This is a genomic window from Microbacterium sp. NPDC089695 (assembly GCF_044749085.1).
Taxonomy (GTDB): Bacteria; Actinomycetota; Actinomycetes; order Actinomycetales; family Microbacteriaceae; genus Microbacterium.
Genome location: NZ_JBIVHG010000001.1, coordinates 888,834 through 1,116,287 on the forward strand (window position 1 = coordinate 888,834; position 227,454 = coordinate 1,116,287).

At 69.8% G+C, this 227,454-nt stretch carries 209 protein-coding genes and 3 tRNA genes (2 of these 212 running past the window's edge); 112 read left to right on the forward strand and 100 right to left on the reverse strand.

Going from position 1 to position 227,454, the window contains the following annotated elements; genetic code table 11:
• The 3 genes in view from yidD to rpmH are tightly spaced (at most 6 nt apart) and all read right to left on the reverse strand, a layout consistent with a single transcriptional unit that may run on beyond the window.
• On the reverse strand, positions 1-210 hold the 5' portion of the coding sequence (yidD, locus tag ACIPYT_RS04440; protein ID WP_401071017.1) for a membrane protein insertion efficiency factor YidD. The gene continues 141 nt to the left of window position 1, outside the view; 210 of the gene's 351 nt are visible here — the first part of the coding sequence; it begins with the start codon at positions 208-210; its stop codon lies off the left edge, out of view.
• The gene (gene rnpA, locus ACIPYT_RS04445; protein WP_401071019.1) at positions 207-551 is read right to left on the reverse strand and encodes a ribonuclease P protein component; all 345 of its coding nucleotides are present in this window, start codon (positions 549-551) and stop codon (positions 207-209) included. Before rnpA ends, yidD begins: the two co-directional genes overlap by 4 nt.
• Before the next feature lie 6 nt (positions 552-557).
• Positions 558-695: a 50S ribosomal protein L34 gene (gene rpmH / locus ACIPYT_RS04450; protein WP_022879826.1), complete on the reverse strand. Its 138-nt coding sequence runs from the start codon at positions 693-695 to the stop codon at positions 558-560.
• A gap of 317 nt (positions 696-1,012) precedes the next feature.
• On the opposite strand from rpmH, the gene dnaA reads away from it, so the two are divergent.
• From dnaA to ACIPYT_RS04510, 12 genes are all read left to right on the forward strand, one after another.
• On the forward strand, positions 1,013-2,407 hold the full coding sequence (dnaA, locus tag ACIPYT_RS04455) for a chromosomal replication initiator protein DnaA (RefSeq protein ID WP_401071021.1): 1,395 nt from the start codon (positions 1,013-1,015) through the stop codon (positions 2,405-2,407).
• Positions 2,408-2,902: 495 nt separating this feature from the next.
• Positions 2,903-4,045: a DNA polymerase III subunit beta gene (gene dnaN / locus ACIPYT_RS04460; RefSeq protein ID WP_401071023.1), complete on the forward strand. Its 1,143-nt coding sequence runs from the start codon at positions 2,903-2,905 to the stop codon at positions 4,043-4,045.
• A 66-nt stretch (positions 4,046-4,111) separates the two neighbouring features.
• Entirely contained in the window at positions 4,112-5,308 is a 1,197-nt protein-coding gene (gene recF, locus ACIPYT_RS04465) for a DNA replication/repair protein RecF (protein WP_401071025.1), read from the forward strand.
• On the forward strand, positions 5,301-5,810 hold the full coding sequence (locus ACIPYT_RS04470; protein ID WP_401074738.1) for a DUF721 domain-containing protein: 510 nt from the start codon (positions 5,301-5,303) through the stop codon (positions 5,808-5,810). Before recF ends, ACIPYT_RS04470 begins: the two co-directional genes overlap by 8 nt.
• Before the next feature lie 118 nt (positions 5,811-5,928).
• On the forward strand, positions 5,929-7,998 hold the full coding sequence (gene gyrB, locus ACIPYT_RS04475) for a DNA topoisomerase (ATP-hydrolyzing) subunit B (protein WP_401071027.1): 2,070 nt from the start codon (positions 5,929-5,931) through the stop codon (positions 7,996-7,998).
• A 140-nt stretch (positions 7,999-8,138) separates the two neighbouring features.
• Positions 8,139-10,706, forward strand: coding sequence for a DNA gyrase subunit A (gene gyrA, locus ACIPYT_RS04480; protein WP_401071029.1), 2,568 nt, complete (start codon positions 8,139-8,141; stop codon positions 10,704-10,706).
• A complete protein-coding gene (locus ACIPYT_RS04485; protein WP_401071031.1) occupies positions 10,703-11,107 on the forward strand; it encodes a DUF3566 domain-containing protein in 405 nt (134 codons plus the stop codon). The genes gyrA and ACIPYT_RS04485 overlap by 4 nt, the downstream gene beginning before the upstream one ends.
• Before the next feature lie 127 nt (positions 11,108-11,234).
• Positions 11,235-12,503, forward strand: a complete 1,269-nt coding sequence (locus tag ACIPYT_RS04490) for a sensor histidine kinase (protein WP_401071033.1) — start codon at positions 11,235-11,237, stop codon at positions 12,501-12,503.
• Entirely contained in the window at positions 12,491-13,180 is a 690-nt protein-coding gene (locus ACIPYT_RS04495; protein ID WP_401071035.1) for a LuxR C-terminal-related transcriptional regulator, read from the forward strand. The genes ACIPYT_RS04490 and ACIPYT_RS04495 overlap by 13 nt, the downstream gene beginning before the upstream one ends.
• On the forward strand, positions 13,177-14,124 hold the full coding sequence (locus tag ACIPYT_RS04500; protein WP_401071037.1) for a DUF4097 family beta strand repeat-containing protein: 948 nt from the start codon (positions 13,177-13,179) through the stop codon (positions 14,122-14,124). Before ACIPYT_RS04495 ends, ACIPYT_RS04500 begins: the two co-directional genes overlap by 4 nt.
• A gap of 84 nt (positions 14,125-14,208) precedes the next feature.
• Positions 14,209-14,282, forward strand: a tRNA-Ile gene (locus ACIPYT_RS04505).
• A gap of 26 nt (positions 14,283-14,308) precedes the next feature.
• Positions 14,309-14,381: transfer RNA gene (locus tag ACIPYT_RS04510), tRNA-Ala, on the forward strand.
• Positions 14,382-14,445: 64 nt separating this feature from the next.
• Here ACIPYT_RS04510 and ACIPYT_RS04515 read toward each other — a convergent pair.
• Together ACIPYT_RS04515 and ACIPYT_RS04520 are read right to left on the reverse strand one after the other, a co-directional pair.
• The gene (locus ACIPYT_RS04515) at positions 14,446-14,934 is read right to left on the reverse strand and encodes a DUF3253 domain-containing protein (RefSeq protein WP_401071039.1); all 489 of its coding nucleotides are present in this window, start codon (positions 14,932-14,934) and stop codon (positions 14,446-14,448) included.
• A 51-nt stretch (positions 14,935-14,985) separates the two neighbouring features.
• Complete coding sequence (locus tag ACIPYT_RS04520) at positions 14,986-15,810, reverse strand: helix-turn-helix transcriptional regulator (RefSeq protein ID WP_401071041.1); 825 nt, start codon at positions 15,808-15,810, stop codon at positions 14,986-14,988.
• Between the two features lie 76 nt (positions 15,811-15,886).
• On the opposite strand from ACIPYT_RS04520, the gene ilvD reads away from it, so the two are divergent.
• Positions 15,887-17,791, forward strand: a complete 1,905-nt coding sequence (gene ilvD, locus ACIPYT_RS04525; RefSeq protein WP_401071043.1) for a dihydroxy-acid dehydratase — start codon at positions 15,887-15,889, stop codon at positions 17,789-17,791.
• 90 nt (positions 17,792-17,881) lie between these two features.
• On the opposite strand, the gene ACIPYT_RS04530 is transcribed toward ilvD, so the two are convergent.
• From ACIPYT_RS04530 to ACIPYT_RS04540, 3 genes are read right to left on the reverse strand one after another with little or no spacing between them, the layout of a single operon-like run.
• A complete protein-coding gene (locus ACIPYT_RS04530; protein ID WP_401071045.1) occupies positions 17,882-18,637 on the reverse strand; it encodes an SDR family oxidoreductase in 756 nt (251 codons plus the stop codon).
• Positions 18,634-19,665, reverse strand: a complete 1,032-nt coding sequence (locus tag ACIPYT_RS04535; RefSeq protein ID WP_401071047.1) for a zinc-binding dehydrogenase — start codon at positions 19,663-19,665, stop codon at positions 18,634-18,636. Before ACIPYT_RS04535 ends, ACIPYT_RS04530 begins: the two co-directional genes overlap by 4 nt.
• Positions 19,666-19,702: 37 nt before the next feature.
• Positions 19,703-21,241, reverse strand: coding sequence for an alpha-N-arabinofuranosidase (locus ACIPYT_RS04540; RefSeq protein ID WP_401071049.1), 1,539 nt, complete (start codon positions 21,239-21,241; stop codon positions 19,703-19,705).
• 173 nt (positions 21,242-21,414) lie between these two features.
• On the opposite strand from ACIPYT_RS04540, the gene ACIPYT_RS04545 reads away from it, so the two are divergent.
• From ACIPYT_RS04545 to ACIPYT_RS04620, 16 genes are all read left to right on the forward strand, one after another.
• Positions 21,415-23,073, forward strand: a complete 1,659-nt coding sequence (locus ACIPYT_RS04545) for an ABC transporter substrate-binding protein (protein ID WP_401071051.1) — start codon at positions 21,415-21,417, stop codon at positions 23,071-23,073.
• 65 nt (positions 23,074-23,138) lie between these two features.
• Positions 23,139-24,194, forward strand: coding sequence for an ABC transporter ATP-binding protein (locus ACIPYT_RS04550; protein WP_401071053.1), 1,056 nt, complete (start codon positions 23,139-23,141; stop codon positions 24,192-24,194).
• On the forward strand, positions 24,191-25,171 hold the full coding sequence (locus ACIPYT_RS04555; protein ID WP_401071055.1) for an ABC transporter permease: 981 nt from the start codon (positions 24,191-24,193) through the stop codon (positions 25,169-25,171). The genes ACIPYT_RS04550 and ACIPYT_RS04555 overlap by 4 nt, the downstream gene beginning before the upstream one ends.
• 2 nt (positions 25,172-25,173) lie before the next feature.
• Positions 25,174-26,175 (forward strand): ABC transporter permease, encoded by a 1,002-nt coding sequence (locus ACIPYT_RS04560; RefSeq protein ID WP_401071057.1) that lies wholly within the window; start codon positions 25,174-25,176, stop codon positions 26,173-26,175.
• Positions 26,172-27,233 carry an ABC transporter ATP-binding protein gene (locus ACIPYT_RS04565; RefSeq protein ID WP_401071059.1) on the forward strand — a complete coding sequence of 354 codons (1,062 nt, stop codon included), beginning with the start codon at positions 26,172-26,174 and terminating at the stop codon, positions 27,231-27,233. Before ACIPYT_RS04560 ends, ACIPYT_RS04565 begins: the two co-directional genes overlap by 4 nt.
• Positions 27,230-29,503 (forward strand): glycosyl hydrolase family 95 catalytic domain-containing protein, encoded by a 2,274-nt coding sequence (locus ACIPYT_RS04570; protein ID WP_401071061.1) that lies wholly within the window; start codon positions 27,230-27,232, stop codon positions 29,501-29,503. Before ACIPYT_RS04565 ends, ACIPYT_RS04570 begins: the two co-directional genes overlap by 4 nt.
• Positions 29,500-30,549: a serine hydrolase domain-containing protein gene (locus ACIPYT_RS04575; protein ID WP_401071064.1), complete on the forward strand. Its 1,050-nt coding sequence runs from the start codon at positions 29,500-29,502 to the stop codon at positions 30,547-30,549. Before ACIPYT_RS04570 ends, ACIPYT_RS04575 begins: the two co-directional genes overlap by 4 nt.
• Positions 30,546-31,721 carry a CaiB/BaiF CoA transferase family protein gene (locus tag ACIPYT_RS04580; RefSeq protein WP_401071066.1) on the forward strand — a complete coding sequence of 392 codons (1,176 nt, stop codon included), beginning with the start codon at positions 30,546-30,548 and terminating at the stop codon, positions 31,719-31,721. Before ACIPYT_RS04575 ends, ACIPYT_RS04580 begins: the two co-directional genes overlap by 4 nt.
• On the forward strand, positions 31,718-32,851 hold the full coding sequence (locus ACIPYT_RS04585) for an extracellular solute-binding protein (RefSeq protein ID WP_401071068.1): 1,134 nt from the start codon (positions 31,718-31,720) through the stop codon (positions 32,849-32,851). Before ACIPYT_RS04580 ends, ACIPYT_RS04585 begins: the two co-directional genes overlap by 4 nt.
• Complete coding sequence (locus ACIPYT_RS04590) at positions 32,851-33,303, forward strand: MaoC family dehydratase (RefSeq protein ID WP_401071070.1); 453 nt, start codon at positions 32,851-32,853, stop codon at positions 33,301-33,303. Before ACIPYT_RS04585 ends, ACIPYT_RS04590 begins: the two co-directional genes overlap by 1 nt.
• Positions 33,304-33,335: 32 nt before the next feature.
• The gene (locus ACIPYT_RS04595; RefSeq protein ID WP_401071076.1) at positions 33,336-34,364 is read left to right on the forward strand and encodes a LacI family DNA-binding transcriptional regulator; all 1,029 of its coding nucleotides are present in this window, start codon (positions 33,336-33,338) and stop codon (positions 34,362-34,364) included.
• On the forward strand, positions 34,361-35,245 hold the full coding sequence (locus tag ACIPYT_RS04600) for a cyclase family protein (protein WP_401071078.1): 885 nt from the start codon (positions 34,361-34,363) through the stop codon (positions 35,243-35,245). Before ACIPYT_RS04595 ends, ACIPYT_RS04600 begins: the two co-directional genes overlap by 4 nt.
• Positions 35,246-36,352: a Gfo/Idh/MocA family protein gene (locus ACIPYT_RS04605; protein ID WP_401071080.1), complete on the forward strand. Its 1,107-nt coding sequence runs from the start codon at positions 35,246-35,248 to the stop codon at positions 36,350-36,352.
• A 139-nt stretch (positions 36,353-36,491) separates the two neighbouring features.
• Positions 36,492-37,415, forward strand: coding sequence for an ATP-binding cassette domain-containing protein (locus ACIPYT_RS04610; protein WP_401071082.1), 924 nt, complete (start codon positions 36,492-36,494; stop codon positions 37,413-37,415).
• The gene (locus tag ACIPYT_RS04615) at positions 37,412-38,293 is read left to right on the forward strand and encodes an ABC transporter permease (RefSeq protein WP_401071084.1); all 882 of its coding nucleotides are present in this window, start codon (positions 37,412-37,414) and stop codon (positions 38,291-38,293) included. The genes ACIPYT_RS04610 and ACIPYT_RS04615 overlap by 4 nt, the downstream gene beginning before the upstream one ends.
• Positions 38,294-38,367: 74 nt before the next feature.
• Complete coding sequence (locus tag ACIPYT_RS04620) at positions 38,368-38,649, forward strand: hypothetical protein (RefSeq protein ID WP_401071086.1); 282 nt, start codon at positions 38,368-38,370, stop codon at positions 38,647-38,649.
• Positions 38,650-38,664: 15 nt separating this feature from the next.
• Here the strand turns inward: ACIPYT_RS04620 and ACIPYT_RS04625 are convergent, their stop codons facing one another.
• Positions 38,665-39,576, reverse strand: coding sequence for a LysR family transcriptional regulator (locus ACIPYT_RS04625; protein WP_401071088.1), 912 nt, complete (start codon positions 39,574-39,576; stop codon positions 38,665-38,667).
• A gap of 121 nt (positions 39,577-39,697) precedes the next feature.
• Between ACIPYT_RS04625 and ACIPYT_RS04630 the strand changes: the two genes are divergently transcribed.
• The gene (locus tag ACIPYT_RS04630; RefSeq protein ID WP_401071090.1) at positions 39,698-40,423 is read left to right on the forward strand and encodes a gamma-glutamyl-gamma-aminobutyrate hydrolase family protein; all 726 of its coding nucleotides are present in this window, start codon (positions 39,698-39,700) and stop codon (positions 40,421-40,423) included.
• Here ACIPYT_RS04630 and ACIPYT_RS04635 read toward each other — a convergent pair.
• Positions 40,393-40,959 (reverse strand): helix-turn-helix domain-containing protein, encoded by a 567-nt coding sequence (locus ACIPYT_RS04635; RefSeq protein ID WP_401071092.1) that lies wholly within the window; start codon positions 40,957-40,959, stop codon positions 40,393-40,395. The two genes, ACIPYT_RS04630 and ACIPYT_RS04635, sit on opposite strands and share 31 nt — an antisense overlap.
• A 208-nt stretch (positions 40,960-41,167) precedes the next feature.
• On the opposite strand from ACIPYT_RS04635, the gene ACIPYT_RS04640 reads away from it, so the two are divergent.
• Positions 41,168-42,070 (forward strand): hypothetical protein, encoded by a 903-nt coding sequence (locus ACIPYT_RS04640; RefSeq protein ID WP_401071094.1) that lies wholly within the window; start codon positions 41,168-41,170, stop codon positions 42,068-42,070.
• 26 nt (positions 42,071-42,096) lie between these two features.
• Here the strand turns inward: ACIPYT_RS04640 and ACIPYT_RS04645 are convergent, their stop codons facing one another.
• Positions 42,097-43,104, reverse strand: a complete 1,008-nt coding sequence (locus ACIPYT_RS04645) for a LacI family DNA-binding transcriptional regulator (RefSeq protein WP_401071096.1) — start codon at positions 43,102-43,104, stop codon at positions 42,097-42,099.
• Between the two features lie 194 nt (positions 43,105-43,298).
• Between ACIPYT_RS04645 and ACIPYT_RS04650 the strand changes: the two genes are divergently transcribed.
• Complete coding sequence (locus tag ACIPYT_RS04650; protein WP_401071098.1) at positions 43,299-49,319, forward strand: GH92 family glycosyl hydrolase; 6,021 nt, start codon at positions 43,299-43,301, stop codon at positions 49,317-49,319.
• 154 nt (positions 49,320-49,473) lie between these two features.
• Here the strand turns inward: ACIPYT_RS04650 and ACIPYT_RS04655 are convergent, their stop codons facing one another.
• Together ACIPYT_RS04655 and ACIPYT_RS04660 are read right to left on the reverse strand one after the other, a co-directional pair.
• Entirely contained in the window at positions 49,474-50,454 is a 981-nt protein-coding gene (locus tag ACIPYT_RS04655) for a lytic polysaccharide monooxygenase (protein WP_401071099.1), read from the reverse strand.
• Positions 50,455-50,536: 82 nt separating this feature from the next.
• Positions 50,537-50,983: an iron chaperone gene (locus ACIPYT_RS04660; protein ID WP_401071101.1), complete on the reverse strand. Its 447-nt coding sequence runs from the start codon at positions 50,981-50,983 to the stop codon at positions 50,537-50,539.
• A gap of 163 nt (positions 50,984-51,146) precedes the next feature.
• Here ACIPYT_RS04660 and ACIPYT_RS04665 point away from each other — a divergent pair, with 163 nt between their 5' ends.
• Positions 51,147-51,569, forward strand: a complete 423-nt coding sequence (locus ACIPYT_RS04665) for an NUDIX hydrolase (protein ID WP_401071103.1) — start codon at positions 51,147-51,149, stop codon at positions 51,567-51,569.
• A 16-nt stretch (positions 51,570-51,585) separates the two neighbouring features.
• Here ACIPYT_RS04665 and ACIPYT_RS04670 read toward each other — a convergent pair whose 3' ends face one another.
• Positions 51,586-52,047 (reverse strand): aminoacyl-tRNA deacylase, encoded by a 462-nt coding sequence (locus ACIPYT_RS04670; protein WP_401074742.1) that lies wholly within the window; start codon positions 52,045-52,047, stop codon positions 51,586-51,588.
• 50 nt (positions 52,048-52,097) lie between these two features.
• Positions 52,098-52,619, reverse strand: a complete 522-nt coding sequence (locus ACIPYT_RS04675) for a DNA helicase (protein ID WP_401071104.1) — start codon at positions 52,617-52,619, stop codon at positions 52,098-52,100.
• Between the two features lie 146 nt (positions 52,620-52,765).
• On the opposite strand from ACIPYT_RS04675, the gene ACIPYT_RS04680 reads away from it, so the two are divergent.
• Together ACIPYT_RS04680 and ACIPYT_RS04685 are read left to right on the forward strand one after the other, a co-directional pair.
• Complete coding sequence (locus ACIPYT_RS04680) at positions 52,766-53,323, forward strand: peptidylprolyl isomerase (RefSeq protein ID WP_401071106.1); 558 nt, start codon at positions 52,766-52,768, stop codon at positions 53,321-53,323.
• Between the two features lie 21 nt (positions 53,324-53,344).
• Positions 53,345-54,241, forward strand: coding sequence for a rhomboid family intramembrane serine protease (locus ACIPYT_RS04685; protein ID WP_401071108.1), 897 nt, complete (start codon positions 53,345-53,347; stop codon positions 54,239-54,241).
• A gap of 181 nt (positions 54,242-54,422) precedes the next feature.
• Here ACIPYT_RS04685 and ACIPYT_RS04690 read toward each other — a convergent pair whose 3' ends face one another.
• Positions 54,423-54,662, reverse strand: a complete 240-nt coding sequence (locus ACIPYT_RS04690) for a cell division protein CrgA (protein WP_401071110.1) — start codon at positions 54,660-54,662, stop codon at positions 54,423-54,425.
• An 84-nt stretch (positions 54,663-54,746) separates the two neighbouring features.
• On the opposite strand from ACIPYT_RS04690, the gene ACIPYT_RS04695 reads away from it, so the two are divergent.
• The 3 genes from ACIPYT_RS04695 to ACIPYT_RS04705 are packed head-to-tail and all read left to right on the forward strand — an operon-like array spanning position 54,747 to position 56,345.
• A complete protein-coding gene (locus tag ACIPYT_RS04695) occupies positions 54,747-55,538 on the forward strand; it encodes a class E sortase (protein ID WP_401071112.1) in 792 nt (263 codons plus the stop codon).
• A 19-nt stretch (positions 55,539-55,557) separates the two neighbouring features.
• Positions 55,558-55,713: a hypothetical protein gene (locus ACIPYT_RS04700; protein WP_401071114.1), complete on the forward strand. Its 156-nt coding sequence runs from the start codon at positions 55,558-55,560 to the stop codon at positions 55,711-55,713.
• Positions 55,710-56,345 carry an anthranilate synthase component II gene (locus ACIPYT_RS04705; protein WP_401071116.1) on the forward strand — a complete coding sequence of 212 codons (636 nt, stop codon included), beginning with the start codon at positions 55,710-55,712 and terminating at the stop codon, positions 56,343-56,345. The genes ACIPYT_RS04700 and ACIPYT_RS04705 overlap by 4 nt, the downstream gene beginning before the upstream one ends.
• A gap of 19 nt (positions 56,346-56,364) precedes the next feature.
• Here ACIPYT_RS04705 and pknB read toward each other — a convergent pair whose 3' ends face one another.
• The 7 genes from pknB to ACIPYT_RS04740 all read right to left on the reverse strand — a co-directional run bounded on the left by pknB (position 56,365) and on the right by ACIPYT_RS04740 (position 65,296).
• Positions 56,365-58,059 (reverse strand): Stk1 family PASTA domain-containing Ser/Thr kinase, encoded by a 1,695-nt coding sequence (pknB, locus tag ACIPYT_RS04710; RefSeq protein ID WP_401071118.1) that lies wholly within the window; start codon positions 58,057-58,059, stop codon positions 56,365-56,367.
• Between the two features lie 59 nt (positions 58,060-58,118).
• Complete coding sequence (locus tag ACIPYT_RS04715; RefSeq protein WP_401071120.1) at positions 58,119-59,843, reverse strand: protein kinase; 1,725 nt, start codon at positions 59,841-59,843, stop codon at positions 58,119-58,121.
• A complete protein-coding gene (locus ACIPYT_RS04720; RefSeq protein ID WP_401071122.1) occupies positions 59,840-61,294 on the reverse strand; it encodes a peptidoglycan D,D-transpeptidase FtsI family protein in 1,455 nt (484 codons plus the stop codon). Before ACIPYT_RS04720 ends, ACIPYT_RS04715 begins: the two co-directional genes overlap by 4 nt.
• A gap of 73 nt (positions 61,295-61,367) precedes the next feature.
• The gene (locus tag ACIPYT_RS04725) at positions 61,368-62,753 is read right to left on the reverse strand and encodes an FtsW/RodA/SpoVE family cell cycle protein (RefSeq protein WP_401071124.1); all 1,386 of its coding nucleotides are present in this window, start codon (positions 62,751-62,753) and stop codon (positions 61,368-61,370) included.
• Positions 62,750-64,045, reverse strand: a complete 1,296-nt coding sequence (locus ACIPYT_RS04730; RefSeq protein ID WP_401071126.1) for a PP2C family protein-serine/threonine phosphatase — start codon at positions 64,043-64,045, stop codon at positions 62,750-62,752. The genes ACIPYT_RS04725 and ACIPYT_RS04730 overlap by 4 nt, the downstream gene beginning before the upstream one ends.
• A gap of 7 nt (positions 64,046-64,052) precedes the next feature.
• On the reverse strand, positions 64,053-64,574 hold the full coding sequence (locus ACIPYT_RS04735) for an FHA domain-containing protein (RefSeq protein WP_401071128.1): 522 nt from the start codon (positions 64,572-64,574) through the stop codon (positions 64,053-64,055).
• On the reverse strand, positions 64,574-65,296 hold the full coding sequence (locus tag ACIPYT_RS04740; RefSeq protein ID WP_401071130.1) for an FhaA domain-containing protein: 723 nt from the start codon (positions 65,294-65,296) through the stop codon (positions 64,574-64,576). Before ACIPYT_RS04740 ends, ACIPYT_RS04735 begins: the two co-directional genes overlap by 1 nt.
• 260 nt (positions 65,297-65,556) lie before the next feature.
• Between ACIPYT_RS04740 and ACIPYT_RS04745 the strand changes: the two genes are divergently transcribed.
• Positions 65,557-65,639, forward strand: a tRNA-Leu gene (locus tag ACIPYT_RS04745).
• 214 nt (positions 65,640-65,853) lie between these two features.
• Here ACIPYT_RS04745 and ACIPYT_RS04750 read toward each other — a convergent pair.
• Positions 65,854-66,093 carry a hypothetical protein gene (locus ACIPYT_RS04750; protein ID WP_401071132.1) on the reverse strand — a complete coding sequence of 80 codons (240 nt, stop codon included), beginning with the start codon at positions 66,091-66,093 and terminating at the stop codon, positions 65,854-65,856.
• 225 nt (positions 66,094-66,318) lie between these two features.
• Here ACIPYT_RS04750 and ACIPYT_RS04755 point away from each other — a divergent pair, with 225 nt between their 5' ends.
• The 4 genes from ACIPYT_RS04755 to ACIPYT_RS04770 all read left to right on the forward strand — a co-directional run bounded on the left by ACIPYT_RS04755 (position 66,319) and on the right by ACIPYT_RS04770 (position 69,346).
• The gene (locus tag ACIPYT_RS04755) at positions 66,319-66,654 is read left to right on the forward strand and encodes a hypothetical protein (RefSeq protein ID WP_401071134.1); all 336 of its coding nucleotides are present in this window, start codon (positions 66,319-66,321) and stop codon (positions 66,652-66,654) included.
• A gap of 81 nt (positions 66,655-66,735) precedes the next feature.
• A complete protein-coding gene (locus ACIPYT_RS04760; protein WP_401071136.1) occupies positions 66,736-67,035 on the forward strand; it encodes a hypothetical protein in 300 nt (99 codons plus the stop codon).
• A gap of 384 nt (positions 67,036-67,419) precedes the next feature.
• The gene (locus ACIPYT_RS04765; protein WP_401071138.1) at positions 67,420-68,568 is read left to right on the forward strand and encodes a GNAT family N-acetyltransferase; all 1,149 of its coding nucleotides are present in this window, start codon (positions 67,420-67,422) and stop codon (positions 68,566-68,568) included.
• 151 nt (positions 68,569-68,719) lie between these two features.
• A complete protein-coding gene (locus ACIPYT_RS04770) occupies positions 68,720-69,346 on the forward strand; it encodes a hypothetical protein (RefSeq protein ID WP_401071140.1) in 627 nt (208 codons plus the stop codon).
• Here ACIPYT_RS04770 and ACIPYT_RS04775 read toward each other — a convergent pair.
• From ACIPYT_RS04775 to ACIPYT_RS04785, 3 genes are all read right to left on the reverse strand, one after another.
• On the reverse strand, positions 69,319-69,831 hold the full coding sequence (locus tag ACIPYT_RS04775) for a hypothetical protein (RefSeq protein WP_401071142.1): 513 nt from the start codon (positions 69,829-69,831) through the stop codon (positions 69,319-69,321). The genes ACIPYT_RS04770 and ACIPYT_RS04775 overlap by 28 nt on opposite strands.
• The gene (locus ACIPYT_RS04780; protein ID WP_401071144.1) at positions 69,828-70,424 is read right to left on the reverse strand and encodes an RNA polymerase sigma factor; all 597 of its coding nucleotides are present in this window, start codon (positions 70,422-70,424) and stop codon (positions 69,828-69,830) included. Before ACIPYT_RS04780 ends, ACIPYT_RS04775 begins: the two co-directional genes overlap by 4 nt.
• A 111-nt stretch (positions 70,425-70,535) precedes the next feature.
• The gene (locus ACIPYT_RS04785) at positions 70,536-70,880 is read right to left on the reverse strand and encodes a helix-turn-helix domain-containing protein (RefSeq protein WP_401071146.1); all 345 of its coding nucleotides are present in this window, start codon (positions 70,878-70,880) and stop codon (positions 70,536-70,538) included.
• 314 nt (positions 70,881-71,194) lie between these two features.
• On the opposite strand from ACIPYT_RS04785, the gene ACIPYT_RS04790 reads away from it, so the two are divergent.
• Positions 71,195-71,992 (forward strand): siderophore-interacting protein, encoded by a 798-nt coding sequence (locus ACIPYT_RS04790; RefSeq protein WP_401071148.1) that lies wholly within the window; start codon positions 71,195-71,197, stop codon positions 71,990-71,992.
• Positions 71,993-72,071: 79 nt separating this feature from the next.
• On the opposite strand, the gene ACIPYT_RS04795 is transcribed toward ACIPYT_RS04790, so the two are convergent.
• Both ACIPYT_RS04795 and ACIPYT_RS04800 read right to left on the reverse strand, forming a co-directional pair.
• Positions 72,072-72,908 carry an aldo/keto reductase gene (locus tag ACIPYT_RS04795; protein ID WP_401071150.1) on the reverse strand — a complete coding sequence of 279 codons (837 nt, stop codon included), beginning with the start codon at positions 72,906-72,908 and terminating at the stop codon, positions 72,072-72,074.
• A gap of 48 nt (positions 72,909-72,956) precedes the next feature.
• On the reverse strand, positions 72,957-73,748 hold the full coding sequence (locus ACIPYT_RS04800; protein ID WP_401071152.1) for a hypothetical protein: 792 nt from the start codon (positions 73,746-73,748) through the stop codon (positions 72,957-72,959).
• Between the two features lie 661 nt (positions 73,749-74,409).
• Here ACIPYT_RS04800 and ACIPYT_RS04805 point away from each other — a divergent pair.
• The 7 genes from ACIPYT_RS04805 (at position 74,410) to wecB (ending at position 82,439) form a co-directional block, all read left to right on the forward strand.
• Positions 74,410-76,980 carry a LuxR C-terminal-related transcriptional regulator gene (locus tag ACIPYT_RS04805; RefSeq protein WP_401071154.1) on the forward strand — a complete coding sequence of 857 codons (2,571 nt, stop codon included), beginning with the start codon at positions 74,410-74,412 and terminating at the stop codon, positions 76,978-76,980.
• Between the two features lie 275 nt (positions 76,981-77,255).
• Positions 77,256-78,380 carry an Ig-like domain-containing protein gene (locus ACIPYT_RS04810; protein ID WP_401071155.1) on the forward strand — a complete coding sequence of 375 codons (1,125 nt, stop codon included), beginning with the start codon at positions 77,256-77,258 and terminating at the stop codon, positions 78,378-78,380.
• A gap of 28 nt (positions 78,381-78,408) precedes the next feature.
• The gene (locus ACIPYT_RS04815; protein ID WP_401071157.1) at positions 78,409-78,579 is read left to right on the forward strand and encodes a hypothetical protein; all 171 of its coding nucleotides are present in this window, start codon (positions 78,409-78,411) and stop codon (positions 78,577-78,579) included.
• A 97-nt stretch (positions 78,580-78,676) separates the two neighbouring features.
• Positions 78,677-79,279, forward strand: coding sequence for a hypothetical protein (locus ACIPYT_RS04820; protein WP_401071159.1), 603 nt, complete (start codon positions 78,677-78,679; stop codon positions 79,277-79,279).
• Positions 79,276-80,625 carry a glycosyltransferase family 2 protein gene (locus ACIPYT_RS04825; RefSeq protein WP_401071161.1) on the forward strand — a complete coding sequence of 450 codons (1,350 nt, stop codon included), beginning with the start codon at positions 79,276-79,278 and terminating at the stop codon, positions 80,623-80,625. The genes ACIPYT_RS04820 and ACIPYT_RS04825 overlap by 4 nt, the downstream gene beginning before the upstream one ends.
• A gap of 1 nt (position 80,626) precedes the next feature.
• Positions 80,627-81,241 (forward strand): hypothetical protein, encoded by a 615-nt coding sequence (locus ACIPYT_RS04830; RefSeq protein WP_401071163.1) that lies wholly within the window; start codon positions 80,627-80,629, stop codon positions 81,239-81,241.
• Positions 81,242-81,296: 55 nt separating this feature from the next.
• Positions 81,297-82,439 (forward strand): non-hydrolyzing UDP-N-acetylglucosamine 2-epimerase, encoded by a 1,143-nt coding sequence (gene wecB / locus ACIPYT_RS04835; protein WP_401071165.1) that lies wholly within the window; start codon positions 81,297-81,299, stop codon positions 82,437-82,439.
• A 206-nt stretch (positions 82,440-82,645) separates the two neighbouring features.
• Here the strand turns inward: wecB and ACIPYT_RS04840 are convergent, their stop codons facing one another.
• The 3 genes from ACIPYT_RS04840 to ACIPYT_RS04850 all read right to left on the reverse strand — a co-directional run bounded on the left by ACIPYT_RS04840 (position 82,646) and on the right by ACIPYT_RS04850 (position 85,710).
• Positions 82,646-83,533: a dihydrodipicolinate synthase family protein gene (locus ACIPYT_RS04840; RefSeq protein WP_401074745.1), complete on the reverse strand. Its 888-nt coding sequence runs from the start codon at positions 83,531-83,533 to the stop codon at positions 82,646-82,648.
• Between the two features lie 6 nt (positions 83,534-83,539).
• Positions 83,540-84,529, reverse strand: coding sequence for an aldo/keto reductase (locus ACIPYT_RS04845; protein WP_401071166.1), 990 nt, complete (start codon positions 84,527-84,529; stop codon positions 83,540-83,542).
• A 71-nt stretch (positions 84,530-84,600) separates the two neighbouring features.
• Positions 84,601-85,710, reverse strand: a complete 1,110-nt coding sequence (locus tag ACIPYT_RS04850; protein ID WP_401071168.1) for an ROK family protein — start codon at positions 85,708-85,710, stop codon at positions 84,601-84,603.
• Positions 85,711-85,807: 97 nt separating this feature from the next.
• On the opposite strand from ACIPYT_RS04850, the gene ACIPYT_RS04855 reads away from it, so the two are divergent.
• The 6 genes from ACIPYT_RS04855 to arr all read left to right on the forward strand — a co-directional run bounded on the left by ACIPYT_RS04855 (position 85,808) and on the right by arr (position 91,908).
• On the forward strand, positions 85,808-87,976 hold the full coding sequence (locus tag ACIPYT_RS04855; RefSeq protein ID WP_401071170.1) for an alpha-galactosidase: 2,169 nt from the start codon (positions 85,808-85,810) through the stop codon (positions 87,974-87,976).
• 54 nt (positions 87,977-88,030) lie between these two features.
• On the forward strand, positions 88,031-89,314 hold the full coding sequence (locus tag ACIPYT_RS04860; RefSeq protein WP_401071172.1) for an ABC transporter substrate-binding protein: 1,284 nt from the start codon (positions 88,031-88,033) through the stop codon (positions 89,312-89,314).
• Position 89,315: 1 nt separating this feature from the next.
• Positions 89,316-90,254 (forward strand): carbohydrate ABC transporter permease, encoded by a 939-nt coding sequence (locus ACIPYT_RS04865; protein ID WP_401071173.1) that lies wholly within the window; start codon positions 89,316-89,318, stop codon positions 90,252-90,254.
• Complete coding sequence (locus ACIPYT_RS04870; protein WP_401071175.1) at positions 90,254-91,171, forward strand: carbohydrate ABC transporter permease; 918 nt, start codon at positions 90,254-90,256, stop codon at positions 91,169-91,171. The genes ACIPYT_RS04865 and ACIPYT_RS04870 overlap by 1 nt, the downstream gene beginning before the upstream one ends.
• A 92-nt stretch (positions 91,172-91,263) precedes the next feature.
• On the forward strand, positions 91,264-91,458 hold the full coding sequence (locus ACIPYT_RS04875) for a hypothetical protein (RefSeq protein WP_401071177.1): 195 nt from the start codon (positions 91,264-91,266) through the stop codon (positions 91,456-91,458).
• 39 nt (positions 91,459-91,497) lie between these two features.
• Positions 91,498-91,908, forward strand: a complete 411-nt coding sequence (gene arr / locus ACIPYT_RS04880; RefSeq protein WP_401071179.1) for an NAD(+)--rifampin ADP-ribosyltransferase — start codon at positions 91,498-91,500, stop codon at positions 91,906-91,908.
• A 116-nt stretch (positions 91,909-92,024) separates the two neighbouring features.
• Here the strand turns inward: arr and ACIPYT_RS04885 are convergent, their stop codons facing one another.
• The 6 genes from ACIPYT_RS04885 to ACIPYT_RS04910 all read right to left on the reverse strand — a co-directional run bounded on the left by ACIPYT_RS04885 (position 92,025) and on the right by ACIPYT_RS04910 (position 99,113).
• On the reverse strand, positions 92,025-92,780 hold the full coding sequence (locus tag ACIPYT_RS04885; RefSeq protein ID WP_401071180.1) for a Pr6Pr family membrane protein: 756 nt from the start codon (positions 92,778-92,780) through the stop codon (positions 92,025-92,027).
• Positions 92,781-92,855: 75 nt separating this feature from the next.
• On the reverse strand, positions 92,856-93,824 hold the full coding sequence (locus ACIPYT_RS04890; protein ID WP_401071182.1) for a sugar kinase: 969 nt from the start codon (positions 93,822-93,824) through the stop codon (positions 92,856-92,858).
• A 27-nt stretch (positions 93,825-93,851) separates the two neighbouring features.
• The gene (gene manD / locus ACIPYT_RS04895; protein ID WP_401071184.1) at positions 93,852-95,078 is read right to left on the reverse strand and encodes a D-mannonate dehydratase ManD; all 1,227 of its coding nucleotides are present in this window, start codon (positions 95,076-95,078) and stop codon (positions 93,852-93,854) included.
• Between the two features lie 88 nt (positions 95,079-95,166).
• The gene (locus ACIPYT_RS04900; protein WP_401071186.1) at positions 95,167-96,561 is read right to left on the reverse strand and encodes an MFS transporter; all 1,395 of its coding nucleotides are present in this window, start codon (positions 96,559-96,561) and stop codon (positions 95,167-95,169) included.
• 57 nt (positions 96,562-96,618) lie between these two features.
• Entirely contained in the window at positions 96,619-97,623 is a 1,005-nt protein-coding gene (locus ACIPYT_RS04905; protein WP_401071188.1) for an L-idonate 5-dehydrogenase, read from the reverse strand.
• Positions 97,620-99,113, reverse strand: a complete 1,494-nt coding sequence (locus tag ACIPYT_RS04910) for a mannitol dehydrogenase family protein (RefSeq protein WP_401071190.1) — start codon at positions 99,111-99,113, stop codon at positions 97,620-97,622. Before ACIPYT_RS04910 ends, ACIPYT_RS04905 begins: the two co-directional genes overlap by 4 nt.
• 90 nt (positions 99,114-99,203) lie before the next feature.
• On the opposite strand from ACIPYT_RS04910, the gene ACIPYT_RS04915 reads away from it, so the two are divergent.
• Positions 99,204-100,169 (forward strand): LacI family DNA-binding transcriptional regulator, encoded by a 966-nt coding sequence (locus tag ACIPYT_RS04915; RefSeq protein WP_401071191.1) that lies wholly within the window; start codon positions 99,204-99,206, stop codon positions 100,167-100,169.
• Between the two features lie 27 nt (positions 100,170-100,196).
• On the opposite strand, the gene ACIPYT_RS04920 is transcribed toward ACIPYT_RS04915, so the two are convergent.
• Positions 100,197-100,910 (reverse strand): aspartate/glutamate racemase family protein, encoded by a 714-nt coding sequence (locus tag ACIPYT_RS04920; RefSeq protein WP_401071193.1) that lies wholly within the window; start codon positions 100,908-100,910, stop codon positions 100,197-100,199.
• Positions 100,903-101,352, reverse strand: a complete 450-nt coding sequence (locus tag ACIPYT_RS04925) for a MarR family winged helix-turn-helix transcriptional regulator (RefSeq protein ID WP_401071195.1) — start codon at positions 101,350-101,352, stop codon at positions 100,903-100,905. The genes ACIPYT_RS04920 and ACIPYT_RS04925 overlap by 8 nt, the downstream gene beginning before the upstream one ends.
• Before the next feature lie 124 nt (positions 101,353-101,476).
• Here ACIPYT_RS04925 and ACIPYT_RS04930 point away from each other — a divergent pair, with 124 nt between their 5' ends.
• On the forward strand, positions 101,477-102,664 hold the full coding sequence (locus tag ACIPYT_RS04930) for an MFS transporter (RefSeq protein ID WP_401071197.1): 1,188 nt from the start codon (positions 101,477-101,479) through the stop codon (positions 102,662-102,664).
• Positions 102,665-102,667: 3 nt separating this feature from the next.
• Here ACIPYT_RS04930 and ACIPYT_RS04935 read toward each other — a convergent pair whose 3' ends face one another.
• Positions 102,668-103,486: a shikimate 5-dehydrogenase gene (locus ACIPYT_RS04935; protein WP_401071199.1), complete on the reverse strand. Its 819-nt coding sequence runs from the start codon at positions 103,484-103,486 to the stop codon at positions 102,668-102,670.
• 534 nt (positions 103,487-104,020) lie between these two features.
• Between ACIPYT_RS04935 and ACIPYT_RS04940 the strand changes: the two genes are divergently transcribed.
• Positions 104,021-104,227: a cold-shock protein gene (locus ACIPYT_RS04940; RefSeq protein WP_050723454.1), complete on the forward strand. Its 207-nt coding sequence runs from the start codon at positions 104,021-104,023 to the stop codon at positions 104,225-104,227.
• Between the two features lie 117 nt (positions 104,228-104,344).
• Here the strand turns inward: ACIPYT_RS04940 and ACIPYT_RS04945 are convergent, their stop codons facing one another.
• Genes ACIPYT_RS04945 through ACIPYT_RS04955 form a run of 3 tightly spaced genes read right to left on the reverse strand, consistent with a single transcriptional unit; the run spans position 104,345 to position 107,025 of the window.
• Entirely contained in the window at positions 104,345-105,010 is a 666-nt protein-coding gene (locus ACIPYT_RS04945) for an HAD hydrolase-like protein (RefSeq protein ID WP_401071201.1), read from the reverse strand.
• Positions 105,011-105,059: 49 nt separating this feature from the next.
• Entirely contained in the window at positions 105,060-105,755 is a 696-nt protein-coding gene (nucS, locus tag ACIPYT_RS04950) for an endonuclease NucS (protein ID WP_401071203.1), read from the reverse strand.
• A 34-nt stretch (positions 105,756-105,789) separates the two neighbouring features.
• The gene (locus tag ACIPYT_RS04955) at positions 105,790-107,025 is read right to left on the reverse strand and encodes an MFS transporter (protein ID WP_401071205.1); all 1,236 of its coding nucleotides are present in this window, start codon (positions 107,023-107,025) and stop codon (positions 105,790-105,792) included.
• A 59-nt stretch (positions 107,026-107,084) separates the two neighbouring features.
• Between ACIPYT_RS04955 and ACIPYT_RS04960 the strand changes: the two genes are divergently transcribed.
• On the forward strand, positions 107,085-108,146 hold the full coding sequence (locus ACIPYT_RS04960) for a LacI family DNA-binding transcriptional regulator (protein ID WP_401071207.1): 1,062 nt from the start codon (positions 107,085-107,087) through the stop codon (positions 108,144-108,146).
• Between the two features lie 33 nt (positions 108,147-108,179).
• On the opposite strand, the gene ACIPYT_RS04965 is transcribed toward ACIPYT_RS04960, so the two are convergent.
• A complete protein-coding gene (locus ACIPYT_RS04965; RefSeq protein WP_401071209.1) occupies positions 108,180-108,722 on the reverse strand; it encodes a dihydrofolate reductase family protein in 543 nt (180 codons plus the stop codon).
• A gap of 101 nt (positions 108,723-108,823) precedes the next feature.
• Here ACIPYT_RS04965 and ACIPYT_RS04970 point away from each other — a divergent pair, with 101 nt between their 5' ends.
• Entirely contained in the window at positions 108,824-109,459 is a 636-nt protein-coding gene (locus tag ACIPYT_RS04970; protein ID WP_401071211.1) for a TetR/AcrR family transcriptional regulator, read from the forward strand.
• Here ACIPYT_RS04970 and ACIPYT_RS04975 read toward each other — a convergent pair.
• Both ACIPYT_RS04975 and ACIPYT_RS04980 read right to left on the reverse strand, forming a co-directional pair.
• Positions 109,456-110,955 carry a hypothetical protein gene (locus tag ACIPYT_RS04975; RefSeq protein ID WP_401071213.1) on the reverse strand — a complete coding sequence of 500 codons (1,500 nt, stop codon included), beginning with the start codon at positions 110,953-110,955 and terminating at the stop codon, positions 109,456-109,458. The two genes, ACIPYT_RS04970 and ACIPYT_RS04975, sit on opposite strands and share 4 nt — an antisense overlap.
• A 27-nt stretch (positions 110,956-110,982) precedes the next feature.
• Positions 110,983-111,312, reverse strand: coding sequence for an L-rhamnose mutarotase (locus ACIPYT_RS04980; protein ID WP_401071215.1), 330 nt, complete (start codon positions 111,310-111,312; stop codon positions 110,983-110,985).
• A gap of 154 nt (positions 111,313-111,466) precedes the next feature.
• Between ACIPYT_RS04980 and ACIPYT_RS04985 the strand changes: the two genes are divergently transcribed.
• From ACIPYT_RS04985 to ACIPYT_RS05015, 7 genes are all read left to right on the forward strand, one after another.
• Entirely contained in the window at positions 111,467-114,409 is a 2,943-nt protein-coding gene (locus tag ACIPYT_RS04985) for a Na+/H+ antiporter subunit A (protein WP_401071217.1), read from the forward strand.
• Complete coding sequence (locus ACIPYT_RS04990) at positions 114,409-115,056, forward strand: NADH-quinone oxidoreductase subunit K (protein ID WP_401071219.1); 648 nt, start codon at positions 114,409-114,411, stop codon at positions 115,054-115,056. The genes ACIPYT_RS04985 and ACIPYT_RS04990 overlap by 1 nt, the downstream gene beginning before the upstream one ends.
• Entirely contained in the window at positions 115,053-116,606 is a 1,554-nt protein-coding gene (locus tag ACIPYT_RS04995) for a Na+/H+ antiporter subunit D (RefSeq protein ID WP_401071221.1), read from the forward strand. Before ACIPYT_RS04990 ends, ACIPYT_RS04995 begins: the two co-directional genes overlap by 4 nt.
• Positions 116,603-117,181: a Na+/H+ antiporter subunit E gene (locus ACIPYT_RS05000; protein WP_401071223.1), complete on the forward strand. Its 579-nt coding sequence runs from the start codon at positions 116,603-116,605 to the stop codon at positions 117,179-117,181. The genes ACIPYT_RS04995 and ACIPYT_RS05000 overlap by 4 nt, the downstream gene beginning before the upstream one ends.
• Positions 117,178-117,447, forward strand: coding sequence for a monovalent cation/H+ antiporter complex subunit F (locus ACIPYT_RS05005; RefSeq protein WP_401071225.1), 270 nt, complete (start codon positions 117,178-117,180; stop codon positions 117,445-117,447). The genes ACIPYT_RS05000 and ACIPYT_RS05005 overlap by 4 nt, the downstream gene beginning before the upstream one ends.
• Complete coding sequence (mnhG, locus tag ACIPYT_RS05010; RefSeq protein ID WP_401071227.1) at positions 117,444-117,833, forward strand: monovalent cation/H(+) antiporter subunit G; 390 nt, start codon at positions 117,444-117,446, stop codon at positions 117,831-117,833. The genes ACIPYT_RS05005 and mnhG overlap by 4 nt, the downstream gene beginning before the upstream one ends.
• A 307-nt stretch (positions 117,834-118,140) precedes the next feature.
• Positions 118,141-119,079, forward strand: coding sequence for a type IV toxin-antitoxin system AbiEi family antitoxin domain-containing protein (locus tag ACIPYT_RS05015; RefSeq protein WP_401071229.1), 939 nt, complete (start codon positions 118,141-118,143; stop codon positions 119,077-119,079).
• A 9-nt stretch (positions 119,080-119,088) separates the two neighbouring features.
• On the opposite strand, the gene ACIPYT_RS05020 is transcribed toward ACIPYT_RS05015, so the two are convergent.
• The gene (locus tag ACIPYT_RS05020; protein ID WP_401071231.1) at positions 119,089-119,856 is read right to left on the reverse strand and encodes an alpha/beta fold hydrolase; all 768 of its coding nucleotides are present in this window, start codon (positions 119,854-119,856) and stop codon (positions 119,089-119,091) included.
• A 71-nt stretch (positions 119,857-119,927) separates the two neighbouring features.
• Between ACIPYT_RS05020 and ACIPYT_RS05025 the strand changes: the two genes are divergently transcribed.
• Positions 119,928-121,262 (forward strand): MFS transporter, encoded by a 1,335-nt coding sequence (locus ACIPYT_RS05025; protein WP_401071233.1) that lies wholly within the window; start codon positions 119,928-119,930, stop codon positions 121,260-121,262.
• A 12-nt stretch (positions 121,263-121,274) separates the two neighbouring features.
• Here the strand turns inward: ACIPYT_RS05025 and ACIPYT_RS05030 are convergent, their stop codons facing one another.
• The 6 genes from ACIPYT_RS05030 to ACIPYT_RS05055 all read right to left on the reverse strand — a co-directional run bounded on the left by ACIPYT_RS05030 (position 121,275) and on the right by ACIPYT_RS05055 (position 132,533).
• Entirely contained in the window at positions 121,275-123,110 is a 1,836-nt protein-coding gene (locus ACIPYT_RS05030) for a YhgE/Pip family protein (RefSeq protein ID WP_401071235.1), read from the reverse strand.
• On the reverse strand, positions 123,107-123,826 hold the full coding sequence (locus tag ACIPYT_RS05035) for a hypothetical protein (protein ID WP_401071237.1): 720 nt from the start codon (positions 123,824-123,826) through the stop codon (positions 123,107-123,109). The genes ACIPYT_RS05030 and ACIPYT_RS05035 overlap by 4 nt, the downstream gene beginning before the upstream one ends.
• Entirely contained in the window at positions 123,823-124,443 is a 621-nt protein-coding gene (locus tag ACIPYT_RS05040; protein ID WP_401071239.1) for a TetR/AcrR family transcriptional regulator, read from the reverse strand. The genes ACIPYT_RS05035 and ACIPYT_RS05040 overlap by 4 nt, the downstream gene beginning before the upstream one ends.
• Before the next feature lie 250 nt (positions 124,444-124,693).
• Entirely contained in the window at positions 124,694-130,483 is a 5,790-nt protein-coding gene (locus ACIPYT_RS05045; RefSeq protein ID WP_401071241.1) for an Ig-like domain-containing protein, read from the reverse strand.
• A gap of 178 nt (positions 130,484-130,661) precedes the next feature.
• Positions 130,662-132,107, reverse strand: coding sequence for an argininosuccinate synthase (argG, locus tag ACIPYT_RS05050; RefSeq protein WP_401071243.1), 1,446 nt, complete (start codon positions 132,105-132,107; stop codon positions 130,662-130,664).
• 51 nt (positions 132,108-132,158) lie between these two features.
• The gene (locus ACIPYT_RS05055; protein ID WP_401071245.1) at positions 132,159-132,533 is read right to left on the reverse strand and encodes a winged helix-turn-helix transcriptional regulator; all 375 of its coding nucleotides are present in this window, start codon (positions 132,531-132,533) and stop codon (positions 132,159-132,161) included.
• 100 nt (positions 132,534-132,633) lie between these two features.
• Here ACIPYT_RS05055 and ACIPYT_RS05060 point away from each other — a divergent pair, with 100 nt between their 5' ends.
• Together ACIPYT_RS05060 and ACIPYT_RS05065 are read left to right on the forward strand one after the other, a co-directional pair.
• Positions 132,634-134,004 carry an MFS transporter gene (locus ACIPYT_RS05060; protein ID WP_401071247.1) on the forward strand — a complete coding sequence of 457 codons (1,371 nt, stop codon included), beginning with the start codon at positions 132,634-132,636 and terminating at the stop codon, positions 134,002-134,004.
• Positions 134,005-134,027: 23 nt separating this feature from the next.
• Positions 134,028-134,813: an NAD(P)H-dependent oxidoreductase gene (locus tag ACIPYT_RS05065; protein ID WP_401071249.1), complete on the forward strand. Its 786-nt coding sequence runs from the start codon at positions 134,028-134,030 to the stop codon at positions 134,811-134,813.
• A gap of 8 nt (positions 134,814-134,821) precedes the next feature.
• On the opposite strand, the gene ACIPYT_RS05070 is transcribed toward ACIPYT_RS05065, so the two are convergent.
• A complete protein-coding gene (locus ACIPYT_RS05070) occupies positions 134,822-135,238 on the reverse strand; it encodes a PIN domain-containing protein (protein WP_401071251.1) in 417 nt (138 codons plus the stop codon).
• A complete protein-coding gene (locus ACIPYT_RS05075) occupies positions 135,222-135,452 on the reverse strand; it encodes an AbrB/MazE/SpoVT family DNA-binding domain-containing protein (protein WP_401071253.1) in 231 nt (76 codons plus the stop codon). The genes ACIPYT_RS05070 and ACIPYT_RS05075 overlap by 17 nt, the downstream gene beginning before the upstream one ends.
• 164 nt (positions 135,453-135,616) lie before the next feature.
• Between ACIPYT_RS05075 and ACIPYT_RS05080 the strand changes: the two genes are divergently transcribed.
• From ACIPYT_RS05080 to ACIPYT_RS05090, 3 genes are all read left to right on the forward strand, one after another.
• The gene (locus ACIPYT_RS05080; protein ID WP_401071255.1) at positions 135,617-136,324 is read left to right on the forward strand and encodes a ZIP family metal transporter; all 708 of its coding nucleotides are present in this window, start codon (positions 135,617-135,619) and stop codon (positions 136,322-136,324) included.
• A 144-nt stretch (positions 136,325-136,468) separates the two neighbouring features.
• Complete coding sequence (locus tag ACIPYT_RS05085) at positions 136,469-137,437, forward strand: alpha/beta hydrolase (RefSeq protein WP_401071257.1); 969 nt, start codon at positions 136,469-136,471, stop codon at positions 137,435-137,437.
• A gap of 69 nt (positions 137,438-137,506) precedes the next feature.
• Positions 137,507-138,502: a helix-turn-helix domain-containing protein gene (locus ACIPYT_RS05090; RefSeq protein ID WP_401071259.1), complete on the forward strand. Its 996-nt coding sequence runs from the start codon at positions 137,507-137,509 to the stop codon at positions 138,500-138,502.
• Between the two features lie 27 nt (positions 138,503-138,529).
• Here ACIPYT_RS05090 and ACIPYT_RS05095 read toward each other — a convergent pair whose 3' ends face one another.
• The 10 genes from ACIPYT_RS05095 to ACIPYT_RS05140 form a co-directional block, all read right to left on the reverse strand.
• On the reverse strand, positions 138,530-139,645 hold the full coding sequence (locus ACIPYT_RS05095; RefSeq protein WP_401071261.1) for a hypothetical protein: 1,116 nt from the start codon (positions 139,643-139,645) through the stop codon (positions 138,530-138,532).
• Positions 139,639-140,409, reverse strand: coding sequence for a hypothetical protein (locus ACIPYT_RS05100; RefSeq protein WP_401071263.1), 771 nt, complete (start codon positions 140,407-140,409; stop codon positions 139,639-139,641). The genes ACIPYT_RS05095 and ACIPYT_RS05100 overlap by 7 nt, the downstream gene beginning before the upstream one ends.
• Positions 140,406-141,416: a VWA domain-containing protein gene (locus ACIPYT_RS05105; RefSeq protein WP_401071265.1), complete on the reverse strand. Its 1,011-nt coding sequence runs from the start codon at positions 141,414-141,416 to the stop codon at positions 140,406-140,408. The genes ACIPYT_RS05100 and ACIPYT_RS05105 overlap by 4 nt, the downstream gene beginning before the upstream one ends.
• Positions 141,413-142,399, reverse strand: a complete 987-nt coding sequence (locus ACIPYT_RS05110; RefSeq protein ID WP_401071267.1) for a VWA domain-containing protein — start codon at positions 142,397-142,399, stop codon at positions 141,413-141,415. The genes ACIPYT_RS05105 and ACIPYT_RS05110 overlap by 4 nt, the downstream gene beginning before the upstream one ends.
• Complete coding sequence (locus ACIPYT_RS05115; protein WP_401071269.1) at positions 142,390-142,881, reverse strand: hypothetical protein; 492 nt, start codon at positions 142,879-142,881, stop codon at positions 142,390-142,392. The genes ACIPYT_RS05110 and ACIPYT_RS05115 overlap by 10 nt, the downstream gene beginning before the upstream one ends.
• Complete coding sequence (locus ACIPYT_RS05120) at positions 142,868-143,755, reverse strand: DUF58 domain-containing protein (RefSeq protein WP_401071271.1); 888 nt, start codon at positions 143,753-143,755, stop codon at positions 142,868-142,870. The genes ACIPYT_RS05115 and ACIPYT_RS05120 overlap by 14 nt, the downstream gene beginning before the upstream one ends.
• A gap of 14 nt (positions 143,756-143,769) precedes the next feature.
• On the reverse strand, positions 143,770-144,924 hold the full coding sequence (locus ACIPYT_RS05125) for an AAA family ATPase (protein WP_401071273.1): 1,155 nt from the start codon (positions 144,922-144,924) through the stop codon (positions 143,770-143,772).
• A gap of 153 nt (positions 144,925-145,077) precedes the next feature.
• Positions 145,078-145,341, reverse strand: coding sequence for a type II toxin-antitoxin system RelE/ParE family toxin (locus tag ACIPYT_RS05130; RefSeq protein ID WP_401071275.1), 264 nt, complete (start codon positions 145,339-145,341; stop codon positions 145,078-145,080).
• Positions 145,338-145,598 (reverse strand): type II toxin-antitoxin system Phd/YefM family antitoxin, encoded by a 261-nt coding sequence (locus tag ACIPYT_RS05135; protein WP_401071277.1) that lies wholly within the window; start codon positions 145,596-145,598, stop codon positions 145,338-145,340. Before ACIPYT_RS05135 ends, ACIPYT_RS05130 begins: the two co-directional genes overlap by 4 nt.
• A 41-nt stretch (positions 145,599-145,639) precedes the next feature.
• Positions 145,640-146,347: a Pr6Pr family membrane protein gene (locus tag ACIPYT_RS05140; RefSeq protein ID WP_401071279.1), complete on the reverse strand. Its 708-nt coding sequence runs from the start codon at positions 146,345-146,347 to the stop codon at positions 145,640-145,642.
• A 114-nt stretch (positions 146,348-146,461) separates the two neighbouring features.
• Between ACIPYT_RS05140 and ACIPYT_RS05145 the strand changes: the two genes are divergently transcribed.
• The 12 genes from ACIPYT_RS05145 to ACIPYT_RS05200 all read left to right on the forward strand — a co-directional run bounded on the left by ACIPYT_RS05145 (position 146,462) and on the right by ACIPYT_RS05200 (position 161,991).
• The gene (locus tag ACIPYT_RS05145; protein ID WP_401071281.1) at positions 146,462-148,621 is read left to right on the forward strand and encodes an adenylate/guanylate cyclase domain-containing protein; all 2,160 of its coding nucleotides are present in this window, start codon (positions 146,462-146,464) and stop codon (positions 148,619-148,621) included.
• Position 148,622: 1 nt separating this feature from the next.
• The gene (locus ACIPYT_RS05150) at positions 148,623-150,062 is read left to right on the forward strand and encodes a mechanosensitive ion channel domain-containing protein (RefSeq protein WP_401071283.1); all 1,440 of its coding nucleotides are present in this window, start codon (positions 148,623-148,625) and stop codon (positions 150,060-150,062) included.
• 128 nt (positions 150,063-150,190) lie between these two features.
• Positions 150,191-152,437, forward strand: coding sequence for a CshA/CshB family fibrillar adhesin-related protein (locus ACIPYT_RS05155; RefSeq protein WP_401071285.1), 2,247 nt, complete (start codon positions 150,191-150,193; stop codon positions 152,435-152,437).
• A gap of 135 nt (positions 152,438-152,572) precedes the next feature.
• Complete coding sequence (locus ACIPYT_RS05160; RefSeq protein ID WP_401071287.1) at positions 152,573-153,859, forward strand: adenylosuccinate synthase; 1,287 nt, start codon at positions 152,573-152,575, stop codon at positions 153,857-153,859.
• Positions 153,860-153,866: 7 nt separating this feature from the next.
• The gene (locus ACIPYT_RS05165; RefSeq protein WP_401071289.1) at positions 153,867-154,976 is read left to right on the forward strand and encodes a lactonase family protein; all 1,110 of its coding nucleotides are present in this window, start codon (positions 153,867-153,869) and stop codon (positions 154,974-154,976) included.
• A 213-nt stretch (positions 154,977-155,189) separates the two neighbouring features.
• Complete coding sequence (locus ACIPYT_RS05170) at positions 155,190-156,551, forward strand: MFS transporter (protein WP_401071291.1); 1,362 nt, start codon at positions 155,190-155,192, stop codon at positions 156,549-156,551.
• Positions 156,552-156,777: 226 nt separating this feature from the next.
• A complete protein-coding gene (locus ACIPYT_RS05175) occupies positions 156,778-158,208 on the forward strand; it encodes a dihydrolipoyl dehydrogenase family protein (RefSeq protein ID WP_401071293.1) in 1,431 nt (476 codons plus the stop codon).
• 147 nt (positions 158,209-158,355) lie between these two features.
• Positions 158,356-158,658 (forward strand): DUF427 domain-containing protein, encoded by a 303-nt coding sequence (locus tag ACIPYT_RS05180; RefSeq protein ID WP_401071295.1) that lies wholly within the window; start codon positions 158,356-158,358, stop codon positions 158,656-158,658.
• A 64-nt stretch (positions 158,659-158,722) separates the two neighbouring features.
• Positions 158,723-159,610, forward strand: a complete 888-nt coding sequence (locus ACIPYT_RS05185) for an ABC transporter ATP-binding protein (RefSeq protein ID WP_401071297.1) — start codon at positions 158,723-158,725, stop codon at positions 159,608-159,610.
• The gene (locus ACIPYT_RS05190; RefSeq protein ID WP_401071299.1) at positions 159,607-160,287 is read left to right on the forward strand and encodes an ABC transporter permease; all 681 of its coding nucleotides are present in this window, start codon (positions 159,607-159,609) and stop codon (positions 160,285-160,287) included. The genes ACIPYT_RS05185 and ACIPYT_RS05190 overlap by 4 nt, the downstream gene beginning before the upstream one ends.
• Positions 160,284-161,018, forward strand: a complete 735-nt coding sequence (locus ACIPYT_RS05195) for an ABC transporter permease (protein ID WP_401071300.1) — start codon at positions 160,284-160,286, stop codon at positions 161,016-161,018. The genes ACIPYT_RS05190 and ACIPYT_RS05195 overlap by 4 nt, the downstream gene beginning before the upstream one ends.
• 49 nt (positions 161,019-161,067) lie before the next feature.
• On the forward strand, positions 161,068-161,991 hold the full coding sequence (locus ACIPYT_RS05200; RefSeq protein WP_401071302.1) for an ABC transporter substrate-binding protein: 924 nt from the start codon (positions 161,068-161,070) through the stop codon (positions 161,989-161,991).
• A gap of 62 nt (positions 161,992-162,053) precedes the next feature.
• Here ACIPYT_RS05200 and ACIPYT_RS05205 read toward each other — a convergent pair whose 3' ends face one another.
• On the reverse strand, positions 162,054-163,247 hold the full coding sequence (locus ACIPYT_RS05205; protein ID WP_401071303.1) for an AI-2E family transporter: 1,194 nt from the start codon (positions 163,245-163,247) through the stop codon (positions 162,054-162,056).
• A gap of 69 nt (positions 163,248-163,316) precedes the next feature.
• Between ACIPYT_RS05205 and ACIPYT_RS05210 the strand changes: the two genes are divergently transcribed.
• From ACIPYT_RS05210 to ACIPYT_RS05220, 3 genes are all read left to right on the forward strand, one after another.
• On the forward strand, positions 163,317-163,616 hold the full coding sequence (locus ACIPYT_RS05210) for a chorismate mutase (RefSeq protein WP_401071305.1): 300 nt from the start codon (positions 163,317-163,319) through the stop codon (positions 163,614-163,616).
• A gap of 110 nt (positions 163,617-163,726) precedes the next feature.
• Positions 163,727-164,923, forward strand: coding sequence for an ROK family protein (locus ACIPYT_RS05215; RefSeq protein WP_401071307.1), 1,197 nt, complete (start codon positions 163,727-163,729; stop codon positions 164,921-164,923).
• Between the two features lie 82 nt (positions 164,924-165,005).
• Positions 165,006-166,415: an SIR2 family protein gene (locus ACIPYT_RS05220; RefSeq protein ID WP_401071309.1), complete on the forward strand. Its 1,410-nt coding sequence runs from the start codon at positions 165,006-165,008 to the stop codon at positions 166,413-166,415.
• Positions 166,416-166,622: 207 nt separating this feature from the next.
• Here ACIPYT_RS05220 and ACIPYT_RS05225 read toward each other — a convergent pair whose 3' ends face one another.
• From ACIPYT_RS05225 to ACIPYT_RS05235, 3 genes are read right to left on the reverse strand one after another with little or no spacing between them, the layout of a single operon-like run.
• On the reverse strand, positions 166,623-167,543 hold the full coding sequence (locus ACIPYT_RS05225) for a carbohydrate ABC transporter permease (protein ID WP_401071310.1): 921 nt from the start codon (positions 167,541-167,543) through the stop codon (positions 166,623-166,625).
• 2 nt (positions 167,544-167,545) lie between these two features.
• Positions 167,546-168,523 carry a carbohydrate ABC transporter permease gene (locus ACIPYT_RS05230; protein ID WP_401071312.1) on the reverse strand — a complete coding sequence of 326 codons (978 nt, stop codon included), beginning with the start codon at positions 168,521-168,523 and terminating at the stop codon, positions 167,546-167,548.
• A gap of 48 nt (positions 168,524-168,571) precedes the next feature.
• Positions 168,572-169,822, reverse strand: a complete 1,251-nt coding sequence (locus ACIPYT_RS05235) for an extracellular solute-binding protein (protein ID WP_401071315.1) — start codon at positions 169,820-169,822, stop codon at positions 168,572-168,574.
• 246 nt (positions 169,823-170,068) lie between these two features.
• Here ACIPYT_RS05235 and ACIPYT_RS05240 point away from each other — a divergent pair, with 246 nt between their 5' ends.
• From ACIPYT_RS05240 to ACIPYT_RS05260, 5 genes are read left to right on the forward strand one after another with little or no spacing between them, the layout of a single operon-like run.
• The gene (locus ACIPYT_RS05240; protein WP_401071317.1) at positions 170,069-170,965 is read left to right on the forward strand and encodes an SIS domain-containing protein; all 897 of its coding nucleotides are present in this window, start codon (positions 170,069-170,071) and stop codon (positions 170,963-170,965) included.
• A gap of 24 nt (positions 170,966-170,989) precedes the next feature.
• Positions 170,990-171,949 carry an ROK family protein gene (locus tag ACIPYT_RS05245; RefSeq protein WP_401071319.1) on the forward strand — a complete coding sequence of 320 codons (960 nt, stop codon included), beginning with the start codon at positions 170,990-170,992 and terminating at the stop codon, positions 171,947-171,949.
• A complete protein-coding gene (locus ACIPYT_RS05250; RefSeq protein ID WP_401071321.1) occupies positions 171,946-172,878 on the forward strand; it encodes a 1-phosphofructokinase family hexose kinase in 933 nt (310 codons plus the stop codon). The genes ACIPYT_RS05245 and ACIPYT_RS05250 overlap by 4 nt, the downstream gene beginning before the upstream one ends.
• Entirely contained in the window at positions 172,875-173,726 is an 852-nt protein-coding gene (locus ACIPYT_RS05255) for a ketose-bisphosphate aldolase (RefSeq protein WP_401071323.1), read from the forward strand. The genes ACIPYT_RS05250 and ACIPYT_RS05255 overlap by 4 nt, the downstream gene beginning before the upstream one ends.
• Before the next feature lie 4 nt (positions 173,727-173,730).
• Entirely contained in the window at positions 173,731-174,510 is a 780-nt protein-coding gene (locus tag ACIPYT_RS05260; protein WP_401071325.1) for a DeoR/GlpR family DNA-binding transcription regulator, read from the forward strand.
• A gap of 227 nt (positions 174,511-174,737) precedes the next feature.
• Here ACIPYT_RS05260 and ACIPYT_RS05265 read toward each other — a convergent pair whose 3' ends face one another.
• From ACIPYT_RS05265 to ACIPYT_RS05280, 4 genes are all read right to left on the reverse strand, one after another.
• A complete protein-coding gene (locus ACIPYT_RS05265; protein ID WP_401071327.1) occupies positions 174,738-177,233 on the reverse strand; it encodes a CHAT domain-containing protein in 2,496 nt (831 codons plus the stop codon).
• 86 nt (positions 177,234-177,319) lie between these two features.
• Positions 177,320-178,885, reverse strand: a complete 1,566-nt coding sequence (locus ACIPYT_RS05270; RefSeq protein WP_401071329.1) for a S8 family peptidase — start codon at positions 178,883-178,885, stop codon at positions 177,320-177,322.
• A gap of 121 nt (positions 178,886-179,006) precedes the next feature.
• Positions 179,007-179,468 carry a hypothetical protein gene (locus tag ACIPYT_RS05275; protein WP_401071331.1) on the reverse strand — a complete coding sequence of 154 codons (462 nt, stop codon included), beginning with the start codon at positions 179,466-179,468 and terminating at the stop codon, positions 179,007-179,009.
• Positions 179,465-180,085 (reverse strand): RNA polymerase sigma factor, encoded by a 621-nt coding sequence (locus ACIPYT_RS05280; protein WP_401071333.1) that lies wholly within the window; start codon positions 180,083-180,085, stop codon positions 179,465-179,467. The genes ACIPYT_RS05275 and ACIPYT_RS05280 overlap by 4 nt, the downstream gene beginning before the upstream one ends.
• Before the next feature lie 92 nt (positions 180,086-180,177).
• On the opposite strand from ACIPYT_RS05280, the gene ACIPYT_RS05285 reads away from it, so the two are divergent.
• Positions 180,178-180,396: an SCO4848 family membrane protein gene (locus tag ACIPYT_RS05285; RefSeq protein ID WP_401071335.1), complete on the forward strand. Its 219-nt coding sequence runs from the start codon at positions 180,178-180,180 to the stop codon at positions 180,394-180,396.
• Positions 180,397-180,463: 67 nt separating this feature from the next.
• Here the strand turns inward: ACIPYT_RS05285 and ACIPYT_RS05290 are convergent, their stop codons facing one another.
• The 9 genes from ACIPYT_RS05290 to ACIPYT_RS05330 form a co-directional block, all read right to left on the reverse strand.
• A complete protein-coding gene (locus tag ACIPYT_RS05290; RefSeq protein WP_401071337.1) occupies positions 180,464-181,150 on the reverse strand; it encodes a hypothetical protein in 687 nt (228 codons plus the stop codon).
• Positions 181,150-182,061 (reverse strand): ABC transporter ATP-binding protein, encoded by a 912-nt coding sequence (locus ACIPYT_RS05295; protein ID WP_401071339.1) that lies wholly within the window; start codon positions 182,059-182,061, stop codon positions 181,150-181,152. The genes ACIPYT_RS05290 and ACIPYT_RS05295 overlap by 1 nt, the downstream gene beginning before the upstream one ends.
• On the reverse strand, positions 182,058-182,456 hold the full coding sequence (locus ACIPYT_RS05300) for a GntR family transcriptional regulator (RefSeq protein ID WP_401071341.1): 399 nt from the start codon (positions 182,454-182,456) through the stop codon (positions 182,058-182,060). The genes ACIPYT_RS05295 and ACIPYT_RS05300 overlap by 4 nt, the downstream gene beginning before the upstream one ends.
• A 225-nt stretch (positions 182,457-182,681) precedes the next feature.
• Positions 182,682-183,392, reverse strand: a complete 711-nt coding sequence (locus ACIPYT_RS05305; protein ID WP_401071343.1) for a FadR/GntR family transcriptional regulator — start codon at positions 183,390-183,392, stop codon at positions 182,682-182,684.
• Positions 183,393-183,438: 46 nt separating this feature from the next.
• Complete coding sequence (locus ACIPYT_RS05310) at positions 183,439-184,908, reverse strand: APC family permease (protein WP_401071345.1); 1,470 nt, start codon at positions 184,906-184,908, stop codon at positions 183,439-183,441.
• Between the two features lie 91 nt (positions 184,909-184,999).
• Positions 185,000-185,779: a carbon-nitrogen hydrolase family protein gene (locus ACIPYT_RS05315; RefSeq protein ID WP_401071347.1), complete on the reverse strand. Its 780-nt coding sequence runs from the start codon at positions 185,777-185,779 to the stop codon at positions 185,000-185,002.
• 114 nt (positions 185,780-185,893) lie between these two features.
• A complete protein-coding gene (locus ACIPYT_RS05320) occupies positions 185,894-186,694 on the reverse strand; it encodes an ABC transporter permease subunit (protein ID WP_401071349.1) in 801 nt (266 codons plus the stop codon).
• Positions 186,691-187,701 (reverse strand): ABC transporter ATP-binding protein, encoded by a 1,011-nt coding sequence (locus ACIPYT_RS05325; RefSeq protein WP_401071351.1) that lies wholly within the window; start codon positions 187,699-187,701, stop codon positions 186,691-186,693. Before ACIPYT_RS05325 ends, ACIPYT_RS05320 begins: the two co-directional genes overlap by 4 nt.
• On the reverse strand, positions 187,698-188,354 hold the full coding sequence (locus ACIPYT_RS05330) for a TetR family transcriptional regulator (protein ID WP_401071353.1): 657 nt from the start codon (positions 188,352-188,354) through the stop codon (positions 187,698-187,700). Before ACIPYT_RS05330 ends, ACIPYT_RS05325 begins: the two co-directional genes overlap by 4 nt.
• Before the next feature lie 61 nt (positions 188,355-188,415).
• Here ACIPYT_RS05330 and ACIPYT_RS05335 point away from each other — a divergent pair, with 61 nt between their 5' ends.
• The 4 genes from ACIPYT_RS05335 (at position 188,416) to ACIPYT_RS05350 (ending at position 193,217) form a co-directional block, all read left to right on the forward strand.
• On the forward strand, positions 188,416-189,618 hold the full coding sequence (locus ACIPYT_RS05335) for a class I SAM-dependent methyltransferase (protein ID WP_401071355.1): 1,203 nt from the start codon (positions 188,416-188,418) through the stop codon (positions 189,616-189,618).
• A 321-nt stretch (positions 189,619-189,939) separates the two neighbouring features.
• Complete coding sequence (locus ACIPYT_RS05340) at positions 189,940-191,244, forward strand: glycine betaine/L-proline ABC transporter ATP-binding protein (RefSeq protein WP_401071357.1); 1,305 nt, start codon at positions 189,940-189,942, stop codon at positions 191,242-191,244.
• A complete protein-coding gene (locus ACIPYT_RS05345; protein ID WP_401071359.1) occupies positions 191,244-192,242 on the forward strand; it encodes an ABC transporter permease in 999 nt (332 codons plus the stop codon). The genes ACIPYT_RS05340 and ACIPYT_RS05345 overlap by 1 nt, the downstream gene beginning before the upstream one ends.
• Positions 192,243-192,299: 57 nt before the next feature.
• On the forward strand, positions 192,300-193,217 hold the full coding sequence (locus tag ACIPYT_RS05350) for a glycine betaine ABC transporter substrate-binding protein (protein WP_401071361.1): 918 nt from the start codon (positions 192,300-192,302) through the stop codon (positions 193,215-193,217).
• A gap of 219 nt (positions 193,218-193,436) precedes the next feature.
• Here the strand turns inward: ACIPYT_RS05350 and ACIPYT_RS05355 are convergent, their stop codons facing one another.
• Genes ACIPYT_RS05355 through ACIPYT_RS05370 form a run of 4 tightly spaced genes read right to left on the reverse strand, consistent with a single transcriptional unit; the run spans position 193,437 to position 195,703 of the window.
• Positions 193,437-194,204: an ABC transporter permease gene (locus ACIPYT_RS05355; RefSeq protein ID WP_401071363.1), complete on the reverse strand. Its 768-nt coding sequence runs from the start codon at positions 194,202-194,204 to the stop codon at positions 193,437-193,439.
• On the reverse strand, positions 194,201-194,983 hold the full coding sequence (locus tag ACIPYT_RS05360) for an ABC transporter ATP-binding protein (RefSeq protein WP_401071365.1): 783 nt from the start codon (positions 194,981-194,983) through the stop codon (positions 194,201-194,203). The genes ACIPYT_RS05355 and ACIPYT_RS05360 overlap by 4 nt, the downstream gene beginning before the upstream one ends.
• A complete protein-coding gene (locus ACIPYT_RS05365; RefSeq protein ID WP_401071367.1) occupies positions 194,980-195,351 on the reverse strand; it encodes a DUF1048 domain-containing protein in 372 nt (123 codons plus the stop codon). Before ACIPYT_RS05365 ends, ACIPYT_RS05360 begins: the two co-directional genes overlap by 4 nt.
• Before the next feature lies 1 nt (position 195,352).
• Positions 195,353-195,703: a PadR family transcriptional regulator gene (locus tag ACIPYT_RS05370; RefSeq protein ID WP_401071369.1), complete on the reverse strand. Its 351-nt coding sequence runs from the start codon at positions 195,701-195,703 to the stop codon at positions 195,353-195,355.
• 155 nt (positions 195,704-195,858) lie between these two features.
• Here ACIPYT_RS05370 and ACIPYT_RS05375 point away from each other — a divergent pair, with 155 nt between their 5' ends.
• Complete coding sequence (locus tag ACIPYT_RS05375; protein WP_401071371.1) at positions 195,859-196,821, forward strand: FUSC family protein; 963 nt, start codon at positions 195,859-195,861, stop codon at positions 196,819-196,821.
• A gap of 15 nt (positions 196,822-196,836) precedes the next feature.
• Here ACIPYT_RS05375 and ACIPYT_RS05380 read toward each other — a convergent pair whose 3' ends face one another.
• The 7 genes from ACIPYT_RS05380 to ACIPYT_RS05410 form a co-directional block, all read right to left on the reverse strand.
• Positions 196,837-198,153, reverse strand: coding sequence for a threonine/serine exporter ThrE family protein (locus tag ACIPYT_RS05380; RefSeq protein WP_401071373.1), 1,317 nt, complete (start codon positions 198,151-198,153; stop codon positions 196,837-196,839).
• 15 nt (positions 198,154-198,168) lie between these two features.
• Positions 198,169-199,524: an anaerobic C4-dicarboxylate transporter family protein gene (locus ACIPYT_RS05385; RefSeq protein WP_401071375.1), complete on the reverse strand. Its 1,356-nt coding sequence runs from the start codon at positions 199,522-199,524 to the stop codon at positions 198,169-198,171.
• Positions 199,521-200,261: a Type 1 glutamine amidotransferase-like domain-containing protein gene (locus tag ACIPYT_RS05390; protein WP_401071377.1), complete on the reverse strand. Its 741-nt coding sequence runs from the start codon at positions 200,259-200,261 to the stop codon at positions 199,521-199,523. The genes ACIPYT_RS05385 and ACIPYT_RS05390 overlap by 4 nt, the downstream gene beginning before the upstream one ends.
• A gap of 209 nt (positions 200,262-200,470) precedes the next feature.
• Positions 200,471-201,190, reverse strand: a complete 720-nt coding sequence (locus tag ACIPYT_RS05395; RefSeq protein ID WP_401071379.1) for an SGNH/GDSL hydrolase family protein — start codon at positions 201,188-201,190, stop codon at positions 200,471-200,473.
• 148 nt (positions 201,191-201,338) lie between these two features.
• Complete coding sequence (gene corA / locus ACIPYT_RS05400; protein ID WP_401071381.1) at positions 201,339-202,340, reverse strand: magnesium/cobalt transporter CorA; 1,002 nt, start codon at positions 202,338-202,340, stop codon at positions 201,339-201,341.
• A gap of 285 nt (positions 202,341-202,625) precedes the next feature.
• Positions 202,626-203,471, reverse strand: a complete 846-nt coding sequence (locus tag ACIPYT_RS05405) for an SDR family NAD(P)-dependent oxidoreductase (RefSeq protein ID WP_401071383.1) — start codon at positions 203,469-203,471, stop codon at positions 202,626-202,628.
• Complete coding sequence (locus ACIPYT_RS05410) at positions 203,468-204,316, reverse strand: hypothetical protein (protein WP_401071385.1); 849 nt, start codon at positions 204,314-204,316, stop codon at positions 203,468-203,470. Before ACIPYT_RS05410 ends, ACIPYT_RS05405 begins: the two co-directional genes overlap by 4 nt.
• A 99-nt stretch (positions 204,317-204,415) precedes the next feature.
• Between ACIPYT_RS05410 and ACIPYT_RS05415 the strand changes: the two genes are divergently transcribed.
• Together ACIPYT_RS05415 and ACIPYT_RS05420 are read left to right on the forward strand one after the other, a co-directional pair.
• The gene (locus tag ACIPYT_RS05415; RefSeq protein WP_401071387.1) at positions 204,416-205,294 is read left to right on the forward strand and encodes an alpha/beta fold hydrolase; all 879 of its coding nucleotides are present in this window, start codon (positions 204,416-204,418) and stop codon (positions 205,292-205,294) included.
• Entirely contained in the window at positions 205,291-206,370 is a 1,080-nt protein-coding gene (locus ACIPYT_RS05420; RefSeq protein WP_401071389.1) for a M20 family metallopeptidase, read from the forward strand. Before ACIPYT_RS05415 ends, ACIPYT_RS05420 begins: the two co-directional genes overlap by 4 nt.
• Positions 206,371-206,465: 95 nt before the next feature.
• Here ACIPYT_RS05420 and ACIPYT_RS05425 read toward each other — a convergent pair whose 3' ends face one another.
• Positions 206,466-207,185: a TetR/AcrR family transcriptional regulator gene (locus ACIPYT_RS05425; RefSeq protein ID WP_401071391.1), complete on the reverse strand. Its 720-nt coding sequence runs from the start codon at positions 207,183-207,185 to the stop codon at positions 206,466-206,468.
• Between the two features lie 188 nt (positions 207,186-207,373).
• Between ACIPYT_RS05425 and ACIPYT_RS05430 the strand changes: the two genes are divergently transcribed.
• The 7 genes from ACIPYT_RS05430 (at position 207,374) to ACIPYT_RS05460 (ending at position 216,082) form a co-directional block, all read left to right on the forward strand.
• Positions 207,374-209,206 carry a prolyl oligopeptidase family serine peptidase gene (locus tag ACIPYT_RS05430; protein ID WP_401071393.1) on the forward strand — a complete coding sequence of 611 codons (1,833 nt, stop codon included), beginning with the start codon at positions 207,374-207,376 and terminating at the stop codon, positions 209,204-209,206.
• A 132-nt stretch (positions 209,207-209,338) separates the two neighbouring features.
• Positions 209,339-211,039 carry an ABC transporter substrate-binding protein gene (locus ACIPYT_RS05435; RefSeq protein WP_401071395.1) on the forward strand — a complete coding sequence of 567 codons (1,701 nt, stop codon included), beginning with the start codon at positions 209,339-209,341 and terminating at the stop codon, positions 211,037-211,039.
• Positions 211,040-211,079: 40 nt separating this feature from the next.
• Complete coding sequence (locus ACIPYT_RS05440; protein WP_401071397.1) at positions 211,080-212,045, forward strand: ABC transporter permease; 966 nt, start codon at positions 211,080-211,082, stop codon at positions 212,043-212,045.
• Positions 212,042-212,944, forward strand: a complete 903-nt coding sequence (locus ACIPYT_RS05445; protein ID WP_401071400.1) for an ABC transporter permease — start codon at positions 212,042-212,044, stop codon at positions 212,942-212,944. The genes ACIPYT_RS05440 and ACIPYT_RS05445 overlap by 4 nt, the downstream gene beginning before the upstream one ends.
• Positions 212,941-213,948 carry an ABC transporter ATP-binding protein gene (locus ACIPYT_RS05450; protein WP_401071402.1) on the forward strand — a complete coding sequence of 336 codons (1,008 nt, stop codon included), beginning with the start codon at positions 212,941-212,943 and terminating at the stop codon, positions 213,946-213,948. The genes ACIPYT_RS05445 and ACIPYT_RS05450 overlap by 4 nt, the downstream gene beginning before the upstream one ends.
• Positions 213,945-214,973, forward strand: a complete 1,029-nt coding sequence (locus ACIPYT_RS05455) for an ABC transporter ATP-binding protein (protein WP_401071404.1) — start codon at positions 213,945-213,947, stop codon at positions 214,971-214,973. The genes ACIPYT_RS05450 and ACIPYT_RS05455 overlap by 4 nt, the downstream gene beginning before the upstream one ends.
• 26 nt (positions 214,974-214,999) lie before the next feature.
• The gene (locus ACIPYT_RS05460) at positions 215,000-216,082 is read left to right on the forward strand and encodes a tartrate dehydrogenase (RefSeq protein ID WP_401071406.1); all 1,083 of its coding nucleotides are present in this window, start codon (positions 215,000-215,002) and stop codon (positions 216,080-216,082) included.
• Positions 216,083-216,204: 122 nt separating this feature from the next.
• Here ACIPYT_RS05460 and ACIPYT_RS05465 read toward each other — a convergent pair whose 3' ends face one another.
• The 3 genes from ACIPYT_RS05465 to ACIPYT_RS05475 form a co-directional block, all read right to left on the reverse strand.
• Positions 216,205-216,552 carry a TraR/DksA family transcriptional regulator gene (locus ACIPYT_RS05465; RefSeq protein ID WP_401071408.1) on the reverse strand — a complete coding sequence of 116 codons (348 nt, stop codon included), beginning with the start codon at positions 216,550-216,552 and terminating at the stop codon, positions 216,205-216,207.
• 64 nt (positions 216,553-216,616) lie between these two features.
• Complete coding sequence (locus ACIPYT_RS05470; RefSeq protein WP_401071410.1) at positions 216,617-217,360, reverse strand: hypothetical protein; 744 nt, start codon at positions 217,358-217,360, stop codon at positions 216,617-216,619.
• The gene (locus ACIPYT_RS05475) at positions 217,357-218,496 is read right to left on the reverse strand and encodes a Dyp-type peroxidase (RefSeq protein ID WP_401071412.1); all 1,140 of its coding nucleotides are present in this window, start codon (positions 218,494-218,496) and stop codon (positions 217,357-217,359) included. Before ACIPYT_RS05475 ends, ACIPYT_RS05470 begins: the two co-directional genes overlap by 4 nt.
• Positions 218,497-218,561: 65 nt before the next feature.
• Between ACIPYT_RS05475 and ACIPYT_RS05480 the strand changes: the two genes are divergently transcribed.
• Both ACIPYT_RS05480 and ACIPYT_RS05485 read left to right on the forward strand, forming a co-directional pair.
• Positions 218,562-219,881, forward strand: coding sequence for a nitrous oxide reductase family maturation protein NosD (locus ACIPYT_RS05480; protein WP_401071414.1), 1,320 nt, complete (start codon positions 218,562-218,564; stop codon positions 219,879-219,881).
• Between the two features lie 77 nt (positions 219,882-219,958).
• Entirely contained in the window at positions 219,959-225,607 is a 5,649-nt protein-coding gene (locus tag ACIPYT_RS05485; protein WP_401071416.1) for an SdrD B-like domain-containing protein, read from the forward strand.
• A 67-nt stretch (positions 225,608-225,674) separates the two neighbouring features.
• Here ACIPYT_RS05485 and ACIPYT_RS05490 read toward each other — a convergent pair whose 3' ends face one another.
• On the reverse strand, positions 225,675-225,998 hold the full coding sequence (locus tag ACIPYT_RS05490) for a cupin domain-containing protein (protein ID WP_401071418.1): 324 nt from the start codon (positions 225,996-225,998) through the stop codon (positions 225,675-225,677).
• Between the two features lie 152 nt (positions 225,999-226,150).
• Positions 226,151-227,454, reverse strand: the 3' portion of a protein-coding gene (locus ACIPYT_RS05495; RefSeq protein WP_401071420.1) for an MMPL family transporter. It continues 1,192 nt past the right edge of the window; 1,304 of the gene's 2,496 nt are visible here — the last part of the coding sequence; its start codon lies beyond the right edge, outside the window; its stop codon occupies positions 226,151-226,153.

The window sequence follows — 227,454 nt, forward strand, 5'->3', positions numbered from 1 at the left end:
CACCGCGCCGTGCTGTTGCACCGCCCCTACAGCGTAAGCCGAACACGAGGGGTAGTAGGCACACACATCCCCGTACATCGGAGAGATCACCCGGCGGTAGCCGGCCAGGAACCCGAGCACGAGATTGCGGGGAACGAGCGGGATGCTGCGGAGCAGATCCGTCGAGTGCAGATGGCCCGTGCCGATCGACGACGCCGGCAACGCGGTCATGACGGCACCTTCGCGAGACGACCGAGGCAACGGTTCACGTCGGCGCTCAGTTCGGCGTACGTCGCGGTCGCGGATGCAGGAAGGGCACGGATGACGACATCCGTGCCCTCGGGGACCCGTGCCAGCGCCTCCGCACAGACGGCTTTGAGCCGACGCCTGACGGTATTGCGCACGACAGCGGTGCCCACCTGCTTGCTGATGATGAATCCGAACCTCGCGGCTCTGCTCTCACCCGTCGTCAACAGAGACGTGACGACCTTGGCTCCGCCACACCGCGATCCGCGTCGAACGACCAATCGATAGTCGCTCCCGCGGGTCAACCGGAACGGGCGGGCGAGCACAGCGGTTTACGCGGAGAGCTCGGTGCGGCCCTTCGCGCGGCGAGCCGAGAGGATGGCGCGGCCGGCGCGGGTACGCATACGGGCGCGGAAGCCGTGCTTCTTGGCGCGACGACGGTTGTTGGGCTGGAAGGTGCGCTTGCTCATGGAATCACTCCGGGAATGCTGCCACCGGAATCTGTGCGACCGGAGACATAGGGAACTGCCGTACAGGCATAAGTCAACCGATTAAGGGTACGTCCTGGCGGCGCGCAGAGCAAATCTGCGCGCTCATCCGGTCGTCGCTCGAGGAGATCCGCACAGCCATTATCCACAACCTCGGCCTCACACGCGGGCGCAACACGCGCCCGGTATTCCAAGGCCAGGTTGCCGATCGCGGGCCTGATGACTACCGTGGCATCCGAAGTTATCCACAGGGGGGCCGCATCCAACGACGACCCTCCGCGATCCCCGCCCGGAGCGTCATGTCCTCACCAGCCCAGCCCGACGTTCCGATCTGGGCCACGGTGCAGGAGCTGCTGGACGCCGACGATCGTGTGACACCTCAGCTGCAGGGCTTCCTCAGTCTCGCCGTTCCGGCCGGCGTCATGGCGGCCACCCTCTACCTCGAGGTGCCCAACGATCTCACGGCCGCGCAGATCAACAAGCGCCTGCGGCTGCCGATCATGGAGGCCCTGTCGCACATCGGCGACGAGGTCACCTCGTACCGCGTGGTCGTGAACCACGAGCTCGCCGATCAGCCCACCGCTCCGATCGCCGTGCCCGACTTCGGACGCCAGGAGCAGGTGCGGATCGAATCGCCGATGGAGCAGGTGCCCGCGCCCGTCCGCCACGAGTCGCGCCTCAACCCGAAGTACACCTTCGACAACTTCGTGATCGGCCAGTCCAACCGCTTCGCACACGCGGCGGCCGTGGCCGTGGCCGAGGCTCCGGCCAAGGCGTACAACCCGCTCTTCATCTACGGCGACTCGGGTCTCGGCAAGACGCACCTCCTGCACGCGATCGGCGACTACGCGCAGTCCCTGTATGCCGGCGTCAAGGTGCGCTACGTGTCGAGCGAGGAGTTCACGAACGACTTCATCAACTCGATCGCCAACAACAGGGGCGCCGCATTCCAGGCCCGGTACCGCGAAGTCGACATCCTGCTCATCGACGACATCCAGTTCCTGCAGGGTCGTGCCGAGACGCAAGAGGCGTTCTTCCACACTTTCAACACGCTGCACGATCACAACAAGCAGGTCGTGATCACCAGCGACGTTGCGCCCAAGCTCCTGACCGGCTTCGAGGACAGGATGCGGAGCCGCTTCGAGTGGGGCCTCATCACCGACGTCCAGGCGCCCGACCTCGAGACGCGCATCGCGATCCTCCGTAAGAAGGCGCAGAGCGAGTCCCTGCACATCCCCGATGAGGTGCTCGAATACATCGCCACCGTCGTGTCGTCGAACATCCGCGAGCTCGAGGGCGCACTGATCCGGGTGTCGGCGTTCGCGAGCCTCAACCGGTCGCCGCTCGACATCGCCCTGGCGCAGACGGTGCTGCGCGACATCATCGACACGGCCGAGGACAACATCATCTCGCCGACCGACATCATCACCGCGACGGCGCAGTACTTCAAGCTCACGGTCGACGACCTGTACGGCTCGAGCCGATCGCAGCAGATCGCCACCGCGCGCCAGATCGCGATGTACCTGTGCCGCGAACGCACGAACCTGTCTCTGCCGAAGATCGGGCAGCTGTTCGGCAACCGAGACCACACCACGGTCATGTACGCGTACAAGAAGATCAGCGAGCTCATGAAGGAGCGGCGCTCGATCTACAACCAGGTGACCGAGATCACCACACAGCTCGGTCGACGCTGAACCGCGTCGACGCCCGGAAGAAGGGGGTGCAGTGTCCGTCGGGACCCTGCACCCCCTTCTTCGTCGCGACGCGTGCCGCTTCCGGCATCCGATCGATGCCTTTCTGCACATGTGGATAACTTGTGGATGATCGGCGTCGACATCGGGACGAATGTGGGGGAAACGCGTCGACCTGTGGATAACCCGGGGACAGCCGATCGACCGGGCAGGGCGGTCCACCCCCGGATTCCTCAGGGATTCCACAACTCACAGTCGTGTAGTTCCCTACTCGCGTCTGCTTTCCACCGACTTATCCACAGTATCCACAGGTGTTAACACCGTTAAGGAGTTAAGTCAGATCAGGGGCGATCCGATCACCAGACGCTGGGGACCGACCGACCGACCGACCGAATCGGCCGCTCGTAGGGATCCGGGCATTCATGGGGCTAGCATGGGAAGCCCTGCACTGGCAGGACCGATCACGACGCGTCACAGAACGACGACAAGGGAGCACCCGTGAGGTTTCAGGTCAACCGCGATGTCTTCAGCGAGGCTGTGTCCTTCGTCGTCAAGCTCCTCCCCCAGCGCAACCCTCAGCCGATCCTCGCCGGAGTGCTGATCGAGGCCGACGGATCGGGACTCACGCTCTCGGCGTTCGACTACGAGGCATCCGCGCGCACCACCATCGAGGCGACGGTCGAGACACCGGGCACGATCCTCGTCCACGGTCGACTGCTCTCCGACATCGCGAGCCGTCTGCCGAACGCCCCGATCGAGATCGCGGTCGAGGAGGACGGCGGGATCACCGTCACCTGCGGATCCGCGCGGTTCACGCTCGCAGCCATGCCGGTCGAGGAATATCCGTCGATCCCCGAGGTCTCCGGATCGTCGGGCGTCGTGCCGGCCGACGACTTCGGCACCGCGATCGCACAGGTCGGCTTCGCCGCGTCCCGCGACGACGTCACGCCGGTGCTGACCGGTGTGCAGCTCGAGGTGACGGGTCAGAGCCTCAGCCTGGTCGCGACCGACCGCTACCGGGTGTCGCTGCGCGACGTCCCGTGGGATGGCGAAGCCGTCGAGACCACCGCGCTGGTGCCGGCTCGCACCCTGGTCGAGGTCGGCAAGACGTTCGGACACGCAGGTACGATCCAGATCGCGTTCTCCGGAGCAGGCGACCGCGAGATCATCGCGTTCACCGCCGGGAACAAGACCGTGACCTCGCTGCTGATCAAGGGCAACTTCCCGCCCGTGCGACGCCTGTTCCCCGAGCAGACCGACCACTACGCGGTCGTGAACACGGCTGATCTCGTCGAGGCCGTCCGTCGTGTCTCTCTCGTGCTCGACCGTGCCGCGCCTCTGCGCTTCACGTTCTCCGCCGACGGCGTCACGATGGATGCATCCGGCAGCGAGCACGCGCGCGCATCCGAGTCGGTCGACGCGATCCTCTCGGGCGGCGACGAGGTCACGCTCGGTCTGAACCCGCAGTACCTGATCGAGGCGCTCGGCGCGGTCAAGAGCGAGTTCGTGCGGGTGACGTTCACCTCGAGCGACAACGCGAACAAGCTCAGCCCCGTGTTGATCACGAGCCAGACCTCGGTCGACCAGGCCGGCCTCGACTCGTTCAAGTACCTGCTGCAGCCGAACCTGCTGCTGCGCTGATCGTCGTCGCGCGGTCCGTCCGACCGGCGCCGAAGCGCTGTCGGACCCCGAAGGTAGGCTGATCCGGTGATCGTGGAACACCTGAGCCTGGTCGACTTCCGCAATTACGCGACCGCGGAACTCGCGCTCCACCGCGGTCCCAACGTGCTCGTCGGCCGCAACGGCCAGGGCAAGACGAATCTCGCCGAGGCCGTCGTGTTCCTCGCGACGCTCGGGTCGCATCGCGTGTCGTCGGATGCCCCGATGGTGCGCGACGGACAGGAGTTCGCGATCATCCGGGCTCGGCTCTCGCACGGTGAGCGCAAAGTGCTGACCGAGGTGCAGCTCAATCGGCAGGGGTCGAACAAGGCGCGCATCAACGGCTCACCGTCGAAGACCAGCGAGCTGCCTCGGTACGCCCACGTCGTGCTGTTCGCCCCGGAGGATCTCCAGATCGTGCGCGGCGATCCGTCGTCACGACGGAGGTTCGCCGATCAGCTCCTGATCCAGCGCACCCCTCGATTGTCGGCGGTGCTGGCCGACTACGACCGGGTCCTCAAGCAGCGCACCGCGCTGTTGAAGTCGGCGCGAGCCCGCGGCATCCGCGGAGACGCCCTCAGCACTCTCGACGTGTGGGACGACAAGCTCGTCGCTCTCGGCTCCGAGATCATCGCGGCTCGGCAGCGCCTGGCGTCGGATCTGCAGCAGCCCGTCGCCGATGCATACGCGTCGATCGCGGGCGCCGATCACCGGCCCCAGCTCGAGTGGGCGCTGTCGGTGCGCGGCGGAGATCCCGAAGAAGGCGAGGCGGCGACCGTCGAGACGACGGGCGACATCGCCGAGCTCTTCCGCGCCTCGCTGCTCGCGAAGCGCACGCAGGAGCTCGATCGCGGTCTCACTCTCACGGGTCCCCATCGCGATGACCTGGTGCTGCGTGTGCGCGGGCTTCCGGTCAAGGGCTACGCGTCGCACGGGGAATCCTGGTCGGTCGCGCTCGCGTTGCGTCTCGCCTCGGCCGAACTGCTGCGCAGCGAGTCGCCGGCGGGCGACCCCGTGCTCATCCTCGACGACGTGTTCGCCGAGCTCGACGCAGATCGCCGTCAACGACTCGCGGCACTCACCGCTGACTACGAGCAGGTGGTGGTCACGGCGGCTGTGGAGGAGGATATCCCCGAGGTGCTCCATGCCCACGTCGTGCGCATCACGGCGGGCACGATCAGTGACGAACGCGCTGTCGACGACGAGCGTGTCGTCAGCGAGGAGGGGAACGGTGACGATGACTGACGGCATCCCCTCTGCGCCCCCCGAGGCCCCCGACACTCCCGAGACCGTGTCGACGTATCTGCGTCTGCGCGGTCTGAAGCCGAGCTCGAAGAACTGGAAACGCAAGCGGCGGGTCGTCGACGACGAGAACGCGCCGTTCACCCCCGGTCGCGACCCGGGGTCTCTCGGCGCCGTGCTCGACAAGCTAAGCCGCGACTCGGGGTGGCAGACGACCCTCGCACGTGAGGACCTCGTGCGGCAATGGGCCGATCTCGCCGGATCCGACACCGCGAAGCACTCCGAACCGGTGTCGCTCGAGCGCGGACTGCTCACGGTCAAGTGCGATTCGACTGCATGGGCGAAGAACCTCCAATACATGCGGGCGACCATCATGACCGAGATCGGACGGCGGTACCCGGATGCCGGCGTCGAGAACCTCCGGTTCATCGGACCCGACGTCCCCTCCTGGAAATGGGGTCCCAGAGTCGTCCCAGGGCGGGGTCCGCGCGACACCTACGGGTAGGACACCACGCAAGGGGTCCGACACGCTCAGAGGGCCGCAGACGGCCTTTGAGCCGCATATCACCCCTAAAGCCCGCTAGAATGGGAGTTCGTGATATCGATGTGGAGAAACCTCTCTGATGACGCCTGAAACCCCTGCTGACGAGTCGGAATCGAACACCGGAGGCACCCCGGAGAACGCGGAGGCCACGGCACCGAAGGCGCAGCAGCCCGGTGAGTACGGCGCCGATTCGATCCAGATCCTCGAGGGACTCGAGGCGGTGCGCAAGCGCCCCGGCATGTACATCGGATCGACCGGACCCCGCGGTCTCCATCACCTCGTGTACGAGATCGTCGACAACTCGGTCGACGAGGCGCTCGCCGGCTACGCCGACACCATCTTCGTGACGCTCCTCGCCGACGGCGGCGTGCGCGTGGTCGACAACGGCCGCGGCATCCCGGTCGACCCGCACTCCTCCGACCCGTCGAAGTCGACGGTCGAGGTCGTGCTGACGATCCTGCACGCCGGTGGCAAGTTCGGCGGTGGCGCGTACGCCGTGTCCGGCGGGCTGCACGGCGTCGGTTCGTCGGTCGTGAACGCGCTTTCCACGCGTTTCGAGGTCGAGGTCAAGCAGAAGGGCTTCGTCTGGCGTCACAGCTTTGCGAACGGCGGTGTGCCGCAGCAGAAGCTCGAGAAGGGCGAGGCGGCCGACACCACCGGCACGGCGATCACGTTCTGGCCCGACGCCGAGATCTTCCAGGAGACGGTCGAGTTCGATTACGACACCCTGCGCACGCGCTTCCAGCAGATGGCGTTCCTCAACAAGGGATTGCGCATCGAGCTCGCAGACGAGCGTGCGGCATCCGCCTACGAGGTCGAGGTCGACGGGCAGACCGTCACCAAGCAGCCGGGCGACGTGTTCTTCTACGAGCGCGGCCTCGTCGACTACGTCGAGTACCTGAACAAGGTGCGCCACGCCGAGGTCGTGAACGAGGAGATCATCGCTTTCGACTCGGAGGACACCGAGCGGAAGATCTCGCTCGAGGTCGCGATGCAGTGGACCACCTCGTACACCGAGAACGTCTTCACCTACGCGAACACCATCAACACGCACGAGGGCGGCACGCACGAGGAGGGCTTCCGTGCGGCGCTGACCACCCTCGTCAACCGGTACGCGCGCGCCAACGGTCTGCTCAAGGAGAAGGACGACAACCTCTCGGGCGACGACGTGCGCGAAGGACTCACCGCGGTCATCTCGATCAAGCTCGGTGAGCCCCAGTTCGAGGGCCAGACGAAGACGAAGCTCGGCAACACCGAAGCGAAGGCCTTCGTGCAGAAGGTCGTCGGCGACCAGCTCGGCGACTGGTTCGACCGCAACCCGGCGCAGGCGAAGAACGTCATCCGCAAGGCGATCGACGCCGCGACCGCGCGCATGGCCGCCCGCAAGGCGCGCGAGACGGCTCGCCGCAAGAGCGTGTTCGAGTCGGCGGCGATGCCCGACAAGCTCAAGGACTGCACGAGCAAGGACCCGTCGATCAGCGAGATCTTCCTGGTCGAGGGTGATTCGGCCGGCGGTTCGGCGGTGCAGGGGCGCGACCCGCACACGCAGGCGATCCTGGCGCTGCGGGGCAAGATCCTCAACGTCGAGCGCGCGCGCCTCGACAAGGCGCTCGGCAACAAGGAAGTCCAGGCGATGATCCAGGCCTTCGGCACGGGCATCGGCGAGGACTTCGACATCGAGAAGGCCCGCTATCACAAGATCGTGCTGATGGCGGATGCCGACGTCGACGGCCAGCACATCACGACGCTGCTGCTCACGATGCTCTTCCGCTACATGCGCGGACTCATCGAGGCCGGTTTCGTCTACCTCGCGATGCCGCCGCTGTACCGCCTCAAGTGGACCAACCAGCCGCACGAGTACGTGTTCAGCGACGCCGAGCGCGACGCCCTGCTCAAGCACGGGCTCGAGAACGGCAAGCGCATCCCGAAGGAAGCCGGCATCCAGCGGTACAAGGGTCTCGGTGAGATGAACGCCAAGGAGCTGTGGGAGACCACGATGGACCACACGACGCGAACGCTGCGTCAGGTCACCATCGAAGACGCCGCGGCCGCGGACGAGATCTTCAGCGTGCTGATGGGTGAGGACGTCGAGTCCCGACGCAGCTTCATCCAGCGCAACGCCAAGGACGTCCGCTTCCTCGACATCTAAATACCCCAGCCAGAGATTTCGGAGGCCGTCTACACGACTGAGGCGCAGGGATGTTCTCCCCGAGTGAATCGGGGTAGGGGTCCCCGCTCTTCACTCGGGGAGAACATCCCGGAGCCGGTGGCCAGGACAGAAAGACACACATGACTGACGAAGAACGCCCCGACCTCAACGAGGGCCACGATCACGGCAAGATCGACCAGGTCGACCTGCAGTCGGAGATGCAGCGCAGCTACCTCGACTACGCCATGGCCGTCATCGTGGGACGCGCGCTGCCCGATGTGCGCGACGGTCTCAAGCCCGTGCACCGCCGTGTCATCTACGGCATGTACGACGGCGGCTTCCGCCCCGACAAGTCGTTCTCGAAGTGCGCCCGCGTCGTCGGCGAGGTCATGGGTCAGTACCACCCGCACGGCGACTCGGCGATCTACGACGCGCTCGTGCGCCTCGTGCAGCCGTGGTCGCTGCGCTATCCGCTCGCGCTCGGACAGGGCAACTTCGGCTCGCCTGGCAACATGGGCGCGGCCGCCCCGCGCTACACCGAGACCAAGATGGCCCCGCTCGCGCTCGAGATGGTGCGGGACATCGAAGAGGACACGGTCGACTTCACCGACAACTACGACGGTCAGACCCAGGAGCCGACGGTCCTTCCCGCCCGGTTCCCGAACCTGCTGGTCAACGGCTCGGTCGGCATCGCGGTCGGCATGGCCACGAACATCCCGCCGCACAATCTCCGTGAGGTGTCGGCGGCTGCGCTGTGGGCGCTCGACAACCCCGGTCTCCCGCGCGAGGACCTGCTCGAGGGGCTGATCCAGCGCATCCCCGGTCCGGATTTCCCGACTGGAGCGCAGATCCTGGGCACCAAGGGCGTGCACGAGGCATACCGCACCGGTCGTGGATCGATCACGATGCGCGCCGTGGTGAACGTCGAGGAGATCCAGGGTCGCACCTGCCTCGTGATCACCGAGCTGCCGTACCAGGTGAACCCCGACAACGTCGCGGTGAAGATCGGCGACCTGGCCCGTGACGGCAAGATCACCGGCATCGCCGACATCCGCGACGAGTCGTCGGACCGCACCGGTCAGCGTCTCGTCGTCGTGCTGAAGCGGGATGCCGTCGCCAAGGTCGTGCTGAACAACCTGTACAAGCACACCCAGCTGCAGGAGAACTTCGGCGCGAACATGCTCGCGATCGTCGACGGCGTTCCGCGCACGCTCGGCATCGACGGCTTCATCACCAACTGGATCACCCATCAGCTCGACGTCATCGTGCGCCGCACGCGGTTCCGCCTCGCGAAGGCCGAGCGCCGCATGCACACCCTCGAGGGCTACCTCAAGGCGCTCGACGCCCTCGACGAGGTCATCGCGCTGATCCGCCGATCGCCCACGGTCGAGGACGCGCGCGAGGGACTCATCAAGCTCCTCGACGTCGATGCCGACCAGGCCGACGAGATCCTCGCCCTGCAGCTGCGTCGCCTCGCGGCGCTCGAGCGGCAGAAGATCCTCGACGAGGCCGAGGAGCTGCGCGGCAAGATCGAGGAGTTCAAGGCGATCATCGCCGACGAGGCTCTGCAGCGCGACATCATCCGCGACGAGCTCACCGGCATCGTCGACCGGTTCGGCGACGACCGGCGCACGCACATCCTGCACGGCTTCGACGGCGACGTGTCGATGGAAGACCTCATCGCCGAGGAGGAGATGGTCGTCACCGTCACGCGCGAGGGATACATCAAGCGCACGCGCAGCGACAACTACCGCTCGCAGCACCGCGGCGGCAAGGGCGTCAAGGGCGCCCAGCTGCGCGCCGACGACATCGTCGAGCACTTCTTCGTGACGACGACCCACCACTGGCTGCTGTTCTTCACCAACAAGGGCCGTGTCTACCGGTCGAAGACGTACGAGGTGCCGGAGGCCGGTCGCGACGCGAAGGGCACGCACGTCGCGAACCTCCTCGCGCTCCAGCCCGACGAGAAGATCGCGCAGATCCTCGACATCCGCGACTACGAGGTGGCCGACTATCTGGTGCTCGCGACGCGCGACGGACTCGTCAAGAAGACGGCGCTGTCGAGCTACGACACCAATCGTCAGGGCGGTGTCATCGCCATCCGTCTGAACGACGAGGACGAACTGGTCTCGGCGCTCATGGTCAACGCCGAAGACGACATCCTCCTCATCAGCTGCCGCGGCATGTCGGTGCGGTTCAGCGCGACCGACGAGGCGCTGCGTCCGATGGGCCGTGCGACCGCAGGCGTCAAGGGCATGAAGTTCCGCGAGGGCGACAACCTGCTCTCCGCGTCTGTCGCGGCACCGGGTCAGTACGTGTTCGTGGTCACCGACGGCGGCTACGCGAAGCGCACCGCGATCGACGAGTACCGCGTGCAGGGACGCGGCGGATACGGCATCAAGGTCGCGAAACTCAACGACGATCGAGGCACGCTCGCGGGTGGTCTGATGGTCTCCGAGGACGACGAGGTCTTGGTGGTTCTGTCCAGCGGCAAGGTGGTACGCTCTGCCGTGGCCGAGGTGCCCGCCAAGGGCCGCGACACCATGGGAGTGGTGTTCGCGCGGACGACGGAAGCCGACCGCATCCTCGCCATCGCCCGCAATGGTGAGCGGGGCCTCGCCGAGGACGACGATTCGGCGGAGGCGGAGGTGGACTCCCCCACCATCTCCCCCGAGACGACAGAGAACCCTGAGGACACAGACGCATGAGCACAGTAGCCGACAAGCTGGCGAAGAAGTCGACGCGCAAGACCGGAGGCAAGCAGGTCCGCCTGCGCCTGGTCTACGTCGACTTCTGGTCGGCCGTGAAGCTCTCGTTCCTGGGCGCGGTCGCGTTCGCGATCGTCACCATGGTGTCGTTCTTCCTCATCTACCTCGTGCTGCAGGCGACCGGCATCCTGGCCCAGGCCGACGACTTCATCGGCGTCATCACCGACGACTCGGTGCGCATCTCCGAGATCGCTGGTCTTCCGCAGGTGATGGCGTTCGCGGCCGTGGTGTCGATCCTGAACCTCATCGTCATCACGGTGCTCGGCGCCGTGATCGCCGGCATCTACAACGTCGCCGTGAAGGTGACGGGCGGACTGCTCGTCGGCTTCATGTCGAACTGACGCGATCACCGAGAGGGGCGGATGCTGAGGCATCCGCCCCTCTCGCGTTCCCGGGTAGGGAAAACCCGAAGTGGGGTGTCGGGATGCCTCGGTGTCGGCGCGAGCGGCGCGCCCGTACTTTGGAACCATGACCACAGAGACACCCATGCCGCAGCAGGCCACGGCCGCCAAGCCGCCGCTGCGCCTCTTCCTCACGATCGTGCATCTGGCGGCCGTCGGCGTGCTCGGCGGCATCATCTTCGGAGCGCTCACCGGACTCCTCGGCACCGGAATCGGGCTGCTGTTCGCCGCGGGGATCGGGATCGTGCTCCTGGTCGGTCTCGTGTACTCGCTGTTCGGCGTCGGCTGGTTCGAGGTGGCCCGCGTCAGCGGTCTGTACCGCACGCCGATCGCTCCGCTGCGGTGGCGGCCCCGCGACCGCCCCGGCTTCTCGGGCTGGATCCGCGCACTCGGACGCCAGACGATCGACGGCCGCATGTGGCGGGCCATCGCCAACTTCGCGATCTCCGCCGTGCTCGGATGGATCGTCCTGCGCCTCGCCTGGGGACTCGTCTGGTCGATCGTGATCTGCTTCGCCCCGCTCGTCGGGTCGGATGCGGTGATGGGCCCGTTCGGCGGAGGCGGGATCACCGCCGCCTGGGCGCCGCTCGTCGGCATCCTCGGCATCGCCGCCTGCATCGTGGGCATGATCGGGCTCGCCGCCCTGCACCGGGTGCTGTCGCTGTCGATCGTGATCCGCGCGAAGGAGGCCGAGCTCACCGAGCGCGTGCGCACCAGCACCGCGCAGCGGGAGGGTGCGGTCCGTGCGGCTGACGTGGAGCGCACGCGGATCGAGCGCGACCTGCACGACGGGGTCCAGCCGCGGCTGGTCTCGGTCGGCATGACGCTGGGCCTCGCCCAGCAGAAGATCGACGACGACCCGGATGCCGCGAAGGCGCTGATCGCCGAGGCGCACACCTCGACGAAGGCGGCCATCACCGAACTGCGTCAGCTGGCGCGAGGCATCCACGCCTCGGTGCTCGACGACCGCGGACTCGACGCCGCACTGTCGGCGCTCGCCGGTCGGTCGCACATCCCCGTGAGCCTCGACGTGAGGATGGACGGACGCTGCAGCCGCGAGGCCGAAGCCGCCGTGTACTTCTCGATCGCCGAATCGTTGACCAACGCCGCGAAGCACTCCCGTGCCAGCGAGACCCGCGTCACGGTGCGCCTCCGCGAGGGCGGCGTGCTCTGGGCGCGCGTCGAGGACAACGGGATGGGCGGCGCGCAGGTGCAACCCGGCGGAGGACTCGACGGCATCGCCAACCGGATCCTCGCCGCGGGTGGCACCTTCCGACTCGACAGCCCCGCCGGCGGACCGACCAGCCTGGAGGTGACGGTGCCATGCGCATCCTGATCTGCGAAGACTCCGTCCTGTTGCGCGAAGGACTCGTGCGCCTGCTCGAGGACGCCGGCCACACCGTGGTCGCCGCCCTCCCCGACACCCACGGGCTCGCCGAGGCCGTGCGCGACCAGGCGCCGGAGCTCTGCATCCTCGATGTCCGCCTGCCTCCCACGTTCACCGACGAGGGGATCCGCGCGGCGCTCGAGCTGCGCGCGGCCGATCCGGCACTCCCGCTCCTCGTGCTGTCGCAGTACGTCGAGGAGCGGTACGCCTCCGATCTGATCGCGGCACAGGGCGGACCGCTCGGATACCTGCTCAAAGACCGGGTCGCCGACGTCGCGGAGTTCCTCGCGTCGGTGCAGCGCATCTCGGAGGGGGCGACCGTGCTCGACCCCGAGGTCGTGGCGCAGCTGCTCACCCGCCGCAACCGCGACGACCGGATGATGCGACTCACCGAACGCGAGCGCACCGTGCTCGCCCTGATCGCGGAGGGGAAGTCGAACCAGGCGATCGCCGGGCTGCTCTTCGTCTCGGAGGCGAGCGTCGAGAAGCACATCACCGCCATCTTCCAGAAGCTCGGGTTCGAGCCCGACGAGTCGGGCAACCGGCGCGTGCTCGCCGCCCTCGCCCACATCGAGAACACCGGCGGAACCACTCCGCCCACCGGCCAGACAGGAGCCGCACGATGAGCACCGAACAGAACAGCATTCCGGACGACGGCGCGGCGCGCGACGCCGGGAACACTTCGTTCACTCCGCCGCCCACGTCCGAGGCCCCCGTCTCGCCTCCCTCCCCCGCTGCGCCCTCGGGCGACTCGCGCGGACGCGGCCCCGGAGTCACCGCCGTGCTCGTGGGCACGGCCGTGATCGGCGGCATCGCCCTGATCGGCGCGGGCGGAACGGCGGCGGTCGCGGCCACCGGCACGATCCTCGCGGCATCGTCCGAACGCAGCGACTCGCTGCAGACCACGGATGCCGACGGCGTGACCTCGATCGACCTCGACGTCGACGCGGGCAATATGCGCATCGAGTTCGGCGACGTCGACGAGGCCGAGCTTTCGGTCGCCAACGGCAGGAGCCCCGGATGGACGCTCGATCGGCAGGGCGACGAGCTCGTGGTGCGCAGCCCCGAGTTCCGGTGGGGTTGGTGGTTCGGCGGGTGGTTCGGCGACGAGGAGTCCGCCGTGCTCACGCTGCCCGCCGATCTGCAGCAGGACGCCCTCGACGCCACGATGAACCTCGACGCAGGAAGCCTTGACGTCGTCGGCGAGTTCGGAGCGCTCGACATCACGGTGAACGCCGGGGCGCTCGATGTCGAGGGTGCGGCGACGAGCCTCGCGATCGACATGAGCGCCGGTCGCGCCGACGTCGTGCTCGACGGGGTCGACGATGCCGACCTGGGTGTCTCGGCCGGCGACATGAACGTCGAACTGACCGGATCGGCGCCGACGCGCACGGCGGTCGACGTGAGCGCGGGGTCGGTCGATCTCACGCTTCCCGACACGTCCTACGCTCTCTCGCAGGACGTGAGTGCGGGGTCTCTCGATCCGCAGATCGACCAGTCCTCGGGCAGCAGCCGCACGATCGAGGTCACCCTCTCGGCGGGCAGTGTGACGATCCGACCCGGGGAGTGATCGCGTTCGAGGGCGGGACACCCCCGGGGTCCCGCCCTCGATTGGGTAATTCCGAGAATCTCCGGTAAAGTCTTGGAGGTTGACGGGGCTATAGCTCAGGCGGTTAGAGCGCTTCACTGATAATGAAGAGGTCCCAGGTTCAAGTCCTGGTAGCCCCACCCTGTAACTCAAGAAGTACCCTCACGGGGCCTTAGCTCAGTTGGTAGAGCGCCTGCTTTGCAAGCAGGATGTCAGGAGTTCGAATCTCCTAGGCTCCACACTGTGTTGAGACAGTTCGAGAAGGCCCCGCCGAGTGCGGGGCCTTCTCGTTTCTCAAGGTCTTCAGCTCCGCGACGCGAGGCGGATCCGCACCGGTCCCTTCACCTCCGCGATGCGCACGGGCTCCCCCTTCTGGGTGACGACGACCTCACCGCGATCGGCGAGCTCGCCGGTGACACGACGCACGTCGTCCATGCGCGACCGCCAGGCGGACCCGCCGATCGTGCGGGCGACATCGCTCGGGCAGATCGACGACTCCGCGCGCTTGCGGGTGAGGGCGCGGATCGCGGCGGCGATGCGGTCGTCGAACCCCGCGCCCTCGGCATCCTCCCACCACGGGTGACCGCGCTCGCCGAGCGCGGTCTTCGCATCGTTCACGCGCGTGCGGGCATCCGGCTCTCCGGCTCTCACCGCCCGCCGCGCCGCCATCAGCTCGTCGACCAGCTCCCGGCGGAAGGACTCGGGGATCGACGGGTCCGTCGCACGCCACGTCCGGCCGTCGATCACGACGTGGTGACCGTCGTCGGTCAGCGGATGCGGGTCAGCGGCCATGTCTGCAGTATGCGACGTCGTCGTGCAGGCCGCCGAGGGGCTTGACGCGAGTCAGTCGCGCTCCGCGAAGCGCTCGCGCGTCGCGGCATCCGCGGTATAGACGACGAACTGGATGTCGGTCTGGTCGGACGGGCGCATCTGGTGGTGCTCGAAGACGAGGCGTCCGAGACGCGGATGCTGGAAGACGCGCTCGCGCGACTCGAAGCCCCCGACGCCGTGGCTCTCCCAGCGCTCGCGGAACTCCGGGCTCTCCTCGCGCAGCCGCCCGATGAGGTCGCGGTAGCGCGGGTCGCCGAGCCGCGGACCGGCCTCGGCGCGGAACTCGGCGAGGAAGCGCCGGCTCGTGTCGTCCCAGTCGTCGAGCAGCGAGCGCACCGCGGGGTCGGTGAAGATCAACCGCAGGAGGTTGCGCTGCTCGGGCGGGGTCGTGGCGACGTTGGGGTAGAGCCTCTCGTAGGCGCGGTTCCATCCGGCGATCCCCCAGTCGGGGGCGAGCGCGTAGGCCGGGTGCTCGTCGAGCGCGTCGAGGAACCTCTGCACGTGCGGCGGCGCCGTCTCGACGACCGCATCGCCCGCCGATCTCTGCGGGGCGAAGCCCTCCAGCGTCAGCGCGTAGTCGTGCTCCGCGACCGTGAGATGCAGCGCCGTGGCGACGGCATCCAGCACCTGCCGCGACGGGTTGATGTCGCGCCCCTGCTCGAGCCAGGTGTACCAGGTGACGCTCACACCCGACAGGAACGAGACCTCCTCACGGCGGAGTCCGACCGTGCGTCCGCGCCCGGCGGGAGGCAGGCCGTACGTGCCCCGATCGAGCTGCTCGCGGCGCGCGCGGAGGAACGCGCCGAGTTCTGCGCGCTTCTGCTCATCCGAGGTCATCCCACAAACCTAGTACTCCCACTACTAGTGTCAGCGCCGTCTTCCGGGTCCGCGCGCGCGAGGGCAGAGTGGAACGATGCCCACTCCTCTTCGCTCCCGCACCGTCACCCACGGCCGTAACGCCGCCGGTGCCCGTGCCCTCTTCCGCGCCGCCGGCGTCAACGCCGCCGACTTCGGCAAGCCGATGGTCGCCGTCGCGAACAGCTTCACCGAGTTCGTGCCCGGTCACACGCACCTGCAGCCCGTCGGGCGCATCGTCTCCGACGCGATCTCCGCCGCGGGCGGCATCCCCCGCGAGTTCAACACCATCGCGGTCGACGACGGCATCGCGATGGGCCACGGCGGAATGCTGTACTCCCTCCCCTCGCGCGACCTCATCGCCGACTCGGTCGAGTACATGGTCAACGCCCACCAGGCCGACGCGCTCGTCTGCATCTCGAACTGCGACAAGATCACCCCGGGCATGCTCATGGCCGCCCTGCGCCTGAACATCCCGACCGTCTTCGTCTCGGGCGGTCCGATGGAGTCGGGTCGTGCCACGCTCGTCGACGGCAGCGTGCGTACCCTCGATCTGGTCGACGCGATCTCGGAGGCCGCGAACGACACCGTGTCGGATGCCGACATCCAGCGCATCGAGGAGAACGCCTGCCCCACGTGCGGCTCGTGCTCCGGCATGTTCACCGCCAACTCGATGAACTGCCTCGTCGAGGCTCTCGGCCTCGCGCTGCCCGGCAACGGCTCGGTGCTCGCGACGCACACCGCACGCCGCGCCCTGTACGAGAAGGCCGGGGAGGTGGCCGTCGAGATCACCAAGCGCTTCTACGACGAGGACGACGCCTCGGTGCTGCCCCGCGCGGTGGCGAGCTACAACGCCTTCGAGAACGCGATGGCGCTCGACATCGCGATGGGCGGGTCGACGAACACGATCCTGCACCTGCTCGCTGCTGCGCACGAGGCCGGCGTCGCGTTCGGGCTCGACGAGATCGACGCCGTCTCGCGCCGGGTGCCGTGCCTCGCGAAGATCGCCCCGAACCCCGCCTACGGGCGCATGTACTACATGGAGGATGTGCACCGCGCCGGCGGCATTCCTCGCATCCTCGGCGAGCTGCACCGCGCCGGCGCCCTCAACGACGACGTCTCGTCGATCCACTCCCCGTCGTTGACCTCGTGGCTCGACGCCTGGGACATCCGCCGCGACTCGGTCTCGGACGAGGCGAAGGACCTCTGGTACGCCGCACCCGGCGGAGTGCGCTCGTCGAGCGCGTTCTCGCAGTCGGAGCGCTGGCTCGAGCTCGACACGGATGCCGAGAACGGATGCATCCGCGACGCCGCTCACGCCTACTCGGCCGACGGCGGACTCGCGGTGCTGCGCGGCAACATCGCGGTCGACGGCGCCGTCGTCAAGACCGCCGGTGTCGACCCGTCGATCCTCGTGTTCTCCGGCCCTGCCGTCGTGTGCGAGTCGCAGGAGGAGGCCGTCGCGAAGATCCTCGGCAAGAAGGTGCAGCCGGGCGACGTCGTCGTGATCCGCTACGAGGGCCCGAAGGGCGGCCCCGGCATGCAGGAGATGCTGCACCCGACCTCGTTCCTCAAGGGCCGCGGCCTGGGCAAGGTCTGCGCGCTCATCACCGACGGGCGTTTCTCCGGCGGAACCTCGGGTCTGTCGATCGGGCACGTCTCGCCCGAGGCGGCGTCGGGCGGCGTGATCGCGCTCGTCGAGGACGGCGACATCATCTCGATCGACATCCCGACGCGCGACCTCACGCTGCAGGTCGACGAGGCCGAGCTCGACCGCCGTCGCGCGGCGCTGCTGGAGAACGGCGGCTACCGTCCGAAGGACCGCCAGCGCGCGGTGTCGCTCGCGCTCCGCTCGTACGCGACCATGGCCACCTCGGCCGACCGCGGCGCCGTGCGCGACGTCGAAGCGGTCGAGCGTGCGCTCCGCGAGCAGGAGCTGCGCGCGGCATCCGCTCTGGTCTGAACCCACGCCGGGATCAGCTGAATGCCCGTGCAGTCATCCACAGGTGTGGATGAATCTGTTAACAACTCTGACCAGGCATTCAGCTGATTCTCAGCGTCCGAGCCACCCGCCGTCGACCGGCAGCACGGTGCCTGACACGTAGTCGGATGCCGAGGAGGCCAGGAACACGGCGGCGCCGCCGATGTCGTCGGCGCGACCCCAGCGTCCGGCGGGGATGCGCGCGAGGATCGACTCCGAACGATCGGGGTCGTCGCGCAGCGCCGAGGTGTTGTCGGTCGCGATGTACCCCGGGGCGATCGCGTTGACGTTGACGCCGAGCGCCGCCCACTCGTTGGCGAGCGCCTTGGTGAGACCCGCGATGCCGGACTTCGCCGCGGTGTAGCCGGGCACGTTGATGCCACCCTGGAAGCTCAGCAGACTGGCGATGAAGATCACCTTGCCGCTGCCGCGTTCGAGCATCGGCGCCGCGACCCGCTGCGTGAGCGTGAACTGGCTCGACAGGTTCACCTGCAGCACGCGATCCCATGCGTCGGTCGGATGCTCGGCCGCGGGCGCCCGCTCGATCGTGCCGGCGTTGTTCACGAGGATGTCGGGGCGCAGGTCGGCCAGCTCATCGGCCAGGGCGTCGACGCGGCCACGGTCGCCGAAGTCCGCCGAGATCCCGGTGAACGACCGACCGGCATCCTCGACGATCCGGCCGATGCCGCTCTCGTGGATGCGGGTGCTGACGCCGACGATGTCGGCGCCGGCCCGGGCCAGTGCCTCCGCGATCGCAGCGCCGATGCCCCGGCTCGCTCCCGTCACGACCGCGGTGCGCCCGGTCAGGTCGAACGGCCCGCCGGTCATGACACGCCTCCGATCCGCTGCACGTCCACGAGGATCTTCATCGCCCGCCCCGACTCGAGGTCGGCGACGGCCGAGGGGATGCCGTCGAGTCCGACGACGCCGGTGACGATCGCATCGATCGGGATCGCGGTGGTGCCGAGCAGCTCGATCGCGGTCTCGAAGTCGCGACGCTCGTACACCCGCGCGCCGAGCAGACGCAGTTCGCGCCAGAACACGCGCTGCAGATCGACCTCGCGCGGGGTCGGGTGGATCGCGACCACGACGACCGTGCCGCGCACCTTGGCGACGGCCGTGGCCGAGCGCACCGCGGCTGCGGCGCCCGAGACCTCGAAGACGACGTCGGCGCCCGCGCCGCCCGTCCACTCCTCGACGTGGGCGACGAGGTCGGATGCCGTGGGGTCGAACGTCGCGAGACCGAGCGCGTCGATGCGGACGCGGCGCCCCTCGTCGAGCTCGACCACGAGCACCTCGGCGCCGCTGTGGCGGGCGACGGAGGCGATCATGAGCCCGATGGGCCCGCCGCCCAGCACCACGACACTGTCTCCCGCCGCGAGTTCCGAGCGGCGCACGTCGTGCACGGCCACCGCCACGGGTTCGACGAGAGCCGCCGCGTCGAGCGACAGGTCCCGGGGCAGCCGCAGCAGTGTGTCGGCGGGCACCGACCACAGCTGCTGCAGGGCGCCGGGCGAGTCGATGCCGATGAAGTCGAGGTTCTGGCAGATGTGCTGATGACCCGCGAGGCATGCGGGGCACGTGCCGTCCCAGGCGAGCGGCATGACCGTGACGGCGTCGCCGACCTGCCAGCCCTCGACGCCCGCTCCCAGGCTCTCGATCGTGCCGCTCATCTCATGCCCGAAGGTCAGCGGTCGGGCGACGCGCTGGTCCATGCTCCCGTGCACGATGTGCAGATCGGTACCGCACAGCCCGACGTACGCCACGCGGATCCGCACCTCTCCGGGGCCGGGCTCCGACGGGTCGACCGTCGCCACCTCGATCGTCCTGTCGCCGATGTACTGCGCTGCCTGCATCAGTGGTCCTCTTCTCCTGTGGTCGTGTTCGGGGCGGTCATCGGGCGGGCGCGACGGCGATCCGCAGCACGGCCCAGCTGAGCGGGGGCAGCACGGTGCGCGCGAGTCCGTCTTCGATGTCGGCGTCGAGCGGGCGCATGCCCACGTCGCGCCGATCGATCGTGTTGGCGGTGAAGCGGTCGCCCGACTCGGGCACGGTCAGCACCTCGGCGCCGAGCACTCGGGGGTCGTCGAACCCGTTCAGCGCGAGTGACACCTCGGCAGGTTCGCCGAGCCCGCGGTTCGCGAGGAAGAACGCGAGCTCGCCGGTCTCCTCGTCGAATGTGGCGCTCACGTCGACCGCATCCACCCCGCCGTACTTCTTCGTCTCGATCTGCGTGGCGTCGACCGCGGTGCGCAGGATCCGACCGCGCGCGTGCGCCGCCATGCGGGCGAACGGCCAGTAGATCGTCTGCTCCCACGCGGGTCCGTCGGGCTCCGCGAGGATCGGCGCGATCACGTTGACGAGCTGCGCCTGGTTGGCGATGCGCACACGGTCGCCGTGCCGCAGCAGCGAATGCAGCATGGTGCCAACGACGACGGCGTCGGTGACGTTGTAGACGTCCTCGATGAGGCGGGGATGCTCGCGCCACGGGCCCTTCTGCACGTTCGCCTCGGAGTCGTCACGGTGCTCCTGGTCGCGCATGTACCAGACGTTCCACTCGTCGAACGAGAGATGGACGCGCTTACGGTGCTTGCCCGCCGCCCGCACGGCGTCGACGGTCGACACGACCGATTCGATGAAGCCGTCGAGGTCGACGCCGGTGCCGAGGAAGCTCTCGGCGTCGCCGTCGCGCTCCTCGTAGTACGCGTGCAGCGACACGTAGTCGACCTGGTCGTAGGCGTGCTGCAGCATGGTGTGCTCCCAGGTGCCGAACGTCGGCATCCCGTGCCCCGACGATCCGACCGCGACGAGTTCGATGGTCGGATCGACCGTGCGCATGGCCTTCGCGGCCTCGCGGGCGAGGCGGCCGTATTCGTCGGCGTTCTTGTGGCCGAGCTGCCACCACCCGTCGAGCTCGTTGCCCAGGCACCACAGCTTGATGCCGAAGGGATCCTCGGCGCCGTTCGCGCGGCGGAGATCGGAGAGCTCGGTGCCTCCGGGGTGGTTGGCGTACTCGACGAGCTTGCGGGCCTCGTCGACGCCACGGGTGCCGAGGTTCACGGCCTGCATGATCTCGACGTCGGCGAGTCGCGCCCAGTCGACGAACTCGTGGAGTCCGAACTCGTTGGTCTCGATCGCGTGCCAGGCGCTGTCGAGTCGGCGGGGGCGCTCGGCGACCGGGCCGATGCCGTCCTGCCAGTCGTATCCCGAGACGAAGTTGCCGCCGGGGTACCTCGCGACCGAGACGCCGAGGTCCTTCACGAGCCGGAGCACGTCGGTGCGGAAGCCCTGCGCGTCGGCGGAGGGATGCCCGGGCTCGTAGATGCCGGTGTAGACGCAGCGTCCCATGTGCTCGACGAACGAGCCGAACAGACGGCGGGGGACGTCGCCGATCTGGAAGGCCTTATCGACGGTGATCAGGGCGTGTGACACGGGGTGACTCCTCGTTGGGTCGTGGGGGTGAAGCCGGCGATGTTGCATCTCGCGGCGGGTGTGGTCTATATTTGCACAATCGTTTGCGCACCTCAACGACTTCATCGTGGAACCCGAGCAGCGCAGCGACCACCGAAGCGGGCGCCCAGGCGCCACTCACATGGGAGATCAGAATGCGCTGGAGATCAAAGAAGATCATGGCCGCCGCCGCGGTCGCCGTCGCGGCAGGCCTCGTGCTGTCGGGCTGTGGAGCGGGCGGATCGAGCTCAGGAGGTGGAGGCACCCTGACGATCGGCACCGGCGGCGTCTTCACCGAGAGCAACAACCCCTTCGCCGGCACGTCGAGCGCCTCGGCGAACGGCTGGCGGTGGCTCATCTACGAGCCGCTCGTGCAGGTCAACGGCGCCGTGCCGACCGAGGACCCGGAGCCGTGGCTCGCCTCCGACTACGAGTGGTCGGAGGACTTCACCTCGGTGACCTTCACCGCGCGCGACGGCGTGAAGTGGAGCGACGGCGAGGACTTCGGCGCCGACGACATCGCCTTCACGTTCGGCCTGCTCAAGGACAACGCGGCCCTCAACAGCGACAACGTCGCGCTCGACACCGTGGAGGACGACGGCGACACCGTCACCCTGACCTTCACGGAGTCGCAGTTCGTCAAGCAGGCGAGCATACTCGGCCAGTTCATCGTGCCCGAGCACATCTGGAAGGACGTCGACGACCCGGCCACCTACGCCGACGCCGACCCCGTGGGAACCGGTCCGTTCACGTTCGACTCCGCCACGTCGAGCGTCGCCAAGCTCACGAAGAACCCGGGCTACTGGCAGGCCGATGACGTCAAGGTCGAGGCCATCGCCTACCAGGCCCTGCAGGGCAACGACGCGATCCTCAACGGACTCGCGGCGCACAAGCTCGACTGGGCGTCGTCGTTCGCGCTCAACCAGAAGGAGGGCTTCGTCGACAAGGACCCCGACACGAACCTCGCCTGGAACGTCTCGTCGCTCGGCATCGACGCCTTCGTGCTCAACACGGCGAAGGCCCCCTTCGACAACGTGGCTCTCCGCAGCGCGATCAGCAAGGTGATCGACCGCGAGAAGCTCGTGCAGCTGTCGTCCGGCGGCATCCTCTCGCCCGTGCTCTCGGTCACGGGCCTCCCGCAGCCGGTCGGCGATGCGTTCATCGACCCGGAGTTCGCCGGGCAGGAATACGCGGTCGACGTCGAGGGCGCCAAGGCCGAGCTCACCGCAGCGGGCTTCAGCTACTCGGGCGACACGCTGATCGACCCGAGCGGCAACCCGGTGTCGATGACCCTGATCGATCCCTCGGGCTGGACCGACTACCTCACCGCCCTGCAGGTGATCGGCGAGAGCGTGTCGGAGATCGGCATCTCGACGAGCATCGAGACCCCCTCGCAGGACGCCTGGCAGGCGGCGCTCGCCTCGGGCGAGTTCGACGGCACCATGCGCTACTCGAACTCGGGCCCGACGCCGTACGACATCTACGCCACCTACATGGACGGCAGCAAGTACCAGCCCCTCGGCACCGAGGTGACGGGCAACTACGGCCGGTTCAACAGCCAGGAGGGCACCGCCGCGCTCGACGCGTACCGCACGGCCGCCGATGAGACGGAGCGCTCCGCCGCGCTGTCGACGCTGCAGCGCGTGTTCGTCGAGGAGGTGCCGGCGATCGCGATCATCGCGAAGGCCAACACCGGGATGTTCACGACCGTGAACTTCACGGGCTGGCCCTCCGAGGACGACCCCTACGCGTCGCCGGGCATCCTCGACCGCAACATCTCGAAGATCATGGTGACGCTGACACCGGCCTCCTAGGCCGACCAGGGTGCCGCCGTCGCCCGACGGCGGCGGCACCTCCACCACCGAACGCGGAGTCACCGATGACCTCACCTCTCCCTCAGGAACCAGCGCCGCTCCTCGAGGCGCGCGACATCACCATGAGCTTCCGCGTGCGTGGCACGCTCCGTCGCTGGGGCGCCCCCGCGCGCCGGCTCACCGCCGTCAACGGCGTCTCGTTCGTGCTGCACGCCGGCGAGGTCGTCGCGGTCGTCGGCGAGTCCGGTTCGGGCAAGTCCACGATCGCGAAGGTGCTCTCGCAGCTGCAGCGGCAGTCCGACGGCGAGGTGCTGCTGCGCGACGAACCCGTCCGCACCCGGGGCACTCGCTCGTTCCGGCGGTACTGCGCCCAGGTGCAGCTGATCTTCCAGGACCCGTTCGCCTCGCTGAACCCGTTGCGCACCGTGCGGTACCACCTGGCCGACCCGGTGAAGATCCACGGCCGCGCCGACGGCGACGTCGACCGGGTCGTGCGTGAACTCCTCGAGCAGGTGAAGCTCAGCCCCGCCGAGCGCTACATCGACAAGTACCCGCACGAGCTGTCGGGCGGTCAGCGTCAGCGCGTCTCGATCGCCCGGGCGCTCGCCGCCGCGCCCGACGTGATCCTCGCCGACGAACCGGTCTCGATGCTCGACGTCTCGATCCGCCTCGGCATCCTCAACCTGCTGAAGGAGCTCAAGGAGCGGCTGAACCTCGGCATCCTCTACATCACCCACGACATCGCCTCCGCCCGGCACTTCGCCGACCGCGTGCTGGTGATGTACGCGGGAGAGATCGTCGAATCGGGCGACGCCGAGTCGGTGACGCAGGATCCGAAGCACCCGTACACACGACTGCTGATCGACTCCGCCCCCAACCCCGACGACCCCTCGCTCGGACAGCCCGTGAAGGGCGCCGACGTCTCGGCCGAGCCGCCGAGCCTCATCGACCCGCCGAGCGGATGCCGGTTCCACCCGCGCTGTCCGCTCGCGACCGCGAAGTGCGCGGCCGAGGCACCGCCGGAGATCCCCGTGGGAGACGGACGCGTGGCGCGTTGCTGGGCGTACTCGACAGCGCCGTCCGACCTCCCGCTCCCCCGCATCGAGGAGGCCGCGCGATGAAGTACATCCTCCGTCGCATCCTCTTCTACGCGATCACGGCCTGGGCGGCCATCACGATCAACTTCGTGCTCCCCCGGCTCATCCCCGGCGACCCGGTGCAGTCGCTGCTCAACCGCTTCAAGGGGCAGATCAGCGACGAGGCCGCCCAGTCGCTGTACGTGCTGTTCGGCCTCGACGACTCGCAGACGCTGTGGGACCAGTACATCGAGTACTGGGGGCAGCTGTTCCGCGGCGACCTCGGCCTGTCGTTCACGTTCTTCCCGACTCCGGTCTCCGACGTGATCGGGCAGTCACTGCCGTGGACGGTCGTGCTCGTGGGCGTCTCGACCGTGATCGGCTTCGTGCTCGGCACCGTCGCCGGCATCTTCGCCGGATGGCGACGCGGGGGCTGGGCCGAGCGTCTCATCCCCATCACGAGCTTCTTCTCGTCGGTGCCGTACTTCTGGCTCGCGCTCCTCGTGATCGCGGTGTTCGCGGTGAATCTCGGCTGGTTCCCCGACTCGGGCGGCTACGACATCTTCACGGATCCCGGATTCAACGGCCCGTTCATCGTGAGCGCGATCGTGCACGGCATCCTGCCCGCGATCACGGTCGTGGTGAGCTCCTTCGCCGGATGGATGCTGGGTATGCGCAACATGATGGTCACCGTCACGAACGAGGACTACGTGGTGGTCGCGCACGCCAAGGGCCTGGGCGAGCGCCAGGTGAACTTCGCCTACGCCGCGCGCAACGCGATCCTCCCCAGCGTCTCGGGCTTCGCGCTCTCGCTCGGGTTCATCGTCGGCGGCTCGCTGCTGACCGAGATGGTGTTCTCGTATCCCGGCATCGGCTTCGTGATGTTCCAGGCCGTGCAGGCGAAGGACTACCCGCTCATGCAGGGCGTGTTCCTCGTCATCACGTTCGCCGTGCTCGTCGCGAACCTCATCGCCGACATGGCCTACGTCTTCCTCGACCCGCGTACCCGTTCGGAGGTGTGACCGTGACCAACAACCCCGCCGAGAGCGAAGCCGCACTGCTCGCCGACCCCGTCGAGCAGGAGCGCGTCGCCGAGAAGAGGCAGAGCCCGCTCGCCGGGTTCTGGCGCACGCCGAAGAGCCGGGCAGGACTCCTGATCCTCGCGTTCTTCGTGCTGCTGGCGATCTTCGGCCCGCTGCTCGCCCCGTACAGCCCCGACGCGCTGAGCGACGATCTGCTGCAGCCGCCGTCGTGGGCCCACCTGTTCGGCACGACGCAGACCGGGCAGGACGTGTTCTCGCAGTTCATGGTCGGCTCGCGCAGCGTCATGATCGTCGGCACGGTCGCCGGTGTCATCGCCACCATGATCTCGCTGCTGGTCGGCATCAACGCCGCGCTGTTCCCCGGCGTCGCCGACGAGCTGCTGTCGGCCCTCGCGAACATCTTCCTGGTGATCCCGGCGCTGCCGCTCATCATCCTCATCGCCGGGTTCATCCCCAGCGGCGGAGGGTGGGTGACCGTCGCGCTCGTCATCTCGGTCACCGCCTGGGCGTGGGGGTCGCGGGTGATCCGCGCGCAGACCCTGTCGCTGCGCAACCGCGACTTCGTGCAGGCCGCACGGGCGACCGGCAAGAGCACGTGGTCGCTCATCATGGTCGAGATCCTGCCGAACCTGGTGCCGATCATCGCCGGCAGCTTCGTCGGCACCGTGAACTTCGCGATTCTGTCGCAGGTCTCGCTGTCGTTCATCGGCATCGGCTCGTCGAACGACTGGAACTGGGGCACGATCCTGTTCTGGGCGCAGGGGCAGCAGGCGCTCGCGCAGGGCGCGTGGTGGTGGTTCATCCCGCCGGGTCTCGCGATCGCCGTGCTCGGCATGGGCCTCACGCTCATCACGCTCGGCATCGACGAGTTCGTCAATCCGAAGCTGCGGCCGGGCGGACTCGACCAGAAGGCCCTCAAGCGCGCCGGCGTGCGCGCCCGCGTCGGCTACACCGCGGTCCTGCTCGAGAAGGAGAAGTCATGAGCGCCACCCCCACGGCAGAGCCCGTGCTGGAGATCCGCGGACTCAGCGTGTCGTACGGCATGGGAGACGACGAGGTGAAGGCCCTCGACGACGTGACGATCACGCTCCGTCGAGGTGAGGTGCTGGGCCTCGCGGGAGAGTCGGGATCGGGCAAGTCGACGCTCGTCTACGGCGCGACGCGACTGCTCTCGCCTCCCGGCATCGTGACGCAGGGCGAGGTGCTGTACCACCCGGCCGACGGTTCGGGACCCGTCGACATCCTCCGCGTCGACGAGCGTGCGCTGCGGAAGCTGCGCTGGAGCGAGATCGCGATGGTCTTCCAGGGGTCGATGAACTCGCTCAGCCCGGTGTTCCGGATCGAGCGGCAGCTGGTCGACGTGATCGCGAAGCACGACCCGCGTTCGACGCGGCGCGAGCGCACGGCACGGGCCCGCGAGCTGCTGGCGATGGTCGGCATCCCGAGGGATCGCCTGACGGCGTACCCGCATCAGCTCTCGGGCGGCATGCGGCAGCGCATCATGATCGCGATGGCGATGGCCCTGCAGCCCGACGTCGTGATCATGGACGAGCCCACCACGGCCCTCGACGTCGTGATGCAGCGGCAGATCCTGCAGGAGATCCTGCGTCTGCGCTCCGAGGTGAACTTCTCGGTGATCTTCATCACGCACGACGTCTCGCTGCTGATCGAGCTCGCCGACCGCATCGCGATCATGTACGCGGGGCGGATCGTCGAGCAGGGCACCTCGCACGAGGTCTACCGCAACCCCCAGCATCCGTACACGCACGGTCTGCTCAACTCGTTCCCCGCGCTGCGCGGCGAGCGTCGGGAGATCGTCGGCATCCCCGGTTCGCCGCCGGATCTGCAGCGGATGCCGTCGGGCTGCCCGTTCAACCCGCGCTGCCCGTGGGCGTTCGACGAGTGCTCGCGCACGATGCCACCGCTGGAGCCCTCGGAGAAGGCGCCGCAGCCCGGCCACCTGGTGGCCTGCCACCTGCACGAGAGCGGACGCGTGCTGCCGGCGGAGCTGGCCGTCGTCGGACGGGAGGACGCACGATGACGTCGACGGTGCACTGGACGGCCACGACGGGCGAGGACTGGGAGCACGGGCTGGTCTCGGGCAACGGGGTTCTCGGCGCGCTGCTGTACGGCATCCCCGCCCGCCACGAGATCACGGTCGCGCACGAGCGCGTCGTGCTGCCGACGGATCCGCCGCGCATCGCGCCGCTGCTGGCCCCCGACCTCGAGCGCTTCCGCGCACTGATCGACGAGGGGCGCGCACAGGACGTCGCCGACCTCGGCGTCGCCCGCTCGGTCGAGCAGGGGTATCCGGGGCTGCAGTGGACGGATCCGCTGGTGCCCTCGGTGACCGTGGCGATCGAGACCGACGACGAGGGCGCTGCCGACTACCGCCGCGAGACCGATCTCGACCGTGATCTCGTGACGATCAGCTGGCGGGTCGCCGAGGGCGAGCGCCGGATCGAGCTCTTCACGAGTCGCGCCGACGATGTGGTGGTCGTGCGTCTGGACCCGGGCCTCGCTGCGGCACGCGTGAGCGCCGCCGGACCCGAGAACGTCGTCACGACCTCGTCGGGCGTCAAGGGCGGCAACGCCGAGCGCGTCGAGTTCACCGTGGGCGACGACGAGCACGGTCGCCTGGTGGCGCAGCGGTTCCGCGCCGACTGGCCGGTCGATGTGATCGGCGCCGACGCCCACGTGCGCACGGTCGCCGACGGCACGGCCCGGACGATCCTGATCGACGTCGCGCCCCGGTACGACGGCGACGAGGCGGCCATCGCGGAGCGTGCACGACGCCTCGATGTCCTCCCGCACGACTTCGACACCCTGCACGCGCGGCACCTCGCGGCACTGGCGGCCGAGGTGCACGTCGCCCGGCTCGACCTGGGTGGCGATCTCGGCATCCGTCCCACCGAGGAGATGCTCGCGGCGGAGGATGCGGGCGACCGCGACGCCCTGATCGCGGTGCAGTACCTGTCGGCGCAGCGGTTGATCGCCGGGAGCACCGGCGAGCTGCCCCCGACGCTGCAGGGCGTCTGGTCGGGCACCTTCGACCCCGCATGGTCGTCGGACTACACGATGAACGGCAACGTGCAGAACGGCTCGATCGCGAGCATGCTGTCGACCGGAAACCCCGCACAGCTGCGCACCTACCTCGACATGCTCGAGGGGTTCGCCGACGACTTCCGCGAGAACGCGGCGCAGCTCTTCGGCGCCGAGGGCTATGTGCTCCCCTCGCGGTGCAGTCCGACGCACGCGAAGTGCACACACTTCGACGCCAGGCACGCCCACGAGTTCTGGACCGCGGGCGGGGCGTGGGCCGCCCTGTTCGCGTTCGACCACGCCTGGTACACGGCCGACCTCGAGCATCTGCGCGCGCACGCCTATCCGTTCGCCCGCGAGGTCGAGCGCTTCTACGAGTCGTTCCTCGTCGACGGTCCCGCCGGCCGGTTCGTGTTCTCGCCGTCGTACTCGCCCGAGAACCGGTCGCCGTCGTTCGACTCGCAGGTCTGCCGCAACGCGACCATGGACAGGGCGGCGCTCGCCGGGATGCTGCGCGGACTGCGACGGGCCTCGGCGCTGCTGGGCGTGGACGAGGATCTCGACGCCCGCCGCGCGGACTGGCTGCGCCGGCTGCCCGACTACCGGGTCGCGCCCGACGGCACTCTCGCGGAATGGCTGGACGACGGTGTGGAGGAGCGACTCGGCCATCGCACGGCCTCACAGCTGCTCGGAACGTGGTTCGAGCCGGACGGCGATCTGGTCGCACGGATGCGCGAGCCGATCAGGGCGCTCATCGCGGCGAAGCTGGCATGGCGTGCGAGCGGCGGCTCGCGCGAGGAGATGGCGTACGGCCTCGTGCAGCTCGGCGTCGCGGCGGCCGCGGTCGGCGACGCCGATCTGGCGCTCGAATGCGTCGACCGCATGTCGCGTCTGTACTTCCTGCCGACGCTCGCGACGACGCACGACGTCGGAGCGATCTTCAACGTCGACATCGCCGGGGGCTTCCCCGCCGTGATCAACGCGATGCTGGTGGGATCGTCCGTGGGGTCGATCGACCTGCTCCCCGCTCTGCCGTCCCGCTGGGGCAGCGGGGCGGTGCGGGAGGTCTCCGCGCGCGGCGGTGTCGTGATCGAGGAGCTGTCGTGGACGCCGACCGCGATCCGGGCTCGATTGCGCACACTGCCCGGCGCCCGTGCGCTGCGCGGTGGACGCCCGCTCGCGATCGGGGTGCCCGAAGGGTGGACCTCGTCCGCTGCGGCCGTGGATCCCGGCGACGGCGCCGTGTTCGAGATCGAGGTCGTGCGGTGACCGCGGCTCCGGTCTCCGGTGCGGCAGCGCGTGCGCTCGCGGCATTGCGCGACGACCTGAGCGATCCGTCGCTCGCGGTCGACAGCCTCATGGTGGTGCACGGTGACGACGTGGTGCTCGAGCACTGGGCCGAGGGATGCCCGCCTGCGGCACCGCACGCGGTGTACTCCGTCACCAAGACCGTGACGGCGATCGCCGCCGGCATCGCGGTGGACGAGGGTCTGCTCGACATCGACGCTCCGGTGCGCGACGTGCTCGGCGATCTCGGGGCGGCGATCGATGCGCGCATCACGGTGCGGCACCTGTTGACGATGTCGTCGGGGCGCGCCGCGGGTGATGTGCGCTTGTCGTCGCTGACCAGCGCCGAGGCCGTCACCGCCTTCGTGGATCTACCCGAGCTCTCGGCACCCGGCGAGGTGTTCGCGTACTGCTCCCTGTCGAGCCACCTGCTGGGCCTCGCGGTCGCGCGGGCTCAGGGATCGCGGCTGCTGCCGCTGCTCGACGAGCGGGTGTTCGCCCCGTTGGGAATCGCCACGCCGGCGTGGGAGACCGACCGCGACGGCCACCAGGTCGGCGGCTCGGGGCTGTACCTCACGACCGAGGACATCGCGCGCCTCGGGGTGCTGCTGCGCGACCGGGGATCCTGGCGCGGCCGGCGGATCTTCTCGGAGCGCTGGCACGAGCAGGCCACGGCGGCGCAGATCGCGACCGATCTGCCCGAAGAGCACCGCCCGGAGTGGGCGCAGGGATACGGCTTCCAGATGTGGCGAGGCCTGCACGATGTGTACCGCGCCGACGGGATGCTGGGCCAGTTCGCCGTGATCGCGCCCGACGTCGACCTCGTCGTCGTCACGACGGCGCGCTCGGCGCACACCGACCGCATCCTCGCGGCGATCGCCGATCGACTGCTGTCGCCGCGCGTCGACATCGGTGTCGATCGCGCGGTCATCTCGGTGGATACACTGGGACGAACCAATGAACAATCGATTGCGCACCTGATGGCGACGATGCCGTCGACCGAGGCGCGTGCAAGGAGATCCCTGTGACCGAAGAGCTGATCAAGCCACTCGACGGGGTCGTCGTGCTCGACTTCAGCCAGTTCCTGGCCGGGCCCGTCGCGGCCATGCGACTCGCCGACCTCGGTGCGCGGGTCATCAAGATCGAGCGCCCCGGAACGGGCGACATCGGACGCACCCTCGCCTTCGCGGGCCGCGTCGCCGACGGCGAGACGGTGTCGTTCCACGCGATGAACCGCAACAAGGAGGGGATCACGGCCGACCTCAAGAACCCGGCCGACCTCGAACGCGTGCTCGATCTCGTGGCGCAGGCCGACGTGATCATCCAGAACTTCCGCCCCGGCGTGATGGAGCGCATCGGACTCGACTACGCCTCGGTGCGCAGCCGCAACCCCCGCATCGTCTACGCGAGCGCGAGCGGCTTCGGCGACGAGGGCCCGTGGCGCGATCGTCCGGGTCAGGACCTCCTCGCGCAGTCGATCGCCGGCATCCCGTGGCTCAACGGCTCGCACGACGACGGTCCGGTGCCGATCGGGGTGTCCGTCGCAGACCACCTGATGAGCTGTCACATCGCGCAGGGCGTCACGGCGCTGCTGTACCGGCGCGAGCGCACGGGCGCTGGCGGCCTCGTGCAGACGAGCCTGCTCGAGGCGATGCTCGACCTGCAGTTCGAACTGCTGACGACGCACCTGAACGACGCCGACGTCTCGGTGAGACGGGGTGGCCGGCACTCGGCCCACGCGTTCCTCGCCGCCCCCTACGGCACCTACCCGACCGCCGACGGCTACCTCGCGCTCGCGATGAACCCGATCCCGAAGCTCGGCGAGCTGCTCGGCCTCCCCGCGCTCGCCGCGATGCACGACCCTGATGACGCGTGGAGCCGTCGTGAGGAGATCGAAGACGTCTTGGCCGAGACGCTCGCGCACGAGACCACGGCGCACTGGCTCGGCGTGCTCGACGCCGCCGACGTCTGGTGCGCGCCCGTGCTGACCCTCGAAGAGCTCGTCGCGCACGACGGCTTCGCCGCGATCCGGATGACCCACACGGTCGAGCGCCCCGCCGAGATCACGCAGGACGGCGAGCAGCTCTCGCTGACCGTGACCAGGAGCCCCATCCGCGTCGACGGACAGGTGCTCACGAGCGATCGACCCGCCCCCAAGCTCGGTCAGCACGACGCCACCGTGGGGAGGTCGCTGCGATGACCCTCGTGCTGCGCGGCATGACGTGGGAGCACGAACGCGGACACGGATCGATCGTCGCGGCCTCGACCGCGTACGAGCAGGCGGCTCCCGGGGTGCGGATCGACTGGACGTTCCGGTCGCTGCAGGCCTTCGCCGACGCTCCGGTCGAACAGCTCGCCCGCGAGTTCGACCTGCTCGTGATCGATCACCCGCACATCCCGCTCGCCGCCGACGGCGGAGCCCTCGCGCCCCTCGACGGCGGAGTCCACGACGAGGAGCTGCGCGTGCTCGCGGGGCAGTCGGTGGGCCCGTCGCACGAGAGCTACCGCTACGGCGGTCGGCAGTACGGCCTCGCGAGCGACGCCGCGGCCCAGGTCGCGGTGCGGCGCCCCGACCTCCTCGCCGAGCCGCCGACCGACTGGGACGACGTGATGCGCCTCGCCCGCGACGGCCGCGTGCTGTGGGCGGCGAAGCCGATCGACTCGTACTCGAGCCTGTTGACGCTCGCGGCGAACAACGGCACGCCCGCGTTCGCCGAGCCGGGGCTCTTCCTCTCCCCCGACCACGCCGCACCGGTGCTGGAGCGGATGCGCGAACTCGCCGCCGCCGTACCCGCGTTCTGCCTCGACGCCAATCCGATCGACATCGCCGAGGCGCTGTGCGCCGACGACACCTGGTCGTACTCCCCGCTGGCCTTCGGCTACACGAACTACTCCCGCGCCGGGTACCGCCGCGTCCGACTCGCCTACACCGACATCCCGCGAGGACCCCGGGGCGTGCGCGGCTCCCTGCTCGGCGGCGCCGGCATCGCCGTGTCGGCCCACAGCACCCACCCGCGCGAGGCGGCGGACTTCGCGGTGTGGGTGGCGTCGGCATCCGCGCAGTCCGGGGCGTACTTCGACGGGGGTGGCCAGCCCGGCAACGCCGAGGCCTGGGACGACGAGCGCATCGGCGCTCTGAGCGAGGACTTCTTTCGCGGTACGCGGGCGACGCTCGACGGCGCGTGGGTGCGGCCGCGGGTGCCCGGGTACATCGCCTTCCAGGACACGACGTCGCCCTGGGTCACGCAGATGCTCCGGGGGGAGCTCGCACCCGGAACACTGATCGACCGCATGAACGTCGAGGCCGACCGCATGGAGAGGAGCCGCTGATGCAGACGATCGACCGCTGGCTGGAGGACTACGAGATCGGCGAGACGCGCGACTGCGGCAGCCGCACGATCACCGAGGCCGACATCGTGCTCCACGCAGGGCAGACAGGTGACTTCTTCCCCCACCACATGGATGCGCACTGGTGCGCGACGCAGCCGATCGGGCAGCGCATCGCGCACGGCACGCTGATCATGTCGGTCGCGGTCGGCATGACCGCCGCCGACATCAACCCCCAGTCGATGAGCTACGGGTACGACCGCATCCGCTTCACCGCGCCGGTGTTCATCGGCGACACGATCTCGGTCACCGCGACCATCACCGAGAAGGTCGACCATCCGCGTCGGCCCGAGACGCACGGAGTGATGCACGAGCTCGTGACCGTGACCAACCACCGCGGCGAGACCGTGCTCGTGCTCACCCACCTGTATCTGGTCAACCGTCGCGGCGCCTGACCGCGACCCGCCCGTACTCGTAGGCTCACTGCATGGCCAATCTCAGCGACGTCGCAGCCCTCGCGGGTGTCTCCGTGTCGGTGGTGTCGCGTGTTCTCGCCGACGCCCCCGGTGCACGGGTCTCCGACGCCACCCGCGAACGCATCCGCGAAGCCGCCCGCACTCTCGACTACCAGCCGAACTTCGCGGCGCGCGCCCTGCGGTCGTCGCGGTCGCACATCATCGCGCTGATCGTGCCCGACGTGACGAACGCGATCTTCGCCGAGCTCATGGAGGGCGTGGAGGAGACGGCGCTCGAGCGCGACTACACGGTGGTGCTCGGCCGCGCGGAGGACATGCAGCCGGGTGGACCGGCGCTGCGCCGCCTCGTCGGCGAACGCCGCGTCGACGGGATGCTGGTGCAGTTGCGCGACGAGCCGACCGCCGAGGAGGTCGGCTCGCTCGCCGACCCGTCGACGCCCGCGGTGTTCATCAACTCGCTCGCCCCGGCCGGCATCGGCTCGGTCGTCCTCCCCGACGTCGAGGGCGCGATGATCGCGACCCGCCACCTGATCGACCTCGGTCACACCCGTATCGGCATGATCGGCGGCAAGTCCGACAACTACACGGCGCAGCGGCGTTCGGCGGGGTTCCGTGACGCCTGTGCGACCGCGGGCATCGACGTGCCGTTGTCGCGGGTGGCGCACGTCGGATACTCGGCCGAGGACGGACGTCGGGGTCTGCGTCAGCTGCTCTCGGCGGCCGAGGCCCCGACCGCGATCTTCGTCGCGAACGTGAACGCGGCGCTCGGCGCACTGCTGGAGGCGCGGCGTCTCGGTGTCACCGTGCCGAAGGACCTCTCGATCGTCGCGATGCACGACGTCTGGATGTCGGAGTACTCGTGGCCGCCGCTGTCGACCGTCCGCATGCCGCTGCGGCAGCTCGGATCCGACGCCGTGCGCGAACTGCTGCGCCGACTCGACGACTCGTCACTGCCGCCGGCCGAGGTGCTGGTGACCGATCCCGCGCCGCAGCTGATCGTGCGCGAGTCGACGGTCGCCCCGCCGGAGCATCCGGAGTGAACGCCGACGATCTCCGTGCTCTCGCGGCCCGCGTCTCGAACGCGGGCCGCTGGGGCGCCGACGACCAGCGCGGCACCCTGAACCTCGTGACCGACGCAGTGCGGCTGGCGGCGCTGACCGAGGTGCGCGACGGGAGCGTGCACTCGATCGCCCGCGAGATCGTCGTCGACGGCGGCGACGCGGCGGCGCTGCGCCTGCTGCCGGGCGACGACATCGATCGCACGCTCCGTGACGAGCTCGTCATCGCGCCGCACGGCTTCGCGATGACGCACGCGGATGCCGTCGGCCACTGCTGGTTCGACGGCGTGATGTACAACGACCGCCCCGCCGGGTCGACGATCACCGACCGCGGACTCGAGGCCAACGGGCTCGGCGCGCAGCAGGACGGCGTCGTGACGCGGGGCGTGCTGCTCGACGTGGCCCGTGCGCGCGGGGTCGAGGCGCTCGCGCCGGGCGAGGCGGTGCATCCCGCCGACCTCGACGCGGCCGTGCGGCTCGCGGGCACGGAGGTGCGCCCGGGCGATGCGGTGTTCGTGCGCGTGGGCACCGGCACCGCGGCCGATCCGGTGACGGGACCCGACGGACGCATCGTCCGCGCCGGTCTCGCGGCGGACTGCCTGTCCTGGCTGCGTGGCCACGACGTCGCGGTCTACAGCGGCGACTGCGTCGACGTGTTCCCCAGCCCGGTCGCGGAGTACCCGGACTACTTCCATCAGATCGCGCTCGGCCGCATCGGCCTCGCGTTCCTCGACGGTCCCGACGTCGAGCTGCTCGCGGAGCTGTGCCGCGCTCGGCGACGCGCGACCTTCCTCCTCATGTACGCCCCGCTGCGCGTCCCGCGTGCGACGGGCTCGGCCGTCAACCCGGTGGTGATGTTCTAGATGCCAGACTCCTCCCCTGTCGACCCGGCTCTGCCGGAGTTCGCCCCGTCCGCCGCCTACACGCTGGCGCTCCCCCGGCATCCTCGTCCGATCGTGCTGTTCGGCGCGGGCGGGATCGTGCGCGACGCCCACCTCCCCGCGTATCGCAAGGCGGGCTTCGACGTGGCGGCGATCTGCAACCGCACGCTCTCGCGGGCCGAGGCGCTCGCCGAGGAGTACGGCATCCCGCAGGTCAGCTCGTCGATCGACGAGACGATCGCCCGGGCGCCGCGCGACGCGGTGTTCGATCTCGCGATGATGCCCGAGCAGTACGAAGATGTGCTCGAGCGGCTGCCCGACGGTGCGGCCGTGCTCATCCAGAAGCCGCTCGGCAACGACTTCGCCGCCTCGAGCAGGGTGCGCGATCTGTGCCACCGCAAGAACCTGGTCGCGGCGGTCAACACGCAGCTGCGGTTCGCGCCGTACGTCGCCGCGGCCCGAGAGCTCATCGCCGCCGGCGCGATCGGGGAGCTGTACGATCTCGAGATCCGCGTGCAGGTGAACACCCCGTGGCACATGTTCCCGCACGTCCTCGGCCTCGACCGCCTCGAGATCAACATGCACAGCGTGCACTACGTCGATCTCGTCCGCTCATTCCTGGGCAACCCCGCCGGCGTCGACGCGGTCACGGTGCGGCACCCGGCGACGACGATCGCGAACACGCGCAGCGTGATCCTGATGCACTACCCCGAACGCCGGGTGCGCGCGACGATCTCGACGAACCACGACCACGAGTTCGGACCCCGGCACGAGGAGAGCGCGATCAAGTGGGAGGGCACGCGCGGCGCGATCCGCGCGCAGATGGGCCTGCTGCTCGACTACCCGACCGGCGGGGAAGACCTGCTCGAGATGACCCGCGACGGCGGAGAGTGGGAGCCGGTGCCGTTCGAGGGATCCTGGTTCCCCGACGCGTTCATCGGATCGATGTCGGCGCTGCAGCGCTATGTCGAGGGCTCGGTGCCCGACCTTCCCACGAGCGTCGACGACGTGCAGCGCACCATGGCCGTGGTCGAGGCCGCGCACCGCTCGTCGGATGCCGGTGGCGTGGCGCCCGCGTACGACGCCTGACCCTCCCCCGCGCGGGCCTCCGCCGGCGCTTCGCGCCGGTGCCGGTTTGACCCTGTTCCCGGCACAGCGTGTTCACTTGTTCGTTCCGCTGCCCCGACGTCACCACGGCGGGCTCGAACGAGGAAGAGGAGACGCACCTGTGATCCACGCTGAGTCCCTGACCAAGAGCTACGGATCGAGGGTCGCCGTCGACGCGGTCGACTTCTCGGTCGCCGCGGGTCGAGTGACCGGATTCCTCGGCCCGAACGGCGCCGGCAAGTCGACCACGATGCGGATGATCACAGGGCTCGACCGACCGACATCCGGCTCGGTGACAGTGAACGGACGACGCTACGACGAGCACGCGGCGCCGCTGCACGAGGTGGGAGTGCTGCTCGACGCGAAGGCCGTGCATCCCGCTCGCACCGCCCGCGACCATCTGCTCGCACTGGCGGCGACGCACCGCATCGGCGCGAAGCGCGTCGAAGAGGTGATCGACCTCGCCGGCCTCGACTCCGTGGCGCGTAAGCGCGTGCGCGGGTTCTCCCTCGGCATGGGGCAGCGACTCGGGATCGCCGCGGCACTCCTGGGAGACCCGGGCACGCTGATCCTCGACGAGCCGGTCAACGGCCTCGACCCCGACGGGGTCGTCTGGGTGCGCGACCTCGCCCGCGCACTCGCGGCCGAGGGACGCACCGTCTTCCTGTCGTCGCACCTGATGAGCGAGATGTCGCAGACCGCCGACCACCTGATCATCCTGGGTCGTGGCCGCATCCTCGCGGACGCGCCGATCAGCCGCATCCTCGCCGACGCCGCGGGCGACACGGTGCGGGTGCGCACGGGCGACAACGACCGGGTCGGCGCTCTGCTCGCGGCGGAGGGGGCAGATGTCACGGCCGCCGACACGGAGCGGCTCGCGGTGTCGGGGCTGCCCGCACCGCGCATCGCCGAGGTCGCGGTGGCCGCGCGGATCGCCGTGCACGAGATCGTGCGTGTGGCGACCTCGCTCGAGGAGGCGTACATGGAACTCACCCGCGACGACGTCGAGTACGTCGCGCAGAACCGATCGGAGGGCGACCGATGAGCACGACCACGGCCCCGGCGACGACCGTCGTACGGCACGACCTCTCCCTGGCCGGCATCATCAACTCCGAGTGGATCAAGTTCCGCAGCGTGCCCTCGACCTGGTGGCTGCTCGCCGTGGTGGCCGCGCTCACGATCGGCGTCGGGACGCAGTCGGCGGCGATGACGTCGTTCGCCCACATCGAGGGCGGGATGCCGCAGCCCGGCATTCAGGCTGCCGGGGTGCTCGCCGTCTCCGGCAGCACCGACATGTCGGTCGTGATCGTGAGCGTGCTGGGTGTCCTCGTGATCGCGGGCGAGTACACCACCGGCATGATCCGGTCGTCCTTCACGGCCGTGCCGCGACGGGTGCCGGTCCTCGTCGCGAAAGCGCTCATCCTGGCCGCGGCGACCTTCGTGGTGAGCGCCGCCTCGGTCGCGATCACCATCCCGATCTCCCTCGCCGTCCTCGCGGGGAACGGCGTCGACGTGCACCTCGACGACCCGTACTACTGGAGCGGGATCTTCGGCAGCGTGCTGTACACCGTGCTGCTCGCCCTCATCGCGTTCGGGATTTCCGCGATCGTCCGCAGCGTCGTGGTGGGGCTGGCGACGACCCTGGGTCTCGTGATCGTCCTCCCCATCGCTCTCGGCTTCGTGCCGGGCGGCTTCGGGCCGATGATCTGGCTGCAGAACGTCTCGCGGCTGCTGCCGTTCAACCTGGGCCGTGCCGCCTACACGCATCCGGGGCAGGACGTCTTCAACTCACCGAACACGGAGATGCAGCGCCCGGAGGGCCTCTGGGAGCTCGAGCCCTGGCAGGGTGTCGTCGGTCTGGTGGTGTGGGTCGTCGCGCTGTTCACCGTGGCCGTCGTGCTCGTCAGGCGACGCGACGCCTGAGGGGCGACTGACATCCGGCCGCGGAGGATGCAACCCCCTCTCCCTCATGCCCGGATCGGCGTACCGTTCGGGGCATGAGCGAAGCGAAGACGATGATCAGAACCGAGGTGACCGTCGACGGGACAAGCTTCCTCCTCTCTCAGGACCAGAAGGTGGAGGACCTGCGTCGTCGGATCGAGGCCGCCGTCGAGACCGCGGGCGTGTTCGTCGACATGACCGTGGTCGGCAACCGCTCCGTGAGCGTGCTCGTCACCCCGCGCACGCACGTGACGATCAGCGTGGCGACGGTCGCGTTCGACCCGCGTGACACGGGCGACCTCGATCTCCCCTACGGCGGGTACTTCGACCTCGTGTGATCCCGCGGCGCCGGGTCAGACGCGCGCGAGCGATGATGCCGCGTCGTGCAGGCACGAGATGAACGCGCCCGAGACCGCGTCGTCGGTCGACGGCATCCGTCGCGCGGCCATCAGTCGGGTCGTCGGCGAGCCGGCGAGCGGTACGACGGCGATCGACGGCGGGACGAGCTGCCGCACGGACTCGGGCAGGATGCTGCCGCCGACGCCCGCGGCGACGAACCCGAGGGCGGTCTCCTGGTGCACGACCTCCTCGGCGACGTGCAGCCCTCCCGCGCTCACGCCCAAGACGTCGTGCACACGGCCGACGAAGCCCGGCATCAGCGCGCGCGGATACGTGATCATCGGCACGGAGGCGGCCTCGTCGGGGGTGACCTCGTCGCGGCGGGCGAGCGCATGGCCGATCGGGAGGCAGAGCACGAGACGCTCCTCGAACACGACCTCGGTGACGAGCCGCGGCTGTGACGACCCGGCATCCGGGAACTCGTCGCGCACGATCCCGACATCGATCGATCCGTCGCGCAGGCGGTCGAACTGCTCGCCGGAGGTGAGCGGCAGCAGCGTGAGGGCCACACGGTCGCGGCGCGCGCGGAACAGGCGCACCACCTCGGGGAGCACGGTGTAGTTCGCCGAGGTCACGAAGCCGGCGGTGAGCTGGCCGGCGAGCCCGTCGACGTAGTCGCGCATCTCGGCGCGCACGGCGTCGACCTCGTCGAGGATCCTGCGCGCCCGCTCCTGCAGATGCCGCCCTGCCGGAGTGAGCGAGACGCGTCGGGTGCTGCGTTCGAAGAGCGGCAGGCCCACCTCGCGTTCGAGGCGTCCGACCTGCACGCTCAGCGGCGGCTGGGACATGTGCAGGCGCCGGGCTGCTCGGCCGAAATGGAGCTCGTCGGCGACCGCCATGAAGTAGCGCAGTTGACGGAGTTCCATGACGGCACGATACGGGCGTCGTATTACCGCGGCGTTACGGGCGCATTGCGAGCGAAACGCTATCAATCCGCATCCGAAAAGGTATTTGACCTGGGATTGTTCTCACGACTTACCTGGTCGTATGCACGTCGCGCTGTTCCATGTCCGCACCCGGCGTCCGCGTGCCGGCGCGGAGTACCAGCGGCTCCTCGACGCGCTCAACGGCTCGGCCGTCGCGGCGGTCGAGGATATGGGGTGGACGGCGTCGCTGCATGCCGCCGGCTCCGATCCCGAGCACACCCTGCGCCGGGCCTCGCGGGAAGCGGACGTCGTGGTGCTCCTGGACGGCGACGACATCGACCCGTCGCTCTACGCGCAGAGCGACCGGCGCCCGACGCGCACGCCCTACGAGCGGCGCGCCGACCGCCTGCAGATCGCGGTGATCATGGATGCCGTGAGCCAGCGACGCCCGCTGCTCGGCATCTGCCGGGGGCACCAGCTGCTGAACGTCGCGCTCGGAGGCACCCTCCGCCAGCACGTGAGCGGACACCGGGGCACGGGGGCCGATCCCTTCGTCGACGTTGCCGTGCCGGGGATCGCGACGCTGGCTCCAGGACTCCTGCCGCCTGCGCTGTGCACGCACCACCAGGCGGTGGACGAGCTCGGGCGCGGTCTGCACGCCGTGCTGCATGCCGACGACGGGGTGATCGAGGCGATCGCGCACGAGACGCTGCCGTTCCTGGGGGTGCAGTGGCACCCGGAGCATCCGGCCGTGGCGCGGGCGCAACTGCAGGGCCTCCTTCGGGCGGTGCACCGCCGCGGCGCGGCCCGCGAGATTCAGCTCACGTCACGGGTGGTCGGACGCTGACCCTCGGGTCCGAACATGTGCAGGATCTCGACCGACAGATCGTCGGCCGGTCCGAACCAGTGCGGCGACGAGGCGTCGAACTCGACGATCTCACCCGGCTCGATCACGTGCTCGGCCCCTCGGAGCAGCAGCCGCAGCCGTCCCGACAGCACCGAGATCCACGCGTGGCCCTCGTGCGTCACGAGCACGGGCTCGCGGGGCCCGATCACGTGCTTGAACACCTGCATCCCTCCCGGGTTCTGCGCGAGGTGCACGGCGACGCCGCCGGCGATGAGGCGTCGCGGCTCGAGGTGGATACGGGGGTCGCCGGTCTGCGGAGCGGCGATGAGATGGTCGAGTGATACCTCGTAGACGCGGGCGAGCGGCAGGAGCACGTCGAGCGTCGGCTGACGGCGACCGGTCTCGATGCGCGAGAGGGTGCTGGTCGAGAGTCCCGCGCGCGCGGACGCGGCGTCCAGAGTGAGCGCTCGGCGCGTGCGCAGGCGGCGCAGTCGAGGGCCGATGGCGGCGAGGGTCGCGGCGGTGTCGGCATCCATCCGGTCATCCTTGCAGATTCCGCAAGCGAGCGCGGTCGTGGCCCGTGCGCCCTCGGATGATGGAGGAGAACCCCGCATTCGCCTGGCGTCTCCTCTCGGAATCCTCCCCGAATTCCTGCGGGTGGCGCCGCCCGCATGCTCGCCGACCCACGGAGAGGACCACCATGACCACAGCGCGCGAACCAGGTCGTCCTCGATGAGGGCGCTGGTGCTCGGAGCCCGCGGTGCCGTGGGCACGGTCGTCCGTCGCGAGCTGGAAGACGCGGGGCACGAGGTCACGGCCGCGAGTCGTGCGTCCTCCGGTGGCGCGCGCGTCGATCTGCATGCCGACCTCTCCCCCATCGCGACGCTCGCCGCAGCGCACGACGTGGTCGTCAACGCCTCCGGCGTCGAACGCGCTGAGCTCGCCTCGGCGACCCGTGCCACTCCGCTCGTCGACATCTCCGCGACCGGCTCGTACCTGGAACGGCTGCGATCCTCGTCGATGGGTCCCGTCGTGCTCGGCGCGGGGCTCGCTCCCGGACTGAGCACGATCCTCGCGCGGGCCGTCGCGGAGGAGACGGATGCCGGCGATCTCGACGTCCTGGTGATGCTCGGCGCCGGCGAGAAGCACGGGCCGGCGGCCGTGGACTGGACCGCGGGGCTCGTCGGCACCCCCGTGCATCGTCCTCCCGAGGGAGGCGACGTGCAGAACCTCCGCGAGAGCCTGCGGGCGGCCGGCCCGGATGGTCGAGCACGTCGGTACCTGCGGGCCGACTTCCCCGATCACATGCTCCTCGACGATCTCGATCGCCCCGTCCGCAGCTGGCTGACGCTCGGTTCGGCGCCGCTCACCGCGGCCCTCTCGCTCGTGGGGCGCATGCCGGCGCTGCGCGGGATGCTGAACGCGGCGCCGCACTGGGGCTCCGACGCCTGGCACGTCGTGGTGCGCGACCGGGGCACCGGTCGGCAGCGCTCGGCGGAGGGACGTGGACAGTCCGAGGCTACGGGGCGGCTCACGGCGCTCGCCGTGGTGCGGGTCGCGGAACGGGCGTCATCGTCGCGGACGCGCGCGGTGACGATGGCCGATCTCGTCACGGCGGAGGAGGCGCTCGCGGTGCTGAGCAGGTGACCGCCCGGGCCTGGCAGGACCTCGGGTCAGCCTGTGGTCGACCGCCTGGCGATCAGGCGCATCGGCACCGTGACGGTCTCGACCGGGCGGGTCCGGTCGCCCAGCCGCGCCACGGCGAGGCGAGCGGCCTGCCGCCCGAGGTCCTCGACGTCTCCCGTGACGACGCTGACGCCGAGCACGCGCGCCCACTCCGGGTCGTCGAAGCCGATCACCGCGGGCGCGTCCCGGCGCTCCGCCACCTCCTCCATGACGCCGAGCAGGATGCGGTTGTTCCCCGCCACCACGGCGGTCGGCGGCTCGTCGAGCGCGAGCAGATCGCGCATGCACGCTCGCGAGGAGGCGACGTCGTGGGCATCGGTGCGCAGGAGGTCGCGCCACTCCGCGTCGGTCTCGTCGAGCACCTCCCCCATGCCGGCGAGACGCTGCCGGTACGTCGGCAGCCACGCGTAGTCGCCGATGAACGCGATGCGCCGATGTCCGGCCTCGATGAGGTGCCTGGCCGCAAGACGCCCGCCCTCGTGGTTGTCGAACACGGCCGAGTCCGCGGCGAGGTTCTCGGCGGGGCGGTCGACGAAGACGACGGGGATGCCACGGGCCTGCAGCTGCGCATATCCGCTGTGATCGGTCATGGCGGACACCGTGATGACCGCCGTCGTCTGGCGGTCGGCGAGGTCGCCGGCGACGTGCTGCTCCTGCTCGGCCGACTCGCGTGAGTTCGCGACGGACAGGTGCATGCCCCGCGGGCGGATCTCGTCTTCGATGGCCTGTGCGAGCGCAGAGTAGAACGGGTTGGTGACGTCGCCGGTGATCAGGCCGATCGAGTCGGCGAGCCGCCCGCTCGCGAGCAGGCTCGCCGCGGCGTTGCGCTGGTAGTCGAGTTCGGCCGCGGCCGTCAGCACGCTGGCGAGGGTCTTCTCGCTCACGTACGACTCTCCGCCGAGGGCGCGCGACGCGGTCTTGAGGCTGACCCCGGCGCGGGCGGCGACCTGCGCGAGCGTGGGGCGCGGCGCGGTGCCGCCTTCTGTTCGAGACATGGATCCCCTTCGTGGCCTCTCGGCGCGGATAGCCCATTATGACCGGTGCGCGTATGACCGGTGCGCGGTCGGCCTCCGGTGCGTGTTCGGGACTCGTCCTTCCCTGCGGCGATGCCCCTGTGGTAGCGTCCTCAGCATATGACAGCGATGTCATAAATCGGACGACACACCGCAGTGGAGTTAGAGGAGCAACCATGAGGGTCCCCACCCCGATGAGCGCACGACCCGCCCGACGATCCTGGGCGGCCGCCGGCGTCGCGGCGACCGTCGGCCTGGCCATGCTGACGCCGATGTCGGCGACGGCCGCCGCCGATACCGTCTTCGCCTCGTCGTTCGAGACGGGCGATACCGCGCCCGTGCTCGCCGGTACCGGCGAAGCCGTCAACGTCACCGGCAGCCGTTTCGCGCCGGGCAGCGTGCTCGACGGGGTCGCCGCCGTGACGGCATCCGCGCAGAACGCTCCCGGTGAGGCCTCGGCGTTCGCCGCCGACGGCAACGCGTCGACCAAGTGGCTCGCCTTCGCGAAGACGGGCTGGCTGCAGTACCAGCTCACCGAGGCGCAGCCCATGGTCAGCTACACGCTCACCTCGGCGAACGACGAGTCCGGCCGCGACCCCAAGGACTTCCGCGTGCAGGCCTCGAACAACGGCACCGACTGGGTGACGGTCGACGAGCGCAGCGGCGAGCTCTTCTCGGGCCGCGGCGAGACGCGCTCGTTCACCCTCGCGACGCCGAGCGCCGGGTACCTCTACTACCGCCTCGACGTGCTCGCCACCCGCTCGAGCACCAGCACGATCGTGCAGCTCGCCGGCTGGGAGCCGATCGCCGTCGCGGGCGCGACACCCGAACCGTCCGACCTGATGCTGCAGATCGGCAGCGGCCCCACCAGCTCCGACACCGCGAAGACGGGCGTCGGCTTCACCGGCACCAAGGCGCTGCAGTACGTCGGCCGCCACCTCGACGCCGGCCCCGCCTCGTCGACCAGCGTGCTCTACGACGACGTCGCGATCGACGTCGCCGATGACAGTGAGCTCTCGTACCTCGTCTTCCCCGTGCTCGACGGCGAGCAGACCTACGCCGCCACCTTCGTGGCCGTCGACCTCACGTTCGACGACGGCACCCGACTCTCCACGAGCGGCGCCGTCGACTCCTACGGCTACGGTGCCAACGCCCGCGAGCAGGGCCAGGCCAACGTCCTCTGGCCGAACCAGTGGAACAAGGTCACGGTAGACCTGGGGCAGTTCGCCGGTCGCACGGTCGACGACATCCTCTTCACCTACGACCACCCCGGCGCCGACGTGAAGGGCGTCGAGACGCCCACCGGCGCGACGGCCTTCAGCGGGTGGCTCGACGACGTCGAGATCGACGCGGCCACGGCACTCGACACATCCGACGGCCTCGTGTCGTACGTCGACACGCGTCGCGGCACGAACTCCACCGGCGGCTTCTCGCGCGGCAACAACCTGCCGGCGACGGCCTGGCCGAACGGCTTCAACTTCATCACCCCGATGACGAACGCCGACAACGTGGGCACGATCTACCAGTACCAGCGGGCCAACAACGCGCAGAACCTCCCCGCCCTGAACGGCATCGGGTTCTCGCACCAGCCGAGCATCTGGATGGGCGACCGCAACCAGATCGCCGTGCTGCCCGCCGCGAACGGCAACCCCACCTCGTCGCTCAACGACCGCAAGCTCGCGTTCCACCACGAGAACGAGACCGCGCGGCCCGACATCTACGACGTCGAGTTCGACAACGGCATCAGGACCGCCGTGACCGCCACCGACCACGGCGCGATCTACCGCTTCGAGTTCACCGGCGACACGAGCTCGATCCTCGTCGACCAGCTCGTGAACTCGTCGAAGCTGCAGGTCACCGGCGACACGGTCTCGGGCTGGGTCGACGGCGGCTCCGGCTGGCCCGGGCGCACGCGCATGTTCGTGTACGGCACGTTCGACCGGGCGCCGATCACGGCGGGCCCGACCACCGTGGGCGACCGCAACGGCACCGCGCGCTACGCCGCGTTCGACACCAGCAGCGACAAGACCGTCGAGCTGCGCCTGTCGTCGTCGTTCATCTCGCAGGACCAGGCTCAGAAGAACCACGAGTTCGAGCTGCAGGGCGTCTCGTTCGAGGATGCGCACGCCGCGGTGCGCGACGCGTGGAACGACCGTCTCGGCGTCATCCACGACGTCAAGGGTGCGACCGACACGCAGCTCGTGACGCTGTACTCGAGCCTGTACCGCCTGAACCTCTACCCGAACTCGCAGTTCGAGAACACGGGCTCCGAGGCCGACCCGGTCTACCAGTACGCGAGCCCGGTGTCGGCGACCAGCGGATCCGCGACCGACACCCGCACCAACGCGAAGATCGTCGACGGCAAGATCTACGTCAACAACGGGTTCTGGGACACCTACCGCACGGCCTGGCCGCTGTACTCCCTGCTCTACCCCGACGTGACCGAGGAGCTCGTCGACGGCTTCGTGCAGCAGTACCGCGACGGCGGATGGGTCGCCCGGTGGTCCTCCCCCGGCTACGCCGACCTCATGACCGGCACGAGCTCCGACGTCGCCTTCGCCGACGCCTACCTCGCCGGCGCCCTCGACACCGACACGGCGCTCGAGGCGTACGACGCGGCTGTGAAGAACGCCACCGTGCTCCCGGCATCCAACGCCGTGGGCCGCAAGGGACTCGCCCAGTCGATCTTCCTCGGGTACACCGAGGCGACGACCCACGAGAGCGCCTCGTGGGGACTCGAGGGTTACATCAACGACTTCGGCATCGCCGAGATGGCGAAGAAGCTCGCGGACGACCCGAACACCCCGGCCGACCGCGTTGCGCAGCTGAAGGAGGAGGCGACCTACTTCGAGGCGCGCGCCGAGCACTTCGGCGAGATGTTCAACCCGGAGGCCGGCACGTTCACGTCGCGCAACGCCGACGGCTCGTGGACGTCGGGCGCCGAGTTCGACAAGAAGGCGTGGGGCGGTGCGTTCACCGAGGCCAGCGCGTGGACCTTCGGCTTCCACGCCCCGCACGACGTCGACGGCCTCGCGGCGCTGTACGGCGGACGTCAGCAGTTGCTCGACGTCATGCACGACTTCCTCACCGTGCGCGAGAAGGCCGACTACTCCGGCATCCACGAGGCGCGGGAAGCACGTGACGTGCGGCTCGGGATGCTGGGCATGTCGAACCAGATCGCGCATCACATCCCCTACGTGCTCGCCGAGGCGGGCGACCCCTCGGGGGCGCAGGCGCTGATCCGCGACATCCAGGACCGCCTGTTCGTCGGATCCGACATCGGCCAGGGCTACCCGGGCGATGAGGACAACGGCGAATTCTCGGCCTGGTACGTCTTCTCGGCGCTCGGCTTCTACCCGCTCGAAGTGGGATCGGGCGACTACACGGTCGGCACCCCGTTGTTCGACAGCGCGACGCTGTCGATCGGCGACACCGACCTTGTGGTCAACGCGCCCGGTGCCTCCGAGGGCGCCGACTACGTCGCGGGCGTCAGCATCAACGGCCAGCCGATCGACGAGACCACGTTCGACGGCGACCTCGTGCGCGCCGGCGGCACGATCGACTTCACGATGAGCGAGACGCCGTCCGCATGGGGCGCGAAGGATCTGGGCGAGGAGCTCGAGGTCCCGACCACGCTCGTGGATGCGACCAAGCCCGGTCGCGGCGCGCTCGCGGCGACCGACGGCACCCCCGTCGGCTCGCTCGTGGACGACAACATGAACTCGACCGTCACGTTCGCGGGCGACGCGACCGAGCTGGTGTGGACCTCGCAGTCCGGCCCGGTGTCGGTCGGCCAGTACACGCTCACGAGTGCGTCGAAGGCCGCGGCTCCGGCGAGCTGGACGCTGTCGGGCTCGATGGACGGCACGACCTGGACCGAGCTCGACAGCCGTGAGGGCGAGACCTTCACGTGGGATTCGCAGACCAGGCCGTTCACGACACAGGCGACGGGAGGCTACACGAGCGTCAAGCTCAGCCTGAAGAGCGCCGGAGCACCGCTCGCGCTGTCGGAGGTCGAGCTGTTCGCCTCGGCCTCCGCGGCCGACGGACTCTCGATCGCCGCCGGTGCACCGCAGCGCGTCGCGGTCGGCGCGGAGTTCACGGGCTCGCTCGCCACGATCGTCGGCACCGAGACCGAGGCGTCGGGCTACGACGTCACGGTCGACTACGGCGACGGCGGTGAGACGGCGGATGCCGTGCTGACGCGCGACGAACTGGGCGGATGGAAGGTGAGCGCCCCGCACACCTTCACGGCTCCCGGCACGTACTCGGCGGTCGTCACGGTGCGGGATTCGAGCGGAGCGGCGGCGCAGGCCACCGCGTCGGTCGAGGTCTTCCGCGACGAGACGCTGATCGGCGGCTTCAACAACGTCTGCATCGGTGATCTCGGTCTCACGGCGGCGAACTGCGACTCGCAGGGTCACGGCTACTTCCGCGACAAGCTCATCGCCGACGGCTTCGTGCAGGGCGAGACCCTCACGATCCCGAACACGACGCTGACGTACGACCTCCCGGCCGTGCCGGCCGGAGCACCCGACAACATCACGGGCGAGGGTCAGACCGTCAAGGTGTCGCTCGGCACGGGCGCGACGCAGCTGTCGTTCATCGGCACGGCCACCGAGAGCAACCGCGACTCGGATGCCGTGCTGCACTTCACCGACGGCAGCAGCCAGACCGTGACGATCAGTCTCGGCGATTGGGTCGGAGCATCCGGCAACCCCTACAAGGGCAACACGGTGCTCACGATCTCGGAGGGACGACTCTCCGGGACGGCCGCGGAGTCGAGCGTCAAGAACACGGCGATCTACGCCACCGCCCCGATCCCGCTCGCGGTCGACGGAGACGGGAAGCCGAAGGTCGTCGAGTCGCTCACGATGCCGAAGGAGGCGGGTTCGCTGAACGACGGACGCGTGCACATCTTCGCGATCGCCTCGGACGGCGACCGCTCGGCGGCCGCGGATCTGGCCCTCACCCCCGGCACGGTCGACGAGCAGGTCACGGGCGTGGAGTTCGACGCGACGCTCGCGACGGTCGTCGGCGGCACGGGCGAGACGAGCGCGATCGTCAACTGGGGCGACGGATCACCCGTCTCCGCGGTCGACGTGACCGACGGATCGGTCGCCGGCGGCCACACGTACGCCACGGCCGGTGCGTACACCGTGACGGTCACGGCGGACGACGGTGTGAAGTCCGCCGCGACGCAGCTCACGATCACGGTCGCCGATCCGGTGCCCGTCTACGAGCCGACGATCCAGGCACCCGCGCAGGCGGCGCCCGGTGAGACGGTGACGATCACGGGCGAGGGCTTCGCACCGGGTGAGAGCGTCGCGATCCGCATCGACGCCGAGGAGCCGGTGGTCGTGACCGCCGAGGACGACGGCACGATCAACGGTGACATCACGGTTCCCTCCGGTGCGGTCGACGGCGATCACCCGGTCGTGGCCCTCGGCGACGTGTCGAAGGTCGAGGCACGTGCCTCGCTCCTGGTGGTCGGCGACCCGACGGCACCGAAGAACACCTCGGTGACGTTGACGTCGGGATCCGACGACCCCGTGGCCGGAGAGGCGATCCCGCTGATCGCCACGGTCCAGCCCGCGGGCGCCGCCGGTCAGGTGGAGTTCCTGGAGGGCGAGGTCGTGGTGGGCTCCGCGAACGTCTCGGCGGGCGTCGCGACGGCTGACATCACGATCGCGACCTCGGGAGAGCACACCTACACGGCGCGGTTCGTCCCCTCCGACCCGGATGCGTTCCGCCCGTCGACGTCGGCCCCGCTGACGATCGACGTGCGCAGCATGCCGGTGCTCGAGGCCGAGATCGTGCTCGGACTGTCGACGATCGTTCAGGGCGGAACGCTCGAGCTCTCGGGCCGCGGCTTCGCAGCCGGTGAACTCATCACGATCACGCTGCACTCCGACCCGATCCGCCTCGGCGAGGTCACGGCCGACGGCAGCGGAGCATTCCGCACGACCGTGACGATCCCGGCGAACGCCCCGGTCGGTCAGCACACGCTGATCGTCGAGGGCACGGCATCCGGGCTCAGCGCCCAGGGGGCCCTCACCGTGACGGCCGCGGCCGCCACGGGCGACGGCCTCGCGGGTACCGGCGGAGCAGAGCCGGTCGCGCTGATCGCGCTGATGCTCGGTCTGCTGGTCGCCGGCGGTGTGCTTCTCGTGAAGCGCCGTCGCATGGAGGCCTGACCCCCGCATGCGAAGACCGCCCCTCCCTGCACCAGGGAGGGGCGGTCTCGTTGTGCACGCTCCGGGAGGAGATCTCTCACTGGGGAGGAGGATTCTGTCCGAAATCTCCTCCGTATCGTGAGATCTCCTCCCGAACGCGTGCAGCGGATGCCGGTCAGTGACTGTGGTCGTGGTCGTGGTCGTGCGGCTGGGCGGTCGCCACGGGCTGCCAGAGGGCCGGCGCCGTGATCCACGAACTGTCGCCCCACCCCTGGTGCGACTGCAGCGCGCGGTACACGATGCCCTCGTGCTCGCGCAGGTCTCCGACGACGTAGGTTCCGAAGGGGCTCCATGCCGACACATCACCCGTCGGGGTAACCGGGGTGACCGGCGGGGTGACAGGGGTGACCGGCGGCGTGACAGGGGTGACCGGCGGAACCACCGGGTTCGTCGGCGGCGTGACCGGCGGCGTGACCGGCGGGGTGACCGGCGGCGTGACGGGAGTGACCGGAGTCACCGGAGTCACAGGGGTCGTCGGCGCACCCGTGCCCCCGGCGCGGACGTCGAGGTCGATGGTGTTGTAGAACGCGTTGGTCGTGTCGGCGATGTCCCACACCGCGTAGATGATCTGGTAGCCGGTGCGATCCGCCGGGATGTTCAGCGTGTGCACCGTGCTCTTGCTCGGGATGTCGCCGTTGCCGTCGAACGTGGCCAGGAGTTCGAAGTCCGAGCGCTCGAGTTTGTCGTCCGGGTTCCAGCCCGCCTTCGTGATGAAGTAGCGCCACTGGCCGGTGCGATGCGCTGCCGTCAGCGTCCATTCGATCTGCACGGGGCCCGTCTGCACGACGTTCTTGGCCCAGCGCGTCGAGGACTGCTCGTCGAGCGCACCGCCGAACAGGCCGCCCGCAGACGCGAGCTGGCCGTCGGCCGGTCCCCCGGCGGGGAAGCCTTTGGGTGCTTCGAGACTCTGCGGCTCGAACTGCACGGCACCGCGGTCGGAGTTCGCAGACCACGCGGCCCGCGAGATCAGCGAGGAAGACGCTCCGCTCACGAATCCGTGGGCGGAGGCGGAGGGGGCGGGCGCCACGAGGAGTCCGGTGACGGCGATGGCGGCGGCGGCGAGCGTGGCCCCGCCGAGTCGGGTGAAGATACTCATTCACCTAGGAATATCGGATTGTTCGACAGGATCCAAAAATATGCCGATATACAATTCCGAGCGCGCGCCGCCGCCGGCATCCTCAGCTCACGGCAGCCCGCACCCGCTCCGCCAAGAACGCCGTGTTCGCGTCGTCCAGCTCGAGAACGGCGTACGCCGTGGGCCAGAGCGTGCCGTCGTCGAGGTTCGCCGGCTGCTCGAACCCGAACGTGCCGTAGCGGGTCTTGAACTTGCTCGCGGGCTGGAAGAAGCACAGCACCTTGCCGTCCTTCGCCCACGCCGGCATCCCGTAGTACGTGCGCGGCACGAGCTCGGGAGCCGCGTCGGTCACGAGCGCATGCAGGCCCTCGGCGATGGTCCGATCGTCGGCCGACAGCTTCGCGATCGCCTCCTTCAGGTCGGCCTCGCCCTCGGCGCGCACCTCCTCCGGCGACTTCTTCGCACGCGACCGCGCCTTCTTCTTGTCGCTCGCCGCCGCCTTCATGGCCTCGCGCTCCTCGGCGCTGAAGCCGGTCTCCTTGTCAGCCATCACGGGCTCCTCTCGTCGATTCGATCGGTGATGATCTCACCCTAGGGATGCCGGCGCGCGGCGCGCTTCTCGATTCGTGATCGATTCCCGGTGAACGCCGGCATCGAGCCCTCTCGCCGACACAGGCGGAGTGCCGACATGCCGGTGCGGTTAGGGTGGGGGCATGGACATGCGTGTCGCGGCATACGCAGTCGTCACGGATGACGACGGGCGACTGCTGCTGGCGCGCTGGATCGAGGGGCGCCGCGTCGCATGGACCATGCCGGGAGGCGGTCTCGAACCCGGCGAGGATCCTCAGGCCGCCGTGCGACGGGAGCTCCGGGAGGAGACCGGCTACACCGTCAAAGTGGGCGAGCTGCTCGGCATCCACTCGCGGGTGATCCCCGCCTCGCAGCGTGTGAACGACTCCGACCAGCCCCTGCACACGTTGCGGATCGTGTACCGGGCGAGCGTGTCCGGCGGACGCCTCCGCTACGAGACCGACGGTTCGACGGACATGGCTGCCTGGTATCCGCTGGCCTCGGTGGCCGAGCTGCAACGGGTCAAGCTCGTCGACATCTCGCTCCGCATGGCCGGGCTGCTCTGACGGCAGCCGACGCGCATCAGACGCGGGGCTCTTCGGGAACCGAGATATCGGCGACGGTGGCGCCGTAGGCGGCGATGAGGTCGTCGGCGTCGACGAACAGGCTGTAGCCGTGGGCGCCGGCGCCCATCGCGATCCGCTGACCGACGATCGACTCGTCGGCGAAGACGGGCCAGTCCGTGGTGCTTCCGATCGGCACGATGGTGCCGCGCTCGTAGCCGGTCGCGGCGAGTGCGAGCTCCGCTTCGGGGAGTCGCAGCTTGTTGACCCCGACCACTGCTCGCAGCTTCGCCCACGAGATCGAACGGCCGCCCGGGACCAGCGCGAACAGGTAGGTGTCGTCGGAGCGCTTGACCACGAGGGTCTTCACGATCCCCGACGGAGGGATGCCGAGGAGTTCGGCCGCCTGGAACAGACTGTTCGCCTCAGGACGCTCGCGGATCTCGATCGAGAGTCCGCGAGCGGCGGCCGCGTCGCGCACGCGCGCATGCGGATCCCCCGACCCGGAGGTCGAGGGATCGACGGTGCCGGTCACGCGTCGGGCGCGGAGAGCGGGTCGTCCGCGACCCAGAGCTCGTCGTCGGCGCGCAGAGCCTGCCACGCGGTGTACAGCACGCCGACCGCGGCGGCGACACCGAGGATCACGGCGATGACGGATCCGAGGCCCGGACCCTGCTTCTGCGGCTGCACCGACTTGCGCACGTTCTTCGTGGCCGTGCGCACGTTCTTCTCGAGACCGGAGCGCTTGGCGTTCGCGAGGTCCCAGGCGGTGAGCGCGCTGCCGACGACGCCTCCCACGATCGGGACGACCTTGTCGTCGACCACGTGGCGGCCGAGGCGCGCGCCCTGGTCGAGCACGGGCACGACCCGGCGGTTGTAGGTGTCCTGCACCGCGGGCCCGACCTGCTCGCGGCCGAAGTTGCCGAGCTGACGACCCGCCTCGCGAGCGACATCGGCGGCGTGACCCACGAGGATCTGCTGGTTCTCCCAGAGCTGGTTCGCCTCGTTCTGGAGACGACGCAGTTCCTTCTTCCGCTTGCGGCTGATGCTCACGATGCTCTCCTGTCGATTGGGAGTACGGGTTCCCCATCTTGCCACGCCACCCTGGAAGGGGGGAGGGAATCGCCGGGGCTTGCGCCGTGGGCGGAACGGCGCTAGATCTCGGCCCGTCCAGAGGAAGCTCTGCGAGAATAGGACGCATGCCTCACGCTTCCCATGTCGCAACCCTGCACACCAACCACGGTGACATCGTCATCAACCTCTTCGGCGACCACGCCCCGAAGACGGTCAAGAACTTCGTCGGCCTCGCCGACGGCACCCAGGAGTGGACCGACCCCGCCACCGGAAAGCCGGGCGAGGGACCCCTCTACAAGGACGTCATCTTCCACCGCATCATCCCGAACTTCATGATCCAGGGCGGCGACCCGCTCGGTCAGGGCGTCGGCGGTCCCGGCTACAACTTCGACGACGAGATCCACGGCGACCTGAACTTCAATTCGCCCTACATCCTCGCGATGGCGAACGCCGGTCTGCGCCGCAACGCCATCACCGGCAAGGCCGAGGGCACGAACGGTTCGCAGTTCTTCATCACCACCGACCCGACCCCGTGGCTCCAGGGCAAGCACACGATCTTCGGCGAGGTCGCCGACGACGCCTCCAAGGCCGTCGTCGACGCACTCGGCGCGGTGCAGACCGGCCCCGGCGACCGTCCGGTCGAGCCCGTCGTGCTGCAGTCGATCGACATCGTCGCCGCCTGAGTCCGAGGCTGGCCGATCCGGATGACCACGCCTGAGTTCGCGGACAACCGCGACAACTTCTGCTATCGGCATCCGGATCGGCAGAGCTTCGTGCTCTGCCAGCGGTGCCTGCGCACCATCTGCCCCGAGTGCCAGACCCCGGCCGCGGTCGGAGTCATCTGCCCCGAGTGCATGGCCGCGGAGCGCAAGAACCGCACCCCCGCCCAGAAGCGCGCGGCACGGCGCTGGGGCACCCGCCCGGCCATGGGCACGGCGCGCGGCGGCAAGCCCGTCGTCACGTACACGCTGCTGCTCGTCACCTCGATCATCGGTTTGCTGCAGATGGTGCCCGGCCTCGGCGGAACCATCACGCAGCAGCTGCTGTTCGCGGCCGCCTACCTGTACCCCGACCTGTTCGGAGCACCCTTCGAGCCGTGGCGTCTGCTCACCGCGGTGTTCGCGCACGGCGGGTTCATCCACCTCGCGCTGAACATGCTCGCACTGTGGATGCTGGGGCAGAACCTCGAGCCCATGCTCGGTCGTGTCCGCTTCCTCGCGCTGTACCTGATCAGCGGCCTCGGCGGCTCGGTGGCCGTGGCGCTCATCGCTCCGGGAACCCCCACGGTCGGTGCTTCCGGGGCGATCTTCGGCCTCATGGCCGCTCTGCTCATCATCGGTCGTCACCTCGGGGCCAACGTCACCGGCATCCTCGTGATCCTCGGGATCAACTTCGTCTTCGGCTTCTTCATCGGGGGCATCGCCTGGCAGGCGCACCTCGGCGGGGCGGTCGTGGGAGCGCTCGTCGCGTTCATCCTCACCCGCACGCGTCGGCGCGATCAGAGGACGGCGCAGATCCTGCTGCTCATCGCGGTGGTGGCGGTGCTGATCGTGGTGGTCGCGATCGTGCCTCCGCTGCTGATCACGTCGATCTACACCTGATCAGAGGTTGTTAACAGGTTCGTTAACAGGTGTGAATAACACGCGTGTAATTCTCCCCAGGTGTGCACAACCCTGTGGATAACTCTGTGGTGACGTTGTGGACGACTGTGGGAAACACCGGAGAGACGCAAGAAGGCCCCTCGCATCGCGAGGGGCCTTCGTGGCAGAGGGGGCTGGGTGTCTAGCGCCAGCGGGTGGTCATGAGGAAACCGATCAGCGCGATGCCCAGACCGATCAGCAGGTTCCAGTTGTCGAGTCCGGGGATCGGGAACTGCATGCCCGAGATGTAGAACACGAGGATCCACGCGAGGCCGAGCAGCATGAAGCCGATCATCACCGGCTTGAACCACACCGCGTTGGGTGCGGATTCGCCCTCCGTGCGCGGTGCGTCGGGCTCTTCGTTCTTGCGCTCTCGTGCCATTCCGACATTGTACCCATCCGAGGTATATCGCGCGGAAAGCACGGCGTCGGGCTGGCGCACAGCCCGGAGGGATAAGATCTCGCCATGACCGCATCCGTCGTCTCGGGGGAGCGACGTGCACGTCACCGCCCTCGATCACGCGCCACCGTCACCAGCGTCCTCGGCGAGCTCCTGCTCACCGCCGGCGTCCTGGTGCTGCTCTTCGTCGCCTGGCAGATGTGGATCGGCGACATCATCATCAGCGCGCAGAAGAACGACGAGGGTGCGGCGATCTCGGAGAAGTGGGCGAACGCGCCCGCTCCGGAGCTGCCCCCGACCGTCGAGGCCGACGACGGCACGACGACGTACGAGCCCGTGATCCCCGCTGCACCCGCCGACACCGAGCAGCTCGGACAGATGCACATCCCTCGCTTCGGCTCCGCATACAACGTCGGCATCTTCGGCGGCACCAGTCGCGCCCGCACGCTCGACAAGCTCGGCATCGGCGTCTACACCGACTCGAAGATGCCCGGCGAGGTCGGCAACTTCGCGATGGCCGGCCACCGCACCACGTGGGGCAAGCCGTTCAACCAGCTCGACAAGCTGCAGATCGGTGACGCGATCGTGGTCGAGACCGCAGACGGATGGTTCACCTACCGATTCCGCACCCTCGAGTACGTCAAGCCCACGCAGACCGACGTGCTGCTCGATGTGCCGCAGATGCCGGGCGTGGAGACGGGGGAGCGGTACATCACGCTCACGGCGTGCTCTCCGCTGTACTCCCTGGCCGAGCGCATCGTCGCGTACGGCGTGTTCGAGAGCTTCCAGCCGCGTGCCGAGGGTCCGCCCCCCGCCCTGACCGATCCGCCGCCGCCACCGGCCGCACCGTCGATCTGACCGAGGGGAACGAGGAACAATGTACGCCGCACTCTGGCGCATCCTGCCCGGCCCCTGGTGGCTCAAACTCTTCATCCTGCTCGTACTGGTCGCGGCCGTGCTCTACGGACTCTTCTGGTACGTGTTCCCCTGGGTGAGCCCGATCATCGCCCCCGGCGAGGTCGACCTCGAATGACGCGCGTGCTCGTGGTGGACAACCACGACAGCTTCGTGCACACGCTCGTCGGGTACCTGCGCGAGCTCGGCGCCGACGTCGAGATGATCGAGGCGGATGCCGTCGACGTCGCCGCCCTCGACGAGGTGCTCACGGAGGTCGACGCCGTCATGGTGTCGCCCGGCCCCGGTGCTCCTGCCGATGCCGGTGCCTCGCTCGACGTGGTGCGCGTCGCGGCCCGGCTGCGGATGCCGGTGCTCGGCGTCTGCCTCGGGCACCAGGCCATCGGCGCCGCGTTCGGCGTGCCGGTGACGCAGGCGCCGGAGCTCATGCACGGCATGGTGTCGGAGGTCGTGCACGACGGCTCCGCGCTGTTCGACGGCATCCCTTCGCCGTTCGCGGTCGGGCGCTATCACTCCCTCGCACTGACCGCGGCCGACCTGCCGCCAGAGCTGACCGTCACGGCTCAGACCGCGAGCGGCACCGTGATGGCCATCGCGCACGCCACGCTGCCGATGCTCGGGGTGCAGTTCCATCCCGAGAGCGTGCTCACCGAGGGCGGGTACCGACTGCTCGCGAACTGGCTCGCGCTGTGCGGTGACGTCGACGCCGTCGCACGTGCCGCTCGGCTGCACCCGCAGCTGCGCGTCTGAACCTCTGCGGCGCGCGGGCTCAGCCGCCGGCGACGCAGTAGCGCAGCTCGACGGTCGAGCCGATCGGCACATCGCCCGGTGCGACCGACATCGCGGCCACGGTCGGGGGAGTGTTCGCCGCGCAGTCGGTGAGCTCGACGGGGGTCGCGACGAGGCCGATGCGCTCGAGCTCCGCCGTCGCGGCCTCCAGAGTCCACCCCGACACGTCGGTGAGCGTCACGCGTCCGCTCGCCACGACCAGGTTCACCGCCGTCTTGGGCGCGACCTCGGACTCCGCCGCCTCGCTCGCCTCCATGACGGTGTCGGCCGCGAGGCCCTTGTCGTTGCGTTGGATCACGGTGCCGAGTTGCAGGCCCGCCTGCGCCAGAGCATCCTTCGCCGCCGTGAGCGACAGGCCCTCCAGCGTGGGCACGACCACCGTCTCCTTGCCCGACGAGACGTAGACCGTGATCGTGTCGCCCTCGGTCACCGCGGTTCCGGCTTCGGGGTCGGTGCGGATCACGTTGCCCTCGGCGATGTCGCTGCTCGATTCGAGCACCAGCTTCGAGGTGAGGTCGAGTTCGCCGAGATCGCTCTGCGCGCGTTCGGCCGACACGTTCACGAGGTCGGGCACGGTGCGCGAACTCGCCGGCACCTCTTCGGGTCGCATGCTGATCGTCCACACCCAGAAGAGCACGGATGCCAGCAGCACGGCCAGCAGCGCGACGCCGGCCCAGATCCACGCGACCGGCGGACCCGACTGGGTGCGCGCCATCGTCGTGTCGGTGCTGAGCTGTCGCAGCGACCGCGCCGTCTCCTGCGCCTGGCGCGGGCTCGGTCCGTACAGCTCGCTCGTGAGTGCGCCGATCTCCTTGCGCGTCGGCGTCGCGCCGGTCACGGCGGAGTCGAGCGCGGCACGGAAGTGCGCGGCATCCGGGAATCGCTGGTACGGGTCTTTCGCGAGGGCGCGCAGCACGATCGGGTCGAGCGCCGCGGGGGCGTCCTCGTTGACCTCGGTCGGCGGCACCGGTGTCTCGCTCACGTGCTGGTAGGCGACGGCGACGGGCGACTCTCCGCGGAACGGCTGCCGACCGGTCAGCAGTTCGTACAGCACCACTCCCGTGGAGTAAAGGTCGGCGCGGGCGTCGACCGGTTCGCCCTTCGCCTGCTCGGGGGAGAAGTACGCCGCGGTGCCGATGATCTGCGTGGTCTCGGCGACCGTCGACGACGAGTCCGACACCGCGCGGGCGATGCCGAAGTCCATGACTTTGACCTGGCCCTTGTCGGTCACCATCACGTTGCCGGGCTTGATGTCGCGGTGCACGACGCCGGCGCGGTGCGAGTAGTCGAGCGCTTCGAGGATGCCGTCGACGTAGCGGATCGCGTCGTCGACCGGCACCGGGCCGCGCGCGATGATGTCCTTCAGCAGCGTGCCGCTGATCAGCTCCATCACGATGTACGGCGGGTCGTTCGCGTCGTCCCCCGGCGCCGACGGGTCGCCCGCGTCGTACACGCGCACGATCGAGGGGTGCGACATCCGCGACGCCGACTGCGCCTCGAGGCGGAACCGCGTGCGGAACGCCGTGTCGCGGGCGAGCTCGGGGTCGAGGATCTTGATCGCGACGTCACGGCCGAGGGTCAGGTCGTACCCGCGGTAGACCTTCGCCATGCCGCCGTGCCCGATGAGCTCGCCGACCCGGTAGCGACCCGCGAGAACACGTGGCTCTGTCGACACGTACTGACCCCCTGAAACGACCTGACCTGTTGAGAACCTCAGCCTACGGTGTGCAACCGCTATTCACCTGAGTCCTCGCCGCCGCCGTCGGCTGCGGGGAGGATCAGGACGGGAGCCATCGGGTCGGACTGCGGAGACGCCATGTCGCCGCAGAAGACGCGGTAGGTCGCGGTGATCGACTGGCCGGCGGGACCGGGGACGATCTGCGTCGTCAGGACGCTCGGACCGAAGCTGCGGATCGACTCGCCGGCGTTGCCGCCGGAGAACGTCGCATTCGTCAGCGTCACCTCGAAGGACGACCGGGCACCGGTGCCGGAGGGGCACTCGAAGCTGGGCCAGTTGAGCGTGACGGGCTGACCCTCGGTCGCGATGCCCGCGATGGTCGGGGTGCCCGTGGGCTTGCCGACCTGCGCGCGCTCCTTGTACGTCGTGAGGACGATGGACGTGCCCTGGGGCACGTTGCCGCCGGGCTGCACCGACTCGACCGTACCGGCCTGGTCGGGGCTCGGAGCCTCGGTGTTGCCGACGACGCAGTCGGCGAGCAGGCCCGCGTTCACCGCGGTCGACCGGGCGGCCTCGCACTGCATCCCGACGAGTCCCAGCGCGTCGACGTCGACCATCTCGGGCTCGGGCGTCTCGGTCGGCGTGGGCGTCGGCGTCGGGGTGTCGCTCGTGGTGGGCTTCGGCGTCGGATCGGCGTCTCCGCCGCCGTTCGTGAGCGCGAAGACCGTGCCGACCAGCACGATCACCAGGACGGCGATCAGGCCGACCAGCGGCCACGTCCACGGACTGCGCTTCTTCTTCTTCTCGGTCTCGTCCTCGGCGCCCTCCTCGGTGGAGAGCTGCGCCGTGGTCGGGAGCACGCGCGTCGCGCCGTCGTCGCCGCTCGCCGTGAGCAGACGCGTCGCGTCGTCGGCGACCCCGCCGTTGGCGATCGCAGGAACCGCGATCGCCGCCGAGTTCAGGTCGCCGCGGCGCAGGGCCTGCGCGGCGCGGGCGACGGTCGCCGCCGACGACGGACGATCGGCGGGCTTCTTGGCGATCATCGCCATCACGAGGTTCTGCACCGGGATCGGCACCGTCGGCGGCAGCGGCGGAGGCTGCTCGTTGATCTGGGCCATCGCGATCGCGACCTGGGACTCGCCCGTGAAGGGGCGCTTGCCCGCGAGGCACTCGTACGCGACGATGCCGAGCGAGTAGGTGTCGGTCGCGGGGGATGCCGGGTGGCCCGACGCCTGCTCGGGCGACAGGTACTGCACCGTGCCCATGACCTGGCCGGTCGCGGTGAGCGGCACCTGGTCGGCGATGCGCGCGATGCCGAAGTCGGTGATCTTGACGCGGCCGTCGGGGGTGATCAGCAGATTGCCCGGCTTGATGTCACGGTGCACGAGGCCGGCGGCGTGGGCCGCCTGCAGAGCGGATGCCGTCTGCGCGACGATGTCGAGGGTCTTGTCGGCGCTCAGGGCGCCGTCGCGCTCGAGGATCGTCGAGAGCGCCTCACCCGGAACGAGCTCCATGACGAGGTAGGCGCTGCCGTTCTCCTCGCCGTAGTCGTACACGCTGGCGATGCCCTCGTGGTTGACGAGCGCCGCGTGCCGCGCCTCCGCGCGGAAACGCTCGAGGAACCCCGGGTCCCCCATGTACTCGTCCTTGAGGATCTTGATCGCGACGGTGCGTCCGATGACGTGATCCGTCGCCTCCCACACCTCGCCCATGCCGCCGATCGCGATACGCGACTGCAGCTCGTAGCGACCACCGAACGACACACCCTGCGTCGGTCTCATCTGCCCAGCACCGCCTCTATGACCTTCTTTGCAATCGGAGCGGCGATGCTGTCGCCGGATCCTGACTGCCCCTGTCCACCGCCGTCTTCGACGAGGACCGCTACTGCGACCTGCGGGTCGTCCGCCGGAGCGAAACCGGTGAACCACAGCGTGTACGGCTTGCTGCCGTTCTCGGTGGTGCCGGTCTTACCCGCCACGTCGACCCCGTCTATTCTTGCACCCTGCGCAGCGCCCGTTGAGACGCTCGCGACCATGGATGCCGTGACCTGATCGGCCACCGTCTCGTCGAGCGCGCGACCGAATTCGGTGTCGTCGTACGAGCGGATCACCGACAGGTCGTTGCCGATGATCGCATCGACCATCCGCGGGTTCATCACGACGCCGTCGTTCGCGATGCCGGCCGAGAGCATCGCGATCTGCAGCGGCGTCGCCGTGACCTGTCCCTGGCCGAATCCGCTGAGCGCGGTCTGCGCGTCGTCGAGCGCGCGCGGGTAGCTCGACGGCGTCGACTCGAGCGGCGTCGAGAAGCTCTGGTTGAATCCGAACTTCTCGGCCATCTCGCGGATCGCGTCGTCTCCGAGCTGCACGGCGAGCTCCGCCATCGGGATGTTGCAGCTCAGCCGGATGGCCTCCGCGATCGTCACGGTGGCTCCGCTGCCGCACGTACCGCCCCACGCGTTCGCGACGGTGTTCGACGACTGCGGCAGCTGATAGCGCGCCGGGTTCGGAAGCGTCGAGTCGGGCGTGTAGTCGCCGGAGGCGTACGCCGCGGCCGCGACGACCAGCTTGAACGTCGAACCGGGCGGGTTGAGGTCTCCGGCGATCGCGCGGTTCGAGAGCGGCTTGGTGGGGTCGGCGACGAGCTGGTCGTAGGCCGCGTTCGCGGCATCCGCGTCGTGCGTCGCGAGCGTGTTGGTGTCGAAGCCCGGCGTCGAGACCATGGCGAGGATGCGGCCCGTGCTCGGCTCGATCGCGACGACGGCGCCCTGCAGCCCCTGCAGCGCGTCGTATGCCGCCTGCTGAACTGCCGTGTCGAGCGAGAGCGCGACACCGAAGCCGGTCTGCGGCTGGCCGGAGAGGATGCGCTCGATCTCGGCGAAGAACGCCGAGGAGCCGGTGCCGGAGAGGTCGGCGTTGAGGGCGCTCTCGATTCCCGTCGCCGACTGCAGCGCCGGGTTGAAGTAGCCGGTGACGGGCTCCCACATCGCGCCGTCGGCGTACACGCGCTGGAACTGGTAACGGTCGTTCGACGGCGTGGACGACGCGATCGCGACGTCGTCGACCAGGATCGGTCCGCGCTGGATCTCGTAGCTGTCGAGCTGCGTGCGCTTGTTGTTCGCGTTCTGCGCCAGTGTGTCGGCCTCGACGACCTGGATCCAGCTGGTCGCCGCGAACAGAGACACGAACATGAACAGCATCACGATGCTGAGACGACGGAGTTCTTTGGTCATGCGACGCCCCCTCGGGCGGAGTGCTCGCCGGTCACTGAGCGAGGAGCGGAGCGACGAGTCGAAGAGTGTGTCATCAGCCGATCACCGCCCTGGGCTGGCTGCGCACGCCGTCGGAGATGCGCAGGAGGATGGCCACGATCAGCCAGTTGGCGACGAGCGACGACCCGCCGGCTGCGAGGAACGGAGTGGTGAGACCCGTGAGCGGGATGATGCGCGTGACGCCGCCGACCATGATGAACACCTGCAGCGCGATCGTGAACGCGAGGCCGGTCGCGAGCAGCTTCCCGAAGTCGTCGTGACCCGCGAGGCCGATGCGGATGCCGCGGCTGATGAACACCATGTAGAGGCTGAGCACCGCGAAGAGGCCGATCAGGCCGATCTCCTCGCCGAGGCTCGTGATGATGTAGTCGCTGTGCGCGAGCGGCGTCACCTCGGGTCGGCCCTGACCCCAGCCGGTGCCGAGGAGACCGCCGTGCGCGAGGCCGAACAGGCCCTGCATGGGCTGGTAGCCGGCGCCGTCCGGATCGACCTTGTCGGGGTCGAACAGGAACAGCCAGTTCGTGAACCGCCCCTGCACGTAGCTGAGGATCTGCGTCGCGACGGCCACACCGGCGGCGACGAGCGCGAGGCCGATGAGCACCCAGCTGGTCTTGCCGGTCGCGACGTAGAGCATCGCGACGAACATGCCGAAGATGAGCGTTCCGGTGCCGAGGTCGCGCTGGATCACGATGATCCCGAGCGAGATCGCCCACACCACGAGCACGGGGCCGAGCTCCCGCATCCGCGGCCAGGTGATGCCGAGGAACCGCGTGCCGACCGAGGTGAGGCTCTCGCGCGTGCGCACGAGGTAACCGGCGAAGAAGATCGCGAGGCAGATCTTGGCGAGCTCGCCGGGCTGGAACGCGAACATGCCGCCGAGCGAGACCCACACCTGGGCGTTCGCGTCGGGGATGCGCAGACCGGGCACGAACGGCAGCAGCAGGAGCAGGATGCCGGAGAGGCCGAAGATGTACGTGTACCGGAACAGCACGCGGTAGTTGCGCAGCAGGATCACGCACGTGATGGCGCCGGCCAGCGAGATCGCGGTCCAGGCGAGCTGCTTGGTCGAGTACGCGTCCCATCCGGTGAGCGACTTGGCGATGTCGATGCGGTAGATCATCGTGACGCCGAGTCCGGTGAGGAGGGTCGCGATCGGCAGCACGAACGGGTCGGCGTTGGAGGCCACGACGCGGAGCACGAAGTGCAGTGCGAACGCGAGCACGCCGAGCCCCCCGCCGATGGCCAGGATCATCGGGTCGATGAGCCCCAGCGCGCCGAGCTGCGTGAGCGTGAGGGCTGCGCCGCTGATGACGATCGCGAACAGCAGCAGCCAGAACTCCCGGTTGCGCTGCGTCTGCGGCAGACGCAGCGTGCGCAGCGCCTTGATGACGGTGGTGTCGGCCTGGACGTCGCTGCTCATCCCGCGCCCTCCGTCTCGGTCGGGGTCGGCATCGGCGTCGGCAGCGGCGTCTCGCCGGTCACGCGGTCGGCACCGGCCTGGAGCCGCGCGACGATCGCCTGCGCATCCGACAGGGAGCGTGCCGAGATCGTGCGCTCGACGGAGTCGCGCTGGTAGGGCGGCAGGTTCGCGAGGAGGATGTCGGTGTCCTCGACCGGGGTCGACAGTGTGATCGGCCCGATGTTCTGCTGCACGCCCTGGTAGATCACGACGCTGTCCTCGTCGGCGCCCACGAAGTAGCGCGTCTGGGTCCAGCTGTAGGCCGCGAAGGCCGCGAAGGCGAGCATCGCGAGGACCACCAGCATCCCGGCGATCCAGCCGAGCCGGCGGCGTTTGGCACGGCGGCGGTCTTCTTCGATGAGCTCCTCGAGGTACTCGGACGAGGGCTCGAAGTGGCTGGGGTCGTTGGCGGCCTGGCGCACCGGGTGCAGCCAACTGCTGCGCGGGGCGCGCACCGGCGGCACGGTGATGTTCGCGGGGTTCGACGCGGATCCGACGATCGTCGCGGTGCCCGAGTGCATCGCGTGCTGCCCGCCGACGTCGACCAGCACGATCGTCACGTTGTCGGGGGCGCCGCCGTCGAGCGCCTGCTTCAGCAGGTTGTCGGCCGTGCGGCCGGGGGCGAGGCCCAGGCGCATGGCCTTGAGGATGTGATCCTCGTCGACCACACCCGAGAGCCCGTCGGAGCAGAGCAGCCAGCGGTCGCCGGGCTGCGTGTGCATCACGAACATGTCGAGCTCGGGATCCGAGTCCATGTCGCTCAGCACCCGCATGAGCACGGAGCGCCGCGGGTGGTACCGGGCCTCCTCGGGGGTGATGCGGCCCGAGTCGACCAGGCGCTGCACGAACGTATGGTCGGCGGTGATCTGCGTGAGCGCGTCGTCGCGGTAGAGGTAGATGCGCGAGTCGCCGATGTGGCCGATGACCGCGAAGTCCTCGACCATGATGATCGCGCTGAGCGTGGTGCCGAGGCCGGCGAGCTCGGGGCGGTCCTTGGCGGCGCGGATCAGGTCGCCGGCGGCCGTGGTCGCGGCGGCCTGCAGCGAAGCCTGCGCGTCTTCGGTCGAGGTGAACGGCTGGTCGAGCGGCTGCATCCGCGAGATCGCGATGCTCGAGGCGACGTCGCCGCCCGCGTGCCCGCCCATGCCGTCGGCGACGACGAACAGGTTCGCTCCGGAGTACCCGGAGTCCTGGTTGTTGGAGCGGACCTTCCCGGTGTGGGAGATCGCGACGCTCGAGCCCTCGAAGACCATGCCCGGGTCAGGCTCGCAGCTCGAAGGTCGTGGCGCCCACCTTGATGGGAACGCCGAGCCCGAGGGCGACGGGGCCGCCCGTGACGCGGTTGCCGGCCACGAACGTGCCGTTGGTCGAGTCGAGGTCCTGGATCGCCCACGCGTCGCCGCGCAGCAGCAGACGGGCGTGGTGGCTGGAGGTGTAGTCGTCGCGGATCACGAGCGCCGACTCGCTGGAGCGGCCGATCGTGAGGATGTCGGTGCCCAAGGGCAGTTCGAGCCCGGACTTCGGGCCGGACGTGATCACGAGGCGCTTGGCCGTCGCGACCGTCGCGGGGCCCGTGCTGGCCTTCGAGGAGGCGGGGCGTTTCGCCGGAGCCGGGGGAGTGGCGGGGGATGCCGCGACGTCGCCGTCGGCGGGCAGCTTGCGCACCTTCACCCCGAACAGGTCGGCGCGCAGCGAGTACACCACCCCGAACACGAAGAACCACAGCAGTACCAGGAAGCCGATGCGCATGAGGAGGAGGACGAGCTCGCTGGGCGTGGTCATCAGATCGCTCCGAACGCGCGGGTGGCATCGTCGTCGCGCGGGCGCGCCGGACGCGACGGCGTCGCGACGGGGACGATGCGGAAGACGAGATCGGTGCGACCGATCGTGAGGGTCGTGTCGGTCGGCAGCGCGGCCTCACGGGTCTTGGAGCCGTTGACCTTGGTGCCGTTGGTGGAGCCGAGGTCGCGCATCATGGCGCGCTCGCCGTCCCACAGCACCTCGACGTGCTTGCGGCTCGATCCGGCATCCGCGATCGTGATGTCGGCGTCGGTGCCGCGGCCGATCACGGTGCGCGCACGGGTGATGGGGTGGCGACGACCGTCGACGTCGATCACGGCCTGCCAGTTCACGCGACCCTCGACCGTCCCCGAGCTCACGCGGACGGTGCCGGTCGCGATGTCGTCGGCCTCGAGAGCGATCGCCAGCGGACCCGCGAAGCTGTACCCCTGCGACTTCGCGTGCTTCGTGAGCAGTGCGTGCAGCTCGTCGGTCAGCGCGCCGCCGAGCGCGTGCATCCGCTCGTAGTCGTCGGCACTCAGGCGCACGACGTAGCTGTTGGGCGTGAGGATGCGGTCGCGGCTCACCACGGCCGCCTTCGTGTCGGCTTCACGCCGAAGCGCCGAAGCGATCTCCACGGGCTGGATGCCGCTGCGGAAGGTCTTCGCGAAGGCGCTGTTCACAGCGCGCTCGAGACCCTTCTCAAAGCTGTCAAGTAGTCCCACTGGGCTCCTCTGGCATGCCGACCGGTGGGTACATCGTAGCCAGGTGACCTGGGTGATCGCCGTTGCGGGGGTCGTCGTCGCCTGATTTCCGTGCGGATCCGGGGCGGCGGAGAACTCCGCGACGGGCGGAGGGATGCCGCTGCACTCTCCCCCCATAGGGGAGATCTCCTCCGCCCGAGGAGGGGATGATTCCTCGGTTTTCGGGTGGCTCGAACGCGTGATAGCCTTGCGAAGTTGAGTTCTCAGGAACGAGACGACTCGCGCGAGTGGCGGAATGGTAGACGCGCTGGCTTCAGGTGCCAGTGTCCGTATGGACGTGGGGGTTCAAGTCCCCCCTCGCGCACAGCGAGTGAAAGAGCCGGTCAGGATGTATTTCTGACCGGCTCTTTCGTTTCCCCCTACGCGTTCTTCCGCCCAATTCCCTTTTGAGCCGCGCGCAGAGCTTCCGGATGTCGGACTCGACACTGCCGTACACGTTGTTGAACTGGCTGAGCGGTGGTCGCAGGTCCCCGCGGTCGAGGTCCACGAGCAACGGCACGACGCTACTGCGGCCCGACTTATCCGCCTTCGAACAGGATCCATGGCTCAGCCATGTTGGCGCGCGCCAGGAGATGGATTCCGATAATGGAGGTCTCGAGGCGGTCGTTGATGACGTCGTTGAATCGTTCGCCTGGCGCGATGTTCGCGTCGGACAGGAACGACTGAACGTGTCCGGCGAAGGCGGTGTCAATGAACTCTTTCAGCTCATGACCCAGTGTTCTCGTCGGCTCGCCAGACCAACTGATGAAGGCCTGCATTGTCCCCCAAACGCCCTACAGACAGCCTGCGGAGACCCCTTGCACTGTGTTGGAGCGGGCGTGAATGATGCGCCCTGCAAGCAATACAGAACGAAGGAAGTGCATTATGAATAACCGTTCCCTCACGAAGTTGGCATCCTGTGGCACGGTGGCCGCCGCGGTCCTTGCCGTCGCCTGCGGCAGGCTTTCGACGACTACTACCTGCCGGCAGGGCAGACGGAAACGGTGACCCTCACGCCTCTCGCCGCGGATGGCACCATCGCAGGTGCAGCAACCGAGTTCAGCTCAGAGACCGCGGCGTCTGCGCGGGTGCAGGCCGCAGCGACTCAGTGCTGGCAGACCTCGAAGCGCACGACGACGGTCAACGCGGTCGGCGTCGGACTCTTCGACATCTGGGTCGAAGGAACCTGGTGTGATGTGGCAACGGGCGGAACTTCGAGCGCGACCTTCAACCGGTCGTGGTCGACCATCGGCACAGTCGGCCGGCGCGACGCGGGGCAGATGTACAAGGGCGCGCTTGCGAACAACGGGTCGGTACTACCCTGGGGCAGCGCAAGATGATCCGTGGCGTTGGAGGATGGGATGTTCGTGAAGATCACCCGTGCTCGCGTCTCTACACCATCGGAAAGAGCGTGACCGTCGATGCCAAGTGCTACCTCCAGTAATCAGCGACCGACCGACGAAGCTCTCACGCCGCTCCGACGCAACTCCTGGCAGCGGGACCTCTTCGTCGGAGTTGTCATCGCCGTCGGAATGGTCGCGCTCTTCCTGGCACCGCCCGTCGGGTGGGGGCTAGTCGTCGTCGCGGCTGTGTTCGCGGCGACCGGCCTGTTCGGCCTGAGCCGCGCGCATCGCATCGCTCTCGCGGTGTTCGCCGGTGCGGGCATCCTCACCACGGCACTGCTCGCACTGCTGCTTCTGCCTGCAGGTGTGAGGGTTTAGATCCGCGGAGGCGCCCGGCGATCTAGGGTGCCTCCGCGGGGTGCTGATTCATCCTCGGTCTCATCCTGGGAGTTCTCGGGACATCGGGATTGGCGTCGGTCTCGTCATCGCCAGCTTCTTGGTCGGCGACGGCACGGCTGGGGGGCAGCGCTGTCGTCGTCCGGGACGATCACGACCATCGTTCTCGTCATCGTCGCGATTGTTCTCGCGGCGACCGTGCGACGGCAGAAGCAGGTCGGTCGTCAGGGCTGACGGACTACTCAAGAAGGCGGAGGGTCAGGTGCTGGCCCTCCGCCCTCCGCACCTGTGAACAGAGCTCGCGCGGGGTCGCCCGCCTATTCTCGGCCCCCCCGGGTTCACGGCAGGGCGGCGTAGCGTGAGTGCGTGTCGAAGCTCGAAGTCCCCGCCCCTGCCTGGCAGATCGGTCGCGTGATCGTCGGGCTCGCGGTTCTCGCGATACTCATCCACACGTACCTCCTCGGCGGGCCCCGCGACGGATTCAACCCCTTCGACTACTTCGGCTACTTCACCAACCTCACGGCTTCGCTCACGGCGTGCACGCTCGTCGCGTCGGGGGTACTCGGCCTCGCCGGTCGTTCCGCCGCGCGGGCGGTGCGGGTGCGAGCGGTGCTGACGGCGTGCATGGTCATCGTCGGGGAGATCTACAACACGCTCGTCCCTGGCACGGGAACGGCTCCGGCATGGGTGAGCGTGACCCTGCACATCGTGTTCCCCGTGGTCGTCCTCATCGATTGGATCTTCGGCCCTGGCCGACGTGCGCTTGCGTGGTCGGAGTTGTGGATCGTCATCCCGTACCCGCTGCTGTGGCTCATTGTCGTGCTCCTTCGCGGAGTGACCGACGGCTGGGTCCCGTACGGCTTCCTCCTCCCGAGCCGAGGGCCCGGATCGTTGGTCGCTCATGTCGTGGGCCTTCTCCTCGCCCTTGTCGTCGCCGGCGCGCTGGTGTGGTGGATGAGCCGCCTCCCTCACGGCACGATCCCCTCGCGCGACGCGCCCCGATCCCGTCGACTCGAGGCTGTGGACACCGAGCGTCTCGTGCTGCGGCCGCAACGAGCGCAGGATGCCGCGGTCTTCCGCGTCCTGTGGACCGAGCGCGATGCGCGGGTCCCCTCACGTCGACGGCTCACGTCCGACGGGCATCCCACCGTCGAGGAGATCGCCGACGGCATCCGTGCCGATCGGGAGCCGGGGCTGCTCACCGTCGTCGAGAAGCGAACCGGCGAGGTGCTCGGCTATTGCGGCATCGTCTTCCACGGGAGCGGCGAGCCGGGCGAGCCGGAGATCGCGTTCGAGCTGCTCCGGGCCGTGCACGGTCGGGGCTACGCGACGGAGGCGGCGACCGCGGTGCTCTCCCAGGTGCGTCGGCTCGGCCATCGGCGGATCTGGGCGACGGTGTGGGACTGGAACGCCGCATCGCTGCGAGTGCTGGAGAAGCTCGGGTTCGTCGACTCCGGAGTCGTGAATCCCCTCATGCCGCACGGACGCACGATCCTCACCGTCGCGCGCGGCTGACTACAGAGTTCGCGCCGACTTCGCCGACCCCGGCATACCGCTGTTCCGCGTGATTCCGCGGAACCGGGCCTGAGCGCGTCCGGACGGACAGGAACCCCGATCACGGGGGTGGACATACCGAAGCACATCCACCCGATCGGAGGAGCTTCCCATGTCCGCACGCCCATCGCCCGTCCGTCTCCTGTCCACCTCGGCGGCGCTGCTCACCGCACTCGCCGTGCTCGCGCCGACCTCGGCGCTCGCCGCCGCGGAGGCCTCGCCACCGGCATCCTCTCCGCCCCCGGCCTGCACGGTCGGCGGGATCGCCGTGCCAGAAGGCGAGCCGATCCCCGACGACATCCCGACCGTGATCTCCTGCTTCGATTCGGTCGCCGAGGCGGAGCAGTTCCTCGCGGCCGGAGCCCCGGGCGACTACGAACAGCTGCAGCCCGACGACGGGGCAGACCGGATCTCGGCCCGTTCGGCGTCGGCCTCCACCGCCTCGACCGTCATCGTCGGCCGCAACTGGACGGGGACGGCCCGCTCGGGATCAGTGCTCATCCACTGGGGTTCCGGCAGCGGATGCTACGGCACCACCTTCGGGTTCCCCAGCCTCGCCGCGAGCTGGAACAACGCGATCCGCTCGGCCGAGGGGTTCAGCAACTGCTGGTCGACGCAGTACGACGGCACGAGCTACACGGGCGCGCTCATCAACTGCACGGCATATTGCTCCACGCTCGGCGCGATGGCGGCGCGGACCTCGTCGATCGTCTACCGGCCGTCGGGCACGTTCGGCTGATAGGGGTGCAGCCGCAGGACCGAGCACTCGATCCTGCCGGGGACGACGGCCGCCGTGCCGTCGTCGGTCACGCATGTCGTGAACTCGGTCGGAGCGACGCCCGGTGTGGGAGTCGCGGAGAGCGGATCGTTGTCTTCGAACGCTCCCGCCTCCCACATCTGCGTGCACAGCGCCTCGGCATCATCGATGGCGATGACGCCCTCGGGGGTGGCGATGCTCGCGGCGGCTCCCGACAGCGACCCGTCTGGGTTGCGGTATGGGCCCTCCAGGCAGTGCACGACACCGGTCTCGCTCACCGGGCGCTCGTCGAGCAGCACGACACCTGCGACGCCGGCACCCGCGATCACGAGCACGCCGCCCGCGATCGACAGGCGCCCCCAGAGGGTCTTCCACCACACGGGGCGCGACAGATCGCGCCGCATCTGCTCGATGAGGAGGTCCTGTACCTCGCGATGGTGCGGCATGCGTGCATCCTGATCGCTCATGCGGTGGCCTCCTCCGTTGAGGGAGCATACTCATGCAGCGTCCCGCGCAGCCGCGACTTCACGCGCGACAGCCGCGACTTGACGGTCCCCACCGGGATGCCGAGAACCACCGCCGCCTCCGCGGCCGACAGCTCGTGCACCACGCAGAGCACGACCACGCTCGCATCCCGCGGGTTGAGCTGCTGCAGCGCATCGCGCACGCTGTGCGTGATCTTGAGCGAGTCCATGGCCCGCGCGACCTCGTCGGCGTGGTCGGGCGTCTCCTCCGCGTGCGGGATACGGCTGAGGAGGCGCTGGTAGCGGCGGCGCGAGCGCAGGCTGTTCTTGGCGGCGAACGAGGTCGTCGCCAGCAACCACGGCAGCACCGAGCCGTCGACGAGCCTGACCTTGTCGCGGCGGCGCCACAGCTCGAAGAAGGCGGTCGCGGCGACCTCCTCGGCATCCCATGACGTGCGCATCAGCACGAGGGACATCCGGAACACGGGCGCCTGATGCCGGTCGTGCAGCAGGCGGTACGCCGGCTCATCGCCCCGCGACAGCCGGAAGAGGAGCTCGCCGTCGTCGGGCGCTCTCGACTCTCTGATCTCCGGCACGGTCTCACCTCGGGCTTCGCGGCCGGTGGGGTCGTCCGGCCGTTCCCTTCGAGTCTAAGCGCCGTGCGTTGCGTGCGCGTCCGCGGTGGAGGCGCGCTCACGCGGTGCTCTTCATGCGGCACGCGGAACCTGAGCACGGGCGGCACGTGGACTGCATCCGAGGAACCGATGGCAGTGCGCACGGAAGGTCTCGTAGCTCCCGTATCCGCAACGTCGAGTGATCTCGGACATCGGGATGCTCGGATGCGCGGCGGCGAGCGACACCACGGCGCGCAGACGGCGTCGTGCGATGATCTCGGTCGCGCTCGGCCCGCCGTCGAAGACGCGATCGAGCTGTCGTCGGGAGACGTGCAGTGAGCGGGCCAGTCGGTCAGGACCGCAGCGCGGATCGCGGAAGTGGCGATCGATCAGGGCGAGGCACTGCCTGCGTACGGCGTCGTCGTCGATGGACCTCATGCCACGGAATGTCCGGATGCCCACGAACGGTTCCCTCGGCGGTCACCACTACAGAGATCACGCCAGAACACGGATGCCGTGGCGCGGCGGAGCCGTCGTCGTGATTACGTGGATGCGGGCGGCTCCTGCGGCGTCATCGACGGAGCGATGTCGCGAGGGGGAGGAGCCGTTCGGGCACCGGCGCGAGCTCCCGAGGCGGCTACCCCAGGGCTGCCCGGGGGCTCGCGCCTCGCACGATGACGGCGGATCGGCCCTCCGCTCGCCCGGGCCGTGCAGACTGGAGGCGGACCCCATCCGCGAGCCCAGGAGACGGAATGACCGATCAGACCCGCCCCGCACCCGCCCAGGCTGTCCTCACGGTCGAAGAGGTCGAGCAGGTGAGCCCCGACCTGATCCGCATCACGGCCGGCGGTGACGGCTACGACGACTACCGAGACAACGTGTTCACCGACAAGTACGTCAAGATCCTCTTCGCCGACCCGGAGCACGGCCTCACCCCGCCGTACGACCTCGCCCGGCTGCGGGAGGAGAGCCCCGAGAAGCTTCCGACGCGCCGCACGTACACGATCCGGTCATCGGATGCCGCGCGCCAGCGCCTCGTGATCGACTTCGTCGTGCACGGGGACGAAGGAGTCGCAGGGCCGTGGGCGCGCCGTGCACAGCCCGGCGATGTGCTCGTGCTGAGCGGCGCGGGCGGCGGATACGCCCCCGACCCGGCGGCGCCGTGGCATCTGCTGGTCGGCGATCACACCGCGGTGCCGGCGATCTCCTCGGCGATCGAGGCGATGGCGCCGGATGCCGTGGGCCACGTCGTGCTGACCGTCGCCGACCCGGCTGACCGGCTGCTGCCCGAGCTGCCCGACGGCGTGCGCCTGCGGTGGACCGACTCCGACGACGAACTTCTCTCGGTGCTCGCCGGTCTGCACTGGCCCGATGGCCACCCCGCGGTCTTCGCGCACGGCGAGCGCGGCACGATCAAAGAGGTGCGCGCACTGCTGAAGCAGCGTGACGTGCCGCGCGAGTCGCTGTCGATCTCGGCCTACTGGGCCCGCGGCCGCGCAGAAGACCAGTTCCAGGCCGAGAAGCGCGAGCCGATCGGACAGATCGAGTAGCGCGTGTCGACCGCCGACCGCGAAGGGCGGATGCCGGGTCGACCCCGGCATCCGCCCTTCTGTCAGCGGGCGCTCGTGCTCAGTTGAACTCGAGCGGGTGCGTGCCGACACGGCCGGAGCCGTCGAGCGGGTCGATGCCGTCGATCGCGTCGATCTCGGCGTCGCTCAGCTCGAAGCCGAACACGTCGAAGTTCTGCTCCATGCGCTCCTTGCGCGTCGACTTCGGGAACACGATGATCCCCTTCTGCAGGTGCCAGCGGATGACGGCCTGCGCGGGCGTGACGCCGTGCGCCTCGGCGGCCGCGACGACGGCGGGGTTCTCGAACAGCGGGTACTTGCCCTGGCCGAGCGGGCCCCACGACTCGATCTTCATGCCCTTGTCGGCGCCCCAGGCGAGTACGTCGCGCTGCTGGTAGGCCGGGTGCAGCTCGATCTGGTCGACCGCCGGCACGACGCCGGTCTCGGCGACCAGGCGGTCGAGGTGCTCGGGCAGGTGGTTCGAGACGCCGATCGAGCGCGAGAGACCCGCGTCGCGGATCTCGATGAGCTTGGTCCACGCGTTGACGAACGTGTTCTTCTCGGGGGTGGGCCAGTGCGTGAGGTAGAGGTCGACGAACTCGAGGCCGAGCTTGTCGAGGCTCTCGCGGATCGCCTCGTGCGGCTGCTCGCCGGACTGACGGTCGTTCCAGAGCTTCGTGGTGATGAAGAGCTCGTCGCGCGGGATGCCGCTCTTCGCGATCGCGGCGCCGACACCCTCTTCGTTCTTGTAGATCGCGGCGGTGTCGATGTGGCGGTAACCGACCTCGAGCGCCTCGGAGACGGCCTTCTCGGCCTCGTCGGCCGGAACGAGGAAGACGCCGAACCCCAGCTGCGGGATCGAGAGACCGGAGTTCAGGGTGATGGTGGGAACAGTCATGTCTCCAGCCTAGGAGTCCTGGCCATGCATGGGCCGGGAGGGGCGCAACTATCGGTCGACGCGGATCTCGATCGTGTTGCCGCGCATGGTGAGCTTCATGGCCGTGCCGGTCGGGAATCGGTCGCGCAGCTCATCGGGGTAGCCGTCGTCGATGATGAACTGCACCGTGGCGGGGAATCCCCCGGCGGGGCAGCCCATCGCGAATCCGCCGAACCCGTTGTCGGCCGAGGCCGAGTTGAGGCGCGTGGTCGACATGGCGATGAGGCAGCCGTCCTCGGGGCCCGCCGGACCCAGGAACGCCGTGCTGCGGATGAACGTGAGTCCGTAGAACTCCTCGAAGATCACGGAGCCCTGCGCACGCTCGCCCAGGACGTCGCGCCACTTCGCCTCGGGATCGACGGGGACCGTCGCCACGACCCCCGGCTCGATCGGACGTGCGATCGCGGTCGCCGAGACGCTGACGCCCACGGCCAGCAGGAGGACTGCCGCCGCGCCCACGAACCACGCGATGCGAGGGCGGGGAGAGAAGAGGTCGCGCCGCGCGGTCGGCGGGACGAGAGCGGGCTGCTCGTGGATCTCGGCGGAGGGGTCGGTCTGGGCGCGCGGCGGCGCGGTGGACCCGTCGGCGACGGCGTGGGGCACCCGATCGATGAGCGGTGCGTCGGCGGGAGCCGTGGTCACCGGCTCCAGCGTCGCAGGACGGGCCGGTGCCGGCGATGTCGGTCGTCGAGACTCGAGCGCCTCGAGGCGCCGCTGCGCCTCAAGGTCGGCGCCGATGTCGGCATCCCGTCCGTAGGCACGCGACTGCAGGGCCCGCAGTTCGGCATCCGCGTCACTCATGTCGCCCCCTTGCGTCCCGATAGTGGACCTCGCGGGCAACGTTATCTGCTGGTGGCTCCGCGTGCGGACCGAGCCGCACCCGAGACGAGGAGGCGCCTCACGATACGGGTTCGAGTCCGCGGGCTACGCAGGTCGACGCCGGCAGGTACGCAGACCTCTCGGATCGGTCGAGGCGGGCGGGCGCCGACCGATTGACTGGGGGTACCACGAGCGGTGGGGATCGCGAGTGGCGCACGGCGTCCTCCCCTTCGGCGCCGTGCGGGGTCGACACCCGTTGTCGACGTCGGGTGGCCTCGGTCGTACTCTTCCTGCAGACTTCGAGGCCACCCGTTCTCACCCGCAGCACGGTCGACGGCACTACGGCAGTCGAGCGCTCGGCGCACGGATCACACGCGACGACTACGGCACCGCGACGGATCGAGCACCCTCCCCGCCTAGATTCGTGGCGGCTGCTCGGCGCGGTGAGCCGGTCGCACGGATCGGTCCACGACGAGCATCGCTCCCGCGCCTCCCCAGCGTGGGCCGGTCGGTCGATTCCCCATCGATCGACAGGCGTGGCTCCGCAGGCTCCCCCCTGCGGAGCCACCTTCTTCTCGCGCCCGTTGCCACTCGCGGACGGCGACGTTACTTTGGAGGCACCTTGGAACGAAGGACGCTGACGGTGATCGGTCGAGAGAACCACCTCGCACTGTGCATCGCCCTGCTCGAGTCCGGTTCCAGTGTGGACGTGGTCGGCAGCCGGGGGAGCGGCCGATCGGCGATGCTCCGCGAACTGCGAGTGCGTCTCGAGGCGCGGGGCTGGACGGTCGTCTCGGTCCAGGGCGTCGCGTCCCTGCGGAATCACCCGGTCCTGCCACTGCGCCTGGCCGGTGCGACGGCGGGCGGCGAATCGGCGATCCCCCTCATCGAGCGGACCGCACGCGCGCTGCGCGAGATGCTCCCCGGTGCGCACGCCGCGATCCTGATCGACGACTGGGATGATCTCGACGAGACGACCTGGGGGCTCATCGAATCGATCCGCAGGTTGTCGAACGTGCCGATCGTCCTGTCGCGGCTCGCGGGGCAGCTCGCCCGACACACGCCCACCGGATTGAAGGCGACGACGGCCGAGCCGGCGTTCGTCATCGACACGGGTCCGCTGAGCTACTTCGAGATGGAGGCGGTGCTGCAACAGCATCTCGGCGCCCCGGTGAGCGCGGCGGCCGCGAGCCGCTTCTACGAGAGATCGGGCGGGGTCATCGGTCTGGCTCTGAGCATGGTCGACGCTGCCGTGCACGAGCGTCGCATCCACCGCGACGACGGGGTCTGGGTCGCTCACCGTGACGTCTGGAGTCCGACGCTTCGCGGAGTCGTCGAGACCTACCTCGACCCGCTGTCTGAGTCGGAGCGCGAGGCGCTGGAGGTGCTCGCTCTCGTCGGAGTCGTCGAACTGCGCACGGCGAAGGACCTCGTCGACGCAGAGGTGCTCGAGCAACTCGAGGCCTTCGGCATGATCCAGCTCCAGGCGTCGGGATCGCGTCAGCTCGTGACCGTGATGCCGCCCCTCGTCGTCGAGATGTTCCATCACTCGCCTCTCGCCGCCAGGCGCGAGCGGCTCACTGAGCGGATCGCGCAGCAGTTGGGCATGACCGAGCGACTCCGACAGCTGCGGCCGACCCTCTCGACATCGACGGCGATATCCGCTGCGGACGCGGTGTCGGTCCGCATGCTCAAGGAGCACAATCGCTCGCTGCGCATCGTGGCCGAGGCTGAATGGCAGAGGGAGAAGAGCGTGTCGACGGCGCTGCCGCTGTTGGGGGCGATGCTCGCCGACCGCGCCACGCGCCGCGAGTTCGAAGCCGTGCTCGCCGAGACCCCCGTCGGCAGCGATGACGAGTACACGCGCGTCGAGTGGGCCGTGGCGCTCGCCGCGTGGCGGGTGTATATGGACGGTGACGTCGACGGCGCACTGGATTCGCTCCGGGCGGCTCAGCGCGAGAATCCGGTGTATGGACGCGGAGCCGCAGGATGGGTGGCGATCCTCTCCACCTATCTCCGCGACACCCCGGAGGACTTCGCCGACCAGCTGGAGGTGTCCGACGAACTTCCGCAATCGGTCAGGACCCACTTGTGGGGGTCGCAGATGATCGTGCTGCTCGCCCGTGGCCGGTTCGCCGATGCGCGTCGCGCCTACGACTCGATCGATCGGAGTGACAAGACGGCGATCCGGTCGCTGCCCAACATCCTGCACACGCTGCTGCTGCTCGGCGAGGGCGATCACGCTGCGGCTCTCGCCTGGGCGCGCAGCGGGTTCGACGAAGCCCAGGGGGCCTTCGACGCCGAGGCAGCCCGCGGACACGCGTACGGCGCAGCGCTGTGCCTCACTCTCCAGGGCGACTACGCCGCCGTCGACAAGATCTTGACGACCGTGCTCAGCGTGGGTGAGCTCCCGCAGTTCCCGCTGGGCAGCCATCTCGGAATCCTCGTCCTGCAGACCATCGCGATGGTCAGATCGGGACGGATGCAGGCGGCCGAGCGGTATGCACGAGCCGCGCAGGACCTGCCCGGCCCCGACGGCCCGTTCCCCGGACAATCACGTGCCTGGTCGAGGACCGTGACCTCCCTCTCGGGTGGCGAGAGCGCCCAACGCTGCGCTGACGGGCTCTGGCACGAGTCCCTTGAGCTCTGGAACAGGGGTGCGCGTTTCGGGGCAGCCCTCGGCATGCTCTTCTCTCTCGAGATGCACTCCACGCACGAACGCCTGGAGGAAGCCACGACCCTGCTCTCGGAGATGGACGGGCTCCTCGTCGTGACGCATCTCGCCTTCCTACGGGCACGCCACGACGGTGACGCAGAGGGGCTCGTCCGGCTCGCGCCCGACCTTCGGCGCACGGGGCAGCCGGGGATCGCCGTTACCGCCCTCGAGACCGCGATCGACCTCCACCGCGGTCGAGGCGAACAGGATGCCGCGGAGCGGGTGTCCGCGATCCTCGGCCACCTCCGTGACGGGCTCGAGGGCGTGGCGCACGACAAGAGCCGCTTCGAGATCAACGCGCAGTTGACGGCGCGGGAGCTGGAGATCGCGCAGTTCGTCGCCATGGGCATGACCAATCAGCAGATCGCCACGCGCCTCGTGCTCAGCGTCCGGACGGTCGAGAGCCACCTGCTCCGGACATCGCGCAAGCTCGGGGTCAAGAACCGGGGTGAGATCGCGGCGAAGCTCGCGGCGCACACCGCGTCACCCGAGTACTGAGGCGCCGTCCGGCATCACGTAAGCGCTCGCTGAGGGCACGGATTCCATCCGCACCCGCGTCGGCAATGCGGTCGCGCGCTACGGCATGAGGCCGTTCATCGAGCGTGAGCGCGAGACCGTGGGGCGTCCGGTCACTCAGCACGCCTTCTGACACGGCGGCGGCGTCCGGACCTCCGCCGCGCTCTGCGGCGGGGCACTGCCCGAGATCTCGCACGAAAGGCACCATCATCCGTATCCTCACCAAGGCCGCTCTGGGGGCGGCCGCTCTCGCACTCGTGGGTTCCGTCGCGATCGCCGCTCCCGCCAGCGCCGACATCAACGACGTCACCGCACAGAACAGTTACCGGCCGCCGACGAGCTGGGTGCCGGCCGTGGACCTGGGCGCCAACGGATACTCGCTCGTCACTTGGCGCAACGCCGCTCCTGGAAACCAGAGCACCGTCGTCGGCGTCACGATCACCGCCACCGCACCCGCCGGCACGACGTTCGATCCGGCTGGCGTCTTCAAGCAGCGGTACAACAACCCGAACAACACCGGGACCACCGCGACCTGGCCGACGCTGGGCAACCGCCCGATGACCGACTGCACGTTCTCGAACGGCGATACGCGAATCGTGTGCAACCTCGCGTCGATCGTGATCACGCCCGGCGAGTACCGCCAGTTCGCGTTCCCGGTGAAGGTCGCGAGCACGGCGACGCCCAGCACTGTTCTCACCGGTTCCGCGACGCTGACGAACTCGGGGCGCTCGGTCCCCGCGAGCCTCTTCGTGGCGACGACGGCGAACAGCGTCGCCGTGAAGCCGGCATCCCCCGTGTTCCTGAACGCCACGAACACCGGAGCATCGCCCGTCGTGCACGGCACCGGCGCCCCCGGTGCGACCGTCACGATCCGCAGCACCGCGGGCGCCGTGGTCGGTACCGGCACCGTCGGCGCCGACGGCACGTTCGCCGTGCCGGTCACCACGACGCTTCCCGCCGACCTCACCATGACGCAGACCGCCGACGGACTCACCTCCGACCCCGCCGCGTTCTCGATCACGCCGCCGCCCGCACCGACGTTCGGCTCCGTCACCGGCGTGCCGACGAAGACCCCGATCGTCAACGGCACCGGAGTCCCTGGTGCGACGGTGACGCTCACCGACCCGTCCGGCACTGTCGTCGGCACCGGCACGGTCGCTCCGGACGGCACGTTCGCCGTGCCGGTCGACCCGAACCTCACCACGAGCCCGGTCGATCTGACGATCACGCAGAACGTCGACGGACTCGTGTCCGGCCCGACGACGGTCTCGGCCGCCGCTCTGCCCATCGTCGATCCCACGATCGCGCTCGGTGCGGTCGGTGTCGGCGGACTCGCGTTCCTCGGCGTCTTGCTTCGTCGTCGCACACGCGTGCACGTCTGATCCACGTCCAGGAAGGAAGGGCACCCGCATGTACGGAGGACCCAGCACGACCCTCGGAGGCGGAGCTCTCGGCGGCATCCTCGCCGCGACCGGCGCCGACCCGATACTGCCGCTCGTGATCGCGGGCGTCTGCCTCGTGGCGGGGCTCCTGCTTCTCGTACGAGAACGGATCCTCACTCGGCGAGCGCGCACCGCCTGACCCACCACCTCGAATGGGGCATCCGACCGGATGCCCCATTCCCGCGCGGAGTCGTACTCGCGCCCCATCACCCGACCGAAGGAGAGGACCGACGCTCATGACCGCTCAGCCGTACCACGAGACCCCGATCGCGCTGCCGACCCGGCGCCGGCGCGGGGGACGGGGCGTCCGCGTGGCGCGCCTGGTGCTCGCGACGCCATTGCTCTTCGCGGCCCTCGCTCTCGTCGTCCTCCACGCGGACGTCCGTGCGCTCGAAGCCCGGATCGCCGCACAGTGGATGTCGTGGACGCTCCCGGAGGCTGCGACCTCGTTCGGTGACGTCTTCTACGTCCATCTCGCGCACGATCACGTCGTCGCCTTCCAGGTCACGGCCGAGTGCACCTCGGTGATCCTCATCGCTCCGCTGCTCGCCTTCGCGGCGGTCGTGCTCGGCGCGACTCGGGTCGACGTCATCCGCCCGTTCCTCGCCGTCGCAGCGATGGTGGTGCTCACCACCGTCGTGAACCAGCTCCGCCTCGGCGTCATCGTCTGGATGACGACAGGGCTCGGCCTCGGGGTCGGGTATGACCTGGGGCATCGTCTCGTCGGGTCCGTGATCGGGATCGCAGGTTTCGTGGCGGCCGTCACCGTGATGCTCATGATCATGGGGATGCGTCGTGCGGGCGCACGTGGCGAGTCGTCGGGAGAGGCACCCTCGTGACCCCCGTCGTCTCCGCGATCTCGACCATCCTCGTCATCTCCTTCCTGACCTATGTCGGGTTCATCCTCGTGCCCTACCTGCGCCGCACGAAGGCTGCCCCCGGGGATTCGACGCGCTTCGACTGGCACCTGTTCGTGCCGTGCCGTGACGAAGAGGCGGTGGTGGCCACCACTGTCGAGCGGGCACGCGAACGATTCCCTCGTGCGCACCTGTGGGTGATCGATGACGACAGCGACGACGAGACGGCGAACATCGTGGCGCGCTATGCGGCGGTGGACTCGCACGTTCATCTCGTCCAGCGCCGCCGCCCGCAGGCCCGTATCGGCAAAGGGGAGGCGCTCAACGCCGCGTACGCGGCTCTGAACCACTGGCTGCCGGCGGGTACCGATCGCTCAGCCACCATCGTCGCCGTCGTCGATGCCGACGGCGAGATGGCGGGAAACGCGCTCGACGCTGTCTCCGCCGACGACGCCTTCGGCAACCCACGCGTCGGTGCTGTGCAGATCTCCGTCTGGATGAAGAACCGCGCCGACCGCACACCGCTCCCCGGCAAGGGCCGTCTGCGCAATGCGTTCGCCCGCTTCCTGATCCGGATGCAGGATCTCGAGTTCCGCACGGTCATCGTGGGTATGCAGTCATTGCGCGCGAAGACGGGCACGGTGGGCCTCGGCGGGAACGGGCAGTTCACCCGTCTCTCTGTGCTCGACGACATCGCGGCGGGATACGAGGCCCCCTGGCACGGGTCCCTGCTCGAAGACTACGAACTCGGAGTGCACGTCCTCCTCGCCGGATACGAGAACCGGCACGTCGACGAGACCTACGTCGCCCAGGAGGCCCTCCCGAGTCTGCGGCGGCTGCTCACGCAGCGTACGCGCTGGTCGCAGGGCAACATCCAGTGCGTCAAATACGTCAAGGACATCGTGCTGTCGCCACGGTTCGACGCCGGTGGTGTGCTCGAGAGCAGCTACTACCTCATCCTGCCGTTCGTCCAGCTCCTCGGTGCGGGGGTATGGCTGGTCCTCCTGGGTGAGGGAGTGCGTGCGGTCGTCGAAGGCCGCGCGTTCGCCGGAGGAGCGACCGAGATCGCCATCGCCGTGATTCTCGGATTCCTGTTCGGAGTGGCGCCGTTCGCGGTGTGGGGTCCGTTGTACAAGGTCCGTTGCGAGCCCGATGCGACCTGGCCCCAGGCCTTCCTCTGGGGTGTCGGCCTCTGGCTCTACACCTTGCAGCTCTACATCACCCTCGTCCGCGCCTTCGCACGCGTGGTCCTTCGCAAGGGCGGGTGGCTCAAGACGCGCCGAAACGCCGAGGTCGACGTCACCGGCCCCACCGCGAAGGAGGTGTGAGGTGAGTGCGCTGCGGGTCGCGGGAACGATCGCGACGATCGTCTCGATCGATGCCGCGGGAGTCTACGCCGCCGCGTTCCTGCTCTGGTCGATGGCGGGAACGACGATGGTGAACGGTCCTATCCACGGGCTCGCCGCGTGCCTCGTGGTATCGGCGCTCGGCATGACGCTACGCAGAATCGTCGAGAGGTCCCGTCCGGACGCACGGGCAGGAGACCGGACGGATGCGACGGCCATGGCGCTCCGCGTCGTCGCGCTCGCGGGAGTGCTGTTCGCATGGCTGACGACCGGACTGTACTTCCTCGGATGGCTCGCGTGCTTCGCCGGATCGATGTTGACGATCGGGTCGCTCATCGCGTTCCTCGGCGAGCTCGTCGACTCCCGCTACCGCGCCGGTGCGGGGCGTGGATCGTCGCGTCGGCGGCAGCGTCGTGCGACCACGAAGCTCGCCGGCGTGCTCGCCGGCGCCGCCGCCATGGTCGTCGTCGCCCCTGTGCATGTCTGGGACGCGCAGCTCCTCGGCGCCCTCGTCCTCCTCAACGGCGCCGCCGTTCTTCTGGCGGCCCTCGCTTCCCACCTGTTGTCGGCACTGGGTCGATCGCGCCGCACGGCGTGACGCGACGTGCGCCGTCAGAACTCAGCCCTCACCCCCAGACCCCGAAGGAGATCGAATGATCGATTCCGACATCGCCATCATCATGGGCACGCGCCCCGAGATGATCAAGCTCGCCCATATCGTCCGCCTCCTCGGCGACCGCGCTCGCCTCATCCACACCGGACAGCACTTCGACGACGAGCTCTCCGGCCAGGTGCAGAAGCACCTGGGCCTCCCCGGGCCTGACGTGGTCCTGGAGGGAGTCGGCGGTCACGATCGCTCGACCCAGATCGCCACGTGCATGCAGGCGCTGGCGGAGGAGTTCCGGCGTGATCGCCCGAAGGCCGTGATCGTGCAGGGCGACACGAACTCCGTCTCGGCGGGGGCGCAGGCCGCGAACTATGCGGGGATCCCCGTGATCCACGTCGAGGCCGGCCTACGATCCCACGACCGCGGCATGCCCGAGGAGATCAATCGGCTCGTGGCCGGCGTCATCGCCGACGTGCACTGCGCAGCCACCCCGTACAACGTCGACAACCTCCGGGCGGAGGGCGTGGCTCCCGAACGTATAGCCCTGACGGGGAACACGATCGTCGAAGCAACGGCAGCGTCACTCGAGTTGGCCGACTCTCTCGGCGGCGACCCATCGACTCGGTCGCACGACGGCGGTGACTTCGTTCTCGCCACGATCCATCGGCCCGAGAACACCGACACGGCGGAGGCGCTCGACCGGGTCCTCCGCGGCCTCGCCGCGATCCCGCTTCCCGTGCGCTTCGTGGCGCATCCCCGCACGCGGGCCGCGATGCGCCGGTTCGGTCTCGAGCACCACACAGAGCGGCTCACCGTCGTCGACTCGGTCGCCCACCACGAGTTCCTGCGCCTTGCGCGGTCCGCGCGCCTCCTGGTCTCCGATTCGGGAGGCCTCCAGGAGGAGTGCACGGTGCTGCGTACGCCGCTTCTCGTCGTGCGACGCAGCACCGAACGGCCGGAGTCGATCGACGCGGGCTTCGCGCGCCTCGTCACGCCGGATATGAGCATCGCGGACGCTGCCGAGATCGCTCTCCGCCCACGCGACGACGCGGAAGAGCTCCGTGCTCCGTCGCCCTACGGCGACGGTCTGGCGAGTCACCGCATCGCGGCGATCGCCGTGTCGATCGCCGACGGCGCGTCTCCGGAGGACGCCGTCCGCGCGGCCGCGGGTTCGTTCGAGGCGGTCTGACGCCATCCCTGCCGGGAGTGGTGGAGCCGGCCCCGCTGAACGTCCATGTCATGCGCGCGAGGCCGGCTCGATCCCGGCAGCCCGAGCTGCCGAGGATGCCATCATCCACGGATCACCGCACGTCGCGGCGTCGGATCAGTGGACGATGCCGCCGATTGCGTGGAACAGGATGCGGGTCGCGTAGTCGGGAGTTCCGATCAGTGCGCTCACACCCCGAGTGCGGTCAGCGCGCTGCGAACGGCGTCGCGGGCGGTGGCATCGAGGCCGCGGATCGGGCGCGGCAGGCTCGGCGCGCGGACCAGGCCCAGCTCCTCGGCGACCGCCGCCGTGACACGCAGGCTCCCGTGCTCGTCGAACAGCGCCCACAGCGGTGCGAGTCGTGCCGCGAGGGCGGTCGCGGCATCCGCATCGCCCGACTGCGCAGCCCGCGAGATCGCGACCGCGGGAGCGGGCAGCGTGCCGGCGATCACGGAGTACCAGGCGTCGGCGCCCGCGTTCAGTCCCCCCGCGGCCCGGACGTCGCCCGAGACGCCGATCGTGACGTCGGCGGGAACGAGTGCGCGGAGCGCCTGCAGCCGCGCGCTCGCCGCGGTCGGATCGGCCGACAGCGGCGGTACTTTGATAGAGGCGACACGGGGAAGGCGAGCGACCGCCGCGTACAGCTCATCCGTGAACGCGAAGTGGGTGGTGCCGGGGTTGTCGTAGACCACGATCGGCAGGTCGACGGCGGCCGACACCTCCTCGTAGAGACCGAACACGTCGTCGGCGGTCAGCGCCTGGTACGAGACGGGTGCGAGCAGCAGGCCGGCGGCCCCGGCATCCTGCGCATCCTCCGCCGCCCGCAGCACGTCGGAGGTGCGCAGAGCGCCGATCCCCACGAGCACCGGCACGGATCCCGCCTGCTCGACCGCGAGGCGTGCGACTCGCGCGCGCTCGGCGAGCGACAGAAAGGCGTAGGAGCCCGTCGATCCCAGGGCGGTGATCGAGTCGACCTCGGCGTCGACGAGGCGCTCGATCAGCCCTGCGAACGCCCGCTCGTCGATCACGTCGTCGACGAGCGGGGTGAGGGGGAAGGCGCTCAGGCCCGTGAACAGAGACACTCAGAACCCCTCGGGCGCGCGGGGCGTGTAGGCGCTCTGCAGGGTCTCGAGCTCGCGCTCCTCCAGGCGGATGCCGGCGGCAGCGACCGCGTCGTCGATGTGCTGCGCGCGAGTGGCTCCGACGATCGGCGCGGTGACCGACGACTGCTGGGCGACCCAGGCGAGGGCGATCTGCGCGCGGGAGACGCCGCGGCCATGCGCGACCCGCGCGACGGCGTCGACGATCGCGCGGTTCGACTCCTCCTCGCGCTGGTACAGCGTCGACCCGAAGGCGTCGGTCTTGGTGCGGTCGGTCGTCTCGTCCCAGTCGCGGGTCAGCTTGCCGCGGGCGAGCGGCGACCACGGCAGCACGCCCACGCCGGAGTCGAGGCAGTACGGGTGCATCTCGCGCTCCTCCTCGCGCTGCAGCAGGTTGTACTGATCCTGCATCGACACGAAGCGGGTCCAGCCGTTCTGCGCGGCGACGTGCTGTGCGGTCGCGAACTGCCAGGTCCACATCGACGACGCCCCGATATACCGGGCCTTGCCCGACCGCACCACGTCGTGCAGCGCTTCCATGGTCTCCTCGACGGGCGTCTCGGGGTCCCACCGGTGGATCTGGTACAGGTCGACGTGGTCGGTGCCGAGCCGCCGCAGGCTCGCGTCGATGCCGGAGAGGATGTGCGCACGGCTGAGCCCCGCCTGGTTGGCGCCCGGACCCATGCGTCCGTGCACCTTGGTCGCGATCACGATCTCGTCCCGGTTCGCGAAGTCGTTCAGCGCTCGCCCGACGATCTCCTCGCTCGTGCCGTCGGAGTAGACATCCGCTGTGTCGAAGGTCGTGATCCCGGCCTCGAGCGCCTGCCGGATCAGCGGCCGGCTCGCCTCCTCGTCGAGCGACCACGGGTGCGTGCCGCGGTCGGGGGCGCCGAAGCTCATGCATCCGAGCACCACCTTCGAGATCTTCAGGCCGGAACGGCCGAGCCTCACGCTGTCAGCTGCCTCGAGCATCCGTCTTCCTCCCGTGTCGGTTCCGACACGATGCTCTCATGGGAGGTGAGGAGGGTGCGAAGAGCCGCGACTCAGAGGCGATCGAAGGCGTCCTGGATGGCGACGGCGGCGGCGCCGCGCGCCCATGCGGTGAACCCGCCTTCGTCGACGTGCAGGCGCACGGCGGAGGCGCGCGGGTCGCGTCCTTCGACGATCGCGGCACGCACGACGTCTTCCGCGAGGGCGAACAGACGCATGCCCTCGCCGGCGAGCACGATGTCGGCGTGCAGCGTGAGGTTGGCCGAGAGCGCGATCAGCCGGCCGAGGGCGCGCGCGCTCGCGTCGACGACCGCGGAGGCGGCGGGGTCGCCGGCGGCGGCGAGGTCGAGCACCTCGTCGTAGGTCACCGGCCGCTGCAGGGCGGCGGAGGCCTGCGCGGCGATCGACCCCGACGTCAGCATCGCCTGCGAGCATCCGCGGTGTCCCTCCTGGCACAGCGGTCCGTGCGGCTCCAGCGGGATGTGCCCGCCGAGCCCGACGCCCGCGTCAGGGGTGCGGATCACTTCGCCGTGCGCGATGAGGCCGTAGCCGACGCCGGCGCCGATCGTGATGACGGCGAACCCGTCGAGCCCGCGCCCGACGCCGAACCATCGCTCGGCCTCGGCGAGGGCGAGGATGTCGTTCTCGACGCGCACGGGGATCCCCGTCGCCTCGGCGACCAGCGCGCCGATCGGCACCGACTCCCAGCCGAGGAAGGGCGCCCACACCGCGGTGCCGTCGTCGGTCTGGCCGCCGATGCTGATGCCGATGCCGGCGAGCGGGGCGACGGCGGGGGAGAGCCGGTCGCGCCCGGAGACGACGGCCGCGACGACGGCGCTCGGGTCGTGCGACGTCAGCGGCACGACGACTTCACCCAGCAATTGTGCGCGGACGTCGGTGAGCACCACGTGCGCGTCGTCGCCCGTGAGCTTGACGCCGAGGAACGTGCCCATCGACCGCGAGACGTCGAGGGGGCGGGAGGGGCGGCCGACACCGTCGACGACGTCGTCGAGCTCGATGAGGATGCCGCGGTCGACCGACGGTTTGGTGAGCCGCGTGAGGCTGGCCGGCGAGAGACCGAGGCGCACGGCCAGGGCGGAGCGCGAGATGGGGCCGTGGATGAGGACGGTCCTGGCGATGGTCGCTTCGGTGCCGGTGTTCATGTTCCTCCTATTGCTTCCATCCTGGCAGATATCCGGTCGATAATCGCGGATCGCATCCCTCTTGACGCTCTCTTTATTTCCGTGGTAAAACTAATTCATGCATTCCAACGATGTGAGCACCGCCGCCGTCGGCGCCGACAGCGCCCGCACCCGAGACGTCCTGCACCTGCGTCGAGGCGGCACGAGTGTCGTGATCGACCTCGCCTCCCCGCCCGTGATCGTGCACTGGGGAGAAGACCTCGGCGACGCATCGGCCGAGGCGCTGCAGGGGCTCGCGCTCGCCGCCGCCCCGCAGCGCGTCTCCGGAGGACTCGATGTGACGCCGGTGCTGTCGGTGCTCCCGACCCCTGGCCACGGCTGGCTCGGCACCCCCGGCCTCGAAGGCCACCGCTCGGGCACCGGCGTCTCTGCGCGCTGGCACCTCGCCGCCACCGACGCCACAGCCGACAGCGCCCGCTTCTCACTCGTCGACGACGAGAGCCGCCTCGCCGCCACGGTCGAGCTCGCACTCGGCGCCTCCGGTCTGTTCCGCCAGCGCCTCACGCTGCGCAACAGCGGATCCAGCGACTACACCGTGCAGCGGCTCACCGCGGCGTTCCCGCTGCCGTGGGACGCGACGGAGATCCTCGACACGACCGGCCGCCACCTGCGCGAGCGCTCGCCGCAGCGTCACGACGCCACCTTCGGCACCTACGTCCGCGAATCCCGCCGCGGGCGCCCCGGCGCCGACGCGACCCTGTTGCTCACCGCCGGCCGCCCCGGCTTCGGCTTCGAGAGCGGCCGCGTGCACGGCATCCACGTCGCCTGGAGCGGCAGCCACACCACGCTCGTCGAGCGCGTGCCCACCGGCGAGGGGATCCTCGCGGGAGGCGAGTTCTACGGCCCGGGCGAGATCGTGCTCGAACCCGGCGCGGCCGTCACGACGCCCTGGGTCATCGGCTCCTGGGGTGACGGGCTCGACGAGCTCTCGCACCGGTTCCACGACGAGCTCCGCGCGCGCCCGCAGCACCCCCGACGCCCCCGGCCCATCACGCTCAACACGTGGGAGGCCGTGTACTTCGACCACGACCTCGACCGCCTCACCGCGCTCGCCGATGCCGCCGCCGAGGTGGGCGTGGAGCGCTTCGTGCTCGACGACGGCTGGTTCCTCGGCCGCCGCGACGACACCGCCGGCCTCGGCGACTGGCAGGTCGACACCTCCGTGTGGCCGCGGGGCCTGCATCCGCTCGTCGACCACGTGCGCGGACTCGGCATGGAGTTCGGCCTGTGGGTCGAGCCGGAGATGGTGAACCCCGACAGCGACGTCGCGCGCGAGCATCCCGACTGGATCCTCCGCTCGCGCGTCGACCTGCCTCCTGTCGCGCGCCAGCAGCAGGTGCTCGACCTGTCGCACCCCGAGGCGTACGCGTACATCGTCGCGCGACTGCACGCCCTGCTCGACGAGTACCCGATCGCCTACCTGAAGTGGGACCACAACCGCGACCTCGTCGAGGCCGGCGGCGGACCCGGAGCGGGCTCGCACGTGCACGCGCACACTCTCGCGGTGTACCGGCTGATCGACGAGCTCAAGGCCCAGCACCCCGGACTCGAGATCGAGAGCTGTGCGTCCGGCGGGGCGCGCGTCGACCTCGGCATCCTCGACCGCACCGACCGCATCTGGACCAGTGACTGCATCGACCCGCTCGAGCGCCTCGACATCCAGCGCTACACCGGACTCCTTGTGCCGCCGGAGCTCATGGGCGCGCACCTCACGAGCGACGTCGTGCACTCGACCGGACGCACGGCCGACCTCGATCTCAGCGCCGGCATCGCGATGATCGGCCACTTCGGCATCGAACGCGACATCAGCGCCGAGACCCCCGACGACCGCGAGCGCATCCGCGCCTGGGTCGCCTACGCCAAGCGTCTGCGTCCGCTCGTCGCCACGGGCCGGGTCGTGCACGTCGACGGCACGGATGCCGGCATCGATGTGCGCGGCGTCATCTCGCCCGACGCCGACGAGGCCGTCTTCACCATCACGCAGACCGCGACGACGAAGGCCTACCCGGCCGGACGCGTCCGTTTCCCCGGGCTGACCCCCGACGCGGTGTACCGACTGAACGTCGCGGCACCCGCGGGATCGCGCCCCGACGCCGCACAGTCTCCGCTGCAGTGGGCCGAGCACGGCGTCGCCCTCACCGGACGCCAGCTCGCGGTCGTCGGCGTGCGGCCACCCGTGCAGCATCCCGGCCGCCTGACCGTCGTCGAACTCACCAGGGAGTCCTGAGGACGCTCCGATCCCGAACGGCCCCGCCGTTCCCTCGCGCAAGGAGGCGCAGACATGAGATCCATCCACCCGCTCCGTGGAGGTCTGGCGGCAGCGACCGTCGTGGCCCTCGCGGCGACGCTGGGAGGCTGTGCGGCGGGGCCCGATTCGGGCGTCACCACACTGAACTTCTTCCAGTTCAAGGGCGAGGCCCGCGAGGACTTCGACGCGATCATCGAGAAGTTCGAGGCCGAGAACCCCGACATCCGGGTGGTGCAGAACCAGGTCGCCGACGCCGACACGATCATCCGCACGCTGCTCGTGAAGGACAAGGCGCCCGACGTCATCACCCTGAACGGCAACGGCAACTTCGGGCGCCTCGCGCAGGCCGGCGTCTTCTACGACTTCTCCGACGAGCCCGTGCTCGACACCATCAATCCGGCGGTGCAGGACATCCTCGCCGACCTCGGCAACAAGCAGGGCGAGGTCAACAGCCTCGGCTACGTGAACAACGCGAACGGCATCATCTACAACGCCGACATCTTCGCCGAGCAGGGCATCGAGGTGCCCGAGACGTGGGACGAGCTCATCGCCGCGTGCGAGCAGCTGAAGGATGCCGGCATCCAGCCGATCTACGCGACGCTCGCCGATTCGTGGACCTCGGTGCCGTCGTTCAACGGGCTCGGCGCCTACGCGGTGCAGGACGGGTTCTTCGACGAGATGCGCTCCGAGGGCGAGGACGTGGGGCCGGACGCGCCCGTGTCGTTCGAGCAGGACTTCCAGGAGCCCCTCGACCGCGAGCTGCAGCTCTACTCCTACGCGCAGGACGGCTATCGCGGCGCGACCTACGACGACGGCAACGCGGCGTTCGCGCGCGGCGAGGCCGCCATGCTGCTGCAGGGCATCTGGGCCGTGAACGGCATCAAGCAGGTCAACCCCGACATCAACGCGGCGATCTTCCCGTATCCGACCGACGCGGCCGACGACCGCATGATCGTCTCCGGTGTCGACGTCACGGTCACGATGGGCCGCGACACCCCGCACCGCGAGGAGGCCCTGCGGTTCATCGAGTTCATGTTCCGGCCCGACATCATCGAGGAGTTCGCCGCCTCGCAGAACATGATCCCTTCGGTCGAGGGCGCGCAGCTCAGCGACGACCTGTCGCTGCAGTCGGTCAAGCCGTACTTCGACGAGGGTCGCATCACCGGCTTCCTCGACCACCAGATCCCTCCCGGAATCCCGCTGGCGGAGTTCGTGCAGGAGTCGATCTTCACGGGCGACGCTAACGCGACGCTCGCCACTCTCGACAACGAGTGGCGCAAGATCGCCGCCCGCACGATCCCCGTGACGGAGGACTGACATGAGCACTCTCACCGAAGCCGTCAGGTCGTCGAGCACCGGCGGTGGACGCCGGCCGCGCGCCGACCGCACCCGCACCTCGTCGCGCCGCGCGCTCTCCGCGTACTACTGGATGATCTGGCCGTGCGTGATCGCCTTCGCGGCGTTCCACACCGTCCCCATGCTCGTGGGCGTGTTCTTCAGCTTCACGAACTACGCCGGCTACGGCGACTGGAACTTCGTCGGCATCTCGAACTACCTCAACCTCTTCAAGGACGACCGGGTGTGGGGCGCCTACGGGTTCTCGTTCCTGTTCGCGATCGCGGCGACCGTGCTCACGAACGCGATCTCGCTCGCGATCGCGATGGGCCTGAACGCCAAGATCAAGGCCCGCAACTTCTTCCGCGGCGTCTACTTCGTGCCCTACGTGCTGGCGATGCTCGTGATCGGCTACGTCTTCCAGTACCTGTTCACGAACTCGCTGCCGCGGCTGTTCCCCGGCATCCCGCTGTTCGCCGACAACATCCTGTCGAACCCCGACTGGGCGTGGACGGCCATCGTCGCGCTCGCGGTCTGGCAGGGCTGCGCATTCACGATCATCATCTACCTGTCGGGTCTGCAGACGATCCCGTCGGAGCTGTACGAGGCCGCATCGCTCGACGGCGCATCGACCTGGCGGCAGTTCTGGTCGATCACGTTCCCGCTGATCAGCGCGTTCTTCACGATCAACGTCGTGCTGAGCCTCAAGGGCTACCTGCAGGTGTTCGATCCGATCGTGGCGCTGACCAACGGCGGGCCCGGCACGTCGACCGAATCGGTCACGATGCTCATCTTCAAGGGCGGTTACGCGGGCGGCGAGTTCGCCTATCAGACGGCCAACGCGGTGATCTTCTTCATCGTCATCACGGTCGTCTCCCTCCTGCAGTTCCGAGTCCTCCAGCGCCGAGAGGCGGATGTCTGATGTCCACCACGACCACACCGCAGATCGCGCCGTCGACCGCCGCGATCGTCGTCCCGTCCCGTCGCCGTCGCCGCAGCTCCGGCTCCGATGACGGAGACACCCGCCGCACCAACTGGTGGGCCACGGCCGTCATCGCCGTGTGCGCGCTGACGGTGCTGATCCCGCTCTACCTCGCGGTCGTCGTCGCGCTGAAGACGCCCGACCAGCTCGTCGGCGGCACCGGGTTCGAGTGGCCGAATCCCGTGAACTGGGCGAACTTCGGCGTGGCCTGGGAGCGCACGCAGTTCCCGCAGGCGCTCATGAACACCGCGCTCATCACGGTCGGATCCGTCGTCTTCACGATGTTCACGAGCTCGATCGCCGCCTACGCGCTCGCGCGCAACATGCATCGGCCGTTCTTCAAGGGCGTTTTCTACTACCTGCTCGCCGCGCTGTTCATCCCGTTCCCGATCATCATGCTGCCGCTGGTCAAGCAGACGGCCCTGCTCGGTCTCGACAACCAGGTCGGCGTGATCCTCCTGTACACGATCTACGGTCTGTCGCTGAACGTGTTCATCTACTCGGCGTACATCCGATCGATCCCGATCGAGCTCGAAGAGGCCGCCCGCATGGACGGCGCCTCGACGTGGCGGGTGTTCTGGCAGGTGATCTTCCCGCTCCTGACCCCCATGAACGCGACGGTCGGCATCCTCACGTGCGTGTGGGCGTGGAACGACTTCATCCTGCCGCTCGTGGTGCTGACCGATCCGGGCGCACGGACCCTGCCGCTCGCGCAGTACGTGCTGCAGGGCCAGTACAACACCGACTACACGGTGGCGTTCGCGTCGTATCTGATGGCGATGGCACCGCTGCTGATCGTCTACATCTTCTCGCAGCGCTGGGTCATCTCCGGCGTCACGCGGGGGTCGATCAAGTAGCGGGTACCCGCGCGCAGGGCGGCTGTCAACCGCCCTGCGCGCGGTGCCGCGAGTGCGCGACCATGGTGTCTCGGACGATCGAGGAGGACATCATGACCAACATCGACGCATTCGCGAACAGCTTCGAGCCGGAGATGCAAGGCATCCCGCGCGTGGACGAGCCGGACCAGACGTTCCCCACCGACACGGCACGATCGGATGCCGAGCAGCCGGAGACGCAGGGTGAGGAGCCGCTCGACGCCGAACTCGGCGACGACGGCCAGGGCGATCTCGCGCCGGGCGATTGAGGGCTACTGTCCGCGCGGGCCGCGCAGTACGCTGACCCGGTGACGGATGCACTGGACGACGGCCCCTTCTTCCACGGCACCAAGGCGGATCTGCAGCCCGGCGAGCTGCTGACCGCCGGATTCCGGTCGAATTACCGACCGGAGATCGTGATGAACCACATCTACTTCACGGCGTTGCACAACGGGGCCGGACTTGCGGCCGAGCTCGCTCCGGGCGACCGGGAGCCGCGGGTCTACGAGGTCGAGCCGACGGGCGACTTCGAGAACGATCCGAACGTGACCGACAAGAAGTTCCCCGGCAACCCGACCCGGTCGTACCGCAGCACCGAGCCGCTTCGGGTCGTGCGCGAGGTGCTCGACTGGACGCGGCTGTCGCCCGAGGCGCTGGCCGACTGGCGCGAGAAGCTCTCGGCTCTGCACTCCGACCCGCGGGCCGAGATCATCAACTGACGCGGGTTCGGGGTCAAGACGGGTCCCGGGGCACATCTGCAGGACCCGGGCACGGATGCAGGACGGATGCCGGTGATCAGGCCCGCAGGCGTGCCCCGATCCTGCAGATGGGCCGGTCAGCGCTCGCGGCGCGCGAGGCGTCCGAGCACGCGGTCGACCACGACGTAGACGTAGCCGACCGCGACGAGCGCGACCGTGAGGGCGGCGATCCAGGTGAGCACGCCGCCGACGCCGAGCGTGTCGACGTCGAGGAACGGATACGGATACCGGTCGCCGCCGACGAACTCGCCGCCGAGTGCGCCGTAGACCAGTGACCAGCCGAGGTAGGCGAACGGGATCAGCGTCCACAGCAACGGGTCGACCCAGCGGAACGCATCCTTGGGCACGAAGAGCAGCCAGTCGAGGATGATCAGCGCCGGCGTCACGATGTGGATGAGCGTGTCGGTGAGCGAATAGATGTCCGTGTCACCGGCGTCGATGCGCGTCGGCACCAGCACGACGACGTAGATCAGCATCGTCACGGTGATCGCCATCATGACGGCGCCGCCCCAGCGGGCGCTCGGCGTCGAGGTGCCGGCCGGCCCGCTGCGACGCAGGTCACGCCCCGTGCTGACGACGAGCAGCAGCATCCACCCGAGGCAGATCAGGTCACTGACCATCGTGAAGTAGAGGAAGCTCGTCCAGTCGGGTGCGCCGGTGAGCAGGTCGGCATTGCGCACGATGCCCGTGAGGATGACGGCGAGGGCGATGACTCGGTACACGAGTGCGACCGGGCGCAGGTTCAGGGCGGCATCCGCGAACATCCGGATCCCGCCTGACTGAGATCCCGGAATATCGGCGACCGCGGGCGGAGTCACGACGGTCTTCGGCATACATCGAGGCTACGCGCCTTCGGGTGGCTCCGCGCGCGCGACAGCGTTCTCACTCCCGCCAAGGCACCCGTGCGCTCAGCGCCGCACGGGGTCGGCGGCATCGCCCGCAAGGAACCGGTCGAGGTCGCGGCGCGTGGGCGCGGCCTCCCAGTCGCCGGGGACCAGGCAGGCCATGGCTCCGCAGGCGTTCGCCCGGCGCAGGATCTCGTCGGTCGCGAGTCCCTCGAGCAGTCCGCTGAGGTAGCCGGCGACGAACGCGTCACCCGCGCCGACCGTGTCGAGGGCGGCGATGCGGAAACCCTCCGCCTCGACCACCTCGTCGGCCGTGACGACCGCGGCGCCCGCAGGGCCGAGCTTCACGACGGTCGTCGCGCATCCGGCGTCCCTCAGCCGCGCCGCGGCCTCGGCCGCTGACGCCTCGGGATACAGGATCGAGAACTCGTCCTCGCCGCCGAACACGATGTCGGCGCGCTCGGCGATCGCGCGCAGGATCGGGCCCGCGACCGCGGGTGCGGCGAGCTTCGACCGGTAGTTCACATCGAACGAGACGCGGATGCCGGCAGCTCGCGCGCTGTCGATCGCGGTGTGCACGGCATCCGTCGCCGACTCCGACAACAGGGGAGTGATGCCTGTGACGTGCAGCAGCGCGGCCGACTCGACCCAGCGCTCGGGCAGATCGGCCGGCCGCAGTCGCGACCCGGCCGACCCGGCACGGTAGTAGTGCACGGCGGTGGATGCCGCTGACGGGCGCTCCTTGACCATGAGGCCGGTCGCGGCATCCGGGTCGAGCACGGCGCGCACGTCGACGCGCTCGCTGCGGATCTCCCGCACGACCCGTTCGCCGAGCGAATCGTCGCCGACGCGGCCCAGCCAGGAGGTCGCGACGCCGAGACGGGCGAGTCCGATCGCGACGTTGCTCTCGGCGCCGCCGATGCCGAGAGCGAGATCAGCGGTGTGACGCAGCGAGCCGATCTCGGTCGCACGCACCAGGGCCATGGTCTCGCCGAGCGTCACGACCGACGGCGAGGACGTCGCCGGGGTCATCGCTCGCCGATCGCGTTCGGCGCCTGATCACCAGTCATGCACGGTTCCATCGAGCAGGCGGTTCACCGGCAGGTACGCCTTGGTGTACTCGTGGCCGGCCGCCGCGGTCTCGTCGAGATCGACGCCCAGACCCGGCGTCTCGCCGGGGTGCAGGAAGCCCTTGTCGAACGTGAACGACGTCTGGAACACCTCGAGCGTCTGCTCGTTGTGCGGCATGTACTCCTGGATGCCGAAGTTGTGGATCGCGAGGTCGAGGTGCAGGGCGGCGGCCATGCCGACCGGCGAGATGTCGGTCGGACCGTGGATGCCGGACTTGATGCCGTAGATCGCGGCGAAGTCGAGCAGCTTCTTCATCGCCGTGATGCCGCCGGTGTGGGTGACCGCCGAGCGCACGTAGTCGATCAGGCGCTCGGTGATGAGCGTCTGGTAGTCGTACACCGAGTTGAAGATCTCGCCGATCGCGAGCGGCGTCGTGGAGTGCTGGCGCACGAGACGCAGCGCGCTCTGGTCCTCGCCGGGGGTGCAGTCCTCGAGCCAGAACAGGTCGTAGGGCTCGACCTCCTTGGCGAAGCGGGCGGCCTCGATGGGCGTCATCCGGTGGTGACCGTCGTGCAGGATGCGGAGGTCGGTGCCGAAGTCCTCGCGGATCTGCGCGAAGATCCCGGGCATGTGGTTGAGGTAGTTGCGCGTGTCCCAGGTCTCCTCGCTGGGGCGGGCTCCCGAGCGCTTGGCGGGCTCGTAGTCGTAGCGCACGCCGGGGCCGGAGGAGGAGACGCCGTAGATCTGGCCCAGTCCGGGCACACCGGTCTGCACGCGCACGGCCGTGTAGCCGAGCTCCTCGTAGCCGGCGATCGCGTTCTTGAGGGCGGCGTAGTCGGTGCCGGAGGCGTGTGCGTAGACGCGCACGCCCTCCCGGCTCGCTCCGCCGAGCAGCTGGTACAGCGGCATCCCGGCCTTCTTGGCCTTGATGTCCCACAGGGCCATGTCGACCGCGGCGATCGCGGCCATGGTCACCGGGCCGCGGCGCCAGTACGCCCCGCGGTAGAGGTACTGCCAGGTGTCTTCGATGCGGTCTTCGTCGCGGCCGATCAGCATCGAGGCGAGGTGGTCGGAGAGGTACGACGCGACGGCGAGCTCGCGGCCGTTCAGGGTCGCATCGCCCCATCCGACGATGCCGTCGGAGGTCGTGATCTTGAGCGTGACGAAGTTGCGCCCCGGGCTGGTGATGATGACGTCGGCGAGCTCGATGGTCATGGTCTACTCCTGGAGGTGGTGGAGGCGGAGGTGGTGGGGCGCGGCCGTTCGGGTCGGCCGCGCCCCTGGTCGAGATGGTCGGGTGCGGTCAGACCGCGTCGCGCGGGTCGGTGAGGTCGCGACCGGCCACCTCGGGCATGATGATCGACGCCACGAGCGCGCACAGCGTGAAGAACACGAGCATGATGATGATCGGGATGAACGAGCCGGTCACGGCCGACACCCACGCGGCGGCGATCACGGGGCCGGCGCCGGTCGCGACGATCGCCGCGATCTCGCGGGCCATGGCCGTGTACGTGTACCGGTTGCGGGCGCCGAAGATCTCGGGCAGCGTCAGGTTCTCGAGCGAGGCGAAGCTCATCACCGCGAGGTTGTGCAGCACGACGTAGCCGACGAACACCTGCAGCGTGTCCTTGCTGCTGATCATGAGCATGGTCGGGACGATCACGATCAGGGCGACGACGGCCCACACCATGTACATGCGCTTGCGGCCGAAGCGGTCGCCGAGCCAGCCCGAGAGCGGCACCGTGATGAAGGCGACGAGCGACGACACGATGACCGCGTTGACACCGATGCTCTTGTCGAGCAGCAGCACCACGGTGATGTAGCTGATGAGGTACGTCTGGATCATGCCGGAGTTGCCGGCCTGGCCGAAGCGCAGCAGCAGCGCGATGATGAACGCCTTGATGGGCTTGCGCTGCATGGCCTCGAGGGTGCGCACGTCGCCGGTCTCGGTCGCGAGCTGGATCGTCTCCTGGCGCGACAGGGCCTTGCCGTCGACGACGTCGTCGCGCTCCTCGAAGACCGGGGTCTCCTTGAGGTTGAAGCGCACCCAGATCGCGAAGAGCATGATGACGGCGCTGGCGATGAACGGGATGCGCCATGCCCACGCGATGACCTCGTCTTCGCTGTACGCGACGAGGAGGATGGCCCAGATCGCCGAGGCGAGCAGCGTGCCGCAGTTGGTGCCGAGGGCGACGAGCGAGGCGATGATGCCGCGTCGCTTGGCCGGGGCGTACTCCGCGAGCATGACGCCCGCGCCGGAGATCTCGGCGCCGGCTCCGAAGCCCTGCGCGATGCGGAGCACCACGAGCAGGATCGGGGCGAGGATGCCCACCTGCGAGTACGTCGGCAGCACGCCGATGAGCGTGGTCGCGAGGCCCATCAGGAGGATCGTGTAGAAGAGCACCTTGGTGCGACCGGTCTTGTCGCCGAGGCGTGCGAAGAAGAACGCGCCGATCGGGCGGGCGACGTAGCCGACGCCGTAGGTCGCCATCGCGGCGACGACCGCCACGGCGGGGTTCTCGGAAGAGAAGAACAGGTCGGCGAACACGAGCGCGGCTGCCAGCGAGTACAGCTGGTAGTCCATGAACTCGAGAGCGGTGCCGAGCCAGCCGGAGATCGCGGCGCGGACGAGGTCCTTCACCGACCTCTTCGCGGTGGGATCGGCGGCGGCTGCCGCCGTCGTCTGGGTGTCTGACATGGGAGGTACTCCTTCGGACCAGGAACGGGTGGTGTGCGCGGGGGCGCGGGGGTGGTGCTAGAGGGACAGCAGGACCTTGGCCGAGGCCGACGAGTCGCGGGCGAGCTCGAAGGCCTGGACGGCGTCGGATGCCGGGAGGACGTGGGAGATGACGGAGTCGAGGGCGTCGGACTCGGCCAGCATGCGCACGGCGTCGTCGATCTCGGTCGAGAAGCGGAACGCGCCGCGGATCGTGAGCTCCTTCGCGAGCATGGGCGCGAGGTTCACGCCGATCTCGGCGTTCGCGAGCATGCCGACCTGCACGACCGTGCCGGCGCGGCGCGCGGCGCGGACCGCCTGGGTCAGGGCGACGCCCACCCCCGAGCACTCGAACACGACGTCGTACGACTCGTCGTCGATCGCGTCGCGCCCGACGAGCGCGACCTCGGTGGCGCCGAGCGACTGCGCACGCGTCAGCGGCTCTTCGCGCACGTCGCTCGCACCGACGGCGGACGCTCCCGCGTGCGCGGCGGCCGCGACGACGAGCAGACCGATCGGCCCGGCGCCGATCACGAGGGCGCGCTTCCCGGTGAGATCGCCCGCGAGGCTCACGGCGTGGATCGCGACCGCCAGCGGCTCGGCGAGCGCGGCGCGCTCGAGGGGCAGGGATGCCGGGAGCACGCGGATCATGTGGTCTTCGACGAGCAGGTACTCGGAGGCCCCGCCCTGGCGGTGCGGGTTCGCGGCCGCGCTGCCGAAGTAGTCGCCGCCGGGGCGCAGGTGCGGGCGCTCCTCGAGGCCGGGGACGGAGGGGCCGTAGCGGGCCGGGTGCACCGTGACGGGCGTGCCGGGAGCCAGGCGGCCGGACGGGTCGAGATCGACGACGCCGGACAGCTCGTGACCCGGGGTCAGGGGCTCCCGGATCGTGTACTCGCCGTTGGCGCCGTGGAAGTAGTAGTGCAGGTCGGATCCGCAGATGCCGACGTAGTTCACGCGCAGGCGGACCTCGCCGTCGCCGGGGGTCGGGACCTCGCGGTCCTCCCAGCGGATGTCCTCCTTGCCGTGGATGGCGAGAGCCTTCATCGCTGCATCTCCTTCGTCAGGGTCGCTGTCGTCATGGGGGCGCCGGTCGCATTCACGGCGTCGTCGATCGCGGCATCGACACCCTGCCGCCGGATGGTGTCGGTCAGCTCGCCGACACGGTCGATGAAAGCATCCTGCTCCGCGAGCTCGGATCCGAACAGCCGCAGCTCGGCGATCACGCGACGCGCGAGCTCACGGCCGTCGCGGGCGGTCGCGGCGAGGGCGCCGAGGCGCTCGCGCGCGGCATCCGTCATCGCGGCGGCGTGGAGCCCGGGGTCGAAGCCCGACAGCGGCGCGAGGCACGAGAGGTAGCCGGCGACCGTGAGCGCGATGAGGTGGGGCATCTCGCCGCGGCCGAGCGCGAGAAGGGCGGGCTCGGGGATGCGCTGGCGCAGCTTGACCGACCCGTCGGTGCCGACCTGGCTCGTGCGGTGGCCGAGCGCCGAGTTGGCGAAGCGCTCGAAGAGCTGGCTCTCGTAGGCGCGGATGTCGACGCCGGTCGGAACCTCGATCGACGGCTCGTACTCGTCTCGCAGCACGCCGCGGGCGGCGCGCTCGATGCGCTCGATGCCGACGGCCGCGGGGATCGTGGCCGCACCGCTCAGCGCGCCGAGATAGGCGAGCAGCGAGTGCGTGCCGTTCAGGAGGCGCACCTTCATCTGCTCGTAGCGGCCGACCTCGTCGGTGAACACGGCGCCGCCGGCTTCCCAGGCCGGGCGTCCTGCGGCGAAGGCGTCTTCGATCGCCCACATCGTGAACGGCTCGGCGGGCACCGGGATGTCGTCGCGTGCACCGAGCAGCGATCCCACGCGGGTGCGCAGCTCGGGAGTGGTCGCGGGCACGATGCGGTCGACCATGCTCGACGGGAACGTGACGGCGCGGTCGAGGTAGGCGAGCGTCTCGGCGCCCTCGGCGCCTGGGAGCTCCTGCAGGAACTCGCGTACGAGCTTCTCGGTGTGCTTGCCGTTGGCGGCGAGGTTGTCGCAGCTCAGGATCGAGATCGGCGCCCCGCCGGCGGCGCGGGCCTGGAGTCCGCGGGCGAGCTGGCCGATGGTCGAGCGGGGCGATCCGCCGCGCAGATCGGCCCGCACGGTCTCGTCGTCGAGGTCGAGGCGCTGCGTGGCCGCCGAATAGCTGTAGCCGTTCTCGGTGACCGTGAGGGTGACGATGCGGATGCCGTCGTCGGCGATCTGCGCGACGACGCGGTCGGGGTGGTCGCCGCCGACGAAGGAGTCGGTGTGGGACCCCGGGACCGACAGCGTCGTGGTGTCGGGGGAGATCGTGGCGACCGCGTAGAGGTGATCCTGCGCGTGCAGAGCGTCGACGATCGTGCGCGACCGCGAGGCGACGCCGATGATGCCCCAGTCGCCGCCCTGGGCCTGGAGGGCCGCGGCGGTGTACACCGCCTGGTGCGCGCGGTGGAAGCTGCCGAGTCCGAGGTGCAGGATCCCTGCGCGCTCGGGTCGGGGGTGATCGGCGATGATCGTCATGTAAGCAGTGTGTATCAGTTGTACAAACTTGTCAAGCGCGTTTACATGGGGGTGCGGGACCATAGGATTGCACGAAAGACGGAGGGCGACGTGGCAGCGACACTGACGGACGTGGCACGGCACGCGGGCGTGTCGATCGCGACCGCGTCCCGCGCCTTCGGCGAGCCCGACCGGCTCGCGCCCGCCACCCTCGACCGTGTGCTCGACGCCGCTAGCGAGCTCGGGTACGCGAGTCCGCAGTCCTCGTCCACCGCGACGCGCACCTTCGGCGTCGTGCTGCCCGATGTCGCGAACCCCGTGTACGGCACGCTGTTGAAGGCGATCCAGGGGCAGGCGTGGCACGGCCGCCACCGCATCGTCGTGTTCGACGCCGACGAGGATCTCCGTCGGGAACGCGAGCAGATCGAGCAGGCGCGCAAGCTCGACGGCATGCTGCTGTGCTCGCCCCGACTGCCCGACGCCGACGTGCTCGACCTCGTCGGCGACACCCCCTGCGTCGTGGTCAACCGCCAGATCGACGGCGCCGTGTGCGTCGTGATGGACACCGAGCACGGCCCGGCGCAGGCGATCGAGCACCTCGCGGCGCTCGGTCACACCCACATCGCGTACGCCTCGGGTCCGCGCGGATCCTGGGCCGACGTGCGTCGCGCCGACACGGTCGCCCGCGCGTGCGAGCGCCACGGCATCCGCCTCACGCGCCTCAGTCATCAGGCCGCGTCGATCCAGGGCGGGCGCGCCGCAGCGGCTCCCGCCGCGGCCAGCGGCGCGACCGCGGTGGTCGCCTACAACGACCTCGTCGCCCTGGGCCTGGAGGCCGGGATGCTGGAGCTCGGCCGCCGGTGTCCTGCCGACGTCAGCATCGTGGGGATCGACGACATCGACCTCGCCGGCGCCGTGACCCCCGCCCTCACGACCGTGCGCATGCCGATCGACCGCAGCGGCACCGTCGCGGTGGATCTGCTGCTGCAGCGGCTTGCGGGAGACGACATCGACGACGTGCCGCCGCTCGCCTCGCAATTGATCGTGCGCGCCTCCACGGCCGCTCCCGCGGCCTGACGCCCGTCGGCCGCAGAAGCCGAACAGTCAGTGCGGCGCGAGCGCGCGATCGACCGCGACCTCGACGTGCAGCGCGGTGGTCGGGAAGACGGCAACGGGGGAGTCCGCCGCGGAGACGAGCAGCTCGATCTCGGTGCATCCGAGGATCACACCCTCGGCGCCCTGCTCGACGAGTCGCCCGATCACCTCGGCGTAGCGCTGTCGCGACTCTTCCCGGATCTTGCCGTGCACGAGCTCGTCGTAGATGACCTCATGCACGAGGGCGCGGTCGGCGGCGTCGGGCACGACGGCGTCGATGCCGTGCGTGGCGAGCCTCTCCCGGTAGAACGGCTGTTCCATCGTGAAGGCGGTGCCGAGCAGGCCGACCTTCGTGAGACCTGCGGCGGACACGGCCTGCGCGGCGACGTCGGCGATGTGCAGGAACGGGATGCCGACGGCATCCTCGATGCGGTCGGCGACCAGGTGCATCGTGTTCGTGCACAGCACGAGCAGCTCGGCGCCGGCGGCTTCGAGAGCGCGCGCCCGTGCCGCGAGCAGCGTGCCCGCGGCATCCCAGTCGCCCCGCGCCTGCATCGCCTCGACCTCGGCGAAGTCGACCGAGTCGAGCATGATGCGCGCGGAGTGGTACCCGCCGAGCTTCTCGTGGACGCGCTCGTTCGCGAGCCGATACCACTCGAGCGACGACTCCCAGCTCATTCCGCCGAGCACGCCGATCGTCTTCATGCGCGCGGCCTCAGGCATCGACGGATGCTCCCTGCAGCGCGTGCACGACCGGCGCGAGCTCGGGCTGGAGCACCGCCTCGCCGAGCGTGCGCTCGAGGGTCTCGTCGTGGATCGGCTGCGCCTGGTCGTAGAGCTCACGACCGGCCGGTGTGAGCTCGGTGTAGATGCCGCGTCGGTCGTCGGCGCACAGGATGCGGGTGAGCAGTCCGCGATCTTCGAGGCGTGTGACGAGGCGTGTGGTCGCGCTCGGGCTGAGTGCCGCGGCGCGGGCGAGCTGCTGCATCCGCATGTGCCACCCGTCCTGTCGGCTGAGGGCGTCGAGCACGGTGTACTCCACGACGGAGAGGCCGGCCGCGGCGCCGAGGGCGCGCTCCAGTTCGGTGTCGATGATGCCGTGCAGTGCGGCGAGGGTGCGCCAGCCGCGCGCGCGGATCTCGACGGCGTCGTCCGAGATGCCCATGGTGTCCTCCGAGTCGAAGCCTAAGTCGTTGCTTGCGCTGGATAGTTGCGTGTGCAATGATTATCCGTCGGACGCAATATCCCGCGTCTGCAACTACTTTAGCAGAGCATCTCGGAGCACACCCATGCCACTCGGACTCATCGCACTCGCCATCGGCGCCTTCGGCATCGGACTCACGGAGTTCGTCATCATGGGCCTCCTGCCCGAGGTCGCGGGCGACTTCGGGGTCACCGAGGCCGCGGCCGGATGGCTCATCTCGGGCTACGCGCTGAGCGTGGTCGTCGGCGCCCTCGGGATCACCGCCGCCACCACCCGCCTCCCGCGTCGCGCCGTGCTGCTGGGTCTCGTCGTGCTCTTTATCCTCGGCAATGCCCTCACGGCGGTCGCGCCGGACTACACCGTCGCGATGATCGGACGCATCGTCGCCGCACTCTGCCACGGCGCGTTCTTCGGCATCGGATCGGTCGTCGCCGCTGCGCTCGTCGCACCCGCGAAGAAGGCGCAGGCGATCGCGATCATGTTCACCGGACTCACCGCCGCGAACGTCTTCGGCGTTCCGTTCGGCACGTTCCTCGGGCAGCAGTTCGGCTGGCGCTCGACGTTCTGGGTGATCTCGGGCATCGGCGTCGTCGCGTTCGCGGGCATCGCCCTGCTCGTGAAGACACCGGCCAGTGGTGACACGCAGGTGAGCCTGCGCCACGAACTGCGCGCCTTCCGCTCCGGCCAGGTGTGGCTGTCGCTGATCGTGACGGCGCTCGCGTTCGGCGGCATGTTCGGCGCGTTCACCTACATCGCCTATACGCTCACCGGCGTCTCGGGCTTCGACGACGGCGCCGTGCCGTGGCTCCTGGTGCTGTTCGGTGTGGGCCTCGTGATCGGCAACGGGGTCGGCGGTCGCCTGGCCGACGGCGCGATCGATCGCACGCTGCTCCTCTTCATCGGGGCGTTGCTGGTCGTGCTGATCCTCTTCGGTCTGCTGGCCGGGTCGCAGCCGGCGACCATCGCGATCCTCGTGGTCATGGGCGCCTTCGGCTTCGGCACCGTGCCCGGGCTGCAGAGCAGGGTCATGCACTACGCGGGCGGTGCGCCCACGCTCGCCTCCGGCGCGAACATCGGCGCCTTCAACGTCGGCAACGCGCTGGGAGCCTGGGCCGGCGGCCTCGGCATCTCGGCGGGACTCGGGTACACCGCGCCCATCTGGATCGGCGCGGCGATAACCGCATCCGCGCTCGTCGTCATGGTGATCGCCGCCGTGAGCGCGCGGCGCCCCGTGGCGACCGCGTCGGGAACGCTGCGCACGGTCGCCGCCTGACCCCTACTGCGCGCGCATGAACTCCTCCGCCGCACGCACCTGATCGGCGGAGGGGCGGATGCCGGTGTACAGCACGAACTGCTCTAGCGCCTGCAGGGTCGCGACCTCGGCGCCCGTGATCACCGTTTTGCCTGCCGCGCGTCCGGCGCGCACGAGTGGCGTCTCGGCGGGCAACGCGACGACGTCGAACACGACGGACGCCGCGGCGATCTGCTCCTCGGCGAACGAGAGGATGCTCTCGTCGGCGCCTCCGGCCATGCCGATCGGGGTGATGTTGACGATCGCGTCGGCGGTCGCGCCGCCGGCATCCGCGATCCACGAGAAGCCGTAGAGATCGGCGAGGGCCCGCCCGCGCTCCTCGTTGCGTGCCGCGATCGTGACGCTCGCGAAGCCCGCGTTGCGGAAGGCGGCCGCGGTGGCCTTGGCCATCCCTCCGGATCCACGCAGCAGCACCGAGGATGCCGGGTCGAGACCGTTCCGTTCGATGAGCTGCGCGATCGCGCTGTAGTCCGTGTTGTACGCCGTGAGCACGCCGTCGTCGTTGACGATCGTGTTCACCGAGTCGATCGCGCTCGCGGAGGCGTCCATCCGGTCGACGAGCGCGATGACGTCCTCCTTGTAGGGCATCGAGATCGCGCAGCCGCGGATGCCGAGTCCGCGCACGCCGGCGACGGCCTGTGCGAGGTCTGTCGGCGCGAAGGCCTTGTAGATCCAGTTGAGCCCGAGCTCTTGATAGAGGAAGTTGTGGAAGCGCGTGCCGTTGTTGCTCGGTCGTGCCGACAGCGAGATGCACAGCGTCATGTCCTTGTTCAGCATGGTCACGGCACCAGGCTACTTCGCTCGGGGGAAGAAGGATCCCAGGTCGCGACACGGCCGTCGACCCCCATGGCGTGATCCGGACTCCTCCCCTAGGGTGAAGGTGCATGCACAGGGGATTGATCGTCTCCGTCCACCCCAGACGACGGGTTGTGCCTTCCCCAGAGGCACGGGCGATCCGTGCATGCGATTGGGCCCCCTCGAGTCGTTCAGTCCCCAATGCGCCACTCGAGGGGGCCGCTATCTTCCAGGAGATTTTCGACTTTTTTCGAACTTGTCCCCCAAATGGGGGACAAAACGTTCGCGGAGGGGTTAGGGTGGAATCTGACGCACCCTCCGGTCGTCTTCGGCCCTCATCGCTCCCCCCGCGGTGAGGGCCACACCATTTTTCGCACCCTGCACCGCCGCGTCGAGGGTGACGCTCGTGCAACATTTGGGTTACGGGCTGAAACCAGGACTTCCGCTCAGCGCGTGCTCCACTAGCGTGGAGCACGTCGGGGCATCCTGCGTCGGCTTCTTTTTCAGCAGAACAGGCAGTAAATGGCTACTCAGGGCACGGTCAAGTGGTTCAACTCGGAGAAGGGCTTCGGCTTCATCTCCCCCGACGACGGCGGCGCTGACGTTTTCGCGCACTACTCCGCCATCCAGTCTTCCGGCTACCGCTCGCTGGAGGAAAACCAGCGAGTCGAGTTCGACGTGGCGCAGGGCCCCAAGGGCCTGCAGGCCGAGAACATCCGTCCGGTCTGAGACCGGGCGACTCGAGAACTCCCCGACCGGGGCCGCAATGCTCGCGGCATCCGGCGGGGAGTTCTGTGCTTTCCGCGGGAAGTCCGATGGGGTGATCGCGGGGTGATCGCGGGGTGATCAGCCCAGCAGCAGCGCGCGCAGCTCGTCGGGCGACGAGACCCGGAACGCCGCGTCGTCGCCTTCGTGCGCGTCGCTGAAGCCCCAGTCGACGAAGATCACGGGCACGCCGTTCGCGATGCCGCCCTCGACGTCGTGATGGCGGTCGCCGATCAGCACGGGCCGCGACACGTCGGCGCCGCGCGCCTCCAGCCGCCGCAGCGCCTCGGCGACGATGTCGGTCTTCGACGCGAGCGTCGACTCGTCGGGGGTCGCGCCGACCGTGGTGAGGAAGAACGGACGCAGCTCGAAGAAGTCGACGATCGCATCGACCTGGTTCTCGGGCTTCGAGCTCGCGGTCGCCTGCGGCACCCCCGCGTCATGCAGGTCGCGGATGATGTCGGTGACGCCGGGGTAGGTGGCGATGTCGGTCGTGTAGCCGTCGGCCTTGCCGAGCTCGCGGTAGAACGACACGGCTTCGGTGGCCTGCTCCGGCGTCATGCCCGCCTGGTCCTGGAAGGAGCGGAACATGGGCGGCCCGATCCAGTGCGTCAGTTCCTCGCGGGTCGGCGCCGGCCGGCCGAAGTGGGTGAGCGCCACGTTCAGGCGGCGGAGGATCCCGACCGATGCGTCGACGATCGTGCCGTCGACGTCCCAGAGCACGCAGGAATAGGGGGAGTGAGCCATGCAACCAGCCTATGGGCACTTCTCCCGGCTGAATTCCGCCGGGTACCGCTCAGAACAGGCGCGGGATGCCGGACTCGATGCCCTTCATGTCGTCGTAGTCGAGCACGAGGCAGCGGATGCCACGGTCTTCGGCGAGCACGCGGGCCTGCGGCTTGATCTCTTGGGCGGCGAAGACGCCCTGCACGGGCGACAGGTGGGGGTCGCGGCCGAGGAGCTCGAGGTAGCGGGTGAGCTGCTCGACGCCGTCGATGTCGCCGCGGCGCTTGATCTCGACCGCGATCGCGGCGCCGTCGGCATCCCGCACCAGCAGGTCGACCGGGCCGATCGCGGTCGGGTACTCGCGGCGTACGAGCGTCGCGCCCTCCGAGATGCGGTCGACCTGCTCGGCCAGAAGTCGCTGTAGGTCGGCCTCCACGCCGTCTTTCTGCAGGCCGGGGTCGACGCCGAGGTCGTGGTTCGAGTCGTGGATGACCTCGTAGATCTGCACGCGCAGCGCGTCGCCGGTCTTCTTGTGCGTGACCCGCCAGACCTCGGTGACGCCCGCGCTCGCCTCCTCCTCACCGGGCTCCTCGGTCGCGAGCGAGCACGGCGGGCTCATCCAGTTCAGCGGCTTGTAGCTGCCGCCGTCGGAGTGCACGAGCAGACTGCCGTCTCCCTTGTGCACCAGCAGACGCGTGGCGAGGGGCAGGTGGGCATTCAGCCGCCCGGTGTAATCGACGGAGCAGCGGGCGATGACGAGACGCACCCGACGAGCCTAACGGCATCCGGGTGTCGCGATGTCAGGCGGCGGGCACGGGTGTCTTCTCGTCTTCGCGCAGAGGACGGGCCGCTCCCGAGAACAGCCCCGAGAGCGCCGCGAGCACGACGAGGATGAACAGCGTGTTGAGAAGCCCGATGTGCTCGCTGATGAAGCCGAGCACCGGAGGGCCGCCCAGGAACGAGATGTAGCCGATCGTGGCGGCGGCACTCACGCGGGCTGCCGCCTTGGCCGGGTCGTCGGCCGCCGCCGACATGCCGAGCGGGAAGCCGAGCGAGGCGCCGACGCCCCAGAGCGCGGCGCCCAGGAACACGAGCGGCAGAGTGGGGGCGAGGATGAACAGCAGGATGCCGGCTGCCGCCGTGAGCGCGAGGATGCGCAGCACGATCACGCGCCCGAAGCGGTCGACGAGCGGACCGCCGAAGATCCGCACCGCGGTCATGGCAACCGAGAACGTCGCGAGGGCGGCCGCGCCGAGCGCCGTGCCACCGCCGTGGTCCTCGGCGACGCCGAGGGCGAGCCAGTCGTTCGCACCGCCTTCGGCGAAGGACATGCCGAGCATCACGACGCCGATCGCGTAGGTGCGCGGCTCGCGCCAGGCCGACAGGGCCACGTGCATGCGCTCGCGCCAATGCGGCTTGTCGACGTCTTCCGCCTCGCGGTCGAGGGCCTCTGCGCGCCGGGGCACGTTCGCGATGCTGACGATGCCGATCGCGAGAATGGCGAGCGCGACCGTGACGGTGTGGCCGAACACGTCGATGCGCAACTGGGCGGCGAGCGCTCCGAGTCCGGCGCCGATCACCGTGCCGAAGCTGAAGAACGCATGGAACAGCGGCAGGATCGTCTTGCCCGCGTGCTGTTCGATCGCCGTGGCCTCGACGTTCATCATGACGTCGAGGCAGCCGTTGCCGAGGCCGAAGAGCGCCAGACCGATCAGCACGACCGCGTACGAGCCGACGACGTTGGCTCCGATGCCGATGAGGGCGACGCCGGTGGCGAACGTGACGATCGAGATCATCATCCCGAGCCGTGCGCCGGTGCGCGCCATGATCGCCGGGCTCGTCGAGATGCCGATGATCGAGGCGATCCCGGCGCCGAGCAGCAGCATGCCCACCTGGGCCTTGTCGACGTCGAGGGCGATCTTGATGTCGGGCACGCGCGAGGCCCAGGTCGCGATCGACAGTCCGCTGGCGAGGAAGATCGCGAAGATCGCGGTGCGCCATCGCACGTACTGCGATCGGCTGAGGGCGGTGTTCATGAGCACAGCTTATCGAATCGATTCGATCCGGGGCAGCCCCGGCGGGTTATCCTCGGAGTATGACGAGTCAGGAGCCCCCGCGCCGGGCGACCATCGCCGACGTCGCCCGCGAGGCCGGTGTCGCGACGTCGACGGCATCCGTCGTCTTCAGCGGCAAGGCGAACGTCTCTCCCGCCACCAGGGAGCGCGTTCTGGCCGCCGCCGCAGAGCTCGGCTACGCAGGGCCGGATCCGCGGGCCGCCTCGCTGCGACGCGGACGCAGCGGCATCGTCGCCGTCGTGCTCGAAGGGCATCTGCGCGCGGCCTTCCTCGATCCCGTCACCACCGCGATGATGGACGGGCTCACCGACGGCCTCGCCGATCTGAGCGCCGGCATCCTGCTGATGCGCGACGAACCGGGAGACGACGGCTCCTCACTGGCGAATGCACCGGTCGACGCGGTGGTGCTGATCGGATGCTCCGGCCGCACCCGAGCCTCACTCGACGTCGTGCGCGGGCGCGGACTCCCGGTGGTCGTGATCGAGGGCGACGCCGGCGAGGGCATCCCGCGCATCACCCTCGACAACGCGGCCGCGGCGGCCGACGTCGCCCGGCACCTGCGCGATCTCGGGCACCGCGACGTCGCCCTCGTGACCCTGCCGCTCGATCAGGAGCGCGAGCGCGGGCCCGTGACGCCCGAGCGCGTCGCCGCAGCGACCGTCGACGTCACGGTCGACCGGCTGTCGGGCATGCGCGAGATCTTCCCCGATGCGCCGGCGCTGTCGGCGGGCGGCAGCCTGATCGACGAGGGGCTGATCGTGGGCCGCACGCTGCTCGCCGATCTCGCGAACCGTCCGACCGCGATCCTCGCGCAGAGCGATCTGCTGGCGGTGGGCGTGATCCGCGCGGCGGAGGAAGCCGGGCTCCGCGTGCCCGAAGACCTCTCGGTCGCCGGATTCGACGGCATCGACGCCGACGGCCTCGGCGACCTCGTGCTCACCACGAGCGTGCAGCCGGCGGTCGAGAAGGGCCGCGCCGCGGGTGAGCAGGTGGCTCGGATGCTGCGCGGAGAGGCCGGTGCGACCCTGCACCTCACCTGCCGGTTCCGCGAGGGCACGACGACTGCGCGGCCCTCGCGCTGACGAGGTCGGCGCCGCGCGACCGCGGCGGGAGTCTCAGCGCAGCACGCGGTAGCGGAGATGCGTCTCGCTCGCGAAGGCGGACGTCTCGAGCCGCTCCAGCTCGATGTGCCGGTCGAGTCCGGCGAACAGCGGGATGCCGGTGCCGAGCAGCACCGGGGCCACGTCGAGCACGAGCTCGTCGACGAGTCCGAGCTGGAGGCACTGTCGCGAGATGCTCCCCCCGAGCAGGCTGACCCACCGGTCGCCGGCGGCCTGTGCGGCCATCCCGACGGCGCGCTCGATGTCGTCGACGACGAACGTGTACGTGATGCCGTCGCGCTCGATCGGCTCATGCTCGCTGTGCGTCATGAGGAAGACCGGCACCTTCAGCATGCCGCCGTATGGGATCTCGCCGTCGTCGATGGTCTGCGTGCGGTTCGCCCCTCCGACCACGGCGCCGATCCGCTCGACGACCCTGGCCACGACATCGTCGTCCTCGGGAGCCGAGGGGCGGCCGAACATCCAGTCGACTCCGCCGTCGGGCTCTGCGATGAATCCGTCGACGGTCATCGTCGCGTGCACGATCACTCCGGCCATGACAGTTCCGTTCTGTAAAGGTGAGTCAGTCCACTCACCTTTCGCACTGTATCGACCATGGCGAGGTGAGTCAACTGGCTCACCTATGGGATGCTGGGCACATGGCCCGGCAGATCTCCACGTACCACCGCGACGTCGCCGCCGGAAACCGCGCGGCGATCCTCGACGCGGCCGCGGGGCTCTTCCTCGAGAACGGCTACGACCGCACCTCGCTGGCACGTGTGGCCAGCGCGGCGAACGTCTCGACCGCCACGCTCTTCAAGCAGTTCCCGACGAAAGCGGCGCTCTTCGAGGCGACCGTGCTCGCGGCGGGCGGCGCCTCCGGCTCATCGGTCGTCGATCCTCCGGTCGGAGACCTCGTCGACGGCCTGCGATCGCTGGGGCGGGAGTACGCGGACCTTCTGATCCGCCCTCGCATGATCGGACTGATGCGGACGGTGATCGCCGAGTCGCCGCGCTTCCCTGAACTCCGCGAGCGCACGTTCGACTTCGGGACGCTGCCGGTGCTGGCCGCGCTCGGGCGCTACCTCCGCGCGGAGCACGCCGCCGGAACAGCGGACATCGCGGACCCGGACCTCGCCTCCGCGCAGTTCCTCGGCATGATCGCCTCCGCGGTCTTCTGGCCGCGCCTCATGCACGGCACCTGGACCATGACCGAGGACGAACGGCTGCGTGCCGTCGACGAAGCCGCGCGCACGATCGCGGCACGCCACAGCCCGCCGACCGCCGCCGCCTAGGAGTGGGCGGGGCCCAGCGGCAGCGGCGTCGATGCGAAGTCGAGGATCGTCCAGCGGCCGCACTCCACGATCGCGTCGGGAACGGCCGACACCGGCAGCTCCCACGCCACGCTCTGCGAGTCCTGCACCAGGAACGTCACCTCGCGCGCGTCGAGATCGGCGCGGTTCACGAGCCAGGCGTAGCCGTCGAGGCGGTGATCGACCTGCACGAGACGCGACGGATCGTCGAGGTGGAGCTTGGGAAGGCGAACGGTCCAGAACTGTCCGGCACCGGTGCGCTCGGACGCATCGACCCAGGAGGTCACGCAGGCGAGGTCGGGGTCGGTGGTCGCGGCAGCTGTCGCGAGCCTCGGCACGCTCAGGGCGCCACCCACGAGCAGGGCGACGGCGGAGACGGCGGTGATCCGTCGACCGATCCGCTCGGGTGCGCGCAGCGCCCGGGTGTCGGCGACGAGCGCGAGCAGGGGAGCGAACACGGCCGGCTGCAGGTACCGGGCCGCGTGCGTGCCGAGCGCGACGGCACCGATCACCACCGCGAGCGGCAGCGCCCAGGATGCGATCGCGACGAGTCGCGAGGCGTCGTCCCGTGCGCGCGCCGTGCGCAGGATGCCGAGGGCGAGAAGCGCGATGACGGCGACCGCGGCGACCAGGCCGAGTGGGCTCTGCAGACGTTCGGCGAGCAGGCGGCCGTAGTACTCCACGGACTCCATCCACAACGCGGGCTGAGCGTATCCGGCACCGGTGTTGGCGATCCATGCCGAGAATGGAATACGAAAGCCGGCACCGGCGACCGTGCCGGCGAGGAGCGCCGCGACCAGCCAGAGGTCGCGGGTGCGCGTTCGTGAGCGCAGCGCGAGGATCGCCAGGATCACGACGAGTGGGGCCGTCAGCCACACCGCGTACAGCGGATTCGACAGCGTCGACACGGCTGCGACGAGACCGAGGCCCACGAGCAGGGCGGCGCGATGCGCACTGCCGTCGCGGATGCGCCGCGCGATGCCCACCGAGGCGACCACGGCGACGACCGTCGCGGAGTAATACGTCGTGGTGAGCGGCAGGGAGGCGAGTTCGAGAGCATCGCGGGAGGCCGAGGTCTCGGTCATCGCGAGCGCGCCGAGCGCACCGAGCGCCGCGACCGACCAGGCGACGGGTGCGGAACCCTCGCGGCGGCGACCGGCGACGAGGCGGAACGCCCCGTACAGGGCCAGCAGATTCACGATCGCGCTCACCGCGAACAGCGCGTCCACGGTGATCGGCAGCGCGGCCTCGAGCACCGTGAACACCGCGGTCTCGGGCAGGAACAGCACGCTCGACATCGCCCAGTCGAGCCGGTCGCCCTCGAGGATCGACCGCGACAGCAGCGCCACGATCAGCGAGTCGCCGTCGCGGAACAGCAGGTCACCGCGCGCGGAGGCCGCGACGGACGCGGTGGTGACGAGGGCGACGGCGAGGGCCAGCATCCATCCGGCCAGCTCCCGCACCCACGTCCGCGTCACGGGGCTACTTTGCCACGCGGCGTCGCCTCAGGAGTCGCGCTGCGCAGCGAGATCCCACACCTGCTCGAGCGGAGCCGTGCCCTCGGCGCCGTCGGCGTCGCGGAACAGCTCGACGAAGCGGCCGATGTCGGCCTGCCACGCGTGGTCGGCGGGGTCGTCCGCGAGGGCGGCGACGGCGGCATCCCAGTCATCGCACTCGACGAGATGGAAGAGGCGATGCCCCGAGCGCCAGATCGTCCACTCGCGGATGCCGATGCGGGCGAACGTGGCCGCGAGGGCGTCGGGGATGCGCTCGTGGTTCGTGCGGTAGCCGTCGATCGCGCCATCGCGGATCTCGGAATGAAGGGCGATGCGCATGGTGATCCTCTCGTCGACGAGCGTCGTCGCGGGCCGCCGGAAGGAGGCGATCTCGGGCTCGCGGTCTTACGGGATCCTAACGCCGGGTAAACTGGTGATCGACACCCGCCCGCCTGTGCCGATTCTCCGGCCGACGAGCCCCGAGGAGCCGCCCATGCTGACGATCCTCGCCGTGTTCCTCCTCGGCTCGATCCTGATGCCCGTGCTCGTGCGCTGGCTCGGGGCGCAGGCCTTCGCGGTCGCCGCGCTCATTCCCGCCGCGGCATTCGTCCACGCTCTCGTCATGACGCCGCAGGTGATCGACGGACCCGTGCCGTTCGCCTCCGTGCCCTGGATCCCGCAGCTCGGCCTCAACCTGTCGATGCACATGGACGTGCTCGGCTGGGTCCTGACGCTCATCGTCACGGGCGTCGGCGCTCTCGTGCTGCTCTACTGCCGCTGGTACTTCCACGACGACTCCGCGGGCATCGGCCAGTTCTCGGCCGTGCTGCTCGCGTTCGCCGGCGCGATGTACGGCCTGGTGCTGACCGACGACCTCGTCATGCTCGTCATGTTCTGGGAGGTGACGAGCATCCTCTCGTACCTCCTGATCGGGCACTACCGCCGCCGCGCGGCCAGCCGGCGTGCGGCCCTGCAGGCGCTCCTGGTGACCACCCTCGGCGGTCTGGTGATGTTCATCGGCGTCGTGCTCCTCGTCGTCGACGTGGGCACCACCAGCATCCGGGAGATCCTCGAACTCGCTCCGACCGGGCCGATCGTCGATGCCGCGGTCGTGATGCTGCTCGTCGGCGCGCTCAGCAAGTCCGCGATCTTCCCCTTCCACTTCTGGCTCCCCGGCGCCATGGCGGCCCCGACCCCGGTCAGCGCCTACCTGCACGCCGCGGCCATGGTCAAGGCGGGCATCTACCTGATCGCACGCTTCGCCCCCGTCTTCGCGTTCACCGGCCCCTGGCGTCCCATCATCATCACTCTCGGCGTGATCACGATGCTGCTCGGCGGTATCCAGGCACTGCGTGAGACCGACCTCAAGCGCATCCTCGCGTTCGGCACCGTGAGCCAGCTCGGATTCTTCTCGATCGTGATCGGCTACGGAACGCAGGCCAGCGCCCTCGCCGGCCTCGCGCTCGTGATCGGACACGCGCTGTTCAAGTCGGCGCTGTTCCTCGTCGTCGGCGTGATCGACCGACAGCTCTCGACGCGAGACATCACCGAGTTGAGCGGCGTGGGCCGCCAGGCGCCCGTCATGGCGACGGCGGCATTCATATCGGTCGCCTCGATGGCCGGGATCGCGCCGACCATCGGATTCGTCGCGAAGGAGTCGACGCTCACGGCTCTTCTCGACGACGCGATCGGCGGCTCGCCGTGGGGTCTCGTCGCGATCATCGGCGTCGGACTCGGGTCTATTCTCACTGCGGCATATGGCCTGCGCTTCCTCTGGGGAGCGTTCTGGACCAAGCGCGACGCGATGGGCGACCGCCTCCCCGACACGGTGTGGCCCGACCCTCCCGTCGGCTTCCTGTCGGCGCCGATCATCCTCGCCGGCGTGACGCTCGCCGCCGGCATCGGGGCTCCCGCGCTCGACACGGCGCTGCAGGGCTACGCGCTCACCGCGACCCCCGGCCTCGACCATGCCGGTGAGGCCGTCGAAGGCCCCGGCCACCTCGCGCTCTGGCACGGCCTGGAGCCCGCACTCGGCATCTCGATCCTGTCGATCCTGCTCGGGGCCGCGCTCTTCCTGCTGACCCTCCGCACCGGATGGGACCGCAAGGCCCGACTCATCCCCTTCACGGCGGCCGACGTCTACTACCTCGTGATGCGCGGTGTCGACCGGCTCTCGGTGCTCTCGACCTCGCTCACGCAGCGCGGTTCGCTGCCCGTGTACGTCGGCACGATCTTCGTGGTGTTCGTCGCCGCCGAGATCACGGCCCTGCTCGCGACCGACGTCGAGCGCTTCCAGCTTTCGGCGTGGCACACACCCGTGCAGCTCGTGGTCGCTCCGCTGATGGCCGCGGCCGGTGTCATGGCCGTGCGTGCCCAGAAGCGCTACACAGGAGTCGTGCTCGTCTCGATCACGGGTCTCGGCATGGTCGTGCTGTTCGCGACGAGTGGCGCTCCCGATCTCGCGCTCACGCAGATCCTCGTCGAGACCGTGACCATGGTCACCTTCGCGCTCGTGCTCCGGCGCCTGCCGGCTCGCATGGGGGAGCACAACGCGTCGGTCGGCCGCATCCCGCGCGCGCTGCTCGGCATCGGCGTGGGACTCACGATGGCACTCGTGGCGATCGTCGCGACGCAGTCGCGGGTGGCCGACCCCATCTCGGAGATGTTCCCGAAGCTGGCGTACGAGATCGGGCACGGCAAGAACGTCGTGAACGTGGCGCTCGTCGACCTTCGCGGCTGGGACACCATGGGCGAGTTGTCGGTGCTCGTGCTGGCCGCGACCGGCGTCGCATCGCTCGTGTTCGTGACGCACCGCGCCGACATGCTGGCCGCGACCAAGACGCTGCCCAAGGCCCGTCGCCGCCGCACTCTCAGCCGCCCGCTCGTCGAGACCACCGAGGGCGTGCGCTTCCAGACGAACGAGAACCAGAGCAGCCCGCGCGCCTGGCTCGTCGGCGGTCAGAAGATGAAGCCCGAGAACAGGTCGATCCTGCTCGAGGTCATCGTGCGGGTGCTGTTCCACACGATCATCGTGGTGTCGATCTTCCTGCTGTTCGCCGGGCACAACCTGCCGGGCGGCGGCTTCGCCGGCGGACTCGTCGCGGGCATGGCGCTGGTCATGCGGTACATCGCCGGTGGGCGCTGGGAGCTCGGCGCCGCCGCGCCCACGGATGCCGGACGCCTGCTGGGCACCGGTCTGATCCTCGCCGTGGGCACGGCGATCGTGCCCCTGTTCTTCGGCATGGCTCCGCTCACCAGCACGTTCTGGGAGTGGGAGATCCCCGGGATCGGCCACATGGAGTTCGTCACCTCGACCATCTTCGACATCGGCGTCTACCTGGTCGTGATCGGTCTCGTGCTCGACGTGCTCCGCAGCCTCGGGGCCGAGGTCGATCGCCAGACGCAGGAGCTGCGCGAGCGGGGGGTGAGCATCTGATGGATGTCTCCCTCACCCTGATCGTGATCATGGCCGTGCTCTTCGGATGCGGCGTGTACGCGATGCTCGAACGCAGCCTGACCCGTGTGCTCATCGGGTTCCTGCTGCTCGGCAACGCCACCAACATCCTGCTCCTGATCGTGATGGGCGTGCCGGGGCGCGCGCCCTTCTACGGCGCGGAGGGAGACGTCAGCGACCCCCTGCCGCAGGCGCTGACCCTCACCGCCATCGTCATCACGTTCGCTGTCTCGGCATTCCTGCTCGCGCTCATCTACCGCTCCTGGCAGCTCGGTCAGGCCGACACGGTCGAGGACGACGAGGCCGACATCGCGCTGCGTGAGCGCACGGATGCCGACGAGGACCTCATGGAGGACGACGCCGACATCGACGACGACGAGGCCACGACCGACTTCGTCGGCGTGCAGACGGCGCCGATCACCGTGCTGCACATGCGCGACAATCCGGCGATCCACGACGACGCGCCGATGGATCGCGTCTACTCCTCGTACACGGGCGACGCAGACGACGCCGAGGATGCGGACGACGCGGATGCCGTGGCATCCACGCTCGCGCATGAATCCGCGCCGCCCGACGAGGACGACGCATCCGACAGCACGACCGAGACCGACGGGGAGGACCGCGCATGAGCGCTCTCGTCCCGCTGCTCGTCGGGCTCCCGCTGCTCGGCGCCGCCGTGACACTCGTGTTCGGCCGCAACGCGCGCCTCCAGGTCTTCGTCACGGTCGTGACCCTCGCGGCGGTGTCGGTCATCGCGGCGGTGCTGCTCGTCGCGGTCGACGCCGGAACGCCCATGGCGGTATCGGTCGGCGGGTGGCCGGTGCCGTTCGGCATCGTGCTCTACGTCGACCGCCTCGCCGCGCTCCTCGTGCTGATCTCGAGCATCGTGCTGCTCGCGGTCCTCCTGTTCTCGATCGGCCAGGGCGCCGCCGACGGCACCGACGAGACGCCGATCTCGATCTTCAACCCCTCGTATCTGATCCTCGCGGCGGGCATCTTCAACGCGTTCATCGCGGGCGACCTGTTCAACCTCTACGTGGGGTTCGAGATCCTGCTCGTCGCCTCGTACGTGCTCATCACACTGGGCAGCACCGAGTCGCGCATCCGCACGGGTGCCGTCTACATCGTCGTCTCGCTCGTATCGTCGATCCTCTTCCTGGCGTCGATCGCGATGATCTACGGTGCGCTCGGCACGGTGAACATGGCGCAGATCGCCGAGCGCATGAGCGAGCTGCCGCAGGAGACGCAGCTCGTGCTGCACCTCATGCTCGTGGTCGCGTTCGGCATCAAGGCGGCCATCTTCCCGGTGTCGTTCTGGCTGCCCGACTCGTACCCGACCGCGCCGGCCCCGGTCACCGCGGTCTTCGCCGGACTCCTCACCAAGGTCGGCGTGTACGCGCTGATCCGCACCGAGACGCAGCTGTTCGCCGACAACAGCATCGACACCCTGCTGCTGATCATCGCGCTCGCGACCATGATCGTGGGGGTGCTGGGCGCCGTCGCGCAAGCGGAGCTCAAGAGGATCCTGTCGTTCACGCTCGTGAGCCACGTCGGCTACATGATCTTCGGTCTGGCGATCGCGACACCCGCGGCGATCGGCGCCACGGTCTACTACATCGTTCACCACATCGTCGTGCAGACGACCCTGTTCCTCGCGGTCGGGCTCGTGGAGCGCCGAGCCGGGAGCACCTCGATCCTGCGGGTCAAGGGGCTGCTCAAGGTCGCCCCGGTGATCGCCGTGCTGTACTTCATCCCCGCAATCAACCTCGGCGGACTGCCCCCGTTCTCGGGCTTCATCGGCAAGTTCGCGCTGTTCGAGGCCGCGGCGTCGGTCGGCACGCCCCTCATGATCGTGCTGATCGTGGGCGGCATCGTCACCTCGCTCCTCACGCTGTACGCGCTGATGCGCGCCTGGAACCTCGCCTTCTGGCGCGAGGAGGAGGACTCCTCCGAGACCGAGGGGCGCATCTCGTACCTCGGCAATGCGCCCGCCGCCGACGAGCAGCAGGAGCGCCGCCGCATCCCGAAGATCATGACCGTGGCGACCGCTGGCATGGTCGGCGTGACCGTCGCGCTGACGGTGTTCGCCGGACCCCTCTACGCCCTGTGCGACCGCATCGGCGAGACGCTCCTCGAGCCCGTCAACCTCGTGCAGCTCGAAGGGGAGGCCGAGGGATGAGCCGCGACAACGCCCGCCACTTCTGGCGCGACCTCGGGGTGCAGCTGCCGTTCCTCGCCTGGCTCGTCGTGCTCTGGATGCTGTTGTGGAGCCAGTTCACGGTGCTCGCCTTCCTCACAGGGCTCGTGGTCGCGGTGTTCGTCACGCGCGTGTTCCGGCTGCCGACCGTCGAGCTCTCCGGCCGCGTGAACGTCTGGTACGCCGGCATCCTCGTGGTGCAGTTCCTGTTCGCGATGCTGAGCGGTGCGATCTCGGTCACACTGCAGGTCTTCGACTTCCGTCGGCTGCCGGGCACGGCGATCGTCGCCGTGCCGCTGCGCTACGCCGACGACCTGATGATGACGCACGTCTCGGTCGTGTCGTCGCTGATCCCCGGCTCACTCATCGTCGAGGCCGACCGCGACCGCCGGATCCTCTACCTGCATGTGATCGGCGTGCGCTCGCTCGACGACGTCGAGAAGCAGCGCGAAGGGGTGCTCCGCTGGGAGCGGCGGATCGTGCGTGCGCTCGGCGCTCCCGCGCAGTACCGTGCCCTCAAGGCCGATGAGCGCGCGGCGAAGGGCGGTGTCCGATGAACGTGCTGCTGCTGGTGATCATGGTCGTGTTCGGGATCGCGGCGATCCTCACGATCATCCGCATCGTGCGCGGACCGTCGATCCTCGATCGTGCCGTCGCGTCCGACGTGCTGCTCACCGAGGTGCTGTGCGTGCTCGGCGCCGAGATGGCGATCAACGGGCACACGCGCACGATCCCGGTGATGCTGATCATCGCGGCCGTCGGCGTGTTCGGGTCGATCGCGGTCGCCCGTTTCGTCGCGAGAAGGGACAACACGACGCCATGAACGTGTTCGAACTCGCTCTGCCTGACGCCGTCGTCGACACGGCGGTCCTCATCCTCATCCTGCTCGGCGCCATCCTGTGCCTGTCGGCCGCGGTCGGGCTGCTGCGGTTCCGCGACGTGCCCTCGCGGCTGCATGCGGCGACCAAGCCGCAGGTGCTCGGACTCGTGCTCATCTGCCTCTCGATCGCGGTGTCGATGGGAACGGTCGGCGCCATCCTCGTGGGGCTCCTGCTCGTCGCCCCCATCGTGCTCATGCAGTTCGCGACCGCGCCCCTCTCGGCGCACATCGTCGGGCGTCAGGCGTACCGCAACGGCACGACCGACGAGCGCAATCTCGTCGTCGATGAGCTCGCCGACTCGAAGCAGACCCCACCCGCCGCCGGCTGAGCGGCCGCCGCGGGCTGAGGCCGCAGCGCTGCCTTCCCGCCGCACTGCCTGACGTCGCCGCTGCCTCCCCGCCGCACTGCCTGATTCCGCCGCACTGCCTGACGTCTCCGCGTTTCATAACTCCGGAGAACGGGGTGAGAAGACCGGCTGAACGCCCCGTCTGCCCTCAGACGCCGCGAATCTCCGGAGTTGTACGGCGAACGGCGCTCTGCCCACCCGCTCTCCACATCTCCCGTCGCTCGCGACCACTCCACATGTGCCGTGTCCGCGTCGTTCGGCAGCTGCCCTGACGCTGCATGCTGTCGCGATGCCCACCTCATCGACGATCGCGCGCGGCCTGCTCTCCGACCTCGCCGCACACGAGATCCTCACGCGCGACGACCTGCTCTCCACGGGTATGTCGTCGCACTCCATCACCGCCGCCGTGCGTCGGGGCACGCTGATCAGGATCCGTCGCGGTCTGTACGCGATCGCTGGCACGCCCAGCGCGATCATCGACGCCGTCCGAATAGGCGGACGCCTCACATGCGTGACTCTGCTGCATGCGATCGGGGTCTTCGTGCAGACGTCCCCCGCACTGCATGTGCATGTGCGGCCGCAGCTTTCGCGGAGCAGGCGACGTCGCCCTCGGGAGGCGACCGTGCACTGGGGGCGATGCACGCGAGAAGGGCTCGCGCACATCGTGTCCCTCCATGACGCGGTGCGACAGTCCGTGCGCTGCCAGGGTCCGCGGGAGGCGATCGCCACACTCGACAGCATCCTCCAGCACCGACTGCTCACCGTCGTTCAGCTCGAGCGCGTCTTCGCCGAGCTTCCGACGCGGTTCCAGGTGCTGTTGACGCTCGTCGACGGGTCGGCCGAGTCCGGTCCCGAGACCTACATGCGTCTGATCCTGCGGTCGCTCGGTGTCCCGTTCGAGACCCAGGTGCTCATCGCGGGGGTGGGGCGCGTCGACTTCGTCGTCGACGGCTGGCTGATCATCGAGTGCGACAGCCGGAGTCACCACGAGGGCTGGGGCAAGCAGGTGGACGACCGGCGCCGCGACATCGCCGCGGCACGTCGGGGATATGTGACCATCCGGCCGCTCGCCTCGGCGCTGTTCAGCGATCGAGCAGGGGTTCGGGCGGACGTCGCCGCCATCCTCGACGCGTTGGGTCCGCGGGTGGGTCGTCGTCGCGCGCCACAACTCCGGAGAACTGGGCCCGCAGGGCCGGATTCCCGCCGGATCGCCGCGGATCTGCTCTGATCTCCGGAGTTATGGAGCGAGGCGGTCGGCGAACGCCTGGATGAGCTCGGCGGCGGGCTCGGAGTCGCTGATCAGCGTGCCGTGTCCGTGGTCGGGGATCACCTGCAGGTCGGCGCCGGGGATCTCGTCGAGGATCTCCTGGCACCAGCTCATCGGCGCGAGCGGGTCGCTCTCGCCGCGGAGCACGAGTACGGGCGCCTGGATGCGGCGGAACGCCTTCTCCGGAGCATGCGCGATGGTCGCGCGCATCTTGCGGATGAGGTTGGGGCCGCCGCGCAGGTACTCTCGTGCGCCACGCCAGATGACGAGCGGGCGCTCGCCGATCAGGTCGCGCAGCAGGTAGCTCGCCTGGGCGGCGATGTTCCGCGCCGCCTTGTTCACGGTGGGGCCGGCCAGCACGACACCGGAGACGAGGGACGGATGCCGGGCGGCGAGCTCCGCGGCGATCTGACTGCCCATCGAGTGGCCGATCACGACGACGGGACCCTCGCCGACGTGGCGCAGGTAGGCGGCCACGAGGTCGGCGTGACGTTCCATCGTGAGCGTGCGCGTCGGCTCCGGAGCCTCGCCGAAGCCGGGCAGGTCGACCGCGATGACCCGGCCGCGCAGGCGCTGCACGACGTCGAGGTAGACGCTGCGCCCCATGCCGATGCCGTGGAGCAGCAAGAAGGTGTGCGCGCCGTCACCGAACGTCTCGGCGATCAGAGTCGCTCCGGCGTGCTCGAACTCCAGCAGGGTGACCGGCGTGCCCTTCGGGGCGAGGTAGGAGGATGCCACCTCCCCACGCTAATCCAGCGCGGGATCCGCGACGAATCCGGAGGCGACGGCCTCGCGTGTGAGGATGGAGGGTGACCTCGCACGACCCCGGCTCCGATCCCGCATCCCGCACGACGCCGCCGAGGAGTCTCGTCGCACGGCTCGCATCGAGCCTCGCCGACCCGGTGCTGCGCGCCCTCGTCGCCGCCACCGCCGTCTCCCGGGTGGGGCGCGGCGTCTTCTTCGCGGTCACGGTGCTGTTCTTCACGCAGATCATCGGGCTCTCGGCCGCCCAGGCGGCCGTGGTGCTCGCGGTGTCGAGCGGGTGCGGCGTGCTGGGCTCGCTGCTCGGTGGCTGGCTGGCCGATCGCTGGAGCGCGCGGCGTCTGTCGTTCGCCTTCGAGGCGCTCGGCGGTGTGATGCTCGCGGCCTACGCGTTCGCGGGCGATTTCGTGTCGGCTCTGGTGCTCGCGAGCCTCAGCGGCTTCCTCGACTCGATGGGTCACTCGTCGCGCTCGGCGATCATCGCCCGCGGATTCGCGCCCGAGCGGCGGGTGCACGCCCGCGCCGTACTGCGCACCGTCACGAACGTCTCGATCGCGGTGGGCTCGGGATTCGGCGCGATCGCCCTCGCTCTCGGCACCCCCGAGGCGTATCGCATCGTGATCGCGAGCGGCGGACTGCTGTGCGCGCTGGGTTCGCTGCCCCTCCTGCGACTCACCTCGGCCGTCGACGCGCCGAGCCGAACGGCACTGCACGATGTGCGCACCGAGACCGGATCGATCGACACGGATGCCGCATCCGCCTCGCGCCGCGACTGGAACCGCCGTTCGCCCTGGCGCGATCCGCGGTACCTGCTGCTGAGCGCGCTGTCGGCCGTGTTCGGCATGCAGTTCGGCGTCGCGGAGTTCGGCGTCCCGCTGTGGATCACCGAGTACACCGAGGCGCCCGAGGTCGTGGTCTCGGTGCTGCTGATCGTCAACACGACGCTCGTCGTGCTGTTCCAGGTGCGCGCGTCCCGAGGAACCCACGACGTGCGCGTCGCCGGACGCGTGACGATGATCGCGGGCTGGCTGATGGTCGGCGCGTGTCTGGTCTACGCACTCGCCGCCGGGCTGCCTGCCTGGGTCGCGATCGTGGTGCTCGTGTGCGCGATGGTCGCGCACACGTTCGCCGAGATCCTGTCGCAGGCGGGGGCGTGGGGGTTGAGCTTCGAGCTGGCCGACCCGGTGCGCGCCGGCGCATATCAGGGGGTCTTCGGCATGGGATTCTCGCTCGGGGCGCTGGCCTCGCCGATCGTCGTCAACGCCACGGCGATCACCTACGGTCTCGCCGGGTGGGGGATGCTCGCCGCGATCTTCCTGGCTGCCGCGATCGGCATCTGGATGATCGCGCGCCGCGCCGCGGCATCCGTCCCGAGCTTCTGACGTGTCGCCGGCTCAGCCGATCAGGCTGGGCTGAAGGTCTCGCAGGGTGCGGCGATGCGTCATGCGCGTGACGCCGATCGCCGCGAACACGAGTGCGCCGACGAGCCACAGGCCGAGCACCGCGAGATCCCACCCGGCTCGGGCGAGATCACCGCCGTACATGAGCTGTCGCATGGCGTCGACGACGTATCCGAGAGGCAGGACGTGGTGGAGCGCGGCGAGCGGACCCGGCAGCGTCTGCCAGGGGAAGGTGCCGCCGGCGGTCACGAGCTGCAGCACCATCAGCACGAGTCCGAGGAACTGCCCCACCGATCCCAGCCAGACGTTCAGCGCCAGGATGATCGCCGCGAACGTCGCCGACGCGGCCATCAGCACGCCGAGGGTGCCGAGCGGATTGTCGAACGTGAAGCCCAGGGTGATCGCGAGGATGCCCATGAGGCCGAGCATCTGCACGGCGCCGAGGGCCGCGGGCGTCAGCCAGCCCGCGAGGGTCACGCGGATCGGCGAGTGCAGGGCGGTGACCGCGCGCCGCGAGATCGGCTTGACGATGAGGAACAGGGCGTAGATGCCGATCCACGCCGACAGCGCGGCGAAGAACGGTGCGAGACCCGCACCGTAGTCCTCCGCGGATGCGACCTTGTCGCTCGACACCGAGACGGGGTCGGCGATCGTGTCGGCCTGCTTCTCGCGGAGCTCGGGGGTGGATGCCGGGATCTGCGCCACGCCGTCGGCCAGGCCGTCGCGCAGCTCGGCCGTGCCGTCGGCGAGGGTGCCGAGGCCGTCGCGCAGCTGGGTCGCACCGTCGTTCGCGGCGGCAGCGCCCGTCGCGACGGATCCGGCGCCGTCGGAGAGCTGGGCCGCACCGGACGCGACCGCTGCGGCGCCGTCGGCGAGCTGATCGACCTTTCCCACCGCGGTCTGCACCGTGGAGTTGCCCTCCTGCAGGCGGGTCGCGAGCGGGTCGAGCGAGGCGAGCACCTGGTCGATCTCGTCCTGCGTGAGTCCGCGGTCGGCGAGCAGCGTCGCGATGTCGCTGCGCACCTGCGGCAGGGCGTTCGTCGCCTGCTGCACGGCCGAGCCGGCACGGTCGGCGACGTCGGCGAGCTGTCGGTTGCCGTCACTCACCTGCTGCGCTCCGGCGGAGAGCGTGGACGCGCCGTCCGCGAGCTGCGCGGTGCCGGCAGCCAGCTCTGCGGTGCCGTCGGCGAGCGTCGCACTGCCCGATGCGGCCGTCGTCGCACCGTCGGCGAGCTGCGTCGCCCCGTCGACCGCGGTGACGAGGCTGTCGCGCACGTCGCTGAGTCCCGTGAGCAGGCGCTCGGCCGCTTCGCTCCCGACCATCTCGGCCACGGAGCTGCGGATCTTCTCCACGGCCTGCGTGCCCATGGACGAGGCGAGGTAGTTGTTCGCGTCGTTGGTCTCGAGGTCGATCCGCGCCTGGTGCGGGTCGTCGCCGGCGGCCGACGTCAACGCGGCCGAGAAGTCGGCGGGGATCGTCACGGTGAAGTCGACCGTGCCGGTGCGCAGCGCCTCGGCGGCCTCGGCGGCATCCATGCGTCGCCAGTCGAAGGCGTTGCCGTCGATGAGGTTCTCGGCCACGTCTTCGCCGTAGTTCACGGTCTCGCCGGTGGGCTCCTGCGTGCCGGTCGTGGGCGCGGGGGCTCCCGCGTCGTCGACGACCAGCGCGACGGGCACCTCGGGGAACTTCGCGTACGGGTCCTGATTGGCCCACAGGTAGAGGCCTCCGTAGAGGATCGGCACGCAGACGAGGGCGATCAGGGCGATCACGCCCATCCGACTGGCGGTGAGACGCCGCAGCTCGGCCGCGATCATGGCGGGGACCTTCATCGGGCGTCCTCCTCATCGGTCTCGGATGCCGGGACCCCGTCGCCGTCGGCGTCGGTGTCGCCGTCGGCGGCGTCGTCGAGCACCAGCGGCTCCACGGGGCCGGAGGCGTTCACGGCGTCGAACTCCTGCATGCGCTCGAGTGCGACCGCGGCTGAGCCGCCGACGATCACGAGCATCGCGTAGCCGCGGTCGGCGAACTCCATGGCGATGCGCCACCAGCCGTCGGGACTCCCGCCGTGCCGGTCGGGGGCCACGAGCACGATGCCCCGGGCGCCGTCGCGCAGCACCGCGAGCTCGCACAGGATGCGCACGCGCGCCGCGGGATCGACGTTCCCGATGGGCACCCCTGCCAGCTCGCCGAAGCCGAGTCGGCTCAGCCAGCGACGGGCGTGAATGGGTGTGGCGCCGAGACCGGCGAACATGAGCTCTTCGCCCACGACGCCGGCCAGCGTGATGTCGGGATGCGGGTCGCTGACGTCGGGGGCGTCGACGAGGGCGATCGTGCGACGCAGCAGCCGGTTGTCGGTCGCGCCGTCGATCGTGACCCGACCGGTGTCGGGACGCATGCGTCCGCTCGCGATGAGTCCCAGCACGGTCGGCCGCTGCTCGGTCTCGGCGAGGGCGAAGCGCACGGCGCCGGTGTGGAATTCGAGGCTCGTCGCGGGCAGCGCCTGACCGGCGCGGCCCTTGCTCACGTCGTGCAGGGTCACTCTCATGATGCGTCCTCGATCTCGATGACGTCGGGGTGGGCGGCGAGCAGCTCGTCGCTCTCGCGCCACGAGAGCCCCGCGATGCTGAGCAGGGTGCGCACCGCGAGGTCGGCGGCGCCCGAGCTCGACGCGTCGGTCCGCGCGACGACGGTGCGGGCGACCTCCTCGATCAGTCGGGCGAGGGCCGGTGCGGCGATGTCGGTGCGGAAGGCCCCGGCATCCTGTCCCCGTCGCACCAGTGCGGCGACCGTGCGGCGCAGCGGCGCGAGCGCATCGGCCGTGTGCGCGACGTGCGCCTCGTCGAGGGCGAGGGCTGCGGCGACCTGCACGTGCGAAGCCTCGTGCCAGAGTCGAGCGGCGAGACGGGCGAGCGCCAGCCGGGGGTCGGCGTCGGTCACGGAGGCGGCGATCGCGTTGAAGCGCTGCGCTCCCGTGGAGATGAGCTCGCGGATCAGAGCGTCACGATCGTCGAAGTGCCCGTAGAGCGTGCGGCGGGAGAGGCCGGCGCCGCGCGCGATGGCGTCGATCGAGGCGCGCGGGTCGATCGCGAGCGTCGCCCGGGCGGCGTCGAGGATGCCGGCGCGGTTCTCGAGCGAGTCGCGGCGGGGTGAACGGGAGGTCATGACTCCATGGTACTTATCATGCACAGTGATGTGCAAGATAACTCGACGGACTCACAGGATGCCGGGGCGGGGCGGCGCTCATCGACGGGGCAGGCTCCACAACTCCGGAGAAACAGAGAGTTTGTCGTCGCTGAAGGGCCGATGCGGCAGTACGCGTCGCGGATCTCCGGAGTTGTGGCGGCAAGAACCCGAGCATCGCACGACAGAGGGGGCGGATGCCGCAGCATCCGCCCCCTCGTCGATCAGACCGCTACTGCGCCTGGCGGCGACGACGGATGATCAGCAGCGCGAGCCCCGCCAGCAGCAGCAGGATGCCGCCGCCGATCGGGATCCACGGCACGTCGCCACCCGTGGCGGGCAGCGCGCCCACCGTCACCACGACCTCCGCGGTCGCCCGCGAACCGTTCACGTCGGCGATCGAGTACGTCACCGGCGTCGTCCGTCCGGTGAAGCCGGGCAGCGGCGTGAACACGAGCTTCCCGTCGACGACCGTCCAGGTGCCCTCACCGGGCACCGTCAGGCTGTCGACGAGGTTGCCGTCGCCGTCGACCAGCTTCAGCGTGCCCGGGTCGAGCGGCACGCCCGTCGCGCCCGAGTCGTTCGCGAGCACATCGATCGTGACCGCCGTGCCCTGCGGGGTGGTGGCCGCGTTGTCGCGGGCCACGGGGTCGAGCCCCTGGACCGTGATCGTCAGCGTCGCCGTGGCCGTGTTGCCGAGCGAGTCCGCCGCGGCGTACACGACCGGGGTCGCGCCCCCGCGGAACTGCTTCTCCGGCGTGAACGTGATCGCGCCCGTGGCCGGGTCGATCCGGTACACGCCCTGTCCGGGCACCGTGAGCGTCTTGCCACCGTCGCTGACGGTGCCGACGCTCTGCGCGTCGACCGGGAACACGACCGAGGTCGGGTCGAGCGTGCCGCGCTCCCCGTCGGCGTCGAGGCCGGCGAGGTCGTTCGCGAGCACGTCGACCGTGACCGGCGTGTTCTGCGGCGTGCGATCGACGTCGTTCTCGAGCGCCGGGCCCGGCTGCACCGTCACCACGAGGGCGGCCGTCGCGGTCGTGCCGTTGGCGTCGCTGATCGTGTAGCGCACCGGCGTGGTCGCTCCGCTGAACCCGTCGGCGGGGGTGAACGTCACCGTGCCGTCGTCGTTCAGCGTGAACGTGCCCTGCCCTGCGATCTCGAGCGTCTTGCCTGCGTCACGGATCTCGGCGTCCAGACCGTCGGGGATGCCCGAGGCCTCGAACACCGCGGAGTCGACCACGAGCGGCACCGCGGTGTCGCCGGCGTCGTCGTTGCCGACGATGTCGAACGTCACGGGCGTGCCGTAGGCCGTCGTCGCCGCGTCGTCCGTCGCGGTCGGCGTGACAGCGGTGACGACGATCGTGATCGTAGACGACGCTGTGTTGCCGTTCTCGTCGGTCACCGCGTAGGTGATCGGCGTCGCGGTCCCGCTGAACGTCGGCTCGGGCTGGAACGTCACATCGCCGTTCGCGGCGACCGTGTACGCGCCCTGCCCGGGCACGGTCAGGGTCTTGCCCGCATCCGACACGACCGCGCCCGCGGGCTGGCCGTCGACGGGGAAGACCACGCTCGCGTCGTCCCACTCGCCGTCGCTGTCGTCCGCGTTGCGCGACGGGGTGTCGTTCCCGAGCGGAGACACCGTGACGGCGATGCCCTGCTTCGTCGTGTCGCCGTCGGCGGTCGCGACCGGGCCCGGACGCACCGTGACCTGCACCACGGCCTCGCGCTGCGTGCCGTTCGCATCCTCGATGCGGTAGGTCACCGCCGTCGTCGTGCCGCTGTACCCGGCGACCGGGGTGAAGACGGCGTTGCCCTCGGCATCCAGCACGAACGTGCCCTGGCCAGGGATCGTCAGCGTCCTGCCGTCGGGTGAGACGGTGACGCCCGCGGGCTGCCCGGTGGCCGAGAACACGGTCAGACCGGGCACGAGCGGCACGAGTGGGTCGCCCGCCGTGTCGTTGTCGAGCAGGTCGACCGTCACGGGGGTGTCGAACACCGTCGAGGCGGAGTCGTCGACGGCGACGGGGATGACGGCGCTCACCGTGATGGTGACCGTCGACGAGACCGTCGCACCGTTCGAGTCGGTCACGGAGTACGCGATCGGCGCGGCGGTGCCGGTGAAGCCCGGAACAGGGGTGAACGTGACCGCACCGGTGGCGGGGTCGATCGTGTAGACGCCCTGACCGGGGACCTCGATCGTGCGACCGCCGTCGCGGATGTCGGCTCCGTCCGGCTGTCCTGCTGTCGGGAAGACGACGCTTCCCGGGGTCAGGGTGCCGCTGTCGCAGCCGTCGGGGACGTCGGTCTCGCCGGGCTCGCACGGGTTTCCGAGGTCGCTCGCCGCGTCGTTCGCGAGGAGCGGGACGGTGACCTGCTGGCCCTGCTTCGTGGTGCCGCCGTCGGGCGCTGCGAGTGCTCCGCGGCCGACCACGACGTTGACCTGGCCGGTCGCCGGCGTGCCGTTGGTGTCGCGCACCTCGTACTCGACGGGGCCTGCCGTGCCTTCGAAGCCGGGTGTCGGCTCGAACCGGATCGTGCCGGAGCCGTCGATCGTCCACGTGCCGTCCGGAGTCACCAGCGTCTTGCCGCCGTCTGTCGCGGCCGGGTCGGTGAAGACCACGGATGCGGGGTCGAGCGGTGCCGAGGGCGATCCGGGCGCGTCGTTCGCGAGCGGATCGAACTCGATCGGAGTGGTCCCCGGCGTCTTGACCGCGTCGCCGATCACGATCGGAGTGATCGGACGCACCGTCACCGTGATGGTCGCCGAGGCCGTGTTGCCTGCCTGGTCGTCGACCTCGTAGGTCACGGGCGCCGCGGTGCCGGTGAACTGCGCCGCCGGATCGAAGGTGACCTGACCGGTCGACGGGTCGAACGTGTACACGCCCTGGCCGGGCACCGTGAGCTCACGGCCGTTCGCCGACACCGTGCTGCCGGTGGGCAGCGCGGGCGTCACGACGAACCGCACCGACTCCGGGTCGAACGTTCCGGCGGTGCCGTCGGCGCGCAGGCCCGGGGTGTCGTTGCGCAGGATCGGGAACGTGACGTCGACGTTCTGATCCGTCGACGTGCTGTCCGCGGTGGCGGACGGACCCGGTCGCACCGTCACCGCGACGGTCGCGGTGGCGGTCTGGCCGTTCGCGTCGGTGACCTGGTAGGTCACCGGCGGAGTGGTGCCCGAATAGCCGTCGGCGGGCGTGAAGGTCACCTGTCCGTCGGTGCCGATCGTCCACGTGCCCTCGGGGGTCGTCAGCGTCTTGCCGCCGTCGGTCGCCGCGGGGTCGGTGAAGACCGTGAGCGTCGGGTCGAGGGCGCCGCCGGGGCCGGCGGTGTCGTTGGCGAGGACGTCGACCGTGACCGCGGTGCCGTACGGGGTGTTGGCGGTGTCGGGGGTGGCTGAGGGCTTGACCTCGGTGACGGTGATCGTGATGGTCGAGCCTGCGGCGTTGCCGTTGTTGTCGGCGAACGTGTACGCGACGGGCTGGGCGGTGCCGAAGAACGTCGCGGCGGGGGTGAACGTCGTGACGCCCGTGGTGGCGTTGATGACGTACTGGCCCTCGTTCGGGACGGTCAGGGTGCGGCCGCTGTTGGTGACGGTCGCGCCGGCGGGCTGTCCGGTGGTCGGGAACTGCAGGGTCGACGGGGCGATGGTCCCTGCGGTGCCGTTCGCGTTCTGGCCGGCGGTGTCGTTGCTCAGCGGCGACACGTCGACGGCCACGCCCTGCGTGGTCGTGTTCGTGTCGGCCACAGCCGTCGGACCCGGGCGTACGGTCACGCCGACGGTCGATGTGGCGGTCTGGCCGTTCGCGTCGGTCACCTGGTAGGTCACCGCCGGAGTCGTGCCGGAGTACCCGGCGTTCGGGGTGAACGTGATGCGGCCGTCGGTGCCGACCGTCCACACGCCGTCGGCCGTCTCGAGCCGCTTGCCGCCGTTCGTCGCCGCGGGATCCGTCAGGACGACCGAACCGGGTACGAGGGCGCCGCCGGGGCCGGCGGTGTCGTTGGCCAGGACATCCACGGAGATCGCGGTGCCGTACGGGGTGTTGGCGGTGTCGGGGGTGGCTGTGGGCTTGACCTCGGTGACGGTGATCGTGATGGTCGAGCCTGCGGCGTTGCCGTTGTTGTCGGTGAACGTGTACGCGACGGGCTGGGCGGTGCCGAAGAACGTCGCGGCGGGGGTGAACGTCACCACGCCCGTGGTGGCGTTGATGACGTACTGGCCCTCGTTCGGGACGGTCAGGGTGCGGCCGCTGTTGGTGACGGTCGCGCCTGAGGGCTGTCCGGTGGTCGGGAACTGCAGGGTCGACGGGGCGATGGTGCCTGCGGTGCCGTCCGCGTTCTGACCGGCGGTGTCGTTGCTCAACGGCGACACGTCCACGGCCACGCCCTGCGTGGTCGCGTTCGTGTCGGCCACAGCCGTCGGACCCGGACGCACCGTCACGGTCGCGGTCGAGTCGGACGTGAGCCCGTTGTCATCCGTGATGCGGTACCCCACGGGCGTGGTCGTCCCCGAGTATCCCTGTGCCGGGGTGAAGGTGATGCGGCCGTCGGTGCCGATCGTCCACACGCCCTCGGTCGTCGTGAGCGTCTTGCCGCCGTTCGTGGCGGATGCCGAGGTGAACACGGTCTGCGCGGGAAGGATGACCCCGTTTCCCGGGGTGTCGTTCGTCGCACCCGCGAGGACGATCGGCGTCGTGCCGAACGTCACGGTCGCGGTGTCGGCGACCGCGACGGGCGGCGGCAGCTGGTTCGAGAAGGTGCACACGGTCGACGAGCCGTCGGTGCCGGTGGGCGCCGTGTAGGTCGCGGTGTTCCCGGTGCCCTGGGAGATGACTCTGCCGTCCTGGTCACGACACGCCCAGGTGGTCGTGTAGTTGCCGAGGTTGGTGGTCCCGTTGCCGGTCTGCGTCACCGTGTAGGTCTCGCCGGGGAGCACGACACCGGGCTCGGTGCTCGTGCTGCCGTCGGGGTTCGGGCTGCTGGCCGGGAAGTCCGGCGCCGTGCCCGGGGTGCCGTAGGAGCCGCCGCCGACGGTGATGGTGGTCGAGTCGGTCGGCTGGTCCTTGCCGTTCGGGAAGGCCGAGACGACCTCGGCGGTCGAGGGGTTGGCGCACGTGCCGAGGTCGGTGGACGTGACGCCGGCCGGCAGCGTGATCGGAGCGCCGATCGAGGCGCCGGTGATCGGGTTGGCCTTCTGGATGCTGGTGGAGCCGCCGACGTACAGGTGCCCGTCGGAGGCGAAGGCGATGCCGTTCGCCGCGGACTGCGTCGTGCCGGTGGTGAGCTCGACCGAGGTCATCGCGGTGCCCGTGCCCGAGGTCGGGATCGTGCCGTCGGCGACGTAGAGACGGTAGGTCGACGTCGCAGGGCTGCCGCTGGCGGTGCTCGCGTTGACGAGGTACAGGCGGCCGGCCTTGTCGAACGCGATGTCGCCGTTACCGCCGGGGGCGTTCGGGGCGTTCACGGCCGCGACGATGCCGGGCTGTGCGATCTGGGTCTCGGGGTTGTAGACGTAGAGGTTCAGCGTCGAGCCCGTGTAGGCCCCGTAGTAGTACAGGCCGGTCTTCGGGTTCACCGCGCCGACGGTGCCGTTGGCGACGCCGCTCGGCTTCGGGTGGGCGGTGGTCGCCCCGGCGGCCGCGTTGTAGTCGACGATGCTCGAGGTCGCGCCGGCGGAACCCGTGCCGTAGTACGCGTCGGTGCCGTTGGCCGCGATACCGAGCTGGTTCGCGTTGAGCCCGACGTTCGACGGGATCGTGAACGCGGGCGTGCCGCTGACGGTGCCCGTGGTGGTGCCGCCGGTGGTCGTGAGCGTCATGGCGCGCACCGACTGATCGGCCGAGTTCGTCAGGTAGAGCGTGTTGATGCAGCTCATCGCCGGTGCGGCCGTGGCGGCCTGCGGAGTGGCGACGACCGCGAGCCCTGACGCGACGAGCGCGGTGATGGCGACGGTGGCGGAGGTGCGGGCTGATCGCCGACGCCCCCACTTTCGGGCATGGTTGACGTCGGTTTTCAGCGACATGCATCTCCCCTTGCATTCGTTGACTGGCAGAACAGGGGAGGTCCTATGCTCCCCCCGCTACGACCCTAGCAACCGATATTTCACTCGCGCATTATCTATTTTCGGAGTGTCTCGAGGGAGGGGAGAGACGACGAGGGGTGGATGCGATCTCGCATCCACCCCTCGTCCGCAGTCGGTGTCAGTCGGTGCCGAAGTCGAAGGCGGCGCCCTCGGAGGCGGTGTCGACGGCATCCGCGAGGGTCTCGTCGGCCTCGGAGACCGAGCCCTCCACGGCTCCGGTGATCTCGGAGGACTCGCCTGCCGTGACGCGTCCGACGAGCTCGCCGGTCGCGCCGCCCACCAGGCCGAGGCCCGCGTACTGCTCGAGGCGCGCACGCGAGTCGGCGATGTCGAGGTTGCGCATCGTGAGCTGGCCGATGCGGTCGACCGGGCCGAAGGCGGCGTCGCCGACGCGCTCCATCGAGAGCTTCTCGGGGCCGTACGAGAGGTTCGGCGAGGTCGTGTCGAGGATGGTCCAGTCGTCGCCGCGACGCAGACGGATCGTGACGGATCCGGAGATCGTGGAGCCGACCCAGCGCTGGATGGACTCGCGCAGCATGAGCGACTGCGGCTCGAGCCAGCGGCCCTCGTACATCAGGCGACCCAGGCGGCGGCCCTGCTCGTGGTAGGTCGCGAGGGTGTCTTCGTTCAGGATGCCGTTGACGAGACGCTCGTACGCGATGAAGAGCAGCGCCATGGCCGGAGCCTCGTAGATGCCGCGCGACTTCGCCTCGATGATGCGGTTCTCGATCTGGTCGCTCATGCCGAGGCCGTGGCGTCCGCCGATCGTGTTCGCTTCCATGACGAGGGCGACCGGGTCGGTGTACTCCACGCCGTTGATGGCGACGGGGCGGCCGGCCTCGAACGTGACCGTGACGTCTTCCGACTCGATCGCGACCGACGGGTCCCAGAACTTCACGCCCATGATCGGGTCGACGGTCTCGAGCGAGACGTCGAGGTGCTCGAGGGTCTTCGCCTCGTGCGTGGCGCCCCAGATGTTGGCGTCGGTCGAGTACGCCTTCTCGACCGAGTCGCGGTAGGGGAAGTCGTGGGCGACGAGCCATTCGCTCATCTCCTTGCGCCCGCCGAGCTCGGTGACGAAGTCGGCGTCGAGCCACGGCTTGTAGACGCGGAGGCGCGGGTTGGCGAGCAGGCCGTAGCGGTAGAACCGCTCGATGTCGTTGCCCTTGTAGGTCGACCCGTCGCCCCAGATGTCGACGCCGTCCTCCTTCATGGCGCGCACGAGAAGCGTGCCCGTGACCGCGCGGCCGAGAGGAGTGGTGTTGAAGTACGTCTTGCCGCCGGAGCGGATGTGGAACGCGCCGCAGGCGAGGGCGACGAAGCCCTCCTCGACCAGGGCGGTCTTGCAGTCGATCAGGCGCGACGCCTCGGCGCCGTACTCCAGGGCGCGACCGGGGATCGACTCGATGTCGTCTTCGTCGTACTGCCCGAGGTCGCCCGTGTACGTGTAGGGCACCGCGCCCTTGTCGCGCATCCACGCGACGGCGACGGAGGTGTCGAGTCCTCCGGAGAAGGCGATGCCGACGCGCTCGCCGACGGGCAGGGACTGGAGGACCTTGGACATGCCTTCCAGTCTATCGGCGGCGTGTCGGCTGTTTCGGACGGCGTCCTGATCTCAGGAAGGGGTGGGGAGGGCCAGCGCCGCACGCTGGTGCGCGGCGTAGCCGCCTCCCCAGGTGGTCAGGGCGTCGACGAGCGGCATCGCCCCGCGGCCGAGGTCGCTCAGACGGTACTCGACCTTGGGCGGCACCTGCCGGTAGACCGTGCGGATGAGCAGGCCGTCGTCTTCCAGTTCGCGCAGCTGCCGGGTCAGCACCCGCGCCGTGGGTTCGTCGAGCAGGCGGCTGAGTTCGCCGAAGCGCAGCACGTCGTGCTCGTCGAGGAGGCTGAGGATGCTGGGCTTCCACGCCCCGCCGAGCACCGCGATAGAGATCTCCGCGTCGCAGGCGTCGCCCCATTCGCGGACGATGCGTGCCGTCTTCTCCCTCATCGATCCCGCCTTCCGTCACGGCCATAGTATCCGAAACGTCAGTATGTATCACGGATGACCGTACTTGTCCCGAACGTACCGCACCCGCGAGACTGAGTCGGTGACCTCTCCCGTACCCGTCGTGCCGGCTGCGCAGCGCCCGGCGCGGCATCCGTGGCTCGCCATGATCCCGCTCCTGCTCGGTATCCTGATCGGTGCGCTCGCGATCAGCAGCGTGTCGACGGCGCTCCCCGCGATTAGCGGCGATCTCGTCCTCTCCGACAGTGGAGCTCTGTGGCTCGTCGACGTCTACGCGCTCTCCCTCGCCGCCACGCTGATCCTCGCCGCGCGCATCGGCGACGCCTTCGGACGCAAGCGCATCGTGCTGCTCGGCCTCGCCGGCTTCGCGGCGCTCAACCTCGTGGGCGGACTCGCGCACGACGGACTGCTGCTGATCGTCGTGCGTGCTCTGCTCGGCGTCGCGGAGGCGTTCGTGGTCGCCGGCGTCGTCGCGACGATCGGCGCGCACTACCAGGCGCGGCAGCGCGTGCTCGCCTACGGCCTGTGGACCGCGACGTTCGGCACCGGCAGCGCTCTCGGTCCGGTGCTGGGCGGTCTCGTGACGGAGGGGCCGGGATGGCGGTGGCTGCTGCTCGGCAGTGTGCCGCTCGCCGTGCTCGCCGGGGTGCTCGCGATCTGGCTCGTGCCGGACTCCCGCAGCTCGCGCCCCGTGTCGTGGGACGCGCTCAGCATCGTCTCGTCGATCGTGGCGCTCGGCGCCCTCGTGTTCGCGCTGCACGAGGTCCTCGCCGCACCCGTCCCGGCGGCGATCGCCGGCGTGGTGGCGGTCGCGACCCTCGTGTACTTCATCCGTCGGCAGCGTCGGTTGACCGAGCCGCTCATCGACATGCGGCTGTTCGGCGTTCCCGGGTTCAGCCCCGCTGTGGTGCGCATCGTGGCGAGCAGCGGCGTCTCCTCGGCATCCGTGCTCCTGGTGAGTCTGCACCTGCAGGACCTGCGCGGGTTCACCGCCGCGGAGGCGGGGATCGCGATCCTGCCGCAGGCCGTCGCGATCGCGCTCGGCGGTGTCGTCGCCCCGGTGTTCCTGCGCTGGCTGAGCTCGCCGGCGCTCACGGTGCTGGCGCTCTCGGTGCAGGGCGTCGGCCTCGCGTGGCTCGCGCTCGGCGCGGATGTCGTGGCGATCCCGCTCGTGCTCGTCGGCGCCGGGTTCGGCGTCGCCGCGACGCTCGCCGCCACCACCCTCTTCGACGTCACGGTGCCGGACGACGCCGGCCAGGTGGGGGCGATCCAGGAGGTCGCGTTCGCGCTCGGCGGCGGCCTCGGCATCGCCCTGCTCGGCACGATCGCCTCGGTGGTCGGTTCCGGCGGGTTCGCGGTCGCCCTGGTCGTGGCGGCCGTCGCCGTCGTCGCGGCCGCGCTGCTGCCTCTCACGAGACGGCGCTCCATCGACGCCGTGACGCCCACGCGCTGACGCGCTCCCGCCGGAAGGACACCATGTCGCACACCCGCTCCACCGTCCACTGGATCCACGCGCACCCGCAGGGCGCATCGTTCAACGCGCGACTGTTCCGCGACGGCGTCGAGGCGCTGTCGCGCGACCACGACGTCGAGGTCACCGACCTGTACGCGCAGGGGTTCGATCCCGTGCTCGGAGCGCGAGACCTTGGCCTGCCGCAGGGGCGCGACGGCAATCTCGTCGACCTCATGGGAGAGGCGTTCGCATCGGGTCAGGTTCCTGGCGACGTCGTCGAGGAGCAGCGCAAGCTCGCCGCTGCCGCTCTCGTCGTGCTGCAGTTCCCGCTCTGGTGGTACGGCCCGCCCGCGATCCTCAAGGGGTGGTTCGACCGTGTGCTCACGAACGGCTTCGCGTACGGCCCGACGGATCCCGAGACCGGACTCCCGCTGCGCTACGGCGAGGGTCCGCTCGCCGGACGCCGCGCCCTCGTGATCGTGACCGCCGGAGAGGACGACCGCTCGATCGGCGACCGCGGCATCAGCGGCGACATCGACTCCCTGCTGTTCCCGCTCACGCACGGCACGCTCTGGTACACGGGCATAGAGCCGCTCGACCTGCACGTGGTGCACGACGCCGACGGGCTCACGACAGAGGCGATCGACCGCGAGAGCGACCGACTGCTCGCGCGTCTCGCAGGTGTCGACGCCGAGCGGCCGAGCAGCCCGTACCGACGCCTGCGCGACGGCGACTACCGGGGCACCAGGGCGCTGCGCGCCGACCTGCTGCCGGGGAGGACGGACCTCGGCATCCACCGCGTCGGCTGAGCGAGCGGTCAGAGCATCCGGACGTCGATCCGCACCGCGGCGTACGTCGACAGGGCACGCTGATCGCACGTGAGCAGAGGGATGCCGGCGGCCCTCGCCGCGAGGGCGACGAGGCCGTCGTAGACCGCACCGCCCGCGATGCCGGCGGCGGCGAGGGTCGGCACGGCGCGCAGCGCGTCGCGAGGGGGCAGCGCCGACGACGCCGGGAACGCGCGATCGATCAGCTGTGACGCACGCCGCGGAGTGACGCGGGCGGCACCGGGGAGTCGGGTGAGCACCGAGTAGGTCTCGAGCATCGCGTGTCCGGCGAGGCCGAGGACGCGACCCCGACACGCCTCGTTCACGCTCTCGTGGAACGGATGCGCCTCGTGCAGCAGCGCGATGGCGGCGCTCGTGTCGAGCAGAAGGTCAGCGCTGGTCGGCAAGACGCAGCTCGCGGATCTCGTTCGGCGTCAACGACGGACCGCCGGTGATCACCAGGCGTCCGTCCTTCTCGACGACGTTGTCGGGGGCCTCGACCTCGACGCGCACGCCGGTGCCGTCGATGATCAGATCGACCGGCCCCGGCAGCATCCCCAGTCGCTCTCGGATGCTCGCGGGGATGACGATCCGCCCCGCCTTGTCCATGGTTGCCTTCATGCCATGACGATACCACTGACATGGCATGGGCCGTAGAGGCCTGTGGAGAGCGGAGAGCGGATGCCGGCGCTGTGACGCGCCTGACCGCGACGCGCGGCTCGAACCCCGCGCACCTCTGGGCTTCCCGGCTTCCCGGTGGCAGAGTGTGCGGGACGGAGGTGCACATGGGTCAGGCAGTGCTGTGGGGCGCGGTCGCGGCCGCACCGCTGTTCGTCGGCGCTGTCCTCGCTCTGCTGCGCACCTGGCCGCCGCGGTGGCTCGGCATCGTGCTCGGCTTCGGCGCCGGCGCGCTCATGGCGTCGATCGCCTTCGAGCTGTGGGAGGAGGGTCTCGCCCTCGCAGGGCCCATCCCGCTCGTCGTCGGCGTCGCGCTCGGCGCCCTGAGCTACTACGTCGCCGACCGCATCCTCGATGCCCGGGCGGCGAAGACGAAGGGATCGGCGGGGGGAGGCCAGCTCGCCGTCGGGGCGCTGCTCGACGGCATCCCCGAACAGCTCGTGCTCGGCATCGGCCTCGCTTCGGGCGAGCCCGTGAGCGTCGCGCTCGTCGTCGCGATCCTGGTGTCGAACCTGCCCGAGTCGATCGGATCCGCCGCCGACCTGCTGCAGGGCGGCATGACCCGTTCGCGCGTGCTGCTGCTGTGGGCCGGCGTGACGGTGATCTGCGCGGCGGCGACCGTCGCCGGATTCGGGCTCGCATCCGTGACCGACGACACGTTCCGCTCGGCGGCGAGCGGATTCGCCGCCGGCGCGCTGCTCGTGATGCTCGTCGACTCGATGGTGCCCGAGGCGCAGTCGAAGGCGAAGGAGTCGACGGGTCTCGCGACCGTGCTGGGCTTCGCGCTCGCGGCGGGTCTCGCGCTCGCGAGTTGAGGCGCCGGCGCCGCCCCGCCGTCCGGCGGTCAGACGGCCTCGGATCGGACGCGGTCGGCGGGTTCCCCTCGGCGACGCACGGCGGGATGCTGAGCGGAAGGTCGCCCCCGCGCGACGATGGACACTGAGGACGAAGGAGTTCCCATGACCGACACGCTCACCCGCCCGCCGTTCGATCCCGAGCTCGAGGCCGCTCTCGCGCTCGTCGCGGATCAGCTGCCGACGACCCTGACCGCCGAGATGATCCCGCTGCTGCGGCAGTCGCCGGTCGCCGGCGACGACGAGGTCCGGCAGGTGCTGGCCGACCGCGGGTTCGTGTGGCGCGACGAGACCATCCCGGGTCACGACGGCGACGACATCGTCGTGACCGTGATCGAGAAGGAGGGACGCACCGGCACCGGCCCCGGCTTCTTCCACACGCACGGCGGGGGCATGATCATCGGCAACCGCTGGCTGGGGGTCGTCGGCTTCCTCGACTGGGCAGAGCGCTTCAACGGCGTCATCGTCACGGTCGAGTACCGGCTCGCGCCCGAGTTCCCTGATCCGTACCCGGTCGAGGACTGCTACGCCGGGCTGCGGTGGACGGCCGAGCACGCCGACGACCTCGGCATCGACACCACGCGCCTCGTGATCGGCGGCGGCAGCGCCGGTGGCGGTCTGGCGGCGGGCACCGCGCTGCTCGCTCGCGACCGCCGCGGGCCCGCCCTCGTCGGGCAGCTGCTCATCTACCCGATGCTCGACGACCGCGACGAGAGCGTCTCGACCCGGCAGATCGACGGCGTCGGGGTGTGGGACCGCGGCTCCAACATCACCGGCTGGACCGCTCTGCTCGGCGACCGCAAGGGCACCGACGAGGTCTCGATCTACGCCGCCCCGGCGCGGGCGACCGACCTCTCGGGGCTCCCGCCGGCGTTCATCGACTGCGGCAGCGCGGAGGTGTTCCGCGACGAGGACGTCGCCTACGCCTCCCGGCTGTGGGAGGCGGGTGTCCAGGCGGAACTCCACGTCTGGGCCGGAGGGTTCCACGGCTTCGACATGTTCGCCCCGCACGCCGCGGTGGCGCAGGCCATGCTCGCGGCACGCGATGACTGGATGAACCGCCTGCTCGGATGACCGTCGTCGCACCTAGGGGGTCGAGGCGTCGACCCCCTAGTGTGGAAGCCCCGCGCGATGGAGCCCGACATGCAAGATCTGCTGGGGCGGCTCACCGCCCTCGACCCCGACGCGACCGAGACCCTCAAGGTCGTGTCGTACTTCGACACCCTCGTCGCGCGCTCGGTCGGCGTGGAGAGCATGCTGCGAGGGGCCGCCGTGTTGAGCGGCACCACGGTCGGGCAGCGCGACGGCGCGCAGGTCATGCGCGTGCGCGCCGACGGCGTCCGCGTCGACCCGCAGGCTCCCGATCCGGCTCACCCGCACCGCGAGAGCGGCCCTGACGCGATCGTGTGGATCGAGCGCGAGGGCGAACCCCACACCAACGACGCCATGATCCTGGAGCGGCTGTCGCTCGCGCTCGGCATCCTCCGCGCGCGCCGTTCGGTCGCACCCGAGAGCGCGGTCGAGCTCGCGATCAGCGCGTACTCGAGCCCTGACGAGCGGGCGGCGGCGCTGGCCCGGCTGCGTCTCACCGCCGGCGACCTGCGCGTCGTCGCCTCCCCTCCGGATCCGGCACCGCTGCCCCGGCATCCGTCCGCCGTCGTCGCGACGCGGCATGGACTCACCCGGGCCACCCTGCTCGAGGTGGACGTCGATCCGTCCGCCGCCTGGCCCTCGGGAGCTGGGGTGAGACTCGGGATCGGCCCGGCGGGTGCGGGCGCGGCGCTCGCCGCGTCGTGGGGCGCGGCCCTCGTTGCGGCGCGCCTCACGAGCGACGCGGAGCCGACCGTGCGCGCCGAGGAGCTCGGGGCCGCGCTGGTCGTCGCACAGCACGCCGAGTCGCGGCCGCCGCACCCGGATGCCGTCGCGCTCGGTCTCCTCGATGCGCGCGGTCTCGAACTCCTCGACGCGATCGCCGAGGAGAGGAGCGTCCGCGGAGCCGCCGCCCGGCTGGGGCGCCATCACTCCAGCGTGCAGGAGCGGTTGACGGCGCTGATCGAGGTGCTCGGCTACGACCCGCGCACCTCGCGCGGGCACACGCGCTACTCACTCGCGCGGATGCTGCTGACCCTCTCGACCTGACCCGTGCGCCACCGGGGCGCCACCCGGTCAGAAGAAGCCCGGATAGTCCTCGAGCTTCTCCTCGAACTCGGCGCGGTCGGCCTCGCTGAGCACCCCGCTCGCGATCACGGTGATCTGCAACCCCTCCAGGGGCTCTCCGGTGCGGGCGCTCTGCGCCTCCCGTGACGTGCGGAAGCCGCCGGTGGGGTCCTGCGACAGGTCGTAGATGTTCGCGTAGAAGCGCAGCGGATCGGGATAGTTCTCCGTGTAGTACTCCCACGTGTGCTGCAGACGCGGATCCTCGCTGCCGTAGAGCTTCGCCTTCATCGAGGCGTCGATGCCCGAGTTCGCGTCGTTGAACGAGTACAGGTACGCGAGACCGTGCTCGGTGACGACGTCGTCGATGAGGTCCATGACCGCGAGCTTGCGGTCGTAGTCCTGGATCGGTTCGGTCGTCGCCCATCCGACCGAGGTGTACTCGACCAGCATCGACTCGCCGCCGTAGCCATTGCGCTCGGGTCGGAAGTCCTCGTCGCCCACCTGCACCCATTCGTACCCGAACTCGGCTGTGATCCTGGCACGGATGTCGGCGAACAGGGCCTCGGCCTCGGCCTGCACCTGCTCGAGCGACTGCTGTCGCAGGGTGGTCTGCGGGTCGGTGCCCTTGATGCCCGGGTAGGCCTCCTCGTGCTTCTGCTCCTCGGACTTCATGCCCTCGTAGCCGCCGGCGGCGGAGGTGCGCAGGGCGCTCACCCCGCCGATCGTCGCGACGTTCACGACCAGAGCGATCGCGAGCGCGATGGCGCCGAACGTGCGGCCGCGCCCTGTGAAGAGCGCGCCGATCGCGATGGCCACGACCGTCAGCTGCAGGGCGATCATCGTGACCCCGTACAGGGCGTCGGTCGCGCCCGCCGCGAGGGTCACGAGCAGGGTCACGGCGAACAGGATGCCGCCGATCAGCGCGATCCATCCGACGGCGTTCGCGGGCTTCTTCGCGTCGGCGTCGGCCGTCGCCGTGCCGATCGCGCCGGGGTCCGTCGGCGGCAGCACCACGGACGACGACTGGCGCCGCGCACCCTGGTACCCGCCCGGCGGCGGCACGGGAGGGGCGCCCTCGGTATCGGCGACGTACCGCGCCCGCTGCTTCTCGTGATCCATCACCATGGTCTGTCCGTCCCCGAACCGGGCTCGTCGCCGCCCTGCTGCTGGTCGCGCTCCTGCGTGCCCTGCTCGAGCTTGTCCTTGAGCTTCTCGAGCGCATCATCCGAGGGCTGAGGGTCGGGCTGCTCCTGCGGCTCCTCCTCCGGTTCGGGCTGCTCCTGCTGTTGCTGCTGCTTCTGCTTGAGGCGGTCCTCGAGGCCGTCCTGGCTGTCATGCATGCTCCGATTCGGGTCGGAGGACTGCTGCTGAGCCTCCTCGCTGTTGCACTCGGCGGGCATGTCGGCCGTGACGGTCAGCGCCTCGCCGTAGAGCTGCGCGGCCGTCACCCCGTCGCCGTCGGCACGCGCGGCGTCGCCCATGCGTTCGATCACCAGGGCGAGGTTGATGCGCACCATGCACACCTCGAGTCCTGTCGCGAGGTCGAGGGACTCCTCGAACTTCTCGCGCGCCTCGGGCAGACGCTCGGCGCCGGCGAGCGCGGTGCCGACGTTGAAGGGCGCCTTGTAGGGCTCGAACCAGTTGAGGAACTCCTGTCCGCGCGCCGCCGATTCCGCCGCGGAGAAGTCGTCGGCGACGTAGGCGCTGATCGACTGGTGGGCGAACGCGTACATGCTCAGGATCTTGCCGACGAACAGCAGCGCCGCGAGCGTCAGCGGCAGGGTGCCGATCGCGATCCACCGACGGATGCGACGGCGCCGCCTGTTCGAGGCCAGGAGGGAGGATGCCGCCTGGGCGCGCAGTTCGTCGGACTCGATCATGGCGCTCATGCGTCACCTCCGGTGGTCGGCGTCGTGCGGGGAGCACGCAGGTGCCGCAGGCGCGCGACGAGCATGCTGGCGCGCGCGAGCTCGATCACGAGCAGTCCGGCGACGACGAGCGCCGCGATCCAGTACAGCTCGGTGACGGTGCCGACCGAGCCCGATGCGGCGTAGTTCGTCGTGGTCGACGGCGGCTCGGGCAGCACGAGCTCCGCGTCGGCGGTGCGGTGCTGGTACTCGACGCCGAGCTGCTCCGCGATCCTCTCGAGATTGGTCTCGTCGATGACCGACAGGGCGTCCGCTCCCTCGTACTGGATGTACTCGCCCGACGAGGTGCCGACGGCGCCGGTGGTCAGCCGCATCGGACCCCCCTCGTCGGTGCCGTAGCCGAGCACCGCGCCGGCGTCCGTGTACTTCTCACTGCCGTCGAAGGGCTCGGGCGGCGAGTCGACGGTCTGCTCGCCGTCGCCGAAGTAGAACACCATGCGCGAACGGTCGGGCTGCGCTTCGGCGGCGCTCTCGAGGGTGTCGGCGAGCAGTTGGTTCGCGATGCCGATCGAACTCCCGCGCGACTGGCTCGTGACCTCGGGCCGCAGCACGTCGAGCGACGAGACGAGCGCGGTCGTGTCGGTCGTGAGCGGCAGCCGCAGATCGGCCGAGGCGTCGGCCGTGATGAGCGCGAAGCGCGCGCCCGGGTACTCCTCGACGATGCGCTGCACGTCGGCGCGCACGCCGTCGAGTCGCGGGGCGCCGTCGCCCCAGTCCTCCCCGACGATGCTCGCGGTCGTGTCGACGACCAGCACGATGTCGGTGTCGGTGGCGAGCGTCTGGGTCGATCCGCCGGGGATGCCGGGTCGCAGCAGCATCGTGAACACGGCGAGCAGCATCACGATGCGCATCGCCCACAGCGCCTTGGTGCGACCGGGTGCCTTGACGAGGGCGAGCACGGCGATCGCCGCGATCGGCGCGCAGAGCAGCACGAGCAGGAAGACGTTGAGGACGGGCTGGAAGGTCACAGTCTCACCCTCCAGAGCACGACCACGAACGACAGTGCGGAGATCAGCAGCACGACGATCCAGAGGTCGGGGGTGTCGGTCCATACGACCTGGGCCTGACCCGTGAGCTCGGTCGCCTCCTGCTCCTGCACCTGCTCGACGATGTCGCTCACGGTCGTGGTGTCGCGCAGACCGTAGGCCGCGCCGCCGGTGGCCTCGGCCGCGCGGGCGAGCTCGGCGCTCACCGCGGCGTCCTTGTCCTGCACGGGGTTGAGGGCGAACACGCGGACCCCCACCGACGCCGCGTAGGCGGCAGCCTCGTCGAGCGTGACGATCGATGCGCCGTTGATCTCGTTGTCGGTCGCGAAGATGATCGACCGCGACCGATCGTCGTCGGGGTGGTCGAAGGCCATGGCGCACGATGCCAGCCCGTCGCCGATCAACGAGGCGCCTTCGCCGTTGAGCGTGCCGACCCAGTGCTCGGGGATCTCGTCGAGGTAGTCGAAGCTCTCGCGGATGCTCTGCATGTGCCCGCGGATGAACTCGTAGTCGTCGGTGAGCGGGAAGATCTGCACGGGCGAGCTGTTGAAGATCGTCAGACCGATGCGTTCGCCCTCGAAGTCGTCGAGGAGCTCCTCGAACACCGTGAGCACTTCGACGTCGACCTCGCTCATGGATCCGGACACGTCGAGGCACAGCATGATGTCGCGGCTCGTGTTGACCGGCTGGATCGTCTGCGACGACATCGGCCGCGCCGACACCACCCCGGCCGCGAGGATCGCGACGACCCCGAGCAGCAGGATGCCGGAGAGCGCGAGCACGCGTCGGTTCAGCGCCTGCCGGAACGTCGGCAGGGCGCGCAGACGCTCGGCCCTGGCGACGCGAGCCTGCGCGTGCACGCCACCGCGGCCGGTTCCGCGCAGTCCCAGCAGCACGCCCACGACGATCGCCGCGACCATGACTCCGGCGACGACGAGGATCAGCCATCCGTTCGCTAGTGCCATGTGCGCACCACCGTCCTCGCGGCCTCGGCCCCGGCGAGCGGGTCGATCGACGGGCCCTGACGGAAGATGCTCGGGTAGTAGTGCCGGCTCACGGCGTCGATCAGTGCCGGGTGCACGCCGCGCGCCCGGAGGTCGTCGAGGGCGAGGACCGGGGCCTCCAGACCGCTGTACTCGTTCACGAACGTGCGCACGACGCGGCTCAGCTCGAGGTTCGCGTTGCGGGCGGTGAGCGTCCGAGCCCGGTAGTCGTCCTCGATGCGCTGGACCCGCTCGAGGTACTCCACGCGCAGTTGCGAGAGCACGTCGACGGTCTGCAGGGTGGGGATGTCGCCCGCGCGGCGCAGGGTCAGGTCGCGTCGGGGGCGCGTGAACGCCGCGACCAGCCAGGCAGCGGCGACGAGCAGCACCAGGATGCCGATCGCGAGCAGGATCCATCCCCAGCCGTACTGCGCCGGAGGATAGAGCTCATCAGAGCCGGGCATTCGACCTCCGATTCAGCAGCTGCAGCAGCTGCGAGACGGCGTCGTCCTGGTCGGCGAGCACCCCATGACTGATCTCCATGCGGGTCAGCAGCTCGGCGAGGCGCGAGGCATCCGCCTCGGTCTGCGCCGTGAGCTCGCGCACGATGTCGGCGTCGCCCTGCACGAAGTCGGGCACCTCCCACAGGCTGTCGACGTCGAGGCGGGAGGCCGCGGTGCGGTGGTCGAGCACGGGTTCGGCGTCGCGCACGGTCAGCCACAGCACGTCGTGCTGCACGCGCAGCCGGCGCAGCATCCGCTCGGTCTCCTCGGTGACGGGAGCCTCGTCCGTCACGATCACGACGATCATGCGGCGCGAGATCGTGCGGGCCACGTACGACAGCAGGGCGTCGCGGTCGCTGGGCGCCCTGCTCTCGTCGATGGCGCGATCGACCGTTCGCAGCGCGTGCTCCAGTGCGCCCTCACTGCGCCCGGGAGCGCGCCGGCGCACACGGTCGGCGTCGCCGTACACGAGGGTGAAGTCGTCGCCGTGGCGGAGGGCCAGCACACCGAGCACGCCGGTCGCGAGGACCGCGAGGTCCTTCTTCGACTTCTCGTCGCGCGCGAGCGCGCCCATCGAGCGTCCGGTGTCGACCACGAACATCACGGTGTGCATGCGCATCGCCCGGTGGCGTTTGACGAGCGGGGTGCCGAGTCGTGCCGTGGCACGCCAGTCGATGTCGCGCACCTGATCGCCGTACTCGTATTTGCGCAGGTCCTCGAAGTCGAGGCTGCGGCCGTGCAGCAGCGACGCGTAGGCGCCGTCGAGCGCGTGCAGCGATTTGCGCGACGAGTGGATGAAGAGCTTGCTCTTCACCTGGGTGATCAGGCTGGCCATGGGAGCAGACCGCGTCAGGGCGTGGGGACCGCGCCGAAGATCTGGTCGATGATCTCCTCGCTGCGGATGCCCTCGGCGTCGGCCTCGAAGGTCAGCAGCACGCGGTGGCGCAGCACGAGGTGACGCAGGGCGCGGATGTCTTCGGGGAGCACGTGCGCGCGGCCGTTCAGCAGCGCGAGCGCCCGGGACGCCTGCAGGAAGGCGATGCTCGCGCGCGGGCTCGCGCCGTACTTGATGTAGCGGGCGCGCTCCTCGCCGATGTACGGCGCCGGGTTCCGGGTGACGTACGCGATCGACACGATGTAGTTGCGGATCGCGGGGTCGACGTAGATGCGGCTCGCGACGTCCTGCAGCATCCGCACGTCGTCGAGGGTGATCGCGCTCTCGACGTGACGGTCGGGGTCGAGCACGCCCGAGTCGATGCGTCCGAGGATCTCGAACTCGTCGGCCGGGCTCGGGTACTCGACGATCTCCTTGAGCAGGAACCGGTCCATCTGCGCCTCGGGCAGTTCGTACGTGCCCTCCTGCTCGATCGGGTTCTGCGTCGCGATCACGAGGAACGGCTGCGGCAGGTGGTGCACCTCGCCGCCGATCGTGGTCTGGTGCTCCTGCATCGCCTCGAGCATCGCGCTCTGGGTCTTGGCGCTCGACCGGTTGATCTCGTCGAGCAGCACGAAGTTCGCGTGCACGGGGCCGAGCACGGTGCGGAACGACCCGGTCGCGGCGTCGTAGATCTGGTTGCCGGTGATGTCACTGGGCAGCAGGTCGGGCGTGCACTGGATGCGCTTGAACTGCGCCTTCACGGTGTCGGCCAGGGTGCTCGCGGCGGTGGTCTTGGCGAGACCCGGCACGCTCTCGAGCAGGATGTGACCGCCCGCGATCAGCGCGATGAGCAGGCTCATGCGGAGGCGCTCCTGGCCGACCATCTTGGCCGAGTAGGCGTCGGAGACGGTCTTCAGCACGGCCTCTGCGCGACGCAGCTCGGCGTCGGTCGGCGCCTCCGACCTCGTGGAGGCCGACGGCGAGGCGGGAACCTGCGCGGCGGCGGCGGCTTCCGCGCGAGTGGCGGGCGGCGCCGGAGGGGCGGGCGGTGCGGGCGCGGCCGAGGGGGCAGGAGGGGGCGGCGGCGTGGATCCCGCGGAGGCTCCCGGTGCGTACGACTCGTTCATCAGTCTCCTCGTTCCCTCGGGACACCACGACGATCCCCCGGGCACCAGCGTAACCGCATCCTCCGACGCGCCTCCCGGCGGCGGGTGGGGACTTCTCCCCATGCGGCTGCGGGCGCCGTCGGCGAACTCCCGGGTGCATCCTGAGGGAGCGTCTCAGATGTCGTAGACGTCCCGGCGATGCGCGACACGCACCACGGTCACGAGCACCTGGTCGTCGACCACTTCATACAGCACGCGATAGTCGCCGACCCGCACCCGCCATGCATTGTCGAAGCCGGCGAGCTTGCGCACGCCGTGCGGCCGCGGCTCACGCTCGAGCTCGGAGATACCGGCGAGTACTCGCCGGCGGATCTGCGGGTCCAGCTTGCGGATCTCTCTGGCGGCCGCGGCCGTGAACTCGACCCGATAGCCGCTCACGCGACGTCGGCGCGCAGCTCATCCAGCGAGACGCGAGTGCCGTCATCGGCCGCGCGCGCCGCCGCGAACTCGGCAGAATCGCGGGCCGCTTCGAGTTCTTCGAGCAGTTCGAGATCGTCGACGCTGATCACGACTGCGGTGAGCTTGCCGTGGCGGGTGACTCCGACGCGTTCCGAACCGTACGCCACGCCACCGAGGACGTCGGCCAGGTTGTCGCGGAGATCCTTCGACGGGACGCTGCGGCTGATCGTGTTCACGACCTCAGAGTACCACTTATGTACATAAGTGCACGAAAGTACTAAAGGGTTGGTTCAAGGACGGATGCCGCGCGGCGGCGTCCCACCCACACGACGAAGCACGCGACGCCGATGATCGCGACGGCGATGCCGACGATGTACCCGGCGACGCCGAGGTATTCGCCCGGTACCTTGTGCGGGTTCAGGAAGGGGTACGGGTACCACCATGCCTCGCCCGTCGCGGGCGCGATCACGAGGTTCGCCCTGATCATCGTGTAGACCGCCCAGACGAGCGGGAAGATCGCCGCGATCGCGACCGTGCTCCACGGCAGGCCGCGGCGTCGCGGGGCGAACAGCAGGTCGAGCAGGAGCAGCAGCGGGAAGATCACGTGCAGCACCTCGTTCGACCACGGCACCGTGACGCCCTGTGGGAGCTCGATGCCGCGCAGCAGCGTGTTGTAGACGATGCCCGTGACGATCATGTATGTGCTCGCGCACACGAGGAGCACGGCGAGCCAGCGCGGCTCGCGTTCGTCGTCGCCGCGGTGGCGGATGGCCCATACTGCCGCGATCACGAACACCACGGCCGCGATGATGTTCGAGTCGATCGTGAAGAAGCTCATGAAGTTCCACCAGACGGTGGGGAGATGACTGCCCCAGGGGGTCGGATCGTCTGCGGCGATCTGCAGGGTCAGCGAGAGCTGCGCGATCACCGCCGCGAGTCCGAGCGCCGCGGCTGCGAGTCGTGCGTAGGGCCACCAGGTCGTCATCTCCACCTCCGCGCACACTTTATCGATATGTTGCCCGTCCCGACCTAGACCAGAATCTCGATATATCGCTAGGGTCGGAACCAGAACGGCGGTACGCGCGGCGGAGGGGCCCATATGAGCGACGGCACGGCGGGGAACAGCGGCGGCGAGACGCGCCGGAGGTCGTGGCGCGGGAGGGCCGGACTGAGCATCCAGTCGAAACTCCTCATCATGCTGCTGGCGGTGAGTCTCGCGTCATCCGTGATCGTCGGAACGATCGGCTTCCTCAACGGTCGCCAGTCCCTGCACGATGCGGCCATCGACCAGCTCATCACGATCCGCTCGATGCGCGCCGCCGAGATCACGACGGCGATCGACGCCGTCAAGCGCGACGCGTCGCTGCACTCCCGCAACCTCAGCGCGCAGACGCTGTCGACCACGATCAACGAGGGCTACGCCGAGCTCGAACAGGGCGAGTCCGACCCGGCCGAGCGCGCGGCCCTCGAGACCTACTACGCCGACGTCTTCATCCCCGAGCTCGAGACGCGCACCGGCGACTCCTACGGCGACGAGGCGTTCATCCCGACCTCCGTCGCCGGACAGCACCTCCAGGCCGCGTTCACGACCCAGAACCAGGACTTCGACGGCGACTACGACCTGCTCCTCGACGACAACGACCCCGGAGACGGCTCCGCGTACGCCGCCGCCTCCGACCGCTACGGCGACTACTTCTCGCGGCTCGTGCGCGAAGCCGGCTACGAGGACGCGCTCCTCATGAACCTCGACGGCGACATCGTGTTCTCCGCGTACAAGGGCGTCGAGCTCGGCAGCAACCTCTCGACGGGGCCGTACCGTGACACGATGCTCGCCGACGCCTACGCCGAGGCCATCGCCACGAACTCGGTGAGCACCGTCATCCTGACCGACTTCGAGCGCTGGGTGCCCTCGCTCGGTGTGCCGACCATGTGGGTGATCTCGCCCGTGGGCAACGACAGCCGCGTCACCGGGGCGATGGCGTTCCAGGTGTCGATCGACACGATCAACGACCTCACCACGGGGAACGAGGGATGGAAGGATCAGGGTCTCGGCGACACGGGCGAGGTCTACCTCGTCGGTCGCGACGACCTCATGCGCAGCAATTCGCGCATCCTCATCGAGGATCCCGAGGAGTACGAGAAGCGCGCGGTCAACGGCGGCATCGCCCCGAGCATCGCGGCCCGCGCGGTCGAGGTCGAGGGCACCGTGCTGCTGCAGCCGGTCGACACGAAGGCCGTGCAGGACGCCCAGGCCGGCGAATCCGGCACGACGACCGGACGCGACTACCTCGGCGGCGACAGCGTCACCGCCTACGCTCCTCTCGAGATCGAGGGGCTGGACTGGGTGATCATCGCGCGGATCGACTCCGCCGAGGCGTTCGCTCCCGTGACCGAGTTCACCCGCACCGTGCTGCTCTCACTGCTCGGCATCCTGCTGGGCGTCTCGCTGCTGTCGCTCCTGCTCGCCCAGGTGTTCACGAGACCCGTCCACCGCCTCGTCGGAGCGGTGCATCGTGTGGCCGAGGGCGACCTCGACGTGCAGGTGCCGCAGGGCTCGCGCGACGAGTTCGGCGACCTGGGCAGTGCGTTCAACGACATGGCGTCGAGCCTGCGCATCAAGCAGGAACTGATCGACGAGCAGCAGGACGAGAACGAGCGGCTGCTGCTCACTCTCATGCCCGAGAGCGTCGCCGCGAAGTACAAGAAGGGCGACGAGGCGATCTCGGAGGCGCACGAGAACGTCTCCGTCGTGTTCGCCGAGCTCATCGGCTTCGACGACTACGCGCGCGGTCTGTCGCCCGAGCAGGAGATCAGTCACCTCAACACGCTCATGCGCGGCTTCGACGAGGCCGCCGAGAAGTCCGGAGTCGAGAAGGTGCGCACGCTCCGTGGCGGATACCTGGCGTCGTCGGGACTCATCGTCCCCCGCGTCGACAACGTGCGCCGGAGCGTCGACTTCGCGAAGAGCGTGCTCGGCGTCGTCGAGCGGTTCAACGCCCAGAACGGCACGACGATCGGACTCCGCGCGGGCGTCGACACCGGCACCGTGACGAGCGGTCTGGTCGCACGCACGAGCCTCGCGTACGACCTCTGGGGTGACGCGGTCAACCTCGCGTACCGGGTGCGCTCGGTGACCGGCGACCCGGGTGTGTACGTGAGTCAGACCGTGTACGACCGCACCCGCGAGGTGTTCACGTATACCGAGGCCGGCACGATCGAGGCCCACGGCAAGACCGAGACCGTCTGGAAGGCGGCCTGACATGCTCGAGGACGCGTTCCGCGACGGATGGGGCTGGTGGGTCGTCGCCCTCGCCGTGGGCGTGCCGGTGCTGCTGGTCGTCCTCACCGAGCTGATCAACGGCCTGCGCCGTCGCAACAACCCCGTCGCGGGCCCGCTGCGTCTGCTGCGCAACGGCGTGATCCCGGTCGGGGCGCTGTTCGCCCTGCTGGCGTTCGCGATCCAGTCGCCCGCCGAGCAGGTGTGGACGCGGGTCGTCGCGACCGTGTTCGGCTTCCTCGTGATCCTCCTGCTGCTGTCGTCGTTCAACGTCGCGCTGTTCGCGAACGCGGCGGAGGACTCCTGGCGCAAGCGCATCCCGACGATCTTCGTCGAGATCGCCCGTCTCGTGCTCGTCGCACTCGGGCTCGCGCTGCTCTTCTCCTGGGTCTGGGATGCCGACGTCGGCGGCCTCTTCACGGCGCTCGGCGTCGGCTCGATCGTCATCGGCCTCGCCCTGCAGAACGCGGTCGGCGGCGTGATCTCGGGTCTGCTGCTGCTGTTCGAGCAGCCGTTCAAGATCGGCGACTTCCTCGACGCCGCGGGCGTGCGCGGACGGGTCGTCGAGGTGAACTGGCGCGCCGTGCACATCGACACCGGCTCCGGCATCCAGATCGTCCCGAACTCCAGCCTCTCGGGCGCATCGTTCACGAACCTCTCCGAGCCCGACGGCCCGTACTCGGCCGAGGCGTCGGTGAAGTTCGCGACCGACGATCCGCCGCACGAGGTGATCGCTCTGCTCATCCAGGTCGGCGACGCCCTGCCGATGCTCGCGCCCGGCGAGCGCACGACGGCGAGCTACTCGGGTGCGGGCGCGTTCGGCGTCTCGATCCCCGTGGCCGGACCCGCGGATGCCGGGCGCGCGCTCTCGACCTACCTGTCGTGGCTCTGGTACGCCGCGCGCCGCCACGGATTCGCGCTCGACGGCGACAACACCGACCCGATCGCCGAGCCCGATCGTCTCGCGGAGGCGCTCGCCGCGATCGCGGGCACGCTGCACCTGCACGACGACGACCTCGAGGCCATGCTGCAGGGCTCGCATCTCGAACGCTACGGCGTCGGCGAGGTCGTGCTCGCGAGCGGTGTCGTCCCCGACGAGGTGCGCGTCGTGGTGTCGGGTCGCGCGGTGCTGGCCCTGGACGTCGACGGCGGTCGCGTCGAGTTCGCGACGGCCGAGAAGGGCGACCTCATCGGGCAGACCGCGCTGACCAGAGAGAAGACCCTCGCGGTCACGGTCGCCGGCGAGATCCTCACGGTCGTCGTGCTGCCGCTCGCGACGGTCGACGAGCTGATCCGCACCCGTCCCCGACTGGCGGCCGAGATCGGCGAGTCGCTCGAGCTCAAGCGCAAGCTCGCGGGCGAGATGCTCGACAGCGTGGAGGCGCAGCGGGGAGCGCTGCGGCGCGGCCTCGACAGACGCTGAACCGCGGCGCGATCCCTTCATTCCGGTATCCCGGCATGCTGTGCTGCCGATCGGCCACGTGATCCGTTGCGCGACCTACCATCGTGGTCGGCGTGCGTCCGGAGCACGTGAGGTGGTCGGGAGGTCGCGTGCGTGCGGAGAAGTCGCATCGACGTGGGGCGACGTGGGGCGCGCATCGACGTGCGGCGTGCATCGCCGGGTTCGCGATCCTGCTCGGCGGTGCAGGGGCCTCGGCCGTCGTCGCACCTCCCGACGCGGCGGCGGTGCCGGCGACGGGCGGCGCGGGGCGCTTCCTCGAAGCGATCGACTGGATCGTCTGGGGCGGCGACGGGCAGGCGCTGCCGAACTCGGGGTTCCAGGGGACGACGACCAGGGTGGTCGGCGGCGTCACCGTCACCACGACGTGCACCGCGAGCGACGTCAGCGGCACGCAGGCCGATCAGACGGCGCCGATGCTCACGGCCTACCGTCCGGGCAGCTGGCAGGGCGACGGTCTCGACGAGCTCTACAACATCGGCGGACCGAACGCGTCGAACTCCCTCGTCAACGGTCTGGCGAACGCGGTCAGCGGCAGTCGGGTCGACGTCGACGTCTCGTGCGTCGCCGCCACTGCCTCCGGCGGCCCCGTCCCACTCGCCGGGCTCGTGGTCGCGGACGCCGAGCAGAGCATCACCGAGCCGAATCAGATGGAGTACGTGCAGGCGGCGCCGAGCTCCAGCGCCACGTGGCGGGTGATCGACCGTCATCGGAGCGAGGGATGCACGTCGTCGACCTCGGCGACGCGTGACACGCAGAACGTGCTGCGTCTGGCCGGGCCGCCGTCGCTGTGCGCGGAGGGGCCGACCGCCGTGGCCTTCATGGAGGGGGCCACCTCCGCCCGCATCGAGCTGCAGGGCGGGGGAGTCTCGGCGCTCGCGCTCGGGGTCGTGCTGGTGACCGACTTCGGCGACGCGCCCACGGGGTACGGCGTCGCGGGGCACATCGGATCGCCGACCTATGCCGGGGGGACGCTTCCGGTCGGAACGCCCACGGACGTCAACGACGAGACGTTCCTGCTCGGATGGGCGGGCGGCGGCGCCTTCGGCCTCGGGGCCGAGTTCGATCCGGAGACCGCGGGGATCCCCTCCGTCGGGGCCGACGGCGACGATCTCGACGGCGTCACCGGGGTGTTCGGCCCCGCGGACGACGAGGATGCACTGGCCGACACGTCGATCACGGGCCAGGTGGGCGGCGCATACCGCGCTACCGTGACCTGTCACACGCCGGGCGGCGTCGTCGCCGGATGGATCGACTGGAACATCGACGGTGACTTCGTCGACGATGCGGAGAGGTCTTCCACGGCCGTGTGCCTGCCCGATCGGACCGCCGTCGTGTCGTGGACGATCCCCTCGACGGTCGTCGGTCGAACCGCCGGGGCTGCGACCTACCTGCGCCTGCGCGCCGCGGCCACAGAGGAGGACGTCGCCGCACCCAGCGGCCTCGCCTTCTCGGGCGAAGTCGAGGATCACCGGGTCACTCTGGATCTCACGACGACCGTCGAGATCGTGAAGGAGGTCGAGAGCCGCGCGTCTTCCGCCGACCAGTTCACTGTCGGCCTCGCGCTCGACGGCCTTGCCGTCGCATCCGTCACCACAGCCGGGGCGGATGCGGGCGCCACCACAGGTCGGATGATCGTCGCACCCGGCACGGCCTACGCGGTGACCGACGCGGTCGTCGGGAGCGCGGCGACGCAGTATCTCCCCGGCGTGATCTCGTGCACGGTCGATGACCGGCCGATCGACGCGTCGGGCGCCGCGCCACGGTGGACGATCCCTCCTCTGCTCGCGAACCAGGATGCGAGATGCGTCATCACGAACGAGGCGGTGGCGGCGAGCGTGGCGTTCGACAAGACGTCAGGAGGGCTCGTCGACGCCGACCATTCGGGAGGGCCGAGTGTCGGCGACGTGATCGACTACGCGTTCGAGATCGTCAACACCGGCAACGCCGAGGTCTCGGGGATCGCCGTCGCCGACCCTGCGATCGCGGTCGCATGCCCGTCGACCAAGCTCGCGGCCGGCGCGGCGTTGACCTGCGGCCCGGTCTCGTACACCCTCACTTCGCGAGATCTCGCCGCCGGCCGGGTCGTGAACTCCGCGACCGTCAGCGCGACAGGGCCGGACGGCGACAGGGTGACCGCATCCGACACGGTCACCACCGTGTTCGGCGCGGTCGTGCCGCCGACCGCCGCGCCGCCGTCCGCGCGCCCCGCGGCCGAGGGCCTCGCCGAGTCCGGCGGTGCGGCCGCGGTGGCCGTCGCCGCGCTCGCCGCGCTGGCCGCGGCCGTCGGCGTGCTGCTCGTCGTCGCGCGCCGGCACCACGGCGCCCCATGGCGCTGACCTCCGTGAACCCGGCGCGCAGGAGGGGGCGCCGGCGCGCGGGAGGCGCGCGAACGACCTTCGATAGGATGGGGTCGCCCGAAGAGGGCCAGCTCATCAGCCGGTGGAAACCCGGCGTCAGCAAGGGGGACACCCATGCCAGGAATCGTGATCGTCGGCGTCCAGTGGGGCGACGAGGGCAAGGGGAAGGCCACCGACCTGCTCGGTGAGCGCACCGACTGGGTAGTGAAGTTCAACGGCGGCAACAACGCCGGGCACACGGTGGTGGTCGGCAACGAGAAGTACGCGCTGCACCTGCTGCCGTCCGGCATCCTGTCGCCCGGTGTCACGCCGGTCATCGGCAACGGCGTCGTGATCGACCTCGAGGTGCTGTTCCACGAGCTCGAGGCGCTCGGCGCCCGCGGCATCGACGTCTCCCGCCTGAAGGTGTCGGCCAACGCCCACATCATCACGGCGTACCACCGCACGCTCGACAAGGTCACCGAGCGCTTCCTCGGCAAACGCAACATCGGCACGACCGGCCGCGGTATCGGCCCGGCCTACGCCGACAAGATCAACCGCGTCGGCATCCGCGTGCAGGACCTCTTCGACGAGAACATCCTGCGCCAGAAGGTCGAGGGAGCCCTCGACCAGAAGAACCACCTGCTGGTGAAGGTCTTCAACCGCCGCGCGGTCACGGTCGACGAGATCGTCGAGGAGCTGCTGTCGTACGCCGAGCGGCTGCGACCCATGGTCGCCGACACCGGCTACCTGATCGCCGAGGCGCTCGACCGCGGCGAGGTCGTCGTGTTCGAGGGCGGCCAGGCCACCATGCTCGACATCGACCACGGCACCTACCCCTTCGTGACCTCCTCGACCGCGACGGCCGCGGGCGCGGCATCCGGTTCGGGCGTCGGCCCCGGCGCGCTCGACCGCATCGTCGGCATCGTCAAGGCCTACACGACGCGCGTCGGATCGGGTCCGTTCCCGACAGAGCTGTTCGACGAGCAGGGCGACTGGCTGCGCTCGCGCGGCTTCGAGTTCGGCACCACGACCGGCCGTCCGCGCCGCGTCGGCTGGTACGACGCCCCGATCACGCGCTACGCGACGCGCGTCAACGGCATCACCGACCTCGTGCTCACGAAGCTCGACATCCTCACGGGGCTCGAGCAGATCCCGGTGTGCGTCGCGTATGACGTCGACGGCGAGCGCTTCGACGAGGTGCCCGTCAACCAGACGGACTTCCACCACGCGACGCCGATCCTGGAGTACTTCCCGGGATGGACCGAGGACATCTCGACCGCGCGCACGTTCGATGACCTGCCGAAGAACGCGCAGGACTACGTGCTGGCGCTCGAGGGCATGAGCAATACGCGCATCTCGGTCATCGGCGTCGGCCCCGAGCGCGACCAGGTCGTCGTGCGCACCGACCTGCTCGACTGATCGCGGCATGACCCGGTTCTGGCTGGGCGGCTACGGCGCCGCCATGGAGGGCTCCGCCGACGGCATCGGCCTGCTCGCCGGTGACGAGCAGACGCCGACGAAGCTCTCGTACCGCGGTGCGGTCACGCAGACCGCGTCGCCGTCGTGGCTCGCTCAGCACCCCACCCTCGACGTCGTGTACGCGGCGCAGGAGGGGGATGCCGTGGTGCAGGCGTTCCGGCGCACGGGCGAATCGACGCTGCAGCCCGTCGGAGACCCGGTCGAGGCCGGGCAGTACGTGTGCCACGTCGCGGTCTCGCCCACCGGGACGTATCTGGTCGCCAGCTGCTACGGAGACGGTCGCGTCGTGCGCATCGGCATCGCCGCCGACGGATCGCTCGTCCCGGATGCCGTGAACAGGGCCGCCGAGCTCCGGGCCGCCCTCCTCGGCGAACCGGTCGAGACCTCGGCTCCCGTGGGGGTCGCCGCCGCGGCATCCGATCCCCACGCCGGGGCGCTCACGGCGACCGGCGAGGAGCGCGTCTCGCATGCGCACGCCGCCGCCTTCCTGCCCGACGGTCGCATCGCGACGACCGATCTGGGCTTCGACCTCGTGCGGTTCTGGCGTCCGACTCCGGCCGGGCTCACGCTCGACCACGAGGTGTCGCTGCCGCAGGGCACCGGACCGCGGCACATGGTCGTGCACCCGAGCGGTCACCTGCACGTCGTGACCGAGTACTCGTGCGAGGTGTTCACGCTGGCCGCCGGCCCCGACGGCGTCTGGCGCGTGGTGTCGTCGGTGCTGTCGAGTCCGATCGCCGAGGTGGGCGTCGACTTCCCCGCCGAGCTCGCACGCACGCGTGACGGGCAGTTCCTCTACACGGCGCTGCGCGGCAGCAACACGATCGCCACGCTGCGGGTGCGCGGTGCGGGTGAGACGCTCGAGCCGGTGGCGCTCGCCGACTCCGGCGTCGACTGGCCGCGGCACCACCTCGTGCACGAGGGCAAGCTGCTCGTCGCGGGGCAGCGGTCCGACACGGTCGCCCTGCTCGACCTCGACGAGCGCACCGGCGCCGCGCTCGGCATCCGTCATGTGGCGCAGGCGCCGACGCCCACGCACCTCCTGCCGGTGCGCTGAGCCCGGCCACCTTCCCCCACCCCTTCCCCCACCCCACTTCGGGTGCCTTCCCCCACCCCACTCCGGGGGCCGACACGCCACATCGCGGCCGTATGGGCGGCCTCCGTCCGATATCTGGCGTGTCGGCCCCCGAAGTGACGGCGCGCAATCGTGACGACCGGCCGGATGCTCGCGCTTGACCTCAAGGTAACTTGAGGTTCTACGGTCGAGATCATGACTCTCGACACGGGGACGACCCCGACCATGCGGGCTCCCGGCATCCTGAGCCGTGGCTACCTGTGGATCACGATCGGAGCGTGCGCGCTCGTCTTCCTCGGGGCGTTCGAGTCGCTCGCGGTCACGACCGTGATGCCGACCGTGAGCGCCGACCTCGACGGCGGGCGCCTCTACGCCCTCGCGTTCGCCGGCCCCCTCGCGACCGGGGTGACCGGCATGGTCGTCGCGGGCGACTGGGCCGATCGTCGCGGTCCCGTCGCCCCGCTGTTCGCGGCGGTCGCTCTGTTCGTGCTCGGCCTCCTCGTCGCCGGATTCGCCCCGACGATGGAGGTGCTGGTCGCCGGTCGCTTCGCGCAGGGGCTCGGCAACGGCGGTCTCATGGTCGCGCTGTACGTGGTCGTCGCCCGCGTGTACCCCACGACGCTGCATCCGGCGATCTTCGCGGGTTTCGCTGCCGCGTGGGTGGTGCCATCGCTCGTCGGGCCGACCGTCGCGGGAGCGGTGACCGAGCTGTGGAGTTGGCACTGGGTGTTCCTCGGGGTCGTGCTGCTGGTGATCCCCGCCCTGCTGATGGTCGTACCCGCCCTGCGGGGGCTGGCGGGCGACGGCGATCCGAGCATGCCGTGGGCGCTCGGCCGCCTCGGGTGGTCGGTGCTCGCGGCCGTCGCGGTGCTCGGGCTGAGTCTCGTGGGCGACGTCCCGGGTGCGGGTCCCGTTCTCGCCGCAGTGGCCGTGGTCGTCGCCCTCGTGGCCGTGCGTCCGCTGCTGCCGGCGGGGGCACTGCGGTCGCGGCGCGGCCTCCCCTCCGTCATCCTCGTGCGCGGACTCGGAGCCGCCGGCTTCTTCGGGGCCCAGGTGTACGTGCCTTATCTGCTCACCGACGCCTACGACCTGTCTCCGACCGTCGCGGGCCTCGCCCTCACGGGAGGCGCGCTCACCTGGTCGGCCGCGGCGACCGTGCAGGGTCGCATGGGTGCGCGGCTGTCGAGCGTCGTCGCCGTGCGCCTCGGCACGGCTCTCGTCGCCACGGGGGTCGTCGGGGCGCTCGTCTCGGTTCTCGCTCACGCCCCGCTCGCGGTGATCGTCGTCGCGTGGATCGTCGCAGGAGCGGGGATGGGTCTCATGAGCCCGCGCACCAGTGCCCTCACCCTGGAGATGTCTGCCCCCGAGACGCAGGGCTTCAACAGTTCGGCCATGACCGTCGCAGACTCGTTCGGCAGCGCCCTCGCGCTCGCCGTGACGGGTGTGCTGTTCGCCTCGGCATCCGTCGGGGATCCGTTCGCCGCGGTGTTCGCCCTCGCCGCCGTGATCGCGCTCGCCGCCGCCGTACTCGCCCCTCGGGTCGCGCCGAGGCGCTGAGTCGCGGCATCCTCGGACCGGTATCTTCGCTCGGCCTTATGTGCTTCCCTCGGCCACCGCGCCCGAGAACGGCCGAAGCACGCGCACATGGCCGAGGCAACGGACGACGCGAGGCCGGTCTCGACACGCCGCAGCCGACCCGCCCGGAACAACAGCCCCGTGACTCGGCGTTGGTTCTGAGCAAGACTGGGCGACGGACACGGACCGTCGACGGAGAGGTGACCCCATGGCTGCGGAGACCGAAGAGTACGACCTGATCGTCCTGGGTGGCGGAGCGGTCGGCGAGAACGTCGCGGATCGCGCCGTGCAAGGCGGATTGCGCACGATCATCGTCGAGAGCGAGCTCGTCGGCGGTGAATGCTCGTACTGGGCGTGCATGCCGTCGAAGGCCCTGCTCCGGCCGGCGCAGGCGCTGCGTGCGGCGCAGAAGGTCGGCGGCGCGGCGCAGGCCGTGACCGGCACCCTCGACGTGCGCGCGGTGTTCGACCGCCGCGACTCGTTCACGAGCAACTGGTCGGACGACGGGCAGGTGAAGTGGCTCGAGTCGGCCGGGATTGACCTGGCGCGTGGCCGAGGCCGTCTGATCGGCGAGCGCGAGGTCACGGTGACGGATGCCGACGGCGGCACCCGCGTGATCCGTGCGCGTCATGCGGTCGCGATCAGCACGGGGTCGGACCCCGTCATCCCGCCGATCCCCGGCCTCGCCGACGCAGAGCCCTGGACCAGTCGCGAGGCGACCAGCGCCCAGGAGCTGCCCGCGTCACTGGCGGTGATCGGCGGCGGAGTCGTCGCGGTCGAGATGGCGACCGTGTACGCGTCGCTCGGCTCGACCGTCACCGTGATCGCGCGCGGCGATCTGCTCGGAGCGCTCGAGCCCTTCGTCGGCGACCTCGTCGCGAAGGGCCTCGCCGAGCTCGGCGTCGACGTGCGCACCGGCACCGAGACGACCCGGGTGACCCGCGGCGACGACGGCGTCACGCTCGAACTCGGCGACGGGTCGACGGTCACGGCATCCGAGGTCCTGGTCGCGACCGGGCGTCAGCCGCGCAGCGGCGACCTCGGCCTGGAGGTCGCAGGGCTCGAGCCGGGGCGCTGGATCGAGGTCGACGACACCATGCGCGTCCCCGGATCCGAGTGGCTGTACGCGGTCGGCGACGTCAACGGCCGGGTGCTGCTCACGCACCAGGGCAAGTACCAGGCGCGCGCGGCGGGCGACGTGATCGCGGCGCGTGCACACGGGGATGCCGTCGACGACGCCCCCTGGGGGCGGCACGTCGCGACGGCCGACCACACCGCGGCCCCGCAGGTGACGTTCTCGTACCCGGAGGTCGCGTCGGTCGGCCTGACCGAGGCGCAGGCGCGCGAGGCCGGGCACGAGGTGGCCGTGGTCGACTACGACCTGGGAGCGGTCGCAGGGTCGAGCGTCTACGAAGACGGCTTCGCCGGACAGGCGCGCCTCGTGGTCGACAGCGCGCGCGACGTCGTGCTGGGGGCCACTTTCGTCGGGCCCGAGGTCGCCGAGCTCGTGCAGGCCGCGTCGATCGCCGTCGCGGGGGAGGTGCCGATCGCCCGGCTGTGGCATGCGGTGCCCGCGTACCCGACGGTCAGCGAGATCTGGCTGCGGCTGCTGGAAGGATACGGACGGCAGTCGGCCTGAGCATCCTGCATCCCGGGCCAATCCGTCCGGTGCATCGTGCCGAACAGGACGCGGATTGTTTCTCATATTGACGACCCATGGCGCAAGCCCGCGACGGATGTCGCATCCCTCTTATACGCTCATACCCACATCCGAGGAGGCAGGACCATGAAGGCTGTACTCGCAGGAACCGTCATCGCCGAGGCCGACGAAGGCGATCTCGCCCGCATCGAGGGCAACTGGTACTTCCCGCCCGCGGCGATCGCCGAGGGTGCGCTCGTCGAGAGCCCCACCCCGTACACGTGTCCGTGGAAGGGCGCGGCGCAGTACTACTCCGTGCAGGCGGGCGGCGAGCTGCACACCGATTACGCCTGGTCGTACCCGACGCCCTACCCCTCCGCGTTCGACCGTGTGGGCAAGGACTTCTCGGGCTTCGTCGCGTTCGACCCCCGCGTGCAGATCGAGGCATGACCACCGTCTGGCGGCGCCACGGCGCCGATGTCCGACTCGTCGATCGACCGACTGGAGCACAGCCATGATCGAATTCCGCAACGTCACGAAGAAGTTCCCCGGCGGCGCCGTCGCCGTGAACGACTTCAGTCTGGTTCTGCCATCGCGAAAGACGACCGTCTTCGTCGGGTCGTCGGGATGCGGCAAGACCACCCTGCTCCGCATGATCAACCGCATGGTGGAGCCGACCTCGGGCGAGGTCGAGATCGACGGAGAGAGCGTTCTGACGGGTGACCCGGTCGCCCTCCGCCGCAGCATCGGCTACGTGATGCAGAACTCCGGCCTGATGCCGCACTTCTCGGTGATCGAGAACGTCGCCACCGTGCTCCGCCTGAACGGCGTCAAGAAGGCCCAGGCCCACCAGCGGTCGCGTGAGCTGCTCGACACGGTGGGCCTCGACCAGGCGCTCGCCGACCGGTACCCGAGTCAGCTCTCGGGCGGGCAGCAGCAGCGCGTGGGCGTGGCCCGCGGCCTCGCGGCCGACCCGAACATCCTGCTGATGGACGAGCCGTTCGGTGCCGTCGACCCCATCGTGCGGGCTGACCTGCAGCAGGAGACGCTGCGTCTGCAGCACGAGCTCGACAAGACCGTTGTGTTCGTCACGCACGACATCGACGAGGCGTTCCTGCTCGGCGACCAGGTCGTGATCCTCGACAAGGGCGCCCGCATCGTGCAGGTGGGCAGCCCGAGCGAGATCATCGAGAACCCGGCAGACGACTTCGTCGCGACTTTCATCGGGGCGGATCGCGGACGCCGGGCTCTGCACCTGAAGCAGACACCGCACGGCACCGTGGTCGTCGACTCCGAGGGGCGCACACAGGGTGCGATCGTGGCCGAGGCCGAGAAGGCCGACGGCCCGCTGTCGGGGCCCGACACCGCGGCGCTGGATGCCGTGCAGGGCGGTCACCCGTGAACTGGGTCAGTGACAACCTCGGACTGATCCTCGACCTGACGCTGGTGCACCTGCGCCAGAGCATCATCCCGATCGTGATCGGGTTCGTGCTGTCGCTCCCGCTCGGCTGGGTCGCCTGGCGGTTCCGCCTCGTGCGCGGGCCCATCATCGTGCTCACCGGGCTGCTGTACACGATCCCGTCGCTCGCGCTGCTGATCCTGCTGCCCTCGGTCGCCGGATACTCGGCCCGCAGCGAGTTCAACCTGATCGTGGCCCTCACGATCTACGCGATCGCGATCCTCGTGCGCGCGGTGTCCGACGGCCTCGATTCGGTCGACGACGACGTGCGGCAGGCGGCGACCGCGACCGGGTTCGCCCCGTTCCGGCGCTTCTGGGCCGTGGAGTTCCCGCTCGCGGGCCCGGTGATCCTCGCAGGGCTCAGGGTCACCGCGGTGAGCACGATCTCGCTCGCGACGGTCGGCATCCTGATCGGCGTTCGCAACCTCGGCTACCTGTTCACCAACGGCCTCGACCGCCGCATCATCGCGGAGGTGTTCGCCGGCGTGATCGCCGTCGTGATCATCGCGCTCGTGATCGACCTGATCCTGCTGTTGCTCGGGCGTGCACTCATGCCGTGGACGCGTGCGGCCACCAAGAGCCGCGCGGTCAAGGCGATCGCTGTGGGGGCTCCCGCATGAACCTCTTCGCCGATGCGATCGCCTGGATCACCGCGCCCGAGCAGTGGACCGGCAACTACGCACTGCCCAAGCTGCTGGGCGAGCACCTGACGCTCACGATCATCTCCGTGCTCATCGCGGCAGCGATCGCCGTTCCGATCGGATGGCTCATCGGGCATACCGGGAAGGGACGCGAGATCGCCGTCGCCGTATCGGGCGCCGCACGCGCGATCCCGGCCTTCGGACTCCTGATCCTGCTGGTTCTGCTGCTCGGAGTGCTCCGCGTGCCGGAGGCGGCTGTCATCACCTTCGTGCTGCTCGCGATCCCGTCGCTGCTCGCCGGCGCGTACACAGGTCTCGAGGCGATCGACCGCCGGGTGATCGACGCCGCGAAGTCCATGGGCATGACGGGCTGGCAGGTCTTCTGGAAGGTCGAGGTGCCGCTGGGGCTGCCGCTGCTGGTCGGCGGCATCCGTTCGGCACTCCTGCAGGTGATCGCGACCGTGACGATCGCCGCATACGTCAATCTCGGCGGTCTCGGATACCCCATCATCCAGGGCATCCCGCTGCAGCGGTTCGACCAGGTGCTGGCGGGGGCGATCCTCGTCGCTCTGCTCGCGCTCCTGGTCGACCTGCTCCTCGCCGCCGCCCAGCACGCCGCCGTCCCGGCCGGGCTGCGCACCGCGCAGTCGACGCGACGACGCGACCGTGAGAGCGCCGCGTCGACGGCATCCGCGGCCGCCACCGCCTGACCCCCGAACCCTTCGTCACACAGCAGCAGTTCCAGAGAAGAGGAAGTCCATGTTCACATCACGAGGCAAGCGTTCCGTCTTCGCCGTCGGCCTGGTGGCCGCGGCGGCACTCGCCCTCTCGGCGTGCGGCTCGAGCAATCCGCTCGAGGAGCCGTCGGACTCGGGCAGCGACTCGGGCGGCGGCGACACGATCGTCATCGGCTCGCAGGCGTACTACTCCAACGAGATCATCGCCGAGATCTATGCGCAGGCACTCGAGGCCTCGGGACTCACGGTCGATCGCCAGTTCAGCATCGGGCAGCGCGACGCGTACATGCCCGACGTCGAGTCCGGCGCGATCGACGTGTTCCCCGAGTACACGGGCAGCCTGCTCGAGTTCATCTCCGATGACGAGGTCACCGTCACGAGCCCCGACGATGTCTTCGCGGCACTGCAGGATGCACTGCCCGACGGCCTCGAGGCGCTCGACTTCGCCGAGGCCACCGACCAGGACTCCTACACGGTGCTGAGGAGCTTCGCCGAGGAGAACGACCTCACCTCGATCGGCGACCTCAAGAACGTCACGACGCCGGTCACGATCGGCGCCGCGCCCGAGTTCGAGCAGCGTCCGTACAGCCCGGCCCGCGCCAAGGAGGTCTACGGCGTCGACCTGGCGTTCTCGGCCACCGGACCGACCACGCTCGAGTCGCTGCTCGCCGGAGCGATCCAGGTGGGCGACATCTACACGGCCGACCCGGCGTTCGAGACCGAGGACATCGTGGCCCTGGAAGACCCCGAGAACCTCATCATCTCGTCGAACGTCGTGCCGATCGTGTCGAGCGACGTCGCCGACGAGGTCTCCGACGTGCTGAACGCGATCAGCGCCAAGCTGACCGGCGAGGAGCTCGTCGCGCTCAACGTGCAGAGCACGGTCGACGAGAAGTCGGCGGCCGACATCGCCAAGCAGTGGCTGACCGACAACGACCTTCTCTGAGTCGTCGTCTCATACGAAGCGCCCGGGGCCTCGGCCCCGGGCGCTTCTGCGTGCCTCGTCGGCTAGACCCGGGCATCCTGCCGGGGGATCCACACCTGCTTGATGATGATGAGGATGGATGCCGCGACCGGCACCGCCACGAGAGCGCCGAGGAGGCCGAGCAGGGTGCCGCCGGCGAGAGCGCCGATCACGACGAGCGATCCGGGGATCGCGATCGCCCGGTTCATCACCCGCGGCGTGATGACATATGCCTCGATCTGCATGTAGATCAGGTAGACGATCGCGAAGATCAGCGCGCCGAGGGGATTCGTGAACAGCGCGAGCACGGAGCCGATGATCCAGAACATCACCGAACCGACGAGGGGAATCAGGGTGATGCAGAACGCGACGGTCGCCATGAGCGGGGGGAACGGCAGCCCGAGGAACAGGTACAGCAGGAAGGCGAGGATCGCGTTGAAGAACGCGAGCACGACCATTCCCATGACGTAGCCGCCGACGGAATCGGTGATCTGATCGGTGATGTCGCCGGCGCGTGCGCGGTCGCGGGCCGGCGCGAGCCGCAGCAGGCCGGTCTTGATCATCGGCAGCGTCGCGACGAAGTACAGCGTGAGCACGAGCACGACGATCGTTCCCGAGATGGCGGTCGCGATCGAGGCGCCGATCTGCAGGGCGCCGCCGCCGATAGCCGCGATGTTGCCGGGGTCGGTGAGGAACGCCTGCACGTCGGCGACGAGGTCTTCGAACTGGTCGCCGAACTGCCGCTCGAGGGTCGCGTAGACGTCGCTGCGGGTGAACTCGTGGATCATGCCCGGCACCGACCGCACGAAGCTCGCGATCTGCTCGATCACGATCGGCACGACCATCCAGAGGATGAGTCCGACGACCACCATGAGGGCGAGGATCACGGCCACCACGGCGACCGCGCGCGACAGGCCCCGCCGCTCGAGGAAGCGCACCGAGGGGTCGAGGCCCAGTGCGGCGAAGAGCGCGAGAGCGATGTAGATCAGCACGGTCGACAGGTTCGACAGGGCGAGCCCCAGCAGGATCGCGGCGAGTCCGCCGAGCGTCACGAGGAACCCGAACACGAACGGACGGTCGATACGCGTCCAGAACGAGCGGCTCGGCGTCATGGGCTCGATCACCACGGCGCGCGGGACGGGTCCGACGGCCGCATCGGGCGAGGGGTCGGGTGACGGCTCGGGAGCGGATGCCGGAGCGGCCGGCGTCTCGGACGAGGACTGCTCTTCTTCGCTCATGTGCATCACGATAGCGCCGGGCATCGTGCTCGCCGAGAGGGCGCGGCCGCTCGCCCGTAGAGTGGGGGCATGACCGCCGCCGAAGATCCCCGGGCCGAACTCCTGCGCCTCCGCTCCAGCATCGACAACATCGACGCCGCGCTCATCTTCATGCTCGCTGAGCGCTTCCGGGCGACGCAGCAGGTGGGGCGCCTCAAGGCGGATCACGAGATGCCGGCATCCGATCCCGGTCGCGAGGAGCAGCAGGTCGCGCGCCTGCGTGCTCTGGCCGAGGACGCGCACCTCGACCCCGAGTTCGCGGAGAAGTGGTTCAACTTCGTGGTCGCCGAGGTCATCCGGCACCACACCGAAGCCGCCGAAGGCCGTTGAGGTGAACCGGGTCTTCCGGGCGAACGACGATGTGTGCAGCACCCGCTCGCCCGGGACCCGACTTAGTTCAGTGACTAAACTATGACCGAGGGTACGCAGACGCCCCTCGCGTGTCAACCTTCCGACGCCCCGGAGCGCACATCATGCTGATCGGCGACGACGCCCCCGAGACGCAGGCATCCGTGCGTCGTGCGAATCTGCGTCGTGCCCTGCAGCTCGTGTTCGACGAGAACGGCGCGCAGACGCGGGCCGGCATCGCCCGCGCGACCGGGCTCACCGCCGCCACGTCGTCGTCGCTCGTCGCCGAGCTCATCGACGACAGGCTCGTCGTCGAGGGAGCGCAGGCCGCGAGCACCGGCGGGAAGAGAGCCACCACGCTCGGCGTCGACGCCTCGCACCACCTGATCCTCGTGGTGGTGATCCGTCCCACCGATGCGCGCCTCTCGCTGATCGCTCTCGACGGCGCCGAGATCGACGCGCGTCGCGTCGACTACACGCTCCGCACGCGGGATCGCATCCTCGATGCCGCGCTCTCGAAGGTCGCCGAGGACTATGCCGGTCGTCTGCTCATCGTGGGAGCGCAGCTGCCCGGTACCACGGACGGTCGTCGAGTGCTCGAGAGCGTTCAGCTCGATTGGCGCGACATCGCCCTCGCCGACCGCTTCGAGGAGATCCTCGGGGTCCCCGTGCTGCTCGTGAACGACGTGGATGCCGAGGCGATCGCCGAGGCGGCCGTGACCGAGACGTCGGTCGGGTATCGGCTGTTCATCCACATCGGCGGCGGCATCGGCGCGGCCGTGACGCTCGACGGCGAACTCGCGCCGGGCCCCCGTGATCGAGCGGGTGAGATCGGGCACGTGCAGGTCGTCTTCGACGACCCGCGCCCCTGCGAGTGCGGACGCCAGGGATGCCTCGAGACCGAGGCCTCGCTGACCGCGCTGCTCGGCCCGGGGTTCCGCGACGCGCTCGACGACGGGGCCATCTCCGGCCTCGCCGCGGCCGCTGATCCCGCCCGGCTGGCGGCGGGGGCTCGCGCGATCGGTCGCGTCGTGAAACTCATCGCCGCGGTGCTCGACGCCGCCGAGGTCGTGATCGGCGGGCCGGCTCGTGTGCTCGGCGACCCCTTCCTCGCTCTGGTGCAGGCCGAGGTCGACTATCTCGCCACCGGCACCGTGAACGTGCCGGTGCGCTACGCCGACGCCCGCGCGTCGATCGCCACGGGTGTCGCGCAGGTCGCGCTGTCGAGCGCGCTCGGTGTGCGCTGGAGCCCGGCGCAGCTGCGCACGGCATCCGCCCCCGCGACCTGAACGCGGTGCCGTCAGGGGTTGCCGTCCGGAGTAATCCACAGATGCCGAGGTCGCAGACCACTGCCGTCGTTCAACTGTGATCATGATGAGCATGAGTGCGCCGGATCTCTCGACTGAGCTGATGACGCACTTTCGCGAGTCGGGTGCTGAGAAGCACACCACGATCCTGTTGGGCGCGGGCGCGTCGACGACTTCCGGACTTCCCGGGTGGGACGACCTGGTGAGTCGGCTTCTTCTCGGAAGCGGAGCCGTACCCGATCGCAAGAGCGCCGAGCTCCTTCTTCAGCGGCAGGATCCGTTGATCGTGGCCGAGGCCGCACGCGCGGGATACGGAGACTCCTGGTTGGAGAAGGTGCGCAACGAGTTGTACAGGGTCGCCGCACCGCCTGAGAGTTCTCCTCTGCACCGAGCAGCGGTATCGCATGCTCTCACCGGGCGGCCTGGGCAGACGAGTCTCGTGACGTTGAACTTCGACACACTCCTCGAAGGTGCACTCGAAGACGAGAGAGCAGCCGGCGGCGACGATACATCTCCGGCGCCGATCGTCCATCATCTGCACGGAGTGATCAGCCCCACGCAGACAAAGGACGTCATCTTCACCCTGACGGACTTCCTCGATGTTCTCGGTGACCAGACATCCTGGCAACGGACGTATCTGCATGATGCTCTCTCGAAGGGAGCACTGGTCATCGCGGGCACGTCGTATCGAGATCCTGACGTGCGGCAGTGGTTTCACACAGCGAAGAAGTCCGCGCCGCGCGGACACGCAGCGCTCGTGATCCTGGCCCGCGAGGGCTTTCGTCTCGATCGCTCCCACTTCGCGTCACTCAAGGGCGCCCTCCGCGATCAATGGGCGGCAGTCGGACTCCGCGCCGTGCTCGTCGACGATCACGCAGACGCGGCGCAGGCCATACGCGAGCTACGGCATGTGAACGAACCGAACTATCTCGCGCCGCAACAGCGAGCGAGGGCGATGTGGGAGCGTCATCGTGATCGCTTCGCCGAACTGCAGTCGGAGTACGCCGCACTACTGGTGGATCAGGCCGATCGAATGAGGTCGGTGTTCGACGTCGACAGGTTGAACGTCTCTTTGTGGCTCTCAGACGGGGAGGGGCGATTGGTTCGCTGGGCGGCTGACGATCGGGTGTACCGCGACGTCAGTGCATTGCGCTCGGTGGAATCCGGATACGACAGCTCGTGGGTCGCGGGCCGTGCTCTCAGTACCGAGTCCTTGCTCATCCAGGATCTGGAGCCCGCAGGTACACGCCGGTGGCGCTCTGTCGCGGCAGTGTCGATCCCTATCGACCATCCATCGCATCCGCCGATGTCGGCAGCCGTCGTCACAATCGGGTTGCCTGGAGAAGCGCGCGAATACGAAGCCTCGTCGTTCCTCTGGGTGAAGCAACTCTCGCACATCGGAGACTCGTGGAGCGTCAGGCTGTCCGCGACCGCTTTCGACAGTGCAGGGTTACCATCTGAGGAAGGGAAGTGAGAGCGATGGCTACATCGAGCAGTTCGTACCAGAACTTGGGGGATGGTGTTTTCCGCGTGAGTGGCATGTCGCGCAGCGCCATCACCGGTCGCTACGGTTCGCAGGCGAGCTCGTCGCGGCATCCCCGGAGCGCTCCCGAGCGCCAGGCCTCCTCGACGCCCGACGTCGAGAATGGACGACGCGGTCGCTGATCCCGTTGCGCGTGCCCTACTTGACGCTGCCCGCGGTGAGACCTCCCACGAGCCGCTTCTCGATCAGCATGAACAGGATGACGACCGGCAGGATCGCGACGATCGAGACGCCGAACACGTACTGCCAGCTCGTCTCGTACTGACCCACGAACTTCGTGAGCGCCACCGACAGCGGCTGGTTCTTGTCGGTCGAGAGGATCACGAGCGAGGCGGCGAACTCGTTCCAGCACGCGACGAACGTGAACACGATCGCCGTCACGATGCCGGGCCAGACGAGCGGCAGGTTGATGCGGAACAGCACCGTCAACCGCCCGGCTCCGTCGATCTGCGCGGCTTCGTCGACCTCCTTGGGGATGCCGGCGAAGAACGAGTGCATGATCCACACCGCGAACGACAGGTTGAAGGCGGCGTTGATGAAGATCATCGCCGCCCAGGTGTCGCCGAGTCCGAGCGTCGTGAACTGGCGGAACAGACCCGAGGTGAGCACGGCGGGCTGCAGCATCTGCGTCACGATGACGAGGAACAGGAACACCATGCGCCCCGGGAACCGGAAGCGGGCCGTGTAGTACGCGGCCGGGAGCGACACCAGCAGCACGAGCAGCGTCGCGAACACCGAGATCACGACGGTCGAGATGAGGTTGTACGGCAGCGGCGTCTCGGGTGTCGACCACATCGTGAAGTAGTTCTCCCAGTGCCATTCGACCGGGAGGTAGGTGGGGTCGACCGAGCGGATCTGCGCCTTCGTCTTCACGGATCCGAAGAACATGATCAGGTAGGGCAGCACGAAGATCGCGAGCACGAGGAGCCCGGCGGCCATGCGCAGGATGACGCGGGGCAGCGTGACCTGGTCGGCGGTGTAGCGGCGCTTGCGGCCGGGGATGCGGGGAGCCGGTGCGGACCCCGCGGTGGTGACGAGGGCGGTCTCGGTCATGGTCATGATCAGACCTCCTTCATGGGCTTGACGGCCTTGACGTAGATCGCGACGATCACGATCACGATCAGGAAGGCGACGACCGACAGGGCGCTCGCGACGTCGACCTTCTTCTGCAGCTCGATGTACTTGAAGATCATCGTCATGATCGTGTCGGCGCCGTACCCGGGGATCGACCCGGTCATGACTTTCAAGATCGGCAGCGAGTTGAAGACGTTGATGATGTTGATGAGGATTGCGACGGCGAGGGCGCTGCGCAGCTGGGGCAGGATGATCGTCCAATACGTGCGGGCGGGGCCTGCACCGTCCATCTTCGCCGCCTCGATCGCGTCCGCCGGCACGGTCTGGAGGCCGGCGAGGATCGTGTAGGTCGTGAACGGCAGCGACACGAAGATCGCGATGACGATCGACCAGGTGAACGCGGTGGCCGGGTTCTTGGTCCACCCGTAGCCGACCGCGTCGTCGGACAGCCCGATGTCGTAGAGGAACTTGTTGAACACCCCGAAGTACGGCTCGAGGCTGTAGTAGAACACCATCGTCGTCATGACGACGGACGCCGCCCACGGCACGATCACGGCCATGCGCACGATCTGCCGGCCGGGGAACGCCTTGTTGAGGATCTGCGCGAGGCCGAGCGAGATCGCGACCGTGAAGAACACGACCGCGACGACCCACACGATCGTGCGGCCCAGGATCGGCCAGAACTCCGCGAACCCGAACACGGTCGCGAAGTTGTCGAACCCGACCGACCCTTTGTCGAGACCCGAGAGCGAGATGTCCCTGGTGGAGTTGAAGAACATGACGCCCGCGGGGAACAGCACGACGCCGATGATGAGCACGAGCGCGGGAGCGATCCAGGGCAGCGCCTGGAGCAGGTCCTTGCCGCCGGGCTTGCGCGGCGCGGGATCCGACCCGGATGCGCCCCGGGTGCGGGGGCGGCCGGTGGCCGCCCCCGCGAGGTTCGAGGATTCTGTGGTCTGGCTCATGGGAATGCGCGAACCTCTCCGTCTGTCGGTGTCAGCGGGTGAGCGGGCTCAGCCCGCGTCGACCTGAGCCTGGATCTCGGTCAGCACGTCCTGCGCCGACTTCGACTGCAGCTGACCGAACAGCGACTTGAACGCACCGTCGGCGGCCGACCACTTCGGGTTCGTCGACGGGTAGAACTGCGCGTCGGGGAGCACGTCGAGGAACGGCTTCAGCTTCTCGTCGCCGGCGAGCTGCTCGGCTCCGGACTTCGTGACGGGCAGGAAGCCCTCGGCCTGCACCCACGGCACGTAGACGTCGGCCGAGTAGTAGTAGTCGAAGAACTTCGTGATCGCGTCCTTCTTGTCGCCGTCGTTCTGGAAGGCCATGAGCTGGTCCATGACGCCGAGCGTGAACGCCGAACCGTCCTTCGTCGGGATCGGCACGATCGAGTAGTCGAGCTCGGGGTTGTTCTCCTCGATCTGGCCGACCGTGGGCGGCAGCCCGACCTGCATCCCGATCTTGCCCTGGATGAAGATGTCCATCAGCGGCGACCGCTGCGTGGACCCGGGGTCGGCCTGCGTCGCGCCGGCGTCGATCATCTTCTTGATCTGCTCGGCGCCCACGAGGTTCTCGGGGGTGTCGATCGTGATCTCGGAGGCGTCGCCGAACGACCCGCCGCCGCCCCACAGCCACACGGCCGCCTCGGCCTGGGCCTCCTCGGACCCGAGCGGCATGCCGTACCCGGCGACCCCGCCGCCGAGAGCGGAGACCTTGGTCGCGGCATCCAGCAGTTCGTCCCAGGTCTTCGGGGCCTCGGTCACACCGGCCTGTTCGAGCAGCGTGTTGTTCACGAACAGCGCGCGGGCGGACGCGATGAGCGGGAGCGCGTAGGCGGTGCCGTCGACCTCGGCGTTCGCGATGAACGAGTCCTGGAAGTCGGAGTAGGTGTCCTCCGAGACGACGTCCTTCGCCGGGTAGAGCAGGTCATCGCCGACGAAGCCGGCGAACGGTCCGCCGTTGTAGATGTCCGGTGCCTCGCCGGCCTGGATCTTGGTCGAGACGACCTTCTCGAGGTTGTCCCAGGACTGCACTTCGAGGTTCACGGTGATGTCGGGGTTCGCCTTCTCGAACCCGTCGATCACGTCTTCCCACAGCCCCTTGGTCGCGTCGGAGTAACTGGGTACGAGCATGTCGAGCGTGGTCTTTCCGTCGGCATCGCCGCCGTCGCCTCCCGAGCCGCCGCTGAAGCCGCACGAGGCGAGAGAAAGAGTGGTGACCGCCGCAAGCGCGACCGCCCCGAACCGCAATGACTTCTTCATGTGGTGCATTCCTCACTGTGACAGGAACCGCTCGGTGGAGCGGAGGATGCGCGCAGTCGCGAGGTGATCACGCGACAGTGCGTAGGGCCGCGTTCCGGAGGTCGGCGGCTGATCGAGTTCGATTATTTGTCAGGAGAATAAACAAATCAAGAGATACCTTGCATTGTTCTCTTGGAGCGACATACTATGATCGAAACAGGCGTAAAACAATCACAAAATAGCAACTTCTCGTTCTGGAGGATCGCAATGACGCTCACTCGGCCCGGCTCGCACATGCGCGAAGAGCTCACCTCGCAGCCCGACACCTGGGCGCGCGCGGCAGACCTCCGCGATCAGCAGGCGTTGCTGCCCTCGGCCGGAGCGCGGGTCGCCGTCGTCGGCTGCGGCACGTCGTGGTTCATCGCCCAGGCGTACGCGAACCTCCGTGAGACCGCGGGGCAGGGCGAGACGGACGCGTTCGCGGCCTCGGAGGCCTTCGTCGACCGCGGCTACGACGCCGTGGTCGCACTGACCCGGTCGGGCACCACGACCGAGGTGCTCGAGCTGGTCGAGCGCATCGCGGGCCGCACCCCGGTCGTCGGCGTGATCGGCGACCCGACGTCTCCGCTGGTCGACATGGTCGACGAGGCGGTGCTGCTGCCCTTCGCCGATGAGCAGTCGGTCGTCCAGACCCGGTTCGCCACGACCGCGCTCGCACTCTTCCGGGCATCGCTGGGGGAGGACCTCACGTCGGCGATCGACGACGCCCGTGCCGTGCTCGCCGCCGACGACGACCCCGCGCTCCGCGACGCCGAGCAGTACACGTTCCTCGGCCGCGGCTGGACCGTCGGCCTCGCGCACGAGGCTGCCCTCAAGATGCGTGAGTCGTCGCAGTCGTGGACCGAGTCCTACGGCTCGATGGAGTACCGGCACGGCCCGCTGGCGATCGCCGCTCCCGGTCGCGTCACCTGGCAGTTCGGCGAAGCGCCCGCCGGTCTCGCCGCGCAGGTCGAGGCGACGGGGGCGCGCTTCGTGCAGCATCCGATCGATCCGATGGCCGATCTCGTGCGGCTGCACCGGGTCGCGCTCGACCGTGCCGTGGCGCGCGGGCTCGACCCCGATCAGCCCCGCAACCTCACCCGATCCGTCATCCTGGATGCGTGACCTCAGCCACCCGCGGAGAAGCCGATGAGCACGTCTGACGAGGGCGGGATGCGTCTCGTCGGGGCGCCGTCGCTCGGCCCCGGCGCCCCCGTGCTCGCCTTCGACGTCGGCGGCACGGACATCAAGTCCGCCCTGTTCGCCGCCGACGGGGCGGCCCTCGACCTGCGCCGCACGCCGACCCCCGTGGTCGAGGGTGACCGCACGGCCGCGATCATCGACCGCCTCGCCGATCTCGCCGACGAGCTGACCGACGCCCACCCCGACGTCGCCCCGCGCGCGGTCGGCCTCGTCGTGCCCGGCATCGTCGACGCGGATGCCGGGATCGGGGTCTTCGCGAGCAACCTCGGCTGGCGGAACTCCCCCATCCGCGCCCTCGCGGAGGCGCGACTCGCGCTGCCGGTGGCGTTCGACCATGACGTGCGTGCCGCGAGCTGGGCCGAGCATCTGCTCGGCGGCGCACGGGCGTACACCGACGCGGTGGTGCTCGTGATCGGCACCGGCATCGCGGGCGCGCTGATCCTCGACGGGCGTCCGTACACCTCGGGCGGGTACGCCGGGGAGATCGGACACTCGCCGATCGCCGACGGACCCGTCTGCCCGTGCGGAGCCCGAGGATGCCTCGAGGCCGTCGCCTCGGCAGGAGCCATCGTCCGCCGCTACGTCGAGGCGACCGGCGTGGTGCCCGACGGCGCGAAGGACGTGATCGCCCGTGCCGCCTCCGGCGACCGTGCCGCTCAGCAGATCTGGGACTCCGCCCTCGACGCCCTCGCGCTCTCGCTCGCGCAGCTCACCGCCGTCGTCGCCCCGCAGGCCGTCGTGATCGGCGGCGGACTCTCGCGCGCGGGGGCGCCCCTGTTCGACGGTCTGCGGTCGAGGCTCGCCGAACGGTTGAGCTTCCACCGACTCCCTGATCTCGTGTCGGCCGAGCTCTCCGGCAACGCGGGAATCCTCGGGGCGGCGCTGCGCGCGAGGGAGCTGACATGATCCTCACGGTCACCCCGAATCCCGCCCTCGACCTCACGTGGCGCGTCGATCGACTGACCCCCGGAGCGACGCACCGCGCGGATGCCGGGGCGGCGCGCTCCGGCGGCAAGGGCATCAACGTGGCGAGGGTCGCACATGCGCAGGGCGCCTCGGTGCTCGCGCTCACGACGGCGGGTGGGCGCACCGGAGTCGCGTTCGTCGCCGACCTCGGCGCGAGCGGCGTGCCGCACCGACTCGTGCAGGTCGCCGCTCCCACCCGCCAGACCGTCGCACTCGTCGACGAGGCGCTCGGCGACACGACGATCGTGAACGAGCGCGGGGAGAACCCCACTGATGCCGAGTGGGCCGCACTGTTCGGCGAGGTCGTCGACGCGCTGCCGAGCGCTCGCGTGCTCGTGATCTCGGGCAGCCTGCCGCCCGGAGCGCCGGGGTCGTTCGTGCCGCTCCTGATCGGCACAGCCGCGGATGCGGGGGTGCCCGTGATCGTCGACACCTCGGGACCTGCGCTGCTGCGGGCGGCGGATGCCGGAGCATCCGTCCTCAAACCCAACGCCGCCGAACTCGTCGAGGCGACCGGCATCGCCGATCCGGTCGAGGGGGCTCGCGCGCTGCTCGCACGCGGCGCCGGGCTCGTGCTGCTGTCGAGGGGCGCCGAGGGCATGCTCGCGGTGACCGCTGAGACCGTGACGCACGCGCGGCTCGACGCGCCGCTCGCCGGCAACCCGACCGGCGCGGGCGACGCCGCCGTCGCCGCGTGCGCCGCGCTGTACGCCGACGGCGTGCGCGACACCGAGACCGTGCTCCGCCGCGCCACGGCGTGGTCGGCCGCCGCGGTGACCATGCCGCTCGCCGGCGAGATCTCCGACGACTGGTCCGCTCTCGAACAGCGACTCGTCGTCACGTCCACACCCCGAGAGGAACGACCGTGACCCTCGTCTCCGCCCGCGACCTCGTGTCGGATGCCGCCGCCCGCGGCACCGGCATCGGCGCGTTCAACGTGATCCACCTCGAGACCGCCGAGGCCCTCGTGCAGGCCTCCGCGCAGGCGCGGTTGCCCGTGGTGCTGCAGATCTCGCAGAACTGCGCCGACTACCACGGGGGCCTCGAGCCGATCGCGCTGGCGACGCTCGCGATCGCCCGCCGGGCGGAGACCCCGATCGCCGTGCACCTCGACCACGCCGAGCGTCCTGAGCTCGTCGACGAGGCGGTCGCTCTGGGTTTCGGCTCGGTCATGTTCGACGGCGGCGCGCTTCCGTACGACGAGAACGTCGCGGTCACGGCTGCCGTCGTCGCGCGCGCCCATGAGGCGGGCGTGTTCGTCGAGGGCGAGCTGGGCGAGGTCGGCGGCAAGGACGGCGCTCATGCTCCGGGAGTGCGCACCGATCCGGCCGAGGCGCGGGCGTTCGTCGCGGCGACCGGCGTCGACGCGCTCGCCGTGGCGGTGGGTTCATCGCACGCGATGACGGCGCGCACGGCATCCCTCGATCTCGACCTGATCTCCCGTCTGCGCGACGCGGTGCCGGTGCCGCTCGTGCTGCACGGGTCGTCGGGTGTCGCGGATGAGGTGATCGCGCTGGCGGTGCGGGCGGGCATGACCAAGATCAACGTGTCGACGCACCTGAACGGCTTCTTCACCCGTGCGATCCGGGAGGTGCTCGATGCCGATGCGGCCCTCGTCGACTCGCGGAAGTACCACGACCCTGCACGCGACGCGCTCGCCGACGAGGCCGCCCGCTTGCTGCGTCTGTTCGCTCTCGCCCCGGTCGCGGCAGGATAGAGCCATGAAGCGCGCCGCCCGTCTCCACGCGATCCTCGACCTGCTCGCGGCCACGGGCGAGGTCGGCGTCGACGACCTCGTCGAGCGCTTCGGGGCGTCGCCCGCCACCACCCGACGCGATCTCGACTCGCTCGCGGAGCAGCGGCTGCTCACCCGCACGCACGGTGGCGCGGTCGCCCAGACGGTGGCCTACGAGCTGCCGATCCGCTACAAGAGCCATCTGCGCACGCAGCAGAAGGAGAGCATCGCGCGAGCGGCGGCGGCCCTCGTCGCCCCCGGCATGGTGGTCGGCCTCTCCGGCGGCACGACCACGACCGCGATCGCGGCGGCGCTCGCGTCGCGCGACGATCTCGCATCCGGTGCCGGCATCACGGTGGTGACGAACGCGGTGAACATCGCCGCGCAGCTCGCCACGCGACCCGACATCAAGGTGGTCGTGACGGGCGGGGTCATCCACTCCCGCAGCTACGAGCTGGTCGGGCCGTTCGTCGAGCAGCTGCTGCGCGGCGTGCGTCTCGACATAGCGTTCATCGGGGTGAACGGCATGGATGCCGAGTCCGGAGCGAGCACGCAGGACGAACGCGAGGCGGCCGTGAACCGCATGATGGCCGAGCGGGCGGGCCGTGCCGTGGTCGTCACCGACAGCAGCAAGCTCGGCAGGGTGGCCTTCGCCGCCGTCGGCGGTGCGGAGCTGTTCCCCGTGCTCCTCACCGACGACGGGGCGACGCCCGCCGACCTCGCGGCCCTGCGCGCTGCGGGCTACGAGGTCGTGACCGCGGGCTGACGTCCTCCCGGCATCCTCCCGGCGACCCCGGGTGGGGATGTCGCGACCCCTCGCGACATCCCCGGAGTAGATGGTGGCCGTGCCGTCCTCGCACTCCCCAGTGCACGAGGTATCCCCTGATTCGACCGCGCCTCCCTCGCGCTCCGTCTCCGAAGCCCTTCGCGTGGCACCTTCTGCAGATCAGGAGCGGGATGCCGGTGTTCTGATACATCGAGTGGAGAAAAGTCTCAGAACCCGTCTCCGTGGCACTGGAACGGGGCGCGCAGACCCGTCGAGGCGGATGCCGAGGCCAGCGCATCGGCCGGCGCGGCGCCCGCCGCGAGACGCGCGTGCACCGCGCCGAGCAGCTCGCACGCGACATCGTCGGCGACCACCGCAGGGGCGGCGATCACGCAGCGTGTGCCGGCGTGCAGCCAGACGCGCGTCATGCCCAGAGCCTCCTCTCCCCAGCGCACGGACGACCGCCCGAGCTCGCACGCCGACAGGAGCACCGTCTCGGGGGTGTGCGGGATCAGATCGACGTCGTAGCCGAACAGGGTGCCGTCGACGAGTTCGAACCCCGAGAACAGGGGGTTGTCGACCGCATGGCGGCCGTGGGCGGCGATGTGCAGCACGTCCGACCGTGCCGCGAGGTCGATCACGTCGGCGACACGGGCGCTGTCACCCGTGAGCACGGAGGCGTCGGCCCATGCGCTCGAGGCCGTGCGCACCTCCTCCTCGGCGCGAGCCACCCGTGGCCCCGCTGCGAATCCCGCGCGGCGACCGTCGCCCCTGTCCTGAGCGACGGATCCCGACGCGGCGCGGTGGTCTCGGGCGGCCCCTCGCGCATCCACGCCGGCGCGTGCCGGGAGGGAGCCGAGCCAGTGCGAGACCGACGTCGCGATCGTGAACGGCACACCGGCGGTGCCGGGCAGCATCGCCCACGGGATGCCCCCGAGGATGCCGGGAACGGTGAGCACGAGATGGTCGGCGCCGCCCGCAGCCGCGAACACGGGGCGGAGCAGCGCGTCATCGAGCTCCTGCATCCGTTCGTCGAGCGCTCGACCCACGACGTGCGCCATCTGCCCGCCGTGCGTGAGCGCTGCCACGTCGAGGTCGGCCCGCAGCCCGTCGAGCGCTGTGCGGATGCGCGACCACGACAGCTCCACGATGGTCGCGCCCGTGGCGGTCACCGCGACGCACAGGAGATCGGCGCCGGTGTACACGTACGCGAGCACGGCGGTGCCGGGCTCGAGACGTGCGCGCGTCGTCGCGAGGTCGACCCTGCCGCGGTTCGCGCCGGCGCCGGTCGACGACCACTGCCGGTCGCGCACCCGATCGCGTAGCGCACGCACGCGGGGGTCGGTGGTCCAGTCGGAGCCCGCGAGATCGGCGCGCAGCATGCGCAGCTCCGCGAGGTCGGCGGCCAGGGCGGGGTCGCGTGGCGGACGAACCGGAGCCACCTGCTGACTGAGATGGCGCGCGCGCTCCGACCACTCGAACAGCACGGCGGGGTCGTGCGAGCGCGCGGCCGCCACGAGCCCGGCGAACATGAGCTCGGTGCCGTGCATGGCGATCGAGGCCTGCAGGTCGAGGGCGCCGAACGACTGCTGCCAGGAGGTCAACAGCTCGAGCCCGGCCGCGGCCGCGCGACGAGCGGCGACCGGCTGACCCGCGGTCGTGGCGCGCACCGCGCGCACCTCCTGCGCCCGCAGACGCAACGGCGTCGACGCCGCGGGGGAGAGCCGCGGCATCCGCTTGTCGTCGACGAGTCGTGCGGTCAGAGTCAGGGCGGTGGCTTCGGTCTCGAACCCGCCTCGTGTGAGCGCGGCGCTCGTGCGCGCGAACTGCTCGGCGTCGATCGGGGTGCCGGGTCGCGACCGCAGCCGCGCTTCGAGGCGCACGGCGTCGGCTCGCGCCGCCCAGCTCTCGCTGCCGAGCGCGGTGAAGCGGCGGGCAGCGGTGGCCGCTGCCCGTTCGGCGCCGGCCGGGTCGTGACGCAGGAGCGACCGTGCGAGATGGAACTCGGCCTCGCCGCGGGACTGACGCATGCGCTGTGCACCGAACTGCCGTGCGACGTCGTCGAGCAGCGCTTCGGCCTCGGTCGTGAGACCCGCATCGCGCAGCACCTCCGCGCGGTCGAGGTCGCTGATCGCGGCGGCCAGGGCGCTGGTCGCCGCGAACGTCGGGCGCGAGGCGGTCATGAGTCCGAGCGCCGTGACGAGGTCGCCCCCGAGCAGCGCCGCGTAGCCGAGGTTGTGCTGGGCCTCGGCGAGCGGCTCGTCCTCTCCGAGCGCCTCGTACACCGCGATCGCCGCGCGGAGGTCGGAGGTGCAGGCCGAGAGGCGGTGGCGCTGCATCTCGACCATGGATCTGCTCATGAGCAGGTTCGCGCGCTCGACCGAAGCCGTGTCGAGCGCGTCGATCGCGCGCGTCAGGTGGCGGTCGGCCTCGTCGAGGCGCCCGCCGTGCATGAGGAGCGTCCCGAGCTGGCCGTCGAGCACCGCGACGGTGTCGGGCCGCAGTCCGGGCCGGCCGAGCGCGTCGCGCGAGAGGCGCTCGGCTTCTGCGGGGTCGCCGGTCTGGGCGAGCACGTACGACATCGTGCCGTCGATGCGCGCGCGGAGGTCGTCGTCGTCGGTGCGCGCCGAGGCGGTGGCGAGCGCTCGACGCGCCTGTCCGAATCGTCGGGCATTGGCCGCGGCGACGCCACGCTGGTGCAACTCGTGCGCGGTCAGGGGCATCCTCCCAGGATGCCGTCATGTGCGACCCCGCGGAAGCCTCGTGACAGCATCCCGGTTCGAGGATGTTGCAGGTGACGGACGCGACGCTACGTGGTCCGGGGTGCCGGGAGTCCTTTCACGACAGCGGCCACCGCCTTCACCGCCACCGCGGTCGTGACCCCGACCGGCGGCACCACCCCGAGCTGGGCGGCGATGCGCCCGGCCACGTACGGCGCTGCGAACGAGGTGCCGCTCCAGATCGCGAAGCCGCCGCGGTAGTCGTCGGGGTCGATGGTCTCCCGATGCAGCCCGTCGACATCGGCCCTGGTCGACGCCTGCTCGCCCCCGACGAACGCCGGCGACGTGCTCACGATCGCGGCTCCGGGCGCGTACACGCGGACCCACGGTCCGACGTTCGAGAACAGCGCGACCGACCGGCTCGAGGGGTTCAGCGCGCCGACCGACACGAGCGGTGCGTCCTTGTCGGGCGCGATGCCGTTGTCGGCCCCCGGCCACGGCCACAGCGACGCCGGGAACGACGGACGATCGATCGCGTCGTTGCCCGCCGAGCACACCACGACGCAGCCGAGCTCGCGGGCCTTCGCGAGCAGGGCGGTCAGCGTCGTGCTGAAGAGTCCGTCCTCGGGCGTCTCGTGGTAGTACCCGAGCGACAGGTTCAGCACGTCGATCGGATGCCCGGTCGACGGATCCTCGCGGTGCCGCCGCAGCAGCTCCACGACCTGGGCGACGGTCGTGAGGAACGTGCTCTCATCGATCACGCCGAGCGCCCCCGCCATCCGCACCGACAGGATGTCGGAATCCGGCGCGGCCTGGCGGATGATGCCCGCGATGAACGTGCCGTGCCCGGCGACCGCGTCGATCTCGCCGTCGAGCTGCCCGTACAGGTCGGGGTATCGCTCGGGGTCGGCGTCGTCGGTCAGCCCGATCGGCACGCCGTCGAGCTCGACCCGGCGTGTGACGATGTCGTCGGGAAGCCAGTCGTGCACGCCGCAGCCGGTGTCGAGCACGGCCACGACGGGTCGACGGCCGCGCTTGGGCGTGGCGGTGCGCTGCGGCGCCGGCCCCACCCACGTCACCGGCTGCCGGGCCCCGCGCCCCGGTTCGAGGTAGTCGTCGCTGCCGCCGGCTCCGCCGCCGCGCGCGGGGTTGGTGCGGCTGAACGGGTTCGTGCGGCTGAAGGGATTGGTGCGGCTGAAGGGGTTCAGCCCGACCGGGTCGATCGACACGACGTGTTCGAGACTCGTGCGCGGCATCGGCGACCGGGTGCTGCGGCGGGCGCGCTGCAGCACCCGCCACGCGTCGGGCGGCACCGGCGACTCCCCGCGCGCGGCCTCGTCGGGGGTGAGCAGCCGGGCGCGCAGGAACCCCGGGACGCCGGGCAGCAGCGGCGCGGCGTTCATCCTGGCGTCGGGTGACTCGAGGTCGAGCTCCCAGCCGAACGACGCGGCGGCCTCCCGCAGGGCCTTGACCTCCCCGTCGTACGCCTCATGGTCGTTGTCGCGGTCGAACGTGATCAGCAGGTGCTCCGGCAGATACGCGGTCGGGAAGGCGCGCACGCCCTCGGTCGGCTCGACGTTCGGATCCAATGCCGTCCCTCGGCGGATCGATCCCTCCGCCCTGTCCTGCCAGCTCCATCCCCTCGGCTGTTCCATGGTCGGTCCCCTCCGGCGGGCGTCCCCGCCATTTTTGCGGGTCGCCCCGCGTCGTGTGCGGGCGGTGCACCCGCGGTGTGTGCGGGTGACCCCGCGAGGTGCGGGCCGTGCCCGCGATCGATCACAACTCGAACTGCGGAGTCGACAGGATGCGCTCCTCGCCGCCGACCACGGTGGTGAGGCGCACGCTCGCGAACCCGGCGGGCACGTCGTCGAAGGCGAAGCGTCCGGCGTCGTTCGGCGAGACCCGGCGCACGCGTTCGCCCTGCCGCAGTTCGATCGCCGCGGCGGCGGTGTCGACCCACCCGTCGATGCGGTGGCCTCCTCCGGCGGTGCGGGTGACGTGCAGCAGGATGCTGGTGGTGCCGTCGCTGAACTGCAGCGTGAGGGCATCGGCGTCGCCCCGGACGGCGCCGAGCGGCTGGTCGACGAGGGTCAGCAGGGCGTACTCCTCCGAGAGCCCCTCGGTCGCGACGGCGGCGATCATGCGGTCGACGAGGCTCGCCGGCACGGGGTCGACATCGCGCCACAGCGACCGGAGCCGCGCGAACAGCTCGGCGTCCTCGCGATTCTGCGTGCTCATGAGGCGCCGGCCGTCGTGGGTTCGTCGAGCAGAGCGCGCAGCTTGGCGAGGCAGCGCTGGCGGGTCGGGCCGATGCTGCCGACCGGCATCCCGAGATCCGCCGCGAGGTGCGCGTAGTCGGGGCGCTCCTCGAACGCGACGACCCTCAACAGCCGCTGGCAGCGGTCGGCGAGCCGGTGCACGGCCGCCCAGAGACGACGGCGTTCGTCGCCTGTCGCGGCGTGGTTCTCGGCGGATTCCTGGTGCGGCAGCAGCACGTCGAGCGTGTCGGTCTCGGTCGCCTCGACCCGGCGATCGGCTTTGCCCGCGCGCCAGGCCTCGCGCCGTGCCGTCGTGGTGAGCCAGGCGGAGACGGCCCGGGGCTCGGTGATCGATCGGTGGCCGCGCACGAGCTGCATCCACGTCGTCTGGATCACGTCTTCTGCGAGGGTCCGCTCGAGTCCGTAGGCGCGCACGACATGCCAGAGGACAGGCGTCATCAGCCGCACGAGGTCGTCCATCGCGCGGCTGTCGCCGTCCCGCCATGCCTCGAAGAAGTCGGCGGCGCGTCGCCAGCGCGCCGCACCGTCGTCCGGTGCAGGATCGAGGGCGGCGCCACCGGGTGCGCCGTCGATCATGAGTCTTATTGTGAGCACACCCATCAGGAGTGCGGCAAGAGCCTGGTGATACATGGACGGCGTCGATCTGGGGCGCCGGTACCGTGGGAGGCGTGACCGCACTCGCCATCGTCCTGTTCCTCAACGCCGCGTTCAACGTGCTCGTGTGGCCTCGGTTCTACTCGCGCATCGCGAAGGACCCTCGGGCGAGGGATGCCGAGGGCAAGCCGACCGCGTTCCTCACCGTGCACGTGGTGCTGATCTCGATCGCCCTCGTGCTGGCTCTCGTGTCGGTGCTCGTCGGGATCGCGGCGCTGACCGGCGCTCTCTGAGTCGCGTCTCCGTGCACGACGGAGGGGCCGCGCACCAGCGCGACCCCTCCTCCGGCATCCGCGCGGATCAGGGGATGGCCCTCCGGAACGCGAGGAACGACACGGTCGAGAGGATCGCGACCACGACCAGCCCCCAGAGCGCGATGCCGAGTGCTCCGAGATCGCCGATGCCGCGGCCGACCTGGTCCCACAGCTCCAGCCTCGTCACGAGGAACACGAGTCCGACGAGTACCAGGGCCAGCGCGACGCTGACGATCGTGAGCACGAGCGGACCCCAGCTCTTGTAGATCGTCGCGCCCGTGAAGCCCACGACGAAGAAGAAGAGCGCGAGCGTGAAGTACACGATGAACGCGCCGAGCGGCCCCGCCTCCCACAGCCAGGGGAGGTAGAACACCCAGCCGTTCACGCCGTACCCGTTCGTGAGGGTCTCGATCGCCCCGCCGAGCAGGAACAGCACGCCCATGAACGCGCTGCCCAGCACGGCCGTGAGCATCGTGCCGAGGAAGAAGTCGCGACGTGTGATGCTCATCGCCTGCGAGAACGGGAACGTGAGGGTCATCGCCGACATCCCAATTGCGAAGAAGTACCAGAGCGGGGCCTGGCCGCCCCCGCCGTACTTGGGGGTGTCGACCGGGATCATGGCGTAGATCAGCACGGAGATCAGGGTCGCCGCGCCGAGGATGATCAGCGGAACCCAGATGAAGGTCTGCCGATTGATCAGCTGCAGGCGGACGACGTTGAGTGTGCGTCGCATCAGAGCACCTCCTCCTTCGAGGTCGTGTCTTTCGTGGCCGACTCGGCCTTCTGTGTGAGCCGGACGATGAGCTGCTGCAACGAGACGGGGGCGATATCCAGGCCGGATGCCGTGACCTCGGCGCGCTCGGCATCGCTGAGCCGTCCCAGCACCGTGACGGAGGCCACGCGGCCCAGCGCTTCACGGTGCAGGACCTCGCGATCCGCAGCCCAGGCGTCGACCGTGCCGGCGTCGCCGACGACGGTGACAGCGCGGTCGCGCACGGCATCCGTGTCCTCGTCGAGGAGGATCCTGCCGTTGTCGATCACGATGACCTTCTCGATGAGGTTCGACACCTCGTCGATCAGGTGCGACGACAGCACTATGGTGCGCGGATGCTCGGCGTAGTCCTCGAGCAGACGGTCGTAGAAGATCTGCCGCGCCACCGCATCCAGCCCCAGGTAGGGCTCGTCGAAGAACGTGAGGTCGGCGCGCGAGGCGAGGCCGATGATCACCCCGACGGCGGAGAGCTGCCCGCGGGAGAGCTTCTTGATGGTCTGCTTCATGGGCAGCTGGAACTGCTCGACGAGCTCGTCGGCGAGCGCCTGATCCCAGTTCTCGAAGAACAGGCTCGCGGCCCGGAAGGCGTGGTGCGGATAGGCGTCGTCCGGGTACTTCTGGCTCTCGCGCACGAAGCAGATCCGGTTGAGCACGCGCGTGTTCTCGAACGGATGCTCTCCGAACACGCTCACCGTGCCCGATGACTCGAAGTTCTGCGCGGTCAGGATCGACATGAGCGTCGTCTTGCCGGCACCGTTGCGCCCGAGCAGGCCGTAGATCGCGCCTCCTTCGAGGCTCAGCGACACGTTGTCGAGGGCGTTCTTGTCCTTGTAGCGCTTCGTGAGGTTCTGCACCTCGATGACGGCGGTCATGCGGGGTTCTTCCCTTCTGTCGGTGCTGCGGCGTCTGTCTGTGCGGCCCGCTCGGCGAGCAGGTCGGCGAGGTCTGCGGCGCTGAGGCCGAGCGTGCGGGCCTCGGCGAGCAGCGGGTCGATGTAGCGGTCGGCGAACGCCGATCGACGTTCGCCGCGGACGATGTCCCTGGCGCCGGCGGCGACGAACATGCCGATGCCGCGGCGCTTGTACAGCACTCCCTTGTCGGTGAGCAAGGCGACTCCCTTCGCTGCGGTCGCGGGGTTGATGCGGTAGAAGCCGGCGAGCTCGTTGGTGGAGGGCGCCTGGGTCTCCTCCGCGAGCGAGCCGTCGATGATCGAGTCCTCGATCTGCTCGGCGATCTGGAGGAAGAGCGGCTTGCCTTCTTCGATCACGAATCCTCCGCGTGGTTGGTGGGTTAGTTACTCGACTAGGTAACCACTCAACCTGTCCCGTGTCAACAGGAGTGTCGCGTTGGGGGTCGATGAAGCATCCGATTCGGGCCCGTCGGGTGCGTTTTCGACCCCGCACGAGTGCCGAGGTGCGTTTTCGACCCCGGGAGGGGATGCTGCGCGGGTGGCGCCCCGGTCGTCGAGCGAGCGGGGCGAGAGGCGCAACCCTCAGGCGCGGGGGTGCCCGACGTACATCGAGCCGTGCAGCTCGGCGACGTGGTCGAACGCCAGCCGGCTGGCGGTGCCGGCGTCCTGAGCGCGCAGCGCCTCCACCAGCAGGGCATGCTCCTCGTTCGAGGCGCGGAGGTAGTCGATCCGGTACGGGATGAAGTAGGCGTACAGCTCGTGCGAGACGCGGTGGTGCAGCTCGGCCGCGCCGGCGGTGCCCGCCATCGCCGCGAGCTCCTCGTGGAACGCGGCGTCGGCGGTGCGGAACCCCGTCCAGTCCGGAGCCGTGCGCATCTCCTCGACCAGGGCGTCGAGCCGCGCGAGCGCCGACTCCTCTGCGACCGCGCTCGCGACCGCGGCGAGCCCCGCCTCGAGCGCCGCGCGCTGGTCGATCAGGGCGTGCACGTGCGCGGCATCCGCTCGGTATGCGTCGATCTCCCCGACCGTTCCCAGCGTCGGCGCATCCGCGATGAAGGTGCCGCCTGCGTGGCCCTTGCGTCGAACCACGACGCCCTCCTCGCTCAGCGCGCGGTAGGCACGGCGGACGGTCATCTCGCTCACCTCGAACGCGCGCGCGGTGTCATCCGTGCCGGGGAGTCGCTGGCCGGGAACCAGCATCCCGAGCTCGACGGCGAGCGAGATCCGCGCACGCACGGTGTCGACCGCTGTGGTGCGGCGGATCGCGCCGAGCGCCGGGGAGGCCAGGTCCATCGTGCGTCCTCGTCTCGGTCGGCACCGGGTGCGGGCCTGACCCGTCTCAGTTCGTCGCGGGTTCCTCCGCGCGACCCGGTGCGGCGTCGTCCTCGACCGAATCCGCGTCGAGGCGGTACCGCCTGCCCCACACGATACCGACCACCATCGCCGCGACGGGGATCAGCGCGAGCACGGTGCTCACCGCCACGCTGCCGCCCGTCACGAGCGTGAAGTTCGACAGCACGAGCCACAGCGCGAACACGAGGCCGATCACGGCGAGCACCGGGAAGACGCGGGCCGTCATCGTGCGTCCGGATGCGAGCTCGGGGCGACGTGCGAAGAACACGAGCACCGCGATCGAAGTCGTGAGCATCAGCAGCACCATGCCCACCGTGGCGACGCCTGCCATCGAGCCGAACACCCCGACCAGGGGGTCGAGGCCGAGCAGCGCCAGCGCCGCCAGCACGATCGCCGCCGTGATCGTCTGCACGATCGAGGAGAACGCGGGGGAGTGGTGCGAGGCGTGTCGCCGGCCGAGACGTGCCGGGAGCACGGACTTCTGCGCGAGCGTGAACTGGTACCGGGCGATCACGTTGTGGAACGACAGCACACAGGCGAACAGGCTCGTGATCAGCAGCACCTGCACGACGTCGCGCACGATCGGTCCGAGGTACTGGGTCGTGGTGTCGAGCAGCAGGTTGCCCTCGCCGGCCAGCGTCTGCTGTGCGACGGCCACCGCGTTCGCCGCGCCGACGCCCGTGACGAGCGCCCAGCACGAGATCGCGTAGAAGACGCCGATGATGATGACCGCGAGATACGTGGCCCTCGGGATCGTGCGCTCCGGCGTGCGGGCCTCGTCGCGGAACACCGCCGTGGCCTCGAAGCCGATGAACCCGGTGAGGGCGAACAGCACGGCGACGCCGATGCCGCCCGTGAACACGTTCGACGGGTCGAAGGTCTCCAGTGCAATGCCGTCGGCGCCGCCGGTCGCGAAGATCACGACGTCGAGCACCACCACCACGAGGATCTCGAGGGCGAGCGCGATGCCGAGCACCTTGGCGCTCAGGTCGATGTGCCGATAGCCGAGCACCGCGACGATCGCCATGGTCGCGAACGAGTAGAGCCACCACGGCAGGCTCGGGCCGCCGAAGAACGTGACGAGGTCGTCGACCGCCCAGCCCATGTAGCCGTACACGCCGACCTGGATGGCGGTGTAGGCGACGAGCGCGGTGAAGGCGGTGCCGAGCCCGAGCCGCGAGCCGAGACCGGCCGTGACGTAGGAGAAGAAGGCACCGGCCTCCTTCACGAACGGGGTCATGGTGACGAAGCCGACCGAGAACACGAGCAGGATCACGGCGGCGAGGGCGAACCCGATCGGCGCACCGGGGCCGTTGCCCGAGCCGATCGCGATGGGCACGTTGCCGCCGATCACGGTGAGGGGTGCGGCGGCGGCGATCACCATGAAGACGATCGCGCCGGTGCCGAGCTGGCCGCTGAGGCGCTGGCGCGGCTCGGCGAGAGGGGAGACGGTCATGAGGTCACTTTCGGCTGAGCATCCGCGGGCGGGATGCGGGAGGAGGGGGTCGGGACAGCGAGAGTGGTGCGGGTCGTACGAGTCGTGCGGGTCAGTACAGGTCGGTGCGGCGGTCGTGGAGGTACGGGTTCTCCTGCCGAGCGCGTCGGGTGGTCTCCGGGTCGATCGTGGCGATCAGGAGACCGGTGTCGTGCGGACCGAGGGCGGCGAGCGTCGTGCCGTCGGGGGACGCGATGCTGCTGCGTCCCACGTACGAGAGGTCCCCTTCCGCGCCGACGCGGTTCACGTAGACGACGTGGGTCTGGCTCTCCCAGGCGCGCACCGGGATGAGGCGTTCGGCGATGTGCGCATAGGGCTCCATCTGCGCGGTCGGCACGATCACGGCATCCGCGCCGTCGAGGGCCGCGGCGCGCACGGTCTCGGGGAACTCGACGTCGTAGCAGATGAGCACCGAGAGGCGCACGCCGTGCAGTTCCACGGTGGCGGGGAGGGAGTCGCCGGGCACGAACAGGCTGCGGTCGAGTGCGCCGAACAGGTGCGTCTTGCGGTAGCGCAGCAGTTCGCGTCCGTCGCGGTCGATCATGACGAGCGCGTTCGCGATGCCCCCGCCGGACACGGGTTCGGGGAGTCCGGCGACGATCGCGATGCCCTCGGCGGACGCGATCGTCGCGATGCGATCGGCGAGGTCGGGGGTCGCGAGCGGGGCGAGGCGCTCGCCGATGTTGTATCCCGTCACGAACATCTCGGGCGTCACGAGCATCTGTGCCCCGCGCGCGGCGGCATCGCGAGCGGCGGCGGCGACGATCGCCAGATTGGCGTCGACGTCTCCGGCGACGCCCTCATGCTGCAGGCCGGCGATGGTCAGGGTCATCGGATGCTCCTCGTGGTGCGACGATGCACCCATCAAACAGATCATTGTGATCTATTAGATGACCATTGTGTTCCGATCGTGTGACGTCCGCAAGAGGTGAGGTCGCGGAATGCCTCAGCCGCGCAGATCGCGGGCGCGCAGCGCCATGACCGACGCCGCCACGAACACGACGGCGAGTCCCCACGTGAGCGCCAGGCCCCCGGCATCCACTCCATCGGCGAGCGGCGACTGCCGATAGACCCATGCGTAGGGTGAGATCGCGTTCAGCCATTCGAGATCTGTCGACTGCTTCGCGAGCGCCTGCAGGACGTAGCCGACCACGGCGATCCCCGCGCCGGCGCCCGTCGCCCACACCCGCCGTCCCGTGGCCGCGCCGGCGAGCACCGCGGCCGAGGCCGTGAGGAACGCGAGCCCGGTCAGCGCGGCGCTCGCCCCCACGATGCGCCATGTGTCGAGTCCGAGGTCGGCCGGACCGTTCAGCGCCCACACGACGAGGCCCGAGAACGCCCCGAGCCAGACCAGCCGCACGAGCACGCCGAGCGCGGATTCGAGTGCGTACTGACCGCGGCCGATGCCGTGCGCGAGGTCGAGCTCGGCGCGGCCGCTCTCTTCGGCGCCGGCGATCGCCGCCGACCCCCAGGCGACGGCCGCGATCGTCAGCAGAAGGAAGCCCATGAGTCCGTAGAACGTGCTCTGCGTGTACCCGGCGCCGCTGGAGATCTGGTCGTACCCGATCGTGTCGACGAGCTGCTTCGGCAGCGCGGAGATGAGGTCCTGCAGCTGAGCGCTGCCGCCGAGGCTCGGGTAGAGGGGCAGATACAGGAACAGCACGGCGGCGAGACCGATGGTCCAGCCGAGCAGGCTGCGCCACGAGTCGCGCATGCTGCGCCGGAACACGGGCAGGATGCCGGTCATCGCCGCTCCTCCCGCCGCTCGCGCCGCGTTCGCGGTGACGCCGGCGTCGCAGCATCCGGCCTGTCGCTCGTGTCGACCGACGCGGTAGAGGTGTCACCGTAGAGGCGCAGCACGGACTCCTCCAGGTCGGGCTCCTCGACGGTGAGGTCGTGCACCTCGACCCTCGCGAGCGCCTTCACGAAGGGATCGATCGCGCCCTCCACGCTGCCGGACACGTGCACGATGCCGTCGGCCTCGGCGACCTCCAGATCGACGACTCCCGGCACGGCCGAGAACGTCGCGCGCACCGCGTCGGCATCCGTGGTCCTGATCGACGCCCGCACTCGCCGCACCGAACCGAGCCGCAGAGACGCGACGTCGCCGTCGGCCACGACCCGGCCGTTCGCGAGCACCGCGACCTCGTCGGCGGTCTGCTGGATCTCGCTCAGCACGTGCGAGCTGAGGAGCACGGTCTGGCCGGCGTCCCGCGCTTCGCGCACCATCTGCAGGAACTCGCGCTGCACGAGCGGATCGAGGCCGCTGGTCGGCTCGTCGAGGATCAGCAGCTCCGGCCGATGCATGAACGCCTGGATCAACCCGACCTTCTGCTTGTTGCCCTTCGACAGCGTGCGTACGGGACGGCCGAGGTCGACGCCCAGACGGTCGGCGAGCTCGCGGGCCGTGCGCAGGGTCGCGTCGGTGTCGCGCGCACCCGAGACCTGCGCGTAGAACGACAGCATCCGGTGTCCGGTCGCCCGCCCGTCCAGGCGCAGCTCGCCCGGCACGTACCCGAGCCGTCGGCGCAGCGCGGCGCCGCCCCGCTGCGGGTCCTCGCCGAGCACGCGCACCGAACCGGACGACGGACGGATCACGTCGACCAGCGTGCGCAGCGTCGTGGTCTTCCCGGCGCCGTTGGGCCCGATCAGACCGAACACTGTGCCCGGCCGTACGCGCAGGTCGAGCTCGTGCACCGCGACACGATGGCCGTAGCGCTTGTGCAGGCGCTGGATCTCGATCGCATCGGTCATGGGGCGTCTCCCTCCGTCGCGTCCTCGTCGTCGGCGAGGGCCTGCCGCGTGCCGTCGAGCAGCGCGGTCGTCGCGTAGACGCCGTGCGTCAGCAGCTCCATGGTCGGGAGGGTCAACCGGCGCAGGCCCGCAGGACTGAGCTGGTCGGAGCCCATCACGCGCGCCATCTGGGCGCGCATCACGACCGGTCCGAGCCCGATCAGCGTGACGAGCAGCGTCGTCATCTCGGGGTCGCTCATCGGTTCGAGCATCCCTGCCTCGCGCTGTCCGTCGAGCACGGCGCGGGTTCCCTCGAGGATGCTGTCGAACAGGTGATCAGCGGCCGGGGATCCGTCGACGAGCATGCGTGCGAGGTAGTCGATGTACGGTCCGTAGCGCTCGATGTCGTGCATGGCGGCGCGGATGCGATCCTGCGTCGGGGCGTCGATCACCCCGTGGTCCTCATCGATGAAGACGCTCACGACATGGGTGTCGCACTCGTCGCGCAGGGCGTTCTTGTCGCCGAAGTGGTGCACGATGAGCGCCGCGCTCACCCCGGCCTCGCGGGCGATTCCGCGCAGACTCGCCGCGTCGAAGCCGTCGCGGGCGAAGGCGGCGATCGCCGCGTCGCGGATGCGGGCGCGAGCCGTGAGGTCATCAGATGCTGAACGCATGTACAGCATGCTAAACGCGTGTTCAGTCGGCGTCAAGGGTCGTCGCTCCTACGCTGGACACGTGGACTTCCCCTACGCGAGGCTGCGCCGTCGCCCCGACGTCGAGGCCGAGAACCTCCAGGCCTACGACGCGACCGATGTGCTGCTCGTCGAGCGCGGGCTGTCGCTCGGCGTCGACGGGCATGAGATCGCGGTGATCGGCGACGAATACGGCGCCATCACGCTGGCGCTGACCGCGGCCGGGATCGACGGCATCCGCGTGCATCAGGACCTCGCGACCGGCCGCCGCGCACTCGCGCTCAACGCCGCGGACCTCGGCCTCGCGGGATTCGAGCCGCACGACCTCGGGGCGGCGCTGCTGCGCGGGGTGAGGCTCGTGCTCCTGCAGCTGCCCAAGTCGCTCGCCGAGCTCGAGGAGATCGCGGATGCCGTCGCGCGGTGGGCCGCTCCCGACGTGGTGCTCGTCGCCGGAGGTCGCGTCAAGCACATGACGCTGGCGCAGAACGAGGTGCTCGCGCGCAGGTTCGGCCGCGTGCGGGCCGAGCGTGCCGAGCGCAAGTCGCGCCTCGTCGTCGCCGCCGAGCCGCTCCCGGTGCCCGCGGCACCGCCGTTCCCGGTCACTCAGCGGCACGGCGACCTCGTGCTCGCGGCGCACGGCGGGGCGTTCGCCGGGGCGAAACTCGACATCGGCACGCGCGTGCTGCTCGAGGTGCTCGGGCTCGCCGATCCACAACTCCGGAGAAGCGCGCCCGAACCCGGCGAAACCGGGCCCCAGCCGCCGTCGGGCGACGGGATCTCCGGAGTTCTGAACGAGGAACCGACGGAACCCGCGCCGGTCGTGGTCGACCTCGGCTGCGGCACGGGCGCGCTCGCCGCCTCGTATGCGCTGGCTCATCCCGCCGCCCGCGTGATCGCGACCGATCGCTCCGCCGCGGCGGTGGCCTCGGCCCGGGCGACCGTCGCCGCCAACGGCGTCGCCGACCGGGTCGACGTGATGCACGACGACGCGGCATCCGAACTCCCCGACGCGAGCGCCGACCTGGTGCTGCTCAACCCGCCGTTCCACCTCGGCACGAGCGTGCACACCGGGGCTGCGACGCGCCTGTTCGAGGCCGCGGCGCGCATCCTCCGCCCCGGCGGCGAACTGCTCACGGTCTTCAACTCCTCGCTCGGGTATCGCGCCGAGCTGACCCGTCTCGTCGGCCCCACGGAGCAGCTCCACCGCACCCCGAAGTTCACCGTCATGCGCAGCGTCCGCCGCTGACGAAACGCCCGGGCCGCACCCGCGCAATCCCCCGGTCAGGCGGAGAAAGTCAGACAGGCTAGCAAATGCGGATTTGCCCCTGACCGGCCATTTCGTTACGTTGGAAGTCGGGCCTGACGGTCCGTAGACCAGTCCGCGGTCACGTCCTTCTTTCGATGAGCTGTGCTGCGAAGAGGCGTGGGCGTACGGTCGATGCTCTATCGCGGTGGATCCGAAATCCGCCGTCCGCGCCGCCACAGCAGCATGTCGAAACGGCCGGGAGCGTCACCCGGGCGTAACCGAAGCAGGCTCAGCCGCCCGAAGGCGAGCCGCAGGGGAAACGTGTCCGAAATCGCTCTTGAAGCGCGCAATCTGTACAAGGTGTTCGGCAAGAACCCGAACCAGGCGGTCCGCCGGCTGAAGGCCGGGGAGAACCGCACCGACGTCGCCGAGAACGGAACGGCCGCCGTCATCGACGCGAGCTTCACCGTGAACCGCGGCGAGATCTTCGTCATCATGGGGCTCTCGGGCTCCGGCAAGTCCACCATCATCCGCATGCTCAACGGCCTGCACGAGGCGACCGACGGGTCCGTCCTCGTGGGCGGCGACGCCATCACCGGCGTCCCGGGGTCGCGACTGCGCGAGATCCGCCGCGACCGCATCTCGATGGTGTTCCAGCACTTCGCCCTGCTGCCGCACCGCACGGTCGCCGCGAACGTCGCCTATCCGCTCGAGCTCAAGGGCGTCGGCAAGGCCGAGCGCCTCGCGAAGGCCGAGGAGATCCTCGGGCTCGTCGGACTCGAGGGTCAGGCCGACAAGCTGCCCTCCGAGCTCTCCGGAGGCATGCAGCAACGCGTCGGCATCGCCCGCGCGCTCGCCGCCGACTCCGACATCCTGCTCATGGACGAGGCGTTCAGCGCCCTCGACCCGCTGATCCGCCGCGAGATGCAGGAGCAGCTGCTCGAACTGCAGGAGAAGCTGCAGAAGACCATCGTGTTCATCACGCACGACCTCAACGAGGCCATGTTCCTCGGTGACCGGATCGCGGTCATGCGCGACGGCCGCATCGTGCAGATCGGCACGCCCGAGGACATCCTCACCGACCCCGCCAACGACTACGTCGAGCAGTTCGTGCAGGATGTCGACCGCGCCCGTGTGCTCACCGCCGCGAACGTCATGGAGCGTCCGCGTCCGGTCGTGGCCGACACCGCGGGCCCGCGCACGGCACTGCGCCAGATGCGCGATGCGTTCATGTCGGCCACGTACGTGACCGGGCGTGACCGCAAGCTGCTGGGCATCGTCACCGATCGCGACGCCGTCAAGCTCGTGCGCAAGGGCGTCTCGACCCTCGAGTCGATCATCAAGCCCGTGCCGCAGAGCGTCAGCGAGGACGAGGTCCTCATGAACCTCTTCATCCCCTCGGTCGAGTCGCCGCTGCCTCTCGCGGTCGTCGACGGGAAGGGACGCCTGGTCGGGGTCATCCCCCGCATCACGCTGCTCGCCGCGCTCGGCCCCGGCCCTGGGGCGACCGGCGAGCTCACGCTGCCGCTGATCCCGATGCCGCAGGCCGAGATCGATGCGGTGCTCGACGACGGATGGACGGCTGATCCCCAGCCGGTCGTCGGTACGACGGAGGAGGTGCGCTGATGGACGGCTTCCGCATCCCCCTCGGAACCTGGGTCGCCTCCGGCGTCGACTGGATCAAGACCAACCTCGACGGACTCCTCGACGTGATCTCGTTCGTCGTGAGCTTCCTCGTCGACGGTCTCACGCGCGCTCTGCTGAGCCCGCACTTCGTGGTCATCATCGTCATCGCGGCGCTGCTCGCCTGGCTCGTGCGCTCGTGGCAGCTCGCGATCGGCACGGTCGTGTCGTTCACGCTCATCGTGGCGATGAACCTGTGGGTGCCCGCGATGCAGACCCTCGCGCTCGTGCTGGTCGCCGCCGTGATCGCGGTCGTCATCGCCGTGCCGCTGGGCATCTGGTCGGCGCGCAACGCCACGGTCCGCGCGATCCTCAAGCCGGTGCTCGACTTCATGCAGACGATGCCCGCCTTCGTCTACCTGATCCCCGCGATCGTGTTCTTCAGCATCGGCGTCGTCCCCGGACTCGTCGCGACCGTGATCTTCGCACTGCCCCCGGGCGTGCGGCTCACCGAGCTCGGCATCCGCGGGGTCGACTCCGAGACCGTCGAGGCCGGACAGGCCTTCGGCGCCAAGCCGGGGCAGATCCTGCGCGGCATCCAGCTGCCTCTCGCGATGCCCACGATCCTCGCGGGCGTCAACCAGGTCATCATGCTCGCGCTGTCGATGGCCGTGATCGCCGGTATGGCCGGCGCCGACGGCCTCGGCAAGATCGTCGTCGAGGCGATCTCGACGATCAACATCGCCAAGGGCGTCGAGGCGGGCCTGGGCGTCGTGCTCATCGCTGTCTTCCTCGACCGCGTGACGGCGGCGCTCGGATCGCCGTCGGAGAACACGTCGTCGCTGCTCGGTATCTTGTCGCGTCGTCGTGACCGTCGTCGTCTCGACGCGACCGCCGCCGCCATGGCGCGCGAGAACGCGGCGTCCGACACGAAGGATGCCATCGACGAGGCTGACCGCATCAAGGCCTCCCCGCGGCGCAGCGCCGGCGGCATCGGCTGACCCGTTCGTTCCCTTCCCACACACACAGCACTGATACGTAACGAGAGTGAGACACACATGAAGAAGAAGTTCCTGACCATCACCGCCCTCGGCGCCGCCGCGACCCTGGCCCTGGCCGGCTGCAGCGGCGACGGCATGGGCGGCACGGGCGGCGGCGCCGGCAGCGGCAGCGAGGGCGGTGGCGACAAGGGCACGATCACGCTCGGTTTCCTCCCCTCGTGGACCGACGGCCTCAGCACCGCCTACCTGCTGCAGGACCAGCTCGAGAAGATCGGCTACACGGTCGAGATGAAGACGCTGACCGAGGCCGGCCCGCTCTACACGGGGCTCGCGCAGGGCGACGTCGACATCTACCCCTCGGCGTGGCCCGAGCTGACGCACAAGTCCTACATGGACGAGTACGGCGACGACATCGAAGACCTCGGCGCCTACTACGACAACGCCAAGCTCACGATCGCGGTGCCGGAGTACTCCGAGCTGAACTCGATCGCGGACCTCGCCGGCAAGGGCGCGGAGTTCGGCGGCAAAATCATCGGCATCGAGCCGGGTGCCGGCCTCACCGCGCAGACGCAGAAGATGATGCCCGAGTACGGCCTCGACGGCGAGTACGAGCTCGTCACCTCGTCGACCGCCGCGATGCTCACCGAGCTCAAGTCGGCCACCGACGCCGAGCAGGACATCGTCGTGACGCTCTGGCGTCCGTTCTGGGCCAACGACGCCTTCCCGCTGAAGGACCTCGAAGACCCCATGGGCGCCATGGGCGAGGCCGAGGCCCTGCACTTCCTCGGCACCAAGGGCTTCGCGGAGGAGTTCCCCGAGGCGGCCGAGCTGATCGAGAAGATCAAGCTCGACGACGAGCAGTACGGCTCGCTCGAAGACCTCGTCGTCAACGAGTACGGCGAGGGCCAGGAAGCGGATGCTGTCGACGCCTGGCTCGAGGAGCACGGCGCCGACTTCGACTGGGTGGTCAGCTGACCGCATCCGTCATCGCCTGACTCGTCGGGCGGAGTTCTCGCCGATGGGCGGAGGATCCACACCGGATCCTCCGCCCATCGTCGTGTCATCCGCCGGATGCGCGTCGCGTCGGATGCCGCCGAGCGCGGCGAAACGCCCCGGCCGGACGCAGGGTCCGGTCGGAGCGTTCCGTCACTTCGACTCGCTCCGCTCGCTCAGTACGGCGCTCGCTGAGCGAGGTCAACTGATCTTCTTCCTGTAGACGACGGTCGCGAGCACGTAGGCGACGACCAGGATGCCGATGCACCAGGCGAGCGCGACCCAGATGTCGTTCCCGACGGGCTGCTCGGCGAACAGCGCCTGGATCGTGTTCACGATCGACGTGACCGGCTGGTTCTCGGCGAACCAGCGCACCGGTCCCGGCATGGTGTCGGTGGGCACGAACGCCGAGCTGATGAACGGCAGGAAGATCAGCGGGTACGAGAACGCGCTCGCTCCGTCGACCGTCTTCGCGCTGAGTCCGGCGATGATCGCCAACCACGTCAGGGCCAGGGTGAACAGCAGCAGGATGCCGATCGCGCCGAGCCATGCGAGCACGCCGGCCCCGGTGCGGAACCCCATCGCGAACCCGACGCCGAAGATGATCGCGAGCGTGATCGCGTTCGCTGTGAGCGACGTGAGCACGTGCGCCCACAGGACGCTCGACCGTGCGATCGGCATGGAGTGGAAGCGCTCGAAGATGCCGCTCTGCATGTCGGTGAACAGTCGGAACGCCGTGTAGGCGATGCCGGACGCAATCGCGATCAACAGGATGCCGGGCAGCAGGTAGTTCACGTAGTTCTCGGAGCCGGTGCTGGTGCGCAGCGCCCCTCCGAACACGTACACGAACAGGAGCATCAGCGCGATCGGGGTGACCGCCGTGGTGATGATCGTGTCGGGGCTGCGGAAGATGTGCCGCATCGAGCGGCCGGTGAGTGTCGCGGTGTCGGCGATGACGTGCGTGCTCATGCTGCGGTCTCCTTGTCGGTGTCGTGGGCGGAGGGCCCGATCAGGGTGAGGAAGATCTCCTCGAGCGTCGGCTGCTTCTCGACGTACTCGACCGTCGCGGGCGGCAGCAGGGCTTTCAGCTCGGCGAGCGTGCCGTTCGCGATGATGCGGCCCTCGTGGAGGATCGCGATGCGGTCGGCGAGGTGCTCGGCCTCGTCGAGGTACTGCGTCGTGAGCAGCACGGTCGTGCCCGCGTCGGCGAGCTTCTTCACGACCTCCCACACCTCGAGGCGGGCCTCGGGGTCGAGTCCGGTGGTGGGCTCGTCGAGGTAGATGACCTCGGGGTGTCCCACCAGGCTCATCGCGATGTCGAGCCGTCGCCGCATGCCGCCCGAGTAGGTGCCGGCCTTGCGGCCCCCGGCGTCGGTGAGGCGGAACGTCGCGAGCAGTTCGTCGGCGACGGAGCCCGGGTGCGGCAGGTGCCGCAGCTTCGCGACGAGCACGAGGTTCTCACGGCCGGTGAGGATCTCGTCGACCGCGGCGAACTGCCCGGTGAGGCTGATCGACTCGCGCACCCGCAGGGGCTCGGTGGTCACGTCGTATCCCTGCACGGCGGCGCTGCCGGCATCCGCGCTCAGCAGTGTGGAGAGGATGCGGACCATGGTGGTCTTGCCGGCGCCGTTCGAGCCGAGCAGGGCGAAGATCGACCCCTTCTCGACCTCGAAGTCGACGCCGCGCAGCACGGCGACGTCCTTGTACGACTTCTCGACGCCGCGGACGGCGATCGCGGGGGCGGTCATGATCGGTTCTCCTTCTTCTTGGCGTCGTCGACGGCCTCGATGAGGCGCGCGCGCTCCTTGTCGACCCACTGGGTGCCGCCGTAGGCCTCGGCGTAGCTCTCCGCGTACTCGACGGGGTCGTCTCCGACGATGTCGGCGATGGGGGTGCCGTCGACGGCCGCGCGCTCCCAGAGGTCGGCGAGGTCGAGGAAGATCTGCACGAGGGTGTCGCCGTCGGTGATCCCGCCGTAGTACATCGTGTAGCGGTGCTGGGCGTTCGCGACCGTGCGGTACGGCTCGGGGAGCGCGTCGATGCGCTTCTTGGCATCGCGGTACTGCTTCTTCTGCTCGAGCGATCCGGTGAGCGCTTCGATCCACTTGGCGGCCATGTCAGTTCTCCTTGTTCGGGGTGTTCGTGGTGTTCGTGTTGAGTCGTTCGATGTGCTGCGTGAGGAAGGTCCAGGTGGTCCAGAACTCCTCGAGCTCCTGGGTTCCGGCGGGGTTGAGGGAGTACACCTTGCGGGGCGGTCCCTTCTCGCTCGGGACTTTCTCGACGTCGACGAGCTTCTTCTGCTCGATCCGCACGAGGAGTGCGTAGATCGTGCCCTCGGCGATGTCGGTGAAGCCGTGATCGCGCAGCCGTGCCGTGATCTCGTAGCCGTAGGCCGGCTGTTCGGCGAGGAGGGCCAGGACGATGCCCTCGAGAGTCCCCTTGAGCATCTCGGTCATCTGCTTGCCCATGGGTTCCTCCTTTCGGTGGTAGGTACTCAGTGATGCTGGGTACCGGTACAAAGTAACACTGACTACCGGTACCTAGCAACACCGAATACCAAAGATTCTTCACGACTGTCCGGCGGGGCCTGTACATCGGGATGCCGACGCTCCAGAGTGAACGCATGACGTCGCCCATCGCGTGGTCATGGCGGAACGCCCTGCACGGGATCGCGCTCGCGCTCCCGGCGGCGGTCGTCATGCTGCGCGACCCGACGGCGGGCCTCGCGCTCGCCGTCGGAGTCCTCCCCGCGATGGCGCTCGGGGTGGGCGCGAGCCGGCGGCAGCGGCTGAGTGGCCTGCTCGTCGGCGTGCTCGCGGGAGCGGCGATCGTGCTCGGAGCCGCCGTCGGCGGCATCCCGGTGCTCGCCGTCGTCACCGTCTTCGTCGCCTGCGTCGCGGTCGCCGTGCTCGCCGCCGACCCCGGGCGCCGGCTCGCGACGCCGCTGATGATCCTGGGCCTTCCGCTGATCGGCACCGGTCTGTCGTTCGGGTCGATCGCCGACGCCCTCCCGGCGGCCGGTCTCATCGTGCTCGGATCCGCCTATGCGGTGCTCGTGTCGATGCTGTGGCCCGACCGCCCCGCCGCGCCTCGACCGGCTCGCAGCGCCACGACCCGAGCGGCGATGCTGGTCTACGGCATCCAGATCGGTCTCGCGGGAGCGCTCGCCGCGGCGATCGGCTTCGCGCTCGGCGTGGATCACCCGGGGTGGGCGTGCACCGCGGCGCTCATGGTGAGCAGACCTCAGCATGCCCTCCTGGTCACGCGGGGATGGGGGCGGGCGCTGGCGGTGCTCGGCGGCGCCGTGCTCGCGTGCGGCGTCGCGGCGCTGCGTCCGCCTGCAGCCGTCGCCGCGGTCATCCTCGTGCTCATCATCGGCGTCGGCACCGCGACCGCGGGAAGCCGGTGGTACGTCTTCCCGTTCTTCCCCACGTTCGTCGTGCTGTCGCTGCTGCTCCTCGGCGAGACGGCGTCGCCCGCGCACTGGTTCGTCGAGCGGGTCGGCATGACGCTCGTCGGCGTCGCCCTCGCCCTCGGCGCGGCGGACGTCGTGCCTCGGCTCGCCGCACAGCGTCGGAGATCATGACGGACGGGCCGAGGCTCAGCGCCCGTGGCGCCAGGGCAGCAGTCTGCTCCAGAACGCCGGGCGCCCGGCATCCGCGACGACGGTCGGCACCGCCACGGCGAACTGCACGATCTCCTCGGCGCCGTGGTGCACGACCCGGTACAGGGCGGTGCCGATCATGACGCCGAGCGCGATCGACATGATCGACACGAGAGCCGCCATGAAGTCCGCGAGCCCGCTGTCGGTGGCCACCGCCTCGGTGAGTCCGACGAGACCGGCGGCTCCGGGCACGAGCAGCCAGAACGCGGGAAGAAACGTGATCTGCACGGGAGTGCCGTGCCGCAGCGATGCGATCCAGAACACGACGACCGTCATGGCCACCGCCCCCACGAAGCCGCCGACGGTCGCGCCGAGCAGCACCGTGCCCGCCCACTGGCCGGTGTACGCCACGACGAGCGCGAGCAGCACCCAGCCGAACGTCGACACCGGTGCCGAGAAATGCAGGTAGTTGCCGAGCGCGAACACCAGGATGCCGATCAGCGCGACCCACCAGGGCAGAGCGGATGCCGCGGCCAGCGGCTCGTACGACCGTGACTCGACTCCGATCACCGTGCCCGCCGCGAGGATGCCGAACGCCAGGAGCGAGAGCTGCACGAGGCCGTAGACGAGGCGCGAGGCGCCCGAGATCATCTGGCCCGCCGCGAGCTCGACCGTCGCCGTGGTCAGCACGCCGCCGGGGAGGAACGTGACGAGCGGGGCGATGAGCAGCCGCAGCGGGTCGCCGATCTCGATCACCTCGGCCAGCAGGAACACCGCGGTCGCGCACACGAACGCCGCCGCGATCGGCAGCACGAGCTGCAGTGTCGGCGAGCGGACGAGCTTGAGCAGCCCGATGCCCGCACCGAGCACGAACGCGACGATCGCGCCCTGCCAGGTAGGTGCGAGCAGCAGCGCGAGCCCGACCGTCAGCACCGCGTGCCCGAGCGTGCGGGTCGCCCATCCGAGCCGCGGTCGCATCGCGCCGATCTCGTTCAGCCGGTGGATGCCGTCGAGCGGTGGCACCGCGCCGCGCCGCGCCTCGGCGATCAGCTCGTACAGCGCCGCGATCTGGTCGAACCGGAACGACGCGTTCGTCGCCGAGCTGATCGCGACCCGCGCCTGGTCGGACTCGCCCGTCTCGACGAGGATGATCGTCGGCAGCACGACGAAGTCGGTGTCGTCACCGCCGTAGGCCGCGGCGACCTCGGTCATGGTGTCGCGGATGCGGTCGACCGATTCGGCCGACGCGTTCATGCCCTGCGCGAGTCCCAGCAGGAACCCGCGCAGGGCCGATCGGTCGAGCGTGTCCGCCACGGCGCCTCGCCCCGGTCAGGAGAACAGGAACGACAGCACGACGCCGACCACGATCGCGACGCCGATGTACACGAGGTTCGGCAGCTGGAACGAGTGGTCGAAGACGAAACGGCCCATCTTCGTCGTCCCGGTCTGGTCGAACGCCACGGTCGCGACCTGGCTGCCGTTGGCGGGCAGAGTGTAGATGCCCATGGTCGAGGGCCACAGGCCGACCAGCAGCGGAGCAGGCAGCCCGATCGTGATGCCGATCGGCACGATCGCGTTCGTCGCGCTCGATTGACTGGTCGTCAGCATCGCCACCGCGAACAGCGCGAGGGCGAACAGCAGAGCCCCGAGGAACGCCGACGATCCCGAGACCACCGAGCCGAGTCCGTCGACGATGAGCTTCTGGTTCGCCGCGACGAAGGTGTTGGCGAGCCAGGCGATGCCGAAGAGCGCGATCGCTCCGACGAGACCGGCGGGGAATGTCGGCTGCTTCGGGACCTCGGATGCCTTGACCTTGCAGAACACGAAGATGAGCGCCGCGATCACACCCATCACGACCTCGATGATCACGGTCACGCTGAGGCGCACGGGGTCACCGGCGTCGTCGGTGCCGATCACGGGGCGCAGTCCCTCGAACAGGCCGAAGAACACGATCACGCCGACCCCGATCAGGAAGAGCGCGGCCGAGAGCACCGCGGTGCGCGGGAGCTTGTTCTCGTGGGCGTCGACGACGGGCGGCTGGATCTGCGCGTTCGCGAGGCGCTTCTGGAACTCGGGGTCGTCTTCGAGGTCCTTGCCGTGGCGCATCATGACGAGAGCGGCGACGAAGAGCCCGGCGATCGACGCGGGCCACATGATCAGCAGCAGGCCGCCGAGATCGACCCCCTGCGGGGCGAGCAGCACGACCATCGACGCGGTCGCGGCCGACACAGGAGAGCACAGGATGCCGACCTGAGATGCCACGGCCGAGACCGACAGCGCTCGCTCCGGACGGATCTTCTGCTGGTACGACACGTCGTAGATGACGGGCAGCAGCGGGTAGAAGATGTTGCCCGTGCCGGCGCCGACCGTGAACAGGAACGACATCGCGGGCGCGAGGAACACGACCGACTTGGGGCGGCGTCTGATGACCTTGGCGGCGACCGACACCATCCAGTCGATCCCTCCGGCGGCCTGCATCGTGGAGGCGGCGGTGATGACCGTGATGACGATGAAGACGGCATCCACGGGGGCGTTGCCGGGTGCTTCGCCGAAGACGAAGACGAGCACCGCGACGCCGACGAGGCCCCAGACGCCGAGTCCGATCCCGCTCGTGCGGGTGCCCATGTAGATCGCCAGGACGACGACGATCAGCTGCGCGATGAGCAGCCAGACGTTGTCGTTCACGTCGAGGGTCCCGTCGTGATGGGCGCGGTGCCGGTGAGGATCTCGGTCGGGAGTTCGGTCTCGACGATCTTGCCGTCGATCGCCTCGACGCGCAGCGCGAGCGGGTTCTCGACGGGGCTGATCGCGGTCACGAACTCGGAGTTCTCGAAGTGCAGCGACTGCAGGTTGCCGACCGCGTACCCGGTGGCGAGCTCGCCGCTCAGGAGCGAGTCGTGGAACAGCGGGCGGCGCTGGTCCTCCGCGTCGTAGTGCGGGCAGAAGCTGCCGTGCAGGAATCCGAGACCTTCGGGCAGCACCTGCAGGGTCGGACCATAGCTGTCGGTCGTGCCGCCCTCGAACCAGCAGATGCCGCCGGCGCTGCCGCCGGTGAACACGACGTTCGAATCGGGATCCTCCCACATGCCGCGCATGATCTCGTCGAGACCCTGCCGCTTCCACACGTCGAGCATGTTGGCGGTGTTGCCGCCGCCGACATGGATGACGTCGAAACCGGTCACGAACCCGGCGAGGTCGTCGACCGCACGGTGGAACAGCGGCAGATGATGCGGTGCGCACCGGTCGGAGTCATACGTCGCGTAGAAGCTCAGGATGTAGGCGGCGTCGTCACCGGTGGCGGTGCCGACGAAGAGCACCCGTGGTCTCTTCTTGCGAGTGAGTCCGAGGATGTAGTCGTGAGTCGGGTCGTTGCGACGCTCCATCATCGCCTTGCCCGCGCCTGTCGCCACCACGTGCGCCATCGTGTGCTCCCTTCATCGCTCCCCCGCGGTACGACTTTGGATGCGCTCAAGATACTGAGATATCAGTCGATGCACCAGTGCATCTTGTGAGTCGTCTGTGGGCGTTCGGCGCTCGGCGCTGTGCGCGGGCGCGGGCTGCTGTGCGCGGGAGCGTCAGGGGTGAGACCGATTCGACGCGGGCGCGGCACGCCCCGATCGGCGGTGTCGCGTCAGGACAGACGGGCTGCGAGCACCTGCGCCTCGAGCAGCGGGAACGCGCGAGACACCGGAGGACGGATGCCGAGGGCCGTCGCGAGTCCGAGGGCCATCGCCGCATGGCCGGCGGCGTTCGGGTGGAACGGGTCGTTCATCAGGCCCCACGGCACTCCTCCGCCGCCGAGCTCCGCGAAGCGGGAGTTCTGGTCGACGAGCACGACGTCGCCTGACGCGGCAGCGGCGCGCACGGCATCCGCGAATTCGGCGATCCGCTCGCGGCCCGGCGCATTGGGCACGTCGATCGACGGCGGAGTCTGCAGCACGGGGATCGCGCCGAGCGCGCGGACGCGGGTGACGAACTCGCGCAACGCTGCGGCGAAGTCCTCGGGCTCGACGAACGGGTCGCCGAGGTTCGTCGACAGGTCGTTCGTGCCGATCATGAGCGTGACGACCGCGGGGCTCCACGATGCCACGCGACGGTCGAAGTCGCCCAGGATGTCGGTGAGGCGGTGCCCGCTGATCGCCGAGTTCACGACGATGTCGCGGGTGCGGCCGAGCTCTCCGCGGATCAGCTCGTGCAGGTGCTCGGCGTAGCTGCGCCCACCCTGCGTGTGCACGAGCCCGTGGGTGATCGAGTCGCCCGTGATGACCCAGTTCAGCGGCTCGGCGCCGGCGAGCATCTCGGCGAGGCGGGCGAGGTCGGATGCAGCGGAGGGCGATGCTTCAGCGGACACCCCACGACCCTACCCGCCGCGCCGAGGTCGCACGTTGCCGCCGACGCGGTATGAACCGTGCGCCGCGATGTGGTCGCGTCGGCGGGAACATACCGCGTCGGCGGCGCGTCGGCGGCGGGGAGGCGGCGGGGAGGAGGTGCGGATGCCGTCAGAGCCAGCGCTTGTACTTGAAGATCCCGTACAGGCCGACCGCGAACGCCGCCATGGCGCCGATCGCGAGCGGGTACCCGAACTGCCAGTGCAGCTCGGGCATCGCGTCGAAGTTCATGCCGTAGACCGTGCCGACGAGCGTCGGGGCGAAGATGATCGCCGCCCACGAGGAGATCTTCTTGATCTCGTCGTTCTGCGCGAGGGCTGCCTCCGACTGCCGTCGGGCGACGAGTGCCGACTGCACGGTGAGCGCGTTCTCGAGGATCGCCCGGAACGAGTCGACCTTCTCCTGCACGCGGATGACGTGGTCGAGCACGTCGCGCAGCGACCGCTGCAGCTCCTCGTCGATACGGTACTTGTCCGACCCGCGGCGCAGCCACTGCAGCATCCCGGCGAGCGGGTGCACGGCGCGCTGGAAGTTGATGACCTCTCGCGACAACCCGTAGATGCGCCGCGAGAGGGCGTCGTCGTCGCTGTCGCCGAAGAGCTGGTCCTCGATCTCGTCGATGTCGTTCTCGAGTCCGGCCACGATCGGCTCGTACTCGTCGACGACCTCGTCGAGGATCGCGTAGAGCACCGCCTCGGGGCCCATCGCGAGCAGCTCGGGGTGGGCCTCCATGCGCCGGCGCACGGCGGCGAGGTTCGGCGATTCGGCGTGCCGGATCGTCACCACGAAGTCGGGGCCGATGAACAGGTGCAGCTCGCCGAACTCGATCGACTCCTCCTGGTCGCGGTAGCGCGCGGGGCGCAGCACGGCGAACAGGGTGTCGCCGTAGCGCTCCACCTTCGACCGCTGGTGGCCGGAGAGGGCGTCTTCGACGGCGAGAGGATGCAGGTCGAACTCGCGAGCGACGGACTCGACCTCGTGCGGGCTCGGCCGGTACAGCCCGATCCAAGCGATGCCGCCGAGCGCGCCGAGCGTGCGCGCGGTCTGGTCGAGGTTCTGCAGGGTCTCCACGCGACGTCCGTGGACGTACACGCCGTTGTCGATGAGGGCCATGATGCGGCCTCCGTTCTCGCAGGCGCGCGCCGCGAAGGGTCGGCGGCGTGCGCAGGAATCGTCAGGGGCGGAAGACGCCGTCGACGCTGCGAGCAGAACGGTCAGGTGCGGAGCGGGAGCTCAACGCAGGGATGCCGTCAGATGCGACGCAACGAAGGCGGCGTCGCTACTATCACCGGACATCGCCATCACCGCCTCTCGCATCTGGGGTTTCGGGTCGCTCGACCCGACGCATCAGTGTACTCCCGCATCCTGGGTGTGTGACGTGGACGATCCGCCGCGGAATCAGGATGCCGGGATGCCGACGAGCTCGGCGCTGCGCCGCCACAGGGCCTCGGCCAGCGCGGCATCCTCGATCATGGGATTCACGCGGCGCGTGTGCACCCGTTCGTCGTAGTACTCGCCCGAGGCCCAGGTCTCACCGGGGACGCCGTCGATGAACCAGCGCAGCGTCTCGCCGCCCTTGTCGGTGCTGATCGTGAGGAGGTGCTTGAGCGGTGTTCGATAGATCACGCGCATGACGCTCGACGATCCGGCGGCGAAGTTCGAGCGCACGACGCCGGGGTGGAACGCCACGGCGCTGAGGCCCTGGTCGTGGAACCTCGCGTGCAGGCTCTTCGTGAACAGCACGTTCGCGAGCTTTGCGTCGCCGTACGCCTTGTTCGGGCTGAAGTGCTTCCGGTTGTCGAGGTCGTCGACGTCGATGCGTCCGAACAGGCGGTGCGCGACGCTCGAGGTGTTGACGATCGACGCCGAGCCTCGACGCAGCTGCGGCAGCAGCAGGTTCGTGAGCAGGAACGGCGAGAGGTGGTTGACCTGGATGGTCTTCTCGTGGCCGTCGACGGTCGGGGTGCGGTCGCCGAAGATCCCGCCCGCGTTGTTCGCGAGCACGTGGATGCCGTCGTCACCCACCGCCTCGGCGATCGAGGTCGCCAGGGTGCGGACGTCGTCGAACACGGCGAAGTCGGCGGTGAACCACTCGGCGCCGGTCTCGTCGGCGACCTCGCGCGTCTTCTCCGGAGAGCGTCCGACGAGGATCAGCCGATGTCCACCCGCGGCGGCGAGCTGACGTGCCGCCGCGGCGCCGATGCCGTCGGAGGCGCCGGTGATGACGACCGTGCGCGTGGTCACGCCTCGGTACCGGGGAACGTGCGCGGCGGAGCGGGCGGTGCCGAGCGCTCGGGGTCGGCGACCGGCATCCGCTCGGGCTCGCGCTCCGTGGGCTGAGCGGTCGGCGTGGGAGCAGCGGTCGTCGTCGGCTGCGCTGGCAGCTCCCGCGCCACTTGCTTCTCGAGCACCTGCACGGCCTCGTCGCTCAGCAGGATCAGGCCGTCGAGCTCGTCGCGCACGCGCTTGTAGGCGACGTTGCGCTCGGCCTGCGTGGCCGATTCGTCGACCGCGACCTTGAGCAGCTGCTGCGCGCGGTCGAGGCGCTTGCGCTCGGGTTCGGTGAAGGTCGTGTCACGGAGGCGACGGGCATCCTTCTCGGCGATCTCGAAGGCGACGGCGTAGGCGCCGACCGCGTCGAGGTACTCCGACACGCGCTGCTCGCTGATCTCTGCGTCGGCGGATGCCGGGCGCAGCGCGTCTGCGGTCTTCTTGGCGCGCAGGAACGCGGCCACGAGCGGCTGGCGCCCGTCGCTCATGGCGGGGAAGGCGATGAGCTTCGCGACGTCGAGCTCGTAGTCGAGCCAGCGCGCGGTGATCTCGTCGTGCTCGGCGAACAGCCGTTCGAGCAGGGCGTTGGAGGCGACGGGAGCAGTGGTGTCGACCACGGAGGGCCCGATGCGTCTGCTGCCGCCCCGTGCTTCGATCTGCGCGGTCTTGATCTCGGCCTTGAGTTTCATGGTCTCGAGTCGGCGCTCGTGCCGGCGCTTCGCGCCGCGCTCCCACGCCTTCGCAGCTCCGCCGGCCATCCCCATGATCGGGAAGATGAGCCACCAGAAGCTGCCCGCCCACTGCCAGAACTCTTGCATGATGCGTTCAGCCTACTTCCGCAGGTGTTCAGGGGGTGGCGGAATCTTTGGTCATTGCTATAGTCAACGCTATTGACTTGCAGTTTCGACGGTTGGACGATGATGACCACACCCCGCTCCGTGACATCGACGACGATCGATGTCGACGGCATCCGGATCGCGGCCGAGGCCCGCGGCTCGGGGCCGGCCGTGCTGCTGCTGCACGGCTACCCCGAGACGAAAGCCATGTGGGATGCCGTCGCCGACGTGCTCGCCGCGGACCACACCGTCGTCGCGGCGGATCTGCGCGGCTACGGCGAATCCGACAAGCCCCGCGGCGCCTCGTACGCCAAGCGCGACATGGCGCAGGACCAGGTCGGCCTCATGCGGCAGCTCGGGCACGAGACCTTCGCCGTGATCGGCCACGACCGGGGCGGGCGCGTCGGCCACCGGCTCGCGCTCGACCACCCCGAGGCGGTCACTGCGCTCGCCGTGCTCGACATCGTGCCCACACTGCACATGTTCGAGAACGTCGACCGCGAGATGGCGACCGCCTACTTCCATTGGTTCTTCCTGGCGCGTGGTGACGGGATGCCCGAGGCGCTGATCGGGGCCGACCGCGAGACCTGGTTGCGCAGCCGGTTCACCGGGCGGCGCCACGACGGCGATGCCCTGCCCGACGCGTTCGACGAGTACCTGCGCTGCTTCGACCTCGACACCGTGCACGCCTCCGGCGCCGACTACCGCGCCGCCGCGACGATCGACCTCGACCACGACCGCGTCGATCGCTCCGGCGGGCGCGTCGTGACAGTCCCGACGCTGGCCCTCTGGGGCGCGCACAGCTATGTGGGACGCCACTTCGACGTCCTCTCGACGTGGGAACCGTACGCTCCCGGCATCCGCGGGCAGGCTGTCGACGCCGACCATTACCTCGCCGAGGAGGCGCCCGAGCCCACGGCATCCGCTCTCCGTTCCTTCCTCGCGGAGGTGGGAGCATGAGCGCGCGCGATGTCGACCGTCTCGCCGAGCTCGTCTCGATCGAGACGCCCACGGGGGATGCTGCGGGGCTGGCCGCCGCGCAGGCACTCGTGCGCTCCTGGCTCGCGCCCATCGTGGGTGAGGGGATGCTCGAGGCCGTCGACGGCGTCGAGCACCTGCTGTGGAGCGGAGGCGACGACCCGAGTGTGCTGTTGATCGGGCACCTCGACACGGTCTTCCCCGCCGGAACGCTCGCCGAGCGGCCCTTCCGCATCGACGGCGATCGTGCGACCGGACCGGGCGTGTTCGACATGAAGGCGGGTGTCGTGATCCTCGCCTCGGCCCTCGAACGCATCGCTCGTCCTGAGCGCGTGGCGGTGCTGCTCACGAGCGACGAAGAGGTCGGCTCGATCACCTCGCGGAGGCTCATCGAGCGAGAGGCGGCGCGGGTCGGCACCGTTCTCGTGCTCGAACCCAGTCTCGACGGCGCGCTCAAGATCGCGAGGCGCGGCGGCAGCATCTACCGGCTGGCGTTCACCGGACGTGCGGCGCACGCGGGCCTCGAACCCTCGAAGGGGCGCAGCGCCCTCGCCGAGCTCGCGCACCACGTGCTCGCCCTGCCCGACCTCGCCGACGACGACCGCGGCACCACCGTGAGCCCCACGGTCGCGCAGGCCGGCACCGTCACGAACGTGATCCCCGAGCACGCCGAACTGCGGGTCGACGTGCGCGCCTGGACCCTCGACGAACTCGAACGCGTGGACGAGCGGATGCAGTCGCTCGGCGCCCACACGCCCGATGTGCGCGTCGACGTCGACGGCGGCATCAACCGCCCGCCCATGGAGGAGTCGGTGTCGGCCGATCTGCTCGCGTGCGCTCGCCGTGTCGCCGCAGACCTCGGACACCCGGAGGTCGAGGCCGTGTCGGCGGGCGGTGCCTCCGACGGCAACTTCACGGCCGCGGTCGGGGCGCGCACGCTCGACGGTCTCGGTCCGCGCGGCGCCGGGGCGCATGCCGACCACGAGTGGGTGTCGCTCTCGTCGATGCACGAGCGCGTCGAGTTGCTCGCCGGGATGCTCGACGACCTCGACGTCTGACGCGTTTCGTCTCGTCGCTGCGCTCCTCGCTCAACGACCTCCCCCGGTCGTTGAGCGAGCGGAGCGAGACGAAACGCGCTACCGCCCCGGTCGACTCAGGCGCCGGGGGCGTGGCGTCCGATGCTCTCGAGCAGCAGGTCGAGCGCGGTCTCCCACGCGCGGGGATCGCGGATGCCGGGAAGGGCGTCGCCCGCCCACGTGATCTCGGGGTACTCCTCGGGGTCGAGGCGCCGGGCCTCCATCTGCCAGGTCAGCTCGTCGGCATCCTGTTCCTCGGCCGGGAGTGCCACGAGTGCGGCCTGGATGCTGGAGGCGGAGCGGATGAGCTGCCCGAGCGCCCGCGCGTACATGGCGGCGTGCTCGCGGTCGTAGCCGCCGCGGCGCAGCGCCCCGATCGAGAACTCCATCGACGAGAAGTCGGTCGGGCGGCGCAGCGCCATCTGCAGAGCGAACTCGGGGTAGCGCATGTAGTGGTCGTGGATGAGGTGCGCCTGCGCGCGGAGATCGGCGAGCCAGTCGTCGGTGGGCACCATGGCGCCGCTGTACGACCGGGCCCGCAGCGTGTCGATGAGCGCGAGGAGGAGCTCGTCCTTGTCGCGGAAATGGCGGTAGATCGAGGTCGGGTGCGCCCCGAGCTCCTCGCCGATCGACTGGAAGGTGAGGCGGTCGAGTCCGTCGCGTTCGACGACACGGGCGGCGGCGGCGACGATGATCTCGCGGCTGAGCGAGTCGCGGGCGCGGCGCGGGCGGGAGGCCTTCGCCGAGGTCGTCGCCTTCTTCGTCGCCGCGGGGCTCGCGTCCTTGCGTGTCGCCATCGGTAACTCCGTTCGCAGATCGGCCGGTTCCCGGCCGCAGACATCACGGTACCCCACGCCTGTCAGCGTGTCTGTCAGTGTCGTCGACAATGCCGGAACCCTATCCGAATCGCGATAGCCACTGTTATAGTCAACGACGTTGGCAAGGTGCGCGACGCGTACCGTGAGAACGTCGAGAAGGAGCAAGGATGCTCGAGGCCCCCGCAGTCCCGTCCGATGAGGCGCTCGAGGCGCGCTTCGCCGTGCCGTACCTCCTCACGGTGCGGCCCGTGCCCGGCGCGGCCGATCTCGCCCTGCTCGTCGAGAACCACCCCGAGGGCTCGCGCGCGCGCATCTGGCGCTCACCGGATGCCCCCGGCGACCTGCTGCCGTTCCCGGTCGGCGTCGGCGCGATCCTCACGGCCGACGCCCGCTGGGTCGTCGATCTCGACGACGGCGGCGGCTCCGAGGTCGGCGGCCTCGTCGCGATCGCCGTCGACGGCTCCGAGCGCGTGGCGCTCACGCCCGGCCGCGCTCCCTACGTGCTGCGCGGGCTCGAGTCGTCGTACGACGGCCTGTCGATCGTCGCGACCGTGGTCGACGAAGACGGCTTCCACGTGCTCGTGATCCCCGTCGCGCCTTGGGGCGAGCCGCGGGTCGTCTACTCGAACCCCGTCGAGGCCTGGTACGGCCAGATCTCGCCCGACGGATCGCTCGTCTCGGTAGACACCACGGCGCACAACCCCGGCATCCGCCGCCCGCTGCTCACGGTGGTCGACGGCGCCACGGGTGAGGAGGTCGCGACCCTCGACGACCTCCCCGCCGGACCCGTGCGCGGAGTGCGCTTCGCCGCGGATGCCGGTGACGACCGCCTTCTGCTGAACACTGAGCGCAGCGGCTTCTCGCGTCCAGCGATCTGGAGCGTGCGCACGGGCGAGCGCCGCGACTACGACCTGCCCGAGCTCGCGGGCGAGGTCATCCCGGTCGACTGGCATTCGCCGAGCGGCCGCATCCTCGCGGTGCACGTGGCCGACGGCATCCACCGCCTTCTCGAGATCGACGAGGCGGCGGGTGCCGTGCGCATCGTCGCCGAGGGCGGCAGCGTCTTCGACCCCGACGTCGCCGACCTGCATCCGTTCCAGTGGTCGTCGTACTACGCGCCGAGCGGGGCGATCCGAGCCGTGCGCTCCACGTGGAGCGAGCCTCTGCGTGTCGAGGAGCTCGACGCCGACGGCAGGGCGCTCACGCTCGTCGAGCCGGCAGCTGTGCCCGCGGGGCAGCCCCTCGCCTCGGCGATGGTCCCGAGCGCCGACGGCACCCGCGTGCAGCTCTGGTGGGCGCGGCCGTCGCAGGGCGAGCCCCTCGGTACCGTGCTGACGATCCACGGCGGACCCAACCTCGTGACGGTCGACAGCTACGACCCCTCGGCGCAGGCCTGGCTGGATGCCGGCTTCGCGGTCGCCTCGCTCAACTACCGCGGCTCGGTGACCTTCGGGCGGGCGTTCCGCGAGGGCTTCTGGGGCGTCGGCGGCGACCGTGAGATCGAGGACGTCGCGGCGGCGATCGGGTTCCTGCGCTCGCAGGGTCTCGCCGACCCTGCGACGACCTTCGTCACTGGTGCCTCCTACGGCGGTCACATGACACTGCTGAGCGTCGGCCGCCTGCCTGACCTGTTCGCGGGCGGTCTCGCCCACGTGGCGGTCGCTGAGTGGTCGGCGGCGATCGAGGCCATGAATCCCGCGGTCCGCAGCGTCTGGAGCTCCTGGGTGCCGCCCGAGCTCGTGAAGCCCTTCTCGGCCATCACGTACCTCGACGACGTCACGGCATCGGTGTGGATCAACCAGGGCGACGTCGACACCCGCACGCCCATCATCGGCGTGCAGCGATACGTCGACGAGCTGAGCGCCCGTGGCGGCGACGTCGTGCTCGACGTGTTCGAGGGCGGCCACGAGCCGACCGGCCTCGAGGCCGCCGCCGTCGACCAGCGCCGCATGCACGAACTCGCCCGTCGCACCCTCGAACGGCGGCGCTGGGACGCCTGACCTGCCTCATAGTCACGAACATTGACTAAAGTGCTTGCTATCTCGTCCCGACCGTCCTAGAGTCAGACCACCACCCGCACCACAGCACGGTCGTACCCGCCCGATTCGCATCGATCACTGGAGATCCGGCTCATGTCGCAATCACGTCTTCGCACTGCTGTACCCGCTTCCCGCCGCCTCGTCATCGCGGCCCTCACCGCCGCCGCGCTGGTCGGCTCGCTCGCCGCGTGCAGCTCGGGCGGCACGACGCCCGAGCCCAGCGACGTCGCGGTCGTCGACGGCGGCGAGCTCGTCGTCGGCGCCGAGCAGGAGCCCGACTGCGCCGACTGGATCGCCACGTGCGGCGGGTCGATCTGGGGCACCTACGTGATGCAGATCCCGACCATGCCGAGCGTGTTCCAGACCCGCCTGGTCGACGACGACTGGCAGCCGGTGCCCTCCGACCTCGTGACCGGCGAGCCCGAGGTCGTGGTCGCCGACGACGGCACCCAGACCATCACGTACTCGATCAACCCCGAGGCCGTGTGGTCGGACGGCGAGCCCATCACCTCGGCCGACTTCGCGTACACCGCGCTGCAGATCCGCGACGGCGACGACATCTTCGACAAGACCGGCTACGACCGCATCACGGCCGTCGACTCGTCCGACCCGGCCACCGCCGTCGTGACCCTGAACTCGGCCTACGCCGGGTGGCGCACCCTGTTCAGCGTCTACGGCATCATGCCCGCGCACCTGCTGGAGGGCCAGGACCGTGCGGCGATCATGGCCGACGGCTACGACTTCAGCGGCGGCCCGTGGAAGATCGAGAAGTGGACCCGCGGCACCTCGGTCACGCTTGTGCCGAACGAGAACTACTGGGGCGAGAAGCCGCACCTCGACAAGGTCACCTTCCTCTTCCTGCCCGACACGACCGCGGCGTTCCAGGCGCTCAAGAGCGGCCAGGTGAGCGTGCTCGCCCCGACGCCGCAGCTCGACGCCCTGACCCAGATCGACGCCGGCCTCCCCGGCATCCGCTCGCAGGTCGACGCCCGCAGCGGCAACCTCGAGGCGATCTGGCTCAACAACTCCGCGGCGCCCTTCGACTCGGTCGCCGTCCGCCAGGCCCTCGCCTACTCGATCGACCGCGACGCGATCGTGAAGCGGCTGTTCGGCAGCCTCGGCATCGACAAGGCGCAGCAGAGCTTCAACTCGCCGATGGTCGCGCCGTTCGCGGGCGACGACTTCTCGCAGTACTCGCTCGACCTCGACAAGGTCGACGAGCTCATGACCGGCGACGGTTGGGAGAAGAACGGTGACGACGTGTGGGCGAAGGGCGGCGAGACCGCGACCTTCTCGATCAAGACGCTCGCCGGCAACAAGCGCCGCGACCTCACGGTGCAGGTGCTGCAGTCGCAGCTGAAGGATGCCGGGTTCGAGATGACCATCGACCAGGTCACGCCCGCCGACCTGTTCGGCACGATCGCCCCGCAGGGCGACTTCCAGGCCGGCATCTGGGCGCTCGTCGACACGTTCCCCGACCCCACGCTCTCGTCGACGTTCTCGTCGGTGAACATCCCGAGCGAGGCGAACGGGTTCTCCGGCATCAACTTCTACCGCGCGAACATCCCCGGTCTCGACGATCTGCTCGCCCAGGTCGACACCGAGGTCGATCAGGATGCCCGCATCCAGGTCTCGAAGGAGGCCGACTCCCTGATCGCCGAGAACGTGCCATCGCTGCCGCTCGACGTCGTGCCCAACGTGCTCCTGTGGAGCGAGAAGGTCGGCGGCCCGCTGCAGATCAACCCGATCGAGGGTCCGTTCTGGAACCTCGCCGAGTGGGGCCTGGCCGGCTGAGCCCGCGCTTCGGCACAGCTGGACAGGAAACGAGGCGACGATGCTCACGTTCATCACGAGACGGGTGCTGTACTCCATCCCGGTGATCGTCGTCGCCTCGTTCATCCTGTTCTGGGCCGTGCGGTCGACCTTCGATCCGCTCGCCAAGCTGCGGCAGGCGCACGACCCCGCCGTGATCGCGCGGGAGATCGAGCGCCTCGGCCTCGACCGGTCGATCCCGGAGCAGTACTTCCTCTGGGTGCAGTCGCTCGTCACGGGTGACTGGGGTCTGAGCACCCGCACCGGCACCGCGGTGCTGCCGCTGATCGGCGAGGCGCTGTGGCCCACGCTGCAGCTCGCGTTCTGGGGGTTGCTCGTGGCGGTCCTGATCGCGGGTGGCGTGAGCGTCTACTCGGCGGTGCGGCAGTACTCGCTGGGCGACAACATCCTCACGGGCGCCTCGTATCTCGGCATCGCGATGCCGGCGTTCTGGTTCGGCCTGATCCTCATCCAGACCTTCGCGGTGTGGCCCAAGGAGGCGTTCGGCCTGAGCGAGCCGCCGCTGTACTTCATCGGGCTGAACTCGCCGGGGCAGAGCGATCCGCTCGACTACATCCGGCACCTGATCCTGCCGGTCGCCGCTCTCATGATCGCGCTGGTCGCCTCGTGGAGCCGGTTCGGCCGTGCCGCGATGCTCGACGCGCTGTCGAGCGACTACGTGCGCACCGCCCGGGCGAAGGGCGTTCCGCGACGCCAGGTGATCTGGCGGCACGCGGTGCGCAACTCGCTCGCCCCGTTCGTCACGGTGGTGGCGCTCGACGCGGCGATCCTCATCGGCGGACTCGTCGTGACCGAGCAGATCTTCGCGATCCCGGGCATGGGCCGACTGTTCCTGCAGTCGCTCGTCGCCGGTGACGTGTACGTGCTGCTGCCGTGGATGATCGTGGTCGCCGTCGCGGTCGTCGTCTGCAACCTGATCGCCGACATCGCCTACGCGGTGCTCGATCCGAGAGTGAGGCTGTCATGAGCGGTGCAGGCATCGCCGGCCGGGAGGAGCTGCTCGCCGAGCAGGACCCGCAGAAGGCGCCGACCCGCCAGCTGCTGAAGGGGTTCCTGAAGCACCGGCTCGGGGTCGTCAGCCTCGTCGTGCTCGTGATCCTGTTGGTCGTCTGCTTCGGCGCGGGCTGGATCGCGCCCTACCCGCAGGGACAGCAGGATCTGCTGACCGGCCCCACGCCGCCGTCGGGCGCGCACTGGCTCGGCACCGACGAACTCGGACGCGACTACCTCAGCGAGATCCTCTTCGCGGGGCAGATCTCGCTCGCGATCGGCCTCGCCGTCGCCCTCCTCGCCACGGTCGTCGGTACCGCGCTCGGGGCGATCGCGGGGTACGTGGGCGGGTGGATCGGCGAGCTCATCATGCGCATCACCGACCTGTTCCTCATCGTTCCCGCGATCGCGCTTCTCGCCGTCATCCTGCAGGGGCTCGGCGCCTCGCCCACCACGATCGTGTTCGCGCTCACGGCTCTGGGGTGGACGTACATCGCCCGCGTCGTGCGCGCCCAGGTGCTGTCGCTGCGCGAGAAGGACTTCATCGACGCGGCGCGGGGAATCGGAGCATCCGGGTTCCGCATCGTCGTGTCGCATCTGCTGCCGAACCTCGCGGGCGTCATCGCCGTGGCCATGAGCCTCGCCGTCGCCTCGTCGATCATCGCCGAGTCGACCCTGAGCTTCCTCGGGTTCGGGGTGCAGCCGCCGCAGACCAGCTGGGGATCGATGCTCAGCCAGGCCGCAGGGTACGTCGGCACGCCGCAGGTGTACCTGCTGTACTTCCCCGGGCTGTTCATCCTCGTGACCGTGCTGTGCGTCAACTTCATCGGCGATGGACTCCGCGACGCGCTCGACCCGCAGGGGAAGAACCTATGACGGACTCCGAGATCCTCCTCGAGGTGGAGGACGTGTCGATCGCCTTCCGCACGGATGCCGGGCTGGCGCGCGCGGTCGAGGGTGTCTCGTTCGTGCTGCGCACCGGCGAGACCGTCGGGATCGTCGGCGAATCCGGCTCGGGCAAGTCGATGACGGCCATGGCGATCATGGGGCTGCTGCCGAAGAAGGCGGTCGTGACGGGATCGATCAAGCTGCGGGGCCGCGAGCTGGTCGGCCTCTCCGACGATGAGCTCCGCGAGGTGCGCGGCAAGGACATCGCGATCGTGTTCCAAGACGCCCTCACCGCGCTCAACCCGGTCATGACGGTGGGAGAGCAGCTGATCGAGGCGGTACGCGTGCACGACCCGCGGAGCACGACCGCCGACCGCAGGGCCAGGGCCGTCGAGCTGCTCGACGTCGTCGGCATCCCCTCGCCCGAGCTGCGGGTCGACCGCTACCCCCACGAGTTCTCGGGCGGCATGCGGCAGCGCGTCATGATCGCCATGAGCATCGCGAACGAACCCGATCTGCTGATCGCCGACGAGCCGACCACCGCGCTCGACGTGACGGTGCAGGCGCAGGTGCTCGAGGTGCTGCGCGAGGTGCAGCGGCGCACCGGCACGACCGTGCTGCTCATCACGCACGACCTCGGCGTGGTCGCCGGCACGGCCGATCGCGTCATGGTCATGTACGCGGGCGGGCTCGTCGAGACGGCTGACGTCGACCCGCTGTTTTACGAGACCGCGCACCCGTACACCGCGGGACTGCTCGCGTCGCTGCCGCGCCTCGATCGTCGGTCGTCGCGCGACGAGCGGCTGTACCAGATCGCCGGTCAACCGCCGGTGGCGACGGAATGGCCGGAGGGATGCCGGTTCGCACCGCGCTGCGCGCACGCCGTCGCCGGGCTGTGCGACGTGGACGTGCCCGCGCCCGTTGCGGTCGGTGCAGGGCATACCGCCGCGTGCGTGCGCGTCGACGAATGGCAGAAGGAGGCGGCGTCATGAGCGGGATCCCCGTCGTGGAACGCGCAGGCAGCACCGGGCTCACGGTCGACGGACTCGTCAAGGAGTACCGGGTCGGCGGCGGGCTGTTCGGCCGCGGGCGCGACGTCGTGCAGGCCGTGTCGGACGTGAGCCTGTCGATCGCCGGTGGGCAGACCTTCGGACTCGTGGGCGAGTCGGGGTGCGGCAAGTCATCGCTCGGACGCAGCGTCGCGCGGTTGCAGCCCAGTGACGGCGGGTCGATCCGCCTCGGTGACGACGATGTCACCGCGGTGTCGGGTGAGCGTCTGCGTCGGCTGCGTCGGCGGGTGCAGTTCGTGTTCCAGGATCCGTACGCCTCGCTCAATCCGCGCAAATCCGTGCGGGCGACGTTGACCGAGCCGCTCGTGATCCACGGTCTGCACCGGGGGTCGCGGGATCGTCGCGTCGAGGAGCTGCTCGCGCAGGTGGGACTCAACCCCGCCCACGCCGACCGCTTCCCGCACGAGTTCTCGGGAGGACAGCGGCAGCGCATCGGCATCGCGCGGGCGCTGGCGGTCGAGCCCGAGGTGATCGTGCTCGACGAGCCGGTCAGCGCGCTCGACGTCAGCGTGCAGGCCGGCGTGCTGAACCTGCTCGACGACCTGCAGCGCGACCTCGGTCTCACCTACCTGTTCATCGCGCACGACCTCTCGGTCGTGCGGCACCTGAGCGACCGCGTCGGCGTCATGTACCTCGGCAAGCTCGTCGAAGAGGGTCCGGTCGACGAGCTGTACGAGCGTCCGCTGCATCCGTACACGCAGGCGCTGCTGTCGGCGATCCCCGTACCGGACCCTCGCGCCGAGCGCGCCCGCGAGCGCATCGTGCTCACGGGAGATGTACCGAGCCCCGTATCGCCGCCGAGCGGATGCCGGTTCCGCACCCGCTGCTGGAAGGCCACGGAGATCTGCGCCGAGGTCGTGCCGGAGCTCGTCGAACCCGACCAGCTCGACCACGCCCCCACTCACCGCGTCGCGTGCCACCACCCCGCCGAGCGCGACGTGCTGTGACCGCCACGCCCTCCGGAAGGATCCCCATGACCACCACGCACCGCATCGCCGTGATCGCCGGAGACGGCATCGGCACCGAGGTGATGCCCGAGGGGCTGCGCGTGCTGCGCGCGACCGCCGCCCGCTTCGACATCGCGCTCGAGTTCGAGGAGTTCGACTTCGCGAGCGCCGCCTACTGGCAGGAGCACGGACGCATGTTGCCGGACGACTGGTTCGAGACCCTCCGCGGCTTCGATGCCATCTACTTCGGGGCGGTCGGCTGGCCCGATGTCGTACCCGATCACGTGAGTCTGTGGGGGAGCCTCATCCAGTTCCGGCGCGCGTTCGACCAGTACGTCAACCTGCGGCCGGTGCGGCTCATGCCCGGTGTCGTCTCACCCCTCGCCGGTCGCGAGCCGGGCGACATCGACTTCTACGTCGTGCGCGAGAACACCGAGGGCGAGTACTCGTCGATCGGCGGGCGCATGTTCGAGGGCACCGACCGCGAGTTCGTGCTGCAGGAGACCGTCATGACCCGCACGGGCGTCGACCGCGTGCTGCGCTACGCGTACGAGCTCGCCGCACGCCGCGCGGGTCACCTCACCTCGGCGACCAAGAGCAACGGCATCTCGATCTCCATGCCGTACTGGGACGAGCGGGTCGCGGCGGTCGGCGCCGACTACCCCGATGTGACGCGCGACCAGTTCCACATCGACATCCTCACCGCGAACTTCGTGCTGCACCCCGACTGGTTCGACGTGGTCGTGGCGAGCAACCTGTTCGGCGACATCCTGTCCGACCTCGGGCCCGCGTGCACCGGCACGATCGGCATCGCCCCGAGTGCGAACATCAATCCCGAGGGAGCGTTCCCCAGTCTGTTCGAACCCGTGCACGGCTCCGCGCCCGACATCGCGGGCCGCGGGATCGCCAACCCGATCGGGCAGATCTGGTGTGGCGCCATGATGCTCGAGCACCTCGGACACCGGGATGCCGGAGCGGCCGTGCTGGCGGCGATCGAAGACGTTCTCGCGCGCGGAGCGGATGCGGCGCCCTTCACCCCCGACCTCGGCGGTACCGCCACCACGGCCGAGTTGGGCCGCGCGATCGCGGAGGCCGTCTCCGGGCGTTGAGCGAGCCGCCCAGGTCGTTGAGCGAGCGGAGCCCCCGGTCGTTGAGCGAGCGGAGCCCCCGGTCGTTGAGCGAGCGGAGCCCCCGGTCGTTGAGCGAGCGGAGCGAGACGAAACGCGCCGCGTCAGTGCCCGAGCGCCTCCGCGCAGGCGACGCAGTGCGTGGCGAACGGCCGCGCCTCGAGCCGCGCATCCGGGATCGGTCGGCCGCACCGCGCGCACACGCCGTAGGCGCCGGAATCCCATCGTCCGATCGCGTCGTCGACCTGCCGCAGTTCGGCTGCCGCAGCCTCTGCCAGCGCACGGAGCCGCGACCACTCCGACGACAGCGTCACGCCCTCGGGATCGTGTTCGTCGTCGTCGTTCGAGCCCTCGCGGTCGTGGACGAGCTCGTCGAGCGCCGCCTGGGTCGACACCACACGCGCGAGTGCGTCCACACGCAGCCGGTCGAGCGCGTCACGGGCATCCGTCATCCGCGCACTCTACGCCCACCCTCCGACACGCGCGTTCTCACGGTCGACGACGCGGCATCGTGCGTCAGCCCAACTGCGGTGAGCCGATGATGGGCACGTGATCCTCGACCCCGATGTCGATCACGATCGGCCCCGACGGCAGATCGGCCTCGATCCGATGCACCGCTCCCCGGTCGTCGACCCAGTAGCGGATCGTGCCGGCGCCGTCTCCGGTGTCGGCGTCGGACGGCCCCGCGAACACGTCGACCCGAACACCGTCGACCTCGTCGGCGCGCAGCCACGCGGCATCCGATTGGCGCAGCAACTGGGCGTTCTCCGGCCGATCGACACCGAGCGCGAGTATCAGCACGAGCACGGTGTCGACGTTCGACGCGGCGGGGTCGAGCGGCCGCGCGGCGCCCGGTTCCGAGGGCGCTGTCGTGGGGATGCCGTCAGCGGTGCTCGTGTCCTGACCGGTCCACCCGACGAGCGTCGTGGCGTTCCACGTGATCACGGCGCGCTCGCCGCCCGAGGTCGCCGTCGCCAGGCCGATGCCTGCGCGATAGTCCGCACGTCCGGTCAGTTCCACGGCGACGCCGCCGGCGGCGACCTCAGTGTGGAACGTGCGGCTGCCGTCCTGGTACGCGAGGAACCGCGCGACGGCCAGGCGTTCCGCCTCCTCGGTGGTCAGCCCGCGGGGACCCGCGGGTGTCGACGCTGCCGGCTCCTGCCCGGTCGGTGCGCTCACGAGCACCGACGCTGTGACGGCGCCCGCGATCAGCGCGATCGCGCCCAGCGCGGCGATCGGCATCCATCGTCGCCGGATCACGACGCTCCGAAGAGCGTCGAGCCGAGGGGGCGCGATCGGTCGTAGCCGGGCAGCAGGAGGAACGTGCCGGAGGCGGTCGTCGTCGTGAAGTCGAGCAGGGCGTCCGACTCGCTCATCCGCTCCAGGGTCCGCACGAACGTGCGCAGCTCGGTCTGCATGCTGATGAACAGCAGCCCCATCGGATCCTCCATCGAGTACGAGCGTCGCAGCATGAGGGGCGCCCCGATCGGGCGTGGATGCGCCCGGCGCGCGTGGGCGTCGGCGGGCAGGCGGTACCGCCCATCCGCGGTCTTGGCCTGCAGATCGACGTCGTCCGCGATGCCGCCGCCCGAGAGCGGCGCCCCGCTCGAGCGACGCCGCCCGACGGCCGCCTCCTGCGCGGCGACCGACAGCGACTGGAAGGCCGGGATGTCGATGACCATGCGTCGCACGACCATGATCGTGCCGCCGGCGGCCGCACCGTCGTCGAGCCACACGGAGTCGGCCATCTCGGACTTCGAGGTCGGGATCGCGATCCCGTCGATGAAGCCGAGGACGTTGCGCGGAGCCGTATGGCCCCGGCGCACGGCCTTCACCGGCCCGCGGATGCCGCGCTGCCGCCAACGCTCCCGCAGCTCGGGGGAGGTCCGCATCAGGTGCGTGAGCGCGAGCGGGAGGAGCAGCGGGTCGGAGGCGCAGACCTGGATCACCACGTCGCCGCCGCGATGAATGTCGTCGATCTCCTCGCGGGCGAACTCCGGGAGGTCGTCCGCGCCCGGAGAGTCCGGGCGGACGGCCGCGACCAGGCGCGGACCGACGCCGACCGTGACGGTCAGATCGCCGGCCGCGATCCCGGCCAGCGCCGGGTGCCCGCCGTCGACCAGATCGACGATGCTCCGCCCGAGCTCGGCGAGCACGGGCGCCGGCGTGTCGTCGAGATCGAAGACCGCGAGGAGCAGGTGCGACTGGGCCTCCGCGGGGCGGGCGATCCCCGCCTGGTGGGCTCCCTCCGCGCGCACGCGAGCGACCGGCGCGGTACCGGTCCCGGCCGCACCCTGACGAGGTTCCCTGCCCCCGAGGACGGTGCCGAGCGCGGCCGCGCCACCTGCGCCGAGCAGGGCCCGACGCGTCAGATCACCGGCTCCGTTCGCGTGCACGAGATGATGATAGCCACGTCCTCGGCCGTGTCCAGCACGGCGAAACCGATGCCTATGATGGGGCGATGTTCGCCCGAGAGCTGTCCGTCTCCGTCCTCCTCGCGGTCCTCCTCCTCGTCGGATGCGCTCCCACGCCGCCCCCGGACGAGGGGTCGGAGACGCCGCGCCTGCTCTCCGTCCCGGCTGACTTCCCGACGATCTCGGCGGCCGTCGAGGCGGCGTCCGAGGGCGACACCGTGGTGGTCGAACCGGGTGTGTACCGCGAGACCGTCGCGATCGACACCGCGGGGGTCACCCTCCGTGGACAGTCGCGCGACGGGGTGATCATCGACGGAGAGGTGCGGCGTGGGAACGGGGTCGTGGTCTCCGCGCCGCGCGTGACGGTGCAGAACCTCACCGTCCGCAACGCGACCCAGAACGGCGTGCTCGTGACCGGCATGCGCGATGACGACGGGGCCCCCGTCGGTGGACACGACGGCTACGGTGCGATCGATCCGCAGGACTTCCCGCTGCTCGACGGGTTCCGCGTCGATCACGTGACCGCGTCGAACAACGGGCTCTACGGCATCTACGCGTTCAACGCGTCGAACGGTGTGATCACCGATTCGTACGCCTCCGGGGGAGCGGACTCCGGCATCTACGTCGGGCAGTGCGATCACTGCGACATCGTCGTCTCGGGCAACGTCGCCGAGCGCAACGCCGTCGGTTTCGAGATCGCGAACGCGGGCGGCGATCTGTTCGTCGTCGGCAACCGTTTCGCCGGCAACCGCGTGGGTGCGACGATCACCTCGGACTACCAGGAGGCGTACGTCCCGCAGTCCGCGGCGGCTCTCGTCGGCAATGTGATCGCCGCGAACGGCCAGCCCGATACGCCGGAGCAGGCCGAGGGCGGGTTCGGCATCGGCGTGGGGATCGCGGGCGGCACCGAGAACGTGGTCGCAGCGAACCTGGTGGAGGCCAATCCGACGGCCGGCATCGTGATCGCCTCGGCCGAGGACATCGGGCCCACGGGCAACCGGGTCACGGGCAACGCCTTCGCTCGGAACGGAACGGATGCCGTGTTCGCGGCGTCCTCTCGGGCCCCCGGCGAGCGCAACTGCTGGGAGGGGAACGAATTGACGACCTCGGAACCGGCCGGGCTGCAGGAGCTGTCCCCGTGCAGCATGCCTGCCGCCGTGACCGCCGTGGAGTTCTCTCCGCCGTCGGCGCCGGTCGGCGTCGCGTTCACCGACGTCGTGGAGCCTCCCTCGCAGCCGGATCTGGGGCCGCTGGACGCGGTCGCGACTCCCTGGGCCGGGTCGGACGACGTGCCCGAGGTCGATGTCGACGCCATCTCGGTGCCGACGGCGGCGCTTCTGGAGGAGCGGGCCGCGATCCGCTGGTGACCCGGGCCGGTCGCGCCACGGCTGTACACATCTAAGCGGCGAGTAAGTGAACACGGTTTTGATACTTTCTCCCGGTCATGGTGAAGAACACGGCTGGCAGTGCCCGCGGAATCGCGTACGCGCGCTCAGAGTCGATCGTTCGCGCGATCGTCGCGTGGTCTGTGGTGGCCGTCATCGTGCTCTCCGGGATGATCACGGGCGCCGACGCGGCGCGCGCCGTCGACGGTACGGTCGCGGGAACCGTCTACCAGGACTTCGACGACGACGGTGTTCGCGACCCTGCGGCAGCGGACTTCGGCGGCGACGCGGGACTCGGCGGAGTCACGGTCACGGTGACCGACTCGACGGGCGCGGTCGTGGGCACGGCGACGACCGCGGCCGACGGCGCGTACACCGTGAACGCCGCGAACGCGGCGACGATCGCGGTGCGGGTGGAGTTCACGCTCCCGGAAGGATTCCGGTCGGCGCGCGTCGGTGCGGGGAACGCCAGCGCGGTGCAGTTCGTGACTCTCGGGGCGACGGGCGTGAACCTCGGCGCCACGCAGGAGGGCATGGTCGTGACTGAGCAGCCGCCGTTCGTGGTCGTGGCCAGCCAGCGCTCGCGCATCTCCGCCGACACCGGGGATGCCGAAGGGGAACTGACTCCGAACTTCGAAGCCCTCCCCGCTTTGGTCCGCATGCCGTACTCGACGACGGGAACTCCTGCGTCCGGCAGCACGACGATCGCGACTCAGGCGCAGATCGGCACGGTGTGGGGCACGGCGAACTACGGGAGCACTTTCGCGTTCAGCGGCGCGTCCTTCCGTCGCGGCACCGACGTCGGACCGGCGGGTCTCGGCGCGATCTATCTGACGAATGCGACGTCGGGAGCGCCCAACGCGACGACCTTCGTGCAGATCCCGAACGCGGGTACCGACCCGCGTGGCACGATCGACCCGAAGACCTACGACTGGTTCCATGACCCGCCGGCCTTCGACGCCGTCGGCAAGATCGGTCTGGGCGACATCGAGATCTCGTCCGACCAGAAGACTCTCTACGCGGTCAACCTGAACGACCGGCAGCTGTACGCCGTTCCGCTCACACGCGGTGCGACCCCGGCCGCAGCCCCGACGGCGGGCACCCCCGTGGCGATACCTCTGCCGTTCGCATCCGCGACAGGGTGCGAGCAGGATCAGGTTCGTCCGTACGGGCTCGGAACTCTCCGCGGAAAGCTGTACGTCACGCTGACCTGTGTCGGGCCGACCACGGATGCCCTCCGCGCATACGTGATCCCGATGGACGAGACGACCCGGCAGTTCGGGGCGCCGGTGCTGGACGTCCCGCTGACCTTCTCCCGCGCGAGCGCGTACTCCTTTCCCGTGCCGGGCGGATCGGCTCCGTACCAGCCCTGGCGCAGCGTCTTCGCCCTCGCCCCCGACGGCCGGGCGGCCGGACCGACGCCCATCGCGTCGAGCGTGACGTTCGACGCGGCCGGGAACATGGCGTTGTCGATCAAGGACCGATCGGGCGATCAGAACGGCGGGGCGCTGAGCGCCACGAATCCGACCGACCCCTCCGCGCGTTCCTACATCGGCGCGGGCGATCTGCTCCGTGCATGCGTATCCGCCCAGGGGGACTACGTTCTCGAGAACGACGGCTCCTGCGGGGGAGCCACCAGCACGCAGCCGATCAACGACTGGGGTCCCGGCGGTGGCAAGTTCTACGAGACCAGGTTCAGTCGCGCGGACAGGACAGACCAGCACAACAACATCGCTCTCGGGTCTGCGCTGCAGCTCCCCGGGTACACGAACGTCCTGGCAACGGTGATCGATCCGCTGTCGATATCGTCTGACGGACTCCGTGTGATGGGCAACAGCGACGGACGAACCGTTCGCAGCGCGACCGTGAGCTCCGCGGCGGCGAACTCCGATCAGGGATCGTTCACGAAAGCAGGCGGCGTCGGCGATCTCTCCGCGCTCGTCGCGGATGCGCCGGTCGAGATCGGCAACCGTGTCTGGCTCGACGCCGACGGAGACGGGGTGCAGGACGCGGGGGAACGACCCATCGCAGGCGTCACGATCCGTCTGTTCGACGACGCCGGGACGGTCATCGCGACGGCGGTCACCGATGCGCAGGGCAATTACCTGTTCTCGTCGTCTCCCGGCACGTCGACGGCGTCATCGCGGTACGGGCTGGCGCTGACTTCGGAGACCCCGTACGCGATCCGCCTCGACAACGCCGACGACTTCGCGACCGGCGGCCCGCTCGCGAACCTGGTGCCGACATCGACGGCGGCGGGACCCGACAGAGCCGTCGACTCCAACGGCGTGCCAGAGGGCCCGGCGCTGGTGACCGCCGCGGTGACGACCCCGGTCGCGGGGTCGGCCGATCACACCTTCGACTTCGGTTTCGCGCCACGACTGTCGCTGGGTAACCGCTTGTGGTTCGACACGGGTGCGGGCGCCGCGACGAACGACGGGCGCTTCCAACCGGGGGAGGATCCCATCGTCGGCGCTGTCGTCGAGCTGTTGGACGCGGCGGGCGAGCCGGTGCTCGATGCGGACGGGTCTCCGATCCGAGAGACGACGGACGTCGCGGGTTTCTACCGATTCGACTCCCTGCCGCCCGGAACCTACCGGGTGCGGGTCGCAGCGTCGAACTTCGCGCCCGGCGAGGTGCTCGACGGGTGGATGTCGTCCACCGGCGTGTCGTCGGCCTTCGATGCCGCGAGCAACAACGTCGACAAGGGTGCCGATGTCGCTGATCCCTCGGCGACGGGTGTCACCTCGGCGACGATCACTCTCGCGCTCGGAACGCTCGCCGACGCCGATGCGGGGGCGAGCGGTGCGGGCGCGAACGGTCCGGCCGGCGACGAGTCGGACAACCTGACCGTGGACTTCGGCTTCGTGTTGCCGTACGACCTGACGCTCGACAAACAGCTGACCTCCGGCGACGGCCCGTACCGTCTGGGCGAGGAGGTGACGTTCTCCCTGGTTCCGAGCAACAGCGGGCCGGGTGACGCGGTGGCCGGCTTCACCGTCACCGATCGCCTGCCGGCCGGGCTGGAATTCGTCTCCGCCTCCGGTGAGGACTGGACCGAGGCCACGGTCGTCGGGCAGGACATCACGCTGACCTGGAACGGTGCAGACCTCGCCGCGGGAGAGTCGGCAGAACCGATCACGGTGACCGCGCGGTTGGCGGCGACCGAACCCGGCGATCTCCGCAACGTCGCCGTGGTCGAGCCGTCTCCCGATCAGCGGGCGCCGGAGACCGTTCCCGTCGGCAGCACCCCCGACCGCTTCGAGAACGGGAACGCCACACCGGATCCGACGAACCCGTCGAACAACGACGACGGCGTCGACGTGACGGTCGCGGCTCCGCCCCTCTCGCTCGGCAATCGGCTGTGGTTCGACACCGGCGCCGGCGCGGCGTACGACAACGGCGTGTTCGATGCAGGAGAGCAGCCGGTCGTGGGCGCGCCCGTCGAGCTTCTCGACGAAGACGGCGAGCCCGTCACCGACGCCGGAGGTGCACCGATCACTGCCACCACCGATGCGAACGGCTTCTACCGATTCGACGGCCTCGCTCCGGGCAGCTACATCGTGCGGGTGGCGCCGGGTGCCTTCTCCGGTGCGGGCCCGCTGCGCGACTTCCTGTCGAGCAGGGGCGCATCGTCGGAGTTCGACGGCGGCTCGAACAACGCGGACAAGGGCCTCGATGCGGTGGACCCCGCTGCCGACGGCATCCGTTCGGGGGTCATCGTGCTCGCCCCGGGCGTCACCGGCGAGGTCGATGCTGCGGCTCCCGGCGCGGGCGCGAACGGACCGTTCGGTGACCAGTTCGACAACCTGACCGTCGACTTCGGCTTCGTGCCGGCGCTGTCGCTGGGCAATCGACTGTGGTTCGACAGCGGCGCGGGTGCCGGCGAGGCGGACAACGGGCGCTTCGACGACGGCGAGGCCCCGGCGGTCGGAGCCCGGGTGGAACTGCTCGACGGCGCGGGTGCACCCGTGCTCGACGGCGACGGAGATCCTGTGACGGCTGTGACCGACGCGAACGGCTTCTACCGCTTCGACGGCCTTCCCGCGGGTGACTATCGAGTGCGCGTGGCCGCCTCGAACTTCGCCGACGGACAGCCCCTGAGCGGCTGGTTCTCCTCCTCTCCCACGTCGACGGATGCCCAGGAGAACAACGCCGACAAGGGCGAGAACACGCCGAATCCGCAGGCGACGGGAATCAGCTCAGGCGTCGTCACGCTGTCGCATTCGACGACGTCGCTCGGCGACGTCGACCCTGATGCCGAGGGCGCTGGGGGCCATGGTCCGAACGGCGATGCCGCAGATCTCCTCACGATCGACTTCGGCTTCATGCAGGCCTTCGCCGTCGGCGACGTCGTCTGGGCGGACAACGACGGGAACGGGCGGCTGGACCCCGGCGAGCCTCCGGTGCCTGGCGTCCTGGTGACGTTGCTCGACGGGAACGGCGCCCCCGCCGTCGACAGGAACGGAGTGCCCGTCGCCCCCGTGCGCACGGATGGGATCGGACACTACGTCTTCGACGACCTCGCTCCGGGCGTGTACTCGGTGTCGTTCTCCGAACTCCCGGAGAAGTACCGCATCACACGTCAGAACGAGGGTGAGCAGACCCGAGACTCGAACCCTGCGTCGACGGGCGTGACGCCGCCGTTCGTGCTCGGGCCGGCGGGAGAGAACACGGACGCGGTCGAGCCCGGCGACGGGGTGACGGTCGCGCAGCGGATCGATCGCACGATCGACGCCGGCATCGTGCCGGTGCTCGCCGTGGGCGACATCGTATGGATCGATGCGGACCGCGACGGTCGACAGGACGCGGACGAGGCTCCCGTGCCGGGTGTGGCGGTCGAGCTCCTCGACGCGAACGGCGACCCCGCCCTCGATGCCGACGGGAACCCCGTGCCGAAGACCACGACCGACGCGGCAGGGCACTACGTGTTCGACAACCTCCTCCCCGGTCAGTATCGCGTGCGGTTCTCCGGCTGGCCCGCAGGGTACGTGCCGACGACCCCGAAAGCGTCGGGTGTCGCCACGGCGGACGACTCCAACCCGGACGCCACCGGTCTGACCCCGGTGTTCTCCCTCGTCGGGAGCGGTGTGAACACTCGCCCCGTCGAACCGGGCGACGCCGCTGCACGGGCCCTGCAGATCGATCCGACCATCGACCTCGGTATCGTGGCCCGGTTGTTCGCGGTCGGCGATCATGTGTGGTTCGACTCCGACCGCAACGGTCGACAGGGCGCGGGTGAGAAGCCCGTGTCGGGAATGACCGTGACGCTGTTCGCCGCCGACGGGTCACCGGCACGCGATTGGCGAGGGAGGCCCGTCCCGCCGGTGACCGCCGATCGGCGCGGCCACTACGTGTTCGACGGTCTTCCTGCCGGAGACTACTTCGTCGAGTTCTCCGGAGTGCCTGTCGGATACCGGTTCACGAATCAGGGAGACGATGGTACGACCGACTCGAATGCGAGTCGTGTGGGCCGCACTCCGGTGTTCACGTTCGGCGACGCGGTCGAGGGTATGCGCACGACCGTCGGTGCGGACGGGACCGTTCTCGCCTCGTTCATCGACCCGACCATCGATGCAGGCCTGGTCGAGATCGAGAAGCCGCTCGCGGCGACGGGCGCTGCGGTGCCGTGGCTTCTCTTCCTCGTCAGTCTCCTCCTGCTCGGCGGAGGCGCGAGCGTGCTGATACTCACTCGCCGACGCGCATGATCATCGCCTGAAGCATCCATACGGGCCGTCGGAAGGATGCCCCGCATGGGTGAGTGGGAAAGACGATCTACTCGAGCCAGTCCGTGACGAAGCGGTCGTTCGCGTGGATGTGGGTGGCGTTGTACGTGCCGCCGTCGAGCACCTCGAACCGGTGCGCGACCAGCACCGGTGCGACGAGCACCTGTCCGCCCGACGCCACGACCTGCTCGTCTCCCACGGTGAACAGCGCCCGCCCGGAGTGGATGAGGAAGGTCTCGACGTAGGGATGCCGGTGCAGTCGCGGCCCCGAGCCCGGCACAGCCGTGTACTCGCGGATCAGGCTCACGGGCGACCCGATCAGGTACCCCTCGATGTTCTCGTCGGATCCGATGAGTGCGGGCTGGATGGTCATGGCGCCTCCTTGGTCGCCGAGGCTACCGTGCCGGGGCTTCTCCCGCACGCGGTCGCGCCCACACGCTGCGAAGGAGATCTCGCGTTCGGGAGGAGGATCTCGGCCAGAGGCTCCTCCCGAGCGCGAGATCTCCTCCCGAACTCGACCCCGGGTCAGTCCGCGTGCACCGAGGGGTGGGCCCGCTCCAACGCCGCGCCCTCCATGTCGACGTTCGGCAGGATGCGGTCGAGCCATCGCGGCAGCCACCAGGCCGACCGGCCGAGCAGGTGCATGAGCGCGGGCATGAGCAGCATCCGCACGACGAAGGCATCGAGCAGCACACCGAACGCGAGGCCGAAGCCGATCGAGCGGATGAGCGTCGACTCCGAGAAGACGAAGCCACCGAACACCGCGACCATGATGAGCGCCGCCGCGGTCACGACCGAGCGTCCGGCCCGGAATCCCTGTGCCACGGCATCCCGGGCCGACGCGCCGTGCGCGTAGGCCTCTCGCATGCCGGAGGCGAGGAACAGCTGATAATCCATCGCGAGCCCGAACAGGATGCCGACGAGGATCACCGGCAGGAAGCTGAGGATGGGGCCGGTGCTGTGGAGTCCGATGAGCTCTGCACCCCAGCCGAACTGGAAGACGGCCACGATGAGGCCGTAGGTCGCGAACAGCGACAGCACGAACCCGCCGGTCGCGATGAGCGGCACGAGAAGCGACCGGAAGACCACGATCATGATGAGCAGCGACAGCCCGACCACGACCACGAGGTACAGCGGCAGCACGTCGGCGAGCGCCTCGGAGATGTCGATGTTGGTCGCCGCCTGACCCGCGACGCCGAGCGTGATGCCGTCGGTGGCCGGCAGCGAGCGGATGTCCTGCACGAGCTTCTCGGTCGAGAGGCTGTTCGGCCCCTCCGCGGGCAGCACCTGGAAGGCGAGCAGCGTTCCGTCGTCGGATGCAGCGATCGGCGCGACGGCGGCGACGTCATCCTGGTCGGCGAGCCGCTGCGCGATCTCGACCTGGGTCGCGAGCAGGTCGTCGTCGCTCACGGCCTCATCGAGGGTCGCGGTCACGAGGAGCGGTCCGTTCGCGCCTTCGCCGAACTGCTCGTCGACGGTCTGGAAGGCGCGATAGCTCGTCGAGTCGGCGGGCTCGCTCGATCCGTCGGGCAGGCCGAGACGCATCGACATCGAGGGGATCGCGACCACGAGCAGCGCGATCACGGCGACGAGCACCGTGACGATCGCGCGGAGGGTCGACATCGGCTTCACGGGCGTGCCGACGGCGTGCGGCTGGCCCACGGCCGCCCGCGCACGACGGCTCAGCAGACGGATGCCGGCGAGTCCGAGCACCGCGGGGGTGAGCGTGATCGCGACGAGCACGGCGACCGCCACGCACACGGCGCCGACCGTTCCCATGAGGCCGAGGAACGGCACACCGGTGACGTTGAGGGCGAGCAGTGCGACGA

Excerpts from the sequence above, each read along its gene's own strand:
- rpmH (WP_022879826.1), bottom strand. The coding sequence starts at position 695 with ATGAGCAAGCGCACCTTCCAGCCCAACAACCGTCGTCGCGCCAAGAAG.
- dnaA (WP_401071021.1), top strand. The coding sequence starts at position 1,013 with ATGTCCTCACCAGCCCAGCCCGACGTTCCGATCTGGGCCACGGTGCAG.
- ACIPYT_RS04470 (WP_401074738.1), top strand. The coding sequence starts at position 5,301 with ATGACTGACGGCATCCCCTCTGCGCCCCCCGAGGCCCCCGACACTCCC.
- gyrB (WP_401071027.1), top strand. The coding sequence starts at position 5,929 with ATGACGCCTGAAACCCCTGCTGACGAGTCGGAATCGAACACCGGAGGC.
- gyrA (WP_401071029.1), top strand. The coding sequence starts at position 8,139 with ATGACTGACGAAGAACGCCCCGACCTCAACGAGGGCCACGATCACGGC.
- ACIPYT_RS04485 (WP_401071031.1), top strand. The coding sequence starts at position 10,703 with ATGAGCACAGTAGCCGACAAGCTGGCGAAGAAGTCGACGCGCAAGACC.
- ACIPYT_RS04490 (WP_401071033.1), top strand. The coding sequence starts at position 11,235 with ATGACCACAGAGACACCCATGCCGCAGCAGGCCACGGCCGCCAAGCCG.
- ACIPYT_RS04495 (WP_401071035.1), top strand. The coding sequence starts at position 12,491 with ATGCGCATCCTGATCTGCGAAGACTCCGTCCTGTTGCGCGAAGGACTC.
- ACIPYT_RS04500 (WP_401071037.1), top strand. The coding sequence starts at position 13,177 with ATGAGCACCGAACAGAACAGCATTCCGGACGACGGCGCGGCGCGCGAC.
- ACIPYT_RS04515 (WP_401071039.1), bottom strand. The coding sequence starts at position 14,934 with ATGGCCGCTGACCCGCATCCGCTGACCGACGACGGTCACCACGTCGTG.
- ACIPYT_RS04520 (WP_401071041.1), bottom strand. The coding sequence starts at position 15,810 with ATGACCTCGGATGAGCAGAAGCGCGCAGAACTCGGCGCGTTCCTCCGC.
- ilvD (WP_401071043.1), top strand. The coding sequence starts at position 15,887 with ATGCCCACTCCTCTTCGCTCCCGCACCGTCACCCACGGCCGTAACGCC.
- ACIPYT_RS04530 (WP_401071045.1), bottom strand. The coding sequence starts at position 18,637 with ATGACCGGCGGGCCGTTCGACCTGACCGGGCGCACCGCGGTCGTGACG.
- ACIPYT_RS04535 (WP_401071047.1), bottom strand. The coding sequence starts at position 19,665 with ATGCAGGCAGCGCAGTACATCGGCGACAGGACGATCGAGGTGGCGACG.
- ACIPYT_RS04545 (WP_401071051.1), top strand. The coding sequence starts at position 21,415 with ATGCGCTGGAGATCAAAGAAGATCATGGCCGCCGCCGCGGTCGCCGTC.
- ACIPYT_RS04550 (WP_401071053.1), top strand. The coding sequence starts at position 23,139 with ATGACCTCACCTCTCCCTCAGGAACCAGCGCCGCTCCTCGAGGCGCGC.
- ACIPYT_RS04555 (WP_401071055.1), top strand. The coding sequence starts at position 24,191 with ATGAAGTACATCCTCCGTCGCATCCTCTTCTACGCGATCACGGCCTGG.
- ACIPYT_RS04565 (WP_401071059.1), top strand. The coding sequence starts at position 26,172 with ATGAGCGCCACCCCCACGGCAGAGCCCGTGCTGGAGATCCGCGGACTC.
- ACIPYT_RS04570 (WP_401071061.1), top strand. The coding sequence starts at position 27,230 with ATGACGTCGACGGTGCACTGGACGGCCACGACGGGCGAGGACTGGGAG.
- ACIPYT_RS04585 (WP_401071068.1), top strand. The coding sequence starts at position 31,718 with ATGACCCTCGTGCTGCGCGGCATGACGTGGGAGCACGAACGCGGACAC.
- ACIPYT_RS04590 (WP_401071070.1), top strand. The coding sequence starts at position 32,851 with ATGCAGACGATCGACCGCTGGCTGGAGGACTACGAGATCGGCGAGACG.
- ACIPYT_RS04595 (WP_401071076.1), top strand. The coding sequence starts at position 33,336 with ATGGCCAATCTCAGCGACGTCGCAGCCCTCGCGGGTGTCTCCGTGTCG.
- ACIPYT_RS04605 (WP_401071080.1), top strand. The coding sequence starts at position 35,246 with ATGCCAGACTCCTCCCCTGTCGACCCGGCTCTGCCGGAGTTCGCCCCG.
- ACIPYT_RS04615 (WP_401071084.1), top strand. The coding sequence starts at position 37,412 with ATGAGCACGACCACGGCCCCGGCGACGACCGTCGTACGGCACGACCTC.
- ACIPYT_RS04620 (WP_401071086.1), top strand. The coding sequence starts at position 38,368 with ATGAGCGAAGCGAAGACGATGATCAGAACCGAGGTGACCGTCGACGGG.
- ACIPYT_RS04625 (WP_401071088.1), bottom strand. The coding sequence starts at position 39,576 with ATGGAACTCCGTCAACTGCGCTACTTCATGGCGGTCGCCGACGAGCTC.
- ACIPYT_RS04630 (WP_401071090.1), top strand. The coding sequence starts at position 39,698 with ATGCACGTCGCGCTGTTCCATGTCCGCACCCGGCGTCCGCGTGCCGGC.
- ACIPYT_RS04635 (WP_401071092.1), bottom strand. The coding sequence starts at position 40,959 with ATGGATGCCGACACCGCCGCGACCCTCGCCGCCATCGGCCCTCGACTG.
- ACIPYT_RS04645 (WP_401071096.1), bottom strand. The coding sequence starts at position 43,104 with ATGTCTCGAACAGAAGGCGGCACCGCGCCGCGCCCCACGCTCGCGCAG.
- ACIPYT_RS04650 (WP_401071098.1), top strand. The coding sequence starts at position 43,299 with ATGAGGGTCCCCACCCCGATGAGCGCACGACCCGCCCGACGATCCTGG.
- ACIPYT_RS04655 (WP_401071099.1), bottom strand. The coding sequence starts at position 50,454 with ATGAGTATCTTCACCCGACTCGGCGGGGCCACGCTCGCCGCCGCCGCC.
- ACIPYT_RS04660 (WP_401071101.1), bottom strand. The coding sequence starts at position 50,983 with ATGGCTGACAAGGAGACCGGCTTCAGCGCCGAGGAGCGCGAGGCCATG.
- ACIPYT_RS04665 (WP_401071103.1), top strand. The coding sequence starts at position 51,147 with ATGGACATGCGTGTCGCGGCATACGCAGTCGTCACGGATGACGACGGG.
- ACIPYT_RS04680 (WP_401071106.1), top strand. The coding sequence starts at position 52,766 with ATGCCTCACGCTTCCCATGTCGCAACCCTGCACACCAACCACGGTGAC.
- ACIPYT_RS04685 (WP_401071108.1), top strand. The coding sequence starts at position 53,345 with ATGACCACGCCTGAGTTCGCGGACAACCGCGACAACTTCTGCTATCGG.
- ACIPYT_RS04690 (WP_401071110.1), bottom strand. The coding sequence starts at position 54,662 with ATGGCACGAGAGCGCAAGAACGAAGAGCCCGACGCACCGCGCACGGAG.
- ACIPYT_RS04695 (WP_401071112.1), top strand. The coding sequence starts at position 54,747 with ATGACCGCATCCGTCGTCTCGGGGGAGCGACGTGCACGTCACCGCCCT.
- ACIPYT_RS04700 (WP_401071114.1), top strand. The coding sequence starts at position 55,558 with ATGTACGCCGCACTCTGGCGCATCCTGCCCGGCCCCTGGTGGCTCAAA.
- ACIPYT_RS04705 (WP_401071116.1), top strand. The coding sequence starts at position 55,710 with ATGACGCGCGTGCTCGTGGTGGACAACCACGACAGCTTCGTGCACACG.
- ACIPYT_RS04715 (WP_401071120.1), bottom strand. The coding sequence starts at position 59,843 with ATGAGACCGACGCAGGGTGTGTCGTTCGGTGGTCGCTACGAGCTGCAG.
- ACIPYT_RS04720 (WP_401071122.1), bottom strand. The coding sequence starts at position 61,294 with ATGACCAAAGAACTCCGTCGTCTCAGCATCGTGATGCTGTTCATGTTC.
- ACIPYT_RS04725 (WP_401071124.1), bottom strand. The coding sequence starts at position 62,753 with ATGAGCAGCGACGTCCAGGCCGACACCACCGTCATCAAGGCGCTGCGC.
- ACIPYT_RS04730 (WP_401071126.1), bottom strand. The coding sequence starts at position 64,045 with ATGGTCTTCGAGGGCTCGAGCGTCGCGATCTCCCACACCGGGAAGGTC.
- ACIPYT_RS04735 (WP_401071128.1), bottom strand. The coding sequence starts at position 64,574 with ATGACCACGCCCAGCGAGCTCGTCCTCCTCCTCATGCGCATCGGCTTC.
- ACIPYT_RS04750 (WP_401071132.1), bottom strand. The coding sequence starts at position 66,093 with ATGCAGGCCTTCATCAGTTGGTCTGGCGAGCCGACGAGAACACTGGGT.
- ACIPYT_RS04760 (WP_401071136.1), top strand. The coding sequence starts at position 66,736 with ATGCCAAGTGCTACCTCCAGTAATCAGCGACCGACCGACGAAGCTCTC.
- ACIPYT_RS04770 (WP_401071140.1), top strand. The coding sequence starts at position 68,720 with ATGTCCGCACGCCCATCGCCCGTCCGTCTCCTGTCCACCTCGGCGGCG.
- ACIPYT_RS04775 (WP_401071142.1), bottom strand. The coding sequence starts at position 69,831 with ATGAGCGATCAGGATGCACGCATGCCGCACCATCGCGAGGTACAGGAC.
- ACIPYT_RS04785 (WP_401071146.1), bottom strand. The coding sequence starts at position 70,880 with ATGAGGTCCATCGACGACGACGCCGTACGCAGGCAGTGCCTCGCCCTG.
- ACIPYT_RS04790 (WP_401071148.1), top strand. The coding sequence starts at position 71,195 with ATGACCGATCAGACCCGCCCCGCACCCGCCCAGGCTGTCCTCACGGTC.
- ACIPYT_RS04795 (WP_401071150.1), bottom strand. The coding sequence starts at position 72,908 with ATGACTGTTCCCACCATCACCCTGAACTCCGGTCTCTCGATCCCGCAG.
- ACIPYT_RS04800 (WP_401071152.1), bottom strand. The coding sequence starts at position 73,748 with ATGAGTGACGCGGATGCCGAACTGCGGGCCCTGCAGTCGCGTGCCTAC.
- ACIPYT_RS04815 (WP_401071157.1), top strand. The coding sequence starts at position 78,409 with ATGTACGGAGGACCCAGCACGACCCTCGGAGGCGGAGCTCTCGGCGGC.
- ACIPYT_RS04820 (WP_401071159.1), top strand. The coding sequence starts at position 78,677 with ATGACCGCTCAGCCGTACCACGAGACCCCGATCGCGCTGCCGACCCGG.
- wecB (WP_401071165.1), top strand. The coding sequence starts at position 81,297 with ATGATCGATTCCGACATCGCCATCATCATGGGCACGCGCCCCGAGATG.
- ACIPYT_RS04845 (WP_401071166.1), bottom strand. The coding sequence starts at position 84,529 with ATGCTCGAGGCAGCTGACAGCGTGAGGCTCGGCCGTTCCGGCCTGAAG.
- ACIPYT_RS04850 (WP_401071168.1), bottom strand. The coding sequence starts at position 85,710 with ATGAACACCGGCACCGAAGCGACCATCGCCAGGACCGTCCTCATCCAC.
- ACIPYT_RS04855 (WP_401071170.1), top strand. The coding sequence starts at position 85,808 with ATGCATTCCAACGATGTGAGCACCGCCGCCGTCGGCGCCGACAGCGCC.
- ACIPYT_RS04860 (WP_401071172.1), top strand. The coding sequence starts at position 88,031 with ATGAGATCCATCCACCCGCTCCGTGGAGGTCTGGCGGCAGCGACCGTC.
- ACIPYT_RS04865 (WP_401071173.1), top strand. The coding sequence starts at position 89,316 with ATGAGCACTCTCACCGAAGCCGTCAGGTCGTCGAGCACCGGCGGTGGA.
- ACIPYT_RS04870 (WP_401071175.1), top strand. The coding sequence starts at position 90,254 with ATGTCCACCACGACCACACCGCAGATCGCGCCGTCGACCGCCGCGATC.
- ACIPYT_RS04875 (WP_401071177.1), top strand. The coding sequence starts at position 91,264 with ATGACCAACATCGACGCATTCGCGAACAGCTTCGAGCCGGAGATGCAA.
- ACIPYT_RS04885 (WP_401071180.1), bottom strand. The coding sequence starts at position 92,780 with ATGCCGAAGACCGTCGTGACTCCGCCCGCGGTCGCCGATATTCCGGGA.
- ACIPYT_RS04890 (WP_401071182.1), bottom strand. The coding sequence starts at position 93,824 with ATGACCCCGGCGACGTCCTCGCCGTCGGTCGTGACGCTCGGCGAGACC.
- manD (WP_401071184.1), bottom strand. The coding sequence starts at position 95,078 with ATGACCATCGAGCTCGCCGACGTCATCATCACCAGCCCGGGGCGCAAC.
- ACIPYT_RS04900 (WP_401071186.1), bottom strand. The coding sequence starts at position 96,561 with ATGTCAGACACCCAGACGACGGCGGCAGCCGCCGCCGATCCCACCGCG.
- ACIPYT_RS04905 (WP_401071188.1), bottom strand. The coding sequence starts at position 97,623 with ATGAAGGCTCTCGCCATCCACGGCAAGGAGGACATCCGCTGGGAGGAC.
- ACIPYT_RS04910 (WP_401071190.1), bottom strand. The coding sequence starts at position 99,113 with ATGACGATCATCGCCGATCACCCCCGACCCGAGCGCGCAGGGATCCTG.
- ACIPYT_RS04920 (WP_401071193.1), bottom strand. The coding sequence starts at position 100,910 with ATGCCTGAGGCCGCGCGCATGAAGACGATCGGCGTGCTCGGCGGAATG.
- ACIPYT_RS04925 (WP_401071195.1), bottom strand. The coding sequence starts at position 101,352 with ATGGGCATCTCGGACGACGCCGTCGAGATCCGCGCGCGCGGCTGGCGC.
- ACIPYT_RS04930 (WP_401071197.1), top strand. The coding sequence starts at position 101,477 with ATGCCACTCGGACTCATCGCACTCGCCATCGGCGCCTTCGGCATCGGA.
- ACIPYT_RS04940 (WP_050723454.1), top strand. The coding sequence starts at position 104,021 with ATGGCTACTCAGGGCACGGTCAAGTGGTTCAACTCGGAGAAGGGCTTC.
- ACIPYT_RS04945 (WP_401071201.1), bottom strand. The coding sequence starts at position 105,010 with ATGGCTCACTCCCCCTATTCCTGCGTGCTCTGGGACGTCGACGGCACG.
- ACIPYT_RS04955 (WP_401071205.1), bottom strand. The coding sequence starts at position 107,025 with ATGAACACCGCCCTCAGCCGATCGCAGTACGTGCGATGGCGCACCGCG.
- ACIPYT_RS04960 (WP_401071207.1), top strand. The coding sequence starts at position 107,085 with ATGACGAGTCAGGAGCCCCCGCGCCGGGCGACCATCGCCGACGTCGCC.
- ACIPYT_RS04965 (WP_401071209.1), bottom strand. The coding sequence starts at position 108,722 with ATGGCCGGAGTGATCGTGCACGCGACGATGACCGTCGACGGATTCATC.
- ACIPYT_RS04970 (WP_401071211.1), top strand. The coding sequence starts at position 108,824 with ATGGCCCGGCAGATCTCCACGTACCACCGCGACGTCGCCGCCGGAAAC.
- ACIPYT_RS04980 (WP_401071215.1), bottom strand. The coding sequence starts at position 111,312 with ATGCGCATCGCCCTTCATTCCGAGATCCGCGATGGCGCGATCGACGGC.
- ACIPYT_RS04985 (WP_401071217.1), top strand. The coding sequence starts at position 111,467 with ATGCTGACGATCCTCGCCGTGTTCCTCCTCGGCTCGATCCTGATGCCC.
- ACIPYT_RS04990 (WP_401071219.1), top strand. The coding sequence starts at position 114,409 with ATGGATGTCTCCCTCACCCTGATCGTGATCATGGCCGTGCTCTTCGGA.
- ACIPYT_RS04995 (WP_401071221.1), top strand. The coding sequence starts at position 115,053 with ATGAGCGCTCTCGTCCCGCTGCTCGTCGGGCTCCCGCTGCTCGGCGCC.
- ACIPYT_RS05000 (WP_401071223.1), top strand. The coding sequence starts at position 116,603 with ATGAGCCGCGACAACGCCCGCCACTTCTGGCGCGACCTCGGGGTGCAG.
- ACIPYT_RS05005 (WP_401071225.1), top strand. The coding sequence starts at position 117,178 with ATGAACGTGCTGCTGCTGGTGATCATGGTCGTGTTCGGGATCGCGGCG.
- mnhG (WP_401071227.1), top strand. The coding sequence starts at position 117,444 with ATGAACGTGTTCGAACTCGCTCTGCCTGACGCCGTCGTCGACACGGCG.
- ACIPYT_RS05015 (WP_401071229.1), top strand. The coding sequence starts at position 118,141 with ATGCCCACCTCATCGACGATCGCGCGCGGCCTGCTCTCCGACCTCGCC.
- ACIPYT_RS05030 (WP_401071235.1), bottom strand. The coding sequence starts at position 123,110 with ATGAAGGTCCCCGCCATGATCGCGGCCGAGCTGCGGCGTCTCACCGCC.
- ACIPYT_RS05035 (WP_401071237.1), bottom strand. The coding sequence starts at position 123,826 with ATGAGAGTGACCCTGCACGACGTGAGCAAGGGCCGCGCCGGTCAGGCG.
- ACIPYT_RS05040 (WP_401071239.1), bottom strand. The coding sequence starts at position 124,443 with ATGACCTCCCGTTCACCCCGCCGCGACTCGCTCGAGAACCGCGCCGGC.
- ACIPYT_RS05045 (WP_401071241.1), bottom strand. The coding sequence starts at position 130,483 with ATGTCGCTGAAAACCGACGTCAACCATGCCCGAAAGTGGGGGCGTCGG.
- argG (WP_401071243.1), bottom strand. The coding sequence starts at position 132,107 with ATGTCCAAGGTCCTCCAGTCCCTGCCCGTCGGCGAGCGCGTCGGCATC.
- ACIPYT_RS05055 (WP_401071245.1), bottom strand. The coding sequence starts at position 132,533 with ATGAGGGAGAAGACGGCACGCATCGTCCGCGAATGGGGCGACGCCTGC.
- ACIPYT_RS05065 (WP_401071249.1), top strand. The coding sequence starts at position 134,028 with ATGTCGCACACCCGCTCCACCGTCCACTGGATCCACGCGCACCCGCAG.
- ACIPYT_RS05075 (WP_401071253.1), bottom strand. The coding sequence starts at position 135,452 with ATGAAGGCAACCATGGACAAGGCGGGGCGGATCGTCATCCCCGCGAGC.
- ACIPYT_RS05080 (WP_401071255.1), top strand. The coding sequence starts at position 135,617 with ATGGGTCAGGCAGTGCTGTGGGGCGCGGTCGCGGCCGCACCGCTGTTC.
- ACIPYT_RS05085 (WP_401071257.1), top strand. The coding sequence starts at position 136,469 with ATGACCGACACGCTCACCCGCCCGCCGTTCGATCCCGAGCTCGAGGCC.
- ACIPYT_RS05090 (WP_401071259.1), top strand. The coding sequence starts at position 137,507 with ATGCAAGATCTGCTGGGGCGGCTCACCGCCCTCGACCCCGACGCGACC.
- ACIPYT_RS05095 (WP_401071261.1), bottom strand. The coding sequence starts at position 139,645 with ATGGTGATGGATCACGAGAAGCAGCGGGCGCGGTACGTCGCCGATACC.
- ACIPYT_RS05100 (WP_401071263.1), bottom strand. The coding sequence starts at position 140,409 with ATGAGCGCCATGATCGAGTCCGACGAACTGCGCGCCCAGGCGGCATCC.
- ACIPYT_RS05110 (WP_401071267.1), bottom strand. The coding sequence starts at position 142,399 with ATGGCACTAGCGAACGGATGGCTGATCCTCGTCGTCGCCGGAGTCATG.
- ACIPYT_RS05115 (WP_401071269.1), bottom strand. The coding sequence starts at position 142,881 with ATGCCCGGCTCTGATGAGCTCTATCCTCCGGCGCAGTACGGCTGGGGA.
- ACIPYT_RS05120 (WP_401071271.1), bottom strand. The coding sequence starts at position 143,755 with ATGGCCAGCCTGATCACCCAGGTGAAGAGCAAGCTCTTCATCCACTCG.
- ACIPYT_RS05125 (WP_401071273.1), bottom strand. The coding sequence starts at position 144,924 with ATGAACGAGTCGTACGCACCGGGAGCCTCCGCGGGATCCACGCCGCCG.
- ACIPYT_RS05140 (WP_401071279.1), bottom strand. The coding sequence starts at position 146,347 with ATGACGACCTGGTGGCCCTACGCACGACTCGCAGCCGCGGCGCTCGGA.
- ACIPYT_RS05145 (WP_401071281.1), top strand. The coding sequence starts at position 146,462 with ATGAGCGACGGCACGGCGGGGAACAGCGGCGGCGAGACGCGCCGGAGG.
- ACIPYT_RS05150 (WP_401071283.1), top strand. The coding sequence starts at position 148,623 with ATGCTCGAGGACGCGTTCCGCGACGGATGGGGCTGGTGGGTCGTCGCC.
- ACIPYT_RS05160 (WP_401071287.1), top strand. The coding sequence starts at position 152,573 with ATGCCAGGAATCGTGATCGTCGGCGTCCAGTGGGGCGACGAGGGCAAG.
- ACIPYT_RS05165 (WP_401071289.1), top strand. The coding sequence starts at position 153,867 with ATGACCCGGTTCTGGCTGGGCGGCTACGGCGCCGCCATGGAGGGCTCC.
- ACIPYT_RS05170 (WP_401071291.1), top strand. The coding sequence starts at position 155,190 with ATGACTCTCGACACGGGGACGACCCCGACCATGCGGGCTCCCGGCATC.
- ACIPYT_RS05175 (WP_401071293.1), top strand. The coding sequence starts at position 156,778 with ATGGCTGCGGAGACCGAAGAGTACGACCTGATCGTCCTGGGTGGCGGA.
- ACIPYT_RS05180 (WP_401071295.1), top strand. The coding sequence starts at position 158,356 with ATGAAGGCTGTACTCGCAGGAACCGTCATCGCCGAGGCCGACGAAGGC.
- ACIPYT_RS05185 (WP_401071297.1), top strand. The coding sequence starts at position 158,723 with ATGATCGAATTCCGCAACGTCACGAAGAAGTTCCCCGGCGGCGCCGTC.
- ACIPYT_RS05195 (WP_401071300.1), top strand. The coding sequence starts at position 160,284 with ATGAACCTCTTCGCCGATGCGATCGCCTGGATCACCGCGCCCGAGCAG.
- ACIPYT_RS05200 (WP_401071302.1), top strand. The coding sequence starts at position 161,068 with ATGTTCACATCACGAGGCAAGCGTTCCGTCTTCGCCGTCGGCCTGGTG.
- ACIPYT_RS05205 (WP_401071303.1), bottom strand. The coding sequence starts at position 163,247 with ATGAGCGAAGAAGAGCAGTCCTCGTCCGAGACGCCGGCCGCTCCGGCA.
- ACIPYT_RS05210 (WP_401071305.1), top strand. The coding sequence starts at position 163,317 with ATGACCGCCGCCGAAGATCCCCGGGCCGAACTCCTGCGCCTCCGCTCC.
- ACIPYT_RS05220 (WP_401071309.1), top strand. The coding sequence starts at position 165,006 with ATGATGAGCATGAGTGCGCCGGATCTCTCGACTGAGCTGATGACGCAC.
- ACIPYT_RS05225 (WP_401071310.1), bottom strand. The coding sequence starts at position 167,543 with ATGACCATGACCGAGACCGCCCTCGTCACCACCGCGGGGTCCGCACCG.
- ACIPYT_RS05230 (WP_401071312.1), bottom strand. The coding sequence starts at position 168,523 with ATGAGCCAGACCACAGAATCCTCGAACCTCGCGGGGGCGGCCACCGGC.
- ACIPYT_RS05235 (WP_401071315.1), bottom strand. The coding sequence starts at position 169,822 with ATGAAGAAGTCATTGCGGTTCGGGGCGGTCGCGCTTGCGGCGGTCACC.
- ACIPYT_RS05240 (WP_401071317.1), top strand. The coding sequence starts at position 170,069 with ATGACGCTCACTCGGCCCGGCTCGCACATGCGCGAAGAGCTCACCTCG.
- ACIPYT_RS05245 (WP_401071319.1), top strand. The coding sequence starts at position 170,990 with ATGAGCACGTCTGACGAGGGCGGGATGCGTCTCGTCGGGGCGCCGTCG.
- ACIPYT_RS05250 (WP_401071321.1), top strand. The coding sequence starts at position 171,946 with ATGATCCTCACGGTCACCCCGAATCCCGCCCTCGACCTCACGTGGCGC.
- ACIPYT_RS05260 (WP_401071325.1), top strand. The coding sequence starts at position 173,731 with ATGAAGCGCGCCGCCCGTCTCCACGCGATCCTCGACCTGCTCGCGGCC.
- ACIPYT_RS05265 (WP_401071327.1), bottom strand. The coding sequence starts at position 177,233 with ATGCCCCTGACCGCGCACGAGTTGCACCAGCGTGGCGTCGCCGCGGCC.
- ACIPYT_RS05270 (WP_401071329.1), bottom strand. The coding sequence starts at position 178,885 with ATGGAACAGCCGAGGGGATGGAGCTGGCAGGACAGGGCGGAGGGATCG.
- ACIPYT_RS05275 (WP_401071331.1), bottom strand. The coding sequence starts at position 179,468 with ATGAGCACGCAGAATCGCGAGGACGCCGAGCTGTTCGCGCGGCTCCGG.
- ACIPYT_RS05280 (WP_401071333.1), bottom strand. The coding sequence starts at position 180,085 with ATGATCGACGGCGCACCCGGTGGCGCCGCCCTCGATCCTGCACCGGAC.
- ACIPYT_RS05290 (WP_401071337.1), bottom strand. The coding sequence starts at position 181,150 with ATGCGACGCACACTCAACGTCGTCCGCCTGCAGCTGATCAATCGGCAG.
- ACIPYT_RS05295 (WP_401071339.1), bottom strand. The coding sequence starts at position 182,061 with ATGACCGCCGTCATCGAGGTGCAGAACCTCACGAAGCGCTACAAGGAC.
- ACIPYT_RS05305 (WP_401071343.1), bottom strand. The coding sequence starts at position 183,392 with ATGGACCTGGCCTCCCCGGCGCTCGGCGCGATCCGCCGCACCACAGCG.
- ACIPYT_RS05310 (WP_401071345.1), bottom strand. The coding sequence starts at position 184,908 with ATGACCGTCTCCCCTCTCGCCGAGCCGCGCCAGCGCCTCAGCGGCCAG.
- ACIPYT_RS05315 (WP_401071347.1), bottom strand. The coding sequence starts at position 185,779 with ATGACCCTGACCATCGCCGGCCTGCAGCATGAGGGCGTCGCCGGAGAC.
- ACIPYT_RS05320 (WP_401071349.1), bottom strand. The coding sequence starts at position 186,694 with ATGACCGGCATCCTGCCCGTGTTCCGGCGCAGCATGCGCGACTCGTGG.
- ACIPYT_RS05325 (WP_401071351.1), bottom strand. The coding sequence starts at position 187,701 with ATGACCGATGCGATCGAGATCCAGCGCCTGCACAAGCGCTACGGCCAT.
- ACIPYT_RS05330 (WP_401071353.1), bottom strand. The coding sequence starts at position 188,354 with ATGCGTTCAGCATCTGATGACCTCACGGCTCGCGCCCGCATCCGCGAC.
- ACIPYT_RS05345 (WP_401071359.1), top strand. The coding sequence starts at position 191,244 with ATGGACGGCTTCCGCATCCCCCTCGGAACCTGGGTCGCCTCCGGCGTC.
- ACIPYT_RS05350 (WP_401071361.1), top strand. The coding sequence starts at position 192,300 with ATGAAGAAGAAGTTCCTGACCATCACCGCCCTCGGCGCCGCCGCGACC.
- ACIPYT_RS05355 (WP_401071363.1), bottom strand. The coding sequence starts at position 194,204 with ATGAGCACGCACGTCATCGCCGACACCGCGACACTCACCGGCCGCTCG.
- ACIPYT_RS05360 (WP_401071365.1), bottom strand. The coding sequence starts at position 194,983 with ATGACCGCCCCCGCGATCGCCGTCCGCGGCGTCGAGAAGTCGTACAAG.
- ACIPYT_RS05365 (WP_401071367.1), bottom strand. The coding sequence starts at position 195,351 with ATGGCCGCCAAGTGGATCGAAGCGCTCACCGGATCGCTCGAGCAGAAG.
- ACIPYT_RS05370 (WP_401071369.1), bottom strand. The coding sequence starts at position 195,703 with ATGGGCAAGCAGATGACCGAGATGCTCAAGGGGACTCTCGAGGGCATC.
- ACIPYT_RS05375 (WP_401071371.1), top strand. The coding sequence starts at position 195,859 with ATGACGTCGCCCATCGCGTGGTCATGGCGGAACGCCCTGCACGGGATC.
- ACIPYT_RS05390 (WP_401071377.1), bottom strand. The coding sequence starts at position 200,261 with ATGGCGCACGTGGTGGCGACAGGCGCGGGCAAGGCGATGATGGAGCGT.
- corA (WP_401071381.1), bottom strand. The coding sequence starts at position 202,340 with ATGGCCCTCATCGACAACGGCGTGTACGTCCACGGACGTCGCGTGGAG.
- ACIPYT_RS05410 (WP_401071385.1), bottom strand. The coding sequence starts at position 204,316 with ATGCAAGAGTTCTGGCAGTGGGCGGGCAGCTTCTGGTGGCTCATCTTC.
- ACIPYT_RS05415 (WP_401071387.1), top strand. The coding sequence starts at position 204,416 with ATGATGACCACACCCCGCTCCGTGACATCGACGACGATCGATGTCGAC.
- ACIPYT_RS05420 (WP_401071389.1), top strand. The coding sequence starts at position 205,291 with ATGAGCGCGCGCGATGTCGACCGTCTCGCCGAGCTCGTCTCGATCGAG.
- ACIPYT_RS05425 (WP_401071391.1), bottom strand. The coding sequence starts at position 207,185 with ATGGCGACACGCAAGGACGCGAGCCCCGCGGCGACGAAGAAGGCGACG.
- ACIPYT_RS05430 (WP_401071393.1), top strand. The coding sequence starts at position 207,374 with ATGCTCGAGGCCCCCGCAGTCCCGTCCGATGAGGCGCTCGAGGCGCGC.
- ACIPYT_RS05435 (WP_401071395.1), top strand. The coding sequence starts at position 209,339 with ATGTCGCAATCACGTCTTCGCACTGCTGTACCCGCTTCCCGCCGCCTC.
- ACIPYT_RS05440 (WP_401071397.1), top strand. The coding sequence starts at position 211,080 with ATGCTCACGTTCATCACGAGACGGGTGCTGTACTCCATCCCGGTGATC.
- ACIPYT_RS05445 (WP_401071400.1), top strand. The coding sequence starts at position 212,042 with ATGAGCGGTGCAGGCATCGCCGGCCGGGAGGAGCTGCTCGCCGAGCAG.
- ACIPYT_RS05450 (WP_401071402.1), top strand. The coding sequence starts at position 212,941 with ATGACGGACTCCGAGATCCTCCTCGAGGTGGAGGACGTGTCGATCGCC.
- ACIPYT_RS05455 (WP_401071404.1), top strand. The coding sequence starts at position 213,945 with ATGAGCGGGATCCCCGTCGTGGAACGCGCAGGCAGCACCGGGCTCACG.
- ACIPYT_RS05460 (WP_401071406.1), top strand. The coding sequence starts at position 215,000 with ATGACCACCACGCACCGCATCGCCGTGATCGCCGGAGACGGCATCGGC.
- ACIPYT_RS05465 (WP_401071408.1), bottom strand. The coding sequence starts at position 216,552 with ATGACGGATGCCCGTGACGCGCTCGACCGGCTGCGTGTGGACGCACTC.
- ACIPYT_RS05480 (WP_401071414.1), top strand. The coding sequence starts at position 218,562 with ATGTTCGCCCGAGAGCTGTCCGTCTCCGTCCTCCTCGCGGTCCTCCTC.
- ACIPYT_RS05485 (WP_401071416.1), top strand. The coding sequence starts at position 219,959 with ATGGTGAAGAACACGGCTGGCAGTGCCCGCGGAATCGCGTACGCGCGC.
- ACIPYT_RS05490 (WP_401071418.1), bottom strand. The coding sequence starts at position 225,998 with ATGACCATCCAGCCCGCACTCATCGGATCCGACGAGAACATCGAGGGG.